Origin of the sequence: Brevibacterium siliguriense, assembly GCF_900105315.1 — a bacterium.
GTDB classification, from domain to species: Bacteria; Actinomycetota; Actinomycetes; order Actinomycetales; family Brevibacteriaceae; genus Brevibacterium; species Brevibacterium siliguriense.
This window is the reverse complement of record NZ_LT629766.1, coordinates 3,502,298-3,731,800: the sequence shown is the minus strand read 5'-3', so window position 1 is coordinate 3,731,800 and position 229,503 is coordinate 3,502,298. Positions and strand designations below refer to the sequence as shown.

Sequence of the window (229,503 nt, the reverse complement as noted above, 5' to 3'; positions counted from 1 at the left end):
GATCGGGGACTTCGTCGACTTCTACGGACTCAATCTGCTTCTGGCCGAATCCAGCGCCACCTCCGGTGAGCTCGATTCCCTGCTCGCACCGGTGCACACGCTGAAGAAGGCGCAGTCATTGGCCGCCCGTGCCTACGGTGCCAAGCGCACATACTTCGTCACGAACGGCACGTCGACGGCGAACAAGATCGTTCACCAGGCCGTCGTCTCACCCGACGAGGTCGTCATGGTCGACCGCAACTGCCATAAGTCCCACCACCATGCGCTCATGCTCACCGGCGCCCGCACCGCCTACCTCGAGGCGTACCCGCTCAATGATGTCGCCTTCTACGGAGCGGTGCCGCTGAACCGGATCAAGCAGCTGCTGCTCGACTACCGGGCCGCCGGCCGCCTCGACGAGGTGCGGATGATCACCCTGACCAACTGCACATTCGACGGCATCGTCTACGACCCCTACAAGGTCATGTCCGAATGCCTGGCGATCAAACCCGACCTCGTCTTCCTCTGGGACGAAGCCTGGTTCGCCTTCGCCCGATTCCATCCGGTCACGCGCAAGCGCACCGCCATGGTCGCTGCGGAGACCCTGGAGGAGAACCTGTCCACGAACGCCCACGCTGCGGCGTACCGGGAGCAGCAGAAGCGCCTGTTCGATCCCGAGACCGGTGTCCCCGCCCCCGATTCGGTGTGGCTGGAGGAGGACCTGCTGCCTCCGCCGGATGCGACGATCCGCGTGTACGCGACCCAGTCGACGCATAAGACGCTCACCGCGCTGCGCCAGGGGTCGATGATCCACGTCTACGATCAGGAGTTCTCTTCCGGCGCCGAGGATGCCTTCCATGAGGCGTATATGACCCACACTTCGACGTCGCCGAACTACCAGATTCTCGCGTCCCTCGACCTCGGGCGCAGGCAGGTGGAGATGGAGGGTTTCGCGCTCGTGCAGAAGCAGCTCGACCTGGCGATGAGCCTGTCCTCGGCGATCTCCAGGCATCCTCTGCTGAAGAAGACGTTCAGGGTGCTCACTGCCGCCGACCTCATTCCCGAGGAATACCGAGTCACCGAGCGGACGATGCCGCTGCGCGATGGGCTCTCCACGATGTGGGACGCCTGGGTCCGCGACGAATTCGTCGTCGACCCCAGCCGCATCACCGTTGAGATCTCGGGCACGGGAGTCGACGGAGATACGTTCAAGCACGAACATCTCATGGACCGCTACGGCATCCAGGTGAACAAGACGAGCCGGAACACAGTGCTGTTCATGACGAACATCGGCACCTCACGCTCGGCCGTCGCCTACCTCATCGAAGTGCTGGTCAAACTGGCAGGGAAGTTCAATGACCCGCACGAACTTCAGGAACAGGACGCGCTGACCGAACCGGCCGCGGTGATGCCTCCGCTGCCGGACTTCTCGGCCTTCGCCCCCGACTACGCCGCCGAGGTGCCTGTCGAGGATCCGTCGAAGCAGCTGCCCGACGGCGACTTGCGCACCGCTTACTATGCGGGTCTGCGTCGGCAGAACATCGAGCATGTGCTGCCGCATGAGCTGCGCCGCCGCGTCGAGAATGGGGAGCTGCCAGTCTCGGCCGGGTTCGTCACTCCTTACCCGCCTGGATTCCCGGTGCTCGTGCCCGGACAGGTCATCACCGCCGAGGTGCTCGACTTCATGTCGGCGCTGGACACCCGTGAGATCCACGGCTACGACTCCCGTCAGGGCTATCGCATCATCCTCAAAGAGGTCCTGGAGAACTGAGCGAGATCGACCATGCGCACCAGCCGTCTCATCCAGACCGTCGAAGCCCACACCGAGGGCCTGCCCGTCCGTGTCGTCACCGGGGGAGTGGGCGGGACGAGTGCGCTCATGGCTGTCCGGCACGCCCGCGGACAGTTGGGACTGAACACGGATTTCGTCAATGAGTGCTTCATCGGCACCACATTCACCGGACGGCTGGTCGAGGAGACGAGCGTCGGTGCGAACGTCGCGGTGGTGCCGACGATCACCGGCCGCGCCTGGCTGACCGCGACCTCGCAGTTCATGCTCGACCCCAGCGACCCGTTCCCCGCCGGCTTCACCCTCTGAGCCTTCGCCGACCGCTACCCCAGTTGCCCGGGATGGAGGACGCGGGAGAGGAAGTCCTTCGTCCGCTGCTCCTGCGGATTGCCGATTACGTCCTTGGCCGGTCCGGCTTCGACGACGACTCCGCCGTCCATGAAGACCACACGGTCGGCGACCTGCCGGGCGAACTCCATCTCGTGGGTGACGACGACCATCGTCATTCCCGCCTCGGCGAGGTTGCGCATGACCTGGAGCACGTCGCCGACGGTCTCCGGATCGAGCGCCGAGGTGGGTTCGTCGAAGAGCATCACGTCGGGGTCCATGCTCAGGGCTCGGGCGATGGCCACGCGCTGCTGCTGACCGCCGGAGAGCGAACCGGGCTTGGCCTCCATCTTCTCGGACAGCCCGACCTCCGCGAGGTTGGCCTCTGCGACTTTGTCGGCCTCGGCCTTCGACCGTTTGAGGACCTTCGTCTGGGCGATCGTGAGGTTCTCACGCACGGTGAGGTGGGCGAAGAGATTGAAGGACTGGAAGACCATGCCGATGCGGGTGCGAGCGGCATCGATGTCGAGATCGAGGTCGGTCATGTCCATGCCGTCGACGACGATCGAGCCGCCGGTGGGCGTTTCCAAGGTGTTGATGCAGCGGAGCATCGTCGACTTGCCCGAGCCCGAGGGTCCGATGACGCAGACGACCTCGCCCTTGTCGACGTCGAGGGTGATGTCGGTGAGAACCTGGTTCGTCCCGAAGCTCTTCTGCAGGTTGCGGATCGCGATGATCGGGGTCTTCGTCGTCGCGTGCGCGTCTGTTGCTGTGGTGGTCATCATTTCACTCCAGAATCTGCGGAACCGTATTTCTTCTCCAGCACCCGCGACAGATACGACAGCGGGACAGTGATGATGAGATAGCACAGTGCGATGACGATGAAGGGGGTGAGGTTCGCGGTGTTGACGATCTCGGCGCGACCGAGGGCCGCGAGCTCACGTCCGTCGACCGAGGAGCCGAGGATGTAAGCCAGGGACGAATCCTTGGTCAGCAGGATGAGTTCGTTCGTCAGGGGAGGCAGGATGATGCGCATCGCCTGCGGCAGGACGATGGTGAACATCGCGCGTGACGAGGACATGCCCAGAGATCGGGCCGCCTCGATCTGTCCCTTCGGCACGGCCTGGATGCCGGCGCGGATCGTCTCGGCCATATAAGCCGAAGACACGAGGCCGAGGGCGATCATGATGATGACGAGCTGCGGGAGGATGAACCCGGGGAAAGCCACCGGCAGTCCGAACCCCATGACGAGAAAGACGACGAGGGCGGGCAGACCGCGGAAGAACTCGATGTAGATCGTCGCCAGCCAACGGTAGACGCCGACCGAGGACAGGCGCATGAGGGCGACGACGAGAGCGATCGCCAGGCCGAGTGCGAAGCCGAGGATCGTGAAGATGACCGTGTTCTTCAAAGCTCCCGTGATGACCTCGGGGAACATGCCCGCGGCGATGTCGAAGCGTCCGAATGTGTCGATGAGCGTCGGCCAGTCGGCGACCAGCGCGACGATGATTGCTACGACGACGAGGACGGCGTATTGGATGCCGCGCGAGAGCTTCGCCTTCTGGCGTTTGCTCATCTTCGCCTTTGGGGTGGCGGTGGCGGCCGGGACGGCGGGGCCGGTCTGGCCGCCGTCCTGACTCGCGGTGGGAACTGACATTGTTGTCCTTCGAAAACTGTGGCGGTGGTGTCCGCCGAGGGTGCGTGCCTTGAGGATCGGTTGGGACTCAGGCAGGTCGGTCGAGCCAGCCGAACGGGCGGCCCGCTACAACGACTGATCGCAGCAGGCCGCCCATTCGCAGGTCATCACTTCGGTGCTTCTCCGAACCACTTCTTGTAGATCTTGTCGTATTCGCCGTTGTCCTTGATCTCCTTGATCGTGTCGTCCACGGCCTTCTTCATCTCCGTGTTGCCCTTCTTCATCGAGATGCCGTAGTGCTCATCGGTCTTGATATCGAAGCCGATCGCGAAGCCCTTGTTCTCGGTGTTGTAGTTGTACAGCACACCGTTGTCGTTGATGACAGCGTCGACCTGACCGGTCTTGAGCGCCTCCAGCGAGAGCGGCAGATCTTCGTAGGTGATGACCTCGGAATCCGTGAAGTGCTCGGTCGCGTAGTCGAGGCCCGTGGTGCCCGCTTGGGCGGCGATCTTGAAGCCCTTGAGAGCCTTCTCATCCTTCGCGGTCTTGTCTGCCTTCGTCAGAATCGCCTGGTTGGCATCGAAGTACGGATCGGAGAAGTCGGTGGCCTCTTCGCGTTCAGGGGTGATCGTCGTTGCCGCGGCCGCGACATCGCACTTCTTCTGATTGAACTCCGCGCCCGAGGTGATCGTCTCGAACGAGGTGTTGATGATCTCCTGCTCGACGCCGAGCTTCTTCGCCACGGCATCGACGATGTCGACGTCGAAGCCGACGACCTCGCCGTCCTTCTCGAACTGGAAGGGCTGATATGACAGATGCGTGCAGGTGGTCAGCTTGCCCTCCTTGACCACGGGGACTCCGCCCTCGGCAGTCGCTGCAGCTTCGGAATCGCCTCCGCCGCCGCAGGCGGACAGGGCTAGCATGGCGCCGGCAGCCAGAATGGCCAGGCTCGAGCGTCGTTTCATGGTTCCTCCAGGAGATCGGTGACGGCTTCGTCACGCAAACGGATTGCCCAGGCATCCGTGTCTGGGCAATGTCTGAGTGGAATCCTATCGTGAACTGGATCACACTCATGGAACTATGATGATTGCCGAGGCAGTTGTGACGGAATCGTAGTCATTCCCGGTGATCAGGACGGCCGTCAGATCCCCGGCCGCAGACGCGAAAGGGCCCGGCAGACGTTCGCGTCTGCCGGGCCCTTTCGCAGTGCTCAGCTCAGCTGGTCCTCCATGTCGAGGTCGGAGGTGTCCTTGGCCATCCACAGGGCGATGAAGGTGACGATCGCAGCGGCGATGATGTAGAGGCCGCAGTAGAAGATTGACCCTCCCTCGGCCTGCCACAGAGCGACCATGGTGAATGGCGCCGGGCCGGCTCCGATGACGCTGGACATGTTGTAGGAGATCGCCGATCCGGTGTAGCGGACGTTGGCGGGGAAGAGCTCGGGCAGGTACGCGGCCATCGGTCCGAAGGTCAGGCCCATGAGGATGAAGCCGACGATGAGCCCGATGATGACTCCCGGGGTGCCGGCATTGAATAGGGCGTTGACGACGAGTCCATAGGCGGCGATGAGTGCGGTCACGCCTAGCAGCATCTTCCGCCGTCCCAGCTTCTCAGCCAGCGGGCCGGAGACGACGGTGAAGATGCCGAAGAACACGACGCCGATGATCAGGTAGGTGAGGAACTCGTTCTTCGTGTACCCCAGCCCGGCGACGAAGCCTGCGGGATCGAAGGTCTTCCCTGCCGCCTCGGCGGCGGTCTGAGCCTGTTCGGGGGTGGCCGGGGATGTGCCGTAGGTGAGGGTGAACGCGGTCATGAAGTAGAAGATCACGTAGGTCGCGAGCATGATCAGCGTGCCGAGGATGAGAGGCTTCCAACTCGTGGCGAAGACCCGCCCGAGCGGAGCCTTCGAGATCTGCTGCTTCTGAGCGACGAGCTGGAACGCCGGAGTCTCCATGAGCGACATGCGGACATAGAGGCCGACGGCTACGAGCAGAGCCGAGAGCAGGAACGGAATGCGCCAGCCCCAGGCGAGGAACGCCTCGGGGGAGGTCCAGGTGCCGAGGGCGACGAAGAGCAGGTTTGCGATGATGAAGCCGACGGGCGCGCCGAGCTGTGGGAAAGTTCCCCAGATGGCGCGCTTGCCTTTCGGGGCATTCTCGGTGGCCAGCAGTGCCGCACCCGACCATTCGCCGCCGAGGCCGACGCCCTGGCAGAAGCGCAAGAGGACGAGGAACAGCGGGGCGAGGACGACCCAGCCCGGGGTGCTGGCGGTCGGCAGCAGGCCGATGAGGAAGGTGCCGATGCCCATGATGAGCAGGGAGGCGATGAGCGTCTTCTTCCGTCCGATGCGGTCACCGAAGTGGCCGAAGATGATCGAGCCGAGGGGGCGGGCGACGAAGGCGACGCCGAAGATCGCGAACGAGCTCAGCAGCTGAGTCGTCGATGTCTGATTGGGGAAGAAGAGGGCCGGGAAGACCAGCGAGGAGGCCGTGGCGTAGGCGTAGAAATCGAAGAATTCGATCGTGGTGCCGACCATCGAGGCGGTCAGGACCTTGCCGCGGGTGTTGTTCTTCCGAGTCGCTGCGATTGCGTCGTCGTCGACTCCGGGTGCCGAGGAGGGATTCTCCGGCTGTGTTTCGGTGGACATGGTGGTGGTGCTCCGCTGTTTCGTGAGTGCAGGCACGGGCGGGTGGTCCGTGCCAATGGAAAAGGCCGTCGGCGCTGTGTCTGGCACAGCGTCGACGGCGACGAACCGACATTACGCTCGTCTCACAAAACGTGATTTCCGAGTCTCAATGTTTGAGATCTCTAGGAGTTCCGAGTGTTGTGGGCAACTCGGAGGGGTGTTCAGCTATTCGCAGTCACCTCGGTGATGGTCACTTCTTCCTTGGGCGCACCGTCGCCGGCACCGGAGTCCGTGCCCTTGGCTGCAATATCGGCAACGATCTTCGTGCTCTTCTCGTCGAGCTGTCCGAACACGGTGTAGTCCGGCGGCAGCGAGCTGTCGTCGTAGACGACGAAGAACTGAGAGCCGTTCGTGTCGGGACCGGAATTCGCCATGGCCAAGGTGCCGGCCGGGTAGGTCTCGGAGCCGTCGAGCTCATCGGCGAACGAGTATCCGGGGCCGCCGGAGCCGGTGCCCGTGGGGTCACCGCACTGGAGGACGAAGATGCCCTCGGTGGTCAGCCGGTGGCACTCGGTGTCGTCGAAGTACTTCTGCTTCGCCAGCGACAGGAAGCTGTTGACGGTGCACGGGGTGCGATCTGCGTCCAGGGTGACGGCCAGGTCGCCTGCCGAGGTCGACACGGTGGCGTCGACGGTGCCCTTGGCCTCCGGCTTCTCGGCAGGTGCCTTGACATCCTTCGCCGCAGACTGCGAATCGGCGGGATACGAGCAGGTTCCCGCGGCGGCCGAGGAGTCCGATTCTCCGGACGATTCGCCGGAATCACCCTCGGAGTCAGACGATCCGCATCCGCTCAGCAGCAGAAGGGCGAGAACGGCCAGGGCCGCGAGGGTCAACAGAACTGCTGACTTCGGACGGTGGTTGAAGGCATGAGAACGACTGGGCGCAGGGTGATCCATGCCTTCATCGTATCGGCACTTTCAGCGAGAAACGGGCTGAGCGTCGAGACACGGGCGTGCGTACGCGTTTCTCGACACTCAACCCGTTTCTCGGCGGGGCCTGGGACTCAGGCGTCGATGGAGGTGCGTGCTGTGCCGGAGGGGGAGCCGCCTCGGCGAAGGAGGATCGCGATGGAGATGACGATGAGCCCGGACAGGCACAGGCCCACACCCACCCAGGCGGGTGCTCGGTAGCCGAGGCCGGCGGTGATGACGATCCCGCCGAGCCACGCGCCGAGTGCGTTGGCGAGGTTGAACGCGGCGTGGTTCATGGCCGCGGACAGGCTCGGAGCGTCGTGGGATTCGCGGAACAGTCGCATCTGCAGGGCTGTGGTGATCATCGACCCGGAGATGCCGATGAGGAAGAGGGCGATGATGGCGATGGCCGCGATGTGGGTGAAGGCACCGAAGGCGGCGAGCACGAGGGCGGAGAGGATCATGCCGCCGGTGGCCGAGCGTTCGATGGATTTGTCGACCAGAGGGCCGGCGATCAGCGATCCGGCGGTCATGCCGAGCCCGTAGACGGCGAGGATCCAGGGAATGGCGATCTCGGGAACGCCGGCGACATCGGTCATGGTCGGGGTGATGTAGGTGTAGACGGCGAACATGCCGCCGAAGCCCACGGAGCCGGCCAAGAGGGTGAGGATGATCTGGACGCGGCCGAGGGCCTTGATCTCGCCGCGGGCCGAGGGCACCTCGCCGGCACCGACACGCACTCGCGGGACGGCGATGGCGACCATGATGACGGTGAGCACGCCGAGGGCGGCGACGAGCGCGTAGGCACTGCGCCACCCGAGCAAAGTGCCCAGTGCCGCGGCGAAGGGGACGCCGAAGATGTTCGCGATGGTCAGACCGAGCATCACCCGGGACATCGCGCGTCCACGCCGGTTGGCCGGGACGAGGGAGGCGGCGACGACGGCTCCGATGCCCAGGTAGGCCCCGTGCGGCAGGCCGGAGACGAAGCGAGCGATGTTGAACAGGCCGGCCGTCGGCGCGAGCATCGAGGCGAGGTTGCCCAAGGCGAAGAGCCCCATCATGCACAGGAGCAGGATCTTGCGATCCATGTGCGCCGCGATGGTCGTGATCAGGGGTGCGCCGACGACGACGCCGATCGCGTAGAACGACACCGCGTGACCGGCCTGGGGAACCGTGATGCCCAGTTCCTCGGCGATCATGGGCAGCAGGCCCATTGTCGCGAATTCGGTCACTCCGATGGCGAAGGCACCGATCGCCAGGGCGAAGACGGCGAATTTGTAGACTCCGCGGGAGACCGGGGCATCACTCATGGGGCTCCTTCGGAGGCTGCTGGTTCGGGCGACGACCGCACCAGCCTATTGCCCATCACAGCTGCTCGACAGTCCTGAGGGCGCAATGTGACGATTCGAACAGGCTCAGTCGGCTTGCGGTTCCTCGGCGTCGTACTCGGCCAAGGCCCGGGAGGCGACGGAGAAGGCGGTATTCGCACTCGGGACTGAGCAGTAGATCGCGGACTGGAGGAGGACCTCCTTGATCTCGTCGCGGGTGAGTCCATTGCGCAGTGCTGCCTTGACATGCATGGCGAGTTCGGTTTCGTGGCCTCCGGCGATCATCGCAGTGAGCGTGATCGCCGAACGCATGCGACGTTCGAGTCCTGGCCGTGTCCAGATCTCTCCCCACGCGTAGCGGGTGATGAGGTCCTGGAAGTCGCTCGTGAAGTCATCGACCTTCGCATTCGCGCGGTCGACATGGGCATCGGAGAGCACTTGCCGGCGCACGGTCATCCCCGCCTCGCGCACGTCGTCACGGCTGGCTTCCCTCGGTCCGGAAGCGGTCGGAAGTTCGGTCTCCGAAACTCCGGCACCGCCCGCACCGGCACCAACCGCGCCGCCGGCCCCGCCGCCGAGTCCCTTTCCGTGCAGGAAATCGGCGAGGAGCCCCGCGGTCACGACCGGAGCCTCGGCCGGGACGAGATGGGCGGCCCCGTCTATGACTTCGAGGAGCGCGCCGGGGACCTCGCCTGCGATCTCGGCGAGCTTCGTCGCCGGAGTCGGCTGGTCCTGAGATCCTGCAACTGCCAGCAGCGGCCGTGTGATCTCGGGCAGGCGTGCACGGACATCGAAATCGGCCAGCGCATAGCAGAGAGCGGCATAGGAGAACCGGTCGGCGTCCTGAAGGGAGTGCAGAAGCGCGGCCGAGGCCTCGGGCTCCCGGTCCATGAACCCTTCACCGAACCAGCGCTGTGCCGAGCCGATGATCTGTGTGGGGGTGCCCGAGGTAGCCACGGTCTGTGCGCGTTCCTCCCAGGCCGCGGCTTCGCCGATCTTCGCGCCCGTGCAGAACACGGCGATGCGGCCGAAGCGGTCTCCGTGATCGAGCGCCAGCTGCAGGGCCGTGGCACCACCGATCGAATCACCGGCGAGGTCGACGGGAGTGTTGGGGGCAGCCGCATCGGGAAGGACCCGATCGAGGGTGTCGAGGACCGCCTCGGCGAGGTCGGACATCGTGATCCGCGGTGCCGCCTCGGTGTCGGCGGGCACTGAGATCGGAGCCGAACGGCCGTGGCCGGGCAGGTCGATGCCTATGACGGTCGTCTCCGGGCTGAGCGCGGAGAGTTCAGTGGCGGCCTGTTGCCACAGGGCGGAAGCGGAGGTGCCGAGCGAGGACAGGACGACGAGCACCCGGGCGTCGGCGGCTGGGGCGGCTGGGGCGGCAAGAACGGATGCGGTGAGGTCCATGGATGTCACTTTCTTCGGTCGGTTCTCAAGGCGGGATGCGGGTCTCAGTCGAAGGACGGCAGGTCGATCTCCTGCGGTCCGGAGCTGTCGATGTTCGCCAGGATGGTCCGGCGGATGTCTTCGGCCTCACCGAGGTAGGACTCGGGGGTGAAGAACTCTTCGATTCCGTCTGCGTCGCTGATCTCGGCACGCAATGCGGCGACGGGGTCGGAACCGGGGGCGATGATGGCTGCGCGTGTGTCCTTGTCCAGGCGATCGCCGAAGACGATGCCGAGCTTCTCCCCGAAGATCCCGGGGGACGCGGCATCGAGGTTCGTGCGCATGGCTTCGGCATTGACCCGCAGTCCCGCGATCATCTCGTCGAGGATGATCAGTGACGAGATCGCCAGGGTCATGAGCTCGGACAAGGCCGGCCATTCGGCATGCCAGGCGCCGTCGGAGCGTTCTTCGACGGCTTCTGCCGCGGCCGTGGTCAGCGTGGACAGCGATCCGGGGACACGCATTCCGTTGCGGTGCAGCAGCACCGCCGAGGTCGGGTTCGACTTGTGGGGCATCGTCGAGGATCCGCCGGTGGAGGCCAGGGACAGCTCGCCGATCTCGGGGCGTACGCCGACGAGGACATCGCGGGCGATGGAGGCCCCGACTGTCACGCATTGGGCGAGGTGGGAGCCCCAGGAGAGGATGCGGACGCGATCGGTGTGCCAGGGCACGGGGATCTGGGTCAGCGCCGCGTCGGGACCGACCATCTGGACGTGGAATTCGCGCAGCAGGGAGTCGGTGGAGTCGCCGGCGAACCAGCGGATCGCAGCTCGGGTGCCCGCGGCGCCGCCGACCTGCACATAGTCGACATAGGGTGCCTGGCCCTGGACCTCATTGACTTCGGCGGCCCAGGTTGCGGCCTTGAGGCCGAAAGTCGTCGGCAGGGCCGGCTGAGTGAGGGTGCGGGCCAGGCACAGGGTCTGGGCGTGAGCGTCGGAGAGTTCGACGAGGGAGGCGCCGATGACTTCGAGGCGGGCCTGCATCTGCCGCACGACACGGGACACGAGCAGGCCGATCGCCGAATCGATGACGTCTTGGCTGGTCAGCCCCCGGTGCAGGCAGTGCGAAGCTTCGGGGGAGAGCCGGGATCGGACGAGGGCGAGGAACGGGATGAGCGGGTTGCCGCCGGACTCGGCATCTTCGCCGAGGGACTGCAGTTGGGTGTGATCGTCCGTAAGCGTGCGGATCGTGGCGTCGATGGCGGCGGCCACCTCGGCGCGGACCTCCGACGACACCAGCCCCACCCGTGCCTGCGCGACGATCCACGCGGTCTCGACTTGACCGATCGCGGTGATGAGCGCGACGTCGTCGATGGCTTCGGATCCGCGCAGATCGCCGGGGGCGAAGAGGAACCGGGTGTGGGCGGTGTCGGTCATTGCTTTCAGTCCTCGTGGCTGGGAAATCGGAGGAAGGGTGTTTCCTCCTCACCCTGCAACCGTATGTCGAAGTGCAGCGATCCGTCAGCCCCTCGGGTGGCGATGAGGCGGGCGCGTTCGTCGCCATCGAGCGAGGACAGGAGCGGGTCGGTGGCCAGAGCCGCAGTGTCCTCGGGCAGGTAGATGCGGGTGAACAGACGGTTGAGAAGGCCACGGGCGAAGAGGACCACGCTGATGAAGGGGGCCTTGCCCGCCTCGGTGGGACCGGGGTTGACCGTGGAGAAGCTGAACTCGCCCTCGGGGTCGACGGCTGCACGGCCGAAACCGGTGAAGGTGAAGCCGTTGCGACGAAGCGATCCCGTCTCGCGGGGGACGACGCCGTGCTCATCGGGCTGCCAGATCTCGAGGATGGCATCGGGGACCGGATCACCTGCCCCGTCATAGACGGTTCCGGTCAGCTGCACGGCGCGAGCCGAGCCTGGCGGGACGAGTTCATTGTCGTGCTCGAAGGGCAGCGCATAGCCGTAGAACGGGCCGACGGTCTGGCCCGGGGTCGGGGTGAGTTCAGTGGTCGTGGGGGTGTCAGTCATCGTCCTCTTCTTCCATCCAGGTCCGGTTGGCTCCGGTGAGCACGATGTCCCAGTTAAATCCCATGAGGAATTCGTGCTCGGTGATGTTGTGGTCATAGGTCGCAACGAGGCGGTCGCGAGCCTTCTGGTCGGTGATCGACTGGTAGATCGGGTCGAGAGCGAAGAGCGGATCCCCGGGGAAGTACATCTGGGTGATCATCCGCTGTGTGAATTCGGATCCGAAGAGCGAGAAGTGGATATGGGCCGGCCGCCATGCGTTGTGGTGGTTCTTCCACGGATAGGGACCCGGTTTGATCGTCGTGAACGAGTAGGAGCCGTCGTCGCCGGTCAGAGTGCGGCCGACGCCGGTGAAGTTCGGGTCGATCGGGGCCGGGTGCTGGTCGCGCTTGTGGATATAGCGGCCGGCCGAGTTCGCCTGCCAGATCTCGACGAGCTGGCCCCGCACTGGGCGTCCTTCGCCGTCGAGGACCCGGCCGGTGACGCGGATGCGCTCGCCGATGGGTTCGCCGTCGGCCTGGATGGTCAGATCCGATTCGAGGGTGCCAATGTCCCGGTGCCCGAAGGCGGGGGAGAAGAGCTCGATCGTCTCCGGGTCGGTGTGGCGGGGGTCCTTCGTCGGGTGGCGCAGGATCGATGACCGGTAGGGCCGGTAGTCCAGGCGCGGCTGGGTCTCGGGCTTCTTGCCGCCCGCGACGTCCTGTTTGTACTGCGCTTCGATGCCGTCGATCTCGGCCGACAGTGTCGCCTGGGATTCGGCGGCGTCGTCGGGGCCCTTCACGGTCTCAGCGATGACGGTCGGGGAATCGAACGCCTCGGTGGTCTCTTCGTTCTCCGAGGACTGGTGCTGACTCATCGTCGAACCTTTCTTCGTCTCTTCGTCGGTTGACATCGTTGTGGGGTCGTGGCGGCTCAGCCGTGGGGCCAGCCTGTGTAGCACTCGGCCAGGTAGCGACGGCCGTGGTCGGATTCGAGGATGGACCGGAGCTCGCCGAGGCTGCGCTTCGTTTCGAAGGCATCCTGAGTCGGGTCGGTGTGGAGCATCCGGGTCATCTGGTAGGAGAAGTTCTGAGCCTTCCAGACGCGTTTGGTCGCGGTCTGCGAATAGCCGGCCAGCGCCTCGGCGTCGGATTCCTTGAACGCCTTGATCAGAGCGGGTGCGAGCACTGCGACATCGGCGAAGGCGAGGTTGAGGCCCTTCGCCCCGGTCGGAGGGACGGTGTGGGCGCTGTCGCCGGCGAGGAACATCGACCCGTGCTGCATCGGCTCGGTCACGGCCGAACGGAAGGGCAGCACGGTCTTGTCGAAGATCGGTCCCGTGTTGAGCTCGAAACCGTCCGGGCCGTCGACGCGGGCCTGGAGTTCGGACCAGATCCGGTCGTCGGACCAGTCTGCCACATCCGTGTCGGGGGAAGCTTGGAAGTACATCCGCTGGACGTTCGAGCTGCGTTGGGAGATGAGTGCGAACCCGCGTTCGGACCGGGAGTAGATGAGGACTTCGTGACTAGGTGGGGCCTCACAGAGGATGCCGAACCAGGCGAAGGGGTATTCGTGGAAGAAGCGCTGCCGGGTGCCGTCGGGGATCATCGAGCGGCATGGACCGCGGGAGCCGTCGGCACCGACGACGTAGCGGGCGTCGATGCACAGCTCGTCGCCCTCGGAGGTGGTGGCGGCGACCCACGGATGTTCGGTTTCGACATCGCCGAGGCGGGTGTCCGTGACCGAGTAATAGGTGGGGCGGCCGGTCCGTTCACGGGCGGCGGAGAGGTCGACGAAGATCTCGTTCTGGGGGTAGAGCCAGACGGATTCGCCGACGAGTTCGGGGAAGTCGAAGTGATTCGAAGCGCCGTTGACTCGGATGTCGATGCCGTCATGGCGGTGCCCGTCGGTGTGGACGCGGGATTCGACGCCCGCGGCTTCGAGCATGCGCACCGATCCTGCTTCGAGGATTCCGGCGCGGTGGGTGTGGGCGATGTCGTCACGGCTGCGGTTGTCGATGACGACGGATTCGATGCCTGCGTTGTGCAGCAGGTGCGCGAGCATGAGTCCCGCGGGTCCGGCGCCGACGATCGCGACGTCTGTCTGAAGTTGTGCCACCTTGGCCTCCTTGCCTTCTCTCTTCTCAACAGTGTGCTCCCAGTCACGGACACGAAGCGATGGCATTCTCATTGAATGGAAGGGTTCGCGACGATGGAGATGGATCGCAGTCGGCGGGCGTGGCGGCGTTGGAGCGGCGCTGCAGATAACCTTTCAATAACAGATCACAGAAGTGGTGCAGAAAAACGTATTCAAGGTAAAGCGGCAGTCACAATGAAGTCATTCCCCGCTTCATTTCTTTGTGACCTCGGCGCTGGTGCGCCGCAGAAGAGGAGTCATCGTGACGACCACCAAGACGCGATCGCGCAAATTCAAAGCCATCCTCGCCGGTGGCATCGTCCTCGGCGTCGGCGCTGCCGTAACACTCGCGGCCTGGACCGACGACGAATGGGCTGAAGGTGTCTTCGGCGCCGGTTCGTTCAACGTTCAAGGCAGCACCAACGGAACCGACTTCGATGATCACAAGAGCAGTGACGGTGCCGCCGCTCTGACTTTCGACTTGGACGGTGCGGACAACTTATCGCCCGGCGACACAGTTGCGGCGCCCTTCGTCCTTCGTCTGGACGGCGCGACGACATACGACGCAACCGTCGCCCTCACCTCGGCGGCAGGTGGCGGGGACAATGCTGCGGCGCTGACCTACGAGATCGTTCAGGTCGCCTCGGCGGGCGACTGCTCGGCCTCCGCGACGGGCACCTCGGTCGTTCCGGCGGGAACGGCCCTGGACTCGACGGCCGGAGCCTCCGATTTCGCTCTCACGGCGGGTGCCGGCACTGCGACCGGCGCCCCGGTTGCATTGTGCTTCAAGGTCACTGCCGATGACACCCTGACACAGGGGCAGGACACCACCGCCCAGTGGCAGTTCACCGCCACCTCGGCTGAATGATCGCGCCGATTTGATTCATGCCATTCCACGTCTCGCCATTGCGCAGTCTCTTCTCGACCGGGCGGGTGTCCGGCGACGCCCGCCCGGTCAGTCGACGGCAGCTGTGCCAGCGGCGGAAAGCGCGCGGCCGTCGAGTCAAGGCGATTCTGGCGGGCGGCTTGGTCTTCGGCGTGGGGGCGACGGCAACAGTCGCTGCGTGGACGGACTCCGAGGAAGCCTCCGGATCATTCGAAGCAGGGCGGTTCAACATCGAACTGTCCACTGACGGTCAGTGGACTGGTACAAATGAGATGACTTTCAACGCGGGCGCCATGTACCCCGGGCAGAAGGTCTACGCACCGGTGTCCGTGCGGACGACGTCGAATACGTCGCTCGACGGCAAGCTCACGGTGTCCGCTGGGGGCATTTCCGATCCGAATGTCTTCGCCTCTGCGCTCACATACCGGGCCGTGGCCCGTTCGACGTCGAGCGTTGCCTGCAACTCGGACAATTTTCCTGGCCCAGGCAGCTTCGTCTTCGGCAGTGCTGCTGGTGCGATCCCGCTGAGCTCCACGCCTGCAGCCGGCACCACGCAGACCCTCAAGGCAGCCTCGGCGTCAGTTCAGGACTATTGCTTCGAAGTGAGCCTGCCGAGCGGCACCTCGTCCGATGCGCAGGGTCTGTCTGCGTCACATACATGGACTTTCACGGCCGAGTCCACCACTCCGGGGAGCTGACCGTGGTGCGCAGAGTGAACGTGAGCGCGTGGCTGGGCGGGGCCGTGCTCAACATCCTCGCTGTCCTCGGTGTGGTCTGCATCGTGCTCGTCATCCTCGGTTTCGTGTTCAACGTGTCGATCATCATGTTCAAGACCGGGTCGATGAGTCCGACGATTTCGGCAGGGTCAGCCTCCCTCGTGCGTGAGATCCCTGCCGAGGATATGCAGGTCGGCGACATCGTCACCGTCGATCGCGGCGAGAAGGTCCTGCCCGTGACCCACCGCGTCACCGAGATCCTCTCCGCCGACGAATCGACGGGTGCCGTGAGGTTCGAGATGAAGGGCGACGCGAACGAAGAGAAGGACCCGGACCCCTATACCGCCGAGACTGTGCGTAAGGTGATGTTCTCCGTCCCGGGTGTCGCCCCGATCCTTCAGCAGTGGCGCAATCCTTTCCTGCTCGGCAGCATCACGATCGCGGCGAGTCTCCTCGTTGTGTGGGCATTCTGGCCGCGGCGTGGTGACGACGATGACGACAGCCTCGCCGAGGCGGCCCGCCCCCGTGCGCGGTCACCGCGGCATGCAATCGCACTGCCCGTGGCGGTGGCTGTCGCTGTCGGAGGCCAGGCGGTGCCGGGGACATCGTTCGCCGAGGATGCGCTTGCCGCTCGTGCGGACCGTTCCGTTGCAGCGGCAGCCGAAGAGACGGGCGACATTCTGAGGATGCGCGGCTTCGGGGATGTCGAGACGATGCGGCACCTCAGTCCCGGGGCCTCGGCCACATGGACCGTTGACGTCTGGGCTGATGCCCCGGAGCCGGGAACCGTGACGGTTTCGATCGGGGCAGGGGCAGGGGCAGGGGCGGATGCCTTGGCAGACTCGCTGTCGATCGACGTACGGGAATGCGCGATGACCGAAGCCGAGGTTCCGTGCCCAGAAGGGTCAGAACTGCTGACGCGGGAAGTGCTGCTCAGTGAATTGGAGCACGCGGACAACGGTGGGCTCACGCTGTTGGACATGGACAGCGACGACTCGCGCCGGGTCGAAGTGACGGCGACCCTCGCTGTCGACGCTGATGCTCGTGCAGTTGCCGGTACCACCGCTGGGGTGCGTGTCATCGCCGAGGGCTTCGGCGACAAAGTCTCGACAGGGCCCGGAGATCCTGGGGATCCGGGTGTGCCAGGCGATTCTGACTCTGATTCCGATGGCACTGTCGAAGGCGCTGCCGATGGCGGCGGTTCCGGAGAGCTGCCATGGACCGGCGTCGACGGCTGGCAGTGGTTTCTAGTCGCAGCATTCATACTCGTCGTCACTGGTTCTGCGATCGTTTCGCGAACCCGGAGGGCGAGGGTGTCATGACGGGCGGTGCCTCGCCGCGACGATCGTGGAGACGAGCGCGTCTGCTGTCGGCGGTCGTCGCTCTGCTCGCGCTCGTCGCCGGCCCAGCCGCGATCAACGGCACACTGGCCGGGTGGGACGATGAGAAGCAGTCGGTTGGTTCGTTCGCGGCAGGGAAGGTGCCTGCCCCCACATTGACCAAGCGATGCGAATACATACCGGGGATTCTCGGGCTCGGGGCCCGAGTCCGAGTCCACTGGAAGCTGCCGCAGGGGTACCAGTTGAGTGACGTCGTAGTTGAAGCATCGACAAGTGGGCTGGGGTCCATTCTCGCGCCGATAACCGGGTTCAGCGTACAGGGAAACACCGTCGCCAATGCTGACGGTACCTATACGACTGATGTGCCCACCAATCTTCTGGGAGGGTTGCTTGGGCTCGGGAGTGAACTCGAGTTGGCGTTCTTCGTCGAGCACGACAGCGGCTGGAGATCGAATAAGGCCTCCGTTGCCAGCAACGCGGGACTCGTAGGTGGAATCGGCGGCAACTGCCGCAACCTCACCTCCTGACCCGCCTCGGTTGACTCGCTTATGATTGTTGAGCAAAATAGTCCATTGTTGTGTTCGTCCGCGAACCTTCCGTGAACAGAAAGCAGCTCAATGATCATCACCGGACTCATCGTCGGCCTGGTCCTCGGATTCGTCTTCCAGCGAGGACGCTTCTGCGTGACCGGAGCTTTCCGCGATCTCACCTTGACGGGGAACACCCGCTGGTTCTCCGCTCTCATCGTACTCATCGCTGTGCACTCTATCGGACTGTTCCTGCTCAACAGCTTCGGAGTGATCACCCTCGAGGCGACACCGTTCCCGTGGTTGGCGTCGATCGTCGGCGGACTGATCTTCGGCTTCGCCATGGTGTACGCCGGCGGATGTGCGACCGGCACCTACTACCGGGCCGGTGAAGGTCTCGTCGGCAGCTGGTTCGCGCTCATCTTCTATGCTCTCTTCTCTGCCGTCATGAAGCTCGGCCCCCTCGCCGGCTTCACCGAGGGCATCCGGGGAATCACCCTGGACAACGGCAGCCTGCAGGCGAGCACGGGACTGAGCCCATGGGTCTTCGCCGCCGTCATCTCTGCGGTGGCGATCTGGCTGACAGTCCACCACACACGCAAGCTCAAGGCCCCGATGGCCACCCTGCCCCCGCGCAAGACCGGCCTGGCGCACCTGCTGACCGAGAAGCGTTGGAATCCCTTCGCCACGGCCGTGGTCATCGGCATCATCGCCACGATCGCCTGGCCGCTGTCTGCCGCCACGGGCCGCAACTCGGGGCTGGGCATCACAACTCCCTCGGCGAACCTCGTCGGATACCTCACCACGGGTGACACTCAGCTCATCGACTGGGGCGTCATGCTCGTCATCGGCATCCTCGTGGGCTCCTTCATCGCTGCCAAGGCCTCCGGTGAGTTCCGGGTCCGCGTGCCGGACAAGGGCACGATCATCAAGTCGATCATCGGCGGAGTCGGCATGGGCGTCGGCGCGGCCATCGCAGGCGGCTGCACCGTCGGCAACGCGATGGTCTCGACGGCACAGTTCGAATACCAGGGATGGGTGTCGATGGTCTTCATGATCGTCGGCGCCGGAATCGCCGCCAAGGTCTCCATCAAACCGAAGAAGTCGCAGGCCGCAGCGCCCGCGGCGGAAAGCAGGACAGTATGAAGCAAGTTCTCGAAACCGATGGTCAGGTCTGCCCTTTCCCGCTCGTCGAAGCCAAGGATGCGATGACCGGTCTGGAAGCCGGTGACGAACTCGTCATCAACTTCGACTGCACTCAGGCCACCGAGGCGATCCCGCAGTGGGCCGCCGAGAATGGCTACCCCGTCACCCACTTCGACCGGGTCACCGACGCCAGCTGGACCATCACCGTCCAGAAGGCCTGACCCACGAGAGACACCAACCACATCGGTCGGCGCAGCTGCAAAGCTGCGCCGACCGATGTGCAATGTCAGTGCCGATGTCTAGACTCGAGACATGAAGATCACGGTTCTCGAAGGCGATATCACCGAGGTGACCGTCGATGCGATCGTCAACGCCGCAAATTCCTCCCTGCTCGGAGGCGGAGGGGTCGACGGAGCCATCCACCGCGCAGCCGGGCCCGCGCTGCTCGAAGCCTGCCGCGAGGTCAGACAGACCACCCACACGCGCGGTCTGCCGCCGGGCCAGGCAGTGGCCACCGCGGCGGGGGACCTGCCTGCCCGCTGGGTCATCCACACGGTCGGACCGAATCGGAACGCGGGCGAGGCCGACCCGGAGGTGCTCGAGTCCTGTTTCGAATCGAGCCTCAACCTCGCCGAGGAGGTCGGAGCCACCACGATCGCGTTCCCCGCCATCGGCGGCGGAGTCTACGGCTGGTCGCCCAGGGACGTCGCCGAGGCGGCTCATTCCGTCATCGTCGACGGACGATCGCGCGGGCGCTGGGAAGCGATCGACGAGGTGCAGTTCGTCCTCTTCAGCGATCAGATGACCAGCGTGTTCTGCCAGGTCTTCGACCACGATCAGTGGTGAAGCCATGAAGGTCAACAGAGTCATCCCGGACATCGTGGTCGATGACCTCGACCCCGCGCGAGACTTCTATGCGGGCTTCCTCGGGTTGAGTAACGAGGAATTCGATCTCGGTTGGGTCGCATGCTTCACCTCACCTGACGCCGGCGCCAGCGTGCAGGTGCTCACCGACGATGAAACCGGGCAGAACAGTGTTCACGCCGCCTTGTGACGCGCCCTGCGCACGACCGCCATCGCCAGCGCGGCGATGGCACAGCCGAGCGCGATGAGCAGCGGGATTCCGGAGACGACGGCCTCGACGACATACTCGGGTCCGGTCTGGAGGATCGGGCCGACGACCTTGATGAGGAGGAATCCGAGGACGCCGACGAAGAGGAAGACTGCTGCTCGTTTGCCGAGGACCACAGGCAGGCTCTTCGGAGACTGATAGGTCTGTGTCGTGCTCATGGTCGATCACCTTCGATGTCGTCCACGGTCCAAAGTCTTTGGGCTGTGCTGTTCAGGTTACTCCTGGAAACAGAGCGTGCACTGGGTGGTCGAAGGACGTTCGATGGGAGCAGCCGGTGATCAGCGAGGGGCGGTATCGCCGGGCCGAACCAGCCCCGTCTCATAGGCGAGCACGATGAGCGCCGCGCGGTCCCGGGCATCCAGGCGAGTGAGCAGACGGCTGACATAGGTGCGAGCCGTGGCGGGGCTGAGGACGAGTTCGGCGGCGATCTCGTCATTCGTCAGCCCATGCCCGATTCCGCTGAGGACCTCGACCTCCCGTTCCGTCAGGCCCTCGAGTGCGTGGGCATCTTCGGCAGGGGAATGCCCCTCGGCGACGGCCCGCATGACCACGGCGGTGACAGACGGCGACAGCAGGGCATCTCCGGCGGCGACCGTGCGGATCGCTGAGCGCAGATCGTCGGGGGAGACATCCTTGAGCAGGTACCCCGCGGCGCCCGCCCGGATCGCGGCGAAGACGTTCTCGTCCTCGTCGAAGGTGGTGAGCATGAGCACTCTGACCCCGTTCAAAGCACCATCGGCGACGATGGCTCGCGCCGCTTCGATCCCGTCCATAACGGGCATGCGGATGTCCATGAGCACGACGTCGGGGCGCAGCTCCCGCACATGCGACAGCCCTGACCTCCCGTCCGCCGCCTCGGCGACGACCGTGATGTCTCCGTCGCGTTCAGCCAGGGGCCGCAGACCAGCTCGGACCAGTTCCTGATCGTCGACGATGACGACGCGGATCGCCTCGGTCATTCGTTCCCCTCCAGGTCGATCGGCAGGTGCGCTGTCACAGTGAACCCTTCGTCGCTCGGTCCGGCACCGAGACGGCCCCGAGCAGTCCCGCCCGTTCCGTCATCCCGCGGATGCCGGCGCCCGGCTCCGCCTCGGCGGATGCGTCGTGACCGTCATCGGCGATGCGTACGACGAGTTCGTCGCCGCGTACCTGCGCCGAGACACGGGCCGCGCTCGCCCCGAATGGCGGAGCACGTTCGTCACCGACTCCTGGACGATCCGGAAGGCCGCCGCGTCGACGGCTCGCGGCAGCCGTCCGGGGTCGACGTCGGTCTCGACCGTGACCTCGAGGCCGGCGGCTCGGGCCGCTTCGACGACGGTGGAGATCGAGGCCAAACCCAGCGCCGAGGCGGGTCCCGCGTCGGTCTCGCCCACGGACTCCTCACGGAGCACCTTGACCGTGCGACGCAGTTCCCGCAGTGCCTCCGAGGTGGCACCGCGCACCCGTTCGGAGTGCATCCGCGCCTCGGCAACCCGGGACTCCTCGGCCATGGTGAGGGCGGCAATGCGCGCCGACTGCGTGCGGGTCTCCCGGACCAGGCGAACCACGGAACCCAGGGCGATCGCCGCAGCTGCCAGGGCGAGTTCGGTGACGAAGCCGTACCCGGTCAGATGGGCACGCGGGTCGAGGTCATCAAACCGGTAGAACGTCGACACAGCGATGAGCACGGTGGCACCGAGCACCGCCCACGAGGTGCGTCGCACCTCGGCAGTTGAGTAGAGGGCACCGACAGCGGGGAGGACCATGCCGATCGGCGGCAGGTCCAGAGCGTAGTAGGCGATTCGAGCCTCGACCCGGGGCGGAAGGAGCTGACGCCTCAGCGTCGATGTGGGAAATCCGGCCGAGAGGAAGAGTAGAGGAGATGAATACGACAACACATTCGAAACGTCCCCTGTCCTGGCCGCTCATCGTCGGCTTCGCCCGCATTGCCCGGCCCGTGCTCACCCTGACGATCTGCGGTGCCGCATAAGGGGTCCTCAACCTCGCCCTCGGAAGCCTGCTCGCCAGCACCGGAATGACCGGCGCAGGCCCCTCCATGCTCATGGCCTTCATCCCCAGCGTGGGGTTGGGCGCCGGCGTCGGCACGCTTGCCGCGCTGGCTGCGGCCGGCATCCAGAAGCTTCTGGGCAGACGGAACGAACGATGAGACTGCGCAAACCAGCGGCGATCGCAGCTGGGACGGCGGTCACACTGGTCGTTGCGTTCGGGCTGGCTGCCTGCGGAGTGTGGACCACCTCGGTGACGGAGGCCGAGTTCACGAAAGAACTGGCCATCCCGCCGTTGGCGGAATCGACGGTCGAGGACGGAGTGCGCACCTTCGACCTCACCGCTCAGAAAGGGTCGACGGAGTTTCCCAGCCAGGACGGGCCGACTGAGACTTGGGGGTTCAACGGGGAGTTCCTCGGGCCCACCCTGCGGGCCGAACGCGGGGAGAAGGTCGCCGTCGACGTGACGAACGACCTCGACGAACCGACGAGCGTGCACTGGCACGGGATGCATCTGCCGGCGACGATGGACGGCGGGCCGCACCAGATGATCGAACCTGGTCAGACGTGGAAACCGCATTGGACGATCGACCAAGCGGCCGCGACCCTCTGGTACCACCGGCATCCGCACGGGAAGACCGAGGACCACGTGTACAAAGGGCTGGCCGGGATGGTCATCCTCGACGACGACGCGACCCGGTCTGCCGAGCTGCCACACGAGTACGGGGTCGATGACCTCCCGCTCATCGTTCAGGACAAGTCCTTCGACGACGGGCAGCTCGAGCTTTCGCACGACGGGGCCGAACCGGGGATGCTCGGCGACACCGTCATGGTCAACGGCACGATCGGCGGGGTGCAGGAGGTGACGTCGGAGAAGGTGCGGATGCGCCTGCTCAACGGATCGACGGCGAGAACGTACGCCTTCGAATTCCCTGATCGGTCGATGGATCTCATCGCCGGTGACGGCGGACTCCTCGAAGAACCAGCCGAGGTCGACCGGCTCCGGTTGGCGCCGGGGGAGCGCGCCGAGGTGGTCGTCGACTTCACAGCCGGTGAGACGGTGCGGCTGCGCTCGGCCGAGGTCGACCTCGGCGGAGTGGCGGTGCCGGCGACGATGGGCGGACACGATTCCTTCGACGTTCTCGAATTCCGCGCGGCCGAGATCCTGACACCGGCACCCGAGCCAACGTGGTCGCCGTCGTCGCACGTCGAGGAAGACGCCCTTGTTGAGGCTGAGGCAGCCAAGACCCGTAAGTTCGAACTCGAGGACCGTGAGATCAACGGTGAGCGGATGGACATGAACCGCATCGACGAGGTGGCCTATGTCGGTGACACCGAAGTGTGGGAGGTACGCAGCAAGCAGCCGATTCCGCACAGCTTCCACATCCACGACGTGCAGTTCGACGTGCTCTCGGTCGACGGGGAGGCGCCGCCGGTGGAGATGAGCGGACGGAAGGACACGATCTACCTCGAACCGAACCGCGACTACCGACTGCTTATGCGGTTCGAGGACTTCACCGACCCGACGATGCCGTACATGTATCACTGCCACATGCTGCTGCACGAAGACGAGGGCATGATGGGTCAATTCGTCGTCATCGGGCGAGGTCAGGAGGCAGAAGTCGGGGCGCCGGCCGGGCACGAAGGGGGTGGGCGCGAGCACTGAAGCGGTGGCAGTGCTCGTGCGTCATCGATTGCAGGATCACACCGCGGTGTAGCCGCCGTCGATGAGGTAGTAGGCGCCGGTGACGAACGAGGCATCATCGGAGAGCAAAAATGACACGACCTTGGCAACCTCATCGGCGGTGCCCAAGCGGCCGAGGGGGTGCTTGGCCTTGAGCCCCTCGAGCGTTTCGGCGTCGAGGTTCGATTCCAGCAGCGGGGTCGTGATGTAGCCGGGACCAACGGCGTTGATGCGCAGACCTTCGGCGCCGTATTCAGCGGCGGCATTCTTCGTGATGCCGACGACGCCGTGCTTGGCAGCCGTGTAGGCGCCGTTGTTGATCGCAGCGACGGTTCCGTGGATCGAGGCCATATTGACGATGGCGGAGTCCTTCGCGCCGGCCTTGAGCATGGCCGGGATCTGGAACCTCATGCCGTAGAGCACGCCGTTGAGGTTGACGTCGATGACCTGATCCCAGGAATCGAGGTCCGTCTCGCCGGCGGGAGCCTGCTTGCCGCCGATGCCCGCGTTGTTCACGGCGAAGTTGAGTCCGCCGTAGGTGTCGACGGCGAACTTGACGACCTTCTCCGAGTCCTCCTTCGAGGACGTGTCCTGCCGGATCGCCGAGGCGGTGCCTCCGGCCTCGGTGATCTCGCCGGCGACGCGCTCGGCTGCCTCGAGATTGATGTCGGTGAGGACGACTTTCGCGCCCTTGGAGGCGAGGTCCTTGGAGATCGCCTCCCGAGCCCCGATCCGCCGCCGGTGACGAGCGCGACCTTGTCCGTGAAATCTGCCATGGTGATGACCTTCTTTCTCGAAACTCTTCGGGACCCAGCTGATGTGGCCCTCACCAGGTGCAACGGCGAAATGTCGGTGAGCATTCCACTGTCTGCGGGGCTGCTCGGTCACATCGAACATTGATCTGACCGCGCAACAGTGGTTCACTGGTTGCAATATGCAATCACTAGAGCCGATTACGCCAGCTCGAGGGGGAGCGATGGGAAAAGTGGCCTGGGGCTTCACCGCCTCGATCGACGGGTTCATTGCCGGGCCAGATCATGACATGTCCTGGTTCGCAGCAGCCGAGCCGAATGCGGAGGGAACCACGGAGAACATGGCCTCGAAGGTCGCCGTCATCATCTCCGGCCGCCGCGGTTACGACGCGGCCAAGGCGCAGGCCGATGAACGAGATGAGATGACGTCCGAGCCCTACGGCGGTGCGTGGTCGGGAGCAGAGTTCATCCTCACTCATCGTCCCGAGGAATTGGCGGGAGACACCTCGGTGACCGCGATGAACTGCACCATCGCCGAGGCGGTCGAGCGTGCCCAGCAGATCGCCGGTGACCGTGACATCCAGATCATCAGCGCCGATATCGCTCGGCAGGCACTCGAGGTCGACCTCATCGACGAACTCCAGGTCTACGTCGCCCCGGTCTTCCTCGGCGACGGAACCCGGATCTTCGACGTCCCCGGCGGACGGCGGGTCGACTGGGTGCTCAAGACGATCGATACGGCGAACGCCCGCAGCTTCGGCCGAACGTACAGACCCAAGAGGTCTAGCTGTTGCTGGCCATGAGGTTGTTGACGTGGAGTACAACAGCGTCCCGGTGAAACTCGCGGTTTCCGAGAGTCAGACTATGTGTACTCGAGGGATTCTCGCAGGGACGTCAGTCGTGAAGCGACCTGGTCGAGTTGATTGCAGTTCAATGTGTAGGGGATGCGCAGGTGCCGCTGGAACGCCCCGTGTGGGCTGAACATCGGTCCTGCGCTGAGCGCCAGTCCTTCTTTACTCGCATGACTGGCCATGGCGGCGGCCACAGGTTTCTCGAACTTCACCCACAGGGCTAATCCGCCAGTCGGGCGTTCAATCGATGCGATGTCAAGGGGCGAGTTGAGCAGTGCCCTCCGGAGGTGGTCACTTCGCTGCGTGCGTTGCCATGACGCATCAGTATCGGCGCAGCGGCCTGCCTCGAGCATTTCCGCGACAGCAAGCTGGTCAAGCACGGAGTTGCCGAGGTCGGTAGCCGGGCGCAACCGAGCTAACTTATTCACCAGCGATTCGGGTGCGCGCAACCAGCCGACTCGCAGTCCACCCCACAGGCACTTCGACACTGAGCCGATCGTGAGCGCACTCGGGTGGAAATAGGCCAATGGCGGGCTATCTGGAAGGCAGCGGCCATCGAGTCCGAGAGCCACCATGGTCTCATCAATGACCATCACTTTCCGGGACCTCAGCGCTGGTCGGACTTCAGCCGGGATACTCACGCCGGAGGGGTTATGGAAGTCGGGGGTGAGATAGACGAGATCGGCGGCTTCCAGAGCTGGCTTCCACGCATCGACATCACCGAGGCTGCGCGCTGGCGGCACAGCGGTCATTCTGCAGCCGAGAAGGCGGAATAGTTCGAGTGCGTTCGGATATGTTGGGTGCTCGACGGCAACGGTAGCTCGTGGTCGCAGTAACACGTGCGCGACGAGGGAGAGAGCATGCTGAGCACCATGGGTGATAAGAATCTGGTCTGGAGCGGTCGCCAGCCCACGGGAGCTGAACCATCGAGCGACGGCGTCGCGTAGTTCGAGGATCCCGGTCCGGTCGTATCCGGTCTGGGCGAGATACCTTGGAAGCTGGTTCATGGCCGCCGCGTAGGCCTCTTGGAGGAGTCTCCCGGGGGCCAGCGGCGAGGCCGATGTCAGGTCGAGCACTTCACCTGCGACCGATCCGCGCGGAGACGTACGTCCGCTTGGAGGTAGGCTTGCCGTTGCCCGATGCCGCTGCGATGTGGAGATGAATCCCTGCGCGCCGAGCTGTCGATACGCGGTGGTCACCGTGGTCCTGCTAACTCCCAATTCCAGGGCCAGGGACCGTTCGCTGGGAAGCTGCTGCCCAATGACGACGCGGCCGTCGAGCACTGCCAATCGCACAGCCGTCGTTAAGAGTCGGTGTGCCGGCTCGGCGGTCGTGCGCCAATCACCGATGATCGTCGCCAGGGTACGTGCAGATAGGCTCATGGGTCCAGTGTGCCTCATCTGGCTATCGAATTTGATGCCAGAGTGACTCAGTGTTGAGACATGGCAAAGCATCACTCCCCAGCGAAACTACTTAATCTCAATGCTATCGACCAGCTACGATCTGGCAGATTGAGCCGCCGAGTGCCGCAACTTCTCCTCGGTCTGATCGGTTATGGAGCCGCGGTTATGGCCCTCGTGCAATCAGGACTGGGCGCAGCGAGTTGGAACGTCTTGACAGAAGGTATTGCTCATCAAACAGGGCTGAGCTTCGGATGGACAACCAACCTTATCGCGGTCGTTGTGCTCATTGCGTGGATTCCACTTAAGGAAATGCCCGGACTAGGAACCATACTCAACGTGTGCCTCGTGGGTCTTGCTGCCGACTGGACAGCCCTGTTTCTTCCCCCAGCGGAAGGTTGGATCGAGAAGGTGGTGTATTTCGCTGTCGGAATGGTGATGTTCGCCTTCTTCGACGCTCTGTATTTGGGAGCTCAGCTTGGGGCCGGTCCCCGCGACGGCATCATGACAGGACTGACTCGAGTCACCCGACAGCCCGTGCAGCGTGTGAGGACCTGCATCGAGATCATTGTGGCGATCACCGGTTGGCTGCTCGGTGGGACCCTCGGAATCGGAACAGTTCTCATCGCACTGTGCATGGGGCCGCTTCTTAGTCTGTTCCTGCCACGCACAATCGTCGCAATTAACTGGTCCGCTAAAGCCGCCCCTCGGACGAAGGAGTCTGAATGACTAAGTCACACCACGTCGTCTGGCGAAGTCCTACAGAGTACACGTGCAGGGCCCTCGCTCCATCATTGAATGCGGATCTTGCCTGCCTCGCTACCGGAGTGACACACAAAGCGGAACTCTTTGTAGGCAGCGTCAGAGGGCTCTCCGAGTGCATCCACATGACGATTGTCGCTCCATGGATCCCAATCTCTGTTGGCTTTCTGCCTGTGCCATCGGCTTGGTGGCGGTCTCGCAAAAGGTGCGGGGCATGATCGGCCGTCGTTCACAGGTATGTCATCGGAACGCGCCTCTCACCGTCGAAGGGCGAATCCGTGTCGTCGACCGTTGCCGTTCCCGACCGATCGGTCACGTGGCCGCTGAAATGGGGATCTCCCGCGCGACCGCCTCGAAGTGGGTCAACCGTTACAAATAGTTCGGAGAGAACGGGCTGCACGACCGCTCTTCCGCGCCGCTCCGGCAACCGTCCGCGATGCCCGGCGAAATCGTCGCCCGAATCGAGCGGCTGCGGCGCAAGCACAAGTGGCCGGCATCGCGCATCGCATTCGAGTTAGACGCCGACGGGGTTGTGATCAGCCGCCGCACGATCACGCGCCACTTGGCCCAACTCGGTCTGAACCGTCGTCGGTTCATCGACCCAAACGGTGAGAACAACCGGGAAGTCAAGACGATCACCGCCAAGCACCCCGGACACATGATCCATTTGGACGTGAAGAAAGTCGGGCGCATTCCCGACGGCGGCGGCTGGCGCGTGCACGGCAAGAACAGTCCCGAGGCCAGAGCCGCCGCTCGCGCAAAGACCCGCGGCGCGCGAGCCGGGTACGCATACCTTCACTCCGCGATCGACGGACACACCCGCTTGGCGTATACCGAGTCTCTCGACAACGAGCAGGCCGCAACTGCTGTCGCGTTTTTGGACCGCGCCCGCGAATGGTTCGCCAAGCACGGGATTGTGAAGATCGAGCGGATCATCACCGATAACGGTGCCTGCTATCGCTCCACTGCATTCGCCGCCGTTCTGAACGGTGCCGAGCACCGGCGAACCAAGCCGTATACGCCCAAGCACAACGGGAAAGTCGAACGCTACAACCGCATCCTCGCCGAAGAGTTCCTTTACGTCAGGACCTGGAGCTCAGAACACCAGCGAGAGAAAGCGCTCGAGACCTGGAACCTACACTACAACTACCACCGACCCCACGGAGCTCACGACGGTAAGCCGCCCGCATCCGCGACACCACAAAACGTCAACAACGTTCAGACCTCATACATCTAGCCCTCCTGCCGACTGAGGTCCCAGAGGATGCGCAGAGCCTCTTCGTCGATCTCCTGAGGGGCACCGGCTGCTCGGCGCAAGATCTGTTCTGTGACAGTGCCGAGGAGTACCGTTTTGGCATGTGCAGAAACATCAGGACCCTCCATAATTTCGAACCCGCCGCCACCCCCGACGAAGTTCACGCCGCCGCCCTGCAGTACGTGCGCAAGATCGCCGGCACGACGAAGCCCTCGCAGGCCAATGCGGAGGCCTTCGACGCCGCGGTCGAGGAGATCGCACACACCACTCAGCACCTCCTCGATGCGCTCGTGACGAATGCGCCGCCGAAGAACCGTGAAATCGAGGCCGAGAAGCGACGAGCCAGATTCGCAGCCCGCGTCGGCTGACTCAGTCGGCGAAGCGACGATCGGCCGCAAGATCCTGCGTGATCCTCGCCGAGGCGGTCCGCAGGACCCGCATGATCGCGGGCACGCCTTTCCGGTGCTCCGAATCGATGACGACCCCGAGTCCGGCGATCGCCGCCCCGCCGGCGTCGAAGACGGGAACCGTGATTCCCGTCGTGCCCTCATCGATATGGCCGGAGAGCTCCGCGAAATGGTGAGAGCGGATCGAGGTGAACATCGTGCGCAGAGCGGCTGGATCCGTCGTCGTCTTCTCCGTGATCGCGGACAGGGGCCCGCGCAGATACGCCTCGCGCACATGTTTGGGTGCATACGCCAGCAGCACGAGCCCGCACGAAGACGCATGTGCCGGCAGTCGACCGGCAGTCTTCGAGCGGTGGACGACTGCATTGGGCGCCGACATGCGCTCGATGATGAGCACCTCGCGTTCCCGCAGGATGCCCAGCTGTGTGTTCTCACCGACGAACTCATGCACGCCCATCATGTGCGGCCTTGCGACTGACGCCAGATCGACGGCGTCCGAGGCGCGATTGGACAGCTCCCACATTCCGACTCCGATCCTGATGCGGCCAGTGGGATCGCGCTGGAGCAGGTCGTGACGCATCATCTCTCCGATGAGTCGGTAGGCCGTCGACTTCGGCAGCGCGGCACGCTCGGCGATCTCGTCGGTGCTCAGGCTCTGATGATCCGGGTCGAACGACGCGAGAACGCGCACGAGCCGATCGATCATCGAGTCGCCGGAAGGGGAGTTCGCCATGCCTCGGATTCTAGCGGCCCTCAGATGAAATTCTCAATGAATGGGATCGTTGTGGATTCGGGTGGCGCGCATCACTACTCTGGCGAGAGGTGCACCACAGTCCTTCGTCGGCTGTGCCCACAGATCGGCTCGTTGCACGGAACCACAGACACGACCCGCCCCGACAAAGCAGTGAGGACAGACAATGACCGAATTCCTGGGAACCGACTGGCACGAGAAGATCTTCACAGGCACGTGGATCGCAGGCTCCGGCGAGACCTACGACGTCATCGAACCGGCCACGGGTGAGACCCTCGGCCGCCTCGGCTCCGCCAGTGCCGACGACGTCACCGCCGCCGCCGCGCGTGCCGCCGCAGCACAGAAGGAATGGGCGAAGACCACCCCCGCCGAACGGGCCGCCGTGCTGCGCCGTGCCGGCGCACTGTGGGCCGAGCACGCCGATGAGCTCGCCGGATGGATCATCCGCGAAGCCGGCTCCATTCCGCCCAAAGCTGCGCTCGAGATCTCCTCCGCCGAGGCCATCTGCTTCGAATCCTCCTCCCTGCCCAGCCACCCCAAGGGGCAGGTGCTCACCTCGAACGAGCCCCGCTGGTCCTTCGCCCGTCGGGTGCCCGCCGGAGTCGTCTCCGTCATCGCCCCGTTCAACTTCCCGCTCATCCTCGCCATGCGCTCCGTTGCTCCGGCCCTGGCGCTGGGCAATGCCGTCCTTCTCAAGCCGGATCCGCGCACCGCCGTGTGCGCGGGCGTGGCGATCGCGAAGGTCTTCGCCGAGGCGGGTCTGCCCGAAGGCCTGCTCCAGGTCCTGCCCGGCGGACTCGACGCCGGTGAAGCCGTCGTCGCCGCACCTGAGGTCTCCGTCATCTCCTTCACCGGCTCCACCGCGGCCGGACGCAAGGTCGGCGAGGCCGCCGGTCGCCTCCTCAAGCGCTGCCACCTGGAACTCGGTGGAAACAATGCGCTCGTCGTCCTGCCCGGTGCCGAGGTCGGTCCGGCCACCTCGGCGGGAGCCTTCGGATCGTGGATGCACCAAGGCCAGATCTGCATGACCACAGGCCGCCACCTCGTCCACGAATCCATCTACGACGACTACGTCTCACAGCTGGCCGAACGCGCCCGCAATCTGCCGGTGGGCAACCCCGCCACCGAGGAGGTTGCGATCGGACCGATCATCGACGAGAAGCAGCGCACCCACGTCCGAGACATCCTCGACAAAGCCACCGCCGACGGTGGGACGCTCGTCGCTGGCGGACCGGGCGAAGGTGCCTTCGTCCCACCCACGGTGCTCACCGATCTGAGCCCATCGAACCCCGCATGGGCACAGGAGATCTTCGGACCCGTCGCCCCAGTGGCTCGCTTCTCCACCCTCGAAGAAGCCGCCGAGATGGTCAACGCCAGCGAATACGGACTCTCCCTGGGTATCCTCGGCGATGTCGGGATGGCCATGGACCTGGCCGACCTCGTCGACACCGGCAAGATCCACATCAACGAACAGACCGTCTCCGATGAAGCCAACGTCCCCTTCGGCGGAATGAAGGACTCCGGCAACGGATCCCGTTTCGGTGGAGCCGAGGCCAATATCGAAGCGTTCACCGAAACGCAATGGGTGACGATGCGCTCGACCATCGCGCCCTACCCGTTCTGACCTGCACGACACCACCCCGGAGACATCGATGTCCGCAACCACCCCGTCTGCGTCCATGGCCAGTACCGCCCCTGCGGGGCGTTGGCCGGCCGTCCTCTGCTGGCTGGCCGTCGCCTTGGAGGGCTTCGACCTCGTCGTCCTCGGTGCGGTCATCCCCGAGCTGCTGGCCACCGGAGCCCTCGGATTCACCCCCGAGGCGGCCACCATGGTCGCCACGCTCAGCCTCGTCGGCGTCGGCCTCGGTGCCGTGGCCGTCGGACCGGTCGTCGACCGGATCGGCAGGCGTTGGACGATCATCGCCTGCGTCATCGGCTTCAGCGTCTTCACCCTGCTCGTCGCCTTCGCCCCGAACGTCGCACTGTTCACCACCTACCGGTTCATCGCCGGACTCTTCCTCGGCGCCGTGATGCCCAGCTGCCTTGCCTACATCGGCGAATACACGAAGGCCGGCAACACCGCCAAGGCGACGACGCTGACGATGACCGGCTACCATGCCGGTGCCGTCGCGATCTCGCTGCTCGCCGTGGCGTATTCCCACAACTGGCATCTGCTCTTCCTCGCCGGCGGACTCGCCGGCCTGGTCATGGTCCCCCTCCTGATCTGGAAGCTGCCCGAATCCCAGGCGTTCCTCGCAACTCAGGAGGCGAAGCGGAACCCGGCGGCCGCCTCGGCGCAGAGCCTCGAAACCGAGGCGAATGATCCCACCGGCACCGTGGATGCGACGGCGAAGACGGGGATGGCAGGTCTCTTCGAGGGCAAGCTGGCTCTGGTGACCATCGGCGTGTGGGCGGCGAGCTTCATGGGGCTCCTGCTGGTCTACGGACTCAACACCTGGCTGCCGAAGATCATGGCCGACGCCGGCTACGAGGTCTCGGACTCCCTCGTCATGCTCTTCGTCATGAACATCGGTGCCGTCGTCGGACTCGTCCTCGCCGGCTGGCTGGCTGACAAGCACGGAACGAAGAAGATCGTGCTCATGTGGTTCGTCCTCGCCGCGATCTTCCTCGCCGCACTGTCGATCCCGATGACCAGCCAGGCCCTGCTCAACATCGCCGTGTTCATCACCGGAGTCTTCGTCTTCTCCGCCCAAGTCCTCGTCTACGCCTTCGTCTCTGCGATCTACCCGGCTCAGGCCCGCGGCACCGCACTCGGCATGGCCTCGGGCATCGGGCGCATCGGCGCCATCGTCGGCCCCTTCATCACCGGCACCCTCGTCACCGCCGGGATCGCCTACCCGTGGGGCTTCTACCTCTTCGCGGTCGTTGCGGTCCTCGGGTTCGCGTCGATGGTCATCGTGCCCAGGGCGGTGAAGTGAGGTCAGTGCTGCGCTGATGGCAGTGGGGTTGGCTACCCTGAGGGCATGACTGAGTGGATCGACGCCACATTCGTTCGCGGCGGCACAAGCAAGGGCCTATTCTTCGTCGAATCCGCACTGCCTCCGCTGGGCTCGGACGGTGACACGACGACGTGGGACAGGCTGTTCGCCTCGGCGATGGGCTCGCCGGATCCGTTCGGCCGTCAGCTCGACGGAATGGGTGGGGGTATCTCCTCCCTGTCGAAGATCGTCGTCGTGGCCGCCTCGGCGAGGGACGGGGTCGACCTGGACTACACTTTCGGTCAGGTCTCCGTCACCGAGGCGACCGTCGACTACTCCGGCAACTGCGGAAATCTGTCGTCCGGGGTCGTTCCCTTCGCCCTGTCGGCCGGGCTGCTCAGCGCCGCCGACGGATGGCACGTCTTTCGCCTGTTCAACACGAACACGCAGAAACTCGTCGACGTGGGACTCACCGTCAGCGACGGGCAGGCCGAGGTCTCCGGAGACCTGGTGCTGCCCGGAGTCAGCGGAACGGGTTCGCCCGTCGAGCTCATCTATCCCGACCCCGCCGGCAGCCGCACCGCCGGACTGCTGCCGACGGGCCAGCCCTCGGAATCGATCACGGCCGGTGGGGTGATGTTCGAGGTCAGCCTCGTCGATGCCACCTTGCCCGTCGTCATCGTCCCGGGCGCGGCGGTCGGGCTCAAGGGCACCGAATCTCCGGAGGAGATCGACGCGAACTCGCACGCGATGGGCATGCTCGCGGAGCTGCGCCGCAACGCTGCAGTCAGGATGGGATTGTGCACGACGCCGGAGGAGGCCCCTGAGGTCGTCCCGAAGGTCGCCGTGGTCACCGCCCCAGAGCCCACCCGACTGCTCGACGGAACGACCCTGGCCGCCGAGGAGGCCGACCTGCCCGTGCGGATGATCTCCATGGGGCAGACGCACAAGGCCGTACCCGGGACCGGAGCCATGTGCCTGGCCGCGGCCGCACAGATCCCGGACACGATCATCAACCGCATCATTCGGCGTGCCCGGCCCGGGGTCGTCGGGCCGGAAGTGCGTCTGGCTACCCCCTCGGGCGTCGTCACCGCCGGTGCCGTGTGCGATGCGGACACGGTGACGGCCACCTCCCTCTTCCGCACGGCACGCGTGCTCATGCGGGGGCAGGTGGCCGTCACCGACTAGGTGTTACCAGCCGTTGTGGCGACCGTTCTTCCCGGCGTTCTTGCCTCCGGGATGCTCGCCGTCGCGGCTGCCCCAGTGTTTGCCGTTCTTCCCAGCTTCCGCTCCGGCGTCATCGTCCCCGCCCTCGTCCGAGGAGTCGAAGAGACCGACGACGACCGGATCATGGTCGGAGGCTCGGAACTGATCCGGTGCGTAGAGGTCAGCGATGTTGTAGTTGAATCGGCTGTATTCGAGCGCCAGGGATTCGACCGAGTTGATGTTCCAGACATCGGCTCCGGTGACGGACCCGAATGCTGTCGCGTCCGTGCCTGCACCGTCGGCTTCGTCCGAGGCGTCGAGAGCGAGGACATGGTCGAGGCTGCCGGTGCGCGACCCATAGACATAGGTGGATTCGTCCGTCTTCTCCGCCGCGATGTCCTTGTATCCGGCCTCAAATAAGACCTGCATCGGATCTTCCTGAGTGTAGGAGTTGAAGTCGCCGAGGAGGTAGACGAGATCGCTGTCGGCCGCTTCCTGCTGGTCATCGGCGAAGCCGACGAGCGCCTCGGCCTGTTTCACACGGTCGGCGTTCGACGCGCCCTGACCATCGCCGGAGTCCTCATTGCCCGGACCTGATCCCGAACCCTTGGACTTGAAGTGGTTGGAGATCGTCACGAAGGTCTTGTCCTTCTCGACCTCGCCGGAGCCATCCTTCGGTGCGAACGCCTGGGACAGGGGTTCGCGGGCATTGGAGAACGCATCCTGATCATCAAGGATCGTCGACTCGTTCTGTGGAGCCACCTCGGCGGGTTGGTAGATCAGGGCGGTGCGGATGACGTCCTCATCGGCGGGGACGGCGTCAGGGGATTCGACGAAGTCCCACTTCTCTGTACCGGCCGCCTCGTTGAGGCGCTTGACCAGGGTTGCCAGCGCATCATCGCGGTCCTTGCCGAAGACGGCAGAATTCTCGATCTCCATGAGCGAGATGACCGAAGCGTCGAGCTTGTTGATCGCGGTGACGATCTTCGTCTCCTGACGTTCGAGGCTTTCGGCGTTCGCGGCACCGCGGGCATCGCAGCCGCCGCGGACGGTGATGTGGTTGCCTTCGCGGTCGTCGTAGTACTCGCAGCCGTCCAACTGGTCACCGGTGGTGGTGAAGTAGTTGAGGACGTTGAAGCTGGCGAGGCTGACCTGTCCGCCCACAGATTCGGGGGCTTCGGTACGGGTGTCGGTGAAGGTGGTCGGCTGCACCGCCTCGGCGTTGTCCCCGGTCAGACGTCTCGTCGGCTGGAACCGCCACTTCTCGTGATCGAAGCCGAGCACAACCGGGGAGGTGAAGTTCGCCTGCGCACCGACGCGGACGGGAGCCTCCTGGCTGAGGTAGGGCAGGGGGACGTCCTTGTCGGCCTTGAGGAAGTTCACGGTCGCACCGTCGTCGAGGACGACCTCACGGTCGAGGTTCTCGGCTTCCAGGGCCTTCGCCTCAGGCGTCCCGGGGCGGTGGACGTCGGTGGGCTGGTCGAGGGTGCCCTCACCAGTGGCGAGGACGACCTCACCATAGGTGTTCGTGTTGTAGTTGTCAGCCACGGTCAGCGATTCGCTCGGCTGCAGGAGCATGCCCTCGAGGGATTCGCGCTTCTCGTCTCCGGCGGGGAAGGCATCCTCGACCGGTTTGATCGCCTCGGCGGGTTCGTCGACCGTTTTGAGACCGGACGCGGATACGGAGATCTGGGTCTGACCGTAGTGTTCGGACACGGTCCCGGTGACTTCGACGTGGTCGTCGATGCTGATATCGGCGACGGTGTCGGGGGAGTAGATGAAAATGCCGTCGGATGCTGCACCGGCGGCACGGTCGGCTCCACCGGTGCCCGGGGTCTGGATGTAGTAGCCGGTGAGCCCGCCCTCGGGGTAGGCGGCGGTGACGACACCGCGGGTGGTCACGGTCTTGCCCTGGACGGGGCTGGCATCGCCGGTGCCCTGGATGTCGGCGATCGAGGTGACGCCTTCGGGAGTGTCACCGTCTTCACCGCCGTCGTCGCTGCCGTCGGGGAGGGCGTTCGGGGTGGGAGCCGCTGACCTCCATGTGTCGCCGATGAGCTGGATCGACTGGCCACCGGCGGCGGCCGCACCGGTCGGCTCAGCTTCCTGACCGACGACGGGTGCGGGGGTGAAGGTGTTCTTCGTGCCGGTGACGCCCTTGCCGTCGACAACGCCGCCGATCTGCTGGAAGTCGACCAGCTCGCCGCTCTCGTCGATGACGAAGGCGCTGGAGCCGTACTCTCCGTCGGCGGCCGAACCGGCCTTGACGGAGTTCGTGATCGGCACTTCGATGGCCACGGCGCCGGAGTCGCCGACGGTCGTGTCCTCGGGCACGGTGACGGTGTTCTCCTGCGCCTGGACGCTGCCGCCGCGAGTCACCGATCCGAAGGTCCACCCGGAGATGTCGGTGCCGGGATCTGCTGCGACCTCGATGAAGTCGGTCGCGAGGGTGTAGGCGATCTCGGAGATGTGGGCGTCGTCGGCTGCGGTGTCCGCTGCGATAGCCGGCGACAAGGGGAGGGACAGACCCGCGACGAGGCTGAGCGCCGCGGCGGAGGACAGGGTGGTCGTGACTTTCATGGGAGCCTTTCGGGCGGATGAGCGTCTGTGCACATCGTGACGATCCACGTGCGCGGTCCCTTGCACCCTAGCGGCTCACTCATCGACGACAGCGGCGAAGATGTGAACAGCTTGTGAACAGTCGGGCAGTCCACTGAGTGCCTCGGGTGACACTCATCCTACACAGCTTCCCCTGCCCCAGAACTACCTGACGGCGGCTCAGCAACCTCGCGCGAGGTATCTGAGCCGCCGTCAGGTAGTAATTGGGGTCAGGACTTGAGCTGGGCTGCCAGGGTGTGGAAGTCGCGGCTCGGGTTGCCGAAGCGGTGCAGGGTCATCGACACCGCCTGCTCCTGCACGAAGTACCGCAGCTCCACCCGGCCCGATGTGGTCACCGGCTCATCGATGATCGCGACCTCGGGGCGAGGCGCGGCCGCCGCCAGCAGCTCGTCCTCGAATCGACCGAGAACGCGGATGCGGGCACCCACGGTGTCGTCATAGCGACCCTGACCGATCATCTCGGCGAACTCGGCGGCAGTTTCGGTGCGGGCAGGTACGTCGGCATTCGTCACTGCGATCTTCACCTCGGCGGACACATCCTCTGCCACGGACAACTGCACCGGCGAGTCCACCGTGCGCGCCGCGTGCAGGGAGCGTTCGAGATCGAACAGGCTCGCCTCGGCAGTGACGCGCAGAGTCACCGGGCGGGGACGGTAGCGGAAGATGTTCGCCTCCGCGCGCAGTCCCGTGTGGTCCTTCGCCGCGCCGAACTCGGCCTCGAACCAGCGCTTGTCATCGGCCTTAGCCGCCTCGAGATCCTGGTCGCCGGAATCGGTGAAGTGGCCGAAGAGCATAAGGTAGTTCGGGCCGCCGGCCTTCGACCCCAGTCCGACCGAGGACTGCTTCCAGCCGCCGAACGACTGCCGACGCACGATGGCCCCGGTGATTCCGCGGTTGACGTACGCGTTGCCGACCTCGACGTGATCGAGCCAGGTGGCGACCTCCTCGGGGTCGAGGGAATGGATGCCTCCGGTGAGGCCGAAGTCCACGGCATTCTGGAACTCGATGGCCTCATCGAGGTCCTTGGCATGCATGAGACCGAGCACCGGACCGAAGACCTCGGTGAGGTGGAAGAACGAACCGGGCTTGACTCCGTCCTTGATTCCCGGGCTCCACAGGCGGCCCGTATCGTCGAGCTGCTTGGGCTCGAGCAGCCAGGATTCGCCGGGCTCGAGAGTCGTCAGCGCCCGACGCAGCTTGTCCGAGGGGTCCTCCGTCAGCGGCCCCATGGTGGAGGCGAGGTTCGCCGGCCAATCGACGACCATCGACGAGGCGGCATCGATGAGTTGGCGACGGTAGCGCTCGGAATCGTAGGTCGAACCGACCATGATCCCCAACGAGGCGGCCGAGCACTTCTGCCCGGCATGTCCGAAGGCCGAGTACACGAGGTCGGCCATGGCGAGGTCCCGGTCCGCCGCCGGAGTGATGACCAGGGCATTCTTACCGGAGGTCTCCGCATTTACGTGGAGTTCGGGACGGAACGACTTGAACATCGCCGCGGTCTCCGAAGCACCCGTGAGGATGACCCGGTCGACATCGGGATGCGAGACGAGGTGCTGACCGAGCTCCCGCTCGATCGGTGCGCACAGCTGCAGCACGTCCTTGGGCACTCCCGCCTGCCACAGGCAGTCGATGATGAGCGCCGAACAGTGCGGCGTCGGCCCCGACGGCTTGTGGATGACAGCGGACCCGGCCGCCAGCGCCGCAACGGTGCCGCCGGTGGGGATCGCCACGGGGAAGTTCCACGGAGGAGTGATGACGACCATCTCGTCCGGAGTGAAGGTCGCGCCCTCGAGGTTCTCGAGCTCGAGCGAATTCAGCGCGTAGTAGCGGATGAAGTCGATGGCCTCGGACACCTCGGGGTCGGACTGCGACGGCATCTTGCCCACCTCAGCGGCCTCGACAGCGATGAACTCTCCACGACGAGCAGCGAAGATGTCAGCGGCCCGGTGGAGGATCTCGGCCCGACCGGCGGCGCCGAGGGCACGCCAGTCCGCAGCGGCGGCGCGACCGCGGGCGATCATCTCATCGAGTTCGTCCGTGGATTCGATCTTGGGCGCATTCGGACGATCGTCGAGGTAGTCGGGGGCGGTCGCCTCGGCGATGATCCTGCGCACCCATTCCTGGTTGGCGGGAAGAGCCGGATCGGTGTCGGGCTCATTGAAGAACTGAGTCGGCACTACGGTCTCACCGAGCGTTTCGGTCGACCGGTTCTGGTGGCGATTCGGGGCCGGTGCGGTCTCACCCTCGGCCTCGAGGATCGATTCGAGCTGCTTGACCGCCGCGGTGAACCGGTCGGCTTCGCGCTTGAACACTTCATTGCCGTTGGCGAGGTCGAAGATTCCGGACATGAAGTTCTCCGACGCCGAGTTCTCCTCTAGCCTGCGCACGAGGTAGGAGATCGCGACATCGAATTCCTTCGGGTGCACGGCGGGAACGTAGAGGAGGAGGTCGCCGACGTCCTCGGTCACGGCCGCCGCCTGCTCGCTGGCCATGCCCTGGAGCATCTCGAACTCGACGCGGTCGGTCACCGAGCGTTCGACGGAGAGGTGGTGGGCGAAGGCGATGTCGAAGAGGTTGTGCCCGGCCACGCCGATGCGCAGCCCCTTCATCCGCTCCGGAGTGAACAGCCAGTGCAGGACCCGCTTGTAGTTCGCATCCGTGGACTGCTTCGAATCACACGTCGTCGCTGGCCAGCCGGCGATCTCGGCGTGCACAGTCTCCATCGCCAGGTTGGCGCCCTTGACGAGGCGGACCTTGACCCCGACGCCGCCGTTCTCGACGCGGCGGGCGGAGAATTCACTCAGCCGCTGCACCGCACCGAGAGCATCGGGCTGGTAGGCCTGGATGACGATCCCGGCCTCGAGGTCCTTGAACTCGGGTTCGGAGAGCAGACGGGTGAATACGGCGATCGTCAGCTCGAGATCCTGGTACTCCTCCATATCGAGGTTGACGAACTTCGCGCCGGCCGGAGCCTTGGCCGCCTGGCTGTAGAGCGGGCGGAGGCGGTCGACGACATAGTCGACGGTCTCGTCGAATGCCCACATCGAGATCTGCGAGGCCACCGAGGAGACCTTCACCGACACATAGTCGACGTCATCGCGGGCGAGCAGCCGGTGGGTCTGCTCCAGGTGGTTGTCGGCTTCTCCGTCGCCGAGCACGGCCTCGCCGAGGAGGTTGATATTGAGCCGGTGACCATCGGAGGTGAGCGCGGCCACGGTCTTGCCGAATTGCTTATCGCGGGCGTCGACGACCATGTGACCGACCATCTGACGCAGGCGGGTTCGGGCGGCGGGGACGACGACCTGCGGGGCGATCTTGGCCAGCGCGGCACCGGCCTTGATCTGCGCGCGGTCGAGGTACGACATCGTTTCGGGTGCGAGCTTGCCGACCTCGGTCAGCGCGTCGGCGGCGGCGTGGACGTCATCGGTGCGCACGACACGATCGACGAATCCGACGGTGAAGTCGAGCCCGTTGTCGTCGGAGAGGACGGCAGAGAGGCGTTCGGCCGCGGGGTTCTTAGCCGTGGTCATCGACGTCGACACTCGCAACCACCGGCGGACGGTGTCGATCGACTGGGCGGTGAGCGTGTCGAGGTCGGTTTCGGTGTGCAGCAACTGTGCTCCTTCGGTGCTCGCTGTTAGTGCTCTCACGTATCGGCGCTGACTGTGGAGCCTGGGTGTGAGATCAGTATGCGCCGCCGAAATCAGGGGGTGAAGAGATGGAGTCGATCGCTGGGAAGATTTGAGTCAGAAGTCATAGACTAGGGGGATGTATTCCGCTGAGTTCCGCCGTGACGCCGTGGCGTTGCTGACGACGTCGACCCTCGCCGAGGCGGCTGCGCGCACAGGTGCATCACCGTCGACCCTGCGCCGTTGGGCGAGTCGTTCGGACCTCGAGGATCGTCCTCGCAGCGGTCGCCCGCCGATCCAGGAGACCGCAGACCGGGTCGTCGAGGCTCTCGTTGCGACCGCGGGGGCGAGGATCTCCGGGCGAGACTATTCGACCCGTGCCCTCGCCGAGGCGACAGGTCTGAGCCAGAGCATCGTCTCCCGATCCGTCCGGGCCCTCACGCTCCCCGTCACCGAGGTGACCGGAGGTTCGCAGCTGATCCTCGCCGCCAGCGGGTTTCCTCTGGTCATCGTCGGAATTCGCAGTATCGATGCAGGTGGTGAGGGTGGTCGGGGAGGGTCCGTGGCGATCGTGCCGCCGAGGCGGATCCAGCGGCGAATCGCGGGCATCATCGCGGCCCTGCGCACAGCGGGAGTCGGGCGGTGGGCGCAGCGCTTCGACAGCGAACATCGGCAGGTGCCCACCGCCGACCTGCTCGCCCTTCTGGACGGCGCCGGCGACTTCCTCGTCTTCGACCCCCTCGGCGAGGTTCCTGCAGACCTGTGCCGTGAGGTGGGTGGCCGGGTGCGGGCGTGCGGGGATTTCGACGATTTCGCAGCCGAACTCAAGAGCCGCCTCGGCGAGTGTCAGGACATTCCCGGGGCCCTGCTCGATCTGCTCGCCGACCGCGTCCGGAACGGACTCGAGGGGTGCTGTGGTGGGAATCGGCCCCGTACGAGCCTCAGCAAAGTTCCATCATTTCTGACTCAATGGAGATCTCGTCGTGGCTGCCGAAGGAGACTCGGTCGATCACCGAACACCTGGCGATCGCGCTGCGTGAGGAGATCATCGACTCCGGATACGAACCCGGGGATCGGATCAATCCGCGTCTGCTGTCTCGTCGCATGCAGGTGCCCAGGGCCTCGGTCGATGCGGCTCTGCGTCGCATGGTCGATGACAAGCTGCTCGACGGGTCGCGCGGCGGCGCACGGATCCCCCTGATCACCACCGTCGACGTGCTCGACCTCTACGCCGCGCGCATGGCCATCGGAGAGGTCGTGCTTCGGTCCCTGGCCCTGCGCCCTCAGCGCTACCTCGTGCCCGTGCAGCTGGCCCTGCGCCAGGTCGAGGCGTCAGCGCCGACACGCAGCGGAATCGATGTCGAGGACGCCGACCTCCACTTCCAGCAGGAGCTTGCCCGTGCTTCGGGTCTGCGCGAATCGGCGCGTGCCTTCGAGGCGCTGACTCTGCGGCTGCGTCTGTTCATCTCCATCCTGCAGCTCGACTATTCGCCGGCCAGCGACCGCATCGTCAGCGATGACCGAGCCATGTTCCGGGCGCTCAGTCGGGTGGATGCGAAGACGGCGATCGAGGTCTGGCGCGGCAAGGTCGACAATGCCGTGAGACATATGGCCGGTCTGCTGGGCAGGCGGCGCTTCGATCAGGAGCTGTGGACGCAGCTGACCCGAAGCCTCGGGTGAGGGCGGGCCGCTCAACGGTCGGCTCAGAGCCCGAGCAGTGCGATGGCGATGGTGAAGTACACGAGCAGACCGCTGGCATCGCAGAAGGTCGAGATGAATGGTGTCGATACAACCGCAGGATCGACCTTGCATGCCTTTGCCGCAATCGGGATCGAACCTCCCACCACGGCTGCGATCGGGCAGTTGACCGTCAGGGTCAGTGCGATGACGGCACCGATCTCGAGGCCGTAGAGAGGAGAAGCGATCGCGAATGCCGGCACGGCCAGGAGCACGCCGAGCAGCAGACCCGTCGCCAGCTCCTTGGCGGCCACGCGGAGGAAGTCGCGCAGTCCGATCTCGTCCATCGCCAGTGCACGGGTCACCGTCGTCGCGGCCTGCGAACCCGTATTGCCGCCGATGCCGGTCAACAGCGGAATGAACAGTGCGAGCGCGACGACCTCCGCCAGCGTCGATTCGAAGATCTCGAGCACGTGGACGGTGAGCACCGCCGAGATCGCGAGCACGAGCAGCCACACGATGCGGGTGCGGGCGATGGTGAGGATCGAGGTCGGAAGGTAGCGGCGGTAGAGCGGTTGGGTGCCGCCGGACAGCGCGTAGTCCTCCTCATCGGCCTCGGCGATGATGCGCGCGGCGTCCTTGATCGGCAGGATCCCGACGAGGCGGCCCTCACTGTCCCCGATGGGCAGGACGGTGACGTCCTCGCGCAGAGCCGCCCTGGCGGCGGTCTCCATATCGTCGTCGGTGTGCGTGATCTCCTCGACGGGTACGGCCAGGCTCTCCACGTCCGTGCCTGGTGCGAAGCGGAGGAGTTCGAGGGCATCGAGGGTGCCGACGATCCGACGATCGGGTGTGAGGACGGGGATGAGCCGGACGTCCTCGAGATCGACCTCGGTGTCGCGCAGCCGCCCGGTCACCTCGGCGACGGTGTCGTTCGTCCATGCGATGACGGCGGTCGGCGACATGCGGCGGGCGATCGAATTCCGGCCATAGCCGGCGATTGCCATCACCGCGCCGAGGTCGGATGCGGGGACGGCGTCCAGCAGCTTCGTGGTGACATTCGCGGGCAGCTCATCGACGAGGCGGCCCTGATCCTCGGGATCGAGGTCGCTGAAGATCGTGCTCAGCTCCTCGGTGTGGAGGGCCGCGATGAGATCCGAGCGCGTACCGCGGTCGAGACCGTCGAAGACCTCGACGGATTCGTCCTTGGGCAGGAGGCGGAAGACGATCGCGGCTTCGGTGGCCGAGAGCTCGGCGATGAGCTCCGTGGTCGCGTTCGGACCGAGCTCGCGGATGGCGGCTGCGAGGGCAGCGAGATCGCGATCGTCGGTGAGGGAGCGGATGGTGGCGGCGTCGAGGACGGAGGTCATGACGTACTCCAAGCAGAGTCGAGTCGACGCGTGCGCGTGGGGCAGGCGTCAGCGGAAGAGGGGGAGGGGGCACAATCGACTGTCGGAATCCATTGACAACCACCTCCCGGGGATCTGCTCGCAGCAATATTCATCGGCGCATCATCGACGCACGCACCGAGTCTAGCCGAACTCGGTGGGGCAGCGGGAATCCGGGGGAGTGCGCCCTCCGCCGGCTGGTATAGATTTGGGGAGGAGCGAAGCCGAGGAGGAGAAGCGAACCGTGGAGACATTGGTTGTGGGCGTGGCCGGCGGAACCGGCAGCGGAAAGACGACGCTGACTCGGGCGCTGTTGGACAAATGCGAGGGCCCACCCTCCGTGCTCTACCACGACAACTACTACCGACGGCGCGATGAGCTCACCTATGAGGAGCGCGAGAAGGTCAACTACGACGACCTCGATGCCTTCGACAATGATCTCTTCGTCGACCACCTCACCGCGCTGCGCAGCTCTGAGGCGGTCGAGAGCCCTGTCTATGATTTCTCGATCCACAACCGCAGCGATGACACGACCCTGGTCGAACCTGCTCCGGTCATCATCGTCGAGGGCATCCTCATCTTCGCCGAACCGCGCATCTGTCAGCTGCTCGACATCAAGCTCTTCGTCGACACCGACGCTGATGTCCGCCTGCTGCGTCGGATCAAACGTGATGTCGTCGACCGGGGCCGAACCCTGCAGTCGGTGGAGGACCAGTACCTGGGCACGGTCAAACCGATGCACGAGCTCTACGTCGAACCTTCGAAGCGCAATGCCGACCTCATCATCCCTGACGGCGGCCACAACATCGTCGCCATGGACATGATCCTCAACCGCATCCAGCGCGGAGTCGGCTGAAGCCGGAGCGAAGTCGTGTCAGTACCGGCGGGTAGCGTTCTCACATGGACGTCGACACTGCCCGGGAACCAACGTCGGTTCCGGATCCGCTGACCGAGATCTCTAGGTTCGGTGAGTTCCTGCGCAGTCTGGGCAAGGGCGGCACCGAGATGGAGAGGCTGGAGAGGATCACCGCCCTCGAAGAGCTCAAGTCTGCTGTCGTCGCCGCACAGTCACGGGAGGCAGTCGCCTTCGAAGCGCTGCGCATCGAGCGGGATCGACTCAACCAGGTGCCCGCGATCGATTGCGGGAAGCGCGCTGGGGACGAAGTCGGGCTGGCGAAGAAGGTCTCGCCCGGATCGGGCCGGAAGTTCCTCAGCACTGCCCGCTCCATCGTCATCGGCATGCCCAACACCTTCACAGCCCTGGCAGCAGGGGAGATCTCCGAGGACAAGGCGCGGATCATGGTCGACGAGACCGCGGTCCTCGACGCTGCGGATCGGCGCAAGGTCGATACGCGGATGAAACGCAGTCTGGAACCGTCCGGGTTGCGGAGTCTGCGTGCCGAAGCGCGGGCGCTCAGTGCGGAGATGGACGCCGAGGCGGCCGCGAAGAGGGCAGCGAATGCCGCGACCAATCGTCGTGTGACTCTGACCGTAATCGATGACGGGATGGCCAGGATCTCTGCGATTCTGCCGCTCACACAGGCTGTCGCTGCCTTTGAGAGCCTCCGTGCCGGGGCAGAGTCGATCACTGTCGCTGGTGATGCTGCCGGGCGGACTCGCCAACAAGTGGTCGCCGATACCTTCGTCGAACGGCTCAGCGGCCAGGCGAGGGCAGGGGAGGTGCCTGCGGAGATCCACCTGCTCGTCGAAGCCGAATCCCTGCTCTCCGACGGGCTCGTTCCGGCCTGGCTGCCGGGCTTCGGGCCGCTGCCGGCACGGACGGCGCGGGAATTCGTCGCCGCGAATGAAGCGAAGATGCTCATCAGCCGGATCTTCACTCGGCCCGACGACGGGCAGCTGGTGAGGATGGACGCGAAGAGCCGGGAGTTCACGGGTCGACTGCGGCAGATGATCACCTACCGTGACGATGTGTGCCGGACACCGTGGTGCGATGCGCCGATCCGGCATGCCGATCATGCCCAAGCCGTCGCAGCGGGCGGCGCCACCAGCTGGGAGAACGGTTCGGGGCTGTGCGCGTCCTGCAACTATGCGAAAGAGCATCCCGGGTGGAATCACGAGGCCTCGGCGGGCGGGCTGTGCGTCACCACGCCGAGCGGACGATCCTACGAGGTGACCACGCCCGCCGTGGTCCGCCGCATGCGGTTTCCGCGTCCCGAAGCGGTGTCCGAACCCGGAGACTCGCCGCCGGAGACCGATTGGCGACTGACCTTCTCTCGGTTCCTCGAACCGCAGCGAGATGAGCAGACGCAACCGGACGAGTCGCCGCCGGGTGAGGAGCCGCGCACCACTGAGGATCTTCCGGTTGGGTTCCAGTCGACCAGCCCGAGATTCGTCCTGCCCGAGAACCTGCCGCCGCAGTACTGCACTCGTGCGGAGAAGGTCGCAGACTGGCGCAGACGCAATGCGCACCGGCGGCCGACTGCAGAGGAGTGTGGAGGAAGCTCGGTCGAGATGCAACTGGTGCAGGTGGTGTTCGGACCCGACTGAGCCGCGTGTCGGATCTGCAACATCGCGGGAACACCTGTCACATGGGTACTGCAGAGAATCGTGGTTATGGACAGGGCAGGCAGGAACGGAAGCACACCACTGACGACAGCGCGGGGGCGAAGTCTCAATCTCGTGGCGCGAGTGCTTCCCTTGGCGGCGGTGGCCTGCTGGGTGATCACGATCTTCGTGCCGGTCCTCGACAGCAGGGGCACCGAATCGATGCGGATCCGTGTGACATCGCTCGGGTTCTCGCCCATCGACATGAACGATCTCGACGAGGTCTACCTCGTGCTCTGGATCATCATTCTCGCCGGTGCGTTCACCGCTTGGCTGCTGTCCGCATCGAAGTGGTGGTCGATCGGGGCCATTGTTCTGGGCACAGTGCTGGGTCTGCGACTTCTGCAGATGGTCGCGGATCCGCCGATCATGGTGTGGGACGGGCAGACGGCCGACGGCATGCCCACCGGCGGAATGGAAGTCGCCTATCCGGCTGCAGGCTTCGGACTCTGGGTGTTTGGGAGCGTTCTGTTCTTCGCCGCAGGCATCTGTGGGCTGGTCGCGGCTGCCCAACAGGATCACTACCGTCGCGAACGCATCAAACGCTGCATGTCGAAGCGCCATGGTCCCGCCGCGTGAGACCCGAACCGGCCGGCTCAGGGGCCGACGAGCAGCAGACGGCAGATCGCTGCTGCGCTCTTCCTCACCGTCCGGTCTCGGCCCGCTTCGCGCCCGTGGCCGGACACCTTCGGACGCCTGTGGTCAGTCGGAACTCTCTTTCTGAGCGTCTGCGTCTTCCTCATATTGGCGGACTCATTGGCGAATGCGCCGACGCTTATGTGGGACGCTGTCGATGATCAGGGACGGCCGATCTTCGGGATGGTCGTCGCCGAACCGGCGATGGGTGCAGGACTCTGGGCCATCGGGGGACTCTGTCTGCTGGCTGCGGGGGTCTGCGGCCTTCTCGGCGACCACCGTCGTCGACGTTTCGATCGCAGCGGCGGTCCAAGTCGACAAGCAGCCGCAGTCGGTCATGCGCAACCGAGGATCACCCCGTGGCCGCGCAGGAACCGAACGGATCGTTGGGCGGGGCGACTGCCGTGGGCTGCAGTCGCTTCTTGGGTGCTGATGATCTGGGTGACCTCGATCGGAAGGGCACCGTTCGACCTCACCGACTTCACTGGGTGATTGGAACCTTGCCGCCGACGGTGAGACCGACCCGCACTTCTACGTCCTCTGGGCGCTCGTGGTCGCCGTCGCCGGTCTGTGCCTCGCCTTCGCGACTGCCCACTGGTGGAACCTGGTGGTGCTGCTCATCGCCGCGGTGATCGGTGTGCTTCTCTTCGGCATTCTCGTCCACCCGCCGTTGATCATGTGGGGCGGACAGCTGTCCGACGGGACGCCGACCGGAGGAATGGAGATCGGCCGGCGGTCATTCGGCTTCGGGCTGTGGCTCAACGGCGCTGCGTCGCTCGCCGCCGCAGGTATCTGCGGAATCGCCGCCAGAACACAGCGCCCCCGACCATAGGTCGAGGGCGCTTGAATCTCGGCGATCGGTGAGAGGACTGAGCCTCGCGGACGTCATTTCACGGGTTCGAAGACTCCTGCGAAGTAGTCGCCGATCTCGGCATGCGCATCCAATGGGAAGATTCCCGAGACGTACTGGTCGGGGCGCACCACGACGACGGCGCCGTCGCGGCTGATCTCGCGGGCCTCGAAGATGTCCTCTTCGGGCAGGGTCGCGTAGATCTTCTCCACATACTCGAGGTCGAAGGCACCGATATGCGGACGGAAGACCTTCGGCACATCGGGAAACGCGAACTCCTTGTGCTCCTGCTGGTAGATGACGCTGAGCTCGACAAGGGCATCGAGATCCTCACCGTCACGGCGGTAGGCGACCAGGGGAGAAGCAGGATCCGATTCGAGCCACGCAGCCAGCGCCGCCACTTTCGACTCGGTGTCCGCGGAACCGTCGACGACCGGAGCGGCCCGATCGGCGAAGACATAGACTCGCCAGCGACCGTCGGCGCGTGCCTCGTGGCCGAGGTGGATGAAGTTCGCATCGCAGCTGCGCTTGACCCGAGCCGACTTGAACCGCTTGCCGATCGGGAATCCGGCGGCGAGCTCCTGATGCGTCGTCGGCGTCGTGATCATCGACTCCGCGTACTCGGTCATGAACCCGGCCGGGAACTCCGCGGTCTTGACGTAGAAGTCCTCGAGGTAGGTCTTGTCCGGCAGCTCCTCCTGCGGAGTCGCCATGAGCGTCGACCATTCCTTGTCGAAGTCGATGAGGTTCTTCGCCGCCACCTGACGTTCGGCAGAGTAGGTGCGCAGCAGCTCCGTCGACGATCGACCGGAGATGACCTGACCGAGCTTCCACGCGATGTTGAACCCGTCCTGCATCGACACGTTCATTCCCTGACCTGCCTTCGCCGAGTGCGTGTGGCAGGCATCGCCGGTGATGAACACGCGCGGGCACTGCGAGGCCGGATCGGACTCATCGGTGTCGTCGAAGGCATCCGTGAGCCTGTGCCCGACCTCGTAGACCGAATGCCAGGCAACGTTCTTCACGTCGATGCTGTAGGGCGCGATGATCGCGTTGGCCCGAGCGATGATCGCGTCGATGCCCGTCGATCGCACCTTGCGCGCATCATCTTCGGGCACCTCACCGAGGTCGACGTACATCCGGAACAGGTGGCCGCCCTCGCGGGGGATGTGGAGGATATTGCCGTGCTTCGACGAGATCGCGCACTTGGTGCGGATATCGGGGAAGTCGGAGTTCGCGAGCACGTCCATCACGCCCCAGGCATGGTTGGCCTGATCGCCGGTCATCTTCCTGCCGATCGACGACCGCACCTTCGACCGTGCACCATCGCAGCCGACGACGTAGCCTGCGCGGATGGTCCGTTCCTCACCGGCGCGCTCGCCCGCAGTGTAGCGGACAGTCACGGACACAGGATGGTCCTTCGCCGAGGCGGCCGCGGCGTCCGAATCGACCGTGAGGTCGACGAATTCGATCCCATAGTCGGGCTTGATCTTCCCGGGGGACTGGGCGGCGAACTGTGCGAAGTAGTCGAGCACACGTGCCTGGTTGACGATCAGGTGCGGGAATTCGCTGATCCCATGCTCATCGTCCTTGGGCCGACCGGTGCGGATGATGTTCTCGGGGTTCTCCGGATCCGGATTCCAGAACGACATCTCCGTGATGTGATAGCCCTCGCGCATGATTTCCTCGGCGAAGCCGAAGGCCTGGAAGGTCTCGACGGAGCGGGCCTGAATGCCGTCGGCCTGACCGATGACCAGCCGCGAATCGCGCTTCTCGATCATCCGCGTGTTCACGTTCGCGTACTGCGAGAGCTGGGCGGCCGCGATCATCCCCGCAGGACCGCTGCCGACGATGAGGACATCGACCTCATCGGGCAGATCCTCTGCGCGATCGATTCCGTACCCAGCGGCCTCTTCGATCCGCGGGTCCGCGGACACGTAGCCGTTCTGATGGAAATGCATGTCAACCTCCGGTTCTTGACACGTCGTCGTGATACTCGAATGCTATCAGTTCATATACGATCTGGTGTTTTCGGGGTGGTGGCCGTCACCGTATTCGCTCCGTCGTCGCAGGTCAGTCGTGCGGTGCCGCCTCGGTGCCGGATTCCGTCCGTGGCCGGTGGGCGCCGATCCCGATGATCGGACTCACCGCCTGCTCGTCCTCGTGGTCGGGACCGAGCGGAATGCCGGTGCGATCGCGCAGCAGCAGGGTCGCCACGAGAGCGAGCACGGCGACGACGCCCAGGTACACCGCCACCGAGGCGGTCGTTCCCGTCGACGACACAAGGGCCTTCGCGATCGTCGGAGCGAAGGCGCCGCCGAGGATCGATCCGATCGCATAGGAGACCGAGACCCCGGAGAAGCGGACGCTGGAGGGGAACAGCTCGGCGTACATCGCCGGCTGCTGGCCGTAGGTGAAGCCGAGGCCGACTGTGAGGACGACCAGCCCGAGCAGGAGCATGCCCACCGAGCCGGTGTTGACCAGCGGGAACAGGCTGAAGATGCCGACGAGCAGAAGCACCCAGCCGAGGATGTAGGTGTTTCGACGCCCGATCTTGTCCGAGACAGCGCCCGCGATGATCGTCACCACCAGCCAGGACACCGCCGAGGCGGCGACGGCCCAGAGCACGGGACCGCGCTCGAGGCCGATGGGTCCGGCCGGATCCGTGGCATAGTTCTGGATGTATCCGCCGGTGGTCATGTATCCCGCGGCGTTGTTGCCCATGAAGACGAGCGACGCGAGGATGACTAGCAGCCAGTGGCCCTTGATGAGCGTGCCCAGCGGGTTCGTCACCTGCTCCTTGCGCTCGGCGATCTCGTGGAAGACGGGGGATTCCTCGACTCCGCGGCGGATCCAGTAGCCGATGAAGACGAGCACGATGGAGAGGAAGAACGGCACTCGCCAGCCCCATTCGAGGAAGGCATCGCCGGGGGCTATCGACGTCATCAGGGCGAGCACACCGGAGGACAGCAGGAGTCCGATGGACACTCCGATCTGCGGGAAGGATCCGCGCAGTCCGCGTGACTTCTCATCGGCGTGCTCGACGGCGAGCAGAACGGCTCCGCCCCATTCTCCGCCCGCCGATATTCCCTGGACGATGCGCAGGACGATGAGCAGGATCGGTGCCAGGACGCCGGCGGATTCGAAGGTCGGCAGGAAGCCGATGAGTGCTGTTGCAGCACCCATGGCGATGAGGGTGATGATGAGGACCACCCGGCGGCCGAGCTTGTCGCCGAAGTGTCCGGCGAGGAAGGCGCCCAGGGGCGGAAGAGGAAGCTGATTCCGACCGTCGCGAAGGCGACCATGGTCGAGAGCGTCGATCCGAGCGGGCTGAAGAAGAGCTGGTTGAAGATCAGCCCTGAGGCCGCCGCATAGAGGAAGTAGTCGTACCACTCGATGCTCGTGCCGACGATCGTCGCGAACGCCACCCGGGTCTGAGTGTGCTTCTGTGCTGCCATGACTCCTGTGTCCTGTCGTGCGTCTGCAGTGCAGTCCGGCCGCATTCTCTGTGGCCTGGATTACTTGTCCTCCGGAACCGTATCATATACGATCTGTGGTGAAGCCAATCGAAATGAGGTGTGAGATCGATGTCGACTCCTGTAGGTGTTCCCGCCCGTCCGGGCAAGATCATTGCCGTTCATGTGGCCTACGAGTCCCGTGCCGCACAGCGAGGAAAACGTCCCGCCCAGCCGTCCTACTTCCTCAAGGCCGCCAGCTCCGTCGCAGCCTCCGGGCAGACCATCGAGCGCCCCGCAGGCACCTCGCTGCTCGCCTTCGAAGGTGAGGTCGCCATCGTCATCGGCACTTCCGCGCGCAACGTCACCGAGGCCGACGCCTGGTCCTATGTGGCAGGCGTGACCGCGTCGAACGACTTCGGCCTCTACGATATGAAGACCCCGGACAAGGGATCGAACGTGCGCTCGAAGAGCCGCGACGGCTATACCCCGCTGGGACCCGAGCTCATCCCCGCCGCCGAGGCGGCTCCCGACTCCCTGCGCCTGCGCACCTGGGTCAACGGCGAAGTCGTCCAGGACGACGGCACACGCGCCGATCAGCTCATCTTCACTCTCCCGCGCATTGTCGCGGACCTCAGCCAGCACCTGACCCTCGAACCCGGTGATGTCATCCTCACCGGCACCCCGGCCGGCTCTTCCGTCGTCGTCCCCGGCGACACGGTCGAGGTCGAGGTCACGGCCGCCTCGGCGAATGGGGAGGAACTGAGCTCCGGTCGCCTCACCACCACGGTCGTCGAAGGTCCCGGCGACTTCGACGAAGCCCTTGGCAGCCTGCCCGCTGTGAACGAATCTTTGACGGTAGATGCCTGGGGCTCACGCGAAGCCGCCGGTCTGGCACCGGCAGGAAGCGCCGATGGCACGTCGGCGACCGGACTCGACGCTGGCCTCATCGCCAAACTCACCGAAGCACCGACCGCCGGACTGTCCGCTCAGCTGCGCGCCCGCGGGCTCAATAACGTCGTCATCGAAGGCGTGGCCCCACTGAAGCCGGGCGCGAAGATCGTCGGCACCGCGAAGACCCTGCGCTTCGTGCCCAACCGCGAAGACCTCTTCAAAACCCACGGCGGTGGGTACAACGCGCAGAAGCAGGCATTCGACTCCATCCGCCCCGGTGAGGTCATCGTCATCGAAGCCCGCGGCGAATCCGGTTCGGGCACCCTCGGCGACATCCTCGCCCTGCGCGCGAAGTCGCTCGGCGCCGCGGGAGTCATCACCGACGGGGGAGTCCGCGACTCCGCCGAGGTCGCCGGCATCCTGCCCGTCTTCGCCACCGCGAAGAACCCCGCGGTGCTCGGCCGCCGTCACGTCCCATGGGAATCGGACGTGGCCGTGGCCTGTGGAAACGCCACCGTTCTGCCCGGCGATGTCATCGTCGCCGACGATGACGGAGCCATCGTCATTCCAAGTGACCTCGTCGAAGAAGTCGTCGACGCGGCATTGGCCAAGGAGGTCGAGGACGGCTGGGTGGCCGAACAGGTAGCCGCCGGCAATCCGGTCGAAGGACTCTTCCCGCCGAAGGGCGAATGGAAGACGAAGTTCGACGAGTGGAAGGCCTCCCGGTGACCGTCACCGCCTCGCTGAGCAAGGCCGAGATCGCATATCGGTGGATCCGCGAGCGCGTAGCCGACCAGACGTACCAGCCCGGGCACAAGCTCGTGCTCGCGCAGATCGCACTCGAACTCGACACCTCCGTGGTGCCGGTGCGCGAGGCCATCCGCCGGCTGGAAGCCGACGGACTCGTGACCTTCGAACGCAATATCGGGGCCCGCGTGGCCATGGTCGATCAGGGGTCCTACACTCAGTCGATGGAAACGGTCGCGATCCTCGAGGCCGCGGCCGTCGCCCAAGCCCAGAGCCGCCTCGGCGCTGAAGATCTCGATGCGGCGGAGCAGATCAACGATCGGATGCGGGCGCTGCTCGATGATTTCGAACCGGCCGAGTTCACCCGGCTCAACCACGAGTTCCACGAAACGCTCTATCGGCGCTGCCCGAACGAGCGGCTGTGCACCCTCGTCGAACTCGAATGGGACCGACTCAACCACCTGCGGGATTCGACGTTCTCCTTCGTCCCCGAGCGGGCGTTGGAATCGGTGGAGGAGCACTCTCGCATAGTCGCCCTCATCCGGGCCCGTGCCTCGGCGCAGGAAGTCGAACGGGCTGTGCGCGAGCACCGTTCGGCCACACTGCACAGCTTCCAGAACGCCCAGTCCACCGCCGCCGCGACCACAGATCTGAACACTGATTCAAGAAAGGACAATTCATGACACAGTCCACCACCCCACCGGCAGACATACCGGAGAAGATCCGCCACTACATCAACGGAGAATTCGTCGATTCCATCGACGGAGACGAGTTCGACGTCCTCAACCCGGTGACGAACGAGCCCTACATCAAGGCCGCCTCGGGGAAGAAGGCCGATATCGAAGCCGCTGTCGCCTCGGCGAAGAAGGCGTTCGACGAGGGCCCGTGGCCGAAGATGCTGCCGCGTGAACGTGCCCGCATCCTCAATAACATCGCCGACATCGTCGAGTCTCGCAAGGACGAACTCGCCGCGATGGAGTCCTTCGACTCCGGTCTGCCGATCACCCAGGCCAAGGGCCAGGCGGCACGTGCAGCGGAGAACTTCCGCTTCTTCGCCGACCTCATCGTCGCCCAGGTCGACGATGCCTTCAAGGTTCCCGGCCGCCAGGCGAACTACGTCAACCGCAAGCCGATCGGCGTGGCCGGACTCATCACTCCGTGGAACACCCCGTTCATGCTTGAATCCTGGAAGCTGGGACCGGCGATCGCGACCGGCAACACCGTTGTACTCAAGCCCGCCGAGTTCACCCCGCTCTCTGCCTCCCTGTGGCCGGGCATCTTCGAAGAGGCCGGACTGCCCACCGGTGTCTTCAACATGGTCAACGGCTTCGGTGAGGAGGGCTTCGCCGGCGATTCGCTTGTCAAGCACCCCGATGTTCCGCTCATCTCCTTCACCGGCGAATCGAGCACCGGACAGACGATCTTCGCCAATGCCGCACCCTGGCTCAAGGGTCTGTCGATGGAGCTCGGCGGAAAGTCCCCGGCCGTCGTCTTCGCCGACGCGGACCTCGATGCCGCCGTCAACGCCACGATCTTCGGTGTCTTCTCCCTCAATGGGGAGCGCTGCACCGCCGGTTCGCGCATCCTCGTCGAAGAATCGATCTACGACGAATTCGTCGAGCGCTACGCCGCCCAGGCCAAGCGCGTGAAGGTCGGTCTGCCCTCGGATCCCGCGACCGAGGTGGCCGCGCTCGTTCACCCCGAGCACTATGAGAAGGTCATGTCCTACGTCGAGATCGGCAAGTCCGAGGCCCGCCTCGTCGCCGGCGGCGGACGTCCCGAGGGCTTCGAGACCGGAAACTTCGTCCAGCCGACCGTGTTCGCCGATGTGAAGCCCGACGCGCGGATCTTCCAGGAGGAGATCTTCGGGCCCGTCGTCGCGATCACTCCGTTCTCCTCCGACGAGGAGGCCCTGGAGTTGGCGAACAACACGAAGTACGGTCTGGCCGCCTATATCTGGACCTCGGACCTCAAGCGCGCCCACAACTTCTCCCAGGCTGTGGAGTCGGGAATGGTGTGGCTGAACTCGAACAACGTCCGCGACCTGCGCACCCCTTTCGGCGGTGTCAAGGCCTCGGGCCTCGGCCACGAGGGCGGCTACCGGTCGATCGACTTCTACACGGAGCAGCAGTCCGTGCACATCAACCTCGGCGAGGTCCACAACCCCGTCTTCGGAAAGCAGTGAGGCAGCCATGACGAAACGCACTGATATGACCCGGACCTCGGCCGGCTATTTCGTCAGCCAGGAGACGACCATCGCTACCGACAACCCGGTCGCTACTCCGCAGGCGAGTCCGCCCGACATCCTCCGGTGTGCCTATATGGAACTCGTCGTCACCGACCTCGCCGCCTCGCGGGAGTTCTACGTCGACGTGCTCGGACTCTACGTCACCGAAGAGGACGAGAACACTCTCTACCTGCGCTCGACGGAGGAGTTCATCCACCACAATCTCGTCCTGCGCAAGGGTGAGGTCGCTGCCGTGGCCGCGTTCTCCTACCGGGTGCGCAGCCCGGAAGAGCTCGACAAGGCCGTGGCCTTCTACACCGAACTCGGCTGCGATGTCCGTCGCAATCCCGACGGCTTCGTCAAGGGTGTGGGCGACTCCGTGCGGGTGGTCGACCCGCTGGGCTTCCCGTACGAGTTCTTCTACCAGGCAGACCACGTCGAACGCATGTCGTGGCGCTATGACCTGCACATCCCCGGCGAACTCGTCCGTCTCGACCACTTCAACCAGGTCACCCCGGATGTGCCGCGGGCGGTGAAGTACATGCAGGACCTCGGCTTCCGTGTCACGGAGGACATCCAGGACGAGGAGGGAACGGTCTATGCCGCATGGATGCGCCGCAAGGCCACCGTCCACGACACGGCGATGACCGGCGGTGACGGACCGCGCATGCACCATGTCTGCTTCGCCACGCATGAGAAGCACAACATCCTGGCCATCTGCGACAAGCTCGGTGCCTTGCGCCGGTCCGATTCGATCGAGCGCGGACCCGGCCGCCATGGAGTCTCGAATGCGTTCTACCTGTACCTTCGCGACCCCGACGGCCACCGTGTCGAGGTGTACACGCAGGACTATTACACCGGCGATCCGGACAACCCGGTCATCACCTGGGATGTCCACGACAATCAGCGCCGCGACTGGTGGGGCAATCCTGTCGTGCCGTCCTGGTACACAGACGCCTCCCTCGTCCTCGATCTCGACGGCAACCCGCAGCCCGTGCATGCCCGCACGGACGATTCGGAGATGGCCGTGACGATCGGTGCCGACGGGTTCTCCTACACCCGCGCGGATGAGAATGAGGGCAAGCTGGGCAACCAGCTCTGAAAGGAATCCACATGCTCGATGAGGCAACGATCGCGGCCATCGCCGACGATCTCGCTCAAGCGGAGCGGACGCGATCGAAGATCGGTCTGCTCACCGCGAAGTTTCCGGACATGACGGTCGAGGACTCCTATGCGGTGCAGAACGAATGGCGCCGCCGCGGTGAAGCCGCCGGCCGTCGGCTCTATGGTCACAAGATCGGTCTGACCTCGAAGCCGATGCAGCAGGCCACCGGGATCACCGAACCCGACTACGGGGCGATCTTCGCTGACCAGGTGTATGACACCGGGTCCGTGATCGATCATTCGCAGTATTCGGGCGTGCGCATCGAGGTCGAACTCGCCTTCGTGCTGCGAGACGAACTGCGCGGACCCGATGTCAGTCTCTTCGACGTCCTCCGCGCTACCGAGTACGTCGTCCCCGCACTTGAGGTCCTGTCCTCTCGCATCGAGATGGAAGGCCGCACGATCGTCGACACCATCTCGGACAATGCGGCACTGGGCGCGATGGTCCTCGGCGGTCGCCCGGTCGCTGTCGATGCCGTCGATCTGCGCCGGGTGAATGCCCTGCTCTATCGCAATGAGACGATCGAGGACTCCGGTGTCGCCGCCGCCGTGCTCGATCATCCGGCCCGCGGAATCGTGTGGTTGGCGAACAAGCTCGCCGAACACGGCGATGTGCTGCAGGCCGGAGAGACCGTGCTCGCCGGATCGTTCACCCGCCCCATGTGGGTCCACCCCGGCGACACCGTCCACGCCGACTACGGAGAGTTGGGAGTCATCACATGCCGTTTCGAGTAGAACTTCCGCAGACCTTCTCAGACCGTGTGACCGGGCTCGGCGATGGCGAGTACCTGGCCGGGATGTGGGTGTGCTCGGGTTCCCCCGTGGCCGCCGAGATCGCTGCCGCCTCGGGGATGCAGTGGGTTCTCATCGATGCCGAGCATTCCCCGATCGGACTCGAGACCACGACGAGTCTGCTGCGTGCGATGAACGGTTACCCTGCGACCCCCGTCGTGCGGGTTCCGGTGAATGACCGGGTGCTCATCAAGCAGTACCTCGACCTCGGCGCGCAGAATCTGCTCGTGCCGATGGTCGACACGAAATCCGACGCCGAGGCGGCTGTGGCGGCCGTCCATTATCAGCCGAGAGGTGTGCGCGGGGTCGGCTCAGCCCTGGCCAGGGCCTCCCGGTGGAATGCCGTGGACGGGTACCTGGGCCGGGCCGAGGAACTCGTGTCACTGACTGTGCAGATCGAATCGGCGACTGCGGTCGACAATGCCGCCGAGATCGCCGCGGTCGACGGAATCGACCAGATCTTCGTCGGTCCCTCAGACCTGGCTGCATCGATGGGGCTGCTCGGTCAGCAGACTCATCCGGACGTCACCGATGCGGTGGCACGGACGCTCGAGGCGGTGAAGGCTGCCGGCAAACCTGTCGGTGTCAACGCCTTCGATCCCGAGCAGGCACGGAAGTACCTGGAAGCCGGAGCGTCCTTCGTCCTTGTCGGCGCCGATGTCGGTCTGATGATGAACGGTGCCCGCGCTTGGGCCGACACTTGGGTTCAGGACTGAGCACACCTCACCCCGACCGTGCCCTGCGGTCGGGGGTGACGTGTTCTCACGGCCTACTATTCTCTGTCGCGGCGGCTGCCGGAGATCAGCAGGATCGTCGATCCGAGCCCGACGAGGACGATGCCCAGACCGATGAGCATGCCGTTGCCTGTCGTGCCGGTGCGGGGCAGTTCACCTGATGAAACCGTGGCGGCGGGGGCCTCCGGGGTGTCAGCGACCGGTTCGGCCGAAGGGGTCTCGGGCTTCTCCGGGGCTTCCGGCTGCTCGGGTGGGGCCGGAGGTGTGCTCGGCATATCCGGCTGTTCCGGTGGAGCCGGCGGCTTGCTCGGCTCTTCCGACGGCGTCGGCGGAGCCGGGGGAGCGGACGGCTTCTCTTCGGGCAGACGGTGCACTGTTTCGGCGGGGACGCCCCAGTCGCTCGTCCACTCCGCGTTGACGTCGCTGCCCTCGATCGTCGTCACATAGGTGACCCAGCCGACGGGCATATCGATCGGCTCCGTGTCGATTTCGACGTGTCCCTTCTCGTCGGCGTTGACGGTGAAGTCCTGCACGGACAGCTCCGTGCCGTCGGGCTCTTTCGACTGCTCGGGTTCGCTCTCCACGTGGTAGGCAGTGACGACGAGGACGGCCTCCGAACCCGGCCGCAGACCGGTCACAGCCACCTCGTCGTGGGTCGACGTGCCCTCAAGCACCGCCTCGGTGTCGGCTGTCGGAGTCCACGGGACGAACCCGGTCTCACGAGGTTGGCCGTGGATTCCCTTCCATTCCTTCGTCGCCTTGTCCCCGGCGATCGTCTCGGTGAAGTACAGCCAACCGCGGAAGTCCTCGGGCACGGTGACCTCGTCGGACGTGTGGGTGCCGTTGCCGACATCTTTCGAGGTCACGGATCCGATTTCGCGAGCGTCATCGTTCTTGATGCCCTGCCTCGGTGCCGTCGCGGTCTGCCACAGGGTGTGTTCGACGGTGACCGTGTGGTCACCGATGAGGCCGGAGACGGTGAATTCGTCGGTGACCGTCTCACCCGGTGTCGGCGTCTGGTCGGAGATCTCGGTGGTCACCTTCGGCTGGGAACTCAGGTCCAGTGACGCCTTGTCCGTGACGGAATCGGGGGTGTCCGGGGTGATCACCCGTTGGACCCGCGTGCCGGACGTCGGTTCGAAGACCCGCACTGTCTGCGGGGCGACCTTCGCCGAGGCGGTCACTGACAGAGTGCCGGGTGCGCTCGCCTGCAGCGTCGTGGCCACGGGTTCCTTCCCCGTGGTCACGGTCGTCGGAGCTTTCGCAGCTCCGGCGACATTCAGCGTGACGGGAACGTCGGGGACCTGCGCTCCCGAGGCACTGGTCAGCGAGACCGCCAACGTCGCCTCATCGGTAGGAGTGCCGAGGACCTTAGGCCGTTTGTCGTCGGCCTTGTCGCTGTCGGGTCTGTCGGAGGCCCAGGAGTCAGGAGAAGAGGCGGACTCCGGGGCGGCATAGGGCTCGAGCACGGGCATGCGCATGACCGGCTCAAGGCTGATGTCGAGGGTGTAGGGGCCGGCCAACTTCTTCGCCTCGGCGAGGATCGTCGAGTGCTTCTTCGCAGCACCGGAGAACTTCTTACCGAGATCGGCCGGCTTCTGTGGCGGTACCTTGTGATCGTGGGGGAGCGCTTTGTCGAGGCGGGCCATCGCGCTCAACGCGGCCTGCACATCTTTCGACGTCGATCCGGCATATTCGTGGAGTGCCCACGCTGTGCGAGCTGAGGCGACCGTGTCGGCCTTCGCATTCTTGAAGTACTTCGGCAGCGGAGACTTCTTGCCCGCATCGATGCAGTAGGCGGAGGCATCGGGGAAGGTTCGGTAGGAGCCGTACCAGGTCTTGCCCTGCTTCGCGTGGTGCCAGATGCCCGGCCCGTAGGCATTGGGGGCGGTGAGAACCGGAACCTCGCCGAGGCTGGCCGGAGGTCCCGCGGCCATGGCCGGTCCCAGCCCGATGAGTGAGGCAACTGTGAGGACGGTGAGGAGCAGCGCGGTGCGCAGCGATGCGAGTCTGAGAGTAGTCATGGACCGATTCGACACGGAGAGCCTCGTGTCGGACTAGGGCTGATCGAGGGGCTGTGGATAGTACTTTGAGCATCCACAGGCTGTGATGTGCGAGTGGTCATCGTGCCGATCTCCGGAGGGAGGGGAGTGGACCCGGGAAGAACGGCAGTGGCTGGCTCGTGTGGTGGGTGATGCCGACCGTCGGACGACGGACGAATGGCCCGTGGAGCTTTCACCGTCGTCTGGTTCCTCCGCCGACATCGAGTCGACGAAACTGCGCCCGTCCACAGTCGAAAATGGTTGAGTGGGGAGTGGGAGGTCGTTTGAAGAACGTGACAGTCGGCTGAAGTGTTGCTGGACGGATACACGACGAGGCCGTCGACGGTGGGCTTGGACTCTAGACTGAGGTGAGCGGATTTTCCCCATTGCAGAAGGACGAACTATGTCGGCACAGAACGGTCCCGGTTCGCAGAGACCTCAGCCGCCCCAGGTGCAGGGCCCACCGAACCCCAACGTTCCCCCTGCCCACGGCCAAGTGCCACAACAGGGCCAAGTGCCACAGCCGAATCAGCCACAGCAGAATCATGACCGGTTCCGGCCACGACCGCAGGGTTCGCAACAGCCGAATCCGCAGCAGGCGGGCCAGGGGCCGCAGCAGCCTCCCATGCAGGGCCAGCCCCAGATGCAGCCGGTTCCCGGCCGGCTGATGCCGCAGCAGGCCCAGCCCATCCCCGGACAGCCGATGCCCGGCCAGCCGGTGATGTACGCGCCCCCGCCGGCGCAGGTTCGCGTCTATGCTCAGCCACGGTTTGCACCGACGGTGACGCAGGAGATGCGGATTCGCGCTGGAATGCAGGCACCCCAACAGGTTGTCACCGACACTCCCTGGACCGGTGCCGTGCGGAAGGCACAACCGAAGACCCAACCCGATTCGACCGGAAACATCGTTCGGCTCGTTGCCGCGATCCTCGTTCTCATAGGGCTCGTCGTCGGGCTGGCACTACTGGCACTGGTCGGTGGACTGAGCTTCGGGGTCCGTCTCTTCGCCCTGATCGGTCTCTCTGCCATCCCGCTTCTCGGCATCATCGCCTATGTGCTCTGGCTCGATCGCTGGAGGCCCCAGCCGAAGCTGCTCTTGGGCATCTGCCTGCTCTGGGGTGCCGTCGCCGCGGTCATCCTCACCCTGGCCTTCTCCATCGCCGGCGAGATCGCGCTCGCCCTGGCCGGTTTCCGGGGCGTGCCCAGTCTGATCGGTACGGTCATCCAAGCCCCGATCCTCGAGGAGTCGACGAAGACTGTTCTCCTTCTGGTCATCGTCCTTGCGGCACGGCGCTACTTCGAGGGCCCACTCGATGGCCTCGTCTATGGTTCGCTCATCGGTGCGGGCTTTGCCTTCACCGAGAACATCCTCTATCTGGGTGGAGCGTGGAACGAAGGCCAGGTAGAAGGTCTGATGGAGCTCTTCGTCGTCAGGTGCCTGTGCGCACCCCTGCTGCACACAACGTTCTCGACGGCTGCCGGTGTGTCGATCGGACTTGCTGCCCGCAAATGGCCGTGGTGGTCACTCATCCTCATGTGGCTGCCCGGACTCGTGCTCGGCATGGTCCTGCACGGATTCTGGAACGGGTCGATGGTGTTGCTGTCCGTCATCGATCAGGAGATCACCCACAACGAGATCGTCTCGCGAACCGGGATGATCATCCTCAGCATCATCTACTCCGCCGCTTGGATCGCGCTCGGCCTCATCCTGCGCCGCAGCGAACGCATGCACACTCAGAACATGCTCGGCGACTATGCGAACTCCGGTTGGCTCACCCACGCCGAGGTCGACATGCTCGGCACGTGGAAGGGCCGGAAGAACGGCCGCGACTGGGCGAAGTCGTTCCCCGGCGGCAAGGAGGAGATGAAGACCATGATCCGCACCTCCGGCAAACTGGCGACGACGCGGATGCGCGTGCTCGCTGGAATCGGCGGCGAACAGGAACGCAATATCGAACGGGCCGAACTCAAACAGTTCTCCGATGCCCGCGACCGTCTGCTCGCGGCCTCCAAACAGACGGTTTCCAGACAGACAGTGCGGTAAATTCCAGCGGTGACAGTTCTCGACATCCTCCTCATCATCCTCGGCGTCGGGGCGCTCTTCGCCGGGTTCCGACAGGGCATCATCACAGCCCTGGGAACCGCGGGCGGCTTCATCGTCGGCTGGATCCTCGGGCGCCTGATCTCCCCGCTCGTCGAATCGCTGAGTTCCGGCACCGATTTCATGGACAACCCCGGCGTGCTCATGCTGCTGGCCTCGATGCCGCTGGTCCTCAGCGTCCTCTTCGCCTTCGCCGGCAGCGGCATCGGCGCGTGGGTCAAGCACAATATGGACTCCGACCTCGGTCAGGGCATCGACGCCGTCGGCGGCACTGTCACTGCAGGGATCGTCTATGTCCTCGTCATCTGGCTCGCCGCAGGCTTCATCCGCACCACTCCTCTCGTCGAGCCCAACCGCTGGGCCGCGGACTCCGCCGTCATCGCCGCAATCGATCGCACCATTCCCTATTCCTCCCAGAGCGCGCTCGGCGGACTGGCGAAGGGACTGAGCGCATCCGGATTCCCGCAGGTGTTCTCCGGCCAGCCCGAACAGATCCGCGGGGTCGGAGAACCTGACGAGGCCATGGTCGATGTCGGTCGCAGCGTCGAGGATTCGGTCGTCAAGATAACGACGACGGCCACCAGCTGCGCCACCGGTTCGGAAGGCTCCGGTTTCGTCTTCGAGGACGGACTCGTCGCCACGAACGCCCATGTCGTGGCCGGATCCACTGAACTGGCCGTACAGGTCGGCGGCAAAGGCCGTCCGTACCACGCCGAGGTCGTCGAATTCGATGCCGAAGCAGACGTGGCCGTGCTCAGGGTCGCAGGCCTCGACGCTCCCGCCCTCGACTTCGGAAACGGACTCGGACCCGGCGATGACTCCGTCGTCGTCGGATTCCCCGCCAACGGTCCCTATACGATCTCACCGACCCGCGTGCGAGAGAAGATCAATGCCCGCGGACTCGACATCTACGACTCGCAGTCGGTCGTCCGGGAAGTCTATGCTCTGCGTGGAATCGTTCGGGAAGGCAATTCGGGAGGCCCCCTCGTCGACGCCGACGGAAACGTCGTCGGCATGGTCTTCGCCCGCTCGGCCACCGATGACGAAACCGGCTACGCACTCACTCGGGCAGAGATCGCCGACGAACTCGACGCCGGTGCCTCCGAGCGCGCACCGCAGCCGACAGGCCAGTGCACGAACTGAACCGCGTGCACAAACTGACTCGAGCAGCTACTTGAGGTCGAGTCCGGCGAGGACTGCGCGGTGGTCGCTCGATCCGCGTTCGAGCACCTCGTCGGAGGTGGCATCGAAACCGCGGTAGAGGACATGGTCGAGCCGGGTGACGGGGAACTGTGCGGGCCAGGTGAAGCCGAAGCCGCCTCGGGCCTCTTCTCGGGTATCCTGCAGCGGAGGCACGAGCGTCTTCATATTGTTGTCCGTCGCCGCCGTGTTGAAGTCGCCGGCGATGATGACATGCTCGGCGCCGTCGGTCTCCACGGTCGTGGCCAATCGGCGCAGTGCGGCGTTGCGCATCGATTCGTGCCCCGGACGCACCGAGGGCATATGCACGGCATAGAAGCGGATGTCACCGTGGTCGGTCGAGATCGTGGTCGCGAAGGCGCGCGGCCACTGCAGCCCGAGGTCGACCTCCTCGGGCTCCGACATCGGCCATTTCGACCACACGCCGATGGTGTCGACGACCTGAGAATGCTCGAACGAGGAGTCGAGCTCCTTGTGGATGATCTTGCCCGAAAGCGACTCGAGCTCCTGGATCGTCACGATGTCCGGATCACGGTCGACGATGTTCTGCGCGGCAGCCGTGGGCTGCGGCATCCTCGCCCCCACATTGTGAGTGGCCACCGTCAGATCCGGGTCACCGGAATCCTCATTCGGCAACAGGGCGGGTCCGAACATCCCCGTCCACACCAGAGCGGGCACGAGGAATCCGATGGCCGAGAGCCACGAGAAGCGAATGAGGAACATGAGCAGCACGAGCGCGAGGAAGATCCCCGTCCACGGCAGCACCGATTCGATGATGAGCGCGATGCCCATCCGCGTCGGAAGCAGATTGTGGAGAAGCAGGAACGCCGCATAGAGGATCCCGAAGATCAATGCGGTGATGCCCTTCGCGGGGCTGTGCCTTCTGCGCGGTGAGGAATATGCCTGGTTCATCGATCAACGATCTTAACCGGGAATTCTGGCCCCACGCTGGAAGCGACTTGCGACGCGGCTCACAGCCGCACTACTTCAGCGACGCGCCGTCGCACTCCACACCGTCACATCGGGGTGGGTGTCATAGCGGTAGCCCGACCCCCGCATCGTGCGCACCACCGAGGCATATTCGCCGAGGCGGCGCCGCAGTCGGCGGATGTGGACGTCCACGGTGCGTTCGTCGGGAACCTCCCCGCCGGACCACACCGCGGTGATGAGATCCTCACGGGGCAGAGTCTCATCGGCGTGGGAGACGAGGGTGGCGAGCAGGTCGAATTCCTTCGTCGTGACATCGACGAGGTCACCGTCGATGCGGACCTCGCGGCGGGGAATGTCGATGCGCAGACGTTCGCCGCTCGCCTGGGTGTAGGCGTCGCCGGCCCGACCGCCGAAACCGCGAGGAGCGGGAGCCGCCGGTGTGGAGTCCTCGCGCAGAGCCGGCGGGTGGATGCGGTTGGGAATGCGCGAACGCACAGGACCATGAGTCGCCGCCGGCGCACCGGTTGCGGCGGGGGAGCCGGTGGCCACGGCCCGCACGGCGTCGATATCGCTGCCGCGGCCCTCCGGTGCGAGTGCGATGACGGCCTGGGTCTCCGCCTGGCTGGCCAGTTCCTTGGCGTAGGCCTGCAGCTCAGCGGCGATCGCGGAGAGGTTCGTGCCGTCGGCTGCGGCCTTTGACTCATCGAGTCCGATGTAGACGATGATTCCGCGAGCGGCCTTCGGCGAGGGGACGACACCGGCGGGTCCGAAGGTGTGCGGTGCGTTCTGCGGGTCGACTGCGCTCAACCTGGCTCCTGCACGTCGAGTGGCCACTGCACTGCGCGGGTGGACGTAGGCGGGTTCTGGATTCGGCATAGCTGTCCTTTGCTCCGACCATGAGGTCGATATGACTGGAAGAGTCCGCTGCTTGAGTGAACTCGTTCGAGGCCGGACAGCGGGAGTACGATCACCGACCACGAACGCAGGGCATGCACATGTCTGCGCCCGGCATTCGCAGCGGCTCGATCGTCGAAGTCATGACTTCATTATTTGTCACAAAACTTCGGCCTTGCAAAGGAAAACCCGAAAATGAGACGACTGTGACGAAATATGACGTCACGGTCGCCGAGGCCGACGACCGAAATCGTCATCCGCGCGTGCCGTCAGTCGACGATTCCGTACATCCGGTCCCCGGCATCGCCGAGCCCGGGCACGATGTAGCCCTTCTCGTTGAGCTTCTCGTCGAGGGCCGCCGTGTACACCTTCACCTCGGCGGAATCGCTGTAGTCACGTTCGATGCGCTGGACGCCCTCGGGGGCGGAGACGAGGCACACAGCGGTGACATCGCGAGCCCCGCGGGCGAGCAGGAAGTCGATGGCCATGGCCAGGGTGCCGCCGGTGGCGAGCATCGGATCGACGACGAAGATCTGCCGACCGGTGAGGTCGTCGGGCAGACGATCGGCATAGGCGCTGGGCTCGAACGTCGTCTCGTCGCGGACCATTCCGAGGAAGCCCACCTCGGCAGTGGGGAGGATGCGCAGCATTCCGTCGAGCATGCCGAGGCCGGCGCGCAGGATCGGGACCACGACGGGGCGGGGTTCGGCGATTCGGGTGCCGGTGGTCGTCGTCACCGGGGTCGAGATCTCCTTGTCCTCTACGGCCACCGACCGGGTCGCTTCGTAGGCCAGCAGCATGACGAGCTCTTCGGTGAGCTGTCGGAAGCGAGCGGAATCCGTGTTCGCATCGCGCAGAGCGGTGAGTTTGTGGGCGATGAGCGGGTGATCGGCTACGTGAAGATGCATACCCCAAATGGTACGGGAGAACTCGGCGTCCCCGGCAGTGGTCAATGCGGGGCGAAGCGTTCACAATGGAGGCATGTCGTACTTCACTGAGATCCTGGCCGATTCCGGCGATGGCTTCCGCGCCCTCGATGTCGACGTCCGTGACGCGAACGACCTCGACGACCTCGTCGACATGATGCGTTCGGCCGCCGGCGATGACGGAGAGGCCGTGGCCGTCATCGAGCACGAAGACGAATGGTTCGGGCTCGTGCGCCTGTGCGCGAACAACGAGGTCAAGATCTTCCTCTCCGATCTGGCCGTCGTCGAGGCGAGCCCGTTCGCGGAGATCTTCGCTGACTTCCTCGACTCGCGTCCCGACGCCTACGACGCCGAACCCGAAGAGGACTTCGGCGCCGAGGAGGACGAAGCAGAAGTCGACGAGGACGACGATGAGGAAGTCGAGATGCTCGAATTCGACGCCGACGCCGAATGGGGCGGAGACGCCGATATCTACGCCGACCGCGGAGTGCCCGCCGCGACGCTGATCGACCAGGTCGAAAGCTATCGGTCCGACCCTGCCCGCGTCGTCGCCCATGTCGGTGAGACCGTCGGCTTCGCCGATCAGCTCGAGGCCGCCCGCTGAACGCTGAATCCTCGGCCCGGTTCGATGGATGGATGGGCCATGCCCTCGCCGAGGCGGTCCTCGCCCCCGCCCATGACGACGTTCCCGTCGGGGCCGTGGTCATCGACGGCACCGGTGAGATCATCGGACGCGGCCACAACCGGCGCGAGGCGGATGCCGACCCGCTTGGTCACGCCGAGCTCATGGCGATCTCCGCCGCCGCCTCGGCCCGAGGGCAGTGGCGCCTGGACGGCTGCACCCTCGTCGTCACTCTGGAGCCGTGTGCGATGTGCGCCGGGGCCCTCGTCGGCTCACGCATCGAAAGGGTCGTCTTCGGTGCCTTCGATGACAAGGCCGGTGCGGTCGGCTCGGTGTGGGACCTGCTGCGCGACCGCGCCGCACTCCACCATCCGGAGGTCACCTCGGGCGTCCGGGCCGAGGAGAGTCGAGCCCTGCTCCGGGAGTTCTTCGCGGCCAAGCGCTGACGTGTCCCAGCTCACGGTGAACCGATTTGGACGCAGAAACTCCACCGCTGTACAGTTGTCGGCGGTGGCGTGTCCGAGCGGCCGAAGGTGCAACACTCGAAATGTTGTGTAGGGCAACCCCCTACCGTGGGTTCAAATCCCACCGCCACCGCCAAGGGAAACCCCTGATCAGACGCCTCTGATCAGGGGTTTCGTCTGTCCTGTCGATGGATGGCGTCGGAGTGGTCAGAGGTGTGATGATTGACACACCAGGGTCGAGCGGCGAGACTTGCTCGGTGAAACAGAAAGAGTTTTCCAGGATATGGAAATCTGGGTCCGGTCGAGGACCGGTCCCTGCCTGTTTCATTGCGCATGTTCAAGGCGCAGGGTCGACGACGATGATGTCGCCGGCTGACCAAATCGAACAACCTGAGGTGGTCCATGAAAATGGCTGACAATGACCAAGCGGTGCAGACCGCATCTTCGAGATCGGGTCTGCTCGACAGATTCTTCGAAATCACTCATCGAGGCTCGTCGATCAAGCAGGAGATCCGCGGAGGAATCGTCGCCTTCGTCGCGATGGCCTATATCGTCGTCCTCAATCCACTCATCCTCGGCGGCTCCCAGGACATCGCCGGTAACAGCCTCGACTTCGCTCAGCTGACCGCGGTCACCGGGCTCGTCGCCGGCGTCATCACAATTCTCTTCGGCGTCATCGCCCGGCTGCCCTTCGGGCTGGCCGCAGGCCTGGGAATGAACAGCTTCCTCGCCGTCTCCGTCGTCCAGGAGGTCACCTGGGCCGATGCGATGGGACTGGTGGTCATCAACGGCGTCATCATCGTCGTCCTCGGTGCCACGGGCATCCGCACCGCGATCTTCAACGCCGTCCCACATGCGCTGAAGATCGCGATCACGGTGGGCATCGGACTCTTCATCGCCTTCATCGGCTTCGTCAACGCCGGGTTCGTCACCCGCACCCCGGCGGGCCCGCCCGTCCAGCTGGGTCAGGACGGATCCATCGGCTCCCTGCCGACACTGGTCTTCGTCTTCGCGCTCGTCCTCATCGGCATCCTCGTTGCGCGCAGGATTCCCGGCGGCATCCTCATCGGCATCATCGTGGCCACGATAGCCGCGATCATCATCCAGGCTTTCGCGAAGCTCGGCACCGTCGGCGACCCGGTCAATCCGGACCCGCTGGGTTGGAACCTCTCCGCTCCGGAGTTCCCGAAGCAGGTCGTCGCCATGCCCGACTTCGGTCTCATCGGCGCCTTCGACCTCGTCGGCGGCTTCCAGCACATCGGAGTCCTCGCAGCCACGATGCTCGTGTTCACCCTCGTGTTCACGAACTTCTTCGACGCCATGGGCTCGATGACCGGACTGGCCCGCGGCGCCGGGCTGCAGACCGAGGACGGAATGTTCCCGCGCATCCGCGGAGCCTTCATCGTCGAAGGTCTCGGCGCGGTCTTCGGCGGCGGTGCCTCGGCATCGTCGAACACGGTCTTCGTTGACTCTGCAGCCGGCATCGCCGAAGGTGCACGCACGGGTCTGGCCGCTTGCATCACCGGTGTGCTGTTCCTGCTGTCGATGTTCTTCTCACCGCTCATCGCCGTCATCCCGATGGAAGCCGGAGCCGCGGCACTCGTCGTCGTCGGTGCCATGATGGTCACGCAGATCCGTGAGATCGACATGACCGACTTCCGCACCTCGCTGCCGGTCTTCCTCACCATGGTGACGATGCCGCTGACTTACTCGATCGCCAACGGAATCGGCGTCGGATTCATCTCCTGGGCGCTCATCCACGCCATGAGCAGCCGTGCCCGTCAGGTCCACTGGCTGCTGTGGGTCGTCTCGGCCGGATTCGTCCTGTACTTCGTTCGCGGCCCGATTTCAGCTATCTTGGGGGCATGAGAACAATGGTTGGACACTCAGCTTGGGGAAAGGGTCAGATCGCCCACGGGGCTTGACCTGCGGGGACGCAGAGTCCCTCAACCCGCGTTCTTCTGCGCTGTTCGCATGGATAACCAGAGGCTCGAAGAACGAAGCACATTGTTCCAACCATGCACTGTGCGCCTCAGTGGAGAGGCGCGGGAGGTGTGAAGTGCGATGTCCGCAGCGACAACGGATCATTCAACTGCCGAAGTGACAATCAACGGGACCGTCCGCGAGTTCGACGGCCCACCCCATACGAATGCGCTGGACTTCCTGCGCGGTCAGGGTCTGACCGGAGCGAAGGAAGGCTGCGCCGAAGGCGAATGCGGAGCCTGCGCGATCATGGTCGCCCGCCCCGACGAATCCGGTGGCACCCGCTGGACCTCGGTCAACTCCTGTCTGCTGCCGGCGGCAGCCCTCGACGGAGGAGAGGTCGTGACCTCCGAAGGTCTGGCCGATGGAGACTCCGTCCACCCCGTCCAGGAAGAGATGGCCGTGCGCGGCGGATCCCAATGCGGGTACTGCACCCCTGGCTTCATCTCCTCGATGGCCGCCGAATACTACCGACCCGATCGCGGTGAGGACGGCTTCGACCTCCACTCCCTGTCGGGAAACCTCTGCCGCTGCACCGGCTACCGCCCCATCCGCGACGCCGCCGATGCGCTCGGACAGCCGGCCGCCGACGATGCGTTGGCCGCCCGCCGTGACCGCCCGGCCCCGGCCGCTGTCGCCACCGACTATCAGCGTGCCGACACCGCCACGGGGCAGATCGGACGCTACCGTCGCCCCGCCACCCTCGCCGAGGCGACCTCCATCCTCAGCCAAGACCCCGAGGCCACCGTCGTGGCCGGGGCCACCGACTGGGGCGTCGAGGTCAACATCAAGGGAGCACGCGCAAAGAACCTCCTCGCCGTCGACCGGCTCGAGGAGATGCGCGGAATCCGCCGCACCGCAGACGCCGTCGAGCTCGGCGCCTCCCACACCCTGTCCGAGCTCGAACGCGAACTCTCCGGCAGCATTCCGCTGCTGGGCAAGCTGTTCCCGCAGTTCGCCTCCCGTCTCATCCGCAACGGGGCGACGATCGGCGGCAACCTCGGTACCGGTTCGCCCATCGGCGACACCCCACCGGCCCTGCTGGCCCTCGAGGCCGACCTCGTGCTCACCTCCGTGCGCGGGTCCAGGACCGTGGCGCTCGCTGACTACTTCACCGGGTACCGGCAGACGGTGCGTGAGCCTGATGAGCTCATCACCGCCATCCGCATCCCGCTGCCGCTTTCGCCGCTGACGTCGTTCCAGAAGATCGCCAAACGCCGCTTCGACGACATCTCATCGGTGGCGATCGGCTACGCCGTCGACGTCCGCGACGGACTGATCGCCAAGGCCCGGATCGGCCTCGGCGGAGTCGCCGCCACACCGCTGCGCGCCACCGCAACCGAGGCCCTGATCGAAGGCCGACCGTGGAACCTGGAGACCGTGCACGCGGCAGCGGAGACGCTCGCCGCCGAAGGCACCCCGATGGACGACCATCGGGCGAGTGCGAAATACCGGACCGCGATGCTGCGGTCCTCCCTCGAGCGCTTCTACGCCGAGCAGCTCGGCCACCCGGCCGTGACCAGCAAGGAGGTCCAGTGATGAGCCAGCTCTCCCAGCGCCCCGCCGACCCGGTCGTCGGCGAACGCCACCACCACGAAAGCGCCTTCGGCCACGTCACCGGAACCGCGCTCTACACCGATGACCTCGTCGGCCGACTCACCGGCGTCCTCCACGCCTTCCCCGTGCAGTCGACGACCGCGCACGGCCGCCTCGGCGCCATCGACGTCACACCCGCCTATGCGGTGCCCGGAGTCGTCAAGGTCATCACCGCCGCAGACATCCCCGGCGTCAACGACCAGGGCGTCAAGCACGATGAGCCGATGCTGCCGGTCGATGAGATCATGTTCTTCGGCCAGCCACTGGCCTGGGTTCTCGCCGAGGATCTCGAAGCGGCGAAGGAAGGGGCGGCGGCCGTGACCGCCGAGATCGAGGAACTGCCGTCGCTGGTGACCGTACGTGATGCGATCGCCGCCGACAGCTACCACGGCCAGCCCCTGACGATCGACAAGGGCGAAGTCGACTCCGCGTTCGCCGATGCCGCTCATGTCTTCGAGGGCGAATTCGAGTTCGCCGGCCAGGAGCACTTCTACCTCGAGACGCAGGCCTGTCTGGCCCATGTGGATGAGAACGAACAGGTCTTCATCCAGTCATCGACCCAGCACCCCACCGAGACTCAGGACATCGTCTCCCACGTCCTCGGCGTTCCCGCCCACGAGGTGACCGTGCAGTGCCTGCGCATGGGCGGAGGCTTCGGCGGCAAGGAGATGCAGCCCCACGGCTATGCGGCCCTGGCAGCGCTCGGTGCGAGGCTGACGGGACGACCGGTGCGACTGCGACTCGACCGCACTCGCGATATCACCATGACCGGCAAACGGCACGGCTTCCACTCGACGTGGAAGATCGGATTCACCGAGGAGGGGCGGATCCTCGCCCTCGATGCGACGCTGACCGCCGACGGCGGGTGGAGCCTCGACCTGTCCGAACCCGTGCTCACCCGGGCCATGTGCCATATCGACAACTCCTACTGGGTGCCGAACATCCGGGTTACCGGCCACATCGCCAAATGCAACAAGACCTCGCAGACGGCCTTCCGCGGATTCGGCGGCCCGCAAGGCATGCTCGTCATGGAGGACATCATCGGACGCGTCGCCCCCAAGCTGGGGCTCAGCGCCCGTGAGCTGCGCCGCCGGAACTTCTACGCCAAAGGTCAGGACACGCCCTACTACCAGCCGGTGCGTCATCCCGAACGGATCGGGGCGTGCTGGAACCAGCTCATTGCCCAATCCGATCTCGAAGCCCGCGAGGCCGAGATCGAGGCGTTCAACGTGAGCCACGAGCACATCAAGCGCGGTCTGGCGATCACCCCGGTGAAGTTCGGGATCTCGTTCAATCTCACCGCCTTCAACCAGGGCGGGGCGCTCGTGCTCGTATACAAGGATGGTTCCGTCCTCGTCACCCACGGCGGCACCGAAATGGGGCAGGGGCTGCATCAGAAGATGCTGCAGGTCGCGGCCACCACCCTCGGCGTGCCCCTGTCGACGGTGCGCTTGGCGCCGACCCGCACGGACAAGGTGCCCAACACCTCGGCAACGGCGGCGAGCTCCGGCTCCGACCTCAACGGCGGAGCGGTGAAGAACGCCTGCGACCAGATCCTCGACCGGCTGCGGCAGGTCGCCGCCGGCATCCTCGGGGCACCGGCCCATGAAGTCGAGATCTCACGGGGCATCGTCTCCGCATTGTCCTCGACGAAGACGGTGACCTGGGAAGAGCTCATCAACACCGCGTACTTCCAGCGCATCCAGCTCTCGGCCTCCGGCTTCTACAGGACTGAAGGACTGCACTGGAACCTCTCGCAGATGCGCGGCGAGCCGTTCAAGTACTTCGCCTACGGCGCTGCGGTCTCCGAGGTCGAAGTCAACCGCTTCGACGGCTCCTACACTCTGCGCCGCGTCGACATCGTCCACGATGTCGGAGACTCCCTGTCTCCGCTGATCGACATCGGACAGATCGAAGGCGGCTTCATCCAGGGCGCCGGCTGGCTGACCCTGGAGGATCTGCGCTGGGACGAATCGGACAAGCCGAGCCGTGGCCGGCTGGCCACCCAGGCGGCGAGCACGTACAAGATCCCAAGCTTCTCCGAAGTCCCCGAGGTCTTCAACATCGCCCTGCTGGAGAAGGCACACGAAGAGGGAGCCGTGTACGGGTCGAAGGCCGTGGGCGAACCCCCGCTCATGCTCGCCTTCTCCGTCCGCGAAGCCCTGCGCGAGGCCGTAGGCGCCTTCGCACGTCCCGGCCACAGCGTCGACCTCGCCTCCCCGGCGACACCGGAAGCCGTGTTCTGGGCGATCGAAGAAGCCCGCGGGCAGGACTCGGGGGCGGCCGCCTCGGCGAAGGAAGGACAACGAGTTCCGTCATGACCTGGATGGACACCGCAGCCGAGCTTCGCACAGCTCGGGTGCCGGCTGTCCTCATCACTCTCGCCGCTGTGCGTGGGCATGCCCCACGCGAGGCGGGAGCGAAGATGATCGCCACCGCCGATGACCTGTTCGGGACCATCGGCGGCGGCAATCTCGAGATGACGGCCCTCACCCGTGCCCGGGAACTGCTGACCGAAGGGCAGTCGACTCCGGAGATGCTCACCCTGCGGCTCAACGACAAGGCCCCGGCCAAATACGGGAGGCAATGCTGCGGCGGAGAGGTTACCATGCTCTTCGAACCCCTGCCGGTGCCCGTCTCGGTGGCGATCTTCGGCATCGGCAATATCGGACTCGAACTCACACGGATCCTGTCCCGCCACGATCTCGACCTCACGGTCAGCGATTCGCGGCCGGAACAGCTCGAAGCCATCGATGCACTGGAGACCCCGGTGGCGCGGATCCGCTCGGAATTCGCCGTCGTCGGGGAAGAGGTGCTCACCGCTCTGCCGGCCGGCGCGCATGTGGTCATCATGACGCATGACCACGCCGAGGACCTGCATCTGTGTTCCGCGGCACTGACCCGCGGCGACCTCGGATCGGTCGGCCTCATCGGCTCGAACGCGAAATGGCAGCGCTTCCGCAAGAACCTCGCCGCCGAAGGCTTCGAGTCCGAGGCCATCGACACCATCCGCTGCCCCATCGGACTGCCCGAACTGCCGGGCAAAGCGCCCGCGACGATCGCCGTGAGCGTCGCCGCGGACCTGCTCGGCGGCATGGCCTGAACCCTTTCTGCCGCCTGAAATCACTGACTCTAGGAGAACCACTGTGGTCATCTACCGTGCCCGCGTCTTCGATACGCCGGACAACCCATTCACCGGGGGCCGACTGCGCTCGGCCTCCGACATCGCCCTCGTCATCGACGACGGGCTCATCACCTCCCGCACCGATTTCGACACCGCCAGGTCCGCGCACCCTGACGCCGAGGTCGTCGACCTCCGCGACGGTGTGCTCATCCCCGGACTCGTCGATACCCATGTCCACCTGCCGCAGGTGCGGGCCATCGGCCACCTCGGTCGGCCGCTGCTTGACTGGCTCGACCAGTGCGCCCTGCCCGAAGAGGCGAATCTCGGGGACCCTGCCTACGCGAAGGCGGTGGCTGGAGAATTCCTCACGGGACTGATCTCGGCGGGGACCACCTCGGCGATGGTCTTCGGTTCGCACTTCGCCTCAGCCATGGACATCTTCTTCTCCGCGGCGGATGAGTCGGGACTGCGGATCACCTCCGGTCTGGTCACCGGTGATCGGAACTTGCCAAATGCGCTGCTCACCGATGTGGAGCGCTCGACGAAGGAGAGCCAGGCGCTCATCGACCGGTGGCACGGGAAGGGGCGACTGCGGTACGCGGTGACCCCACGGTTCTCATTCTCCGCCGGACCGGAGCTGCTGGCCGCCGGCGGTCGTCTCGTCGAGGAGAATCCGGGCATCTGGGTGACCTCGCATCTGAACGAGAATCGCGATGAGATCTCCGGGGTCGCGCAGATCCATCCCGACGTCCTTGACTACCTCGACACCTACGATCGGGCGGGGCTCGTGGGGCGGCGCACCGTGCTCGCGCACAATGTCCACCCGCAGGATCGGGAGCTTGAGCGCATGGCCGAGGCCGGCGCCGTGGCCGCGCACTGTCCGACCTCGAACTCGGCTCTGGCCAGTGGCTTCTTCCCGCTGCGCAGACACATAGAGGCAGGCGTCCGCGTGGCTCTGGGCTCCGATGTCGGGGCGGGCACGGGCTTCAACCTGCTCAAGGAGGGAGTGCAGTCATACTTCATGCAGCAGCTCGACCCGGCCGGGGGAGTGGCTTTGAACTCCGCGCATCTGCTGCACCTGGCGACCGCGGCCGGGGCCGAAGCGCTCGAGCTCGATGAGGTCGGCGTGCTGAGCGAGGGCAAGCGCTTCGACGCCGTCCTCATCCGCCCGCCCGAGGGCCAGCCCTTGGACGTCGGCATCCGCCACGCCGCCGACGACGGGGACGCCCTGGCAAAGATCTTCGCCATGGGCACCCCGGGGGACATCGCGGAAGTCTGGGTCGACGGCAAGAACCTCCACCCCTAATTGCTACCTGACGGCGGCCCAGCAACCTCGCGCGAGGTTGCTGGGCCGCCGTCACGTAGTTCTGGGGGAAAGGTCTTGACGGGAACTCCACGGACGTCCTATGCTGATTTCACGGAACGGAAATATGATTCCATAATACGGAAATCAGAGGCAACTCAAAGGAGAGCTCCATGTCCCAGAACTTCACCTCACCCGGCAGCTACGTCCTCAACTGCTCCACTCTGCTCACCGAACTGCCCGTCCTCGAACGGGCCCAGGCCGCGAAGGACGCCGGTTTCGACGAGGTCGAATTCTGGTGGCCCTTCGACGGGAACCCGACCCCATCCTCGGCGGAGGTCGATGAGTTCATCGCCTCCCTCGAATCCGCAGGAGTCGCCCTCAAGGGCCTGAACTTCTGGGCCGGGAACATGGCCGGAGGCGATCGTGGAATGGTCTCGATCATCGGCGCCGAAGAGGACTTCGCCGCGAACGTCGCCATCGTTGTCGAGATCGGCAGGCGCACCGGCTGCCGCGCCTTCAACGCGCTCTACGGACTGCGCACCGACGGCCAGGACCCGGCCGGACAGGACGCCACAGCCGCCGCCAACCTCGCGCTCGCCGTCGGCAAGGTCGCCGAGATCGGTGGAACCGTCCTCGTCGAACCCGTCTCCGGAGCCGAGGCCTACCCGCTCAAGCGCTACGCCGACGCCGCCGAGGTGGTCGCAAAGGTCCGAGCCGACGGACCCGAGAACATCGCCGTGCTCGCCGACTTCTACCACATGCACGTCAACGGCGACGACGTCGCAGCCGTCATCGAAGCCGAGGCCGCGAACTTCGGCCACATCCAGATCGCCGACGCCGACGGCCGCGGGGCACCGGGCACCGGATCGCTGCCGCTGCGCGATTGGATCGAACGCGCCGTCGACCTCGGCTACACCGGATCCGTGGCGCTCGAATACAAACAGGACCGCGCGACCGCCTTCGACTGGCTCGACCGCGCCGCCCAGACCGCCTGAAGCTGACTGACCACACTACCGACGACTCGAAGGAAACCCCACCATGTCAAAGACCATCGCTTTCATCGGACTCGGCATCATGGGCCTGCCCATGGCCAAGAACCTCGTCGCCGCCGGATTCGACGTCCGCGGCTTCAACCGCACCCCGGCCAAGGCCGATGCCCTCGCCGAGGCGGGTGGCAGTGCCGCCGCCACCATCGCCGAGGCGGTGGCCGGGGCCGATGTCATCATCACCATGGTTCCCGACTCACCCGACGTCGAAGCCGTGCTGACCGGCGACGACGGCATCCTCGCCCACGCTTCGACCGGGGCCACCTGGATCGACTTCTCCACCATCCGTCCAGACGTGGCCACCGAACTGGCAGGCAAGGCCAAGGATGCCGGCCTCAAGCCCCTAGATGCTCCTGTCTCCGGAGGCGAACCCGGAGCCATCGACGGCGTCCTGTCGATCATGGTCGGCGGCGACCAGGCCGACTTCGATGCCGCTGCCGATGTGTTCGATGCCGTCGGCAAGACCATCGTGCTCGTCGGCCCCTCGGGGGCCGGTCAGACCGTCAAGGCCGCGAACCAGCTCATGGTCGCCGGCAATATCGGACTCCTCGCCGAAGCCGTTGTCTTCCTCGAAGCCTATGGGGTCGAAACGGGTGCGGCACTGCAGGTCCTCGGCGGCGGACTCGCCGGATCCAAGGTGCTCGATCAGAAGGGACAGAAGATGCTCGACCGCTCCTTCGATCCCGGATTCCGACTCGAACTCCACCACAAGGACATGGGCATCGTCACCGCAGCTGCCCGCGAAGCCGGAGTCGCCATCCCGCTCGGCGCCACCGTCGCCCAGCTCGTCGCCGCCACCGTGCAGCAGGGCAATGGAGGACTCGACCACTCGGGTCTCTTCACCGTCATCGAAGCCCTCTCGGGCAAGAACGAGAACTGAAGCACCGCCTCGGCGCCGGTGATCGATCTGTCGATCATCCCCGGCCGAGGCCACACCAGCAGGGCGGGGTCGTCGGCCTAACGACACCGACGGTCCCGCCCAACCATGAACCGAGCCGGCGACAGCGTCGTCGCCGGCTCACGAACAAAGGACGAACAATGACACGCATGCGCGCAGTCGACGCCGTAGTGCTCATCCTCGAAAAGGAAGGCGCTACCGAGACCTTCGGGCTTCCGGGAGCGGCGATCAACCCGCTGTACTCGGCGATGAAGGCCCACGGCGGAATCCGCCACACCCTGGCCCGCCACGTCGAAGGGGCCTCACATATGGCCGACGGGTACACCCGTTCGGCGCCCGGCAACATCGGAGTCTGCCTGGGCACTTCGGGCCCGGCCGGCACCGATATGATCACCGGCCTCTACGCCGCGGCCGCCGACTCCCAGCCGATCCTGTGCATCACCGGCCAAGCTCCCGTCGCCGTGCTCGACAAGGAAGACTTCCAAGCCGTCGATATCGCCTCGATCGCGGCACCAGTGACGAAGATGGCAAAGACGGTGCTCGAAGCCGGACAGGTGCCCGGCGTCTTCCAGAACGCGTTCGCGCTCATGCGCTCGGCCCGGCCCGGCCCCGTGCTCATCGACCTGCCCATCGACGTGCAGCAGACCGAGATCGAATTCGACATCGATGCCTACGAACCGCTGGCACCCGCAAAGCCCGCAGCCACCTCGGCGCAGGCGGAGAAGATCCTCGACCTCATCGCCGAGGCGGAGCATCCGATCATCGTCGCCGGTGGCGGAATCATCAACGCCGATGCCGCCGACCGGCTCGTCGAATTCGCCGAACTCACCTCCATCCCGGTCTCACCGACACTCATGGGCTGGGGTGCGATCCCCGACGACCACCCGCTGGCCGCGGGGATGGTGGGAATCCAGACGCATGTGCGCTACGGCAACGCGTCCTTCCTCGAATCCGACCTCGTCATCGGCATCGGCAACCGCTGGGCCAACCGTCACACCGGTGACCTGGACGTGTACCGCAAAGGCCGGAAGTTCGTCCACATCGACATCGAACCCACCCAGATCGGCCGCGTCTTTGCTCCGGACTTCGGTGTCGCCTCGGACGCGGGAGCCGCGCTCGATGCGCTGCTGGCCGCCGCGCGATCTCGATCGGGCGGGCTGCCGGACTTCACCGACTGGGCCGGCGAATGCACGGCACGGAAGTCGACCGAGCACCGGAAGACGAACTTCACCGAGGTGCCGATCAAACCACAGCGCGTCTACCAGGAGATGAACGAGGCCTTCGGCCGTGACGTCACCTACGTCTCGACGATCGGGCTCAGCCAGATCGCCGGCGCTCAGATGCTGCACGTCTATCGGCCCCGGCACTGGATCAACGCCGGACAGGCCGGACCCCTGGGGTGGACCGGTCCGGCTGCGCTCGGCGTGGCCAAGGGAAAGCCCGGCGAGACCGTGGTGGCGTTGTCGGGTGACTACGACTTCCAGTTCATGATCGAAGAGCTCGCGGTCGGTGCACAACACCGGATTCCCTACGTCCACGTCGTCGTCAACAACTCCTACCTGGGGCTCATCCGTCAGTCCCAACGCGGATTCGAGATGGACTACGAAGTCTCGCTGGCCTTCGAGAACATCAACTCCTCCGGTTCCGCATCGTCCGGGTACGGCGTCGACCATGTAGCCGTGGCGCAAGGATTCGGGTGCAAGGCGCTGAGGGTCGAAGACCCCGAACTCATCGGAGAGGGCCTGCGTGTGGCCAAGGAGCTCATGGACGAACACCAGGTCCCGGTGGTCGTCGAGGTCATCCTCGAACGTGTCACGAACATCTCGATGGGCACTGCCCTCGATAAGATCAACGAATTCGAGACCCTCGCCCAGACCCCGGCTGACGCTCCGACGGCGCTGAGTCCGATGGGCGACCTGGCTACGGCGAAATAGGTTGGGCCGAACCGCCCGAGCCGAGTATTCTAGAACGGTATACCGAAACTTCATCCACCGGCCCTCTGGGGCGGGCGACCGAGGAGGAACATGAGCAACGACGCCGACTTCGATCTGATCATCCACGCCGCGAAGGCTCTGCTGCCTGAGGGCATCGAGCCGGTGACGGTCGGGGTCAGGGGCGGGAAGATCGCCGAGATCGCCCGCGGTGGACAGGATCTGGGCACGACCGCCTCGGCGAGTGCGAAGGTCATCGAGATCGGGGATGACCAGGTGCTGTTGCCCGGTCTCGTCGACTCTCATGTCCACGTCAACGATCCCGGCCGCGCCGAGTGGGAGGGCTTCGCCAGCGCCACCCGCGCGGCCGCAGCCGGGGGAGTGACGACGATCGTCGACATGCCGCTGAACTCGCTGCCGCCGACGGTCGACGTCGCGGCCCTGGAGACCAAACGTGCGGTCGCCGCACCCAAGGCCTTCGTCGACGTCGGATTCTGGGGCGGGGCGATTCCCGGCAACACCGCGGATCTGCGGCCCCTGCACGAGGCCGGCGTCTACGGGTTCAAATGCTTCCTCGAAGACTCCGGAGTCGAGGAGTTCCCGCCGCTGGAGCCGGACGAGATGAAGGCCGACATGGCCGAGATCGCCTCGTTCGACGGAATGCTCATCGTCCACGCCGAGGATCACGAGGTGATGACCTCGGCGCCGAAGAACTCGGGTCCGAAGTTCGCCGACTTCCTCGCCACGCGCCCCCGCGAGGCCGAGAACGTCGCGATCGGCCGCGTCATCGACGCAGCTCGGGAAACCGGGGCTCGGGCGCATATCCTGCACCTGTCCTCGGCGGATGCGCTGGATCAGATCGCCGCGGCCAAGGCCGAGGGCATCAAGCTCACCGTCGAGACCTGCCCGCACTACCTCGTCTTCACCGCCGAGGAGATCCCGGACGGGGCGACGACGCACAAGTGCTGCCCGCCGATCCGTGAGGAATCGAACCGGGAGGCGCTGTGGCAGGGGCTCATCGACGGCACGATCGACTGCATCGTCTCCGATCACTCGCCCTCGACGGCCGAACTCAAGCTGCTCGACACCGGTGATTTCGGTGCCGCGTGGGGCGGCATCTCGTCGCTGCAGCTGGGGCTCTCACTCGTGTGGACCGAGGCTGCGAAGCGCGGAGTCGATCTCGCCGAGGTGGTCCGGTGGATGTCCGCGGCACCGGCGACCGTGGCCCGGGTCGAGGGCAAGGGTGCGATCGCCGAGGGCAATGACGCGGACTTCGCCGTCTTCGCCCCCGACGAGGAGTGGACGGTGCGGGCCACGGAGCTCTGGCACCGCAACCAGATCAGCGCGTATGACACCCGCACCGTCCGCGGTCGAGTCACGCAGACGGTGCTGCGGGGCGCCCCGGTCGACTTCGAGACCCCAGCCGGCCGCCTCCTCACCGCCCGCTGAATAATTGCTACCTGACGGCGGCCCAGCTACCTCGCGCGAGGTAGCTCAGCCGCCGTCAGGTAGTTCTGGGTAGAAGTTATCCACAGATTGCGCGCACCTATTGTCTATTGATATCGGATGATGCAATTTGGTGTCATGTACCTGTGTATGACGACCGACAAGCTCTACCGGCTGGGGTTCACCAAAGACGAAGTCAGGCGCGGAGAGAGATGCTGCCTCACACGCATCGCCCGGGGACGCTATGTGGCGACGGGGTCGTGCGATGACGTGCGACACGAAACCATCTGGGCGGCCCTGAGCGAAGCGGACTTCGAGGAGTTCGGCCACCAAGGCGATATGCGCGATGAGATCGAACCCTTGAGAGTCCTCATCCGCGCGCGTGCGGAGAAGATCCACACCGCCTCGGGCCGCTGGCGTGTGACGAAGGGGCGCGAGGTCTTCTCGCATCTGTCGGCGGCCCTCATCCACGGACTCCCGATCGCCTATCCGGCCGAGACGCGAGTTGAAGTGTTCCGACCGAACGTCAGCCGCAAGTACCGGCACCTCTATGTGCGCAACCGGGATGTCCCGTCGGCGCACCGGAAGATGGTCGGCATCTATGCCGTGACGACGATGGAGCGCACGCTCATCGACATCGCCCGCGACTATGGTCCGGATCTGTCCGTGCCGATGTTCGACGAGGTGATCCGACGGAGTCGCACCACGCGTTTCCGCATCGAAGCGGTGCTTGCGGAGTGTCCCGAATCTCGTGGGGACGCGGCGGTGCTGCGCGCTCTCGATCTCACCGACGGACGGCGCGAGGCTCCTTCGGAGTCGATCGCGGCGGTGCGCTTCTTCGAGCACGGAATCAGGGGATTCGAGCCGCAGGTGGAGTTCTTCGGCCACCGCGGAGAGGTCATCGCCCGTGTCGACTTCTGCAATCACGATGCCCGACTGATCGTCGAGATCGACGGACTCGAGAAGTATACGATGGACGGACGCTCATCCCGTGAGAGCCTCGCCGCGGAGAAGGCGCGCGAAGCCGCACTCGAGGCCAGGGGATACAAGATCATCCGCCTGACCTTCGGAGATCTGTTCCGCACTTCACCGTTCGAACGCATCCTCGGCATCCTCGCAGCTCGTCTGCGCACCGGATAGAACCACCCGACGGCGGCTCAGATACCTCGATCCTTCTATGTCTTGTCAAGCGGGTTGAGGAACGGTATCGAGCGCGTTGAGGATCTTGTAGACCCGGCGCGCTAGATACCGTTTGAGGTTGCGCTTGATCTCCCTCTTGGATTTCTTCGTCGGTTCTTCACCGTGGTGGCGGGCCACGTAGTTCCTGGTCCGTTCGTCATGGACCATTCGGTTCATGACCACTGTGTGTAGGGCCCGGTTCAACTGCCGATCCCCGCCCCGGTTCAACCGGTGCCGGCGCGTGTTGCCCGACGACGCAGGTATCGGGTTCACTCCCGCCAGAGCTGCGAACGCGGCCTCGTTCCGCACCCGCCCCGGGTGGGACCACGCGGTGAAGCACACAGCGGTGCTGAATGGGCCGATCCCGGGCTCATCCAGCAAGGGTGCGGCCGGACTAGCTTCAACAAGCTCGGTGAGCCTGTCATGGTTGGTCTGCAGATCATCGTTCAAAACGAGGACGCGTTTGGCCAGACGGATCGCTTCTTCCCGGGCGGTGGACAAGTCGACGTCTTCGTTGCGGGTCCGCCATTTCGCGATCTCGTCGACCTGGTCACTGGTCAATGACTTGCGGGCATCGATGCCCAGATCGATGGTGCGCACCAGAGCTGTCAGGGAGTTGATCATCCGAGTCCGTTCCGTGGTCATCGCGTCCCGGGCTGCCAGCAGGACACGCAGCGCCTGCCGGACACCTTCACCGTGACGCGGCCACCGCAGTTGATCGGCGTCGAGAGGCAATACAGATGCCGCGATCCGGCGGGAATCAAGCTCGTCGCTCTTACCGACACCGTGGCGGGCTTTGGCATCCATACGCCCGGCTTCGACTACCGGATACCCGGCTGCGGCGATGTGTCCGGTCAGCACCGCACCGTACGAGGCAGCACCTTCAACGACCCAGAGGGTGTCGAGGTCACCGCTGGTGCGCCTGCCGGCCCAGGTGAGGGCTCGTTTGATTCCTGCTGACGTGGTGGGGAAGGAACGGGTTTCGACGAGAATTCCAGTGTTGGTGACGATGGAATACGCGTGGTTTCTGGCGTGTGTATCAACACCGATGAAGAAACTGTATAAGTGCGCGACAATAGACATAGCGGTTCGAAGCTCCCTGTTTGACCGATGGGTTGCGTGGCCGCTTGCGGCCGGTACCGGTCCGGGTTAGAGATCACTTCGGAACAACACTGTGATGAGTCACGCCCCTGGATTTTCGGGGGGTGGACAGCCTTCTGATCAAGTTACCGATGTGGGCCGAGCTGGTGCCGGCCGCACCATCCATGTGATCGGACAAATCGAGGGCAAGACACCACGGTGTGGGTCAGCGCGAGGTGGAGTCACGATTACTGGACGGAGAGGCCAACACCTACTCTGCCAGCCAGTCCCAGACCAGCCACTGTCAATACTCACAGCGCGAGGTATCTGAGCCGCCGTCGGGTAGCAACTAGGGGAGGAGGGTGGCGCGGAGGCGGGCGACGTGGCCGCGGGCGTCGACATCGTACTCGGCGTGCGTCAGTGAGCCGTCGGCGCCGATGACGAAGGTCGATCGCTGCGTGCCCTGGAACGTGTGCTCACCGATCGTTTTCTGTCCATAGCTTCCGTAGGCCTTCGCCACTGCCGCACCGGGGTCGGACAGCAGCGAGAACGTCAGTCCCTCCTCGGCGGCGAATTCCTTGAGCGATTCGGTGTCGTCGGGGAGATGCCGAGGACTTCGAATCCGGCGGCCGCCAACGCCGAGAGATTGTCCCGGAAGTCGCAGGCCTCCGTCGTGCAGCCCGGCGATGCGGCCTTCGGGTAGAAATAGAGGATGACGCGGCGGCCGGCATAGTCGGCCTTCGAGACGGTTCGCCCCTCGGCGTCGGTGAGGGTGAAGTCGGGAGCGATGTCTCCGACGCCGAGCCGAGTCTGAGTCGTGATGGTCATGGTGTGTCCTTTCGTCGTTGAAATGGTGTGTCCGGCTGCGCGCTGAGCGCGCACGCCTGCGCGGCCGTGTCCTCGATGAGCGCTTCGGCGCGCTCGGACAGGGTGGCCAGGTCCGAGGGCCCCGGCGCGATCGACAGCGCCGCCGTGATCCCGGCTTCCCGACATTGTGCGGCGGACAGGCCGACCCGGCCGGCGATGACGATCACCCGCGCCGAGGCGGGGGCATGATCCCGCACGGCCGCGACGACCTTTCCGCCCAAGGATTGGGAATCGAAGGATCCCTCCCCGGTGAGCACGAAGTCGGAGTCGGCTAGGGTCTCGGTCAGCCCCACGGCCTCGGCGACCATCGTCGAGCCGGGCACCACCTCGGCGCCGAGCATGGTCGTCAGCCCCAGCGGTATCCCGCCGGCGGCCCCGAACCCTGGCGTCGCGGCCAGGGAGTCGGCCTCGGCAGAGGTGCCGGTGAGCACCTCGGCCAAGTGACCGAGCCCGGAATCGAGCACGGCCACCGAGTCCGCGTCTGCTCCCTTCTGCGGACCGAAGACCGCAGCGGCCCCGCGGGGGCCGGTGAGCGGATTGTCGACGTCGACGGCGATGCGCCACCGCACTGCCGTCGCCCGCCGGTCCAGCCCCGCGGTGTCGACCGTGGTGATCGCGGCCAGGCCACCGCCGCCAGGTGCGACGGGATCGCCGTTCGCATCGGTGAACCGGGCGCCGAGGGCGGACAGTATTCCGGTCCCGCCATCCGTGCTCGCCGAACCGCCGATGCACAGCAGGATCTCCTCGACCCCGAGGTCGAGGGCCGCGGCCGCGATGAGTCCGACGCCGTAGGTGTCGGCGCGTTCGGGCCGCAGCTCCACGTCCGAGACCTGCGGCAGCCCGTTGGCCTGGGCCGCTTCGATGACCGCAGTCCTTCCGTCGGGGGAGAGGCCGAAGGCCGCCGAGGTGGTCCTGCCCAGGGCATCGACGGTATCCACTGCGCGCGGCCGGGTTCCCCAGACGGCGAGCAGCGCGTCGAGCGTGCCCTCGCCGCCGTCGGCGAAAGGCAGTTCGGTGATCCGTGCACCGGGGAAGACCGCCCGGGCTCCGCGTGCCATGGCGGCCGCGGCGGCGGGAGCGGAGGCCGAACCCTTGAAGGAGTCAGGGGCGCAGACTATTGACGGGGTCTGATCTGTCGTTGTCGGGCTCATGCACTCATTCAACCTCATCGTCACTGGCCGGGTGTGCGGCGGTTGCCACACGACCAGTATCCACTATACGGAAGAAAGTTTCCACAAAAGTGTGTGAGCAATTTGACATTGCCGGTGGTGCCCAGCAGACTCGGAGCAGTTGTTCGGAAATGGTATTCCGAACAGTGAAAGTCATTCATTGCCTGTCAAGGAGGTCACCGTGGACCTGGCCGAGTTCAACCGACTCCCAGCCGATGACGCCCGCGGAATTCTGCGTCCCTGCCTCGACGTCGATCGGTGGATCGACGCGGTCGTCGACGCCCGCCCTCTGTCCGACCTCGATTCCGCCAGGTCGGCGTCCCGCGCCGCCGGACCGCTGACCACCGCTGAGATCGACGCGGCGATGTCCCATCATCCGCGCATCGGTGAGAAAGCGAAGGGCGAGAGCGCGGAGGCGGCCCATTCGAGCCGTGAACAGGCCGGACTCGGCACCCTCGAGGCCGATGTGCAGACCCGGCTGGCCGAGGGGAACGCGGCCTACGAAACCCGCTTCGACCGCGTCTTCCTCATCCGCGCCGCCGGCCGCACGCCCGAGGAGATCCTCTCCGAGCTGGAGCGTCGCATGGACAACACTGCAGAGGATGAGACCGCCGAGGTCGGCGAACAGCTCGTCCAGATCGCCGAACTGAGACTTGAAGGAATTCTCTCATGAGCTTCATCACCGCCCACGCGCTCGACTCGATGGTCGGCACCCCGGCCGCCGACCTGGAGGTCACTCTCTACACCGGTGACGAGATCATCGTCTCGGCCCGAACCGACGCCAACGGAAGGGTCGCGGACTTCGGGCCAGACCACCTCGAGCCGGGAGACTACCGGATCGTCTTCGGCACCGGCGACTACTTCGCAGCCCGGGAGATCGACCACTTCCACCCCGTGGTCACCATCGACTTCACCGTTCAGGCCGGACAGGAGCACTATCACATTCCGCTGCTGCTCAGCCCCTTCGCGTACAGCACCTACCGCGGCAGCTGAGCCGCACCCGCAAACGCTACAGGGGAAGCAGGCCCCCTGCAGGATCTCCATCCTCAACAAACCGCCGAAGCCGACCGGTTCACCCGGGCAGGCCTCGCCAATCGAATGGTCACGGTGTGCGCAGGCGCGCACGCCGACGAACTGGAGGAAGACAATGAGCAAGGTCCGACTGACATCGAACCAGTACGGCAAGGCGGAGAACCGACTGATGCGGGTCTACCGCGATTCCGATCGCCACGAGATCCGCGATCTCAACGTCACATCGCAGCTGTGGGGCGACTTCGAGACCGCCCATACCGAAGGCAACAACGAACACGTCGTCGCCACCGACACGCAGAAGAACACGGTCTTCGCGAAGGCCAAGGAGCTGGGCGTGAGCTCGCCCGAACAGTTCCTCATGGGCCTGGCCGATCATTTCACGTCGGACTTCGACTGGGTCACCGGCGGACGCTGGGAAGCCGAAGAATACGGCTGGGACCGGATCAACGATCACAAGCACTCGTTCTTCAAGTCCGCACCCGAGGTCCGCACCGTCGTCTTCACCCGGGACGGCGATAAGGACACGCTGATCTCCGGCTTCAACGGACTCACCGTGCTCAAGACCACGGAATCGGGCTTCGTCGGCTACCCGAAGGACAAGTACACGACTCTGCCGGAGACCCAGGACCGGATCCTGGCTACCGATATCGCCACCAGGTGGATCTACAACACCACCGACCTCGATTTCGAGGCCGTGTACACCAGGGTCAAGGAGATTATCCTCGACTCATTCACCGACCACTTCTCCCACGCTCTGCAGCACACGCTGTACCAGATGGGGGAGAAGGTCATCGAGGCCGTTCCGGAGATCGACGAGATCCGCTTCTCCTGCCCGAACAAGCACCACTTCCTCTATGACATCGAACGTTTCGGGCTCGAGAACCCGAACGAGGTCTTCATCGTCGCCGACCGCCCCTACGGCCTCATCGAAGCCACCTTCACCCGTAAAGGCGTCGACGAGAACAAGGACGCATGGGCACAGGTCGCCGGCTTCTGCTGAGATCTGAACATCACCTGCTGAGACAGGACTTTCCATCTCCGGGCTCCCGGGGTACTGTTCCGGGAGCCCGGACCCCGTGAGAAGGAAACCCCGATATGACACAGGACATAACCTCGGCGAGTCCGAGGGGAATCACCGACGAAGAGGTCGATGAATGGATCGAGTCCTGGGAAGGGCTCGTCGACGCGCGCGGAACCCAGCGCGCGGCCGAGATCATGGAGGCGCTGCGTGCACGCGCGGCCGCGAACTCCGTCGCCCAGCCCAAGGTCACCACCACTGACTACGTCAACACCATCCCCGTTGACCAAGAACCGTTCTATCCGGGCGAGGAGAAAGTCGAGCGCCGCTTCCGCCGATGGCTGCGCTGGAACGCCGCCATGCTCGTCCACCGGGCACAGCGGCCCGAGATCTCCGTGGGCGGGCACATCTCCACATACGCCGGAGCCGCCACGCTCTACGAAATCGGATTCAACAACTTCTTCCGCGGCCAGGACCATCCGGGCGGCGGCGATCAGGTCTTCTTCCAGGGGCATGCCTCACCGGGAATGTACGCTCGAGCCTTCCTCGAGGGCCGACTGACCGAGGCCGACCTCGACGGATTCCGTCAGGAGGTCTCTCGTGCCCCGCACGGGCTGAGCTCCTATCCGCACCCGCGTCTGATGCCGGAATTCTGGCAGTTCCCGACCGTGTCGATGGGTCTGGGCCCGATCAACGCGATCTATCAAGCGCAGATGAACCGCTACCTCCACCACCGCGGGATCTCCGACACTTCGGATCAGCGGGTGTGGGCGTTCCTCGGGGACGGCGAGATGGACGAACCCGAATCGCGCGGAGCTCTGCAGTTGGCCGCGAACGAGGGACTGGACAACCTCACCTTCGTCATCAACTGCAACCTGCAGCGTCTCGACGGGCCTGTGCGCGGCAACGGCAAGATCGTCCAAGAGCTGGAGGCGACCTTCACCGGCGCCGGCTGGGACGTCATCAAGGTGCTGTGGGGCCGCGAATGGGATGACCTGCTGGCCAAGGATCGCACCGGCGACCTCGTGAAGATCATGAACGAGACTCTCGACGGGGACTACCAGACCTTCAAGGCCGAATCCGGCGGATTCATCCGCGACAACTTCTTCGGCCGGACCCCTGCGACGAAGGGACTCGTCGACCACCTGTCCGACGACGACATCTGGAACCTCAAGCGCGGCGGACACGACTACCACAAGGTCTTTGCCGCCTATCAGAAGGCCGTGAACACCAAGGGCAAGCCCACGGTCATCCTCGTGCAGACTGTCAAGGGCTACGGCCTTGGCACGACGTTCGAGTCGCGCAACGCCACCCACCAGATGAAGAAGTTCACCGCCGCCGACGTCAAGGCCTTCCGCGACCGGATGGACATCCCGATCAGCGACAAGGTCATCGACGAGGATCCGTACGCCGTCCCCTATTACCACCCGGGCAAGGACTCCGAGGAGATCCAGTACATGCTCGACCGCCGGCGTCAGCTCGGCGGATTCCTGCCGGCGCGGAAGCCTGCGAACAATCGGATCACCCTGCCCGCGCCCAGCGACAAGGCATTCGCGCAGACGAAGAAGGGCTCGGGGCAGCAGATGGCCGCCTCGACGATGGCCTTCGTCCGCCTGCTCAAGGACCTCATGCGGGAGAAGGGGTTGGGTGAGAGGATCGTGCCGATCATCCCCGATGAGGCCCGCACCTTCGGGATCGACGCGTTCTTCCCGACCGCGAAGATCTACAACCCGAACGGGCAGAACTACCTCGCTGTCGACCGCGAGATGTTCCTCTCGTACAAGGAGGCCACGAGCGGGCAGCTCCTCCACGTGGGCATCAACGAGGCCGGTGCCGCGGCCGGATTCACTGCGGCGGGAACAGCGTACTCCACCCACGGCGAACCGATGATCCCGATCTACGTGTTCTACTCGATGTTCGGGTTCCAGCGCACCGGCGACGCCTTCTGGGCTGCCGGTGACCAGATGACCCGCGGGTTCATCATCGGGGCCACCGCCGGGCGGACGACCCTGACCGGTGAGGGGCTGCAGCATGCCGACGGGCATTCCCCGGTGCTCGCGGCCACGAACCCGGCCGTGCGCGTCTACGATCCGGCCTTCGGATACGAGATCGGGCATATCGTCCGCGACGGTCTGCATCGCATGTACGGCGAGCACGACCTCGGCGATGACGAGCGCAACGTGATGTACTACCTCACCGTGTACAACGAGCCGATGCTCCAGCCTGCCGAACCGTCCGACGTCGACGTCGAGGGCATCCTCAGGGGAATCCACCGCGTCGCCGAGGCGGCCGCGGGCGATCGTCCGCAGGCACAGCTGCTCGCTTCCGGTGTGGCCGTGCCCTGGGCGCTCGAGGCTCGGGACCTGCTCGCCGCTGACTGGGGCGTGGACGCCGCCGTGTGGTCGGTGACCTCATGGGCGCAGCTGCGCCGTGACGGTCTCGAATGCGAAGCCGCGGAACTGACCGCCGCCGACGGTGGCGACGCCGCCGCGCAACGCGTGCCGTATGTGCGCCAGAAACTCGACGGGCAGCCGGGGCCGATCGTGGCCACGAGCGATTTCGACTCCACTCAGCCGGATCTCATCCGGCCGTACCTGGATCACGATTTCGCCACGCTCGGCGCCGACGGGTTCGGCTTCTCCGATACCCGTGCCGCCGCGCGCAGGCACTTCAAGATCGACGCGCATTCCATGGTCGTGCGCACCTTGCAGCTGCTCGCCAAGCGCGGTGAGATCGACAGCTCCATCCCCGCCGAGGCGGCTCGACTCTATCGACTGAACGACGTCAACGCCGGCACCTCGGGAACGGCCGGCGGAGACTCCTGACCAGGTTCAGGAGCTCAACGCAGGGTCAGCGGCCGCTCTGCATCTCTGCGGAGATGCGGGCGGCCGCGTCCTTGAGCAGCGGTACCGCGCGATCGGCGAACGATTGGTCGACGCGGCTGATCGGGCCCGATACGGAGATCGCCAAGGGTGCGGGGGAGTCGGGGATGGCCATGGCGAAGCAGCGCACCCCGAGCTCCTGCTCCTGCTCGTCGATGGCATAGCCGCGCTCACGGATGCGGCCGAGCTCGGCCTCGAGCTCACCGATCGTCCCGATGCTGAACTCCGTGGGAGTGGGCATCCCGGCGGTGGTTGCGATATGCCGGACCTGTTCGGGCTCCAGGCCCGCGAGGATGGCCTTGCCGACCCCGGTGGCGTGCATATGGGCACGGCGTCCTACCTCGGTGAACATCCTCATCTGGCGTTCGGATGCGACCTGATCGACGTAGACGACCATGTCTCCGTCCATCGTCGCCACGTTCGCCGACTCCCCGAGCTCGGCGACGAGCTCGCGCAGGTAGGGGCGGGCGACGGCGCCGAGCTGAGACCCGGCGATATCGCCGAGCCGCACCAACCCGGGTCCGAGCGCATAGCCGCGGTCGGGCAGCTGGCGGACCACGCCGAGGTTGACCAGGGTGTTGAGCAGGCGGTGGATCGTCGGCAGGGGCAGATTGACGTCGGCGGCGATATGGCTCAGCGTCGCGGATCCTGCGGAGTTCGCGATGCACTCAAGCAGTCCGAACGCACGTTCGACGGACTGCACGCCGCCTTTGGACTGGCGGATCGCCGGGGTGTCCTTGCTGCTCATCGAAGTTCCTTAATCTGTGGTGAGTCTCGGCTGTGAAACTCCGTTCAGTCTAGTCGCGAAATGGAAGAAACTTTCCGAATCCACGCGAACCGTCTAGAATTTCCACTAGGCAAAAGTTAGTATCCATAATACGGAATCTTGATATCAAGGAGGATATTTCCCATGGTCGCCACCAGCCCCGGATATTCCATCACCCTGCGCGTCGGCACCGAGGTCGGTCAGGCCTCTACCTCCGACCTCGTCGCCGCGGCCGCCGCCACCGGTGCGTCTGTCACCGCCCTCGACGTCGTCGAATCCACACCGCATTCGGTCATCATCGACGTCAGCGCCGACACCCGAGATGTCGCCCATGCCGACGAGGTCTCCGACGCCCTGAGCGCTCTGTCCGGAGTGGAGGTCCACAAGGTCTCGGATCGGACCTTCCTCCTCCATCTCGGCGGGAAGCTCGAATCCACCCCGAAGGTGCCTCTGCGCAACCGCGACGACCTCTCCCGCGCCTACACTCCGGGTGTGGCCCGCGTGTGCAAGGCGATCGCGGAGAACAAGGAGGATGCGCGCAGGCTGACGATCAAGCGCAACACCGTCGCCGTGGTCACCGACGGCACCGCGGTGCTCGGCCTCGGCGATATCGGACCCGAAGCGGCCATGCCGGTGATGGAGGGCAAGGCCGTGCTGTTCAAGCAGTTCGCCGATGTCGACGCGTGGCCGGTGGCTCTCGACACGAAGGACACCGAGGAGATCATCTCCATCTGCAAGGCCATCGCCCCGGCCTACGGCGGAATCAACCTCGAGGACATCGCAGCCCCGCGCTGCTTCGAGATCGAGGCGCGGCTGCGCGAGGAACTCGATATCCCCGTCTTCCACGATGATCAGCACGGCACCGGCGTCGTCACTCTCGCCGCGCTCAAGAACGCGCTGAAGGTCGTGGACAAGAAGCTCGAGGACCTGCGCATCGTCGTCTCGGGAGTCGGCGCGGCCGGCAACGCCATCATCCGCCTCCTCCAGGTCGCCGGCGCCACGAACATCATCGCCTGCGGTCGTGACGGAGCGATCGGCCCGGACTCGACCGTCGACACCGACCACAAGAAGTGGCTGCAGGCGAACACGAACCCCGAAGGGTTCTCCGGCACACTCAAGGAAGCCGTCGTCGGTGCAGACGCGTTCATCGGCGTCTCCGCCCCAAATGTGCTCGACGGCGACGATATCGCAGCGATGAACAAGGACGCCCTGGTCTTCGCCATGGCCAATCCCGACCCAGAGGTGGACCCCGCCGAAGCGCTCAAGCAGGCGGCCGTCGTCGCCACCGGCCGCAGCGACTACCCGAACCAGATCAACAACGTCCTCGCCTTCCCCGGCATCTTCCGCGGACTCCTCGACGCCGAAGCCCGCGACATCGACGAGAACATCATGGTCGCCGCTGCCGATGCCATCGCCTCGTGCATCCCCGAGGACGAACTCCACCCCGGCTACGTCATCCCCTCCGTGTTCGACCCGGAGGTGGCGAAGAAGGTCGCCGAGGCAGTCGCCCAGGTCTCGTCCTGAAACCCCAGAGAGCCTTACGTGCCTGGGGGTGGAGAATGAGAGACAATGAGGCCAAGCCAGGCGCCGCCGCCTCGCCGTCGAACCCCGTGCAGAGAAAGAGAATGTGAAAGTGGAACGATCAGTACTGGCCGATATCGACTCGCTGCTGGGGGACACGGACGAACTTCTGGCAACCGCCTATCCCGGTGATCGCGACGTCCGCCAACCCGTGCATACCGTGTATGTGCCCGGTCACCGCACGAGTGCCGACCTGCCGTACCAATGGGGACAGCAGGCGCTCGAGTGCGTCGAGGCCCATGGCGGAATGCTGCAGCTGGCCGAACGCGTCATCAGCGCCGCCCGGAAGGGATCCGGTCCCGCGATCCCCGGCCAGGTGACCAGCATCCACCAGGTGGCCCGCGAGGCCGAACTCCTCGCCGAGGCGGTCACCGCGAAGCTCGAGCGTGAGCCGATCGAGGATCTGCGTCTGGACTTCGAAGACGGATTCGGCGACCAGGGCGATGAGACCGAGGACCGGTGGGTCGTCCGGGCCGCTCGCGATGCGGTGGCCGGCCGAGCCGAGAAGGGAGCCCCCGGCTTCGTCGGCATCCGGTTCAAATGCATGGAGGCGCCGACCCGAGAACGCGGAATGCGAACCCTTGATCTGTTCATCGCTGAACTCATCAAGGCGGGCGGCGCGCTGCCGGAGAACCTCGTGCTCACTCTGCCGAAGGTCAGCACCGTCGACCAGGTGAGGGCGATGGTGCTCGCTGCGCGGGCGCTGGAAGCCGAGCACGGCCTCGGCGAGGGGACGATCACCTTCGAGATCCAGGTCGAGACCCCGCAGTTCGTGCTCGCCGCCGACGGCACCGTCCCACTGGCGACGGCCCTGCAGGCCGGGGCCGGGCGTGTGACCTCGCTGCACTACGGAACCTATGACTATTCGGCGTCGATGGGCGTGGCCGCGGCCTACCAGGCGATGGATCATCCGGTCGCAGACTTCGCGAAGAATCAGATGATGCTTGCTGTCGCCGGCACCGGCGTCCACCTCTCCGACGGGTCGACGAACATCCTTCCGCTCGGCGAACCCGCAGAGGTCCACCACGCGTGGGCGCTGCACGCGGGCCTCGTCCGCCGCCACCTCAAGCGGGGGATCTATCAGGGGTGGGACCTGCACCCGCACCAGCTGCCGACCCGGTTCCTGGCGACCTTCGCTTTCTACCGCGAAGGCGGGGCAAGGGCGGCACAGCGCCTGCACGACTACGTATTCAAGGCGGATTCGACCGTCCTCGACGAACCCGCCACAGCGAAGGCGCTCGCCCGCTACCTCGACCGTGGACTCGTCTGCGGAGCCCACACCGAGGAGTTCGTGACCTCACGGACGAACCTCAGCCTCACCCAACTCGGGCAGCTCGCCCGCACCGGCTCGCTCGACTGAGCCCACTGACCACCGACCGAAGGAGACCCCACCCATGACGACGACCGACCCGTACACCTACTGGGCACCGACCGGCGGACATCCGCCGCAGTCCGATCTGCTCACCGACCGCGCACTTGTCACCGAGGCCTATACGGTCATCCCGCGCGGAGTGCTGCGCGATATCGTCACTTCGAACCTGCCCGAGTGGACCGGGGCCCGGTCGTGGGTGCTGAGCAAGCCGGTGGCCGGGGGAGCGGTGACGTTCTCGCAGACGATCCTCGAGGTGGCGCCCGGCGGCGGCTCCGAGAAACCAGAACCGCAGCCCGAGGTCGAGGGATTCCTCTTCGTCATGGCGGGAACGCTCGAGGTCACCCATGACGGCACGGCGCACACGCTGACCCCCGGCGGGTTCGCGTTCCTTCCCGCCGGATCGACATGGTCGGCGAAGTCCACCGGCACCGAGGCGGCCCGTTTCCATTGGGTGCGCAAACGCTACCAGCCGGTGCCCGGGCTGACGCCTGAAGCGAAGTTCGGCAACGAAGCCGAAGTCGAACCCTCGCCGATGCCCGGAACCGAGGGACGCTGGCGCACAACCCGTCCGCTCGACCCTGACGACCTCGCCTACGACATGCACGTCAACATCGTCACCTTCGAAGCCGGAGCGGTCATCCCGTTCGCGGAGACGCATGAGATGGAGCACGGGCTCTACGTGCTCGAAGGCAAGGCCGTCTACCGCCTCAACGGCGACTGGGTCGAGGTGCAGGAGGGCGACTTCATCTCCATGCGCGCCTTCTGCCCGCAGGCCTGCTATGCCGGAGGTCCGGGACGTTTCCGTTACCTGCTGTACAAGGACGTCAACCGCCAGGTCGAGCTCTGAGGCCCCGCTGATCGACTGACGCTGATACGAAGAAGCGGCCTGCCGGAAGTTGATTCCGGCAGGCCGCTTCTTCTTGTCTGGGCAGTCTCAGATGAGGCGTGTCAGATGAGCTGCAGGGTCCGCGAGGTGTACTCGGAGACCTCCTTGAGCAGCGTCTCGTCGTCGACGAGGTCGCGACCCAGCGAGGGGATCATGTTCTTGAAGCTCTTCTCCCAGCCTGCGTATTCACGCGGGAAGCAGGTCTTGAGCAGGTCGATCATGATCGGCACTGCCGTCGACGCACCCGGGGAGGCGCCGAGGAGAGCAGCGATCGAGCCATCAGCCGACGAGATGAGCTCAGTGCCGAACTGGAGCACGCCGCCCTTCTTCGGATCCTTCTTCATCACCTGCACGCGCTGTCCGGCCTGGATGAACTCCCAGTCGGACGGGTCGATGTTCGGGATGAACTGGTGCATCGCCTCGAAGCGGGCCTTCTTCGTCGCAGCCAGCTCACCGAGGAGGTAGGTGACGAGGTCCGTGTTGTCCTTGGCGACGTTGAGCATCGTGGCGAGGTTGTTCCCGCGCACGGAGAACGGCAGGTCCGTGAAGCGGCCCTTCTTGAGGAACTTCGGCGAGAAGCCGGCGTAGGGGCCGAACATCAGGTAGTCCTTGCCGTCGACGACACGGGTGTCGAGGTGCGGCACGGACATCGGGGGAGCACCCTGTGCAGCCTGGCCGTAGACCTTCGCCTGGTGGCGTGCGACGAGTTCCTCATTGGAGGTGCGCAGGAAGATTCCGGAGACCGGGAAGCCGCCGAAACCGCGTCCCTCGGGGATGCCGGACTTCTGGAGCAGCGGCAGGGCGCCGCCGCCGGCACCGACGAAGACGAACTTCGCGCCCACCTGGTGGGTCTCGTGCGAGAGCAGATCCTTGACGGAGAGAGTCCATCCGTCGGAGGAGCGCTGGAGATCGGTGACCTGGTGGCTGGTGCGCACGGTCGCGCCCTTGTCCGCGATGTAGCTGAGCAGCTGAGTCGACAGAGAGCCGAAGTCAACGTCGGTGCCCTTCTGGATCCGCGAGATGCCGTTGACCTGTCCCGGACCGCGGCCTTCGAACATCAGCGGCAGCCATTCGGCCTGGGTCGCCGGGTCGTCGGTGTACTCCATGTCCGCGAACAGCGGGTTGCGCACCATCGTCTCGTAGCGGTTCTTGATGTAGTCACGGCCCCTGTCGCCGCGGCCGTAGCTGACGTGGGCGATGGGGTTGATGAAGGACTTCGGATCGGTGATGACACCGGTGTCGACGAGGTGCGACCAGTACTGGCGGGAGTGGTGGAACTGCTGGTTGATGTTCGAGGCCTTCTCCAGGTCGATCTGACCACTGGAGTCCTCGGGGGTGTAGTTGAGTTCGCAGAGTGCGGCGTGGCCGGTGCCGGCATTGTTCCAGGGATCCGAGCTCTCCGAGGCCACATAGTCGAGCTTCTCGTAGACACGGATGTCCCATTCGGGTTGAAGTTCGGTCAGCATGGCGCCGAGAGTGGCGCTCATAATGCCGCCGCCGATCAAGACGACGTCGACTTTTTCCTGCGGTGAGGGCATTTGGACTCTCATTCCTCGTCTCTGACTGCTTGTATTCGTCTCTCAGGTTACTCTCCGGCATCGGCCCACCTGTAACCCGGGAGGTCGCAGCAGCGTCTCGGGAGAGCATTCTCACAGCGGATGGGTGTCCGTCCAAGACGTCCGATTCCGACCATTCGGACGCTTTGGCAAGACAGTCTGTGTCGCCCGCCACAAGGTGTGCAACTATGGGCACATGTCCAAACGTTTCCTGCTCCGTGACGCGCTCGCCGATTTCCCTCCGTACGTTCCCGGCAAACCTCCCGTCGCATCACCGGGCCTGACCCCGTACAAGCTGTCCTCGAACGAGAACCACCTGCCGCCGCTGCCGGGGGTTGTCGAATCCGTGGCATCCGCCTCGGCGATTCCGGGGAATTACCCCGATCCCACAGCGGCCGCGCTCGTGGCCGATATCGCCTCCCACCTCGATGTCGAACCCGCCGAGGTGGTTCCCGGCGCCGGTGCCTCTGAGGTCCTCACAGCGCTGACGAACATCACCCTCGAGGCGGGCACGTCCGTGGTCTATCCGTGGCCGTCGTTCGAGATGTACCCGATCCTCGCCTCGGCGCGGGGCGCGGAGAAGCGACCCGTCGACCTCCTCGACGACGGTCGCCACGACTTCCGCGGACTGGCTGCGGCGATCGATGACACGACCCGACTCGTGCTGCTGTGCTCGCCGAACAACCCGACCGGTCCGACGATCAGCGACGCCGAACTCGAAGGATTCCTCGCCGAGGTGCCCGAGAATGTCATCGTCGTCCTCGACGAGGCATACCTGGAGTTCGCCACCGAGGCGGCCGACTCCATCGCCGCGTTCCGCAAGCAACCGAATCTCGTACTCGCCCGCACCTTCTCGAAGGCACACGGCCTGGCCGGCCTGCGCGTGGGCTTCGGCATCGCCGATTCCGAGATCGCCTCGGCGATGCGACAGGTCATCGCCCCGTTCTCCGTCACCGCCGGTGCCCAGGCCGCTGCCCGGGAATCCCTGGCCAGGGTCGACGAGGTGGCTGTGCGCGCCAAGGAGATCGCCGCGGTGCGCGACCGGTTCGCCCACGATCTGCGGGAGCTGGGTCTGTCCGTGCCCGATGCTCAGGGCAACTATGTGTGGATCGCCCTCGACCCCGAGGCCGCCGTCGCCTTCGAGGGCGAGTGCGCGAAACAGGCCGTGGCCGTGCGCCGGCTGCAGGGTGGTGTGCGTGTGAGCATCGGACCCGATGAGGCCCTCGACCGCGTGCTCAAGGTCGCGGCGTCGCTGTGACGATGAGCGCGGAGACAGCGGTGAGCACAGACCTGGGCGAACTCGCCGCCGAGCTTAGCGAGGGCGCCCTGGTCACCGATCGGGATGTCATTGACTCCTATTCGTCGGACAAGGCCCTGTTCTGTCCGGTCGGAGAGGCGCTGGCACTGGTGCGTGCCGCGTCCGTCGAGGATGTGGTCGCGGTGATGCGCTTCGCGACCGCGCATCGGATCCCCGTCGTCACACAAGGTGCCAGGACGGGACTGTCGGGGGCGGCCAACGCCACCGACGGGGCGATCCTGCTCAACGTGGCGAAGCTGAGTGCGATCGTCGACATCGACGCGGTAAATCAGACGTGCCGGGTCCAGCCAGGTGTCATCAACCAGGACCTCAAACACGCACTGGCTGCGCACAAGCTGTCTTATCCGCCGGATCCGGGGTCGGTGGCGATCTCGACGATCGGCGGGAATGTCGCGACGAACGCCGGCGGAATGTGCTGTGTGAAGTACGGAGTGACGAAGGACTATGTGCGGGCGATGACCGTGGTCCTCGCCGATGGGACGGTGACGACGCTCGGCCGGCAGACAGCCAAGGGTGTGGCCGGTCTCGACCTGGCGGGACTGTTCGTCGGATCCGAGGGCACTCTGGGCGTCATCGTCGAGATCACGCTCGGGCTCACACCTCTGCTGGCGCCGCCGGTGACCGGTGTCGGGATCTTCCCGGACTTGGAGTCGGCCGGGCATACAGTGTCTGAGTTCATGGCGTCCGGGGCGGCCCCGTCGATGCTCGAGCTCATGGACGGAGGTACCGTGGGCATGATCAATGCCTATGGTGATTTCGGGCTGCCCGACGGGGCCGGTGCGCTGTTGTTGGTGCAGTCGGATGCTCCGGGGCAGGCCGGTGTGAACGAGCTGAAATCGTTCGAGGCGATCGCCACGGCGCAGGGTGCCGATGAGGTGTTCTTCTCCGATGATCCGGCGGATTCGGAGATGCTGGTCGCGGCTCGTCGGGCGGTGTCTCCGGCGATGGAGAAGTACGTGTCGGGTATCGGTGGGGGAGAGCTCATCGATGATGTGTGCGTTCCTCGGTCCTGCCTCGGCGAGTTCTTCGCCAGGTTGGACGAGATCGCGGCCCGGCATTCGGTGGAGGTGTCCACGGCCGGGCACGCCGGGGATGGGAATATGCATCCGAGTGTGCTCTTCGATGCGTCGGATCCGACGAGTGTGGCCGAGGCGAAGGAGACGTTCTCAGAGATCATGCAGCTGGGTCTTGACCTGGGTGGGACGATCACGGGTGAGCACGGCGTCGGGTATCTGAAGAAGGACTGGCTGGTGCGCGAACTCGATGCGGGTGCGCGGGCGCTGCAGACGTCGATCAAGACGGCGGTGGATCCGTTGGGGATCCTCAACCCGGGCAAGATGCTCGGCTGACGCGTCGGCGGCATTCCGACCGATGTCTCGGATTGTGACGGCGCGCGACCCACTGTGACCGGTCGCGGCCGGCTCTGTCAGTGCGCGGTCTAAGGTGCTGGGAAAAGAGAGGATTGCCCATGACGCTCACCCAGCTGCCCGTTCTCGACCTCAGCCTCGCCGATGACCTCGCGACCGCGGAACAGTTCCGCGAGGATCTGCGTCGCATCACTCACGAGATCGGCTTCTTCTTTCTCACCGGACCCAACCAGTAGCCGGAATCACTGCCCGAGCTGTGGGAGGCCACGGACTCCTGGCATGCGCAGCTGACCGAGGTCGGCGCACGCCTCCTCGAACAGTGGGCGCTCAGTCTCGGCCGGCCCGGCGATCATTTCGCCGACGCGTTCGCCGAGGATGCCGAATCCTTCATCAAGATCGTTCGCTATCCCGGAGCCGAGTCCGAGTCCGAGTCCGTGGCCCAGGGGGTGGGCGAGCACCGCGACGGCGGCACCCTCACCCTGCTCTACCCGCAGCCGGGCACGACCGGTCTGCAGGTGCTCACCGACGACGAACGCGACGCCCTCCACGCGGTGTATGGGGAGAACGCTTTCCTCTCCCGGCTGCGCTCCCACCCGAACGTCGCCGAGAAATTCTATCCGGAGTTCGTCGGCGCTCAGGACTGAGAGATCGCGTCAGTGGTGAAACTGTTCTGCGAGCACCGCGATGTCGTCGGGACGGATCCGGCAGCAGCCGCCGAGGATCCGCGCGCTTAGGTGGGTCCACTCCGCCACCGGCCACGACCCGACACCGGGTTCCGCGCCGTCGTGCCAGGTCAGAGTGTCCGCGTCGTAGGTCTCGCCCGAGTTCGGGTAGGCGATGAGCGGCAAGTCCATGTGCTTGGACAGTTCTCTCAGTGCTGGAGTCACGAGGGACGGACGAACGCAGTTGACCCCGACTGCATTCACGCTCGCCGAGGCGGCCACCGCCTGGGCGAGGTCCGCCAGGGTACTGCCGTCGGGCATGGTCGGGGCGGTCGTGTCCGGGGCGCCCTGTAGAGTCACGGTCACCCAAGCGGGAAGGCCGATGTCCTCGGTCAGAGCGATGAGTGCGCGGATCTCATCGAGGCGCGGTTGGGTTTCGATGGCGAGCAGGTCCGCACCGGCCTCGGCGAGGGCTTCGATGCGCGGACGATGGAAGGCGGTGTACTCAGCCGGCGTCAGACGGTAGTCGCCGGTGTACTCGGCGCCGTCGCCCAAGGCAGCGCCGTAAGGGCCGACGGACCCGGCGACGAGGATTCTTGCGCCTGGTGCGGCACTGCGATCTGCCGCAGCGCGCGCGATGCGCACGCTGTCGCCGATGATCCGGCTGCCCTCCTCGGCGCTGATTCCCGCCTCGGTGAATCCGAGCGGCGTCGCCTGGTAGCTCGCGGTCGTGAGTATCCGGGCTCCGGCGTTCGCGAAGGCGGTGTGCACCGTGAGCAGAGTGTCCGGATCACGGCCGATGAGTTCGGCCGACCACAGTGCATGGTCGAGGTCGATGCCGCGATCCTCGGCGGCACTGCCCAGCCCACCGTCGATGACGATGGGGGCGGCCGCCTCGGCGTGGGTGAGCATCTGGGTGAACGTCATGGACTTAGTTAAGCTTGTCTGGTGACTACAGACGAAACTCCGGCAGCATCCGAGACCGCGCCCATCAACGACCGATCGCAGTTCGGCTTCGAGGTGGGCACCCGCATGGACACGGGCGGTCGCACCGGAGTCATCCACACCCCGCACGGCGACATCCAGACCCCCGCGTTCATTCCCGTCGGCACGAAGGCCACGGTCAAGGCAGTGCGCCCCGACGAGGTCGCGGAACTCGGCGGTCAGGCGGTGCTCTCGAACGCTTACCACCTCTACCTGCAGCCGGGATCGGACCTCATCGACGAGGCCGGCGGGCTGGGGAAGTTCATGAATTGGCCCGGACCCACCTTCACCGACTCCGGCGGATTCCAGGTGATGAGTCTCGGCTCGGGGTTCAAGAAGGTCATCTCGATGGAGTCGACGGGGGAGCAGAACGACGAACTCGTCGCCGTCGGCAAGGAACGGCTGTCGAACGTCGACGATGACGGGGTCACGTTCAAGTCCCACCTCGACGGATCGATGCACCGGTTCACGCCGGAGATCTCGATGCGGGTGCAGCACGAACTCGGCGCCGACATCATGTTCGCCTTCGATGAGCTGACCACGCTGGTGAACACCCGCGGCTACCAGGAGGAATCGCTCGAGCGGACCCGGCTGTGGGCGATCCGCTGCATCGAAGAGCACTTCCGCCTCACCGAGGAGCGGTCGCACCGGCCCTACCAGGCGCTCTTCGGGGTGCTGCAGGGTGCGCAGTACGAGGACCTGCGACGCAGGGCCGCCCGCGACCTGGGCGCGATGGACTTCGACGGCTTCGGCATCGGCGGTGCACTGGAGAAGGAGAACCTCGGCATCATCATCCGCTGGGTGTGCGAGGAGCTGCCGGAGAACAAGCCGCGGCACCTGCTGGGCATCTCCGAACCCGACGACCTGTTCGAAGCGATCAAGACCGGCGCGGACACCTTCGACTGCGTCTCGCCCTCCCGCGTGGCCCGCAACGCCGCGATCTACACCCGCGACGGCCGGTACAATCTCACCGGCGCGAAGTACCGCCGCGATTTCGGCCCGCTCGATCCCGACTGCACGTGCTACACGTGTCAGAACTATTCACGGGCGTACCTGAGGCACCTGTACAAGGCGAAAGAGATGCTCTTCTCCACCCTGTGCACCATCCACAACGAGCACTTCGTCGTCTCGCTCGTCGCCGAGATCCGCCAGGCGATGATCGACGGCCGCTTCGACGAGCTCGAAACCGAGGTCCTCGGCCGCTACTACGCGAAGAAGTAGCCGCAGGCGTCCCTACATGGCGTCCGCGTCGGGTTCGTAGCTGGGTTCGTGGCGCTTGACGAGCTTGATGACCCGGTAGGTCACGGGCAGGAAGATGATCTCGACGGCGACCTTGTAGACGAAGCCGACGATGATGTAGTTGAGGAAGTCGAGCCCCGGGATGACACCAGCGAAGGCGATGACGCAGAAGAGCAAGGTGTCGACGAACTCGCCGACACCGGTCGAGGTGAGCAGTCGCACCCACAGCTTCGACTCGCCCATCCGCTTCTTCACGGCCACGAGCACCCAGGAATTGAGCAGCTGGCCGACGACGTATCCGACGAGCGAGGCCGCGACGATGCGCGGATAGAAGCCGAGCACGGCGGCGAAGGCGTCCTGGTTCTCGTAGCCGGGCCCCGGAGGCGAGATGAGCACGAGCCAGAAGACGAAGGTGGCCAGTATCTGCAGCGCGAAACCGGTGATCACAGCCTTGCGCGCGGCCTTGAAACCGTAGACTTCGCTGATCACATCGCCGAGGATGTACGCGATGGGGAAGAGGAAGGCGCCGCCGTCGGTGACGATCGGTCCGAAGCCGATGACCTTCGTGGCTGAGATGTTCGAGATGATGAGCACCGCGCAGAACACGGCGAGGAAGACCGCATAGTAGCGGCCCCGGGAGGAAGCAAAAGCTGCGAGGCGTGCAGCCGAGGAGGTGTGCGCCGGATCGGTGGTGCGACCCGGCTGCCCAGACTCGGATTCGGAGCGTCCGGGCTCGGCCTCAGGACTCTTCTGCGACAACGGTGATTTCCTTTCCTCCGGTGACCGTGAGCAGCTGCTCGTACGTCAGGGGCACCATCGAATTCGGTGTCCCCGCGCCGGCCCAGAGAACAGGATAGTCCTTCAGCGACACATCGACATAGGTCGGAATCGGCCCTGGGTGGCCACAGGGCGCGACTCCGCCGATGACCTGCCCGGTGGCTTCGCGCACGAGTTCCTTCGACGCTCGGTCGAGGGAGTCGACGCCGATGAGATCGGCGACATGTGCCGTGTCGACCCGGTGCGCGCCCGAGGCCATGATGAGCACAGGCTGGCCGCCGGAGGAGAAGATGAGGCTGTTCGCGATGGCCCCGACCTCGATGCCCAGGGCCTCGGCTGCGGCGGCTGCCGTCGGCGTCGAACCGTCGAAGATCTCGATGCGCGGATCGATGCCCGCGGCCGTGAGATCGGCGGCGACCGCCCTGTGGTTGGGGTGATCCCACCTCGTCGAGGCGGCTCCGGATTCGGACTCGGCACTGGCCTCATCGTCCTCGTTGTCCGTCTCGGTGACTGGTTCGGCGAGACCACGGCGACGCAACAGCGGGGCGACATCCGGGCGGGTGCCGAAGAAGCGTTCGATCGCTGCCATCGGGTCGACCGAATAGCCGGGGGCGAGGATGGCCTCGCGGAAGGCATCTCCTGCTTCCCGGTTGAGTCCGCCCTGGTCTTCGAACCATTCGCTCACCCAGGCGGCGATGACCTCGGAGTAGAGGTAGGAGTAGTAGCCGGCCGCATAGCCGGAGGCGAAGATGTGTCCGAAGTACGTCGACCTGTAGCGCGGAGGCACGAGCGGGGAGAACCCGGCCGCGGCGAGCACCTCGGATTCGAAGGACAGCACCTCGGTGATGTGCTCCCCGGCTTCGAGCGAATGCCAGGACAGGTCGAGCATGGCCGCGGCGAGGTATTCGATCGTGTCGAAGCCCTGCCCGAACTTCTCACTGGCGATGAGCGCATCGACGAGTTCGGCCGGCATCGGCTCACCCGTCTCGACATGCTTTGCGAAGTGGGGGAGGACCTGCGGGTGGAAGCGCCACATCTCGTTGAGCTGCGACGGGAACTCGACATAGTCGCGGGGCACGGCAGTGCCCGCAGTCGACGGATAGGTGGAGTTCGCGAAGAGGCCGTGGAGGACATGGCCGAATTCGTGGAAGAACGTCGTCAGCTCGGTCGGATTGAGCAGCGTGGGCCGACCCGGTCCGGGCTTGGCGAGGTTGAGCGAAAGGGTGACGACCGGCAGCAGCCCGGTCAGCCGGGAGGCCGGAACCAGCTGGTCCATCCAGGCTCCGCCGCGCTTCGTGTCCCTGGAGTACGGGTCGATGAACACGAGTCCCAAGGGGCGTTCGGTGACATCGGTGACCTCGTAGGCGCGGACGTCTTCGTGCCAAGCGGTGACGCCCTCGTAGGGGGCGAAGGTGATTCCGTACAGGCCGGTGGCGGCCCGGAAGACACCCTCGGTGAGGACGGTGTCGAACTCGAAGTACTTGGCCACCTCGTCGGGGTCGATGCCGAATTCATCGGCGCGGTACTTCGCGAGGTAGTACTTGACGTCTTCGGCCGCGACGGTCTCGAGCTCGTAGCGCTGCCTGACCTGGGCAAGCTCCGCATCGAGTTGGGCGTTCGCGGGATTGATGAGGGAGGAGACGATATCGGCGGCGGCATCGGGGTTGCCCGCGGTCTGATTGTCGATGGCGAACGACGAGTACGAGGGGTATCCGAGCAGATGTGCCTTCAGCGCACGCAGCGCCGTGGTGTCGGCGACCTGAGTGCGGGTGTCGCCGTCGCCGCCGCGGGATCCGCGCGCCATCGAGTTGTTGAGCACGTGTCGACGAGTCTGTGCCGTGCTCAGGGACTCGAGCACGCCCTGCTGGGTGAAGTTGTTCAGCGGCAGCAGGTAGCCGTCGACGCCGCGCTCGGCAGCACGATTCGCCGCTGCCGCGATCTGATCGTCGTTCATTCCGGCCAGAGCATCGGCTTCGCTGAGGTGGACGGCCAACTCGCGCGTGTCGAGCTGCAGAGCACGGGAGAAGGAGTTCTCCAGCGTGGTCAGTTCGGCCGCGATCGTCGCCATCTGCTCTCGCTCGTCCTCGCCGAGGCGGGCTCCCGCACGCACGAAGAGATCGATGGTCAGTTCGTGCTGACGCTTGTCCTCGGGGTTGAGGTCGGAGACCGAGACCTGTTCGATGCGGTGGAAGAGGTCCACGTTGAGCAGGATCTCCGTCTGGGTGGCCGATAGGTGTTCCCACACCTCGCCGATCGCGTCGGTGAGTTCGGGCCGCAGATGATTCGATTCGATGGCCGCGGCGACGGAGGCGATGCGGGTCATCGGCACGGACGCGGATTCGAACCTCACGGTGGTGGAGAAGAACGTGGACTCGGCGTCATCGGCGATGACCGCAGCCACCTCGGCGCGGGCGAAATCGGTGGCCTTGTGAACCGCGGTCAGCAGCGTCTCCGGGGTGATCGCGGAGAAGTCGGGCAGCGAATAGTCGGTCTGTGGGTCGAGGAACGCTTCCCAGACATCGATTCCGTTCGGATCTGCGCTCATTCTCGACGATTCACTTTCTTAGCGGTTGAGGGTTCGCTCCGATCCTAACGTGAGTCAGCCGACCAGCGCATGATCGCTGGTTACACTGGTTTCCATGGGCACTGGTCAGGGCAAGTCCCTCACACTCAACAGCGCGTTCCGGCTCGGTTTCACCGGCGCTTTGGGCGTGGGGTTGGCGATCGTGGTGATGACGGCGCTGCAGTCCGTGGTGACCGTGATCATCTACATCGGCTTGGCGCTGTTCCTCGCTCTCGGTCTCGAACCGATTGTGCAATGGCTCGTCGATCGCAATGTGCCGCGGTCACTGGCGGTGCTCATCGTCGTCGTGGCCTTCATCCTCATCGTCGTCGGCGTCGCGCTGCTCATCGCTCCGGCCGTGATCAGCCAGATCCAGACGTTCGTCGCGGATCTGCCCGGGATCGTGGCGAACCTCGCGACGACCGGGTGGGTGACGGAGCTCGAGGAGCAGTTCACCGGCGCAATCGACATCGATGCGGTCTTCGGCAATATCGCAGATTGGGCCTCTGACCCGAAGAACGTGCTCTCCCTCGGTGGTGGGGTCGTCTCGATCGGGGCGGGGATCCTCAGCTTCCTCACCGGCGTGATCATCGTCGTCATCCTCACCATCTACTTCGCCGTGTCCATGCCGACCATCAAATCCGCGATGTTCTCGCTGGTCGCGGCATCGTCGCGGCCGACCGTCGAATCTGTCACCGAGGAGGTCACCCGATCCATCGGACGCTACGTCCTCGGCCAGGTGTCCTTGGGCGTCATCAACGGCGTGTGCTCGGCGATCTTCCTGACCATCATCGGTGCCCCGCTGCCGGCGCTGTTGGCATTCGTGGCGTTCCTCGCCTCGCTCATTCCCCTGGTCGGACCGATCACCGGTGCGATCATCATCACCGCGTCCTGTCTGATGGTCTCGCCCGGACTGGGCATCACTGCCGGCATCTACTACCTCGTGTACATGCAGGTCGAGGCGTATCTGCTCAGCCCGCGGATCATGAAGGCAGCGGTCGATGTGCCTGGGGCTCTCGTCATCATCGCCGCGATCACCGGCGGCACGCTCGGCGGGGTGCTCGGTGCGGTGGTCGCGGTGCCGGTGGCCGCCTCGGCGCTCATCATCATCCGCAAGGTCGTCGTCCCGGCGCAAGCGAAGAGGTAGGAACGGCGGTCCGAACCTCAGTCCTGGTCGTCGTGGCTGCCTGAATCGATGCGGGTGACGAGTGCGTGGATGATGAGTTTGGCGATGAAGTACGCGCCGAAATAGGCGACTGCCGCGAACACGAGGCTGATGAGCAGGTTCCCGTCCCCACCGAGGCGGGGCAGCGCGATGAAGATGGCTGCGGTGATCGCCGCGAGATACGGGATCAGTCGGAGGACGGGAGATTCGGGCTCGCTCATGGAGCTGAGTCTAGCAATGGGGTACCGGTGCATCGCTGAGGAGTCTAAGGTGGAGCCCATGGCTGAAGCCGACTGGACCGCACAGCGTGACGAGGCCGTGCCTAAGGATGTGGAACGGCTGCTCTCAACCGTGCCGGAATGGTTCGGCAGACCCGAATCCAACGCCGAGTACGTCGACGACGCACGCAGCATGGAGACGTGGACGGTGCGCGACGAACGTGGCCGAGTCGTCGGAGTCACGTTGGTGACGAATCATTTCCCGCAGACCAGTGAAATCCATTTCACCGTCGTCGACCGCTCTGTCCACGGCAGGGGAGTCGGGACTGCGATGATCGAGGCCATCAACGAGGACGTGAGGGCCCGTGGGGCGAAGCTGCTCGAGGTGAAGACGCTCGGGCCGTCGAAGTACGATCCGAACTATGCGCGGACCCGTCACTTCTACGAGAAGATGGGCTTTGTCCCTCTGGAGGAGACAGACCTGTGGGGAGCGGACACGCCCTGCCTGATCATGGTGAAGCCGGTGGCCCACGCTGCACCAGGTGAATAGGGTGTGCGCGTCTCACCAGTTGCCTCCGTGGCCCGCAACTGACCCGGAGTTCGGTGCGTTCAGGCTACGGCGCGTGGAATTGCGTGATGCTGATATGGCCCGTGATCTGTCCACCGATCCCTACGTGCCTCTGACTGGGACGTTGCCCGGAAATGCCAGTCGCGAGGAGGCAGAGTCGTGGGTGCGGAGACAGCAGGGGCGTCACGCCGAAGGGCGGGGATTCTCATTCACAATCGCGAAGCGATCTGACGACGAGGCAGTGGGGCATTGCGGTCTATGGCTCAAAGACCTCGCAGACGGCCGAGCAGATGCAGGCTACGGGATCGCGCCCTCGTCGAGACGGAGCGGATACGCCACCGAGGCGCTCATCGCACTGACCAAATTCGCTTGGACGATACCCGGACTGAGTCGAGTCGAACTCTTCATCGAACCGGGGAACACCGGGTCTCTGCGGACCGCTGACAGAGCAGGATATGTGCGCGAACGAGTGCTCGCCGAACAGCAGGAGATCGGCGGCACCCGGCGAGACATGGTGGTCTTCGCTGCGCCTCTGCCGTTGAGCTGACTGCTCTTTCGGCGACCACCCTCCGAACTCCCTCAACGTCTATTGTCCGCACCCCTGTTCCGACCTAAGGTGAGAGGACACGGACACATCCGCTCCGCGCCTCTGACCGCCATCGGACGAGGCACGTGATGTGGGGTGGATGGACTCACACGAAGGAGTGTCATGGCAGTCTACTCAGCACCCGGTACCGACGGCGCGCTCGTCACGTTCAAGCCCCGTTATGAGAACTACATCGGAGGAGAGTGGGTGCCGCCGAAGGACGGCAACTACTTCGAGAACATCACTCCCGTCACCGGGCAGGCCTTCACCGAGATCCCCAGCTCCACCGCAGACGATGTCGAGACCGCACTCGATGCAGCATGGGCAGCGGCACCGGCCTGGGGCAAGACCTCGGTCGCCGAACGCGCCAATATCCTCAACAAGATCGCCGACCGCATCGAATCCAACCTCGAAATGCTCGCCGTCGCCGAAACCTGGGACAACGGCAAGGGAATTCGCGAACCCCTGGCAGCAGACCTCCCGCTGGCCGTCGACCACTTCCGCTACTTCGCCTCAGCCATCCGGGCGCAGGAAGGCGGCATCTCTCAGATCGACGACGACACCGTCGCCTACCACTTCCATGAGCCCCTCGGCGTGGTCGGACAGATCATTCCCTGGAACTTCCCCCTGCTCATGGCCACCTGGAAGCTCGCCCCGGCGCTCGCCGCCGGCAACTGCGTCGTCCTCAAGCCGGCTGAGCAGACCCCGGCGTCGATCCTCGTCCTCGCCGAACTCATCGGCGACCTGCTGCCTCCCGGCGTCCTCAACATCATCAACGGCTTCGGCGTCGAAGCGGGCAAACCGCTGGCGTCGAACAAACGCATCCGCAAGGTCGCCTTCACCGGTGAGACGACGACCGGCCGCCTGATCATGCAGTACGCCTCGCAGAACATCATCCCGGTCACTCTGGAGCTCGGCGGCAAGTCACCGAACATCTTCTTCGACGACGTCATGGCCGCCGACGACAGCTTCAGAGACAAGGCGCTCGAAGGCTTCGCGATGTTCGCGCTCAACCAGGGCGAGGTCTGTACCTGCCCGTCGCGTGCACTCGTACAGGACTCGATCTTCGACGACTTCGTCGCCGCCGGCGTCGAACGCGTCCGCTCCATCAAACAGGGCAACCCGCTCGACACCGACACCCAGGTCGGCGCACAGGCCTCGAACGACCAGTTCGAGAAGATCATGTCCTATCTGAAGATCGGCAAGGATGAAGGCGCCGAGGTGCTCATCGGCGGCGACAAGGCCGAACTCGACGGGGATCTGGCCGGCGGCTTCTACATCCAGCCGACGATCTTCAAGGGCACGAACAAGATGCGCATCTTCCAGGAGGAGATCTTCGGACCAGTCGTGGCCCTGACCTCGTTCTCCGACTACGACGACGCGATCGCCACAGCCAATGACACGCTCTACGGCCTCGGCGCCGGAGTCTGGGCCCGCACCGGCAACACCGCCTACCGAGCCGGACGCGACATCCAGGCCGGACGCGTCTGGGTGAACAACTACCACGCCTACCCGGCCCACGCCGCGTTCGGCGGATACAAGTCCTCGGGCATCGGACGTGAGAACCACAAGATGATGCTCGACCACTACCAGCAGACGAAGAACCTGCTGGTCAGCTACTCCGAAAATGCACAAGGATTCTTCTGATGAGTGAAACAGCCGAAACAGCCGCTCTCGAATCGACACCGACGATCGAAGGCGAAGAGAAATCGCGAGTGGCGATGACTCAGGCCGCCATCGACCTGCTCGCCGACCTCGTCGACAAACACGGACAGCTCATGTTCCACCAGTCCGGCGGCTGCTGTGACGGCTCGTCGCCCATGTGCTTCCCGAAGGCGACTTCCTCACCTCGGAAGCCGATGTGCTGCTCGGACACTTCGCCCTGCCCATCGACGATGCAGAGAAGGCCGGACTGGACTTCTGGATGTCGACGGAGCAGTTCGAGTACTGGAAGCACACGCATCTGACGATCGATGTGGTGCCGGGCCGCGGCAGCGGCTTCAGCGTCGAATCACCGACGGGAAACCGCTTCATCATTCGATCGACGCTCATGGACGTCGGCTGAGGCCGGCACCTTCTCACTGAAAAGCGGGCTGAGTGCCGAGAATCGTGTGTACGCATGTGTTTCTCGGCACTCAGCCCGCTTCTCGAGGAGCTCTACTTCAACTGCTCGGGTTCGCCGAGGGAGAGCATCAGTCGGTTCGCCCAGTTGAAGAAGGCAGCACAGCTGAGTGCGTCGATGATGTCGCCGTCGTCCAGACCCGCCGCATGCAGCTGCTCGACGTGTGCGACGCCGAAGGACTGCGGGGTCAGCGTCAGCGCCACCGAGGCATCGACGATGGCACCCCACACCTGATCACCGAGGTGGCTCTTCGTGCCGATTCCCTCGTCGAGGAGGAGCTGGACGACGTCCCGACGCCCGGATTCCTCGGTGGCCCGATCGGCGTGGACCGACGCGCAGAACAGGCACCCGTTGAGCCGCGAGGCTGCGGTCGCGGCGAGTTCGCGTTCGGCCCGACCGAGCCCGTCGGTGGTGTTGAAGAAGATGTCGAAGTCGGTCAGGGTCCGTGCCTTGAGCGCGGCAGGATCCCTCGCCAGCAGCCGGAAGTACGGGTTCTTCGCCCGTCCCGCCTCGATGAGGGCATCCCGCTGGTCATCGCTGAGGTCCGCCTCGGCGACGGGTGCGATCCACGGCACCCAGCCGAGCCCACCTTGCTGGAACCGCTCGGGACGGTGGAGATTCGGATACGTCTTCACCCTGTCGCCGACGGCCTGCAGAGCTTCGTCCATCCTCGCCGAGGCGGGGCCGTCGTCGGCATCGTCCGTCTCGTTCGCGGATTCGCCTTCCGACCGGTCCACCTGGTGCGGTTGGGATTCCGCGGTCGCTGAGGCCGCCTCGGTGAGTGCTGCGAGTCCGGTGCTGATGCGGATCTGGAAGTTGAGGAACGACACGAGCTGAGCGAGGGTGACGATGCCGTCCTCGTCCCATCCCGCTTCGATCAGCAGCGCCAGGTGACCGGGGCGGCTGTCGCGTGGGTGGAGGACGAGAAGATGTGCGAATTCGAGTCCTGCCACCAGCTTCTCACCGAGTCTCGCCGCCGTCGCCTCGGCGGGAGCCAGCCACGGCCCGGGTACGTTCTCTTCGGCCAACGCCGTGGATTCGAAGATTCCGTAGGGACCAGCTGTGCCGGCTGGTGCAGTCGCCTCGTCGAGGAGTTCGGCGACCGCCCAGGACACGGACTCGTCTTCGTCACGCAGCAGATCACGGTAGAACTCCTCGGCCCGAGTCGAACCGAGCAGACCCGCGGTGAACGCGGCGATCGCATAACGGTCGCGGAAGCTCACACCCTTCGGATCAGCGGGTTCGAGCAGAGCCTCGAAACTCAGCTGCGCGTTCTCCTTCGCCTGCGCCCGGTGGCCGCGCAGCTCATCGAGAGGATCGTTCGCCGCGATTCCGGCGAGGAGGTTGATGATATCTGCCATCTCAGTGCACCTTCTCCTTGGTCGCGGAGAACCCGAGGGCGGGGGCCACCTCGGTGGCCAGCAGTTCGATCGACCTCAGAGCGGTCTCGTTCGTCGCCGGAACCGAGTGCACCTGGAAGCTGACGTCGGTGGCACGATCGAGGACGCGGTCATGCTGCAGACGTTCGCTCACCTGCTCGGGAGTGCCGAGGTAGGTGTCGGTGGCGACGAGGAGCTCATCGAGGCTGAGTCCGGAGGTGTCATAGCCGACGAGGCGGTCGGCCTCGGCCCGCAGCGCCGGTTCGGTGATCTCACGCAGCCGGGGCAGGTCTGCGGCATCGGCGACCACGGCAGTGCGAGAAGCGAGGATGCGCGGTTCGACCTCGTCCGGCAGTTGGGACAGATAGGTATCGATGACCGGCAGCTGCACCTCGTCGAGGCGGGCCGCCGGGTTGTCCTGGGGGCGCGGCTGAGTCCGTGAGAGCATGAGTCCGTCACCGGCGGCGCCGGCCGCACCGGCACCGCCTGCGGAGAACGTCGCCTGCCACAGTCGCCGCTCGAGGCTCGGGCGCTCCGCATCCGGAACCGGGTAGAGACCGTGGTCGGTGGGCAGCCGGTCGCCTGAGAACAGTGTGCGCAGGGTCGTGAGATTGTCGGCGAAGACCTCACGGCGTTCATCGAAGTTCGTGCCGAAGGCCGGGAATGACTTCGGATTCCCGCCCGAGCCCAGACCGATCTCGAGGCGACCGGCGGAGAGTTCGTCGAGCACGGCGGCGTCTTCGGCCACGCGCACGGCATTCTCCAACGGTAGGGTGATGATCGCGGTGCCCAAATTGATCCGGGTAGTGCGGGCGGCGGCGTGGGAGAGGAAGACGAGTGGGGACGGCAGTCCGCCCTCGGCCGCGGAGAAGTGGTGCTGGGCGACCCACGCCGAATGGAAGCCGAACTCCTCGGCCGCCTCGATCTGTTCGAGGGCGAAGCGGTAGCGCTGTGCGGCCGGGGCATCTTCGAGCAGGCGGGTGAAGAATCCGAGCTTTGGTCCGCTCGCCTGGGTAACTGTCGGTTGAGGGGTCATGGTTCTCAGCTTTCTGCTGCTGCGGTGAGCAGGGTCGGGGTTGCGGGTCGATTGTCCGCAGGCGCTGCAGCGACCGCCAGCGTTGCGGGACGGGGGATCGCCTCGAGCAGAGTGCGGGTGTAGGCGGAGCGCGGGCGAGTGAAGATCTCTTCGGTCGCGCCATCGTCGACGAGGTGTCCGTGGGACATCACGGACACCGTATCAGCGATCTGGCGGACGACGGCGAGGTCATGGGTGATGAAGACGTACGTTAGGCCGAGCTCCCTCTGCAGCTCATCGAGCAGCGTGAGGATCTGCGCCTGCACGGTCACATCGAGAGCCGAGACCGCCTCGTCGAAGACGACGAGTTCGGGTTCGACGATGAGGGCGCGAGCGATCGCCACTCGCTGCAGCTGCCCGCCGGAGAGTTCAGCGGGCCGCCGGTCGAGGTAGTCAGTGGGCAGCGCCACCCGATCCATCGCTTCGGCGACGAGCCGCGGCTTGGAAGCACGATCACCAATGCGGAAGTTGCGCAGAGGCTCGGTCAGAGTCGATCGGAGCGAATGTTTGGGATCGAGAGCGGAGAACGGGTTCTGATGGACCAGCTGGACGGAGCGACGGAACTCCCGCAGCTGCTGCCGTGAAGGGCGACCGCGTCCGAGCCCAGCGGCGTCGAAATCGCCGATGCGCACATGCCCGGACTGCGGTGTGAGGAACCCTGCCAGCGCCTTGCCCGTGGTCGTCTTGCCCGAACCGGATTCTCCGACGAGACCGTGCGTGGTCCCGCGCGCCACCGTGAAGTCCACACCCTCGATGCCGGTGATCTGGTCACCGGTCCGGTCGAAGACATGGGTGAGTGATTCGACGGAGACGAACGGGTCTGCGGACTGTACCGCCGCCGCGGCGAGGGCTGGGCGCGTCTTCGTCTGCAGTGCGGGAGCATCGGCGATGAGGCGGGAAGTGTAGTCGGTGGCCGGTTCGGAAAAGACACGACCCGCCGGACCTGATTCGACGATGCGTCCGCCCTGCATGACCACGACCTCGTCGGCGCGTTCGCCGGCGACGGCGAGATCGTGGGTGATGAAGAGGATGCCCATTCCGGTCTCGGCGCGCAGTTCGTCAAGGAGGTCGAGGACCTGCTTCTGGACGGTGACGTCGAGGGCGGAGGTGGGTTCGTCGGCGATGAGCAGGCGAGGGCGCAGCGCGATGGCGGCGGCGATGAGCACACGCTGCCGCATCCCACCCGAGAGCTCATGCGGGAACTGATCGGCCCGCTTCTCCGGCTGGTCGATGCCGACTCGGGCCAGCAGCTCGACGACCTGGGCACGGGCGTCTGCGCGGTTGGCCTGCCGGTGGATGCGCAGCGCCTCGGCGACGGACTTGCCGACCGTCTGCAGCGGATTGAGCGAGGACCCCGGATCCTGTGGGACGTAGCCGATCTGAGATCCGCGCATACCGCGCCAACCGGAGGTGCCCAGACTCAGCAGATCGACATCGCCGAGGCGGATCCGCCCGGCCACGACCCTGGCCGAGGAGGGAAGGAGACCGATGACGGCGTTCGCCGTCGTCGACTTCCCCGAACCGGATTCCCCGACCACGGCGGTCATCGAACCGGGACGGACCACGAGATCGAGCTCGCTCACGGCTGGTGCCGCGGAGCCGCCTCGGTGGGAGTAGTCGACGGACAGACCGTCAATGCGCAGCAGTGAGGAGTCGGTCATGATGTCACCTTTCGCAGGGTGTTGCCGATCTGGTGGGTGGCGAGCACGATTGCCATGACCACGAGGCCGGGCAGCACGGTCAGCCACCAGGCGGTGGCGACGAAATTGCGGCCCTCGGCGATGATGAGTCCCCATTCCGGGGTGGGCGGTGGAGTGCCGTAGCCGAGGAACCCGAGCGTGGAGATCTGGAGGATCGCCGAACCGACCTGGAGCACCGCCAGCGAGAGCACGGGCGAGATCGAATTCGGGAGGATATGGCGGATGAGGACGGAGAAGAAAGTGCCGCCGGACCCGTAGGCCGCGGCCACGAAATCGCTCGTGTTGATCTGCACCGCCTGTGACCTGGCCAGCCTGGCGAACTGGGCGATGGCGGTGACGCCGACGGCGATGGCCGCGTTGATCGTGCCGAAGCCGAGGACCACGACGATCGAAAGGCTGAGCAGGATCGCGGGGATGGACAGCAGCACATCGATCAGGCGCATGAGCACATCGTCGATGAGTCCGCGCCGAGTGCCGGCGATGAGCCCGATCGTGGTGCCGACGATCAGCCCGACCCCGACGGCCACGAGCGCGGCCAACAGGGACTGGGAGGCGCCGTAGACGACTCGGGTGAAGGCATCCCTGCCGGTCTGGTCGGTGCCGAACCAATGCTCGAGACTCGGTGACAGCAGGGCAGGGGTGTCTCCGCCGTCGTTGGGGTCGAAGTGGGTGAAGAGCCCGGGAGCCAGCGCCCAGGCGACGGCGATGAGCAGAACCAGAGCGGAGACGACGGTCGCCGGGGAGAGCGCGGCGCGTGCCCGGCCGCCGCGTGCGCGCCGGGTCTCGGTGGCCTGGCCGCGGGTGAAGACGATGCTCACGAGTACTTCTCCTTCGTCTCGTCATCCCAGTCGAGGTCGACGCCGACGCTGGCCGCGGACGCAGTCAGGGCGCGACGTGTGGATTCGTCGTGGCTGCGCAGGACTCTACCTGCCGAGGCGGAGCTGCGTTTCGTGCGCAGCCGGACGTCGATGACGGGGTAGAGGAGATCGACTGCGAGATTGATGATGACGTAGCCGAAGGTGGCGATGACCACGACGGCCAGCAGGATCGGATTGTCCCGGTGGGTGACCGCCTGGGCGGTGATGAGCCCGATGCCGTTGCGGCCGAACACGGTCTCGGTGACCACGGCGCCGGCGACGAGTTCGCCGAAGACGAGGCCGATGATCGTCAGCCCCGGCAGCACCGCATTGCGGGCGACGGTGTGGACGAGGATCCACAGTTCGGAGGCGCCCTTCGCGGTGGTGACCTTGACGAAGCCGGAGGCCTGCACCTCGGTGATGGAGCGGATGAGCACCTGGGCGATCGGGGCCGAGAGCGGAACCGCCACGGTCAGGGTCGGCAGCACGAGCGCCTCGGCGGGGCCGGGATCGACGACGGAGACGACGCCGAGCTGGAAGGAGAAGACCTGGATGAGCAGGATTCCGAGCCAGAACACCGGGATCGAGATGAAGAGACTGGGCACCGAGTCGAGGACCCGACGCACCCGAGCCGTCGACCCGGTGGACGGTCCGAAGGTGGCGAAGACGGCGATGATCACGGCGAGGACGAGGGCGGTGACGAACCCGGAGGCCGCGAGGACTGCGGTCGACGGCAGAGCCGCAGCGATGATCGTCGACACGGCCGCACCGGTCTGGACCGAATAGCCGAAGTCGCCGGTGAGGAACCCGGTGAGGCTGAGGACGTAACGCGACCACCAGGAGTCGTCGGCGCCGGTGGCCTCACGGATCTCAGCGATCTGGTCATTGGACAGACCCAGCGCCGGATCGGCGAAACGGGCAGTGACGCCGTCGCCGGGGATGAGGCTGAGCAGGATGAACGCCGCGGTGAACGCGAGCAGCAGCACGAGGATCGCTTGGACCAGGCGCAGGAAGAGGTAACGGGTGTCGAGGATCATTTCTCTCCTGCCAGCCAGGTGCTGTAGAAGTCGGGCCGCCCCACGGGTTCGGTGGCGAAGCCGTGGACGCGGCGGCGGAAGGCGAAGACCTGCGGCTCTTCGAAGAACGGCAGCACATAGGCCTGGTCGACGAGGTAGTTCTGGACCGCCTCGGCGGCCTGCTGGCGTTTCTCGCGGTTCGGTTCGGATGCCAGGGTCTCGAGGAGCTCGTCGACCTTCGCATCGACCGAATCGTAGTCGGCGTCGGGGCGATCGGCTCCGTTGAGGAAGACGTCGCGGTTGACCGAGGAGTAGTTCGAACGCAGATTGTCGAAGTCGGCGCGGGCGACCATCGAATGGTAGATCTGCACGGTGTCGAGGTCGAGGGCGTCGAGGGTCTGCTTCGATTGGTCGCCGGGGTTGATCGACAAGCGCACGCCCACGCGGCGCAGCTGCTGTTGGATGAGGGTCTGGACCTCGTTCGACCGCGGCTGCGGCAGAGCGATATTCACCGTCAGCGCCAACGGCTGCCCGTCTTTGACACGGTAGCCCTGCCCGTTGCGCTCGCTCCACCCGGCCTCATCGAGGAGGCGGTTGGCCTTGTCCGGGTCGAAGTCCCACGACCCCGACTGGTCGACATACCCCATGGCGCCCTTGGCCAGCAGACCGGTGGCCAGCGGGTAGTTCGGGGTGAAGAGCTTGTCGACGATCTCCTGGCGATCGATGGCGGCGATGAGTGCTCGCCGGACGTCGATATCGGCAAGCAGGTCGTGGCGGAACCGGAAGTTGATGCTGTTGTTGATTCCGTTCGTCGCCTTCGCATAGAGGCGCAGCCCCTGCTCGGTCACACGGGACTCGTCCGGAGCCTGGACGTCGCGGACGCCGTCTGCCTGTCCGGAGAGCACGGCTCCGATGCGCACGGAGTATTCGTTGTTGGTCAGATAGTCGATGCCGTCGAGGTGGGCTCGGCCCTGGTGCTTCAGATGTGGGGGAGCCCAGTCGTAGTCTTCGCGGGCACGGACGGAGAGCTTCGTGCCGATGGTCTCGGCCGTGATGTGGAAGGGACCGCAGGTGTGGATCTGCGTGGCTCCGCCCGGGCCGAAGCCTTCGGCGTCAAGGTCGAGAGTGGAATCGGCGAGCAGTCCTGCGTTCATCGTCGACGTCGCCTGCGCGAAACCGGGGGAGGGGGGCGGAGAAGTGGAACCGAACCCGATGCTCGTCGAGGACTTCGCTGCGCTCATAGTTCGAGATCTGCTCGGATACCGGCAACGTGCGTGCTTCGTCGCCGAGACCGAACAGGTCGAAGTTCTTCGCCACATTCTCAGGTGTCAGCGGTGAACCGTCCGAATAGGTCACGCCTTCACGGATGGTGAATGTGTAGGTCGTGGCATCGGCGTTCGTCTCCGGCAGTTCGGTCGCCAACCACGGATAGAGCTCGAGTGTCTTCGGATCCTGCCACAGCAGGCGCGCGGAGATGTTGTTCATGATCCCGCCGTTGGGGTAGAAGCCGACCGACGGCGGGTAGAGCAGGGTCCAGGTCTGGGGTTCGAAGTAGGTGAGCACTCCGCCACGGACGGGTTCGCCCTCGGCCAGCGAACCGGAATCGTGGGGTGTGCAGGCGCTGAGGGTGAGCAGAGTGCCGAAACCGAGACCGAGGCTGAGGACCGAACGGCGGTCGAGGCGGCGCCGGGTCAGACGCGCCGCGGTGGAGAGACGGTGATCCGTCATGAGAGGTCCTTCGGGCAAGAGGGATGGAGCAGGGGGAACTGAGTCGGATAGTTCAACAATATGCGGACATTGGTGGTGCCATTTCTGACTGGCAGAGGCGGTGTCCGGCGCGGGGCCCGAAGTGGATGTGCATGCATTGAGTTAAGCGCATCCGTGCAATCGCCGTCAATCCGGGGCTTAATATTGAGACATGTTGAGCAATTCGCGCTTCGATCATCTGGTCATCGCCGTTCCCGACCTTCAGGGATATGTTGAGCAATCCGCGACTAGTCTGGGGGTGGAGCCGGTCGACGGCGGTGCCCATCTGGGGCTGGGGACAGCCAATGCGCTGCTCGGACTCGAGCTCGCCGATGAGCTCACGGAATCGCTCGGACTCGCACGTCCGAGCTGTTCGAACCCGCTCACATACCTTGAGATCCTCGGTCCCGACCCCGAGCAGGACCCGGCGCTCGCAGCGTCACGGTTGGCCGGGATCACTGAACCCACGGTGCAGAGGTGGGCGATCCGTCCGGACGATTTCGACGGTCTCGTCACGGCCGCGGCGCGGTCACAGGAACCGCGGGTCCGCCTCGGCGAGGTTCATGACATGACCCGCCGCCGACCGGACGGAACGGTCCTCGATTTCTTCGGCATCGCTCTCGACATCATTGCCCCAGGAGGGCAAGAGGGGGAGACTGAGGGCCTACACGCTCATCTGAAAGGTCCGGGTGGATCATGGACGCTCTGAACATCATTCCCGCTGAACTCGACCACCTCGTCATCACGGTGCCCGACCTCGAATCCGGGGTCGCCGCCGTGGAAGAGTCCACCGGGGTGCGTGCGGTTCCCGGCGGCTCGCATCCGGGGCGGGGGACCGCGAACTTCCTCCTCGGACTCGCCCCGACGGGCTGGCCGAAGGGAGCGCACACCTACCTCGAAATCCTCGGTCCGGACCCGCAGCAGGAGCCGCCGGCCGACGGCACCCTGCCCCTCGACGCACATCTGGCCACCGAGCCGACGCTGCAGACTTGGGCCATCCATCCGCCGGCGTTCCTCGCGAAGATCGCAGCCGCGAACACCGCAGGCATCGACTTCGGTGAGGTCCAGGACATGGCCCGCGACACCGCCGAAGGCGACCGCCTCGAATGGCGGCTGACCGCGCGTTCCCCGCTCCCGCGCGAGGGTGCGCAGCCGTTCCTCATCGACTGGGGCGAATCCGTCCATCCCGCCGAGGCGGCCCTGCCCGCGCTCGAACTGCTCGAGTTCCGTGTGGAATCCCCGGAACCCGAGTCGGCGCTGCAGGTGCTCGAGGTACTCGGTGCCGGTGACACCACTGTGGTCGAAGGGTCGGATCGCCGCCTGCGTGCCCGGCTTCGCGGCCCCGACGGCGTCCTCGAGTTCTGACCTCACCGAAAAACGGGCTGCGTGTCGAGATCTGGGTGTGCGCACGCGTTTCTCGACACTCAGCCCGTTTCTCGCTGAACCGTCCGCATCATCGCGTGCTGCGACTAGACTCACAGGCGTGCTCAGTCGAACCCGCCTCGCCGCCCGCCCGCGCCTCCGCACCTTGACCTCGCTTGCCGTTGCCTCGCTGCTCATCGGACTGAGCGCCTGCGCGCCCGCAGGTGAGGAAGAGACGCGACCGACCCCGAAGGCGGCCGAAACACAGTCCGGATCGCCGGATCCGAGCGGCACGGCCGGCGAAGAGCCGAGCCAGACGCCCACGCCCACTGAGACCGCAAGCGTGGAAGACGCAGGAGCGGCGGGAGTCAGCGAAGACGAAATCGACGATCATGGCAGCGGAAAATGGGACCGGCCGAAAGAGGAGACCGGACCCAACCGCGACGAGGGCAAGACGTTCAAGGTCGCCCTGCGCGTCGAAGACAACCTGCCCATCGACGTCGATGAGGCCGGAGACTTCATCATCAAGACCCTCCAGGACGAGCGCGGCTGGCAGGACATGGACGACGTCTCCATCGAGCTCGTCGATGAAGGTCAGGACACGATGATCTCCATCGCCAGCCCCGATACCGTCGACGAGATGTGCCTGCCGCTGCGGACCCTGGGTAGGCTCTCGTGTCGCAACGGTCCCAACGTCATTCTCAACGCCAAGCGCTGGGTCTCCGCCACCGAAGAGTTCGACGATATCGTCCAGTACCGGCAGTACCTCATCAACCACGAGGTCGGTCACGCTCTCGGCCACGGCCACGAATCCTGCCCCGGACCAGGCAAGACGGCCCCGCTCATGCAGCAGCAGACGAAGGGCCTGCAGGGGTGTGAGCCGAACGGATGGCCATCGAAGGGCTAGTCCACGGCAGTCGCGGACAGACTCCGGCCGATACAGTGCGGGCCCCGCAATTGCGGGGCCCGCACTGTCGTGGCGTGGACGTGCGTATCAGTGCTTGGGCGAGCGGGGCCGCAGAGAGTAGTCTCCGGCACCCTGCGTGGCCTTCTCGTACTCGATCTCATCGCTGACGGAGCTCGTGCCCGAGGGGGTCAGCGAACCAGGCTGTTCGACGACAGCGATGCTGTCGGTCGCGACGACCTCACGCTGATGGTCCGTCGGGGCACCCGCATCGATCTTCGTAGCCAGAGCCTTCTCACGAACGAACATGAGGATGACTGCCGCGATGATTCCCAGCGGGCAGACCCACAGGAAGATCGGCACCAGCGCATCGCTGTACGCATTGACGATGATCGTGTGGATCGGATCGGGCAGCGACTTGACCACCTCGGGGGTCAGTGAATTCGACCCCGTGCCCTTCATCGCCTGGGCGCCCTGAGGCCCCAGAGACTTGATGCCGTCCTCGAGGTTGGATGCCAGCCTCGAGGTGAAGAGCGAACCGATCAATGACATGCCCAGCGTGCCGCCGATCTGCCGGAAGAAGTTGTTCGACGCTGTCGCCGTGCCGACCATCGCCACCGGGAACGAGTTCTGGACGATGAGCACGAGCATCTGCATCGACAGTCCCAGGCCGAGGCCCAGCACACACAGGCAGCCGATGACGACGAGAACGTTCTGATCGGCCGTTACGAAGGTCCCCATGAGGAAGAGGGCGACGCCGACGATCGCGCTGCCGAGCACCGGGTACCACTTGTACCGTCCCGTCTTCGAGACGACGAAGCCGATGATGACCGAGCTCGGCAGCATCACGGCCATCATGGGCACCATGAGGAGCCCGGCCTTCGTCGCTTCGATCCCGTGGGCCATCTGCAGGAACGTGGGCATGTACGAAAGGACGCCGAACATGCCGATGGCTATGCACATGCCGGCGATCGTGCAGAGGACGAAGTTCGTGTCTTTGAACACGAACATCGGGATGACGGGTTCGGGCACAGCCTGTTCGACGAAGACGAAGACGACGGTGCTGATCACGGCGATGGCGATGAGTCCGATGATGATCGGATCGTCCCAGTCGTACTGATGGCCGCCCCACGAAGTCGTGAGGATGAGTGCCGAGGTGAATTCGGCGATGAGGATCATTCCCGCGACATCGACATGGCGTTTGACCGACCGATCCGACTTGGGGACCTTGAGGAAGATGATGGCGGCGATGAGCGCGAGCACGCCGAACGGCAGGTTGAGCGCGAATGTCCAGCGCCAGCCGGGACCCTCGGTGATCCAGCCTCCGATCAGCGGTCCCGCCACCGAGGTGACCGCGAAGTTCGCTCCCATGATGCCCATGTACGGGCCGCGTTTGCGCGCCGGCACAACCGCGGCGATGAGGGCCTGCGAGAGGATGATGAGACCGCCGCCGCCGAGTCCCTGAATGACGCGTGCGGTGATGAGGACGGCCATGTTGTGGGCCAGGAAGCCGACGATCGAACCGAGGATGAACATGCAGATGGCGAAGATGAAGATCTTCTTCCGGTTGAACGAATCGCCCAGCTTGCCGTAGATCGGCATCATGATCGTCGACGCCAGCATGAACGCCGTCGAGACCCACAGCATCTGGTCGACGCCGTTGAGGTCACCGACGATGGTCGGCAGGGCCGTGGCCAACATGGTCTGGTTGAGCGAGAACATGAACATTGCCAGCATCAGGCCGGTGAACAGCAGGATCACCGACGGGGTCTCGATCTCCGGCTCCTCTTCGGCGCCGTGCTGCTCCTCGGCAGCGGGCTCGGTGGCGGTAGTGGTCATTTCAGCCTTTCTAAGAGGGTCAGGAACAGTTCGATCGAGGAGTTGAACGCCTGGTCCACCCGTTCGTCGTCCAATTCGTGTTCAGTGTCGAATCGCGCAGAGGCGAAAGCATGCTCGAGCGGGATGCTGCACAGCTGCGCGAGCATCCGCGTGGCCCGTGCGGCAGTATCGTCATCGGCAAAGGTGGTTCCGCGACGTTCGACTCGCCGGCGGATGCCGGTGATGATCTGCTCGGAGTAGTGCCGCTTCGTCTCCATGCTGAGCATGCCGAGGTGCGGATGCCGAGCCTGGATTGCGCGCAGCTTCTGCTTGTTCGCCGACCGCGGCAGCAGGAATTCGAACGCGGCGCGGATGGTGAAGGAGAGATCCTCCACCAGAAGCTCGCGCTGGGGCTCGAAGTCCTCGATGAATCGCTGCAGAGCGGCGGCGATATCGTCAGAGGTCGTCAGTCCGACGATCGCCATCTCCTTGGTGGGGAAATAGTTGAAGAACGTGCGCGTCGAGACTTCTGCTGCTTCCGCGATCCGAGCCACAGTCACCTCGTCGAGCCCATGATCGAAGACGAGATCGACGGCCGCTGCGTGGATGGACGCGCGGCGCTCCCGGGTCTGACGCTCGCGGAGGGATTCGGTCGGTTCGGAACTCACCAGAAAATTATGCACCTCTTGCAAAATTGCACCAAATGCAGAAATGCATTCAATGCATTTCTTGACAGTGATGTTGTTCACACTCCGCCGTCGGGTGGTCGACAGGCGGGAATATATGTCCGCATGCACCTGTTGATTGAGTCGTATACGCTCAACTTTGAAAGAGGAGGTCAGCTTTGGCCACATTCTTCGGACCCGCAGGCTCGGGCGGAGACTCGTTCGACGAGTTCCTCGCTCGTTTCCTCCAGGGACAGACCGGAGCCCGCCGAGGCCGTTCCGTCGACATCAACCGACTGCTGAGCAAGCGCAGCCACGAGGTCATCGAAGCGGCCGCAGAGTTCGCAGCACGACACGGTCAGTCCGAGGTCGACGCACTCCACATCCTGCGCACCATGGTCGATTCCGAACCCGGAATCTCCGCCGTGCGCCAGGCCGGTGCCGATCCCGAGGCCATCGCCCATGCGATCGAAGAGCGCCTTCCGGCCAGCACCGACACCGAGGCGGATTCCACGCCCACACTGACCGGTTCGGCCCAGCGCGCCCTGCTCGACGCCTACCAGGTGGCGCGAGCCTTCGGATCGACCTACATCGATCCCGAACACATGTTCTTCGCCTTCGTGCTCAACCAGGAGATGCCCGCCGGTCGGATCCTCGCCCAGGCCGGCGTCACCCAGGCTGCACTGCAGGCCGGTGCCGAGGCGGCCGAAGCCGCAGGCATGCACCCCGGCCAGGAGGCCGAAGGTGAGGACGGTCAGGAATCCGTGTTGGAGAAGTTCGGCACGGACCTCACAGAGCTCGCAGCCGAAGGCAAACTCGATCCCGTCATCGGCCGTTCAGAGGAAATTGAGCAGACGATCGAGATCCTCGCCCGCCGGACGAAGAACAACCCGGTCCTCCTCGGCGAGGCCGGTGTCGGCAAGACCGCGGTCGCCGAAGGCCTCGCTCAGGCCATCCACTCGGGCGAAGTTCCCAAGCAGCTGCAGAGCAAGCGCATCATCGCGCTCGATATGCCCGGAATGCTCGCCGGCACCCGTTACCGCGGTGACTTCGAAGAGCGCCTGACCGGAGCTCTCAACGAAATCGCCGACGACGGAGACATGATCGTCTTCGTCGACGAACTCCACACCCTCGTCGGTGTCGGCGGCAACGGCGAGGCGAACTCGATGGACGCCGGCAACATCCTCAAACCGCGCCTGGCCCGCGGCGATCTGCACATGATCGGCGCGACCACGCTCAAGGAGTACCGCACTATCGAGAAGGATTCGGCTCTCGAGCGTCGCTTCCAGCCGGTGACCGTGGGTGAGCCGAGCGTCGAGGATGCGGTGACGATCATCGACGGGCTGAAGGACCGCTATGCGGAGTTCCACGAGGTCACCTACACCGCCGAGGCGGTCCGTGCGGCCGTGGAGCTGTCGAACCGCTACATCACCGACCGCTTCCTGCCGGACAAGGCCATCGACCTCATCGACCAGGCCGGAGCCCGGATGTCGCTCAGGCGCGGACCCGCGATCGATATCGACGCGCTCAAGCTCAATCTCTCCGAACTCGAAGCGGAGAAGAAGTCCGCTATCGAGGTGGAGGACTACGAGCGTGCCGGCCGTGTCCGCGATGAGATCAACGAGGTGACCGCCCGGATCGAATCCGCCGAGAATCCGGACGCGGAGGCCGCGAAGACCGCTGCCGCCGAGGCGATCATCGGTGAACAGGAGATCGCGCATGTGGTCTCCCGGGCCACCGGAATCCCGGCAGCACGGATGACGCAGAGTCAGAAGGCACGACTGGCGAATATGGAAGAGGTCCTCCACGACCACGTGGTCGGACAGGACGAAGCCGTGACCGCCGTGTCGCGCGCGATCCGCCGCAGCCAGACCGGTATGGCCGATCCCAATCGGCCCATCGGCAGCTTCCTCTTCCTCGGCCCCACTGGTGTCGGAAAGACGGAGTTGGCGAAGGCTCTGGCACAGACTCTGTTCGACGACGAGTCGGCCATGATCCGCTTCGACATGAGCGAGTTCGGCGAACGCCACACGGTGTCCCGCCTCGTCGGTGCCCCTCCCGGCTACGTCGGCTACGACGAGGCGGGTCAGCTGACGGAGAAGGTCCGCCGCCGTCCGTATTCGGTCATCCTCCTCGATGAGATCGAGAAGGCCCACCCGGATGCGTTCAATCTGCTGCTGCAGGTCCTCGATGACGGACGGCTCACCGACGGCCAGGGCCGCACGGTCGACTTCCGCAACACCGTGGTCATCATGACCTCGAACCTCGGTTCCGAGTTCATGTCCGGCACTCCGCTGGGCTTCGCCTCCGGCGCCGCCGCTGACGCGGAGAAGAACCTCAAGGCCAAGGTCATGGGTCGTCTCAAGGAGTTCATGCGGCCGGAGTTCATCAACCGCATCGATGACACCGTGATGTTCTCACGGCTTGATCGCGAGCAGCTCCGGTCCATCGTCGATCACCAGCTGGCTGCGTCGAAGCAGCGCCTCGAGGCTCAGGGCATCGCCCTCGACGTCTCGGCAGAGGCTCTCGACTGGCTGGCCGATGAAGGATACGAACCCGAGTTCGGCGCCCGTCCGCTGCGTCGCACGATCCAGCGCGAGCTCGACGACCGCATCGCCGATCTCCTCGTCACCGAGGCGGTCGATGAGGGCGGCACCGTGCGTGCCACTGTCGAAGGCGGCGCACTCAAGGTCGTGGCCGGCACCCGCCCGGAGCCGATCATCGCCTGATCACCGAGGCGGCCCGGCACCGGCCTCGACGCAGAGCCCGGGTCGGAGGACAGGAATCCTCCGCCCCGGGCTCTTCTGTGTTCTTGGTTCAGCCGGGCCAGTCAGGCCGGTGTCTTCTCCTCCGGCTGCGATTCGTTCGCGCCCAGGAGGCGGTTGAGGACGAGTCGTTCGCCGAGCGTCCACGTGGTCGTCGTCGCCAGATAGAGCGCAGCGGCCAAGGGAACGAAGAGCGCAAAGATCGCGGTGAGGAAGGGCATGAAGCTCAGGGTCTTCATCACTCCTGACAGATCCGGCATCGCAGGAGCATCTGCCCCGTTCTTCGCGGGGGGAGTGGTCGGGGTCTCGGGTGTGGCCGGGGTGAGCAGATGTCGGGAGAACCCGGCGACGACGGCGATGAGGACGACGAGGATGAGGTAGACCGTGATTGCGGTGCCGGTCAGATCGCCGGCGCCGAGCAGTTTGACGAAGCTCGTGTTGAGAGGCAGGCCGAAGAGCGTATGTCCGAGCAGTTCATTGGCATGCCCGCCGATCGTCGCATTGATGAAGAGACCGTAGACGGCCATGAGCACGGGCATCTGCGCGAGCACCGGAAGGCACCCGGCGAAAGGAGAGGCGTTCTCCTCCTTGTACAGCTCCATGAGCTTCTGCTGCATGAGCTCGGGCTTGTCCTTGTGCTTCTTCTGCAGCTCGCTGATCTTCGGGGCCAGTCGTTTTCGAGTGATGCCGGCTCTGACCTGGGACACCCCGACGGGGATGAGCACGGCGCGGACCAGGACGGTGAGCACGATGACGGCTAGGGCGGCACTGAAGCCGCCGGCGAGCGGTTCGAGAATGTCGCTGATCCCCGTGACCACCGTATAGGCGGCCTCGACGAGCAGGCGGATGGGCAGGAATTCGTAGATGTTCACAGGTGAGTGTCCTTCGGACAGGGCGCACTGAGGCGCGGTTGATTGGGCCGTTGCAGGCCATCACCGTGACGATTGATGACAATTGCCTGCGCCGAGGCGGGGAGGCGTTCCGTACGGAACGTGATCGAGGTCGTTCAGGCGATGGCGTGAACGACGGAAGAGGGGGCTCTGGGCAGAGCCGTACCAGGAGTGCCGGGTTCCTCCGGCATGCGGAATTCGCGGATGCTTCGGCGCGTGCCCGGCAGAGCCGGCGGACGCGCCGAGAGCGAGAGCACACGCAGCATAGCCATGCTCGCCCATGCGGCGATCGGGGTCAGCAGGGCCGCGCCGAGGAGAGCCAGGACGATGAGATGAGTGGGGGACTGGGGCACGACCGAGTCGAGGTCGGAAGAGAGCACGACGACGAGCAGCTGCAGAGTCAGCCACATATTCGCCATCATTTCGCCCCCTAACCACTGCGTCGATGCTAGCACGCGGGCCTGTGCGGGCCGTTCAGAGAAACGGAGTCCGTCTGCTCACAGCGGCAGACGTCTGCGCCGAGCGGATCAGGGTTCTCCATGCGCACCGGCTCTGCCAGCGTGGACGCATGTTCACTCTCAACTCTTCGCCCCACAGCCGACCGCCCCTGTTCTCCGACTCCGACGATGCCGACGTGGCCACCGCGATCCCCGAATCCCAGCGCATGCTCTACGCCTACCGGTCCGTCGTCTTCAACGGCGAGTTGCGCGACGAGAACGGAATGGAGATCGTCTCCCGACTCGTCCTCCTCTCCGCCGAGGATCCGCGCTCCGATATTCACCTGTGGATCAACTCTCCTGGCGGATCCGTGCCGATGATGCACGCGATCGCCGACACCATCGCCGCCCTGCCCAATGACGTGGTCACGATCGCCTTCGGGTGGGCCGCCTCGGCGGGACAGTTCGTCCTCAGCATGGGAACGCCCGGACGACGTCTCGCCCTGCCCCACGCTCGCATCCTCCTCCATCAGGGATCGAGCGGGATCGGCGGAGCCGCCGCCGACATCGAACTCCAGGGCGACGACCTCCGATCGGTCAGAGACACCGTCCTGCACCGGATCGCCGAGGCGACCGGAAAGACCTACGACCGCATCTTCGAAGACTCCCTGCGTGACCGGTGGTTCACCGCCAAGGAGGCGATCGAGTACGGGCTCATCGATCGGGTCATCGATTCTCCGGCGGATCTGCATGTTCAGATCGGAGGAGGGCGATGAGTCAGTACACGATCCCCAATGTCGTCGACCGAACCGGTGGCGGCGAGAAGATCGTCGATGTCTACTCGCATCTGCTCGGCAATCGCATCGTCTACCTCGGCGTGCCCATCGATGACGGGGTGGCGAACACGATCATCGCGCAGCTGCTCCACCTCGATTCGAGCAGCCGGGACCTGCCGATCAGCATGTACATCAATTCCCCGGGCGGCTCCCTGACCGCGATGACGGCGATCTTCGACGCAATGCACCACATCGGCGCGCCCGTGGCCACCACCTGCGTCGGGCAGGCCGTCGCCGATGCGGCCGTGCTCCTGGCCGCCGGAGAACCCGGCCAGCGGGCCATGCTCGCCCACGCCCGCGCCGTCCTGCGACAGCCGCATGCCGAAGGAGCGCGCGGCACGATCCCCGACCTCATCGTCGCCGCAGACGAGATCGTCCGGCAGCGTCGGGACGTCGAAGAGATGCTCGCCGACAGCACCGGTCGGACCCCGGAGCAGATCCACCGTGACTTCGATCGCGACCTCGTCCTCGACGCGAAGGCGGCACGGGACTTCGGACTCGTCGACGTCATCCTCTGACCGCGTACTCTCACCGCGGTGAGCGGAGATACTCCCCGAGGATGACGACGGCGTCCGGACCGGGTGGCTACGATCGGAGAATGAGACCGGACCGCTCCGCACCCGCGGAAGGAACTCCGCCGCGCGCACGCAGGCAAGTCGTCCTGCTCACCGTCGCCGCAGCTGTGCTGCAGCTGCCGTTCGCCATCGTGCTCGCCGTGCAGACCGAGACGTCTGCCGCCGCGATGATCATCCGCATCGGCTCCGCGGTCCTCTCACCGGTGATCTTCTTCGTCTCAGCGCGGTGGCCCGGACCGCGCGTGGCCGTACTGGCAGGGCTCGTCCTCCTCGACGTCCTGGTGTGGGCGGCGGTGACTCCCGATCCGGGCCCCGGCGGTTTCGGTATGGGACCGGGTGCGTGGAGCGACCGCGGTCCCTGGTCGCCCGCGGAGGCCGGGCCGGGGACGACGCCGTTCTATGCCGCCTTCCTCTTCGCCGTCGTCGCCGCGATCGTCCGTGGAAATGCATTCTGGGCGATCGCTTCGGCGGCGGGAGTATGGGCGGGCTGTCTGCTGCTGGGTCCCCTGCTGGGAATCGGCTGGTCGGTGGGGCGGGTGGTCTCGGCGACGATGGGACTCGCCATCGCCGTGGGCATCGGCGCGTTCGTCCGCCGGCGCAGCGAGCTCCGTCGCCAGGAGGCAGTTCGACAGAACGCACGCCACGCCGAGGTCGTCCAGGCCGAACGACTGCGCATCGCCCGGGACCTCCACGACGTCCTCGGCCATGCTCTGTCCCAGATCAATGTCCAAGCCGGAGTCGGCGAACACCTCATCGACCGCGATCCGGAACAGGCGCGGTCCGCACTCGCGGCCATCAGAGAACTCAGCCGCACAGGGCTCAACGAAGTGCGCACCGTGCTGCACACAATGCGCTCCGACACCGGTGCTGCGGAAGTCTCAGGACCGGCGCCCTTGGCTCCGGTCCTCGGGCTCGACGCCGTTCCGGCGCTGGTCTCCCGCCTCGTCGGCTCCACTGACATCAGGGTGGACGACCGGCGGTCCACAGACGCCGAGGGTGTGAGAGAGACACCCGGCCAGTCAACGGACGCAGCCGCCTATCGGATCATCCAGGAAGCACTGACGAACGTGCTCAGACATGCTGCGGCCGGCAGCGCACAGGTCGTCATCGCACGGAACTCGGACCGGCTGCGAGTGCGCATCAGCGATGATGGGACGGGACTCCCAGACGGAGTCGAAGGGACGGGAATCATGGGCATGCGTGAGAGGGCGAAGCTGCTGAAAGGGTCGCTCACCCTGACTTCGGAAGGTCGGCAGGGAACCGCCGTCGACGTCGACCTCCCCTGGAACGCCGACCATGCAGAGCTGCCCGACGAGGAGCCGCACCGATGACACCGATCCGAGTCGCCATCGCCGATGACCATCAGCTCGTGCGCGCCGGCTTCGCCTTACTGCTCGATTCCGAGGACGATATCGAGGTCACGATCCAAGCTTCCGGCGGGTACGCCCTGCTCGAGGCGCTGCGCACAGCACCCGCCGACGTCGTCCTCATGGACATCCGCATGCCCGACGGAGACGGACTGTGGGCGACGGAGGAGATCGCCGACGATCCGCGGCTCGACGCCGTCCGGGTGGTGCTCGTGACGACCTTCGGACTCGACGAGTACATCGTCCGCGCCGTGCGCGCCGGGGCAAGCGGCTTCCTGCTGAAGGACACCGACCCGACCGACCTCATCCGCGCCGTTCGCGTCGTGGCCGCCGGTGAGGCCCTGCTCTCACCCGAAGTCACGAAATACCTGCTCTCCCGCATGTCCTTGGGGCTGAAGGCAGAACCCGACTCCGGGCTCGACGTTCTCACCGACCGCGAACGCGAAGTTCTCGCGCTCGTCGGGCGCGGGCAGTCGAACGACGAGATCGCCGAATCGCTCGTGCTCTCCCCACTGACTGCGAAAACCCATGTCTCGCGCATCATGACGAAGGTCGGGGCCAGAGATCGCGTCCACCTCGTCGTCCTCGCCTACGAATCGGGGCTGGTCTCGCCCGGTTGGCTGAACGAGCACTGAGTACTGCTCCATGCGGAGCAGCACAGGTGACTCCCGTCGGCGGATTCGCAGCGACCGGCTTGCGGTGTGTCATTGATGTCAGGTCCACGAACGGCGTGGACACCCGCCAAGGAGGCATCATGCACATGGAACACGGACCGCTGGCCTGGCCGTTCTTCTTCCTCATCCCGATCTTCTGGGTCCTCGTCATCGGACTCATCGTCACCCTCATCGTGACCCTCAATCGTCGCCGGTGGCGGCAGGCCGGGGGATCGCCGTGGGCGGCTGCAGAACGAGAGGGAACAAGGAGGGCCGAGGCGACTCTGGCCCAGCGCTTCGCCCAGGGGGACATCGAGGAGGCCGAATACCGTGCCCGACTGGAAGTGCTGCGGGCGAACCGGCTCGAGGCCGGGAACGGCTAGGCTGCGAGAGCGAGCCGTACCTGACCCGCTGCAGGCGGAGCAGGTGCGGCTCGCGTCATGTCGGTCGCCGACAGCAGCGCGGTCGCAGGGACCCCGGAAGTCAGGCCGAAGGCCGCGAGGACGAGGATCTGCGGCAGCTGGAGCCCGAGCACCTCGGCCACGGCCTCGATGACCTCGGACGACGGGTCCTTGAGCCCGCGTTCGATCTCGGAGAGGAACTGGGTGGAGACCCCGGACCGGTGGGAGACCTGAGCCAGTGTGAGACCCAAATCGGCACGGCGCAGTCGGAGAGCGCGGCCGAGCGCCTCACGCCACAGCGGCGGCGGGGTCGGGGTGTGCGGGAGCATGTCGGTCATGGGGTGAGCCTACGGTCGGTAGGGCCGCCTCGGCGAGGGTTTCTGCTGTCAGCAGATGCGGATGATCGACGTGAAGTGGGTCACAGGTGTTGCGGAAACAGCTGTAAGTTAAGTTAGGCTGACCTACGTTAATGTCGAGGGGCCGCTTCCGGCTCCGACCACTGTCGAAAGGACAGGAATGTCAGTTCCTCACAGCCGCCGGGCCGTCATCGCCGGAGCGCTCGTCGCGCTCTCACTCACCGCCACGGCCTGCGGGCAGGGATCGCAGGCCGCGGAGGAACCCGGATCCGCGAACTTCGAGACCGTGAAGATCAAACACGCGCTCGGCGAAGCGGTCATCGAATCCGAGCCCGAACGCGTCGTCACCCTCGGCCAGGGATCGACGGAAACCGCGATCGCTTTGGGTAAGACGCCGGTCGGGATGGAGGAATATGCCTGGGGATCCGATGACACCGGCTACATGCCGTGGATCTACGAGGCCGTGAAGGACAAGGGGGAGGAGCTGCCCAAGCAGTTCCAGGGCGATACGGAACTCGATGTCGAGGCCATTGCCGAGCTCGAACCTGATGTCATCCTCGCTCCCTGGTCCGGAATCACGGCCGAACAGTACAAGCAGCTCGACTCCATCGCCCCGACCGTGGCCTATCCGAAGCAGCCGTGGACCATCGAATGGGATGAGCAGATCACCACGATCGGCAAAGCGCTCGGTCAGGAGAAGGAATCCGAAGGGCTCGTCGACGACATCAAGACGCAGTTGAAAGAGGCCAAGCGTGACGAATACAAGGGCCTCACGTTCTCCTATATCTACAACTCCGGTCCCGGCACCCTCGGCGTCTTCTATCCCACCGAGCAGCGTGTGGCGATGGTCTCGGCGCTCGGACTGACTCCGGATCCGGTCATCGACGAGCTGAAGAAGGAATACGACGAGCCGGGAACGGACTCTGCGCTGATCGGTCTGGAGAACGCGGACAAGCTCAACGATTCGGACCTCATCTTCACCTTCTACTCCGATGAGAAGAACAAGAAGGAGGTCGAATCGCAGGGACTGTACGCGAACATTCCTGCGATCAAATCCGGAGCCGTCGTGGCCTCCGAAGACCAGGCCTTCGTCACCGGATCCTCGATCATCAACCCGCTCACCGTCCCCTGGACGCTCGAGCGCTATGTGCCGATGATCGACAAAGCCGTGAAGAAGCTCGACAAGTAAGACAAACGAGTCGGCGGCGAAGAGCCGACCGAATCAGGCAATCAAGCTGGGCGCTCTCAGTCGAGGGCGCTCAGCTTCTTCCATTCGTCCCAGGAATAGACCCAGTCCGAGATATCGCTGTCATTGGTCGACAGGCTCACATGTGAACCGGTGATCTCGACGGGATCGCCGAAGATCGCGGAATCGTAGTACTCCTTCGCCCGTTGGGTGGTGAGGTTGATGCAGCCGTGCGAGACGTTCTGAGAGCCCTGGACGCCTGCCGACCACGGAGCGGCGTGGATGAATTCGCCGTTGTTGTGGATGCGCACCGCCCACTGGACGTCGGTCTCGTAGTCCCACTGTTCGGAGGTCATCGTGTAGTCCGCGGCCTTCGACATCACCACATGTGTGCCGTTGTACGACGGGGACTTCGGTGCTCCGAGGGAAGCCGGGAAGTCCATGACCTGTTTGCCGTCACGGGTGACGGTCATGCGGTGGGTCTTCACATCGGCCTTGACGACCTGCTTGCGACCGATCTCGAAATCGAGGGTGAGATCGTTCTTGCCCACGCTGTTCTCACCGGTCGGCACGTCCTTGAGCGGGACGTCGACGGAGACCTTCGAATGAGCCGGCCAGAACTCCTTCGGGCGGAAATGCAGTCGAGACTGCGGATCGTCGTAGAGCCAACCCCATGAGCCTTCGACCTCCCGTTCCTTGCCGTCCTCATCGGTGACCTTGACCGAGAGGCGGCGTTCCACGTCATCACGGAAGTCCTTGGATACGGTGGAGCCGAAGTTGAGCATTATGGGAGCGGCGACGCCGACCGTCTGATCATCGGCGAGCGTTGTGCGCACCGACATCGGTGCGCCGTCGCTGGCGCCGACGGTGATCGTCGCGTCGAGGTCGACTTCGTCTCCGTCGGCAGTGGTGGCGGTGACTTTCAGGGTGTATTCGCTGTCGGCGACGAGGCCGTAGGTCGAGATCCAGGCGGCGGACTCGTCCGGGGCGGCTACCGTCTCGGCGGAGTCCTTGTCGTCTGTTTCGGTGTCCTTCGAACCATCGTCGGCGGTCTCGGACTCGGTGGAGCTCGGCACCGTCGAACCGGCTTGGGCCTCGTCATCTGTCTCGAGCGCGGTGCCCGAAGCATCGAAGAACGTGCCGGGATCGTGCGCGATTCGGGGGTGGGCCTCCTCGGTGACGGAGATGTCACTGAGGTCGGCGTTCTCGACGGAGATGCCGATCCGCTGGCCGGCCTCGAGGGCGATCTTGTCGCCGGATTCGGTCACCTCGCCGAAGTCACCGGCGACGGGCATCGCCGTGGCCGCATCGGTGGACTGACTCGGCTTCGCAGTGGAGGTCGCATCCTCGCTGGGCTGGGAGCTCGGCGTCGATTCGGACGCGGATTCTGCTGCCTCGGAGGAGACGGCTCCGACGCGGAATTCGGGATCGGCGGCCGCCTCGGCGGTCTTGTTCGCGCCGTTGCGGGTCGCATCGGGACCATCGCTCGACGGAGTGCATGCCGTGAGCAGGGCCAGTGCCGAAAGGGCGGCAATGGCCCCTTGGATCTTCGTGGACAACAGGGGTACCTCGTTAAAACACAGGGATGAGAACTGCGAATCATGGTAATGAAGCAAAATCACGAAAGTATTAACGAATTCGCATTTCGGTCCCGATTCTGGCGCCTGGAAGGCTGCGCGGGCAGAACTGACCTGGGCCGACGGGGGATAAGGGGAGTTGTGGAATTGTGATGTTGGGGGATAAAGGATCTGGGGAATAGGGGACTCCCCGTGCACCCGACAGAGCTCGCTTACCCTTGCTGCCTTCCGGCCCTGGGGGAGTTCACAAGATGACGCCGCACGGGGAGCCAGGAATCAGTCTAGTCGAGAGCGACCTCGGTGGACAAAACGAGTGGGCGGGGCCACACGGTTCGGGATGACGGCAGGGGTCAGGCGTTGTTGAGGCGGCCAGTTCGATCCATTCCTTCTCTTTCTGAACCCATTCGCTGCCTTCGGGGAAGTCTTCGGGGCCGTTGATACGGCGCACCTCGATCTGGGATCTGGCTTCCAGCGGCGCCTCTTCGCCCAGTCGATGGCTTCGTCCTGGGTGGCGGCCTCGACGATCCAGAATCCGTTGAACGGCTCCCGCAGGTCTCCGTAGGCGCCGGACGCGGCAGTGGGTTCGTCGCCGGAGAAGTCGACGACGGCGCCTTCTGACGGATCGGCCAGGCCTGCGCCGTCGGACATGACTCCGGAGTTGATCATCGATTCGTTGTATGCGCTCATGGCGGCGATCATCTCGTCGAAATCGGCTTCGGCCATCGGTTCGACGGCGGCTTGGTCGACGGTGCGCATGATGAGCATGAATTTCATGATGACTCCTCGGTCGAGGCCGTGCCTGAGCGGAGTCGGCTGAGACCGCTTCGCGCACTGCTCACGGCAAGCCTATGCCGATTGCCCCGAGGTGCGGGTCGCTCGACCGCTGACTCGGAGCAGATACCACGCGCCCGCGCCGAATGCGATGCTCAGCAGAATCTGCACCAGGCAGGCGAAGGCAAACGCAATATCGAAACCGAACACGGCGGTGAGGGAGTGGAAGAGCGCGCCGAGGAGGGCGACACCCACGGCGATTCCCGATTGCTGCATCGTCGCGATGAGGCCGCCGCTCAGCCCTGCGACCCTGTCAGGGACAGCGCCGACGACGGTGCCCACCAACGGGCCGAACTGCATGGCCTGCCCCGCGCCGAGGACGAGCGCAGGAACCTGGAACCACAGCTGCCATCCAGTTCCCGCGCTCGACGAGACCCACGCGATTCCGAGGAGACCAGCGACCTGCAGACCGGTGCCCAACAGCATCGTGCCGGGACCGGTGAAAGATGCGACCAGGCGATGAACCATCAGGGAGGAGATGAGGAATGCGATACAGAACAATGCGAGCGTGAGGCCGGAGACATATGCCGGATCAGAATGTCCGGTCTGGGAGACCAAGGAGAAATTGAAGAGGAAGGTGCCGAACCCAGCGAAGAAGACGAGGGCCATGAGCATTCCCACCCACGCGGCTGGAACCGCGACGACGGCGGGCGGGATGAGTGGGAACCTGCCTGTCGCGTCGGCTCGGGACTGCCACACGACGAAAGTCGCGAAGCCCAAGACGCTGACTGCCAGCAGGATCGCCGGTATGGGCAGCCAGCCGGTGACCGGTCCCAGCGCCAGTCCGGTGACGAGGCAGATCATGCCGACGCCGAGGAGGATCGCACCAGGGGCGTCGAGGGGTGCCGGGTCGATGCTGTGTGATTCGGTCAGACGCAGGGAACCGAGATAGGCAGCTGCGGCGGCGACCGCACAGCTGAGGAATGCCGCCCGCCATCCCCAGGTCTCGCCGAAGAGGGAGATGAGTCCGCCGCCGAGGACCTGACCACCGACGGTGCCGACTCCGGAGAATGCGCCGAAGAGGCTGATCGCCTTCAACCGTGCGGCTCCGGACAGCGAATGCTGGAAGCTCGCGAGGATCTGCGGCATCATCACCGCCGCTGCCAAGCCCTGGGTTGCGCGAGCCACGAGCAGGAAGAGCGGATCGGGTGCCAGTCCGACGGCGATTGAGGTGATGACAAGCGCGCCCGTGCCGATCATGAACAGGCGGCGACGTCCGAAACGGTCTCCGATGCGACCGAAGAGGATGAGGCCGGAGGCGAAGGCGGCGGAGAACAGACCGACGATGAGAGCCGATGTCGCGTCGCTCGCGCCGATGTCTGCTTTCACTGCAGGAATCGCGACGTTCGAGACGGAGAACATGAACGTCGCGAGGAACGCCCCGAGGTGGAGCGGCCAAAGGACGGGGGCAGGACGGCCTGCGGTGGGGGCGGGGTCGACGTTGGGCGCGTGACCGGGAGCCGCCTCGGCGGAGGTCGATGATGTCTGCGTGTGGGAATCTCTCATGGATCCAGTCTGCGATAGGCCGCGGGGAAGTGGGAGGGCGTGTCGATGGTGTTGGCCGGACCACCAGGTTGAGAACGGTGACAGGGTGGAATGGCCTGAGCGTCGGGCGGACAATGGAGGCATGGCACGAGTGAGAACCGAGGAGCTCGGACGATTCCTGCGTTCGCGACGCAACCGGGTGCGGCCCTGCGAGGTCGGTCTTGCGGCCGGCACCCGGCGGAGGGTGCCGGGACTGCGGCGCGAAGAGGTCGCTGTGCTCGCGAACATCGGCACCAGTTGGTACACCTGGCTTGAGCAGGGGCGCGAGGTCCACCCCTCGGAATCGGTGCTCGAATCCATCGCCGAGGCGCTCCTGCTCGACTGGGAGGAGCGTGCCCATCTCTTCCTGCTGGGCGGATACCCGGATCGGGTCGCGAACCCAGGGGACTCTGCGGTGGGAGAGCAGATGCGCACCTTGCTCGACGAACTGCTGCCGCTGCCGGCGATGGTCACTGATCCGCGGTATACGATCCTCGCCTTCAACTCCGTCGAACGGTATCTCGCCTCCGACCTCGAAGCCCTCGCTCCGGCCGACAGGAACTGCGCGATCCAGTCCTTCGAGAGCCCGGAGTGGGCGCGGACCTTCCACTCCGACGACGGTCACCGGGCGCAGGTCGTGGCGAAGCTGCGTGCCTCGTACGCGGAGTCGATCGACGATCCCGAGTGGTCGCCGCTGCTGTCGCGGCTGCGCAGGAATCCGGAATTCTGCCGACTGTGGGATTCGGGAACGGTCGGTCGATCTGTCGGGCGGGTCAAGACCATTGAGAACCCGTATGTGGGCACGCTCAAGCTGACGATGACGACGCTCATCGCGCAGGAGAACCAGAGGCTGACGCTCTCGGTCTATCAGCCGGTGGACACGGTGACGCGGTCCCGTTTGGAGACGCTGCACGGCTGGATCAACGACGGGAGCATCGAGCGCAGACGGGAGGACCGGGCGCAGCCGTCGGCAGAACGGCATCTCCGCGCCGTCGCCGATTGAACCGTGTGCCGTCTGGCGATGATGAGGTCGCGTGATCGTGGTCGGGGGTCGATGCCGACTGTTCACCTGGGGGAAGTGGGATGCTTCACACTCGGCCACCGCGATTTCGCATTGTCGTCATGACTCGGATAAGCTGATTCGCGGAGGATTCGCCTAGTGGCCTATGGCGCTCGCCTGGAACGCGGGTTGGGTTAACGCCCTCAGGGGTTCGAATCCCCTATCCTCCGCCACGGAAGTCCCGGTCTCGCAGTTGCTGCGGGGCCGGGACTTCGTCGATTCACCGGTTCCGGCGCTGCCGCTGGAGTGCGAATCGGATGACGGTTCAAGTCGAAGTGCGTCATTGTGACGGCGCGCGTCGCTCCGCGAAATCTGCCCGCCTCCTGTGGTCTGCGTCTCAGTAGTCTGGCACGGCACACCTGCACACATCACGAGCGACTTAAGGGAACTGGCCCGATGACGTCGCAGCAACCGGTCCCGCGCGAACAACTCACGCAGCACGCCGCTCGCGCCCCACGGACACGGTGCTCAAGCCAATTTCGATGGGAAGGGACACACAATGACGAACCTCCACGCCAACCCGATCTATACCGGTGAGCCCGAAGACCTGAAGTTCGCATACTGGGTTCCCAATGTTTCCGGCGGCTTGGTCGTGTCGAACATCGAACAGCGCACCGACTGGGGCTATGACTACAACGTCAAGCTCGCGCAGACCGCTGAGGCAGTCGGCTACGAATACGCGCTCAGCCAGGTCCGCTACCTCTCCAGCTACGGCGCAGCCCAACAGCACGAATCGACTTCGACCTCGCTCGCTCTGGCCCTGGCCACCGAAAAGCTCAAGGTCATCGCCGCCGTCCACCCGGGCATCTGGGAACCGGCCGTGCTCGCGAAGTTCATCCTCACCGCCGACCAGTTCACGAAGGGCCGGGCCGCGATCAACGTCGTCTCCGGCTGGTTCAAGGATGAGTACACCCGCCTCGGGCTGCCCTGGCTCGAACACGGCGAACGCTACCGCCGGTCCGCCGAATTCATGGACGTCGTCCGCAAGCTCTTCACCGAGGAGAACGTCGAATACCGCGGCAACTTCTACACCGTCGACGACTTCACCCTCCGCCCCGGCCCCTACCCGGTAGAAGGTCGCCCTCACCCGGAGATCTTCCAAGGCGGAAACTCCTCGGTCGCCCGCATCAACGGCGGCAAGCACGCCGACTGGTACTTCTCCAACGGCAAGGACTTCGACGGATTCCGCGAACAGTACGACGACGTCACCGAGGTGGCCCGCGCCCACAACCGAAAGGTCCGTTTCGGACTCAACGGGTTCGCCATCGTCCGCGACACGGAAGCCGAAGCGCGCGATCAGCTGCGCGAGATCATCGCCAATGCCGATGAAGGCGCCGTCGAAGGCTTCCGCAAATCCGTGCAGCAGGCCGGAGCTTCGACTCACGATAAGAAGGGAATGTGGGCGGACTCGAGCTTCGAAGACCTCGTCCAGTACAACGACGGTTTCCGCACCCAGCTCATCGGCGCACCCGAACAGGTCGCCGATCGCATCATCGAGTACAAGAAGCTCGGTGTCGACCTGATCCTCACCGGTTTCCTCCACTTCCAAGAGGAACTCGAGGCATTCGGCAAGACCGTGATCCCGATCGTGCGCGAGAAGGAAGCCGAACTCGTCAACAAGGGACTTCTCACCCCCGCCGGAGTCTGATTCGGCCGGAGAGAATCCCTCAGTCAACACGAAACTCGAGAAAGTCGTCGCCAGTGACGACTTTCTCGAGTTTCGCGTTGCCCCAGCTCGGTCTGCCCTTGGTCAGCCCACGCTGAATGATGCCGACTTGAGCTTCAGCTTCGTCCGCAGCTGATCACCGGTGAGGCTCGCGGTCTTTCCCTTCACCGAGGTGGCTTTCACTGTTTTCACCAGACCTGAGCCGGTCTTCGTCACGTTCACAGACCGTACGTCTGCCAGCCCGAACGCCCGTGCCATGTCGGCCTGCTTGGCCGTCACCGACCACGAGGCGTTCGGGTTCTGCGCCGACGCATACTTCGACGGCGAGTCATCGACCGAGACCAAGTAGGGCACAGCTGAACCCCACACCTCAGCTGCAGAATGCGTCTTCGACCCGGCAGACGACGAGTAGACGGCATCGATGAGTCCGCCCTTGAACGTGGCGACTCGTGCCGATTTCACCATTGACCCGCTCGTGGTCTGAGTTGCGGCTACGGCTTTGCGCCACGGACCGGAGTCCTTCGCATTCTCATGATTCCACCCGAGGAAGCGCTGCGAAGCCACCTCGTCATAGACGTTGCATCCGCACGCCGGCTTCACCGCACCGAGATTGCGGTAGGCGTAGGTGCGAGAAGCAATGGCCTGACTGCGCAGGGCTTCGGACTGCCACGACGCCGGCATCTCGGCGATGCCCGGCAGATACTCCTTGTTGAGCTTGACTACATTGACGACATTGAGCGAGGACTTCAGCTGCCCGATCTCGATTCGCCCGTGCCGGTAGGTGCCTGTCATCCCGTTCTGCGCACCGCTGATCGACACCGTCGTCGCAGGCGTTCCCTTCCAATACCGAGTGCCCTGCCATTCGACGATGAGCTTCGAACCCGAATAGCTCTTCGACCCGATGATCGCTTTGACCGAACCGGACGGAGTCCGTTCGATCGTGACCTTCGATCCTGATTCGATGGTCTTCGACCCGACCTTGATCCGCAGACGACCGGAACGTGGAGCGATGGTCACGGACTTCTTCCCGGTCAGCAGCTGGACCTTGAGACTGGCGTCGGCGTTACTCGACATCGTCTTGACCTTTGCGCCTGTGTAGTAGTGCTGCAGTATCTGCGTCGACGACTTTCCGGCTGCCGCCATTCCTCGTGCGCCGTACTGGCTCATCCCGACCCCGTGGCCGAACCCCGAACCCTTGATCGCGAACGACGACGGCGCTTTCGCCGTCTCCACTTTCGCCCCGGACTTCGCCGTCCACACGATCCTGCCGTTCTGGAACTTCTGCCGGGACTCGGACCCGGACCGATACTCACGGCTCGTCGGATAGCCCAAGGGGCCGCGTTCCCATCCGGACTTCTTCCACGCCGTGCGGATCGCACCCAGAGTCGCATGAGCGCCCGTGGACTTCGTCCAATGAATGCTGCCGTGTTTGAACGACTGATAGCAGCCTTTCTGGATCAGAGTGCACCGCTGCGGGCCGGTCGCGGGACCGACCTTGCCCGCATTCCCGCCGAGAGACTTGTGCATCGTACCGATCGCGCCTGAGGTCGCATAGGCGGCATGGGCAGGAGGAGGTGTGGAGCAGAGAACGAGGAGGAGCCCGACGAACAGCACCGCGAGGGCAGGAGTCGTCGCCTTGACGAACGGGGAAGGCGGCATGAGTTGATCATAAGCGCGGTTGTCAATACCTCAGGTGACGAACAGAGGAACTCCCCGAAACGATCGTTTCGGGGAGTTCCTCACCGAGGTGACCCCACCTCGGTGGGTGAGGCATCGTTCCAGCTCAGCTCAGCTGTTCGGCGATCGCCTTGTTGAAGGCATCCAGATCGCCGGGGTTGCGGGAGGTGATGAGGTCGCCGTCGACGACCACCTCGGCGTCGGTCCAGTCGGCTCCGGCGTTGATGAGGTCGGTCTTCGTCGAAATGAAGGACGTCAGCTTCCGTCCCTTCGCCACACCCGCCTCGGCGAGGATCCACGGCGCATGGCAGATGGCCGCGACCGGCTTGTCGGCGGCGAAGAACGCCTTGACGAGATTGACGGCGTCCTCATTCAGGCGCAGGGCGTCGGCGTTGAGGGTGCCGCCGGGAAGGACGAGGGCGTCGAAGTCCTCGACCGAGGCTTCGGCGACGGGAACGTCGACGTCGAAGGCCTTCGCATGCTCCCAATCGCCTTCCATCGCCTGCAGAGTTCCTTCGGACGGGGAGACGATGACGGTCGTCGCTCCCGCCTCGTCGAGAGCGGCGCGGGGGCTGGTGAGTTCGACCTGCTCGACTCCGCGAGTGAGGAGGAATGCGATCTTCTTATCGGAGATGGCCATGATGATGCTCCTTTGTCTCTGCCGTGAAATCTGTCAGTCGTGGCGGCTGCCGTCTGTGCGAACAGCCGCCTCACACACGACAACACTGTAGGAAGCCGACTTGTTCCACGACACGAATGACCGCACTCCCCGGGCCGCAGCGGGCCAGGGGAGTGCGGGTGGGGGAGGCGCGGATTTCGTCAGGCGAATCGCGGCTGCTCGAGGGGAGCGGATCGGGGTGGTCGAGTCAGAGTCGCGACCGCACAGAGTCGGCTCAGATGTTCGGGAATTCGAGGCTGTAGCCGATTCCGGACTGCGATGCCGAAGTGATCTTCACGGTGCCGTAGTGATTCTTGCCGGCAGCGGTGACGGTGCAGTTCTGCGAGCCGCTGTGGGAGAAGATCCGCAGGTCGGAGTAGCAGTCGACGGTGTCGACTGTGGTGCCCTGCTTGGCGTAGGCGTTCTTAATGTCCGCCTCGAGGACGTCGGCGGGGATCTTGCCGTTGCCGTCGGCGTCGAGTTCGACTCCGTCTTCGCCGATCCGCGGGCCCTGGTAGCCGTTGTCGGTCGTGTCGCTCGACGGCGAAGATCCGCTCGAGGTGGAGTCGCTCGAGGACGACGATCCGGTCGACGACGTCCCGTCCGAGTTGGAGCCCGCATCCGATGCCGGTTCTTCGGCGGTCGTCTCGGTGGCCTCGGTCTCCTGCGCCTGCTGGCCGTCCTGCTCCTGGCCCTGTTCCAGACCCTGGCCTTCTGGGCCGAAGGTGATGTTCATATCGCAGGCCGAGAGTGTGAGAGTCGCGGCGAGAGCTCCGGCAACGGTGATGGTCTTGAGAAGTGTCTGTGCCTTCATGTCTGCTCCTTGGCGCGTGTGCTGAGAAAGTGTCGTTGTCGCATACAAGACAAGCCTCTCAGCACGGAGCCGTGACCTGGGCCGATTGGTGTTCGGATCCGGTGACGCATGTTCCAGGACGGACACATCGGCCTATTCTGGGACTGTGTTCGATGACCGGAGTCGAAGAAGATCGAGAAATCTTCTCCGGCGATGTCGAGAACACTTGTCCGGCTGCGTCCCAGACATGTCAGCGAGCACAACCCGTGCGAGCGACACGAGACAAGGAGACCGTCATGGTCAAGTACCTCATGCTCAAGCACTATCGGATGTCGAGCGACCTCATGGACTACACCCCGATGGATCAGTGGAGTCCCGACGAGGTCGACGCGCATATGGCGTACATGAACGCCTTCGCCGACAAACTCAAGGACTCCGGCGAATTCGTCGACTCCCAGGCACTCTCGCCCGAGGGCACCTTCGTCCAATCCGGCGGACCGGGCAAGCCCCCGGTCACCGACGGTCCCTTCCCGGAGACGAAGGACCTCATCGCCGGGTGGATGGTCATCGACGTCGAGAACTACGACAGGGCTCTCGAACTCGCCGGTGAGCTGTCCGCCGCACCGGGCAAGGATGGAGAGCCGATCAACGAATGGCTCGAACTGCGCCCCTTCCTCGACCACGCACCCAGCGTGGACGAATGATCAGGGACGCGTACGGAGTCCGCGATGATCGATCCGGATCCCCTCGCCGAGGCGGAGCTGCGTGAGCTCGTCCCCGCCGTGATCGGCATCCTCGTCAGTCGTGGAGCAGACTTCGCGACCGCCGAGGATGCCGTTCAGGACGCCCTCATCGAGGCCCTGCGCTCGTGGCCGTCGGACCCGCCCCGCGACCGGCGGGGCTGGCTCGTGACGGTGGCGTGGCGGAAGTTCCTCGACATTGTGCGATCTGAAGGATCGCGGATGAAACGCGAGGAACGGGTCATGGCCGCCACGCTCGCCGAGCCCGAAACCTCGGCCGAACCCGGGACGGACGGCGTCCCGAAAGCCGATGACACCCTCTACCTCGTGTTCAACGAAGGCCACTCGGGCGATGTCGACCTCGTAGCCGAGGCGATCCGGCTGACCCGCAGCCTGCGGGCGATGATCGACTCCGCCGAGGTGGACGGACTGCTCGCCCTGATGCTCCTCAACCACGCCCGCCGCGACGCCCGTTTCGGTCCGGACGGACGACTCATCGCCCTGGCCGATCAGGACCGCATCCTGTGGAATCGACGGCTCATCGTCGAGGGCATCGAGATCCTGCAGGCCGCCCTTGGTCGGGATGAACTCGGCCAATATCAGGCACAGGCCGCCATCGCGGCACTCCACGCTGATGCACAGACGGTCGAGGACACCGACTGGGTGCAGATCGTTCAGTGGTACGACGAACTTCTGGCCCTGCGAGATACCCCGATTGTGCGACTCAACCGTGCCGTGGCCGTCGGGGAAGCCGACGGACCCGCGGCGGGCCTGGCGGAACTGCAGGGCCTGGACAAGAGCCTGCCGCGCTACTTCGCCGTCGAAGCGCACCTGCGCGAACGGACAGGGGAGTCACAGCGGGCCGCCGAGCTCTACGTACGAGCCGCCGAACGGGCTGGCAGCCTCGCCGAACGCGCCCATCTCAACCGGCAGGCGGCACGCGTTCGGTCGTGGCAGGGGCATCGACCGTGACCGAGACGTCGATGACGGCGGTGATCACGGTCTCGGTGGACCGCCTCGGCGAGCGAGGTTGATCACTCCTGTCGGCAGAAGACATTTGTCAGCGCCGATGGCGGACTACGATCGAAGGGAGCCTTCAGCTCACCAATCCATGACAGCGATCCCGTCACCGGGGTCCGTTCCCGATGACGAAAGAGGCCGAACCCGTTTGAGCCACATGCAGGAGTTCTTCCGCATCCCACCGGGCGAACGCGACCATATTCCCGCGTTCCGCATCGCCCTGGGAGTCGCCATCCCGCTTCTCGTGCTGCTCGGAATCGACCGCCTCGACCTCGCCGTCTATGCCGCTTTCGGCGCCTTCACCGGCATCTACGCGCGCTTCGAGTCCCCACGATCGCGGACCAGACGCCAGTCGATCGCTGCCGCCGTCCTCGTCGTCTGCGTGGGCATCGGCGCCCTGCTCAGCAGCCTCGGAGCTTCGGTTTGGGTGCTCGTCGTCATCACCTCACTCGTGTCCGGTGCGGGTGCTGCCATCGCCCTGCGCTTCCGGCTCAAACCCGGCGGGTCGATCTTCTTCATCTTCGCCACCGGAGCCGTCGGATCCATTCCGGGCGGCGCATCGGTGCCGGTGGCAATGGGTGTGGCGGCCGCCTCGGCGCTGGTGTGCATCGGTCTCGGAGCGCTCGCCCACTATGCCGGCGAACGCATGCCTCCGGAGAAGGAGACCTATGTGCGGGTCGGGCTGTCACCGGTGGGCAAGGCTGATCTGGCAGCCCACGCCGCCCGATTCACGATCGCCCCGTTCATCGCCGGAGTTCTCGGCACCCTGCTCATCGATGTGCTCCCGCTTCTGTCCCACAGCTATTGGGCGATGGTCGCAGCGGTCGCACCGATCACTCCGCCCGGTCGTTCGGCCCGTCTCAAGCGCGGCGTCCACCGGGTGGTCGGAACCCTGCTGGGCGTGATCGTCACAGCGTTCCTGCTGTCGTTCCCCACCGAGGCGTGGCAGCTGGTGGTGTGGGTGATCCTGCTGCAGTTCCTCGCCGAGATCTTCGTGCTGCGCAACTATTCGGTGGCTCTGCTCTTCATCACCCCGTTGGCCCTTCTTATGACCCAGATCGGCAGCCCCCACTCGGTTCCAGAGCTGTTGGCCTCGCGTGCCATCGAAACCGTCATCGGCGCAGTTGTCGGCATGCTCGTCGTCATCGTCGGGTTCAGCAGTGTGAAGAGGACGCGCGCTGAAATCGATTCCTCGCCGCACGCCGATGACGATGACTGACTTCAGCAGCGGGTCCTCGGCTCACACCGATGTGCGCATTCGGCGCCCGCGCGGATCCAGTGGTCGCCTCCGCAGGATGGGCGATGAACGAAACACTGTCGTATATCGGTATCGAGAACCCTGACCAGCGCAAACGTGCCATCGAGATCGGCGAGCGCCTCGGCGTGCTCCGCGACTACCCGACACCTCCCGGGTGCACTTCACCCTTCGCCCCGACCTGGATCACGGAGATGGTGGCCCGCAACGCGGCGAAGTGAGTTGGGGTGCCGCGTCTACATCTCTGGGTGGCTGGTGTGGAAGTCTGTGGCCTGCTGGAAGGCGTGACCGGCGGCCAAGACCAAGGGCTCGGTGAAGTCACCGCCGACGAGCTGGGCGGCCAGGGGAGTGCCCCGGTCGGTGAACCCTGCGGGCAGGGTGATCGACGGCATTCCGCAGTTGTCGATCGGAGCCGTCGGAATCGTGACCGCGGCGAACAGCTTCTGGTCGGATCCCAGATTCGCCATCTGTGCGATCGTCGGCGAACCGACGCCGATTCCCGGCAGCAGGAGCAGATCGATATCGGCCATGAGCGCGCGCATGCGGCCGATGAAGTCCCGCCGTGATTCGAGCAGCCGGTGGTAGTCGACGGCGGTCAGTCCGCGTCCGACCTCGATGAGACCGGATAGGTCGGGTCCGTATTCGGCGGCCCGTGAGGGATAGGTTTCGGCGTGGACGCCGGCGGTCTCGACCCCGCACAGAGCCGTCCATTCTTCGGCCGCAGCCTCAAAACCGGGAGTCTCGACCTCGAGTACCCGCCATCCCAGGCCGGTCACTGTCTCGATGGTGTCCTTGAGCATCGCATTCGTCGCAGCGTCGAAGTGCTCTTCGGCCAATGCATGGTCGAAGCCGACTACAGGGGCTCGATCGAGGAGCAGCTGCTGGGGATAGTCGGGCACAGGTTCGAGCGATGAGGTGGGATCGGCAGGATCGTGTCCGGCGATGGCTTGCAGCACGATTGCCGCATCGCGGGAGCTGCGAGTCATCGGCCCGATGTGGTCGAGGCTGGGCGCAAGAGCGAAGATGCCATGGCGGGAGACTCGGCCCCAGGTCGGTTTGAGTCCCGTGACGCCGTTGGCCGAGGACGGCAGGCGGATCGACCCGCCGGTGTCTGAGCCGAGAGAGGCGAAGCAGAGTCCGGCCGCGGTAGCCACACCGGATCCCGATGAAGAGACTCCCGACCAGGTGTCGGCATCCCAGGGGTTGACCGGTGTCGGCAGGTCCGGATGATGGCCGGTGAACGCACCCTCGGTCAGGCGCAGTTTGCCGAGGATGACGGCTCCGGCGGACCGCAGCCGGGCGACGACGGTGGCATCGAAGTCGGGGCGGAATTCCGCATGGATCGTGGTGCCCGCTCCCGTCGGTGCATCGTGGGTGTTCGCGAGGTCCTTGACCGCCACGGGGACACCGTGCAGATCGCCGAGCCAGTTCCCCCGGGCCAGCAGCGAATCGGCGCGGTCGGCCTCAGCGCGTGCGGATTCGGCCATGACTGTGGCGAAGGACTGCAACCGGGGCTCGAGGTGCTCGATGCGCTCGAGCATCGCCTCGGTGACCTCACGGGAGGACAGCTGCCTGGTTCGGATGAGAGTCGAGACTTCGTGGAGTTCGAGGAACGGGATCTCGCTGGTCGTCGGTGTGGTCATCATGCCTCCTTGCATCGGTTCCCATCACCCTATCCGATGCCCTCGTCCCCCTTAATTGCTACGTGACGGCGGCGCAGCAACCTGGCGCCAGGTTGCTGCGCCGCCGTCACGTAGCAATTAAGGGGTGGTGGCGGCTACTGTGGCGGCCAGCTCCGTGGCCTTTTCCAAGTGGGCGTCTGTGACCTCGCCGGTGAACACGAGCGGATCGAAGGCGAGCTTCCAGCCCAGACCCGTCGTGATCTGCTTCATCGCGGTCTCGGCCCCGGTCGTGTCATAGCCGCCGTGGATCCAATAGGAGAACGGCCTGCCTGCGGTCGGTTCGCGCACTGCGTCATAAGTGGTGTCGAAGAAGTGCTTGAGGGCACCGGAGATATAGCCGAAGTTCGCGGTCGTGCCGAGCACATAGGCATCGGCGGCGAGCACATCTTCGGCGCTCGCCTCCAGAGCCGCACGGACGGTGACGTCGATGTCGCCGAGCTCTGGCATGCGCAGTCCGGACTCGGCCGCCTCGGCGATCTGTGCGGTCGCAGCAGACGGGGAATGATGGACGAGCAGAACGTTGACCATGCCCCCACCATAGACCTCTGCGAGCGCCAGGTCAGCTGTGTACTGTCGAAGGCGGACCTTGGCGGTGAGACTTAAGTGGGTTCAGAGTGCACATTTTCTGCGTGAGAATGGCAATCTGGACCCACTTAACTGGGAGACGGGGCGGATCCCATGTCTATGGTGGAGCCATGGCAGTCATCTTCGACCCCCTGCGCGGACGCGTGCGTCCGGAAGCCAGTCACTCCGACGCCGAGATCGTCGACGTCCTCACCAGGCAGCACGCGACCTCAGACTGGGCGGTGCTCACCGGGGCGGGGATGAGCACGGACTCCGGCGTCCCCGACTACCGCGGACCGGATTCCCCGCCGCGGAACCCGATGACGATCCAGACCTTCCTCTCACACCCCGATCAGCGCGCCAGATACTGGGCACGGTCATGGATGGGTTGGCCGCGGATGCGCAGCACCCGACCCAACCGGGCCCACCTCGCCCTGGCCGGGCTGTCCGTGGCCGGGATCATCACCCAGAACGTCGACGGTCTCCACCAGGCTGCCGCCGAGGCGGTCGCCGCCGCCCGTGGCAACGGTGCCGGAACACCGGCGCCGAGTTCCGTCATCGACCTCCATGGCAGCCTCGACCGGGTGATCTGTCTGAGCAATGGGCACCTGTTCGACCGCGATCGGGTGCAGCGGAGGCTGAGCGAACTCAATCCGGCCTTCGCCGCGGAGGTCGGCATCGATCCGATCGACGTCGAAACCGCACCTGACGGCGACGTCGAACTCGAGGACACCGCCGGTTTCATCGTTCTCGATTGCCCGGAATGCGGCGGGCTGCTCAAGCCCGATGTCGTCTACTTCGGCGATTCGGTCCCGGCAGCCAGGGTCCAGGACGCCAACCGGATCGTCGACGACGCCGCAGGCCTCGTGGTGCTCGGGTCCTCGCTGGCCGTGCTGTCCGGTCTGCGGTTCGTCCGGACTGCAGCGAAGGAGGGCAAACCCGTCGTCATCGTCACCGACGGGCCGACCCGCGGAGACGAGCTCGCCGATTTCCGGTCGATCTCTCGCGTCGCCGACTTCGTCACCGCGTGGGCAGACCGGTGAGGCGATCGGGCGGCGAGTGGGCCCGGCATCCAGGGGAGTCCAAGCCGAGGATGGAAGACTGAGCAGCATGAGAGACAATCTGGCTCGCGCCGAACGACTGCGCCTCGTCGACACCGCCCGCCGCGCCGGCGACGACGCCCCCACGCTCTGTGAAGGATGGACGGTCAGGGACCTGGCCACCCACCTTGTCATCCGCGAACGTCATCCCCGCGCTGCCGCGGGTATCTTCATGTCGAAGTTCGCCGACCGTCTGCAGGCGAAGGAAGACGAGTACGCCGAGACGCCGTTCAGTCGGCTGCTCGGTCTCGTCGCCGCTCCTCCGAAGTGGACTCCAGGTGCCCTGCCGGGAGTGGAGTCCGTGATGAACACGACCGAGTTCCTCGTCCACCACGAAGACATCCGCCGGGCCGCGATCGAATGGATTCCGCGTCAGCTGTCGAAAGCAGAGACCGCGACCGTCTGGGCCCAGACGAAGGTTGCGCTCCTCCCGTACGCAGCGAAGGCGAAGGGGCCGGTGACGATCGCAGCACCGGGCTTAGGGTCCCGCACTGCGGGGAAGAAAGGCAGCGGCCGGGCCACGACGATCACCGGAGCACCGCTCGAGCTGCTTCTCTACCTCATGGGACGTGCTGACCATGCACTCGTCGACGTGCGCTGAACGTCGGGAAAACCCCATCCAGGTCGGGGGATTGGTCCCTGTCGGCGGCAGGTGAAGTGTTCCTAGGCTGGTGTCAACAGCCGATACCAAGGAGACCAGCACCATGAACGCAGCACCCACCCCGACCCCCGATCAGTTCGACCATCCCTCCACCGGACAATACGCCCACCCGTCCACCGGACAGTACGAGACACCACAGAGCTACCCGACGCAGCACCGCTATAGCCAGCGCGCCGAGGAGGATCCGGGCAAGGTGCTCGGCATCGTCTCGCTCGTGGCAACCCTGTCGACCTTCCTCGGATTCAACTTCATCGGGCCCGTCATCGGCATCATCACCGGTCACATGGCGCGCAAGCGTTCACAGGAAACCGGTTTCGGAGACAACGAGATGGGCAAGTGGGGATTCCTCCTGGGCCTCGTCTTCCTCGGACTCCTCGTCCTCGGATGGGCTCTCGGAATCTCCTTCGGAATCGTCGGCGGCCTGGCCAGCCTCATGGCCGCCTGAACCCGGCCGAGCGACAGCTGAGGGCCGACCCGATCGGGTCGGCCCTCTAGCGTTGTCAGAAGCTGTTGTCAGAAGCCGCTGTCGGACGCCGTCGTCAATAGCCGACCCACGCTCCGCGTTCCTGGTCGAGCACTCGCGGGTGCAACAGCGTCGAGGCTTCGACCTTGCCCACTGACGAGCGATCGCGGTCCGGTGGGAAAGTCGTCGAGACGGCGAGCACCTCGGCGGTGGCGAATCTCAGGTCTTGCGGGGCATCCTCGGGCACAGTCACCTCGGGGCCCTCTCCACCGAGGTCTGCGAGGAAATAGCCCCAATCGCCGAAGCTGGGAACATCGACGTGATACGGAGTCGTCGACAGCCCCGCCTCGGTGACGGCCTGCCCGATGCCCCAGTAGGCCTCAGGAGCGAAATACGGGGATCCGGCCTGGACGACGAGACGAGCCTCCGGCGACATCACCTGGCGGATGAGCCCATAGAACTCGATGCAGTAGAGCTTCGACGTCGCCACATCATCCGGGTCGGGCAGATCGGCGATGACCGCGTCATAAGCCGAATGCTGCGCCTCCCGCAGCCACGTGAAGGCATCGGCGGCGATCGTCTTCACTCGCGGATCGTCGAGCGAATCATCGTTGAACTCGGTGAAATGCTCCGAAGTCTTCGCGAGCTCCAACACCTTCGGGTCGAGGTCGACCAGGGTGATGGACTCGACATCGGGGTACTTGAGAATTTCGCGCACGGCCAAGCCGTCACCGCCGCCGAGGACGAGGACATTGCGGCGCGGACCGTTCAGCAGCGGATGGACGAGGCTTTCGTGATAGCGGTACTCATCGGCCGAAGCGAACTGCAGATCCCCGTTGAGGAACAGCCGCGTATCACCGGTCCGCTTGGCCTCGGTGAGCACGATCTCCTGATAGTCCGAGCGCTGCGAATACACGATCGGATCCCGGTAGAGACGCTGCCGGGCGGTGACTTCGATATCGTCGGTGTACACCCACACCGCGGTGAGTCCGCCGAGGATGACGACGAGCAGGCCCGCCAACATGAGCTGCGCGGTGCGAGTGAGTTCAGTGCGGAAGAGCCAGAGGACGATGAGGATGCCCACCAGAGCATTCGTCATCCCCACCGCCAGCGCACCGCGCGGCAGACCGAGCAGTGGCAGCAGGAGGAAGGGGAACGCGAGTCCGCCGACGAGTCCGCCCACATAGTCGGCGGCGAAGAGGTCGGCCACCGCGCTCGAGGCCTTCTGGGCGCGGATACGTTGGACGAGCTCCATGAGCAGAGGGATCTCCGCGCCGATGAGGGCGCCGATGACGAACGCGAGGACCACCATGGCGACGGTGTAGACGTCGGCGAAGGCGAACGCGAGGTAGAGGAGGATGACGGAGAGCCCGCCGATGATGCCCAGAGCCGCCTCGATGAGTGCGAAGGAGACCGCCGCGAACCCGGTCAGCCGCTTGGTCGCGAGCGATCCGATGCCCATCGCGAAGACCATGACGGACAGGACGATGGAGGCCTGGACGATGGTGTCGCCGAGCAGATAGGAGCCCAGGGCCACGAGCGCGAGCTCGTAGACCATTCCGCAGCTCGCACAGATGAACACCGCGAGCAGGACGAAGAACCGGGCCGGACCCGGACGCATCGGCAGGGTGATGGGGCGGGCCGCCTCGGCGGTGGTGCCGGTCGGAGGGGTCCCGGCCGAAGCCGAACCGGATTCGTCAGCGGTACTCAAAGGAGGGCTGCGGCCATGATGCCCGCAATGCCCAGGTGAGCGGTGGCGTTGACCCAGACCTCGGGGTGCATCTGTGAGGAGTTGATGATGTCGCCTGTCCTGCCCGGGGTGAGCATACCGATGAGCAGGAAGCTCACGGCCATGAGGATGATGCCGACGATGCCGAAGACGAGGGTGGACAGGATGCCTGCGGCCAGATCATCGGAACTGGCGCGGATGGCGGCGATGACGATGATCGCGACTCCGGCCAGGTCGGAAGCGACGAGGACCGCGGCATTGCGCGACTTCTGCTCCCACAAGATGACGTGGAGTTTGCCCGGAGTGAGCAGGTCGACGACGAAGTAGCCGATGACCATGAGGAGGAGACCACAGCCCGCATAGGAGAGGACGACTCCGGTTTCGAAGAGAAGGTAGTTCAGAAGCATGTCTGCCTTTCGCTGTGCCTATTTTCCGGTGCCCGGTCCGCCGCCGCGGAAGCCCGAGCCGTCGCCGTAGTTCGATCCGCCGCCGGAGAAGAACGGGAGGAAGAAGAATCCGCCGCCTCCGGATCGGGACGTGTCGCAGCCGACGTAGTCATAGCTGCTGCCGTTCTTCTCGTAATCGCCCTTGCCGGGGTTCGAGACGTATTGGCCGTTCGAGAGGTCATAGTCACCGCAATTCGCCGCCCCGGAGGACCCGCAGCTGCGGAAGACATTGCCGAGGACGACGAGGACGATGACGATTCCGATGATCGTTCCGCATCCGAAACGCCGCGGTTTCCGCCCCGAGCCGCCACCGGGCCGATGGGGCCCGCCGGGCCGCTGCGGACCGTTCCCGCCGCCGTTGTTCGCACGATCGAAGTCGAAGGAGCCTCCGCTCATCGAGACGTTCGGTCCCTGGCTCATGTCGACCTCCTCAATTCGCTGCTGCTGTGGACGATCTCCTGATGCTGCGGGTAGCAGTGCCACGACTGCCACGCGATCAGTTCGGACTCAGCGCAGATCAGCGACAGCGCCGTCAGCGCTCCGGGCTGACCGGGGAACACGACCGAGAGGTGGTCGTCAGCGGTACGGGCACGGTCGGCACTGATGGTAAGCACCTCGGCGGCAGCGGTCGGGAAGTCACCGCGGACTTTCGTGCGGGTCGCGGTGAACCGATGTTCGGTGAAACCGGCCCACCGGCCGCGGCGGACGTCCTCGTGGTCCCACTGCGGTCGTGACGGCGAAGGACCGTCGGCATTCTCGCCGAGGCAGGCGAAGGTCTCGATGAACGCATCGTTGGTGCGCTCAACCAGAATCGCCTGGTGGGAGGAGCCGATGACGGTCAGAGTGAGGGTCAGCCGAGGTGCCGCCTCGGTGCCGGTGGACACTTCGATGCTGCGGGAAGCCAACGGGGCGATCCGGCCGTGGTCGAGGCTGAGCCGCAGCGCCTCGGCACTGGTGTCGGTGAAGGGTACATCGAGCGGGCGGGGGAGGGTGAGCATCAGCTGCCGGAGTAGATGGTGAAGGAACCGGTCGGGATGGTCTCCCCGGTGCTGACTTCCCAGCGTCCGTGGTCGAAGCGCTCGAAGGCGAGCAGGCGGCCGTCGCCGGATTCGTAGTCGACATAGTCGACTCCGCCTTTCTCGTTCAGCCCCGTGGTGCCTTCGGACCGGTAGGAGGCGGTGCCGTGTTCGACGAGGTCGTAATCGGTGCCGTCGACGGTGATGGTCCGTGCCTTCGGCTCGATGTCGAGGTCGGGGCGGTCGCGCCAGCGGGCGACCTGCACATCGGGGTCACGTTCGACGCTCAGCCACATGCGGGTCGCCGAGGCATCGGCCTGGAAGAAGTGCTCGGCCCAGTCGTAGCCGCCCTCGGAGATGCGCAGAGTCCCGCGGACGAAGAACTTCTCATTGCCGAATTCCAGGAGGTCACCGGCCTTGATGGTTTCCGGGTCGCCGCCGGTGTTCTGATCGGCGGCGAAAGGGTCGCGCGGGGCGGCCGGCTGCTGTGACTGCTCCTGCTGCTTCTGTGTCTTGTTGGTACGTGTTCGGATGACGAGCACGGTCACGAGGACGACGACGATGAAGACGAGGACGGCGATGAGGAGTTCTGAAGGCACGACGGTCTGCTTCGTTTCGGTGGCCGGACGGGTCTTCGACAAGTCTAGTCGACCGGGCGCTCAAGCGCGGCTGGACACGTCCTTCTTCTCGAGTGCGGTCATCGTATCGGCTACGAAGAACCCGAGATCCCGATTGAGCGCGAGCATCGGCTCGTTGTCCGTCGCCGTGTACGTCTGCACCCATTCAGCCGAGGTGGTCGCCGCGACCGCGGGCAGCTGGCGCAGGTTCGCGACCTTGAGCGCGCGACTGATTCCGCGCCCCCGATAGGCACGGTCGACCAGGGTGTCCTCCTGGATGACGATCTGCGGATCGTGGGAGGAGACCATGATCTCCGTGTAGCCGACGGCGAGTTCGCCCACATGCGCCATCGAGCTCACCAGGGTCCAGCCTTGTTCTTCCATCCGCTCCTCGTGGCTGCGGATCGCCGCGGTGCTGGCGTGGCTGGCGGTGCGGGTGAGATCGCCGATGGGCACGTCCTCATCCATCTGCTCCCGCAGCTGAGTCCAGGCTTCCAGCACCTCTTCGGGGCAGGCCCCAATCCACGAGGTGACCGAGAAGTCCGGGTCCTCCCTGATCACGGGCACAACCGTCGACGCGCCCGAATCCTTGTACCGATTCGCATCGGCCTCCAGATAGGCAGGCAGATCGAGCAAAAGCCGGTGCTCTTCATTGCCGACGCTCATCCCGTGCGCCTGCGCGAAGGCGACACCTGCCGGGCAGTAGGTCTCGGTCTGCACGATCGCCGAGGCTCGGTCACTCTCACACAGGAACTGTGCGGCCGCCTCGGCGAGGGCTGTGCCGAAACCCCGTCGACGGTGATCGGTGAGAACACCGAGTTCGATATCGGTCGGATTTTCGGGAGAAAGGCTGATCTCGACACCGCCGATGATCTCCTCGCCGAGGCGGCCCACCAGGGCGATGTCCTGCCCTCCGGGGCGCGGGTTGGCGAATTGGGTCAGCGTCGTCTCGGCGCTGCGCCACCAGGCGGCGGTGCGATCGTGCGTGTAGGCGGTGCGCATGACGTCGTTCCATGTCAGCAGTGCAGACTCATCGTCGGCAGCGATGCGAGTGATCTGAATCTCAGACATAGTGAAAGTCGATCACGGCAGGTACCGGTTTTCAAGGACACCGATACCCGGTTTCAGGACTGCCGGGGCCCGTCGGGGTCGTCGGTTCCGCTGGGACCGTCGGGTCCGTCCCGGCCCTCAGCGGGTCCGCGGTCGCGTGGATCGGTGGGGTCCGCCTCGGCGTGGGGATCGTGTTTGGGCAGGCGGGAGCCGATATGCGAACCGGGGGTGTTCATCACCCGGTAGACGAGGAAGGCGCCGACGCTGAAGACGACGATGATGCACAGAGTGAGGAAGATGATCGCGCCGAGTCCGGGCTGCATCATTTCGCCATTCGACGGCGGTCGAAGTAGTTCGCGAACCGGGCCTTGAAGGACCCCATCCCGATCGATCCGCCCACGCGCACGAGGGGGCGACGGCCGGTCGGCACCGCATCGACGACTGATTTCACGCTGCCCCAGGTCTTCGACAGCTGGTCGACGTTGACGGCCCAGTCGTCCGGGATGACGACGACGACCGCACCCATTCCGGCGATGATCTCGACTTCGATGACCTCGAGATCGGTCTCGACCTCGAGGAAGTTCAGTTCGATGTTCGACATCGACGGCTCGCAGCGAATGTAGGGCGGGACGAACCATCTGGCGCGGCGGACCTCGGATTCCCAGCCCGCCTTGATGACGAGCGGATCGAATCGATCATGGCCTTGGATCGCCATCGCGCGACCGGCGGCGGGGGCGACCGCTGAAGCGGGGCGGAAGCGATCGGAGGGCAGTTCGGTGGTGAGGTCGGAGAGCACCTCGTCGAGGTCGATGGGGAACTTCGCGGACTGGACCTTCTCCATCCGCTCATCGAGCTCGTCGACGGTGATCCGACCGTCGCCGGCGGCTTCGCGCAGCATCTCGATCGCTTCGTCGCGCTCCTTGTGGCCGATGCGGAAGGTCTTCGCGGGGTCGTTCTCGTCGGGGGAGGGGGTGGCTGAGCTCATGATCTCTATCGTGCCTGATCGGGAAGTCAGCGACAACGGCGGGAGTCCGGGGGCCGTGTCTCGTGTCAGTTCTTGGCATTAGGCTAGGGGACGTGTCCACCGCACTGTACAGAAGATACCGCCCAGAGACCTTCGACGAGGTCATCGGTCAAGAGCATGTGACCGATCCGCTGAAGGCCGCCATCGAACGTGGCCGCATCAACCATGCCTACCTGTTCTCGGGCCCGCGCGGGTGTGGAAAGACCACCTCGGCGCGGATCCTGGCCCGGTGCCTCAATTGTGAGCAGGGGCCGACTCCGGTGCCGTGCGGGGAATGCCCGAGCTGTCGGGATCTGGCCAACGGCGGACCCGGTTCGCTCGATGTCGTTGAGATCGACGCGGCCAGCCACAACGGCGTCGATGACGCTCGTGACCTGCGTGAGCGCGCCGTCTATGCGCCCGCGCGCGACCGGTACAAGGTGTTCATCCTCGATGAGGCGCACATGGTCACCTCGCAGGGCTTCAACGCTCTGCTCAAGATCGTCGAAGAGCCGCCGCCGCACATCAAATTCGTCTTCGCCACGACCGAGCCCGAGAAGGTCATCGGCACGATACGGTCCAGGACCCACCACTATCCGTTCCGCCTGGTGCCGCCGGAGGCTTTGGGCAACTATCTCGACGAGCTGTGCACGCGTGAGGGTGTGCAGGTGGCCAAGGGCGTGCTGCCGTTGGTCGTTCGAGCCGGCGGGGGATCGGTGCGTGACACGCTGTCCGTCCTCGACCAGCTCATCGCCGGTTCAGGACCCGACGGGGTCGACTACGGTCGGGCCATCGCGCTGCTCGGATACACTCCGGATTCGCTGGTGTCCGACATCGTCGATGCGTTCTCCGCTGGTGATGGGGCAGGGGTGTACCGCGCGGTGGAGCGGGTCATCGAATCCGGTCAGGATCCGCGGCGCTTCGTCGAAGATCTGCTGGAGCGCTTCCGCGATCTCATCGTCATCAATGCCGCCCCCGAGGCGGCCCATGCCTTCCTGCCCGAAGTTCCGCCGGATCGTCTGGAGAGGCTGACTCTGCAGGCCAACGGCTTCGGACAGGGTGAGCTCTCCCGTGCCGCGGACCTGCTCAACGTGGGCCTGACGGAGATGTCGGGGGCGACCTCGCCGAGGCTGCAGCTCGAACTCATCTGTGCCCGAATTCTGCTGCCTGGTTCCGGTCGCAGCCGGGACGCCGTGCTCAGCCGCGTCGAGCGGATGGAACGTCGCATCGGAATGTCGGCCACAGGTGTGGCCGCGAACGTGCCTCCGGTACAGGCCGCTCCGGATCAGGGAGCTGTTCAGGGACAAGGCGCTCCGGTCGGTGGAACAGGTCAGGTGCAGGCACCTGCCGGCGATCAGGGACAGGCGACCGGTCGGCCGTCTACCGGTGGACAGACTGCTGGTGGGGCAGGTCATGGAGCCGGGGCACCGGCTGCGAACGCGTCCGCCGGACAGCCCCAGAGCGCCGCTCATGACGACTTCGACGACATCGCGGCCATGGCCGCGGCCGCCGAGTCGATGCTCAACGAACCTCCGGCGCAGCCAGAGCAGCAGGGACAGCCGGATCAGCCAGCTCAGCAAGAGCGGCAGGGGCAGTCGGGACAACGGGCGCAACAGGAACAGCCGTCGCGGCGCGAGCCTGAACCTCAGTCGGCACCGGCGGAACCCACGCAGCAGCAGTCTGTCGAAGACACTCCGGCCGCAGCCGAGCGCCAGCCAGCGCAGAATCAGCAGCCGTCTTCCGAGCCCTCGCCCCAGGTGGGGCGTGCGCCGGATACCGAGCCGCAGCCTGAGCGAAGCAATCAGCAGCGGCCGGGTCCTGCCGGTGCCCCTTCCTCCGGCTCCGCGCCGGGGAACCAGCCTCAGCGCCAAGCCGGCGAGCAGTCTCTGGACCAGTCTGCGCCATCGCCGACGTCTGGGGCGCCGACGGGACCGGGGGAAGCCTCGCGGTCAGAGCAGGCTGCGGCACCGGAAGCCACCTCGGTCGCAGGATCCGGTGATATCGGCGGTGAGATCGAAGCCATCCGTCGTGCCTGGCCGAGCATCCTCGCCTCGGTGGAGAAGCGCAGCCGTCTGACTCGTGCAATCATCGCGGCCAATGCGATCCCGCAGTCGTTCTCCGACGGAGTCGTCTACCTCGGCTTCAACAACGCCGGATCCGTGCAGGGATTCCAGCAGCGCGACCACGCAGCCAAACTCGCTGCGGCGATCAACGACGTCCTCGGCATCCAGGCCCGTATCGACATCGGCGATGTCGGTCGGATCGGTGGAGGAACTGCCGGAGGCGGCAGCCAGGGCAAAGTCTCCTCGGCTCCGCCGATGAACGACTCCGGAAGCAACCACGGACCGGCACCCAGCCAGCGCCGCCCGAGCCCGCAGGAAGTCGCCGCAGTCGTCGGCACCCGCGAGGTCGACAAGCCGCAGGTCGATCACGAGAAGTTCTGGGAACCCAGCGGCCCGCCCCAGGGACCCTGGTCCTCCGACGACGAGGAGGGAGAACAGCCGGGTCCGACGACTGAACACACGACACACAGCAACCACTCTGGTGAGGCCGAGCAAGCCGATGAGGGATCTGCGGATACTGCGCAGTCCGATAGCCACGACGCGAGCGCGAACCCACAATACGATGGCGCGGGTCCGGGAGAAGAGTCGGCACTCGAAGCTCAAACGTGGAACGCTGATGAACCGAGCGTTCCTGACCACGATTCTTCCGAAACAGTCGCCCCGGACACCGTTGTGCCCGACCTCTCTGACGACGACTTCTTCGGTCCACCGGCCGACGTCGGAACTGAACCAACCGACGCTGGTACCAATTCGGCAGGCACTTCAGCGGCCGACGACTTCGGCCATCCTGATCCTTCCCCTCAGCAAGGATCTGCAACAGTGGGTTCGTCCGGCGTCGCCGACGATTCGCCAATGGAGTACGTCGAACCGAGGTGGGAAGAACCGAACTGGAACGACGGTCCCTCACCGATCGACACCTCGCCGGCTGACCACGAATCGACTGGCACCGCCTCGGCTGACGTGGACGAGACGAGCGCAGGCAGCGGCGCCGTCGACGTCGGAGCCGTCGTCGTACCACCGCCCGATGACGATCTCGACTACCCCGATCTCGCCGACAACTCCGGCGACTTCGGGGGAGGCGCCTTCGAGCAGCAGCCACCGGCCGTGCAGTCTCCGCCACCGGCATCGACCAGCGGGGGAGAGAAACCGTTCAAATCGCGCTTCGCCGCACTCGCCGAGAAGCACGGTGTCACCACCACTCCGCCGGCCGGATCCGGATTTGGATCTGCACCACAGGGCAACCCGGCGGGCGGGCCGGCACCTGGAGCCGCCTCGGCGCCGGAATCGACCCCCTACCCGCAGCGGTCGGGATCGGACGAGGACGAGTATGATCCGGAAACGGACCTCGACGTCTCCGAAGCGCCGCAGATGGGCGTCGACGTGATCGCTCGGGTCCTCGGCGGCGAAATCATTGACGAAAGAGAAGTATGAGCGCTGTATACGAAGGTGCCCTCCAGGACTTGGTCGAAGAGTTCGGCAAGCTTCCGGGCATCGGGCCGAAATCGGCCCAGCGTCTGGCGTTCCACATCCTGCAGACGGACTCGCAGGACGTCAATGCGCTGGCACAGGCGCTCACAGACGTGAAGAAGCGGGTGCGGTTCTGCGAGATCTGCGGAAACGTCTCCGAAGAAGCCGAATGCACGGTGTGCCAGGATCCGCGCCGCGATCGGTCGATGATCTGCGTGGTCGAAGAGCCCAAGGACGTCGTCGCAATCGAACGGACCAGGGAATACCGGGGTCTCTACCACGTCCTCGGTGGAGCCATCGACCCGATGGCAGGGGTCGGGCCAGACAATCTGCGGATCAAGGAGCTCATGACCCGCCTGCAGGACGGTGAGGTCAAGGAGACCGTCATCGCCACCGACCCGAACCTCGAAGGCGAAGCCACCGCCACTTACCTCGTCCGGCTGCTCGGATCACTCGGTGTGACCGTCACGCGCCTGGCCTCGGGGCTGCCCGTCGGTGGTGACCTCGAATACGCCGACGAGGTCACCCTCGGACGAGCATTCTCCGGTCGCCGCGAAATCGACTGACCGCCTCGGCGAGGGGATGCGAACCGGGGTTCGCGGTCCCGGAGTATAACGATTTCTGAGCAGAGGCTGAACGGCTTGTGGTCGACCCCGGACTCGCCCATGTGCGCGCTGATCGAGCGGGGTGCGGACAGGTGACATTCGGCCCGGTCAGGCGGTGTCTGAATGGCGGCCGAAGGTGAACCGAAATGACCTACCTCATACAATGGTTCAGGTGCCGGGAGCCCGACACGGCTGAAATCCTGATCGATGCAGCACGAGACCTCCATGTTTGGAACCATGGAATCGATCGCCTGGCACGGAACTTATCAGCGATAAGGAAGATACTGCAGTGAGCATAGTCGTCCAGAAGTTCGGTGGGTCCTCGGTAGCCGATGCGGAATCGGTCAAGCGAGTGGCCAAACGAATTGTCGAGTACCGTCAAGCCGGCCACGAAGTAGTTGTCGTGGTGTCGGCCATGGGTGACAGTACCGATGATCTCATCGACTTGGCCCAACAGGTTTCCCCCATGCCACCCGCCCGCGAACTCGACATGCTGCTGACCGCCGGTGAGCGCATCTCGATGGCGGTCCTGGCCATGGCGATCGCCAACCTCGGCTTCGAAGCCCAATCATTCACCGGTTCCCAGGCCGGCGTCATCACCGATGAGCAGTTCGGCAAGGCCCGTATCATCGACGTCACCCCCGGCCGGATCCGCTCCTCCCTCGACGAGGGATACGTCGCCATCGTCGCCGGATTCCAGGGAGTCAGCCAGACAGCGAAGAACATCACCACTCTCGGTCGCGGCGGTTCCGACACCACGGCAGTGGCATTGGCCGCGTCGCTCGATGCCGATGTGTGCGAGATCTACACCGACGTCGACGGCGTCTTCACCGCCGATCCGCGCATCGTGCCCACCGCACGCAAGATCGATGAGATCGGCTACGAAGAGATGATGGAGATGGCCGCCTCGGGTGCCAAGGTCCTCATGCTTCGCTGCGTCGAATACGCCCGCCGTTACAACGTGCCGGTGCACGTGCGGTCCTCATTCTCTCGCAACCAAGGAACCTGGGTGACCGATTCACCCATCCCCGAAGCCTTCCGCCAGGGCCGGGGATCATCGACCCCGGCAGCGGAACCAGAAACGGAGCCCACCATGGAACAGGCAATCATCTCCGGCGTCGCTCACGACCGCTCGGAAGCCAAGGTCACGATCGTCGGTGTTCCCGATGTCCCCGGCAAAGCCGCCGAGATCTTCAAGACTCTGGCGAAGCAGGAAGCCAACATCGACATGATCGTCCAGAACATCTCGACCCGTGAGCCGGGGAAGACGGACATCTCCTTCACTCTGCCTATGGACGACGGAGCCAAGGCGCTCGAGGCACTCGATGCGGTCAAGGCCTCGATCGGCTTCGACCAGGTCCGCTACGACGACCAGATCGGCAAGCTCTCCGTCGTCGGCGCCGGAATGCGCTCCCACCCAGGAGTGACCGCGACCCTGTTCGAATCGCTCAGCGAAGCCCAGGTCAACATCGACATGATCTCCACCTCGGAGATCCGAATCAGCGTCGTCACCCGAGCAGACCTGCTCGACGACGCGGTCCGTGCCGCCCATGCCGCGTACGGACTCGACAGCGAAGACAACGAAGCAGTGGTGTACGGAGGTACCGGACGATGAGCGTCAATATCGGAGTAGTCGGTGCGACCGGTCAGGTCGGCGGAGTCATGCTCGACCTCTTGGCCGATGATCCCGGATTCGAGATCGGTTCGCTGAGGCTCTTTGCCTCGGCCCGTTCGGCAGGGAAGACGGTCGACTTCAAGGGCCAGTCCATCACCGTCGAAGACGCCGCCGAGGCGGACCCGAGCGGACTCGATATCGCTCTGTTCTCCGCCGGTGGAGCAACGTCGAAGGCACAGGCCGAGCGTTTCGCGGCCGCCGGCGCCCTCGTCGTCGACAACTCCTCGGCGTGGCGTTCGGACCCGGAGGTTCCGCTCGTCGTCAGCGAGGTCAACCCCGATGCCCTTGACGAGCCGCCCAAGGGCATCATCGCGAACCCGAACTGCACGACCATGGCCGCCATGCCCGTGCTCAAGGCACTCCATGACAAGGCCGGTCTCAGCCGCCTCATCGTGGCCACCTACCAGGCCGTGTCCGGTTCGGGGCTGTCCGGAGTCGAGGAACTCGCCGGTCAGCTCGAAGCCGGTCTGCCCGACGCCCGCAAGCTCACCACCGACGGAAACGCGGTGAACCTGCCGGAGCCGAACAACTACGTCGAACCGATCGCGTTCAACGTGCTGCCGATGGCCGGATCGGTCGTCGACGATGGGCAGAACGAAACCGATGAAGAGAAGAAGCTGCGCAATGAGAGCCGGAAGATCCTCGGCCTGCCTGACCTCCTGGTCGCCGGTACCTGCGTGCGTGTTCCCGTCTTCACTGGACACAGCCTGAGCATCCACGCCGAATTCGACTCCGCGATCAGCCCCGAGCAGGCCACCGAGATCCTGTCGCAGGCTCCCGGAGTCTCCCTCGACGAGGTTCCGACCCCGCTCAAGGCCGCGGGTCAGAACGCCAGCTTCGTCGGACGCATCCGCGCCGACCAGTCGGCACCGGAGGGCAAGGGACTCGTCCTCTTCGTCTCCAACGACAACCTGCGCAAGGGTGCGGCACTCAATACCGTGCAGATCGCCGCCCTGCTGGCTGCCAAGCTCGAAGCGAAAGCCGCCTGAGACGTTCTGCCGCTGAGTAATCGCAATCAGCGGCTGACTGAAGATCGCAACCGCCCGGGAGGAGACTCCCGGGCGGTTCTGCGTCCCTCGATGTATTTGGGGTGCTCAGTCAACGCGAAAATTGAAAAAGTCGTCGCCAGCGACGTTCTTTTCAAAGTTCGCGTTGATCGAGAGATTTGCAGTTTCGGGTCCGGTCGAAGCGAGGGAAGACGCACCGACAGCGACATATAAAAGCGTTGCTATATATAAATATTTATATTAGTGGCGAACCTCTGATCTGAGTATCGTCGACGATGTTGCTTGAACCTCGATGCCTTAGAAAGGCTCCACATGACCTCGTCGCGCATTCTTCTCACCACCGCTGCCATCGCCTCCTCGGCGACATTGGTTCTCAGCGGCTGCGGTGGACAAGCCTCCGAAGCCGATACGGGGGCACTACGCGTCGTGACCTCGACCAACGTCTACGCCGATATCGTCTCCCAGGTCGCCGGCGACTTCGCCGATGTCAGCCCGATCATCGATGATCCGAACCAGGACCCGCACTCCTACGAAGCGACCACTCAGGACCGCCTCAAGTTGTCAAAGGCTGACCTCGTGGTTCAGAACGGCGGCGGCTACGACGCATTCATGACCGGTATGCTCGACGCCTCCGGCGCTGAAGTCGACATCATCGACACCGTCTCGATCTCCGGACTGCCCGGCTCGGAAGGTCTCGGCAACGAACCGCACGATCACGATCACGGTGACGGTCATGACGAAGAGGAAGCTCACGGGGGCGGGCACAGCCACGAGGACGAGGAAGCCCATGACCACGAGCACGCTGATGAAGTCAACGAGGAAGAGGGCCACGAAGGCCACGATCACGGATCATTCAACGAACATCTGTGGTACTCGGTCCCGACGATGACGAAACTCGTCGACGAGGCTGCGACCCACCTCGGCGAGGCCCTGCCTGAACATCAGGGTGAGTTCGAGGCGAACGCGAAGGAGTACAAGGCGCAGCTGTCTGAGCTGCAGGATGACATCGATGCGGTGAAGAAGGAGCACGGCGGTGAGAATGTCGCCGCGACCGAACCGATTCCGCTGTGGCTGTTCGACGATATGGGGTTGGAGAACGTCACGTCGATGGAGTTCCTCGCCGCCGTCGAAGAGGGCAATGATGTGCCGCCGCTGGTGCTCAAGGCCGCGGAGAAGCAGATCTCCGATGGCGACGCCGTGCTGCTTGGATACAATACTCAAGCGGCAGGTCCGCAGGCAGAGGCCTTGAAGTCCACCGCGGAGGACTCCGACGTCCCGGTCGTCGATCTTGCCGAGACCATGCCTTCGGGAACGCACTACGCCGACTGGATGGGTGGCTACATCACCGATATCTCAACCGCACTCGAAGGGCACAAGCACTGACTATGGCGAAGGAATCCGACGCTTCCGCACCGGCAACATCACGGGAGCCGGTGGTTCGACTGCGCGATGCCGAACTGCGGTTCGGTCCGCGCGTGCTCTGGCACGATCTCGACCTCGATGTCGCGCCGGGGGAGTTCCTCGCCGTGCTCGGTCCCAACGGCACCGGCAAGACCTCGCTGCTCAAGGTGCTGCTGGGACAGAACTCGCTGTCAGCCGGCACCGCTGAGGTCGGCGGTCGACAAATCCACAAGGGCAACCCTGCCATCGGCTATATTCCGCAGCAGCGCGGAATCGACCCGCACACTCCGATGCGCGGCCGCGATCTGGTGCGTATGGGCATCGACGGGCACAGGTGGGGGATGGGCCTGCTGTCCCGGGGTCGGAAGAGGAAAGTCGAGGACCTTTTGGCCTCCGTCGGCGCCACCGACTATGCCGATGCTCCTGCCGGCACGGTCTCCGGCGGTGAGTTGCAGCGGCTGCGTGTGGCGCAGTCCCTGGCCAACGATCCCACGGTGCTGCTCTGCGATGAACCGTTGCTGTCGCTCGACCTGCACCACCAGCAGGTGGTGGCTGCGCTGCTGCATGAGCAGCGGGTCAAACGCGATGCCGCCGTCGTCTTCGTCACTCACGAGATCAACCCGATCCTGCCGTATGTCGACCGGGTCCTCTACATCGTCGGCGGGCACTTCCTCATCGGCACCCCCGCCGAGGTGATGACCACCGAATCGCTGTCCCGCCTCTACGGCTCTCAGGTCGAAGTCGTCCGTGTCGGCGGACGCCTTGTCGTCGTCGGCGGTGAGGAGGAGTGCGTCGATCACCACGACCTGCCCGATGATTCCTTCGACCTCGACGGGACGGTGGTGAACCGATGAGCATTCCTGAGATCTTTGCCAACCTCTTCACCTTTGAGGACTACGGCGAGCTGGTCGCGCTGTTGGCCAATTCGCTCATCGCCGCGGCACTCTTGGGTGTCGTCGGGGGTCTCATCAGCGTCTTCGTCATGGCCCGCGACATTCCCTTCGCCGTCCACGGAGTCTCCGAACTCTCCTTCGCCGGTGCCGCCTTCGCCCTGCTCATCGGCTTCGACGTCGTGACCGGGTCGATCGTCGGATCTGTCGTCGCTGCACTCATCATCGGCGTCGGTGGGGCCAAAGATTCGGAGAAGAACGCGATCATCGGCGTCCTCATGCCCTTCGGTCTGGGCCTGGCGATCCTCTTCCTGGCCCTCTACGACGGGCGAGCGGCAAGCAAATTCGGGCTGCTCACCGGCCAGATCGTCGCTATCACCCCCGGCCAGATCCTCACCCTCATCATCTGCGCCCTCGCCGTGCTCGTGGTCCTGGCGATCGTGTGGCGTCCGCTCATGTTCGCAAGCCTCGACCCCGAAGTGGCTCGGGCCAAGGGCGTGCCGGTCAGTGTGCTCACCATCATCTTCATGCTCACTCTCGGACTCGCCGTGGCGCTGAGCGTGCAGGTCGTCGGGGTCCTCCTCGTGCTCGCGCTGCTCATCACTCCGGCAGCCGCGGCGACTCAGCTCTCGGCCTCCCCGGTGTGGGTGCCGGTGCTCAGCATGATCTTCGCCGTCACTGCCTCGGTCGGCGGCATCCTCATCGCGCTCGGCTCGCCGGTGGTGCCGATCAGCCCATTCGTCACGACGATCTCGTTCCTCATCTACGTCATCTGCCGGCTCGTCGGCGGTCGCCGCATGAAATCCCTGCACCGTCGCCGCGCCCACCGTGCGGCAGAAGAGCACAACACCCCCATCCCCACCCCCTAATTGCTACCTGACGGCGGCTCAGATACCTCGCGCGAGGTATCTGAGCCGCCGTCAGGTAGCAATGGGAGCGGATAGAGTTGGGGGAATGAAGAAGCGCGCTCTCCTCGCCGGTGCTCTCGTCGTCCCCGCGGCCGCCGGAATCTGGGGTGCGGTCATCGAACCGCATCTCTTCGCCATCCGCCGTCACACCCTGCCGATCCTGCCGGCAGGCGCGAAGAACATCCGAGTTCTCCACGTCGCCGACCTCCATCTGGCGCCCTGGCAGCAACACCGTGCCGCCTGGGTCAAAGCGCTCACTCGTCTGGAGCCCGATCTTGTGGTCAACACCGGCGACAACCTCTCCGCCGATATCGTGCCCGAAGTCCTCGACGTCTTCTCGGGACTGCTCGACACTCCCGGTGTCTTCGTCCTCGGGTCGAATGACTTCTTCTCCCCGCAGGCGAAGAACCCTGCGAAGTATCTGCGCTCACCGTCCCAGGTCAAACATCGAGTGAACCCCGACCTCGACGTCAAGGCCCTCGTGCGCGGGTTCGAAGAGCCGACGTCCGATTCGGGCTCCGCCGCTGGTGTTCAGGGATGGCATTTCCTCGACAACACCGAGGCGGCCCTGACGATCAAAGGCACCCGGATCCACTTCACCGGGCTCGGCGACGCCCATATCGACCGAGACCGGATCCGATGGAGCGGGGGAGGACCAGGCGAAGGCGTCCTCGAACATCCGCGGTTCGAACCCGAGGCCGGGCTCAAGGTCGGCGTCACGCATGCCCCGTATTCGCGGACCTTGGAGGCGTTTGCCTCGGCGGGGGCGGATCTCATCTTGGCCGGACACACGCACGGCGGACAGATCCGTGTGCCTTTCTGGGGTGCGCCGGTGACAAACTGCGACCTCGATCGGACACGCGCACGCGGAGTTTTCCCGTACCGTAAGAGTCTCGTCGCCATCTCTGCGGGACTCGGCTTCTCACCGTACTCACCAGTGCGTTTCGCCTGCCGACCGGAAGTCAGCGTCTTGGAACTCGTCGCGAAGGCCTAGTCCGTTCAGCGATTTCTGAAGAATTGCACAAGGCGAATTCGTTAAACTGGCTATCATGGTGTCTCCTGAGTCAAACGCCCCACCCACCAAAATGGGCGCGTTCATGCAGTTCGTGGCCGTCAGTGCGGTGGCGGGAATCGTCGCTGCCGGTCTGGCCATTCCCGGCGTCGGCGTCGCAACAGCCAGCGCGAACAGTGCTGTCGAGATCTTCGATTCACTTCCCGCGACCTTGGAGATCAAGGACCTGGGCGAGAAGTCGACGATGCTTGCCTCCGACGGGTCCGAGCTTGCGGAATTCTACTGGCAGAACCGCCAGGAGGTTCCGTTGGATAAGATCTCGCAGGATATGCAGAACGCAACGATCGCTGTCGAGGACTACCGGTACTTCGAACACGGCGGCGTCGACATCGAGGGCATCGCGCGTGCGGCGGTACACAATATGGTGTCCTCGACGACTCAGGGCGGATCGACGCTGACACAGCAGTATGTGAAGAACGTGCTCGCTGAGAACGCGCACGCCGAGGAAGACGCCGAAGGTGTGGCAGCGGCGAAGGAATCCGATGGCACAGCCGGCTATGCGCGCAAACTGCGCGAAGCCAAACTCGCTGTCGCGGTTGAGAAGAAGTACGACAAGAAGGAAATCCTCAACCGCTATATGAACATCAACAACTATTCGGGCTCCCCGAACGTCTACGGCGTCGAAGCGGCCGCCTACCGATATTGGGGCATCCACGCCAAGGACCTCAATATCCAGCAGTCGGCGATGCTCGCCGGAATCGTTCAGAACCCTTCGGCATTCAACCCGCAGCGGTTCCCAGATCAGGTGCTCAAGCGTCGCAACACCGTGCTCGGACAGATGCTCAAATACGACCACATCACGCAGAAGGAATACGACAAAGCTGTCAAGACCGACCTCGACCTCGACCTGCACGAGACCCCGAACGGCTGTTCGGCAGCCAAGAGCAAGGGCGAGTTCTTCTGCAACTATGTCCAGAATGTCATCATGAACGACGAGACGTTCGGCGACACCGCCGATGAACGGCTGGCCTTCCTCCAACGTGGCGGTCTGACGATCAAGACCAGCCTCGATCCCGATATCCAGAAGATTGCGGACAAAGAGATCAAAAAGCGGGTTCCCGTAGGCGATCCCTCGGGAGCCGGCCATGCGCTGGTGACCATCGAACCGGGCACCGGTGAGGTGATCGCCATGGCCGAGAACCGTGAATACACTGCAGGAGAGGTCAAGAAGAAGGATAAGAACAAAAAGACCTCGATCAACTACACCGTTGACAAGAAGCACAACGGCGGCGGTGGCTTCCAGGTCGGTTCAACGTGGAAGCCCTTCGTCCTGACGGCCTGGTTGAGGGAAGGCAAGAGCCTCAACACCACTGTCAATGCCACGAAACGTAACTTCCCGGCCAGCTCGTGGAAGTACGACGGTTGCCCGAGTATGGCCGGAGACTGGGACCCGAACAACGCCGCAGACGGTGAAGGCAGGGGCTCGATGACCGCGCTGGAGGCGACGAAGAAGTCCGTCAACACGGGCTACGCAGCCATGGGCAACCAGATGAACATGTGCGACATCCTGGACGCTGCAATGGATTTGGGTATTCGCTACGGCAGTGGCGAACCCCTCGATTACAAGAACAAGCAGGGCTTTATCCAGGCACTGTCGCCGTCGTCGATCCTCGGTACGACGGAGACGACCCCGATCGCCATGGCCGCAGCGTATGCGACGTTCGCAAACGAAGGCGAGTTCTGCGGACCGAAACCGATCACAGAGATCAAGGACCGCAACGGCAAGAAGCTTGATCTGCCGGGCGAGGGTTGCAAGCGCGTGCTGGACAAGGAAGTGGCCAAGGGCGTCGCTTACGCACTGTCACAGACGTTCAACGGTGGCACGACAAGCTCGCTGAAGATCGGAGTTCCGGCGGGTGCCAAGACTGGTACGACGAACTTCGAGGTCGGTCACACGTGGCTGCTCGGATTCACAAAGACGCTGTCGACCGCGGTCTGGACCGGCGATCCGGGCGGTACTCGCGACTGGCGCACGAACGGCGCCGGCGCCGTCAGAGGCCACATCTACGGTGCGACGATCTCCGGTAAGACCTGGCAAGCGTACATGAGCCAAGCGGTAAAGGAGACCAAAGGCAATACCGGCTTCCCGAAGCCCAGCAGCAAGTACTTCTCCGGCGGCGGCTCTGGCGGCGGTGGCGGTTCGTCCACAGGCGGCAGCGGAACCGGCGGCGGAGGCGGCGGCAACTCTGGCAACGGCGGAGGCGGCGGCAACTCCGGCAACGGCGGCGGTGGCAACGGAGGCGGCGGCAACTCCGGCAACAACGGAGGCGGCGACAACAACGGCGACAACGGAGGCAGCGACGGCGGCGGTGAGGCGCCCGGCCTCGGCGGCAACTGAGCCGATGAGATACCGGCCGTGACCGGCCGTGAGAACCCACCGGACATCACGACGGCGAAGGCGGGGAGGACCAGATCCTCCCCGCCTTCGCCGTCCCGTCTGCCAGCGGCCCGCAATCGCTCGATCACAGTCTCACGACCATCTCGGAACGCAGGTGCCCGGTCCACCCGGTCTGGGCTAGTGTGGGGAACGGACCAGCGTCGTCGCTCACAGGGAATGGCCAGCACCCCGGATCACCTCCGGACCGCCTCGGCGACGCACCGATAACTGAGGAGAATCATGACCAAGTGGGAATACGTCACCGTGCCGCTCATCGTCCATGCGACGAAGCAGATCCTCGACCAGTGGGGCGAAGACGGATACGAACTCGTGCAGGTCGTTCCCGGCCCGGACAACAACGGACTAGTGGCCTACCTCAAGCGCCCCAAGGAATGAGCTGAACCGGCTGGACCGCTGACACCCGAACTCACCGAAAGAAGGATCATGTCGAAGACCCTTGAGCGTCTCACCGAACTCGGCCTCGAACTGCCCGAGATCGCCACACCAGCCGGAGCCTACGTCCCCGCGCTGCGCACCGGGAACTACGTCTATACCTCCGGCCAGCTGCCTGTCGTCGACGGCAAGCTGCCCGCCACCGGTCACCTGGGCACGGATGTCGACCTCGACACCGGCTACCAGCTGGCACGCACCGCCGGGCTCAACGCTCTGGCCGCCATCGCCGGAGTGATCGGTGACCTCGACAATATCGTGCGCATCGTCAAGGTCACCGGCTTCGTCAACTCCGCTGATGACTTCACCCAGCAGCCGGCCGTCATCAACGGCGTGTCCGAGCTGTACGGTGAGATCTTCGGAGACCGCGGGCAGCACGCCCGCAGCGCCGTCGGTGTCAACACTCTGCCGTTGGGCACGCCCGTCGAGGTCGAGGTCATCGTCGAGGTCTCGGGCGATGCCGCTTAGCGGACGCACTCTTCCCGTCTCGTCGGAACTGCGGTGGCTGCTCGACCACTGGCAGTCCGACGGACGGTGGCCCGTCCCCGAAGCCCCGCGCCCCACCTCGGCGATCGTGCTGATCCGAGACTCCGCAGACGGGCTGGAGCTCTTCATCACCCGGCAGCTCGACGCCCGCGGCGTCGAGGACCGCAACCGGTGGGCATTCCCCACCAGCAGCCTGCGCCCGGGAGATGTGCGGAAGCTGCCTTTGGCCGGATGGAATTCGGCCCGGTGCGCGCGTGCGCTGAGCATCGAGAACAAATCCCGCGCTCTCCACCACTTCTCCGCGGCCGCCCGCATCACCTTCGCCGCCACCGGAATTCTGCTTGCCGAGGATGTCGACCGCGAGATCGTGGCCGCACCGCAGACGGACTGGCACACCACCCGCTCGAGGCTGTTCTCGAACGAAGTGTCCTGGTCACAGGTCCTGCGTGACCGCGACCTGCGCCTGCGCCCCGACCTGTGCAAACCGTGGCTGCGCTGGATCAACACTCCCACCCAGCTGCACCGGTTCGACACCACCTACTTCATTGCCACCGTGCCCTTCGGCCAGGACGTCGACTTCCTGTCACCGAACGAGACCTCCGCCGGGTGGAAAAGCCCTGGCCAGATCCTCGCCGAGGTGGGAGGAGATCCCAACCGCATCAGTGCGGCCGCCCGCATCATCGTCGAAAGCCTTGCCGAGGTCCCGACCGTGGGCGCGGCCATGGCACAGATCCGCAACGTCCACCCGCTGCGTCCGGAGATCATCGACGACGACGGCGATTGGAAAGTCGTCATCCACACGGGCAAGGACCCCCACAGCAAAGGCAGCCTGCGTGATCGAGCCGTGGCCGTCGGCGAGACCGACAACGACCAGAGCCCCGGTTTTCTGACATTCAGCGGCGACGCAGATGACGAAACGACAGACGAGGAGAGCGACGACTCATGAGAATCCGTGCGAACAACCCCGGACCGATGACCCTGACCGGAACGAACACCTACGTGCTCACCAGCCAGGACGACGCTACCGCGGTCGTCATCGATCCCGGTCCGGAGATGGCCGACCACCGGCGGGCCTTCCTCGCCGTGGTGGCCGACCGTGATCTGACAGCGATCGTTCTCACCCACCAGCACGCGGACCATTCCGAGATGCTCGGAAGCATCGAGCAGTGGGCTCCCGAGGTGCCCGTGTTCGCCGTGCTCGAACGTTTCGCCCGCCATGCCGATCCGGTGAAAGACGGCGATGAGATCACCTTCGGCAGCTCCCCGGCCGATGTTCTGAGCGTCGTCGCCACTCCCGGACACACGAGCGACAGCATCAGCCTCATCCACGCCGGAGCCCTCTACAGCGGCGACACGATCCTGGGGGAGGGGACAACGATCGTCACACACCCGGAAGGGTCCCTGCGCGACTATCTGAACTCCCTCGACCGGTTGAAGGAGCTGCTCGACGCCGGTGAGTTCGCGATCATCGAGCCGGCTCACGGTGAGCGCATCGACGCCCCCTCCGAGGTGATCGACTACTACCGTTCCCACCGACTCGAACGCGTCGAGCAGGTCAAGGCAGCACTCGGGCAGGGGGCGAGCACCGCCTCGGAGGTCTGCGACATCGTCTACCACGACGTCGACCCGAGTGTGCGCCCCGCTGCCGAGCAGATCGTCAAGGCCCAGCTGGCCTTTCTCGGCGCCCTGCCCGCCGCCGACGACGCCTGAGCCCCGCAGAGGACCACGCTCAACGCTCCCGAGTTCTGCACGAACACGAAGGACGCCCCAGCCGAATCGGCTAGGGCGTCCTTTCATCGCGGCGTCCACGCGGCCTCAGCGGCCGGACGTCGCTGGGAGGATCAGCGGGCGCGGTTGCGCATCCGGTCCATGTCGAGGATGACGACGGAGCGGGCCTCGAGGCGGATGAAGCCGCGGGCGGCGAAGTCGGCCAGCGCCTTGTTCACGGTCTCACGGGAAGCACCGACGAGCTGAGCAAGCTCTTCCTGGGTGAGGTCGTGAGCGACGAGCACACCGTCGGGAGCTGGCTTCGAGAAGCGGGCGGCCAGGTCGAGCAGCGCCTTGGCGACGCGGCCGGGCACATCGGAGAAGACGAGGTCGCCGACGGTCTCGTTCGTGCGGCGCAGACGCTGGGCAAGAGCCTTGAGCAGGTTCATTGCGGCCTGCGGGCGCTCGTTGAGCCAGGTGGTGAGGTCGTCGTGCTTGAGGCTGAGCAGCTCCGACTGGGACACAGCGGTGACGGAAGTCGAGCGTGGGCCCGGATCGAAGAGGCTGAGCTCACCGATGATCTCGCCGGGGCCGACCACGGACAGCAAGTTCTCGCGGCCGTCGGAGGACTCACGGCCGATCTTGAGCTTGCCTGAGGAGACGATGTAGAGCTCGTCACCGGCATCGCCCTCATGGAAGAGCACGGTTCCCCGACGGAGACTCCGCGGGTTCATGAACTTCATCAATGCACTGGTGGCTTCATCGTCCAGACCTGCGAAGAGCGTCGCGCCCCGCACCACTTCAATATCCACTGGTTCCTCCTTGTCGTGATAATCACACACAAATCTACCTGGTCATCTGCATCGATACCAGCAAAGACGCGGGAGTGTGGCCCATCAGTGCGAAAACGTCTTTCACATCAACCAACACGACTTCCGCTCACCGCCATTCCAGCAGAAATCCAGAACCTGAGACCGCGGGCATGATTCGTGGGTGTGATGGGCATGACTGCGGAATGACGGGGCACGGATTAGGATGGTGAGTCGTGTTGACTGTGGCAGAGAAGAGCGCGCGGAAATTCGCGAAGGAGACCCCGCTGGGGCGGACCCGCCGGGCACGGAAGATCCATCGCATCCTCGCCGAGGTTTATCCGAACGCCAAGTGCGAGCTTGACTTCGAGACGCCGTTCCAGCTGCTCATCGCCACCGTCCTGTCCGCCCAGACCACCGATATCCGCGTCAACTCGGTCACCCCGAGTCTCTTCGCCGCCTTCCCCGACGCTCACGCCCTGGCCGTGGCCAACCTCATCGAGGTCGAGGAGCACATCCGCTCCACCGGGTTCTACCGGGCGAAGGCCCGCAACATCGTCAAACTCGCGAACGAACTCGTCGACGAATACGACGGTGAGGTGCCGAACAACCTGGACAAGCTCGTCAAGCTCGCCGGGGTCGGCCGCAAGACCGCGAACGTCGTCCTCGGCAACGCCTTCGACACCCCCGGCCTGACCGTCGACACACATATGGGACGGCTGGCCCGCCGCTTCGGCTGGACCCAGGAGACCGACGCGGTCAAGGCCGAACACGAGATCGCGGCCCTGTTCCCGAAGAAGGACCTCACCATGCTTTCGCATCGGGTGATCTTCCACGGCCGCCGCATCTGCCATTCCCGCAAACCCGCCTGCGGAGCCTGTCCGCTGACCGAGCTGTGCCCTTCGTTCGGCATCGGGGAACTCGACCCGGATAAGGCGCGCTCCATGCTCCGTTTCGAAATGGCTCCCCTGGCCACCCCCGCCGAGGAGGCTTCCTCCGAGGACGGACAGTGAGCTTCCGAATCCCCGACATTCCACCCGAATCGGCGACGATCGCCGATGGTGCCCTGCGCGGACAGCTCGAAGACCTCGCCACCTCGCACGGGTCCCCGCTGTGGTTGCGCCGTCAGAAGGACTCGGCGGAGGAAGCCGCCCGCGGTGCCGCCGTGCTCCTGCTCTTCGGTCGTGGGGGACAAGCACGCACCGAGGCGGGGCGAGCAGAAGAGAGGCGACTGGCCGAACTCGGAGTCGCCGATGTCGACATCGTGCTGCTGCAGCGGGCAGCGACCCTGCGCCACCATCCCGGACAGGTCGCCTTCCCCGGCGGCGGACGCGATCCGGAGGACGACTCGATGACCGCGGCCGCACTGCGCGAAGCAGAGGAAGAAGCAGGAATCTCCCGAACACCGTCGAGGTGCTCGGGAGATGGACCCGCTCTATATACCCGTCTCGAAGTTCGAGGTCACGCCGGTCGTCGGCTACTGGCGACAGCCGGGTACCGTGCGGGTGATGGACGAACGGGAGTCCTATTCCGTCTACCGTGTGGCCATCGCCGATCTAGTCGCCCCTGCAAATCGCGGCACCTTCGCCCGCCCCGATCTCAAGATCTCGACCCCGGCCTTCGACGTCGGAGTCCTCAAGGTCTGGGGCTTCACCGCCGGCATCCTCGACTTCGCCCTCGACCATCTCGGCTGGGCCGGAGACTGGGACAAGAAGGCTCCCATCGCGATCGATTTCTGAAGCATCGACGTTCGCAGCAGAGACGAAGGCGGCGCCGGACAAGATGTCCGGCGCCGCCTTCGTCTCTGCCGTTCTCTGATTGGAGAGGTATCAGTACCTGGGACCCGAGGGGTTCTTCACTGCGCGCTTGACGGATGCCACCAGCGATTTGGCCGAACCGATCGCGGTGCCCGGAACCGGGTTGCCCTTCTTGAACAGCGGGAGGGCGACGAGGACGAGGATGATCGCGATGACGGCGAGGATTCCGAAGATGATGAGGAAACTGCCCCACCAGGGCCAACCCAGGCCCTCATGGAACGCGGCCGCACCGGCGAAGATCACCATGAACGAGGACAGGAAGAGCAGGAAGAGTGCGACGATGGCCAGTCCGGCACCGATGCCCAGGTTCTTCGCACCGGCAGTGGCCTCGGCCTTGGCGAGGGCAATCTCTTCTTCGGCAATCGCTTTGGAATCGTCGCTGATGCCTTTGATCAGTTCGCTGATGGACCGTTCGGCCATGAGAACTCCTAAATCGAGAACGCGGACAATCTAGCTTAAGAGTAGTCTGAACGTGCCCTGCGGCCAAAGGCGAATCGGCGGAGAACCGGGAAAACCCGTCGGATCCGGACGACGGCCGCTATGCGGCAGGGTCGTCTGTCACCGACGGGTCAACCGATCTCGCGTCCGCAGGCGGTACGCAGAGCGTGCGGATCAGGCTCCTGAGACGGACTTTTCGATCTGGTCCATCACCGAGGCGTCGGCGAGAGTCATCGTATTGCCGACCTCGCGGTTCTCGGCGACGTCCTTGAGCAGGCGGCGCATGATCTTGCCCGAACGGGTCTTGGGCAGATCCGTGACGATGTGGACCTTCTTCGGCTTCGCGATCGGGCCGATGTCCTTGCCCACATGCTGGCGCAGCTCCTCAGCGGTCTCGGGCGAGTCCTCGACACCGTTGGAGACGATGACGAAGGCGACGACGGCCTGACCGGACGTGTCGTCGGCGGCTCCGACAACAGCCGCCTCGGCGACCTTGGAATGGGCGACCAGCGAAGATTCGATCTCAGCGGTGGACAGTCGGTGGCCGGACACGTTCATGACATCGTCGACGCGGCCGAGGAACCAGATGTCACCGTCGGCGTCACGGCGGGCTCCGTCGCCGGCGAAGTACGTGTCCTCGAAGCGTGACCAGTAGGTCTCCTTGAAGCGCTCCGGGTCTTTCCAGATTCCGCGCAGCATCGCAGGCCACGGCTGGCGGATGACGAGCAGACCGCCTTCGGGACCGGCCGGATTCTCACCCGAGTCGTCGACGACGTCGACGGAGATGCCGGGGATGGGGCGTTGGGAGGAACCGGGCTTGGTCGAGAGCACACCCGGCAGGGGAGCGATCATGTGGGCTCCGGTCTCCGTCTGCCACCAGGTATCGACGATGGGCAGCGTTCGCCGCCGATGACGCGGTGGTACCAGCGCCAGGCCTCGGGGTTGATCGGCTCGCCCACGCTGCCGAGCAGACGCAGACTGGACAGATCGTACTTGGCCGGAATCTCCTCGCCCCATTTCATGCAGGTGCGGATCGCCGTCGGTGCGGCGTAGAGGGTCGTCACCTTGTACTTCTCGATGATCTCCCACCAGCGACCCTGATGCGGGGTGTCCGGGGTGCCTTCGTAGACGACCTGCGTCATTCCTGCCGCGAGCGGACCGTAGGTGACGTACGAATGACCGGTGACCCAGCCGACGTCTGCGGTGCACCAGAAGACATCGGTCTCGGGCTTGGCGTCGAAGACAGCCTTCATCGAGTACAGCACCTGAGTGAGGTAACCGCCGGAGGTGTGGAGGATGCCCTTGGGCTTGCCCGTGGTGCCGGAGGTGTAAAGGACGAACAGGGGGTTCTCCGAATCGAAGAATTCGCATTCGTGCTTGTCGCTGGCCTGGCCGACCGAGTCCTCCCACCACTGGTCGCGGCCCTCGACCCAGTCGACGTCCTGACCGGTGCGCTTGACGACTATGACGTGCTCGACCGGGGTGTCACCCGCCGAAAGTGCTTCATCGACTGCAGGTTTGAGGCTCGTGGGCTTGGCGCGACGGTAGCTGCCGTCGGCGGTGATGACGACGCGGGCTTCGGCGTCGATGATGCGGGAGCGCAGAGCATCGGCGGAGAATCCGCCGAATACGACCGAATGCGCGGCGCCGAGGCGGGCGCAGGCGAGCATCGAGATCATCGCCTCGGGAATCATCGGCAGGTAGATGGCCACCCGGTCTCCGGCCTTGACTCCGAGGTCGGTCAGAGTGTTCGCGGCCTTCGACACCTCGGCGAGGAGTTCGGCATAGGTGAAGCTGCGGGAGTCGCCGGGTTCGCCTTCGAAATTGATGGCCACCCGGTCGCCGTTGCCGGCGAGGACATGACGGTCGAGGCAGTTATAGGCGATGTTCAGCTTGCCGCCGACGAACCATTTGGCGAAGGGCGGGTTCGTCCAGTCGAGGACCTCGCCGAAGTCTGCGTTCCAGTCGACGAGCTCACGTGACTGTTCGGCCCAGAAACCCAGATAGTCGGTTTCGGCGCGCTCGTATTCGTCGGCCTTGACGTTGGCGTCTGCGGCGAACTGCTCAGGTGGGGCAAACGTCTCGGTCTGCGCGGCAGCGGTTTCGGTCATGCTTTCCCTCCGACTTCTTTGGTGGATCGAAAATTCTAGTTGCACTGTATACCGGCGGGCGGGAGCAGTGGAGGGCAGTTTCACTCGATGAACGGGGCAATCGGGGTAGCCATCGACGATTTGGTGTGGTATCAGCCACATAGTTTCGGTCGTTCTGGGACGGTCGAGGGGCCGCCTCGGCGAGGGAATGAGGGCCATTCGACGTACCTGAGAATGCGCATATGAGTGCACAGGAGGCCTGTGTTCTGCAAGGATGGGGTCAGAGTCTGTCGGGATCCGTCCCGCGCGGACGCGGAAACACAGCTACCTTTCCCCGAGATCGACTGGAGTCAGCGATGAGTTCGCCGCAGCATCCAACCGGGTCCGGGCCACAGCCGTGGCAGGATCAGCCCCCGCAGTACCCGGGCCAGAACGCGCAGCAGCCCGGCGGTCAGCCGCCGGCCTACGGTTCGGGATCGGGTCAGTTCGGTTCGGCCCCCGGGCCGGCCTATGGTTCCGCGCCGGGACCCTACGGTTCGGCTCCCGGACAGCCCGCCGCACAGGGACCCTATGGTTCGGCTCCGGCCCAGTACGGGTCGGGACCCGGCCCCTACGGTTCCGGTCCGGGACAGTACGGATCCGCGCCGGGACCCTACGGTTCGGCACCCGGCCAATTCGGTCAGACACCTGCGCCCAAGCAGAAGACCGGCCCGGGAATCCTCGGACCGCTGACTCTGCGCGACCTCTTTCTCCTCTTCGCTGGGCTCCTTGCCTTCATCGCTCTGTTCGTGCCCTACCGTGGTTACAGCTACGGCTTCGGACATGAGACGACGACTCTGTGGCATTGGAATGTCGCGGACATGGGCGCACTCGTGTTCGGAGTGCTCACTATCCTGCTCATCGTGGCGGCCGTGCTCGTCAACAAGCTCGGCAACAGCCGACTGCGGGTCGGATCGCTGAGCCTCGACCAGTTCATCTCCGTGCTCTCGGCGATCGCTTTCACCTATGTGTTCATCGATCTGCTCACCTCGGCTGTCTACTGGCATGTGGGCTCGTACCTGACGTTCTTCGCCGCACTCATCGCGTTCTTCGCCGGAGTGTTCACGATGCTTCCGTTCTTCGCCAAGGAATTCGCCGGCCGCGAGGACATCGAAACTCATCCGAAGGCTCGCCCCGTCGCCAAGCACACCCAGCATCCGGCGCCGGTGGCCAATGTGCCCGGTGCCGGCGGCCCGGGCACCGGTGCACCCGGATTCGCACCCGGATTCGCACCCTATGGCGCGGCTCCGGCAGGTGCGGAGCAGGCAGGACCCGGTCAGCAGGGTCAGTTCGGTCAGCAGGGCGGACCGATACAGTCCGGCCAGCCGGCACAGTTCGGTGCGCCCGGACAGCAGAACCAGCAGGACCAGTTCGGCGGACCGGGTCAGTCTGCACAGGCGGGTCAGTACGGAGCTCCCGGTCAGCAGGACCAGTTCTCCGCGCCCGACCAGCAGGGTCAGCCCAGCCCCTATACTCCGCCGCAGGAACAGGACGCCGAGCGTTCGGCCAGCTCCTTCGCGGCCCCCGCTGCAGGCGCACCGGACCAAGGTGCTTCGCCCGAATCCGCAGGAGCATCGGACCAGGACTCCGCTGACGGACCAGTCCACAGCACCGGCGACGGTCAGACCTATCTGGGCCGACACGATTCGGAGGCCCCGCAGCATTCGCAGAGCGAACCGACTCAGGCCTTCGGAGTCGGAGCTGGTCAGCCGCAGGCTGAAGCGGCCGGCGAACAGATCGGCTCGAGCGACGACACGACCGGCCAGACCAGTGCGGGCGACGACCAGCCGACTGCGACCGACGGCCCGGCTGCTGAGGCCGACGTCCAGTCCGCCGAGTCAGACGACAAGTCACACTCGGGTGTTGCGGCCGCTGCTGCAGGCGCCGGAGTGATCGGCGCCGGTGCTGCCGGTGTCGCTGCCGCGCATTCGGACTCCGACCGTCCCCGTGGCCGCCACGCCGCTCCCGAACCGGAGGCCGGAGCGGAATCGACCGACACCGCGTCGGCTCCTCAGCAGGACGAGGCGAACGAGGGCGCGTCTGCGGACAGGTCCACGACTGCCTCGGCGAGGGACGACGAAAGCCCGACGGCCGTGTCACCGGCGGAGAGCAGCGACCTGGTCTCTAAGGTCAATTCGAAAACCTCGGACACGAACGCCGCCGAAGGCGCGAACGTCACTGAAGGCACGAACGCCTCGCCATCGGATTCCTCTGCCTCGGCTGACGACGCCGCGGAACAGAGTCCGGACGACGATGCGAACGTTCGCTCCACCGTCGTCAGCACCCCGGCTGGCAATGAAGTCGTGGCAGACGATAAGCCCACGGCTGATAACAACGTGACCGCGGACGACGATGCTCAGGCGACCGCTGTCATGGAGCCGGCCGACCGTGCCGAGCGGACGGCCGCTCCCGAAAGCGAAGAGCCGACTCAGTACGTTCCCGTCGCCGACTACGCCAACCGTCCGGACACAGCCGGGCGTGCTGACAGGTCGAACGACGAGACCATGGCACAGACGGCTGTCGACAACCAGCCGGTACCCGCCGATGCCGGTCAGAATCGACCGGATGGTGCGCAGAACGACAACCGGAACGCCGATCAGAGCAATGATCAGGACACCGGTCAGGCTCAGAACCAGGGCGGTGGACGCCCCATCATCCAGGCGTTCTGGTTCGCCGTTCCCGAACCGCGCGAAGCCGTGGACGAGACCACCGGAATGCCGGTGTTTACGATCTACCCCGGCGACTGGTACCTCAGCCTCGAGGATAACGGATCCTGGTTCAAAGTCCGTGACTCCGACGGCAGCACCACGGGTATCCTGCGCAATATCGAAGGAATCCAGCGCGGCTGATTCGGTCTGCGGCCACTCGCACGTCAACGCTGTGGACAGTTCCCGGTCGACTCGGTGCATATCGGCACCACTTTGAATGATCGACCGGGCAACCCGCCGCGGCTGACCTGGTCGAAGGCCGTAGCGCACACCAAGGGGCGCTTCCTGTGACTCAACCTCACAGGAGGCGCCCCTTGGTCGTCTCCTCCACAGGGCAGCGAACCTGTCTGGCCGGATTCGACCGGTCGAGCCCAGGCTCGGTGCATGCAGGTAGCCCTTATCACCGACCTCGGCGCGATCACCGAAGAATGCGCCCGAGTGGCCGAAAGCATCGGCATCTCACTGACCGTTCTGCCTCCCGACTCCGGAGGCTGGCAGTCCGCGTCGCTCATCCTCCTCGGCGAAGACGTCCGCGAAGCTCCCGCCACGGACCGGGCGGACAAGATCCTCGTCGTCCTCGACGATGACGAACCTTCCTCGACCTGGGCGCGGGCCGCCCACCTCGGCGTCGACCAGCTCGCCGTGCTGCCCGCTGCAGCGGAATGGCTGAGCGGGCGGATGATCGCCGCTGTCGAACCGCCGAGCGCACCCGGAACCACCGTCGGCGTCGTCGCCGGCTGCGGAGGAGCCGGAGCCTCCGTCCTCGCTTGCGCACTCGCCCGACGGGCCGGCGCCGATCACAGCACCGTCCTCGTCGACGCCGATCCGCTCGGTGGGGGACTCGACCTCGTCCTCGGCGCCGAAGCGGTGCCCGGGCCCCGGTGGACCGACCTCAGCGCCTCCCGCGGACAGCTGCGCCCCTCCACTCTGGCTGAGGCGCTGCCCCGCCACGACGGACTCGCCCTGCTGTCCTGGGGGCGAGACGACACGGTCGACCTCGACCCGGACGTCTTCGACGACTTCCTCGCCGCGGCCGGTCAGGCCTTCGACCTTGTCATCGTCGATCTGCCCCGCCACGCCCCACCGCAATGGACCAGACGCTGCCATCATGTCCTCCTCGTCTCCCCAGCCCGAGTCAGGTCCGCCGTCGCCTCCTCCCAAGTGGCCAAGCGGCTCTCCCAGGCCCATCCGGATGTGCGCCTCGTCGTCCGTGAAACCGGGGCCGGCGGACTCGACGCCGACCTCCTCGCCGACTCCATCGGACTGAACCTGGCCGGGAGCATCCGCGACGATCGGGGCCTGTCCGCCGCCGTCGACCGCGGCGAGGGAATCCCGGGAGGCGCGCACCTCGGCCGCCTCGTCGATCGCCTGCTGGGGAGTGGGTGGAATGAGCGAATGGCTCGACGCCTCGCTGGTCGCCGATGTCCGCAAAACGCTGCTCGACAACCCGGGACCGGTGACTACAGCTGCCGTCGCCGAGGCGGTCCAGCGCACCGGACGCGTGCTCGGCTCCTCCGCCCTGCTCGAACTCGTCAACCGACTGTCCGCGCAGCTGTCCGGAGCCGGACCCCTGCAGTCCGTCCTCGAAGTGCCCGGCACCACGGACGTATTCGTCAACGGGCCGCGCGAGATCTTCGCTGACACCGGTGACGGACCCCGCCTGCTCGACCTCACGCTCGGGTCCGAAGAGGACGTGCGGTCCTTGGCGGTGCGATTGGCCGCACTCGGCGGGCGCCGCCTCGACGATTCGAGTCCCTATGTCGATGTGCGCCTGCCCGACGGGGTGCGGATGAACGCGATCGTCCCACCCATCTCCGGGGAGACGACGACGATCAGCTTCCGCGTGCCCAAACGTGCCGGATTCCCCTATTCCCAGCTCTGCGCCGAGGGATTCGTCCCCGATGAGATCAGCCCCCTCATCGCCGAGGCGGTCACCTCCCGTGCGAACATCCTCATCTCCGGCGGCACGGGCACAGGAAAGACCGTCCTTCTCGGCGCTCTGCTGTCACTGGTCGAGACGATCCAGCGCATCGTCATCGTCGAGGACTCCCGCGAGCTCATCGTCACCCACCCGCACACCGTCCAGCTCGCCACCCGACAGGCCAATGTAGAAGGCGGCGGCGAGGTGACCCTGACCGACCTCGTGCGCAACGCCCTGCGGATGCGGCCCGACCGCCTCGTTGTCGGGGAATGCCGTGGCGCCGAGGTCCGGGACATGCTCACCGCTCTCAACACCGGTCATGAGGGCGGGTGCGCGACTATCCACGCGAACACCGCCGAGGCCGTGCCCAGCCGGGTGGCCGCGCTCGGTGCTCTGGCGAAGATGAGCCCGGACGCCGTGTATTCACAGTTCTCCACCGCCATCGACCTCGTCATCCATCTGCGTCGCACCGGTTCCGAACGGGGAATCACGGAACTGGCGATCCCGACGAGAACCGGAGCCGGGGGAGTAGTCATGGAACCGGTGTGGGGTCGCCCTTCGCCGTCGACGACGGGCACCGTCAATCGGCGTGCCCTGGCCCGGTTCGAAGCCGTTCTCGAGCAGAAATCCGCCCGATGATCATCGTCACCGCCGCCCTGATCGCTGCAGGGATCATCCTCGCAGCACCCCCGGATCCGGGGTCCAGACTGCGGGAGCTCCTGCACCGTGCCGAGGGCAGTGAGTCGGTGCGAAACAGGGCGCGTGCCTTCTTTCGCCGAGGCGGCCACACCGACGATGATCAGGCCGAACGCCTGTGGGCGATCGCCGCAGTGGAGAACTGCGCTCACCTGCTCAAAGTGGGGATGACTCCGCAGGCGGTGATGACCACCTTGAGTCGTCACAACGACGCTTTGGCCCCGATCTCACGAGCGATCTCCCTGGGCGAAGAGCCCGGACGCGCCATCGCCACCCGAAGCAGCGCGCTGTCGGAGACCGCCGCTCATGTGCTGTCCGGAATGGCCGCCGTGTGGACGGTGTCCGAACGCTCCGGAGCACCTGCTGCCGAGATGATCCTGCGTTATGCGGCAGCTCAGAGAGACGCCCTCGACGCCGAACGGGAACGCCGCATCGCCATGGCCGGACCGAGGTCGACGGTGCGGGTGCTCAGCTGGCTGCCGCTCATCGGCGTCGGTCTCGGCCTGCTCATCGGCGTCCGACCTCTCGAACTGATCACCGGGCTGCCCGGACAGCTGAGCATCGGAGCCGGAATCGTGCTGTACGGGACCGGCCGATGGTGGATGCGGACGATGATGCTGCGGGCACAGAGGTGACCATGCTTCCCATGCTCATCGGAGTCTGTGTCGGACTGGGCGTACTCCTATGGTCCGGATCGACCCGCGGGCGACTGCAGAGCCTCCTCAGTGAGAGCAGGGTCGAACCCACCGGCACCGAGGCGACCGACCGGGAGGCTGAATTGCCGGGATCGGGGACCGCGCGGGCGGTGGCCGACGATCAGCTGGCGTTCGACCTCGACCTCGTGGCGATCTGCCTGACTTCGGGTCTGCCGATACCCGTGGCGCTGACCTTGACCGCCGATGCGACCGACGACCGATCGGGCCTGCAGAGAATCGCCCGTGCGATGACGATCGGGGGACGCAGACTCGCCGACGATGACCGGCTGCTGCCCGTGCTCGAGGTCTTCGAGTTCTCCGAACACACAGGTGTCGGCCCGGCACCTCTCATCGAGTCCGTGGCTGAGGAGCTGCGTGCTTCCTCCCGCCGACGCCGGCAGGAGGCGGCCGCCTCGTTGGGTGTGCAGCTGGTGCTGCCCTTGGGAGTGTGCATTCTGCCGGCGTTCCTGCTGCTCTCGGTCGTCCCGGTGCTCATCTCGCTGCTCTCCGATCTCACGACCGTGTTCTTCTGACGTGTGCACGGTCGTCGCCGGGCGCTGTTTTCGCCCGGTCCTGAAACGGCGGTGACCTGGTTTTCAGGCTCGACCGATAGGCTCGGAACATGGCACCGGTCACACCCTTCAATCAGCTGTCCAATGTCGAACAAGCCGAGGACTACGCCGAGAACCTCTTCGTCGGTCGATCCGTGCGTCTGCGCCCCTTGAGGGAGGATGATCTGCCGTATCTCGAACAGTGGTGGTTCGATCCCTCGATCGTCGTCTTGCAGAACCACACGGTTCTGCCACGGCCGGAAGGGGGAGTGTCCGAACAGTTCTCGCAGTGGAGCGCGAACACCTCGAGCGAAGCAGTCGGCTTCAGCATCGAACTGACCGAAACCGAAGAGTTCGTCGGCCACGTCACCCTCTACGGACGCAACCCCATCAACCAGTCGGCAACTCTGGCGATCGTCCTCGGCCCCGAATTCCACGGCCGCGGATACGGTTCGGATGCGGTGCGACTGGCCGTGAAATACGGGTTCCTCCAATTGGGACTCAACCGCATCGAGCTGCAGACATGGGCATTCAACACCCGCGGAATCGCCTCCTATACGAAGGCCGGATTCGTCGAAGAGGGCCGTCGACGGGAAGCAGTGTTCTTCAACGGCCGTCGCCACGACGAAGTGATCATGGCCATCCTCAGAGACGACTGGGCCGGCAACAGCTGATGCGCCGGAGCCGCTGACTCGTACGCCTTTTCCTGTGGACGGACTCTCCACTCGACCACGGTGAGCCTGTGGATGCAGAACCCCTTTCCACAGGCCATATTCCGACCCTGGACACGGCAGTGCGCTCACTCCCAGGCTGAAGGTCCGCTCGCAGAGTGCGAACGGCGCTTCAGCCAAGGAGGAGAGCATGGCCACTACATCACCGCCCCCGGAGATCGACGATCCGCCGACGGGGCAGATCGAACCTGTCGAGGACCACAGCGCGATCGAAGAGTTCTGGGACTCCGACACCGGAGCGACCACCGCCGAATACGCGATCACCACTCTGGCAGCATGCGGTTTCGCCGCACTGCTCGTCGTGGTCCTCAAATCCGAACCGATCAAAGAACTCATCACCGGGGTCATCTCCTCGGCGCTCGGGCTGGGAAGCTGAACCGTCATGGCACGCGGACGCTCCCGTGCGCGGCAGCGAGGAGGGGAAAGCGATACGGGAACGGCGACGGCAGAGTTCGCCGTCGTCATGCCCGCCGTCGTGCTTCTCATCGTGCTGCTCACGGGAGCCGCCGCGGTCGGATTCTCTCAGCTGCGAGCCTTCGACGCGGCACGGTCCGCGGCCCGTGAGATCGCCCGTGGCGAACCCCAAGCCGCAGTCGTGTCCGAAGCGAAGAAGCACGCGGGTGACTCCTCAACGGTTCGCGTCCGAGCCGACGGAGGATATTCGGTCGTCACCGTCACGATCGAACTGCCGGCCGCGATCTTCTTCCTCGACACCGTCGACGCAAATGCCACCGCGCGGTTCGAAGGAGACAGAGGAGGACCGTCATGACGAACCTCGTCGTGGGATTCTGCTCGATCGTGTTCGTCCTCGTCGCCGCCATCGGCAGCCTCAGCCAGGCCTTTGTCGCTCACAGCCGGGCGCAGAGCGCCGCAGACCTGGCGGCACTCGCTGCCGCGGACGCAGTCCGGGGACTGGCCACCGGAGAACCGTGTGAGACGGCGAAGGAGGTCGCGAAACGCAATGGCGGCCGTCTCAAGGACTGCCGTGCCTCGCTAGGTGAACAGTCTGCCTATGTCGTCATCGAAGTCGACATCCCCGGGCCTCTGCCGAAGGTCAGGGAGGAGGCTGTCGCCGGTAGATGACGGGCTTCGCTACCTGAGCACGGTGCGCAGCAGCCGCAGCGCAGCGTCCTTTTCCAACGGTTCGTTCCCGTTGCCGCACTTCGGCGACTGTACACACGACGGGCAGCCCTCGATGCACTCACATGCGGCGATGGCATCCCGGGTCGCGCCCAGCCACTCTTCGATGACCTCGCTGCCGCGTTCGGCGAAGCCGGCGCCGCCGGCCAGTCCGTCGTAGACGAACACCGTCGCTAATCCGGTGTCGGCATGCAGTGCCGTCGACACGCCGCCGATATCCCAACGGTCACAGCCGGCGAAGAGCGGCAGCAGACCGATCGAGGCATGCTCGGCAGCATGGACGGCGCCGGGCAGGTCGCCGGAGACGACTTCGGCCTCGTCGAGGAGGTTCTGCGGGACCGTCCACCACACGGCCTTTGTCCGAAGAGTGCGCTCCGGCAGGTCGAGTTCGTGTTCGGCGATGATCGCCCCACCGCGCTTGGCCCGCATCCGATAGGCCACGACCTGATCCTTGACGTCGACGGTGCCGCTGCACACAGCCACCCCGGAGGGCAGAACGCGCTGCGCATCCGTATCGACGATCGAGATCTCCGTCTGCGAGCGCGGCTGAGTCGTGTAGTCGACCTCGGCGCGTTCGACGGCGACGATCCGATCCTCGAGGTCGAGATCGAGGACGGTGAAGTCGATGCCCTGATGCGTATACACCGCTCCCGGGTGGGCGCCGGTATGTGCTCCCGATTCGTCGACCGTGCCCAGCAGGGTGCCGGTGCTCGCCTCGACCAGACTGAACTGTCTGCCGCCGGAACCGCGGATATCGGACAGATCGGTCGCAGGTTGGTCTTTGGCCCAGAACCATCCGGTCGGTCGTGCCCGCAGCAGCTTCCGCTCCACGAGGTCGTCAATGACCTCGGACGAATTGTCCGGGAAGTGCACTAGGTCGGCCGACTTCAGAGGCACCTCGGCGGCGGCCGCACACAGGTGGCCGGAGAGCACATGCGGATTGCCCGGATGGATGACACCGGCATCGACGGGAGAGTCGAAGATGACTGCGGGATGATGGACGACGAACGTATCGAGCGGATCATCGCGGGCGATGAACACGGCCATCCACCGCTGACCGGCCCTGCCGGCACGTCCCGCCTGCTGCCACAGGGAAGCCAGTGTTCCGGGCCAGCCTGAGATGATGACGAGGTCGAGCCCGGAGATGTCGATGCCCAGCTCCAAGGCATTCGTCGACGCCACGGCCAGCAGCTGACCCGAACGCAGAGCGGTCTCGAGCATCCTGCGCTCTTCGGCCAGATACCCGCCCCGGTAAGCGGCGACCTTGCCCATCAGGGTCTCATCCACCTGCCCCACCTGGTCGCGGACCGTCTGCGCGAGGGCTTCGGTGCCGCGGCGGGAGGCGATGAACGTGATCGACCGGAAGCCGGCGCACATCGAATCGGTGATGACATCGGCGGCCTCGACCAGACCGCTGCGTCGGTCGCCGCCGGGAGACACCGGAGGCTCCCACAGGGCGAAACTGCCGGCCGCCCGCGGGGACGAGTCCTCGGTCACCGCATGCGCGGGCCGCCCTGTCAGCTTCGCAAAGGCCGCATCCGGGTCGGCCATCGTTGCCGAGGCTCCGATGACGACCGGTGCCGCTCCGTAATGGGCGGCGATGCGCAGCAGTCTGCGGAGGATGAGCGCGACATGGGATCCGAACACTCCGCGGTACCGGTGGGCCTCATCGATGACGATGAAGCGCAGATTCTTGAACATCCGGGCGAAGCGCTCATGCTGTGGCAGGATGCTGCGGTGGAGCATGTCCGGGTTGGTGAAGATGATGTTCGCATGGCGTCTGGCCCAGTCCTTCGAGACCTGCGCGGTGTCCCCGTCATAGCTGGCCGGACGCATCCCCTGGATGACGAACCGTTCGAGCTTGGCTAACTGGTCGGCGGCCAGGGCCTTCGTCGGCGCGATGTAGATCGCCGAGGCGGTGCGCAGCTTCCCGCGAGTCGATTGGATCGCTTCGAGCACCGGCAGCCAGAATCCCAATGACTTACCCGAAGCCGTGGGAGTGGCGATGACGACGTCGGAACCGTCCCTGGCCGTCTGCGCAGCCTCGAGCTGGTGCTGCCACAGGGCATCGACGCCGATGGAGTGGCATGCGTGCTTGAGCTCATCGTCGATCCAGTCCGGCCACTCGGCGTCGCGTTCGAAACGCTGCGGAATGTCGCGGACATGGACGATCCGCTCATCCCGGGCACCGAAACCGGTGACGATGTCGAGAAGAGCGGAGGAGGCCATGAGCCAATTATGGCGCAGTCGCTAGGATTCTTCTGTGACTGATCTGCCGTTGGCCCACCTGGGCGAGACCCTCTACCGTTCCGGATACACCGAACCGCGGCTGCGCCAGTTCTGGGGTGCCGCGACCTCGGAGGCGCTGCTGCGCAACAATGCCGCACCCGCCATCCACCACTGCACCCGGGTGCTGGACGATGAGTCGTCGACGGCGGCCGAGCGCGCAATGGCCTGCGCTGCTCTGCTCTTCCACTTCCACCGCGCCGTCCCGGTCACCGAGGTCCGGGCCCTGCTGGGGGAGTCCTTCGACACCGCCGCCGAGGCGGGGCTGATCGCCGTGGACGACGAGGTGACCGCCCCGTTCGCGCTGACCCCCTATGATCTCCCGCTCGGTGTACCGCGCGGCTTCCGTTCCGGGGACGAGAACCTCTACCTCGTGGCCGACCACGGCACTCTGACCACCCCGGATGTCCTCGACGGCGAGTTCGTGCTCGGACTCGGCGGCGCCGGCCGCACTCTGGTGTCCATCACCCCGCGCGACCATGTGGGTACGGCCGCCGACATCGGCACCGGCTGCGGAATCCAAGCGCTTCTCCTGGCCCGCCACAGCGACCGGGTCATCGCCACCGACATCTCCCACCGAGCTCTGCGCCTGGCCGAACTCTCGGCCGGACTCAACAGTGTGACGACGATCGAGTTCCGGCACGGGTCTCTCCTCGAACCGCTGAGCGAACCCGTGGATCTGCTCGTGTCGAATCCGCCGTTCGTCATCACCCCGCGCAGCACGGACACCACCTTCGAATACCGGGACGGCGGAAGGACCGGCGACCACCTCGTCCGTGAGCTCTTCACCCAGATCCCTGCGCACCTCACCCCGGGCGGACGCAGCGTCTGCCTCGGAAACTGGGAGGCTGCCTCGGGGAAGGACGAAGGACCGGAGAAATGGGTCGGCGATGACGACACCTCGGTGTTCGTCATCGAACGCGAGGCACTCGACCCCATCGCCTACGCTGAGACGTGGATCCGCGACGGAGGAATCCCTCGCTCCAGCACCGCCTGGAACGAGGCAGCTGCGGCATGGATCGACGACTTCGCCACCAGAGCTGTGGACGAAATCGTCTTCGGGTACGTGCTGATGACTCGGTCCGATAACGATGTGCCAACGATTGACTCTTCTGACTCCACGGTCGGCGACAACATGTCGGGTTTCGACCGTGGACCGTCGGGGTTAGCCGAGGGAGTGTTCAAGACCCGGGTCAGAGTCACCTCGGCGCCGGCGAACAATCCGCACGGGCTCGCGGAGTTCCTCACCACGATCATCGCGATCCGATCCTGGCTGGCATCGGCCGGACCGGAGGAGATCGCGGCGACCGCATTCACCCGTTCACCCGACCTCGTCGAACATCGTCATTTCGTTCCCGGAGCACCGGAACCCAACTCGATCACCTTGGAACAGGGGATCGGATTCGGGCAGGTCTTCGACCTCGACACGGCGCTGGCCGGGTTCGTGTCCGTCGCGGATGGGACGCTGACGCTGAGGCAGACGGCCGGGGCTCTGGCACAGCTTCTCGAGGTTGATCCCACCGCATTGGAAGATCAGCTAGTGGCACAAGTCAGAGCCCTGTGCGCGGCGGGTGCACTGCTGCCCGACAGCGGTTCCGTCGAGACCTCGACGACTCGGTCGGCCGTGGAATAGGGATAGGATCGGAAACCGTTGACCCCGTGTCCGAGCCGATACCGGACGAGGTCCGGGCGGTCGCCGGGCCGCAAGGGCCGATGAGGAACGTGTCTGATCAACAGTGTTACATTGGGCCGGATCGCCCGTTGCAGCAGGCAAACGATGCCGTGAGAGGAATGTGAAAGCGTGACCACAACCGAGAAGAAGCCCCGTCGCCTCGTCATCGTCGAGTCTCCGACGAAGGCGCGAACGATTGTGGGATACCTCGGCGACGGTTATGACGTCGAGGCCTCCGTCGGCCATATCCGCGACCTGCCCACCCCCTCTGAGCTGCCCGCGGATATGAAGAAGGGGCCGTACGGAAAGTTCGCTGTCGATGTCGACAACAACTTCGATCCCTACTATCGGATCGATCCGGGCAAGAAGAAGAAGGTCACCGAACTCAAGCGTCTGCTGAAAGACGCCGACGAACTCTATCTGGCAACGGATGAGGACCGCGAGGGAGAGGCCATCGCCTGGCATCTGCTCGAAGTCCTCAAGCCGAAGATCCCGGTCAAGCGCATGGTCTTCCACGAGATCACGCCCGAGGCGATCGAACGTGCCCTGGAGAACACCCGCGAAATCGACACCTCACTCGTCGATGCGCAGGAGACCCGCCGCATCCTCGACCGTCTCTACGGCTACGAGGTCTCACCAGTTCTGTGGCGCAAGATCCGTGCCGGGCTCTCGGCCGGACGTGTCCAGTCCGTGGCCACCCGACTCGTCGTCGAACGCGAACGCGAACGCATGGCCTTCGTGCCCGCCGACTACTGGGACCTCGACATCGATCTCGGCCTGCCGGACGGGACGAACCCGTTCGCCGCGAACCTCACCACCCTCGACGGGTCGCGGGTGGCCAGCGGGCGCGACTTCAACGACAAGGGCGAGCTGAAGAACACCTCGACGACGATCGTCGACCAGGCACGCGCGGAATCCCTGGCCGCGGAACTCAACGGCAGCGCCAAGAACGCGCTGACGGTGACCGCGGTGGAGTCGAAGCCGTACTCCCGCCGCCCGGCCGCGCCGTTCACGACCTCGACCCTGCAGCAGGAGGCCGGACGCAAACTGCGTATGAGCGCCCGTCAGGCGATGCGCACCGCCCAGTCGCTGTATGAGCACGGCTACATCACCTATATGCGTACTGACTCCTCGGCGCTGTCGGGTCAGGCCATCGCCGCCGCCCGCAAGCAGGTGACCGAACTCTACGGCCCCGAATTCGTTCCGCAGTCGCCGCGCCAGTACGCGAGCAAGCAGAAGTCGGCGCAGGAGGCCCACGAGGCGATCCGTCCCGCCGGTGACTCCTTCCGCACCCCGGCGCAGGTGTCCAAGCAGCTGAACGGTGATGAGTTCCGACTCTACGACCTCATCTGGAAGCGCACCGTCGCCAGCCAGATGTCCGATGCGAAGGGCAAGACCGCGACCATCAAGGTCAGCGCGGCTCTTGCCCACGGTCATGAGGCCGGATTCAGCGCCAGCGGCACCGTCATCACCTTCCGCGGATTCCTCGCCGCATATGAAGAGGGTCAGGATGCATCTCGCTACGACACGAAGTCCGGTGAGTCGCGGCTGCCGCAGGTCGAAGAGGGCCAGTCGCTGTCGGTCGTCAAGGCCGAAGCCGACGGACACACCACCGCTCCGCCGCCGCGTTTCACCGAAGCCAGCCTGGTCAAGCAGCTCGAAGAGCTCGGCATCGGCCGTCCCTCGACCTATGCGGCGACCATCTCCGTCATCCAGGACCGCGGATACGTGACCACTCGCGGCAATGCACTTGTGCCCAGCTGGTTGGCGTTCTCCGTCGTTCGTCTGCTCGAGGAGCACTTCACGGGTCTGGTCGACTACGCGTTCACTGCCGACCTCGAATCCGAACTCGACCGGATCGCGATGGGCGAAGAGGACCGCAACGACTGGTTGGCCGGGTTCTACTTCGGCGACAAGGACCAGGACCGGGAGGGACTCAAGGCCATAGTCGACGACCTCGGCGATATCGATGCCCGCGAGGTCAACACCGTCGCCATCAGCGAAGGTGTGAACCTGCGCGTGGGCCGCTACGGTCCTTACCTCGAGGTCGCCTCGGAGAAGGAAGGCGAGGACCCGAAGCGGGTCTCCGTTCCCGACGATCTGGCACCCGATGAGCTGACGGCGGCTAAGGCGGCCGAACTCATCGAATCCCAGGGCGACGGCGACCGTGAGCTCGGAGTCGACCCGGAGACCGGACACACCATCGTGGCGAAGAACGGCCGTTTCGGACCCTATGTCTCAGAGGTGCTGCCCGAGCCCGAGGAGAAGCCGAAGCGGGGCGCGAAGAAACCGAAGCCGCGCACCGGTTCCCTGTTCAAATCGATGGATCTGAACTCGATCGACCTCGAGACCGCGCTCAAACTGCTCAGCCTGCCGCGTGTGGTCGGCCAGGATGAAGAGGGCACGGACATCACCGCGCAGAACGGCCGCTACGGACCGTACCTGAAGAAGGGCACGGACTCCCGCTCCCTGACGGATGAGGAGCAGATCTTCAACATCACCCTCGAAGAGGCGCTGAAGATCTATTCCGAGCCGAAGCAGCGCGGCGGTCGGCGTGCCGCGGCACCGCTCAAGGAACTCGGTGAAGACCCGGAGACGAAGAAGCCCGTCGTCGTCAAGGACGGCCGCTTCGGACCTTATGTCACCGACGGTGAGACGAACGCGACTCTGCGCAAGGACGACTCCGTTGAAGCCGTGACCCTCGAGCGAGCCGCGACTCTGCTCGCTGAGAAGCGCGCGAAGGGCCCGGCGAAGAAGAAGACGACGACGCGCAAGGCTCCGGCGAAGAAGGCACCTGCCAAGAAGACGACGGCAGCCAAGACGACGGCAGCCAAGACGACGGCAGCGAAGAAGACCACGGCGTCCAAGTCGACAGCGTCGAAGACCACTGCTGCGAAGAAGACCACGGCGTCCAAGTCGACAGCGTCGAAGACCACGGCAGCGAAGAAAACGAGCACGGCCAAGCCGAAGACCCCCTGAGGCCTCGGCCGCCGAGTCCGCAGCATTCACTTCCGCCCTCTGTCTGAAGCATCAGGCAGAGGGCGGAAGTCGTCTCTGCTCCCTTGGCATCAGGGACGAAGTCAGCCGCGCGATGAATCCGCGAAGTCGGTGAGCGCCTTGCCGTCGAGGCGGTAGGTCTCCCACTCGTCCTGCGGCTTCGCGCCCAGCGATTCGTAGAACCCGATCGATGGCTTGTTCCATTTGAGCACGCACCATTCGAGCCGGGGCAGCCCACGCTCTTGGCAGATCTGTGCCAGCCGGCCGAGCAGCGCCTTGCCCGCTCCCGAACCGCGATGTTCAGGAGCCACGAAGAGGTCCTCGAGCCAGATGCCGTTCCTGCCCGTCCAGGTGGAGAACGAATGGAACCAGATCGCAATGCCGATGACCTCGCCGGCGAACTCGGCCACGAGGCCGAACGTGTTCGCATGACCATTCTCGGGGAACATCACAGCCGCGAAGTCCGCTTCGGTGGCTTCGACTGCGTCCGGTTCCTTCTCATAGACGGCCAGCGCGTGTACGAGCCGCAGGATGTCGGGCAGGTCGGTCGGTTCTGCTTCACGAATGGTGACGGTCATGGTGAGTCCTCAGAGTCGGTGCTTGTCCGCATGGGCGGCCACCTCGGCCAGCTCCTCGGCGGTGGGGGATAGGGGCGTATCCGGATGTGCGTCGGCGTAGTAGGCGGCGAACGCCTCGGCGACGGAATCGATCGTCACCTCGGGGTGGATCTCGCTGATCGATCCGCCCGTCGACGGATCCCAATCGATCCCGAGGGCGGCTTCGACATCGGTGAGCACCGCGCGGATCGGATCCGGATCCTCGACGACGACGGACGACGAGAACAGCCACGCCCCGGAGACCACACGCTGCGCGGTCCCGATCGCCTTGATCCGCCCGGCCACGTTGACGCTGTGCTCACCCGGACAGTACTCGCCGGGGATCTCGCCGAGGCGGGCATCGATGCCCAGCCTCCGCAGCACCTCGACATAGTCCTGACCGAAACCGGTGAACCGTGCGTTGGTGTTCGTGATGAACGAATCACTCGGTTCAATGTGATCGATGACCAGGGACCCCGGATGGTAGGCAGCCGCACGCCCGCCGAGGCTGCGCAGAGCAGGCGTGAACCCGTGGTCCCGGGCCGCTTCGATGGCGGTGGCGAAACCGGGCAGGAAACGATCCCGAGCACCGAACGCCAAAGTCGGAGCCGGTCGGTACATCCGCAGAGTCGCCCCGCGACGTCCGGCCTTGACCGAATCGAGAAGGACGCGAGCGAACGCGAGCTCTTCCACCGGGCTCAAGCCTTCTGCGGCCACCGTGGTCATCGCCAGTCTGTCTGTGTGCACGAGTTCAAGGGTAGAGGATCGTCAGACTCGGGGTCGGTTCGGGTTGTCGCAGATCGCACTCGTTTCCAAGAGATATGTCAGTTCGGGCAGATAGTGTAGGGCTGTGAGCATGTTGACGACTACAGGACACCGACTGCCCGGAGCCCCCGGCCGCCTGGTCACCGAGACCGCCGCCTGGGGTGCCCTGATCGTTCTTGTCGCGATCAGCTACGTCGTGGCAGGAACCAGCGGACTCGTCGCGACGGTGGGCGGACGCGCCTTCACCGCCATGGGGGAGTCCCTCAGCGCCGGAGAAATCGACAACCAGATGGGCAGCCTGTCGCTGCTCATCGTCTTCGCTCTCTCCTGCGCGGGCCTCTTCATCCCCGCCAAGGTCTTCGCCTCTCGACCGCCGGCGGTGCGCAAGACTGCTCTGTCGATCTCCGCGATCGTCGAAGCCGCGCTCCTCGTCGTCCTCAGCCTCGCTCCCAGCGCCTGGCTGACCTGGGTCGCGGCACTGTTCCTCGGTGCCGTGGTGGGCCTGCTCATGAGCATCAACCCTTTCAGACACGAGAAGCCATGGCGTCGAGTCGGTATCCCTGCAGCCGTCCTCGTCTTCGTCTCCTGCGCCTTCCAGATCCTCGGCGGCTCCGCTGCGGGAACCCAAGCACTCGGCTGGGCGTCTCTGCTGGTGGGCATCGGCATGGCCGCCGGTTCCGTCATCATCTTCCTCACTCCTGAACGTGCCCTGCACGCGGAGTCCGCGACGACCGGGCAGTTCCCCGAACTCAAGGCCCGGGTGGCCCGTCCCGCCGAGGCGATCGCGAACCCGTGGGTGTGCATCGGTCTCTTCGTCGTGCTCGGTGCGACCTTCATGCTCGCTCAGCCGACGGCGATCGGCCACGGCTACGGTCAGGCCGGCTTCGCGGTCATCATCGCCTGCTGCCTCGTCGGCTGGGCCATCGGATTCGAGATGGGACCGACCTTCGCGCCCGGAATGTCCCGTCCGCGCGTGTCCACCTTCGCTCTGCTCGTCTCCGGTGTGCTGCTGCTGGCTACCGGCAGCATCAACGAACTTTCCGGCAAGGTCGTGCTCTCGGCTGCGATCGCGTTCCTCGTCGGCATCGGCGTGCGTGCTCAGCCCTATGACTTCTCCCGCCGCTACGGTGCCGTCGCCGGTGCCGGCCTGGCACTGGCGATCAACGCGCTCGACCTCGGAGGCACAGTCGAAGTCGGCTCGAGCCCCGACTGGGTTCTGGCACCCAGTGACGTCGCGTTCCTCATCTTCGGCATCGCCGCCCTCATCGCCGGAGTCATCGGACTCTTCACCTTCGACCCGCACAAGCTGCAGGGGCTGTCCGTCGATATCGTCCACGGCTTCCGTCCGCCCAGCCCGCCCGAGACTGCGGCCGGCGGACTCGGAAACTCGGCCGAACGCCTCGGCGCCGGGTTCTTCATCGCCATCGAAGGCGGAGACGGCTCAGGCAAGTCCACGCAGATCAAACGCATTTCCGCTGCATTGGCCGATGACGGCTATCACGTGGAGTCCACACGCGAACCCGGCGGCACCGAACTGGGAACGAAGATCCGCTCCGTCCTCTTCGACTCGGATCCGCCGAGCCCGCGCACCGAAGCCCTGCTCTTCGCAGCCGACCGTGCCCACCATGTGGCGTCACTGGTCGACCCCAGCCTCGACGCCGGAAACATCGTCATCACCGACCGATACATCGATTCGACGATCGCCTACCAGTCGGCCGGCCGCAGCTTCGACGAGAAGACGATCCTCGCGCTGAGCCAGTGGGCCACCCAGGGACTCGTGCCGAACCTGACGATCGTCCTCGACATCGAACCCGAGGTCGCGGCCGAGCGGATGGGCAAGCGCGGTGACAGCAACTACCTCGACGAGGAGGATCAGCAGTTCCACCAGCGGGTGCGCCAGACCTATCTGTCCCGTGCGCACAAGGAACTCGACCGGTACGTTGTCCTCGACGCATCGGTCAGTGCCGATGAGCTCACCGAGGAGATCCTCGCGGCCATCCGCGCCCGCCTTCCGCAGACCCTGGTCAAGCGCGACCCCGGCACCGAGGCGGCCCCCGCCTCAACGTCGACTGCTGAGGCCGACAGCGGTCCGGAACGCACTTCCGTGCCGATCGCAGCCGTGGCCGCCGGGACCGAGCCCGAAGACGACGTGTCCGGGACGAGCGATGACAAGGACGACGCGGACTCCGCTGTCTCCTCCGCCGATGCGGTCGATGACCGCGGGGCTGAAAACGATTCGGTCGACGGCAGAGATGAGACAGACGCAGCCGCCGCAGACGACACAGACGCAAGCGACGACGGCGACAGCGACGACGAGGTGCACAAACGTGGACCGCGGTTCGTCCCTGCCTCCGGCGATCGCTTCGTTCCCTCCGCCATCACCGACGCCGAGGCCGAGATCTCTGGTGCCGTTCCCACCGAACGTGTCGACCTCGGCGCCGATCTGCGAGAGGATCCGGCCGCCTCGGCGAGTGCGGAACAGTCCGATGCTCCGGGTACTCCGGAACCTGCAGACGAGACCTCGGACCGGGATTCGGAAGACGACGAGGAGGAACTCCCGTCATTTCTGGAATCGAAGGACTCGCGCAGTTCCGATGAGAACGTGAACCGTTCCGATGAGGATGCTGCGACCACGGTCCTGCCGGCCAGCGGGACCACCTCGGAGTCCCTCGTCGACGACAGCGACGAGGCTGACGGCGTACCGACGGATCGAATCGCAGCAAACGACGATGCCGAGACCCGGATCGTCAACCGCGTCGACCCCGAAGAAGCCGAAACTCGCGTCGTACACCGCTCCGAACCTACTGCTGAGGCCGGCGCGGATGACGCAGCTGATGACTCTGCAGATGGCGGGAACGACCCGGCCGACGACGGGGACGCAGAGACCACGGTTCTGCCAGCTCGCAGTGCACGCCAGATGAGCCGTGAACGGCTGCAGGCCCAGGCCGAGATCGAACGTCAGGCGCGGGAGCGTCTGCGCAGGCAGCGCGAACGCAGCAACCGTCGCTTCACCAACCCGGAGGAATCCTGAAGTGAGCGTCTTCGACGAACTCGTCGGCCAGGATGACGTCATCACCCAGCTCGGCTACGCCCTCGACAACCCGGCGGCGATGACCCATGCGTGGCTGTTCACCGGACCGCCCGGGTCTGGCCGGTCGAATGCGGCACGCGCTTTCGCCGCCGCCCTCATCTCCGGGGGCACGGAATCCAACGAAGTGACCGCCCGCGTGCTGTCGGGCCATCACGAGTCCCTGACGATCATGTCGACGCAGAAATCGGTCATCTCGATCGAAGAGGTCCGTGAGCTCGTGTCCAAGGCACAAGCGTCGCCGGTGAACTCGAAATGGCGTGTCGTCATCATCGAAGATGCCGATCGGATGATGGAGCGCACCGCGAACGTGCTGCTCAAAGCCATCGAAGAGCCGCCTCCGGGAACCGTGTGGCTGCTGTGCGCGCCGAGTCCGATCGATGTGCTCACCACCATCCGATCGCGGTGTCGGCCTGTGCGCCTGCGCATCCCCTCGCGGGATGCCGTGGCGCAGCTGCTGATGCAGCGTGACAACGTCTCTGAGGACCGTGCCCATTGGGCTGCGGCCGTGGCCCAGAATCACATCGGGCGCGCGAAATACCTGGCGCTCAACGAGTCGGCCGATGCCGAGCGGAAGCAGATCCTCGCCATTCCCGGAAAACTCACCTCCGTGGGGGCGACGATCCGATTGGCTGGTCGCATCGTCGATGCCGCCGCAGAGACCGCGAAATCACGAGTCGAAGAACGCAATGCCGCCGAGCGGACTCAGCTTCTGACCACATTGGGGGTCGAGGGGGAGAAGACGATTCCACCCTCAGCCCGAGCACAGATCAGGAAGCTTGAAGAAGAGCAGAAACGCCGTTCGGTGCGGGCGCGCAACGATGAGCTCGACCGGATCTTCCTCGAACTCATGAGCCTCTACCGCGACATCCTCATGTACCAGCTGGGGATCCGAGACGGGTGGATCAATGCAGGCGAAGTCGACCTCATTGCCGAACAGGCGAACCGAGACGGTCCCGACACCACGTTGCTGCGCATCGACGCCATCACCGAAGCCCGGCAGCGTCTGCAGACGAACATGTCGCCGGTTCTCATCGTCGAAGCGGCGTTCGTGCTGCTGTCGAATCCGTGGCTGCAGGAAGACCGCACCGGCGCGATCTGAGCGCCAGACGTCCGAACTGCCGGGGGTCGGTCCCTCAGACTTCGCCGAGGAGCTCTGTGACGAGTGCGGCGGTGAGTTCGATGCGGCGGGGTATCCAGATCTGCAGGGCATGTTCGGTGCGAGCGTGGGATCCTCCGCCGACTGTGCCCAGACCGTCCAGGGTCGGGGTGCCGACTCCGGCGGTGAAGTTGCCGTCAGATCCTCCGCCGACGGCGACCGACCGCAGCGGGGGATGTCCGAGCCGACCGGCCAGCCGTTGAGCTCGGGCATAGAGGCCCATCGCCATGTCCTCTTCGAGCGGAGCGCGGTTGATTCCGCCTTTGAGTTCGATCTTCGCCCCGGCGACTGTGGGCGTCAGGGCCCGCAGAGCCTCATCGATGCGTACCTGTTCATTCGCCGAGGCTGCTCTGGAGTCGATGCCGACGACAGCTTTGGCCGGAACGGTGTTCGTGGTCGATCCGCTGGTCATCACGGTCGGGACGACGGAGGTGCCGACGGAAGGTTTGTGCAGTGCAGCTATCTCGATGACCTGGTTGGCCACCTCGATGGTGGCGTTGATGCCCTTTTCCGGTTCGACTCCGGCATGCGATGCCAGACCGGTGACTTCGAGTTGGTAGATCGCCACCCCCTTGCGGGCGATCTTGACGGCACCGTCTGAGGCGCCGCTTTCGAAGACGAGAGCAGCCTTCGCTTCGCGCGCTTCGTCTTCGATGATCTGCCGTGAGCCTGGTGAGCCGAGTTCTTCATCGGCGGTGATGAGGAGGCTGACGCCGTCGAGGCTGCCGAGTTCGGCGCGGACCATCGACAGCGCATAGATGGCGATGAGCAGCCCGCCCTTCATATCATCGGCGCCTGGTCCGCGGACCACTCCGTCATTGACCGAGTACGGGAAGTCGGCGAGGGTGCCAGTGGGCCAGACGGTGTCGTGGTGGCCGATGAGCACGACCTTGCGCGGGCCGGTGCCGAATCGCCAGAGCACATGCGGGTGACCGTCGGTCTCGATGATCTGAGGCGCTGCGCCGAGCATTCCGGTGCCGATGCGCGAGACGAGTCGGGCGCTGCGGGCCAGCGAAGAGAGGTCGTTGGAGAACGACTCGCATTCGATGAGCGCCTGGAAATCGCTCATGAAGTCGTCGGAGTCGAACTCTGCCATGGATGTCTCTCCCGCGTATTTGTGCACCAACTGTCCTTTCAAGGTTAACGGGTGTCGAGACCAGGCCCGGTGGCACCCATTCGAAGGCGGGCCCGGTGCTCGACTTTCGCCTATCGGCGAGGGGGTGACGAAGCTCTCTGTCGGAACCGCCGAGGAGGGCGATCTTCGTTTTGACCGCTGGCAGAGAAGTTGGCTAAAGTTGGTTCGGTTGCCGCCTTAGCTCAGTCGGCAGAGCGATTCACTCGTAATGAATAGGTCGCGGGTTCGATTCCCGCAGGCGGCTCGGCAACAGCCCCTCTGATCAGCAGAAATGATGATCAGAGGGGCTTTTTCGTGGTCGAGTCTGCGCCGAGGACGCGAGACCCTCAGACGCTCAGCGCTTCTTCACCGGCTTGAACGACGTCGAGCACTTCCACGTTGTCTTGCCCTTCTTTGCGGTGACGGTCACGGAAACCTTCTTGCCCGGTGTCGCCCCTGAGATGTAGTACTTCAGAGAGGCCCTGCCCTTCTTCGATGCGGTGGCCTTCTTCTTCGTCTTCGTTGTCTTGTAGTGAGCGATGGTCTCAACCTTGGCCTTCGACCCGACCTTCGAGACGTTGACCCAGGTGTTCGAGTACTGGCGGGGCTTCGAGTTCGACATCTTCACTGCGCATTTCTTCGTCGCAGCTTCGGCGGGTGCCGCGTCGACGGCGATGGGGCCGGCGAGCAGGCCGGCCGCAAGGGTCAGCGCCATCAGCTTCGAGCCCATCTTCGTGCGGGCAGGGGTGGTCAAGGACATGATTCTCCAGGGGGTCAGAAATGATGAGTCGAGCCATCTTAACCACACCTGCTGTATTCCGGAGCCGCCGAAACGACTCGGCCGGAGAACTGTTATCAGTTCGAGAGATCGGAGGAGACTGTCGTCTCAATCCGCGCCTCTCCGATCGGCGGTCGCACCATGCTCCGAGCGAGATCAGCGAGTGTTGCTCGTCACCCGAAACCGGGGCACAATGGGACGTGCGAATGTTACTGAACGATCGATCAGATCTCAGGGTCGATCTTCCATCCAGTCTGTGAGGAATTCATGAGCGAAGCGTTCATCTACGACGCGGTGCGCACCCCACGCGGCAAGAACCGCGGCGGCGCGTTGCACAGCGTCAAACCCATCGATCTCGTGACCGGGCTCATCGACGCCCTCCGCGAGCGCAACCCCGATCTCGACGACAAGGCCATCGACGACATCGTGCTCGGCGTCGTATCGCCGGTCGGCGAGCAGGGGTCGGATATCGCCCGCGTCGCCGCCATCGTCGCAGGACTCGACGAGTCCGTCGCCGGCGTCCAGGTCAACCGGTTCTGCGCCTCTGGGCTCGAAGCCGTCAACCTCGCCGCCCAGAAGGTCGGCTCCGGATTTGAGAACCTCGTTCTCGCCGGAGGCGTCGAGTCGATGTCACGTGTGCCGTTGGGATCCGACGGCGGAGCGTGGGCGCAGGACCCGACAACGAACTACGACACCTACTTCGTCCCGCAGGGAATCGGTGCCGACCTCATCGCCACCACAGAGGGCTTCACTCGCACAGACGTGGACGCCTTCGCCGCCGAATCGCAGAAGCGGGCCGCCGCGGCCTGGGAGAACAGCCTCTTCGAGAACTCGATCATCCCGGTCAAGGACATCAACGGCATCACCGTGCTCGACCGTGACGAGCACATGCGTCCCGGCTCGACCGTCGAATCGCTTTCGCAGCTGCCCCCGGCTTTCGCCAAGCTCGCCGCTCAGACCGGATTCGACGAGGTGGCTCTGCAGAAGTACCACTGGATCGAAGCCATCGACCACGTCCACACCGCCGCGAACTCCTCCGGAATCGTCGACGGAGCTTCGCTGGTCATCCTCGGCGACGAGGAAGTCGGTCAGAAGATGGGGATGAAGCCCCGCGCCCGGATCGTCTCCACCGCAGTCACCGGGTCCGAACCCACCATCATGCTCACCGGTCCGACCCCGGCGACGCAGAAGGCCCTCGACAAAGCGGGACTGACAGTCGATGACATCGATCTGTTCGAACTCAATGAGGCATTCGCCGCCGTCGTGCTCAAGTGGATGAAGGATCTCGACATCCCTCATGAGAAGGTCAACGTCAACGGCGGAGCCATCGCCATGGGTCACCCGCTGGGAGCCACCGGCGCCATGATTCTGGGCACTGTCCTCGACGAACTCGAGCGCCGCGACCTCAAGCGTGGACTCGTCACCCTGTGCATCGGCGCAGGCATGGGCATCGCGACGATCATCGAAAGGGTCTGACATGACGAACACTGAAACCACTGCTGCCGACTACCAGCGCACAACCGACGCCGATGGCATCGTCACCGTCGTCATCGACGAGCCCGGCGCCAAGGTCAACACCATGAACGACTATTTCTCGGAGGCCCTCGAGGCGACCGTGGAATGGCTGGAAGCCAACGTCGATGACATCACCGGTGTCGTCCTCACCTCCCCGAAGAAGACCTTCTTCGCCGGGGGCAACCTCAACAAGCTGCGCGAGGCGGACCCGTCCAATGCGGCAGAGGAGTTCGAAGCGGTCGAACACCTCAAGAAGGTGCTGCGCCGCCTCGAGACCTTCGGCAAGCCGGTCGTCGCCGCGCTCGGAGGTGCGGCGCTCGGCGGCGGACTCGAGCTCGCCCTGGCCGCTCATCACCGGATCGCCGCCGATGACAATCCCAGCGCCCGCTTCGGCTTCCCCGAAGTCTCCCTCGGCCTGCTGCCCGGAGGGGGTGGAGTCGCCCGGTCGGTGCGCATTCTCGGCATCCAGACTGCTCTGCAGAAGGCCATACTTCCGTCGACGAAGTTCAAGGCCGCCGATGCCCAGGCGCTCGGCCTCATCGACGAACTCGCTCCTGCGGCCGAACTCGAGTCCAAGGCCAAGGCCTGGATCAAGGCCAACCCTGAGGCTGTGCAGCCGTGGGACGTCAAGGGCTTCAAGATCCCCGGGGGCTCGCCGTCCTCGCCGAAGATCGGCGCCATGCTTCCCGCACTGCCGTCCCTGCTGCGCAAGCAGGGCAAAGGTGCACCGATGCCGGCTCCCCGAGCCGTGGTCGCCGCTGCAGTCGAAGGTGCACTGGTCGACATCGACACCGCGCTGACGGTCGAATCCCGCTACTTCGTCAATGTCACTCATACTCCGGTGGCGAAGAACATGATCAAAGCGTTCTTCTTCGACCTCGGCCACATCAACTCCGGCGGCTCGCGCCCCGAGGGCTTCGAACCGCGCCTGGTGAAGAAGCTCGGCGTGATCGGTGCCGGAATGATGGGCGCCGCGATCGCCTACAGCGCCGCGAAATCCGGCATCGACGTCGTGCTCAAGGACGTCGAGCTCGCCAATGCGGAGAAGGGCAAGGCCTACGCCGCCAAGCGTGAGGAATCGGCCGTGGCCAAGGGCAAGACCACCGAGGCGAAATCGCAGGCCGTTCTCGATCGGATCACCCCGAGCGCCTCGGCCGAGGACTTCGCCGGAGTCGACTTCGTCATCGAGGCGGTCTTCGAATCCGTCGACCTCAAGCAGAAGGTGTTCCAGGAGATCCAGGACATCGTCGAACCCGATGCGGTCCTCGGTTCGAACACCTCGACTCTGCCGATCACGGACCTGGCCAAGGGGGTCACCCGCGACAAGGACTTCATCGGCGTCCACTTCTTCTCACCGGCCGACAAGATGCCGTTGGTCGAGATCATCTGTGGTGAGAACACCTCCGACGAGGTCCTCGCCCGCACTTTCGACCTCGTGCAGCAGATCCGGAAGACCCCGATCGTCGTCAACGACTCGCGCGGATTCTTCACCTCCCGGGTCATCGGAACCTTCATCGCCGAGGCGGTCGCCGCCGTCGGTGAAGGCGTGGAGCCGGCCAGCGTGGAACAGGCAGCACTGCAGGCCGGATACCCCACCGGCGCCCTGCAGCTGCTCGACGAACTGACGCTGACCCTGTCGCAGAAGATCAATAAGGAGACTCGCGACGCCGTCGAGGCCGCAGGCGGCACCTGGGTCACCCACCCCTCGGAAGCGGTCTTCGACTGGATGGTCGAGCAGGGGCGGACCGGCCGCAAGGACGGCGCCGGCTTCTACGACTACGACGAGAACGGCAAGCGCACCACTCTGTGGCAGGGTGTGCGTGAGAAGTACGAGTCCGGGTCGAATGATCAGCCCTTCGCCGATCTGCAGGAACGGATGCTCTTCGCCGAGGCGATCGAGACGATCAAGTGCCTCGACGAGGGGGTGCTCACCTCGGTGCCGGATGCGAACATCGGTTCGATATTCGGCATCGGATTCCCCGCCTGGACCGGCGGCGTCCTCCAGTACGTCAACCAGTACGAAGGCGGACTGGCAGGTTTCGTCGATCGGGCGAATGATCTGGCCGCGAAATACGGCGAGCACTTCACCCCGCCGGCCTCGCTGGTCGAGCGTGCGAAGACCGGGGAGACCTACGAGTAATTCGCAGGCCGGCTAGGCCCCTGCCTCGACCATCGCCGAGGCAGGCCCGGCACCTGGAATAGCCACATGGCCTTCCGGTGTTGTCCAGTCACACTGAGAAACACAGTGTCACTGACATCTACCGGAAGGCCATTGCTATGCGCGCCGCCGTCTACGACGCCTACACCGAGAACTTCGACGACATCACGGTCCGGGAGCTGCCCGACCCCAAGGTGCCGCCGGCCTCCGTGCTCATCGAGGTCAGGGCCGCCGGAGTCAACCCGGTCGACTGGAAGCTCGTCGGCGGTCACCTCGACCCGATCATGCCCACGCAGTTCCCCGTCATCCCGGGCTGGGATGTCGCGGGTGTTGTCGTCGGACTCGGCTTCGACACCCCGGAATTCTCCATCGGCGATGAGGTCGTCGCCTATGCCCGCAAGGATGTACTGGGCGGCGGAACCTTCGCCGAGAAGGTCGCAGTCCCGGTCCATGCGGTAGCTCCGAAGCCGAAGAGCCTCAGCTGGGAACAGGCAGGCGGTCTGCCATTGGCCGGCGGCACCGCTCTGCGCACCCTCGAATCCCTCGGCGACTTGGAAGGCAGGACCGTGCTCATCCACGGGGCATCCGGGGGAGTCGGCAGCTTCGCCGTGCAGATTGCCCGAGCCGCCGGCGCCCGAGTCATCGGCACTGCCTCTGAGGCCAACCACGAGTACCTGCGTGGGCTCGGCGCCGAACCCGTGACCTACGGCGATGGTCTGGTCGAGCGTGTCCGCGAGGCCGCTGGCGGGAAGGTCGACGCAGTCGCGGACTTCGTCGGCGGAGTGCGCGACGACACCCTGGCAGTGCTCGCCGAGGACGGGTCGCACGCCTCCGTGGCCGATCCCAGCGTCGCCGAACACGACGGACGCTACGTCTGGGTGCGCCCCGACGGCTCCGAGACTGCCAGGCTCGGCCTCCTCGTCGACGAGGGCAAACTCACCGTCGACGTCGCCGGCACCTTTGGCCTCGACGACGTGCCGCAAGCCTTCAGGGACAGCGCCACCGGCCACGTGCGCGGCAAACTCGTCATCGTCCCCTGATCATCGGACGACGGTCCGCTGTAATCGAAAGATTGCCGAGGCGGGGCTTGGCCGATCCGGTCAGGTTGAGTCGAGCCCCAGCGCCGCGGCCGCTGCGGCGCGCAATTCGACCCCGACCACCTCGGCGCTGGAGCGGCGAGCCTGGTGCGGGGTCGAATTCATCATTCCGAACGCCGCGTGCACGCGCACCGTGGCCGTCTCCAGCGTCCACGTCGGATGGGCAGCTTCGACGACCTCTGCCCACCTGCTGACATAGGCCCGCTGCAGACGGCGTACGGTTCGTCGCGATTCGTCCGGCAGCGCCTCGAGGTCACGATCCTGGATGCGGATGAGCTCGGGCTCGCCCATGGCGAAGTCGACATGGAAGTCGATGAGACGACGAAGGGTCCGGGCCGCCTCGGCGGGGGAGATCCCCGAGGCGGTGTCCCAGGCGGCGGAGACGATCTCCTCGCCCCCGGACTGAAGATAGGCGGAGATGCCGACGAGGAGTTCTTCGAGAACGGCCTCCTTCGACGAGAAGTGCCGATAGACCGCCGGCGCCGAGATTCCCGCACCTTTGCCCAGGTCATCGAGGCGCACTCCGTGGAAGCCGTGCCGAGCATAGAGCGTCTTCGCGACCGCGAGCAGCTGCTCGCGTCTGGCTGCCTTCGCGGCTGCGCGCGCCGTCGGTTTGGCCGCGTCCGGACTCGACATGCGGCTTCCCTCCCTGAGTCCCATTCCCGCTGCCGCGGAACCTCTCGGTGCGGTCGAACTCATGCGTTGTCAGTTTTGCCTGTGAGCAGTATCATAGCAGTCAGTTAAGAGTTATTAACTGAAATGAGGATGGAATGAGAGCAGTGGGAACTGCGGTCAGTCCGGCAACGGGGCAGGTCAACGCCGACGCCCACGCCGAACTCATCGCTGAACTCCGGGAACGTATCGCGGCGACGTCCCGCGGCGGGTCCGAGAAGTCGAGGCAGCGCCATGTCGACCGCGGAAAGCTTCTGCCCCGTGACCGTGTCGAGCATCTCCTCGACCCCGGAACTCCCTTCCTCGAACTCTCCCCGCTGGCCGCCAACGGCATGTACGACGACGCCAGCCCCGGAGCCGGAATCATCACCGGCATCGGTCGAGTCAATGGTCGCGAATGCGTGATCGTGGCCAATGACGCCACCGTCAAGGGCGGCACCTACTACCCGGTGACCGTGAAGAAGCACCTGCGGGCTCAGGAAGTCGCAAAAGAGAACAATCTCCCGTGCATCTACCTCGTCGACTCCGGCGGCGCGAACCTGCCGAATCAGGACGACGTGTTCCCCGACCGTGAGCACTTCGGGCGGATCTTCTACAACCAGGCCACGCTCTCCGCGGCAGGAATTCCGCAGCTGGCAGCCGTCCTCGGCTCGTGCACTGCCGGCGGCGCCTATGTCCCGGCCATGGCCGATGAATCGATCATCGTCTCCGAACAGGGCACGATCTTCCTCGGCGGACCACCCCTGGTCAAAGCCGCGACAGGAGAAGAAGTCACCGCCGAAGAGCTCGGCGGCGGAGCGCTGCATTCCCGCGTCTCCGGCGTCACCGACCACCTCGCCGCCAATGACCCCCACGCACTGGAGATCATGCGCGACATCGTCTCCACACTCGGACCGAAGAACACTCCGAACTGGGAGGTCATCGAGTCCCGTCCGCCCGCATATTCTCCGGACGAGCTGACCTCCGTCGTACCCGTCGATTCGCGTACCCCTTACGACGTCCGCGAGGTCATCGCCCGCCTCGTCGACGGTTCCGAGTTCCACGAGTTCAAGGCCGAATACGGCACGAGCCTCGTCACCGGATTCGCTCACCTCGACGGACACCCCGTTGGAATCGTCGCCAACAACGGCATCCTCTTCGGCGAATCCGCGCAGAAGGGCGCCCATTTCATCGAGCTCTGCGACCAGCGCAACGTGCCACTGGTTTTCCTGCAGAACATATCCGGCTTCATGGTCGGCCGTGACTACGAAGCCGGCGGCATCGCCAAACATGGAGCGAAGATGGTCAACGCCGTCGCCACCGCGCGCGTCCCGAAGTTCACCGTCGTCATCGGGGCTCCTTCGGTGCCGGAAACTACTCGATGTGCGGCCGCGCGTACTCCCCGCGGTTTTTGTGGATGTGGCCCAATGCCCGCATCTCCGTGATGGGCGGTGAGCAGGCCGCCAGCGTGCTCTCCACCGTCAGGCGCGATCAGCTCGAGGCTCGAGGCGAAGACTGGAGCGCTGAAGCTGAAGATGAGTTCAAACAGCCCATCCGCGACCAGTACGAAGCTCAGGGCAACCCGTACTACTCGACGGCGCGGCTGTGGGATGACGGCATCATCGAACCCGCAGACACCCGCCAGGTGCTCTCCCTGGCCCTCGAACTCGCCCGCTTCGGACCGATGGAACGCCCGCTGAATGCCAGCGGCTACGGCGTCTTCAGAATGTGAGCCCCTCCATGACGACTTCCACCTTGTTCACAACCGTCCTCATCGCCAACCGCGGCGAGATCGCCCTGCGCGTCATCCGCACCTGCCGCCGACTGGGCATCCGCACCGTCGCCGTCTACTCCGATGCCGATGCCCACGCGGCCCATGTCAGGGCCGCAGACACCGCAGTCCACCTGGGTCCGGCCGCCGCATCCGAGTCCTACCTGCGCATCGACAAGGTCATCGCCGCAGCACAGGCGACCGGCGCCGAGGCCATACACCCCGGCTACGGGTTCCTGTCGGAGAACGCCGAATTCTCCGCCGCCTGTGTCGATGCCGGAATCGTCTTCCTCGGCCCGGGAGCAGACGCGATCCGGACGATGGGCGACAAGATCACCGCGAAGCAGGCAGTGTCCTCCCGCGGAGTCCCGCTCGTGCCCGGCACGAAGGACGCAGCCATGAGCGACGAAGCCCTCATCGAGGCCGCGACAGATATCGGCTTCCCCGTGCTCATCAAGCCCTCAGCCGGCGGCGGAGGCAAGGGCATGCACGCTGTCTTCGAAGCCGACAAGTTCGCCGAGGCGCTGAAGACCGCCCGTCGTGAAGCCGCGAGCTCGTTCGGCGACGACACCCTGTTCCTCGAACGCCTCGTCGCGACCCCGCGTCATATCGAGGTCCAGATCATGGCCGACTCGCACGGTAACGTCATCCACCTCGGCGAACGCGAATGCTCCCTGCAGCGTCGCCACCAGAAGGTCATCGAGGAGGCCCCGTCGGCACTGCTCGACGAGGCGACCCGCGTTCGCATCGGTCAAGCGGCCTGCGAGACCGCGAAGTCGGTCGGCTATGTCGGAGCCGGCACCGTCGAATTCATCGTCGGCGCCGACCGTCCGGACGAGTTCTTCTTCATGGAGATGAACACCCGCCTGCAGGTCGAGCACCCCGTCACCGAGGAGGTCACCGGAGTCGACCTCGTCGAACTCCAGCTGCTCGTCGGCACCGGTGCACCGCTGCCGCTGACCCAGGACGACATCACGATGACCGGGCATTCGATCGAGGCTCGCATCTACGCCGAGGATCCCTCGCGCGGATTCCTGCCCACCGGCGGTCGGGCCCTCGACGTCGTCTTCCCCGAGGGGGAGGGCATCCGTGTCGACGCCGGACTCGAAGCAGGGCAGACCATCGCCTCGGACTACGACCCGATGATCGCGAAGCTCATCGTCAGTGCCGATGACCGTGCCCAGGCGATCGCCCGCCTCGACTCCGCGCTCGCCGCCTCGGCGGTGCCGGGAATCGTGACGAACATCGACTTCCTGCGGACCCTGCTGGCCCTGCCCGAAGTCGTGTCCGGTGATCTCGACACCTCGATCATCGACAACCTCGATGATGAGCAGCTGGCGCACCCCGCCAGTGAGCTGCACGCGCAGCTGGCGGCGGCAGCCGTCACGGTCACCGGGGGCGCGGCAGGCACAAGCCTGACCGGGCCGGTCGCGGCTGCTGAGCTCCCAGCGAATCGGTCGACCGCCTCGGCGTGGGCCGGACCGAGTGCCTGGCGCACCTCGCGTCCGGACTTCCGTCCCACAGTCACCCTGGCCGTCGGCGGACAGACGAACGAGGTCGAGAACCGAGCGGGAGCCGTCGACATCGACGCCGACGGACTGTGGCACGTCACCCTCGACGGAGTCCAGCACAGCGCCCGGATCTTCTCCGACGCCGGTGACCGCAGCATCTGGGTGAGCACACACGAAGGCATCCACGTCTTCACTCGCCCCCTGGCCGACGCGTCTCTGACTCCGGGACTCGAAGGCGCGGAGGTGCTCGCCCCGATGCCCGGTTCCGTCGTCGACATCAAGGTCGAGACCGGGGATGCAGTGGAGCAGGGGGACCCTCTCGTCGTCGTCGAGGCGATGAAGATGGAACACGTGCTCACCGCGCCCGCTGCCGGAATCGTCACCGTCGCAGTCGTCGAGGGCGCTCAGGTCGGACTCGATGAGGTGCTCGCCACCGTCGTGGACGAAGAAGCCAGCGCAGAAGCCGCCGACTAGCCACTCACACCACAACCACGCCACAAGCGGGGAGGAAACCATGGAAACCTTTGTTCCGGGCATGCTGCCTGAAGAATATGAAGACCTGCGCCAGGGTGTCGCGAAGTTCGCCGACGAAGAGGTCGCGCCCGTCTCGGCCGAACTCGATGCCAAGCACGAGTTCCCCTACGATCTCGTTGCGAAGATGGGCGAAATGGGCCTGTTCGGTCTGCCCTTCGACGAAGAGTACGGCGGAATGGGCGGCGACTACTTCGCCCTGTGCCTGGCCATCGAGGAACTCGCCAGAGTCAACCAGTCCCTGGCCATCACGCTGGAGGCCGGGGTCTCGCTCGGTGCGATGCCGATCTATCGCTTCGGCACCGAGGAACAGAAGAAGGAATGGCTGCCGAAGCTCACCGACGCCTCGGGCCTAGCCGCCTTCGGCCTGACCGAACCCGAAGCCGGATCCGATGCCGGAGGTACCCGGACCAAGGCCACGCTGGAAAACGGCACGTGGACGATCAACGGCGGCAAGTGCTTCATCACGAACTCGGGCACCGACATTACCCGACTCGTTACCGCCACCGCCGTGACCGGGACCCGGACCTCGAAGTCCGGCCGCGAGGTTCCCGAGATCTCGACGATCATGATTCCCAGCGGCACCCCCGGCTTCACCGCCGAACCGGCCTATGACAAGGTCGGCTGGAACTCCTCGGATACACACCCGCTGACCTTCGACAATGTGCAGGTGCCCGAAGAGAACCTCCTCGGCGAGCGCGGCCGCGGATACGCGAACTTCCTGCGCATCCTCGACGAAGGCCGCATCGCCGTGGGCGCCCTGTCCGTGGGCGCCGCTCAGGGCTGCGTCGACGAATCCGTGAAGTACGCGAAGGAACGTCGGGCCTTCGGCAAACCGATCGCCGACTTCCAGGGCATCTCCTTCAAGATCGCCCGCATGGAAGCTCGGGTCGTCGCCGCGCGCTCGGCGTACTACCTCGCCGCCTCACGGATGCTCGCCGGACTGCCTTTCAAGAAAGAAGCCGCGATCGCGAAGATGATCGCCGGTGAAGCCGCGATGGACAACGCGCGTGACGCCACCCAGATCCACGGCGGGTACGGGTTCATGAATGAATACCTTGTCGCTCGCCACTACCGCGATTCGAAGATCCTCGAGGTCGGCGAGGGCACCACCGAGGTCCAGCTCATGCTCATCGCTCGCGAACTCGGGCTCTGATCCGGTTCACCCTCTGACTCACGCTCAGGCGGCGACTCTCGGCCGGTCACCTGCCCGAACTCATCCGCCATCACCGCCCGCCGAGGCGGCCGCCGCAACTTCGTACGGACGTGCAGGGCCGCCTCGGCGGGCGATATTCTGGAGCGATATCACCGTGAGGTGAGACAGCGGCCGAAGGGAAGTGGGAGCAGATGGACCTCAGCATGGTGGCATCGGTGGCGACGACGACCTGGATCGTCATCGAATACATCGTGAAGATCATCGCGGTCGGTGTGGTGCCGGAGAACCGTCGCCCGTCATCGTCATCGGCGTGGCTGCTGCTCATCCTGTTCGTGCCGATCGTCGGCATTCCCGCGTTTCTGCTGCTCGGCAGCCCCTATATCAATCAGCGACGCGCCCGGATCCAGGCCGAAGCCAACGAACTCATGCATGAAGGTGCCGATGACCTGCCGGACGTGCCGCCGTCGCTGGTCGCCGCGCCGGAATTCGTATCGGTCGCTCAGCTGGGACGCGCACTGACCGCGCTGCCGATGGTCACCGGTGACAGCCATGGGGTGATATCGGACTACGAAGCCTCGATCGAACGGATGGCCGAGCTCGTCGACGACGCCTCCGATTATGTTCACGTCGAAATCTACATCATGGCGTGGGATTCGACGACGGATGTCTTCTTCAGGGCCTTGGAACGGGCGGCGGAGCGCGGAGTCGAAGTCCGAGTCCTCTTCGACCATATCGGGTCGCGGAAATACCCGGGATTCCATCGGCTGGGCAAGCGGCTGAGCGCCGCGGGAATCGACTGGCGACTGATGCTGCCGTTCATTCCGTGGCGAGGCAAAGCCCGTCGCATCGACCTGCGCAACCATCGCAAGCTGCTCGTCATCGATGGCAGACGAGCGATGATGGGTTCGCAGAACATGATCGATTCGAGCTACCTCAACAGGAAGAACTCACAGATCGGCCGGAACTGGCATGACATCATGGTCGAACTCTCTGGACCCATCGTCGCCGGAATCGAAGCGGCTTTCTCCACTGACTGGTACTCCGAATCGGGGCAGGCACTGGGCATCCGCCCCTACGAACGCGACGGCAATGAGCCCGAGGTCGGTGGGGCGACGAGTGCGATGCAGCTGGTTCCCTCCGGGCCCGGGTATACGACTTCGCCGAACCTCAAGGTCTTCACCTCGATGATGTACCTGGCGCAGAAGCGACTGGCCATCGTCAGCCCCTACTTCGTGCCGGACGAGTCGCTGCTGGCCGCAGTGGAGACCGCGGCTCGGCGCGGAGTCGATGTCGAGCTCTACGTCAGTGAACAGGCCGACCAGTATATGGTCGACCGGGCGCAGTCGTCCTACTACCGGTCGCTGCTCGAAGCCGGGGTGCGGATCTTCCTGTACCCGAAGCCCGCTGTCCTGCACACGAAGTGCTTCATTGTCGACGACCTCTATGCCGTGATGGGTTCATCGAATATGGACATGCGCTCCTTCGGCCTCAACTACGAGATCAGCCTGCTGACCACCGGCGGGGACTTGGTCGATGACATTATCGACGTCGTCGCCGACTACCAGGACGTCAGCCGCGAACTCACCCTGGAGGAATGGGAGAAGCGGCCATGGCCCCGTCGCTACATGGAGTCCGTCATGCGCCTGACATCTTCGCTGCAGTGAGGGCGAAGCGGTGTGTGCCTCAGGCGGAGCCGGTGGGGTCGGGGCCGAGTTCGCCGCGGTTCTCCAGCGGTACTTCGAGCAGCTCGTGGACTCCGTTGACGATCTCGTTGGGGCGGAACGGGAAACGGCGGACATCCTCGGCGGTGGAGATTCCCGACAGCACGAGGACCGTGTGCATGCCTGCTTCCATTCCGGCGATGATGTCGGTGTCCATGCGGTCGCCGATCATCGCGGTGCTCATCGAGTGTGCGCCGATCCGGTTCAGGGCCGAGCGGAACATCATCGGGTTCGGTTTGCCCACGACATAGGGCTCGCGGTTCGTCGCCTTCGAGATGAGTGCGGCGATGGCGCCGGTGGCCGGCAGGACACCCTCGGGGCTCGGGCCGGTGGCATCCGGGTTCGTGACGATGAAGCGGGAGCCGGCATCGATGAGGCGGATCGCCTTCGTGATCGCCTCGAACGAATAGGAATGTGTCTCACCGACGACCACGAAGTCCGGATCGTGCTCGGTCATGACGAACCCGGCCTCGTGGATCGCGGTGGTCAGCCCCGCCTCGCCGACGACATAGGCCGTGCCGTGCTCGACCTGATTGGACAGGAAGTCCGCGGTGGCCATCGCCGAGGTCCAGATGTTCGACTCGGGGACATCGAGTCCGTTCGAGCGCAGCCGAGCAGAGAGGTCACGAGCGGTGTAGATGGAGTTGTTCGTCAGCACCAGGTAGGGGATGTCTGCCTGACGCCACTGGGCGAGCAGCTCTGCGGCCCCCGGCAGAGGACTGTTCTCCTTGACCAGGACGCCGTCCATATCGGTCAGCCAGCAGTCGATCGAATCGCGATCCATGTCTCTCCTCGAGCTCGGGGTGGGCCGAAGTGGCTGCTTCCAGCCTAGTCGGGTTGGGAGCAAGTGTGTTGAGAATTCCGATCCGATGATGCCGTACCAGTTGACGGAGCACCTCAGAAGTGGGATTGTAGTAATCACTTAATTAAGGGGATGCTTAAATGAGTATGGATCTCGTCTTCGCGGCGCTGGCCGACCCGACTCGTCGGGCGATCATCGATCGGCTGCGTTCGGGAGACAAGAGCGCGGGTGAGCTCGCGGAGCCGCTGCCGATCAGCCGGTCCGCGGTCTCTCAGCACCTCAAGGTGCTTGAGACAGCGGGGCTCATCACGCGGTCGAAATCCGCGCAGCAGCGCATCGTCGCACTCAACGTCGATGCGCTCACCGAGGCGGCCGGCTGGCTGCAGTCGGCATACGACGAATGGCAGCAGCGCTTCGACAACCTCGATCGCATCCTCGCCGAGGAGGTGCCCACCGACCCTGCGACGACCGACCCGTCGACCGTGGAATGATCTGCGGACTCGACATCGACGACGAATCGAACGACGCACTCATCACGCATGACTCAGCCTCATGCACGACTCAAGGAGGAGAACAGCGATGAACGCCGAGAACACTGACCGCACAGCCACCGATCCCATCAGCGCACAGGCGGGGGAGCCTGGGTTCACCATCGTCCGTGAATTCGCCGCACCACGCGCCCGCGTCTGGGAGGCCTGGACGAACCCGGATGTCATGGCCCGCTGGTTCCACCCCGAAACGCTGGTGACCTCACGCGAATCCGTCTCCGTCGACCTGCGGGTCGGCGGCGAATACACCTACACGATGCGCATTCCTGATACGGGGCAGGAGTTCCCGGCCGCCGGGAAGTACCTCCACATCGACGAACCCGGCCGCCTCGACTTCACCTGGGGGAGCCCGGGCTCGGTTGACGATGCGCCGCGTGTGAGCGTGGAACTCGAAGAGCTCGACGCCGACCGCACTCGGATGACCTTCACCCTCGTCGGCCTGCCCAACGACTCGGGTTCGGACGAGAGCGCGTACGACGGATGGTCATCGGCCTTCAATGAACTCGATACCGAGCTCGGCTCCTGACCGGTGCACAGCACGGTGGGCCACCTCAGGAGTCGCCGAGGTGGTCCACCGCCGCCAGTGAATGCAGGGTCCGATTGCCGAACAGATCGTCCTCGGTCAGTTCGGTGATGCACCCGGAACGCGCGGCGAACGTCGCCCGACCCATCGCCTCGAGAGGCAGCTCGAGCCACCGGGCGATGACGAACGTGTGGGCGAAGCCGTGCGTGACGACCACCTGGTGCGAGGCCTGCTGCCTAAGGATCTCGTCGACTGCGGCGTAGATCCGAGCACCGGCCTCACGCCGCGTCTCCGATCCGTCGATGCCTTCGAAATGATCGAGCCGCGCCGCATGGTCGAAGGCATCCTCGGGCACGGGCGGGAAGGCGTAGCGCTCGTCCAACCAGGACTGCGCCCGCCCCTCGGCGACTCCGTACGACTTCTCGCGCAGGCCCCTGAGCTCGATTGCGCGGCTGCAGAGCAGATCGGCGATCACTCCAGCGGTTGTGCGAGTTCGCCTGAGATCGGAGGTGAACACCTGCGCCGAGGCGGTCGACGGGATCCGTGAGCGAAGCTCGGCGGCGATGAGGCCGGCATGGAGTTCGCCGCGGACGGTGAGCTCGGAATCGTGCCACCCGCCGACCCGCGCCTCGAGATGATGCCGAGCCTCGGGGTGGGTGACGACGAAGAGGGATCGTGTGACGGCCATGGTGTGCTCAATCCTATCGACCCCGGGTCGCAGGGATCCGGTGAATGGCGATAAACTCAAAATACGACGAATGAGGAGCGTTTTATGAGCGACAAAGTCATTGCACAACGAGGTCTGTGGCTGAACGAGATGGAAGTCGGCGCCACCTATAAGCACGCACCGGGCCGCACCGTGACAGAGGCGGACAACACCCTGTTCACGGCCGTGACCATGAACACCCAGGCCCTGCACCTCGACGCCGCGTGGTCGGCCACCGAACCCTTCGGTGAGCGTCTCGTGAACTCGATGTTCACGCTGGCCACCCTCATCGGACTGTCCGTGTCCCAGCTGACGCAGGGGACGACGGTCGGAAACCTCGGCTTCTCCGAGGTCAGCTTCCCGGCACCGATGTTCCACGGCGACACCCTCTACGCGGAGACGACGATCCTCGACAAGCGCAATTCGAAGTCTCGTCCCGGTCAGGGCATCGTCACCTTCGAACACCGCGGCTACAACCAGGACGGCAAGCTCGTGGCCAAGGCCGTGCGGCAGGCGATGATGTTCGACTCCAGCCACGAATCCGCAGCCGCGAAACCCGCAGCGGGCCCCGCCGACGAGACCGACACCGGAAAGTGAGCACCCCCATGGCACTCGAGTTCAAACCTGCCTGGCTCTTCGTCCCCGGCGACCGCCCCGACCGCTACACGAAGGCGGCCGAGCGCTCCGATATCGTCATCCTCGACCTCGAGGACGCCGTCAACGAAGCCGACAAAGCCGCCGCACGCGAGTCCATAGTCGACTTCCCCCTCGACCCCACCCGCACGGTCGTGCGGGTGAACTCCCACGATTCGGGCCACCTCGGCGAGGACCTGAAGATGCTCGCGCGCACCGAGTACACGGCCGTGATGCTGCCGAAAACAGAGCTCGCGGCGGACCTGTCGATCCTGTCCGGATTCCAGGTCATCGCACTCATCGAAACCGCACTCGGGGCCGTCAACGTCGCTGAGATCGCCGCCGCCCCGAACGTATATGCGCTGATGTGGGGATCAGAGGATCTCATCGCCGACCTCGGCGGAGGCTCTTCACGGAAGGACGACGGTGACTACCGGGACGTGGCCAAACACGTGCGCAGCCAGACCCTGCTCGCGGCCCGGTCCCACCGCAGATTCGCCCTCGACTCGATCTGGGCGGACATCCCGAACCTCGAAGGCCTCGCGGCCGAAGCCGAGGACGCCGTGCAGTCGGGATTCTCCGGCAAGGTCTCCATCCATCCGAATCATGTTCCCGTCGTCCGCGATGCCTTCCGCCCCAGCGACGAACAGTTGAAGTGGGCTGAGTCCGTGCTCGACCTGGCGAAGACGGAGAAGGGAGCGTTCTCCTTCGAAGGCAAGATGATCGACGCACCGCTGCTCAAGCACGCCGAACTCATCGTCGCCCGCGCAAGCTGAGGAAACCCTCCCGTGCACACAGCCGATGCGCTGATCGCCGACCAGATCCGCTCCGTCCTCAACGCCGCCGAGGCGGGGGATGGGACCGCGCCCATCGTCGAGGCCGGGGACCCGGTCCTGCGCACCGACACCCGCCCCTTCGACGGGCAGGTCGACGACGCCGAGCTCGAGAAGCTCGCTGAGGTCATGCGGTCAACCATGCTCGCAGCCCCCGGAGTCGGCCTCGCCGCTCCACAGGTGGGCATCGGACTGTCGATGTTCGTTGCCGAGGATCCCGGTGCCCGCGATCCCGAAGTCGCGAAGGTCCGGCAGCGGGAGCCGATGCCGCTGCGGGTCGTCCTCAACGCCGGTTACGAACGCGCCGGCGCAGACGACGTCGCCTTCTATGAGGGATGTCTGTCGATCCCCGGGTATCAGGCCGTCGTCGCACGCCCCCGCGAAATCGCCCTGACCGGCAACGACCTGCAGGGCAACCCCATAGCCGAGGAGGTCTCCGGGTGGTCAGCGCGCATCGTCGCCCACGAGACCGACCATCTGTCCGGGATCCTCTTCCTCGACAAGGCCGAGATGCGGTCCCTGGCGACGAACGAATCGGTCGCGAAGTTCTGGCACCAGCCCTCGACGCAGAAGGCGGCCGCCGAACTCGGCTTCTCACTGCCGTCTGGACTGGTGATGTGAGGCGTGACCTGCCGGGAATAACCTGCACGCATCATCGTTATACGAGACATGAGCGATCTTCGTACCCTCACCCTCGGCGCCGGCTGCTTCTGGTGTCTCGACGCCGTCTACCAACGGACCACCGGCGTGAGCGAGGTGATCTCCGGCTACACCGGCGGACACACCGACAACCCCGGCTACCGCGAGGTCTGCTCAGGAACGACCGGCCACGCCGAAGCCCTGCAGGTGACCTTCGACGCCGACATCGTTCCCGAAGAAGTCATCCTCGGCCTGTTCTTCACCGGCCACGACCCCACGAGCCTCAATCGCCAGGGCTACGACGTCGGCACCCAGTACCGGTCGGCGATGTTCTACCGTGACGAAACCGAGAAGACGCATTTCGCCGAGGCCATCGAATCCGCACAGACCCTTTTCGACGATCCGATCGTCACCACCCTCGAACCCCTCGGCACGTTCTATCCCGCCGAGGCGGTCCACCAGGACTTCTATACCGCGAACCCGGACAACGGCTACTGCCGTGTCATCATCGACCCGAAACTCAGCAAGGCACGCACCGCTTTCGCCGAATGGGTGAACTGATGGGCAGTCACAAGAAGGACAAGTGCAAGAAGTCCAAACACAAGCACCGCAAACGGTCCGATGACGCGACCGGCGACGCCTGCGAAGTGACCAGAGACTGCGTGCGTGCCCACTTCCTCGAGGGCAACACCGGTCCGTGGGCGAAGAACCTCGCTGCGCAGGACGCCCAGACCGCCCGCTCGGCGCAGAGCGAGCAGAACGCTGACCCCGCCGAGGATGCCGCCGCCTCGGCGAGGGCCGGCACCGCAACTGTGACGTCCACCCGTCGCGGACCCGACTTCTCAGTGCCGTCATCGATCGACATCGTCGCCGATCCCGTTCTCCACGTCCTGAGCATGCGACGGTCGATCTCGAAGGTCGACCCGGAGACCCCGAACGACTCCGACCTGCTCGAGATCATCCGGTCGATCTCCTCGGTTGCCGACCACAAGTCTCTGCGCCCCTGGCGTTTCCTCATCATCCGAGGAGACGACCGGCTCCGCCTCGGCGAGGCCCTCGACGAAGCCGCCGGAGTGGTTCGCAAGCCGGGCGAGACCAATACGAAGCCGCTGCGAGCCGAACTCCTGCTCGCCCTCGTGTCCTCACCGGTCAAGCACGACAAAGTTCCCGAATGGGAGCAGCACGCCACCGCCGCCGGCGCCGGACACCTCCTCGAACTCGCCCTCTGGCAAGCCGGTTGGGGAGTGATGTGGCGGTCGGGAACCCTGACGAACACCGATCCGGTTCGCCGCCTCCACCGACTTGGCGATCACGAACTGCTCATGGGCTGGTTCTACATCGGAGCCGTTCCAGAACGCTACCGACAGCGCCTGACTACGAGCACCCGCCCCCTGCCGAAACCCGAACAGTTCCTCGATACCCTGTGAGCACACCCGACACCGAGACTCCGGAAACACGCCGCCTTCCCAAGGAGATCTATGTCCTCGTGGCGGCGGCTTTCATCGTGGCGCTGGGCTACGGAATCATCGCCCCCGTCCTTCCGCAGTTCGCAGCGAGCTTCGACTTCGGCGTCACCGCCGCAACCATCGTCGTCTCCTCGTTCGCGTTCTTCCGGTTCGTGTTCTCACCCTCCTCGGGCCGCCTCGTTGATGCCTTCGGCGAACGCCGCATCTACATCACCGGCCTCCTCATCGTCGCCGCCTCCACCGCGGCCGTCGCCTTCGCCCAGAACTACTGGCAGCTGCTGATCTTCCGCGGCCTCGGCGGCATCGGCTCGACGATGTTCAGCGTCTCCGCGATGGCGCTCATCGTCCGACTCGCCCCGATCGACGCCCGCGCCAAGGCGTCGTCGACGTATGCGACCGCGTTCCTCGTCGGCAATATCGCCGGACCCGTCCTCGGCGGCGCGATGGCCGGCTGGGGGATGCGCATCCCGTTCATCATCTACGCCGTCGGTCTGCTCATCGCCGCTGTCGTCGTCCGCGTCTTCCTCGCCTCCACCGCCTCCTTCGGCTCCTCGACGAAATCCGGGCGCGCCCGCCTGGAAGCGGAGAAGGACAAAGAACAGCAGGAGGTCATGTCATTCCGGGAAGCCTGGAAGGATTCCGCCTACCGATCGGCACTCATCTCCGCCTTCGTCCAAGGCTGGTCGGCGATGGGCATCCGCGTGGCGATCTACCCGCTCTTCGCTATCCAGGTCCTCAGAGCCGATACCGCCGTGGCCGGACTGGCACTGACCATGTTCGCCATCGGAAACGCCTCGGCAGTCACGGTCGTGGGACGCTTCGCAGACACCGTCGGACGCAAACCCTTCATCCAATGGGGCCTGTTCGTCCTCGGCGTGACCACCGCGGCGCTGGCTTTCATCGACTCGATCTGGCTGTTCTTCGCGTTCTCCATCATCGCCGGAGCCGGCTCCGGCCTGGCCAACCCCGCTCAGCAGGCCACCGTCGCAGATGTCATCGGCCGCGACCGCAAGGGCGGCCGAGTGCTCGCCCGCTACCAGATGGCCCTCGACGGAGGAGCCATCCTCGGCCCGATCATCGCCGGGGCCGTCGTCGACCACTTCGACTACTCGTGGGCGTTCCTGCTCACCGGTCTCCTCGGCGTCATCGCCGCCGGTCTGTGGTTCTTCGGCCGCGAGACCCGACCCCGACAGCCAGCCTCGGCACAATGACGCAGCAGCGGCTGCCCGCAGACGGCTGCTGATTCCGAGAAGTCAGGTTTTCCTCATGGGCGGCTCAGCGGACACTCACTAGGATGGCCCTGTCGGCGTTCTGCGTCGTCGCCCTGCCTTACGACAAAGAAAGTCCCCTCCGTGAGTTTCCTGACCCGGCTGAGTCTGCAGAACCGGGCGCTCATCGCGCTCATCTCCGTCGTCGCCATCATCTTCGGCGTCATCGGCGCCGGTGCCCTCAAACAAGAGCTCTTCCCATCCCTCGACAACCCGCAGGCTACGGTCACCGCCTCCTATGAGGGTGCCACCCCGGAGGCCGTCGAATCCGAGGTCACCGACCCCCTCGAAGGTGCGCTGACCGCACTGCCCGAAGTCGAGGACATGACCTCGACATCCTCGGCGGGCAGTTCGCAGATCACCGTGAGCACGAAGTACGGTGACGACTCCGATGACGTCGTCAAAGCCCTGCAGCGCGCCGTCTCCCAAGTCCAGCCGAGCCTGCCCGACGGAGTCGAACCGAACGTCATGATGATGGGCACCGACGACATTCCGGTGCTCGCCCTGTCCGTGACCTCCGATGCCGATGAAGAGCAGTTGGCCGCGAATCTCGAAGACTTAGTCGTTCCGGAGCTGAAGAAAGTCGACGGCGTCTCCCAGGTGCAGATCGCCGGAGCGAAGACCAAGCAGGTCGAGATCAGCATTCGACGTGACGACCTCGAGGACGAAGGAGCCAACCTCGACGAGGTGGCCGGAATCCTCCAGTCCAACGGCGTCCCCACCTCGGCGGGTGAACTCAAGGGCACCGACGGCACCGCCCCGGTCGAGGTCGGCACGCGCATCCGCTCGATCGATGCGATCAAGGGCCTCGTAATCTCCGGCAAGGACGGACCGATCAAGGTCTCCGACGTCGCCGACGTGAAACTCGTCGACGAGCCGGTCGAATCGATCTCGCGCACCAACGGGCAGCCTTCGCTGTCCGTGTCGGTGATGAAGGAATCCGACGCGAACACCGTCGACGTCTCACACGCGGTGGCCGACAAGCTGCCCGAACTCGAGAAGATGATGGGCGACAACGCGGAGTTCGTCTCCGCGTTCGACCAGGCGCCGTTCATCGAGCAGTCCATCCACGACCTGCTCAACGAGGGTGGTCTCGGCCTGATCTTCGCAGTCCTCGTCATCCTCGTCTTCCTGCTGTCGGTGCGGGCGACGATCATCACCGCTATCTCCATCCCGCTCTCCCTCCTCATCGCCATGATCGGTCTGTGGATGGGCGGAGAGACCCTCAACATGCTCACCCTCGGTGCGTTGACGATCTCCGTCGGCCGTGTCGTCGACGACTCCATCGTCGTCATCGAAGCGATCCGGCGACGCCATGCCTCCGGCGGCGACAAATTCTCCAACATCCTCGCAGCCGTCTCTGAGGTGGCCGGGGCCATCACCGCGTCGACCCTGACCACGGTGGCCGTGTTCCTGCCGCTGGCGTTCGTGACCGGGCAGACCGGCGAGATGTTCCGGCCCTTCGCCCTGACCGCGACGATCGCCCTGCTCTCGTCCCTGTTCGTGGCGCTGACGATCGTGCCCGTCCTCGCCTACTGGTTCCTGCGTCAGCGGGAAGCGAAGGTCAAGCTCACCCGCGCGGAGAAGGCGGAGATCCGACGCAGCCGTAAGTCGATGCAGGCGCAGTGGCGGGCAGAGAAGAAGGTGGCGAAGAAGGCCGACAAGAAGCGCGACCTCGTCGCCGCCGGTGCCGAAGCCGAGGACATCGGGCTCCGCGACAGCGGCGAGTCCACCCGACAGTCCGTACCGACCGGTATCGCCGTGGGCAGTCCGCGCTACGGCGAATCCGAAGACGGTACGGAGGAAGTCGACGAACTCGCCGGAATGCATTCGCCGGTGACGCGTCTGCAGAAGACCTATATGCCGGTCATCGGGTTCTCGACGAAGCACCCGATCGTCATGATCCTCGTGGCCGTGCTCGTCCTCGCAGGCACGGGAGCGATGATTCCTCAGCTGAAGACCGAACTCTTCGGCGACACCGGGCAGGATTCCCTGCAGATCTCGCAGACCTTCGCCCCGGGCACGGACCTCGACGAAGCATCCGAGCAGGCGAAGAAGGTCGAGGACATCCTCGCCGATGCCTCCGACATCGACAACTATCAACTGTCGCTGGGCGGCACGACGTTCGGCTTCACCGATGATTCGTCCCTGACGGGCACGTATATCGTCAATACGAAGTCCGGAGTCTCGGCGCAGTCGATCTCCGCAGATCTGCAGAAGCAGTTCGACGACCTCGATGGTGCAGGTGACGTCGAAGTGGCGAGCCAGAGCTCGACTCCCGGCGCGCAGACGATCGACGTCACGCTCACGGCAACCGACGCGCAAGAACTCGAGGACGCGACGAACAAGGTCAGCGACAAGCTCGAAGGCGTGTCCACGGCGCAGTCGGTGACCAGCGATATCGCTGCTGTCCAGCCCGTGATCGAGGTCAAGGTCGATCACGAGAAGGCCGCTGAGGAGAATCTCACCGAGGCGTCCATCGGCCAGTATGTGCAGCGGGCCATGCATGGTCAGCAGATCGGTGAGGTCGTCATCGACGATGTCTCGCATTCGGTGCTCCTCTTTGACCGCAACGCCGACACCGTGGAGAAGCTGCGCGAACTCAAGATCCCGGGCAAGCCGGAACAGACGGCACCTGCCGGCGGAGCCGGTGCAGGTGCGGCAGGCGGCGCCGGCGGTTCAGGTGACGCCGGAGTAGCCGGTGGTGCCGGAGGGGGCCCCGGTGGTTCGGGCGACGCCGGGGGAGCCGGTGGTGCTGGCGGGGGCGCTGGAGGAGCCGGAGCCGCCGGTGGAGCCGCTGGAGGCGATCCGAACGCGGGCGCTCCCGTGACTGCGGAGCCGCGATTCATCGAACTCGATGACGTCGCCGACGTCAAGGAAGTCAAGACCGCTCCGACGATCCGCCACACGGATTCGCAGCGTTCGACCACCGTGTCCGTGACTCCGGAAGGTGATGACCTCGGAGCGGTATCGACCGAGGTGCAGTCCGCCCTCGACGAGGTGGACCTGCCCGACACCGTGTCCGTGGACACCGGCGGTGCCACCCAGGAGCAGAACGAAGCGTTCTCGCAGTTGGGACTGGCGATGCTCGCCGCGATCCTCATCGTGTTCGTCATCATGGTCGCCACGTTCAAGTCGCTGCTGCAGCCGCTGATCCTGTTGGTCTCGATTCCGTTCGCGGCCACCGGTTCGGTTGCGCTCTCGCTCATCACCGACACTCCGCTGGGGCTGACGTCGATGATCGGTCTGCTCATGCTCATCGGCATCGTGGTCACGAACGCGATCGTGCTCATCGACCTCATCAACCACTTCCGCGTCCGCGGGGTCGATCTGCGCACATCCATCGTCCACGGCGCCCGGCTGCGTTATCGTCCGATCCTCATGACCGCGGCCGCCACGATCTTCGCGCTGCTGCCGATGGCTCTGGGCCTGACCGGCGGGGGAGTGTTCATCTCGAAGCCACTGGCGATCGTCGTCATCGGCGGCCTGGTCAGTTCGACGCTGCTCACGCTCATCCTCGTGCCCGTGCTCTACCTGCTGCTCGAGGGAGTGAAGGAACGCCGGGCCGAGAAGAAGCACGTGAAGAACATGGCCCGCGGAGAGGTCCTCGACGCAGCCGAAGCCCGGTCGAGCCAGCGGGAGACCGCCACGGTTCCCGCCGGGGCGGGCGCCGGTGCCGGTGACCTCCGGACACAGACAGAGGGGGAGGCGTCCACCGAGGCAGCCGCACCGACTGCGGACTCGACATCCGCGGACTCGGGCAGGACCGCCTCGGCGTGGGATGAAGCAGCCCCGGCCGACCGCGTCGATGACGGACTGACCGTCAACGACGGACGGGACGCCGACGCGGATAGAGGTGATGCGGCGGAAACGGATTTCACCCTGCGCAGTCAGAATCCGCGCCGCGACGACGGGAACGGTGAACCCAAACACTGAGCCGTCCCGGCTAGAGTTGAGTTCATGACGACCGAGCTCGAACCACAGGAGAGAAAGCGCCTGTGGTTCGAGCTCGGTCTCATTGCGGCCCTGTCGCTGGGTCAGTCAGCCGTCTACGCGATCGTGCGCCTGGCCGACATCGCCACCCGCGGACCGATCAGCGATGCCCAGGCGAAACTCAACACCTCGATCTCGCCCCGGCCGGGCTTCGACCTCATCTACCAGCTTCTCGACATCGGCTTCACCCTCGTCCCCGTCGCCCTCGCGATCTACCTGCTCAGTCGAGACCGACCAGCCCAGCCGCTGCCGATCCGACTCGGAGTCGACGGGCACCGACGGGGCGACCTCGGCCACGGCGTCCTCATCTTCCTCATCATCGGCATCGGCACCCTCGGTGTGTACGCGGGCGGCAGGGTGCTGGGGATCACGGCGGAGATCCAGCCGTCCAACCTCGGCGATCATTGGTGGACGATCCCCGTGCTGCTGCTCTCGGCCGCGAAGAACGGAATCGTCGAAGAGGTGATCATCTTCGGATTCGGGGCGCTGCGACTGCGGCAGCTGGGCTTCGGACTCTGGCCGATCATCATCTCCCTGGCGCTCTTCCGTGCCAGCTACCACCTCTACCAAGGCATCGGCCCGTTCATCGGCAACGTCGCCATGGGCATCATCTTCGGCTGGCACTTCCTGCGCAAGGGCAGACTCATGCCGCTGGTGTGGGCGCATATCATCATCGACGCCGTCGGATTCCTCGCCCCGGGAGTGCTCGCCCTCGTCGACTTCGGGTGACCGCAGGAGCCCTTCGCTGAGCTCCGGGGGCAGGGTCGGGATCAGCGGACGGGACACTCATTCGACCTTCTGGGTTCACCGACAGTTCACCGACGGGTAGTTCCAGGGCCGCTTGGCGGTGACAGTCTCGATCGGGTGAACCCTCCCGGCTCCGACCCCTGTGGATCGTGGGCGGCGGAGGGAGAAAACGACACGATACTGAGGAGAGAATCGATGAGAACGTTCCTGCCGATGGCCGATCATGTGCGCGGTAAGCGCAGCGCCGTGACCTGCGCACTCAAGTGCGACAACGCATGCCTCAAGGCCACCTGCAACACCTCGTCGAACGGCTACTTCCGCGACATCGTCGACGCTAAGCTCAGCCGCCGTGCCGTCCTTGGAGCCTCAGCCGCGGGAGCTCTGGCGCTCGCAGTCACCACCGCTCCCAGCCCGACGGCCAGCAGTGCCGCGGCGGCCGGACACGGCACTTTGAAGTTCTCCGCCATCGATCCCATCCACCACGAGGTCGACAGGTTCATCGTGCCGAAGGGCTACTCCTGGCACCCTATCGTCCGCTGGGGCGATCCGCTGTTCCCCGACTCCCCGAAGTTCGATCCGGAGAACCAGAGCCCCGAAGCGCAGCGACGCCAATTCGGGTACAACAACGACTTCCTTTCCATCCAGGTCGACGAGGTCGACGAGAATCGGGCAGTGCTGTTCGCCAACCAGGAGTACACGAACGACGAGATCATGTACCCGGAGTCGATGGCCGCGGCCGACAAACGCGCCATCAGCCGTCAGGCTCACGGGCTCACCGTCGTCGAACTCGAACGCCGCCACAAGAACTCCCCGTGGTCGGTCGACGTCAACGGGAAGAAGAACCGTCGCTTCCTCATCGACACCGAATACGAGTTCACCGGACCTGCCGCCGGCTCCGACCTGCTGCGGACGAAGGACTACCCGCAGGGCGACAAGGCACAGGGCACACTGGGCAACTGCTCCGGCGGTCTCACTCCGTGGGGCACCGTCGTCTCCGGTGAGGAGAACTTCAACTCCTACTTCAAGGCACAGGGCACCTCGGCAGCCGACAAGCGCTACGGACTCGACAGCGAAGACTCGGCCAACGGCTGGGAGAACGATGTCGACCGCTTCGACACGAACAAGCCCGGATACGCCAATGAGGCGAACCGCTTCGGCTGGATCGTCGAGGTCGACCCGTGGGATCCGGAATCGACCCCCGTCAAGCACACGAACATGGGCCGGTTCAAGCACGAGGGCGCCAACGTCACGATCTCCGACTCCGGTCACGCCGTCGCCTATATGGGTGACGACGAGAAGTTCGACTACCTCTACAAGTTCGTCTCGAAGGACACGTTCGTCGAAGGCGACCGCGAGCACAACAAGAAGCTGCTGACCGAAGGCGACCTCTTCGTCGCGAAGTTCACCGGCAACTCCCCGAAGTCCGAGATCGACGGCAGCGGTGATGTGCCCTCGGACGGAGAATTCGACGGCAGCGGACAGTGGCTGCCGCTGGTCAAGGACGGCAAGTCGCAGGTGTCCGGATTCTCCGTCGACGAGGTCCTCGTCAACACCCGTCTGGCCGCGGACAAAGTCGGACCGACGAAGATGGACCGCTGCGAGGACGTCGAACCCAATCCAGTCAACGGACGCATCTACGTCGCCTGCACGAACAACTCCGACCGCGGAACCTCCGGCAAGGCCGGAGCCGACGAAGCCAATCCGCGCACGGAGAACCGCGACGGCCATGTCGTCGAGATCACCGAACGCTCCGGCGACCACACCGGAACGGACTTCGATTGGACTCTGCTGCTGGTCTGCGGCGACCCGAAGCAGGGCGACGCCACGTACTTCTCCGGATTCCCGGCCGACCAGGTCTCACCGATCTCCTGCCCGGACAACGTCGCCTTCGATACGGCCGGCAATCTGTGGATCTCCACCGACGGCGCCCCCGACGGCATCGGCTACTGCGACGGACTGTTCAAGGTCACGATCGAAGGCGAACAGCGAGGGCGGGTCGAACAGTTCCTGTCCGTGCCGCGTGAAGCCGAGGTCTGCGGACCGCTCATCCACGACGAGTACCGCTCGGCCTTCGTCGCCGTCCAGCACCCCGGCGAAGACGGATCATACGCGGACCAGCATTCGCAGTTCCCCGACTACGTCGACTCCACCGATGTCAACAAGGGAGTGGCCGCGTTGCCGCGCCCGACCGTCGTCCAGGTCATCAAGGGCCAGGGCAAAGGCGGAGGCAAGGACAAAGGCCACGGCCACGGAAACGGCAAGGGCCACGGAAACGGCGGAGGCAAGGGCCACGGCAGAAGCTGAGATCGGCCGCGGCCGGCTCTGAAGACGAGTTCAGGACGATCCGTGCTGGTTTCCTGACCGAAACTCAGCACGGCTCCGAAGTCGGCCGGCGCAACTGAAGGAGGCCAGAGGCAACACTGCCTCTGGCCTCCTTCGACCCCGCACAGAGCGGGCGCTGCGGGTCTCAGATGATGACGGGTCCGCTCTTCGTCTCGAAGCTCACCGACATGATGCCCGGCGTCCCGTGGGGCGCGGACCAGTCGATGTTGATCTCCGAGATCGGCTTGGCATCCTGAGTGCCCAGCCAATCGCGCAGACGGTCGCGGTCCCCGGCGATCTGCAGAGTGTCGATTGCGACGTCCTCATTCGTCTTGTACGTCGAGGGGTGCTGCGAGGAGTCGGCGGACCATTTGATGAAGAACGGCAGCTGGGGATCGGCGATGAGCCCCTTGACGCCGATCTGCAGCCACCTGAGTTCCAAACCGGACTCCGGCGTGCGGTTTCCATCGACGGCCTTGCGTTCGAGGCGGGTCTCGACGGCAGTGAGATCTTCGACCGAAACGCACCAGCCCATCCAGCCGCCGCCGAGCTCGGAACGAGCCCGGACCGCCTGGCCGAAGGGTGTCGAGAGAGCGGCCGGGTGCTCCAAGGCTTCCACGACTTCGAGGTAATGGCCGTTCGCTAGGGGGAAGATGAGGTTTCTGGTGCCGAATCGAGGATGCACACCGCCATCGTAGGGAGCCACTCCGAGCTTCTCCGCGATCCGCTCGGCGGTCGCACGATAGCCGTCAGGTTCACTGGCGTATGACACATGATCGAGTTTCATGACTCGACAATCGCATAACCTGGCTCGCCCTGCCCCTTAGGTTCACCTAAGAAATCGTGATGATCATCACGCTGGGCCCGGCCGGGGCCAAAGCGAAACCGCCCGGATGTCATCATCCGGGCGGTCGCGGACCAGCGCTGAGTTCTCAGCACGGTGAGAGGCGAAGGCTCAGTGGCCCTCGGCCTTGAACCGTTCGATGGAGGCGTTGATCTCCGCCTCGGCGGCTTCGCGACCGGCCCAGCTCGAACCCTTGACGTACTTGCCGGGCTCGAGGTCCTTGTACCGGTTGAAGAAGTGCTCGATCGAGTCGAGCATGAACTGGTCCACATCCGAGATGTCAGTGTAGGAGTCCCAGCGAGGGTCTCCGGCGGGAACGGCGAGGACCTTGTCATCGCCTCCGGCCTCGTCCTCCATCTGGAACATGCCGATGGGGCGGATGTCGATGAGCACACCGGGGAACAGCGGCTCGGGCAGCAGCACGAGCACATCGAGAGGGTCGCCGTCGTTTCCGAGGGTATCCTCGATATAGCCGTAGTCGGCGGGGTACTGCATCGACGTGTAGAGGTAGCGATCGAGCTTGACCCGACCGGTCTCATGATCGACTTCGTACTTGTTGCGGGACCCCTGCGGGATCTCGATTGTGGCCAACAGTTCCATAGTGCTCCTTCACGTTAGGGGTGCATCACTAGAATAGATGGTACAAGTCCCCGTCACTGCCCACCGACGGCGGCCACCCCACGGTCGTCGAGGAATGAGAGCCTGCGTTTGAACGATACCGATGCGCCGCAGAACCCGTCGGACTCCGGCTCCTCGCGCCGCGACCGCAGGAAGGCCGAATCGCCGCTGAAGAAGGGCGGTGCGATCACCGCCGGTGTCATCGTCCTCGCGCTCGGTGCCTATGCCGCCGTCGACGCCTTTGATCTCGTGCCCGGCCTGCCGGGGGTGCTCACCACAGAACCCCAGGTCAAGGTCCAGACCGTGCCCACCCCGCAGGCCCACGCCCAGCAGGTGCCCGCCCCTGCCTCGGCGGTGGATGATTCCGCTCCCGTGCCCACACAGATCCCGAAGACGATCGACGCCGTGCTCAAGGACTCGAAGGTCAAGGGCTTCGGCCTCGAGGTCCGCGACGGGCTCAGCGATGATGTCCTCTACGCGAAGGACGAGACGAAACCGCGCACTCCCGCCTCCGTGACGAAGGTGCTCACCGCAGCCGCCGCCCTGTCCGCGATCGGCGGGGAGACGCGGCTGGAGACGACGACGGACTTCGACGCGGACTCGAACACACTGACCCTCACCGGTGGAGGCGATGTGCTCCTGTCGGCCGGCGATTCCGATCCAGGTTCGGTCAACGGGCACGGGGGACTGCGGACCCTGGCTGAGGACACCGCGGCCGAGCTCAAGAAGCAGAACATCACCGCAGTGGCCCTCAACCTGGACACGAGCCGGTACGTCGGCGAGGACTTCGACTCCGGCTGGTCCCGGTCCGACATCGCCAAGGGCGTGATCACCCCGATCCAGCCGATCATGGTCGACACCGCCTATGTCGGGTCGAAGAAGGCCGAATGGCGCGGCCGCAGCGAACACCCCGCCAAGGATGCGTTCTCGATCTTCGAAAAGGAACTGAAGAAGACCGGGATCACCGTCACCGAGGCGGCCGCCGACTCCGAAACCGAGAAGTCGTCCGAATCCGCGGACCCGAAGGAACTCGCCAGCGTGGAATCGGCGACGATCTCCGAGATCGTCGAATACGCACTCGTGCACAGCGACAATGTCGTCGCTGAAATGCTCGGCAATGAGGTCGCCATCGCCCAGGGCCGCGACGGCAGCCTCGAGAACGGTCCCACGGCGGTGCTTGACGCCCTCGGAGAATCCGTCGACCTCGGACGCACGCACCTCGTCGACACCTCCGGGCTGTCCTATGACAACCGGATCGCCCCACACGATCTCACGACCGTCCTGCAGGCTTCGGTCGTCGCCGATGACTCCCTTGCCGGACTCATCAGCTATTTCCCCGTCGGGGGACTGACCGGCACCCTGCACGACCGATTCCTCAATGAGAGGAACGCCTCCGGGGTGGTGCATGCGAAGACCGGAACATTGTCCACCGTGACCTCCCTGGCCGGGGGAGTGCTCGACGCGGAGGGACGCTACCTCGTATTCTCCATCCAGATCGACGACGTGGATAAGGACAAGATCTTGGAAGCCAGAAAGACCGTGGACGATATCGTCACCGCACTCGCGAATTGCGGCTGCAGATGATCATCGATGAGGGATTCGCCGCCCGCACCGCCCGTGAGCTCGTCTCCGCAGCGAAGGTCCCCGAACCGGGTGTCCTCGATGAACTCGTCGAGGGGATGAAGGACAATGCGCTGACCGCTCAAGATCTCGTGCTCGACTCGTTTCTGCTGCCGCCGGATCACGCCGATGATGTGCGCGGCCGGCTCGCCGCCGGTTCAGTGCTCGTCCTCGACCAGGTCGGCTGGGTCAAAGCCAATGCCCAGTCCGTCAACGGAATGCTCGACGAGGCGGCCCTGCCCGCCCCGGTCGGCCCCGCCACCGCGAAGGCCGGCGCCGTCGAGGTCGCCGGGGTGCTCTCGCTGCTGTCAACCCGTGTGCTCGGCCAGTTCGACCCGTTCGCCGTGGAGACGGGACGGCTGATGTTCGTCGCCCCGGCCGTGCTCATCGCCGAGAAGGCCATGGACGTCGATCCGCGTGACTTCCGCATGTGGGTGGCCCTCCACGAAGCCACCCACCAAGTGCAGTTCGCGACCGCGCCCTGGCTGCGCGAACATATGCGCACCCTGCTCTCCGGTGCCGTGTCGACCCGACTGACGATGCCGGGAGTCGGCGGAATCGTCGACCTCTTCGTCACCCTCGGCCGCATCGTCAAGGGCGAGGCGAGCATCGTCGACCTCATCCGTGACGAGAAGATGCGCAGTGCTCTCGATGAAGCCACCGCGATCCTGTCCCTGCTCGAAGGCCACGCCGATGTCGTCATGGACGAGGTGGGTGCCGGAGTGATCCCGAGCGTGCGCAAGCTGCGCCGCAGGTTCGAGGCCCGCCGTGACGCCGGCCAAGGCGGGTTCCTCACCAGTCTGCTCGGAATGGACCTCAAGCTCGCGCAATATCGCGACGGGGCGAAATTCGTCCGCGCCGTCCGCCGTGAGGTCGGACAGAAGGGCTTCTCCCGCATCTACGCTGAACCTGCGAACCTTCCGCGCACAGCAGAGATCCACGAACCGCAGCTCTGGCTCGACCGTGTCCACGGCTGAGCGTTCGTCTGCCGGCTCCTCGCCGAGGCGACCGACCCTCGACCCAGCCAGCGGAGCCATCCGCGGCGCCGTCCGGGCGGCACTGAAGGCTGCAGGGCGTTCAGAACCAGGCCTCATCGTCGCGGTGTCCGGGGGAGCGGATTCGATGGCGCTGCTCCACGCGACCGCATTCCTCCACCGACGCGGCGAGATCCGTGCCCGTGCCGTCACCGTCGACCACGGACTCCAAACCGTCACCGCCGAGGTGGCCGACCGGGTCGCCGCCACCGCTGAATCATGGGGTATGCCCGCCGAAGTGGCGACGGTGCGCATCGACGCCGGCGACGAAGGGCTCGAAGCCGCCGCCCGCACCGCCCGCTATGCCGTCCTCGAAACCGCACGGGCAGCGGCCGGAGCCGACTGGATCCTCACCGCCCACACCCGCAGCGACCAAGCCGAGACCGTTCTGCTCGGCCTCATGCGCGGGTCTGGCACCCGGTCCCTGGCCGGGATGAGCCCGACCTCCGGACACCTCATGCGCCCCCTTCTCGGCCTCGACCGTGACCAGACCGAAGCCTCGTGCAGGGCCCAGGGCATCGAGATCTGGCACGACCCGATGAACGACGACACCGCATTCAGCCGGGTCCGTGCCCGGCAGCTGCTGGCCGGACTCGAAACCGAACTCGGTCAGCCGATCACCGCGAACCTCGCCCGCACCGCCGACCTGTGCCGGGCCGACGCCGATTTCATCGATACCCGCGCCGAGGCGGCCAGTCAGCACATCCGGG

The 229,503-nt window shown here is 65.1% G+C and carries 195 protein-coding genes, 3 tRNA genes, 1 other RNA gene and 13 pseudogenes (2 of these 212 only partly in view); 134 read left to right on the top strand and 78 right to left on the bottom strand.

All coding sequences use genetic code 11. From position 1 onward, the window contains the following. Both BLU88_RS16785 and BLU88_RS16780 read left to right on the top strand, forming a co-directional pair. On the top strand, positions 1-1,750 hold the 3' portion of the coding sequence (locus BLU88_RS16785) for an aminotransferase class I/II-fold pyridoxal phosphate-dependent enzyme (protein ID WP_092016502.1). The gene continues 1,073 nt to the left of window position 1, outside the view; 1,750 of the gene's 2,823 nt are visible here — the last part of the coding sequence; its start codon lies off the left edge, out of view; its stop codon occupies positions 1,748-1,750. A 93-nt stretch (positions 1,751-1,843) separates the two neighbouring features. Next, positions 1,844-2,077, top strand: a pseudogene (locus BLU88_RS16780) (proline racemase family protein); the annotation flags it as partial. Between the two features lie 14 nt (positions 2,078-2,091). On the opposite strand, the gene BLU88_RS16775 reads toward BLU88_RS16780, so the two are convergent. The 11 genes from BLU88_RS16775 to BLU88_RS16725 all read right to left on the bottom strand — a co-directional run bounded on the left by BLU88_RS16775 (position 2,092) and on the right by BLU88_RS16725 (position 14,165). Continuing rightward, the gene (locus tag BLU88_RS16775; RefSeq protein ID WP_092016495.1) at positions 2,092-2,877 is read right to left on the bottom strand and encodes an amino acid ABC transporter ATP-binding protein; all 786 of its coding nucleotides are present in this window, start codon (positions 2,875-2,877) and stop codon (positions 2,092-2,094) included. Beyond that, entirely contained in the window at positions 2,877-3,671 is a 795-nt protein-coding gene (locus BLU88_RS16770; protein WP_092017611.1) for an amino acid ABC transporter permease, read from the bottom strand. The genes BLU88_RS16775 and BLU88_RS16770 overlap by 1 nt, the downstream gene beginning before the upstream one ends. A gap of 227 nt (positions 3,672-3,898) precedes the next feature. Continuing rightward, positions 3,899-4,696 carry a basic amino acid ABC transporter substrate-binding protein gene (locus BLU88_RS16765; RefSeq protein ID WP_167356912.1) on the bottom strand — a complete coding sequence of 266 codons (798 nt, stop codon included), beginning with the start codon at positions 4,694-4,696 and terminating at the stop codon, positions 3,899-3,901. Positions 4,697-4,941: 245 nt separating this feature from the next. After that, positions 4,942-6,378 carry an MFS transporter gene (locus BLU88_RS16760; protein ID WP_092017607.1) on the bottom strand — a complete coding sequence of 479 codons (1,437 nt, stop codon included), beginning with the start codon at positions 6,376-6,378 and terminating at the stop codon, positions 4,942-4,944. 200 nt (positions 6,379-6,578) lie between these two features. Next, positions 6,579-7,313: a peptidylprolyl isomerase gene (locus tag BLU88_RS16755; protein ID WP_092016490.1), complete on the bottom strand. Its 735-nt coding sequence runs from the start codon at positions 7,311-7,313 to the stop codon at positions 6,579-6,581. 107 nt (positions 7,314-7,420) lie between these two features. Continuing rightward, entirely contained in the window at positions 7,421-8,638 is a 1,218-nt protein-coding gene (locus BLU88_RS16750) for an MFS transporter (protein WP_092016487.1), read from the bottom strand. Between the two features lie 105 nt (positions 8,639-8,743). Beyond that, positions 8,744-10,066 (bottom strand): bifunctional 3-oxoadipate enol-lactonase/4-carboxymuconolactone decarboxylase PcaDC, encoded by a 1,323-nt coding sequence (gene pcaDC / locus BLU88_RS19190; RefSeq protein ID WP_092016484.1) that lies wholly within the window; start codon positions 10,064-10,066, stop codon positions 8,744-8,746. A gap of 44 nt (positions 10,067-10,110) precedes the next feature. Next, the gene (locus BLU88_RS16740) at positions 10,111-11,481 is read right to left on the bottom strand and encodes a lyase family protein (RefSeq protein ID WP_092016481.1); all 1,371 of its coding nucleotides are present in this window, start codon (positions 11,479-11,481) and stop codon (positions 10,111-10,113) included. Between the two features lie 5 nt (positions 11,482-11,486). Beyond that, the gene (gene pcaG, locus BLU88_RS16735) at positions 11,487-12,071 is read right to left on the bottom strand and encodes a protocatechuate 3,4-dioxygenase subunit alpha (protein ID WP_092016478.1); all 585 of its coding nucleotides are present in this window, start codon (positions 12,069-12,071) and stop codon (positions 11,487-11,489) included. Continuing rightward, the gene (gene pcaH / locus BLU88_RS16730; protein ID WP_092017605.1) at positions 12,064-12,924 is read right to left on the bottom strand and encodes a protocatechuate 3,4-dioxygenase subunit beta; all 861 of its coding nucleotides are present in this window, start codon (positions 12,922-12,924) and stop codon (positions 12,064-12,066) included. Before pcaH ends, pcaG begins: the two co-directional genes overlap by 8 nt. A 56-nt stretch (positions 12,925-12,980) precedes the next feature. Next, positions 12,981-14,165 carry a 4-hydroxybenzoate 3-monooxygenase gene (locus BLU88_RS16725; protein WP_197678154.1) on the bottom strand — a complete coding sequence of 395 codons (1,185 nt, stop codon included), beginning with the start codon at positions 14,163-14,165 and terminating at the stop codon, positions 12,981-12,983. Positions 14,166-14,445: 280 nt separating this feature from the next. Between BLU88_RS16725 and BLU88_RS16720 the strand changes: the two genes are divergently transcribed. The 8 genes from BLU88_RS16720 (at position 14,446) to BLU88_RS16685 (ending at position 19,852) form a co-directional block, all read left to right on the top strand. After that, on the top strand, positions 14,446-15,051 hold the full coding sequence (locus BLU88_RS16720; RefSeq protein ID WP_092017603.1) for a SipW-dependent-type signal peptide-containing protein: 606 nt from the start codon (positions 14,446-14,448) through the stop codon (positions 15,049-15,051). 17 nt (positions 15,052-15,068) lie between these two features. Next, positions 15,069-15,767 carry a SipW-dependent-type signal peptide-containing protein gene (locus tag BLU88_RS16715; RefSeq protein ID WP_092016472.1) on the top strand — a complete coding sequence of 233 codons (699 nt, stop codon included), beginning with the start codon at positions 15,069-15,071 and terminating at the stop codon, positions 15,765-15,767. Between the two features lie 20 nt (positions 15,768-15,787). After that, entirely contained in the window at positions 15,788-17,107 is a 1,320-nt protein-coding gene (locus BLU88_RS16710) for a signal peptidase I (RefSeq protein ID WP_231939478.1), read from the top strand. Then, complete coding sequence (locus BLU88_RS16705; protein WP_092016466.1) at positions 17,104-17,652, top strand: hypothetical protein; 549 nt, start codon at positions 17,104-17,106, stop codon at positions 17,650-17,652. Before BLU88_RS16710 ends, BLU88_RS16705 begins: the two co-directional genes overlap by 4 nt. 90 nt (positions 17,653-17,742) lie before the next feature. After that, entirely contained in the window at positions 17,743-18,798 is a 1,056-nt protein-coding gene (locus BLU88_RS16700; protein WP_092016463.1) for a YeeE/YedE family protein, read from the top strand. Continuing rightward, positions 18,795-19,019, top strand: coding sequence for a sulfurtransferase TusA family protein (locus tag BLU88_RS16695; protein ID WP_039207979.1), 225 nt, complete (start codon positions 18,795-18,797; stop codon positions 19,017-19,019). Before BLU88_RS16700 ends, BLU88_RS16695 begins: the two co-directional genes overlap by 4 nt. A 91-nt stretch (positions 19,020-19,110) precedes the next feature. After that, complete coding sequence (locus BLU88_RS16690) at positions 19,111-19,644, top strand: O-acetyl-ADP-ribose deacetylase (RefSeq protein ID WP_092016458.1); 534 nt, start codon at positions 19,111-19,113, stop codon at positions 19,642-19,644. Between the two features lie 4 nt (positions 19,645-19,648). Beyond that, positions 19,649-19,852, top strand: a complete 204-nt coding sequence (locus BLU88_RS16685; protein WP_092016456.1) for a VOC family protein — start codon at positions 19,649-19,651, stop codon at positions 19,850-19,852. Here BLU88_RS16685 and BLU88_RS16680 read toward each other — a convergent pair. From BLU88_RS16680 to BLU88_RS16670, 3 genes are all read right to left on the bottom strand, one after another. Beyond that, on the bottom strand, positions 19,837-20,088 hold the full coding sequence (locus tag BLU88_RS16680; protein WP_092016453.1) for a hypothetical protein: 252 nt from the start codon (positions 20,086-20,088) through the stop codon (positions 19,837-19,839). The two genes, BLU88_RS16685 and BLU88_RS16680, sit on opposite strands and share 16 nt — an antisense overlap. A gap of 120 nt (positions 20,089-20,208) precedes the next feature. After that, on the bottom strand, positions 20,209-20,889 hold the full coding sequence (locus BLU88_RS16675; RefSeq protein ID WP_092016451.1) for a response regulator: 681 nt from the start codon (positions 20,887-20,889) through the stop codon (positions 20,209-20,211). Positions 20,890-20,988: 99 nt separating this feature from the next. Continuing rightward, entirely contained in the window at positions 20,989-21,675 is a 687-nt protein-coding gene (locus tag BLU88_RS16670) for a sensor histidine kinase (protein ID WP_092016448.1), read from the bottom strand. A 269-nt stretch (positions 21,676-21,944) separates the two neighbouring features. On the opposite strand from BLU88_RS16670, the gene BLU88_RS18980 reads away from it, so the two are divergent. Together BLU88_RS18980 and BLU88_RS16665 are read left to right on the top strand one after the other, a co-directional pair. Then, positions 21,945-22,076, top strand: a complete 132-nt coding sequence (locus tag BLU88_RS18980) for a hypothetical protein (RefSeq protein WP_269457648.1) — start codon at positions 21,945-21,947, stop codon at positions 22,074-22,076. Beyond that, on the top strand, positions 22,073-23,581 hold the full coding sequence (locus BLU88_RS16665) for a multicopper oxidase family protein (RefSeq protein WP_092016444.1): 1,509 nt from the start codon (positions 22,073-22,075) through the stop codon (positions 23,579-23,581). The genes BLU88_RS18980 and BLU88_RS16665 overlap by 4 nt, the downstream gene beginning before the upstream one ends. Before the next feature lie 36 nt (positions 23,582-23,617). Here the strand turns inward: BLU88_RS16665 and BLU88_RS16660 are convergent. After that, positions 23,618-24,375: pseudogene (locus tag BLU88_RS16660) on the bottom strand (SDR family NAD(P)-dependent oxidoreductase). A gap of 200 nt (positions 24,376-24,575) precedes the next feature. On the opposite strand from BLU88_RS16660, the gene BLU88_RS16655 reads away from it, so the two are divergent. Beyond that, positions 24,576-25,154, top strand: a complete 579-nt coding sequence (locus BLU88_RS16655; RefSeq protein WP_092016441.1) for a dihydrofolate reductase family protein — start codon at positions 24,576-24,578, stop codon at positions 25,152-25,154. A gap of 59 nt (positions 25,155-25,213) precedes the next feature. On the opposite strand, the gene BLU88_RS16650 is transcribed toward BLU88_RS16655, so the two are convergent. After that, positions 25,214-26,584 carry an aminotransferase-like domain-containing protein gene (locus BLU88_RS16650; protein WP_167356911.1) on the bottom strand — a complete coding sequence of 457 codons (1,371 nt, stop codon included), beginning with the start codon at positions 26,582-26,584 and terminating at the stop codon, positions 25,214-25,216. Between the two features lie 60 nt (positions 26,585-26,644). On the opposite strand from BLU88_RS16650, the gene yczE reads away from it, so the two are divergent. From yczE to BLU88_RS16635, 3 genes and pseudogenes are all read left to right on the top strand, one after another. Beyond that, positions 26,645-27,331, top strand: coding sequence for a membrane protein YczE (gene yczE / locus BLU88_RS16645; RefSeq protein WP_092016435.1), 687 nt, complete (start codon positions 26,645-26,647; stop codon positions 27,329-27,331). A 247-nt stretch (positions 27,332-27,578) separates the two neighbouring features. Beyond that, positions 27,579-28,601, top strand: a pseudogene (locus BLU88_RS16640) (IS481 family transposase). A 119-nt stretch (positions 28,602-28,720) separates the two neighbouring features. After that, positions 28,721-28,987, top strand: coding sequence for a DUF2277 domain-containing protein (locus tag BLU88_RS16635; RefSeq protein WP_092016433.1), 267 nt, complete (start codon positions 28,721-28,723; stop codon positions 28,985-28,987). A gap of 1 nt (position 28,988) precedes the next feature. Here BLU88_RS16635 and BLU88_RS16630 read toward each other — a convergent pair whose 3' ends face one another. Further along, on the bottom strand, positions 28,989-29,759 hold the full coding sequence (locus BLU88_RS16630; RefSeq protein ID WP_092016430.1) for an IclR family transcriptional regulator: 771 nt from the start codon (positions 29,757-29,759) through the stop codon (positions 28,989-28,991). A gap of 184 nt (positions 29,760-29,943) precedes the next feature. Here BLU88_RS16630 and BLU88_RS16625 point away from each other — a divergent pair, with 184 nt between their 5' ends. Genes BLU88_RS16625 through BLU88_RS16615 form a run of 3 tightly spaced genes read left to right on the top strand, consistent with a single transcriptional unit; the run spans position 29,944 to position 33,904 of the window. Continuing rightward, positions 29,944-31,401 (top strand): benzaldehyde dehydrogenase, encoded by a 1,458-nt coding sequence (locus tag BLU88_RS16625; protein ID WP_092016427.1) that lies wholly within the window; start codon positions 29,944-29,946, stop codon positions 31,399-31,401. Between the two features lie 55 nt (positions 31,402-31,456). Beyond that, positions 31,457-32,716 (top strand): MFS transporter, encoded by a 1,260-nt coding sequence (locus BLU88_RS16620; protein ID WP_197678244.1) that lies wholly within the window; start codon positions 31,457-31,459, stop codon positions 32,714-32,716. A gap of 45 nt (positions 32,717-32,761) precedes the next feature. After that, on the top strand, positions 32,762-33,904 hold the full coding sequence (locus BLU88_RS16615; RefSeq protein WP_092016421.1) for a PrpF domain-containing protein: 1,143 nt from the start codon (positions 32,762-32,764) through the stop codon (positions 33,902-33,904). 3 nt (positions 33,905-33,907) lie between these two features. Here the strand turns inward: BLU88_RS16615 and BLU88_RS16610 are convergent, their stop codons facing one another. From BLU88_RS16610 to BLU88_RS18855, 3 genes are all read right to left on the bottom strand, one after another. Beyond that, complete coding sequence (locus BLU88_RS16610) at positions 33,908-36,502, bottom strand: ExeM/NucH family extracellular endonuclease (RefSeq protein WP_157689177.1); 2,595 nt, start codon at positions 36,500-36,502, stop codon at positions 33,908-33,910. Positions 36,503-36,750: 248 nt separating this feature from the next. After that, positions 36,751-40,158 (bottom strand): bifunctional proline dehydrogenase/L-glutamate gamma-semialdehyde dehydrogenase, encoded by a 3,408-nt coding sequence (locus tag BLU88_RS16605; protein WP_092016418.1) that lies wholly within the window; start codon positions 40,156-40,158, stop codon positions 36,751-36,753. 238 nt (positions 40,159-40,396) lie between these two features. After that, positions 40,397-40,843 carry a hypothetical protein gene (locus BLU88_RS18855; protein WP_231939477.1) on the bottom strand — a complete coding sequence of 149 codons (447 nt, stop codon included), beginning with the start codon at positions 40,841-40,843 and terminating at the stop codon, positions 40,397-40,399. 299 nt (positions 40,844-41,142) lie between these two features. On the opposite strand from BLU88_RS18855, the gene BLU88_RS18850 reads away from it, so the two are divergent. Then, complete coding sequence (locus BLU88_RS18850; RefSeq protein WP_231939476.1) at positions 41,143-41,853, top strand: GntR family transcriptional regulator; 711 nt, start codon at positions 41,143-41,145, stop codon at positions 41,851-41,853. Between the two features lie 23 nt (positions 41,854-41,876). Here BLU88_RS18850 and mgtE read toward each other — a convergent pair whose 3' ends face one another. Then, complete coding sequence (gene mgtE, locus BLU88_RS16595) at positions 41,877-43,220, bottom strand: magnesium transporter (protein WP_092016413.1); 1,344 nt, start codon at positions 43,218-43,220, stop codon at positions 41,877-41,879. 262 nt (positions 43,221-43,482) lie between these two features. Between mgtE and udk the strand changes: the two genes are divergently transcribed. The 5 genes from udk (at position 43,483) to BLU88_RS16570 (ending at position 47,271) form a co-directional block, all read left to right on the top strand. Then, on the top strand, positions 43,483-44,094 hold the full coding sequence (gene udk / locus BLU88_RS16590) for a uridine kinase (protein WP_092016410.1): 612 nt from the start codon (positions 43,483-43,485) through the stop codon (positions 44,092-44,094). Between the two features lie 44 nt (positions 44,095-44,138). Continuing rightward, positions 44,139-45,746, top strand: coding sequence for an HNH endonuclease (locus tag BLU88_RS16585; protein WP_092016407.1), 1,608 nt, complete (start codon positions 44,139-44,141; stop codon positions 45,744-45,746). Positions 45,747-45,878: 132 nt separating this feature from the next. Beyond that, a complete protein-coding gene (locus BLU88_RS16580; RefSeq protein WP_157689175.1) occupies positions 45,879-46,382 on the top strand; it encodes a hypothetical protein in 504 nt (167 codons plus the stop codon). 177 nt (positions 46,383-46,559) lie between these two features. After that, complete coding sequence (locus tag BLU88_RS16575) at positions 46,560-46,931, top strand: hypothetical protein (protein ID WP_167356909.1); 372 nt, start codon at positions 46,560-46,562, stop codon at positions 46,929-46,931. A gap of 58 nt (positions 46,932-46,989) precedes the next feature. Next, the gene (locus BLU88_RS16570) at positions 46,990-47,271 is read left to right on the top strand and encodes a hypothetical protein (protein WP_092016398.1); all 282 of its coding nucleotides are present in this window, start codon (positions 46,990-46,992) and stop codon (positions 47,269-47,271) included. Positions 47,272-47,324: 53 nt separating this feature from the next. Here the strand turns inward: BLU88_RS16570 and BLU88_RS16565 are convergent, their stop codons facing one another. After that, complete coding sequence (locus tag BLU88_RS16565; RefSeq protein WP_092016395.1) at positions 47,325-49,250, bottom strand: FAD-dependent monooxygenase; 1,926 nt, start codon at positions 49,248-49,250, stop codon at positions 47,325-47,327. Between the two features lie 112 nt (positions 49,251-49,362). After that, positions 49,363-50,747 (bottom strand): annotated as a pseudogene (locus BLU88_RS16560) (MFS transporter). Positions 50,748-50,876: 129 nt separating this feature from the next. Between BLU88_RS16560 and BLU88_RS16555 the strand changes: the two are divergent. Genes BLU88_RS16555 through BLU88_RS16530 form a run of 6 tightly spaced genes read left to right on the top strand, consistent with a single transcriptional unit; the run spans position 50,877 to position 57,284 of the window. Then, a complete protein-coding gene (locus BLU88_RS16555; protein ID WP_092016392.1) occupies positions 50,877-52,367 on the top strand; it encodes a fumarylacetoacetate hydrolase family protein in 1,491 nt (496 codons plus the stop codon). Next, positions 52,364-53,068 carry a GntR family transcriptional regulator gene (locus BLU88_RS16550; RefSeq protein WP_231939475.1) on the top strand — a complete coding sequence of 235 codons (705 nt, stop codon included), beginning with the start codon at positions 52,364-52,366 and terminating at the stop codon, positions 53,066-53,068. Before BLU88_RS16555 ends, BLU88_RS16550 begins: the two co-directional genes overlap by 4 nt. Continuing rightward, complete coding sequence (hpaE, locus tag BLU88_RS16545; RefSeq protein ID WP_092016386.1) at positions 53,065-54,570, top strand: 5-carboxymethyl-2-hydroxymuconate semialdehyde dehydrogenase; 1,506 nt, start codon at positions 53,065-53,067, stop codon at positions 54,568-54,570. Before BLU88_RS16550 ends, hpaE begins: the two co-directional genes overlap by 4 nt. Positions 54,571-54,577: 7 nt before the next feature. Beyond that, complete coding sequence (gene hpaD, locus BLU88_RS16540; protein ID WP_092016384.1) at positions 54,578-55,714, top strand: 3,4-dihydroxyphenylacetate 2,3-dioxygenase; 1,137 nt, start codon at positions 54,578-54,580, stop codon at positions 55,712-55,714. 11 nt (positions 55,715-55,725) lie between these two features. Continuing rightward, positions 55,726-56,511: a fumarylacetoacetate hydrolase family protein gene (locus BLU88_RS16535; protein WP_092016381.1), complete on the top strand. Its 786-nt coding sequence runs from the start codon at positions 55,726-55,728 to the stop codon at positions 56,509-56,511. Continuing rightward, positions 56,496-57,284, top strand: a complete 789-nt coding sequence (locus BLU88_RS16530) for an HpcH/HpaI aldolase family protein (protein WP_092016379.1) — start codon at positions 56,496-56,498, stop codon at positions 57,282-57,284. The genes BLU88_RS16535 and BLU88_RS16530 overlap by 16 nt, the downstream gene beginning before the upstream one ends. A gap of 56 nt (positions 57,285-57,340) precedes the next feature. On the opposite strand, the gene BLU88_RS16525 is transcribed toward BLU88_RS16530, so the two are convergent. Beyond that, positions 57,341-59,326: an LPXTG cell wall anchor domain-containing protein gene (locus tag BLU88_RS16525; protein WP_092016376.1), complete on the bottom strand. Its 1,986-nt coding sequence runs from the start codon at positions 59,324-59,326 to the stop codon at positions 57,341-57,343. A 643-nt stretch (positions 59,327-59,969) separates the two neighbouring features. On the opposite strand from BLU88_RS16525, the gene BLU88_RS16520 reads away from it, so the two are divergent. Together BLU88_RS16520 and BLU88_RS16515 are read left to right on the top strand one after the other, a co-directional pair. After that, positions 59,970-61,388 carry a PrsW family intramembrane metalloprotease gene (locus BLU88_RS16520; protein WP_231939474.1) on the top strand — a complete coding sequence of 473 codons (1,419 nt, stop codon included), beginning with the start codon at positions 59,970-59,972 and terminating at the stop codon, positions 61,386-61,388. Between the two features lie 9 nt (positions 61,389-61,397). After that, a complete protein-coding gene (locus tag BLU88_RS16515) occupies positions 61,398-62,588 on the top strand; it encodes a MarP family serine protease (protein WP_092016374.1) in 1,191 nt (396 codons plus the stop codon). A 27-nt stretch (positions 62,589-62,615) separates the two neighbouring features. Here the strand turns inward: BLU88_RS16515 and BLU88_RS16510 are convergent, their stop codons facing one another. From BLU88_RS16510 to upp, 3 genes are all read right to left on the bottom strand, one after another. Next, positions 62,616-63,557 carry an endonuclease/exonuclease/phosphatase family protein gene (locus BLU88_RS16510; protein WP_092016371.1) on the bottom strand — a complete coding sequence of 314 codons (942 nt, stop codon included), beginning with the start codon at positions 63,555-63,557 and terminating at the stop codon, positions 62,616-62,618. A gap of 75 nt (positions 63,558-63,632) precedes the next feature. Beyond that, a complete protein-coding gene (locus BLU88_RS16505; protein WP_092016368.1) occupies positions 63,633-64,451 on the bottom strand; it encodes a winged helix-turn-helix transcriptional regulator in 819 nt (272 codons plus the stop codon). A gap of 287 nt (positions 64,452-64,738) precedes the next feature. After that, positions 64,739-65,377: a uracil phosphoribosyltransferase gene (gene upp, locus BLU88_RS16500; protein ID WP_092016365.1), complete on the bottom strand. Its 639-nt coding sequence runs from the start codon at positions 65,375-65,377 to the stop codon at positions 64,739-64,741. Between the two features lie 73 nt (positions 65,378-65,450). Between upp and BLU88_RS16495 the strand changes: the two genes are divergently transcribed. From BLU88_RS16495 to BLU88_RS16435, 13 genes and pseudogenes are all read left to right on the top strand, one after another. Further along, the gene (locus BLU88_RS16495) at positions 65,451-65,999 is read left to right on the top strand and encodes a tRNA adenosine deaminase-associated protein (protein WP_092016363.1); all 549 of its coding nucleotides are present in this window, start codon (positions 65,451-65,453) and stop codon (positions 65,997-65,999) included. Positions 66,000-66,031: 32 nt separating this feature from the next. Then, positions 66,032-66,463 carry a nucleoside deaminase gene (locus BLU88_RS16490; protein WP_092016360.1) on the top strand — a complete coding sequence of 144 codons (432 nt, stop codon included), beginning with the start codon at positions 66,032-66,034 and terminating at the stop codon, positions 66,461-66,463. Positions 66,464-66,526: 63 nt separating this feature from the next. Then, positions 66,527-66,617, top strand: a tRNA-Ser gene (locus BLU88_RS16485). A 272-nt stretch (positions 66,618-66,889) separates the two neighbouring features. After that, positions 66,890-68,350: an NCS2 family permease gene (locus BLU88_RS16480; protein WP_092016357.1), complete on the top strand. Its 1,461-nt coding sequence runs from the start codon at positions 66,890-66,892 to the stop codon at positions 68,348-68,350. A 195-nt stretch (positions 68,351-68,545) separates the two neighbouring features. After that, positions 68,546-70,003, top strand: coding sequence for a xanthine dehydrogenase small subunit (locus BLU88_RS16475; RefSeq protein ID WP_092016354.1), 1,458 nt, complete (start codon positions 68,546-68,548; stop codon positions 70,001-70,003). Next, positions 70,003-72,381, top strand: coding sequence for a xanthine dehydrogenase molybdopterin binding subunit (gene xdhB / locus BLU88_RS16470; RefSeq protein WP_092016351.1), 2,379 nt, complete (start codon positions 70,003-70,005; stop codon positions 72,379-72,381). Before BLU88_RS16475 ends, xdhB begins: the two co-directional genes overlap by 1 nt. Next, positions 72,378-73,163 carry a xanthine dehydrogenase accessory protein XdhC gene (gene xdhC / locus BLU88_RS16465; RefSeq protein ID WP_167356908.1) on the top strand — a complete coding sequence of 262 codons (786 nt, stop codon included), beginning with the start codon at positions 72,378-72,380 and terminating at the stop codon, positions 73,161-73,163. Before xdhB ends, xdhC begins: the two co-directional genes overlap by 4 nt. A 43-nt stretch (positions 73,164-73,206) precedes the next feature. Continuing rightward, positions 73,207-74,490: a guanine deaminase gene (guaD, locus tag BLU88_RS16460; RefSeq protein WP_092016348.1), complete on the top strand. Its 1,284-nt coding sequence runs from the start codon at positions 73,207-73,209 to the stop codon at positions 74,488-74,490. A gap of 170 nt (positions 74,491-74,660) precedes the next feature. Continuing rightward, the gene (locus BLU88_RS16455) at positions 74,661-75,485 is read left to right on the top strand and encodes a hydroxypyruvate isomerase family protein (RefSeq protein WP_092016345.1); all 825 of its coding nucleotides are present in this window, start codon (positions 74,661-74,663) and stop codon (positions 75,483-75,485) included. A 34-nt stretch (positions 75,486-75,519) separates the two neighbouring features. After that, positions 75,520-76,416: pseudogene (locus tag BLU88_RS16450) on the top strand (2-hydroxy-3-oxopropionate reductase); the annotation flags it as partial. Between the two features lie 158 nt (positions 76,417-76,574). Further along, complete coding sequence (gene gcl, locus BLU88_RS16445; RefSeq protein ID WP_092016339.1) at positions 76,575-78,368, top strand: glyoxylate carboligase; 1,794 nt, start codon at positions 76,575-76,577, stop codon at positions 78,366-78,368. Positions 78,369-78,458: 90 nt separating this feature from the next. Next, positions 78,459-79,814: an allantoinase AllB gene (gene allB / locus BLU88_RS16440; RefSeq protein WP_092016335.1), complete on the top strand. Its 1,356-nt coding sequence runs from the start codon at positions 78,459-78,461 to the stop codon at positions 79,812-79,814. Positions 79,815-79,961: 147 nt separating this feature from the next. After that, a complete protein-coding gene (locus tag BLU88_RS16435) occupies positions 79,962-80,951 on the top strand; it encodes a DUF559 domain-containing protein (protein ID WP_092016332.1) in 990 nt (329 codons plus the stop codon). A gap of 45 nt (positions 80,952-80,996) precedes the next feature. Here BLU88_RS16435 and BLU88_RS16430 read toward each other — a convergent pair whose 3' ends face one another. The 3 genes and pseudogenes from BLU88_RS16430 to BLU88_RS16420 all read right to left on the bottom strand — a co-directional run bounded on the left by BLU88_RS16430 (position 80,997) and on the right by BLU88_RS16420 (position 84,088). Continuing rightward, the gene (locus BLU88_RS16430; RefSeq protein ID WP_092016329.1) at positions 80,997-82,073 is read right to left on the bottom strand and encodes an IS110 family RNA-guided transposase; all 1,077 of its coding nucleotides are present in this window, start codon (positions 82,071-82,073) and stop codon (positions 80,997-80,999) included. Between the two features lie 346 nt (positions 82,074-82,419). Further along, positions 82,420-82,898 (bottom strand): annotated as a pseudogene (locus BLU88_RS16425) (peroxiredoxin). Then, positions 82,895-84,088: a glycerate kinase gene (locus tag BLU88_RS16420; RefSeq protein WP_092016325.1), complete on the bottom strand. Its 1,194-nt coding sequence runs from the start codon at positions 84,086-84,088 to the stop codon at positions 82,895-82,897. Before BLU88_RS16420 ends, BLU88_RS16425 begins: the two are co-directional and overlap by 4 nt. A 199-nt stretch (positions 84,089-84,287) precedes the next feature. On the opposite strand from BLU88_RS16420, the gene uraD reads away from it, so the two are divergent. The 4 genes from uraD (at position 84,288) to aceE (ending at position 88,981) form a co-directional block, all read left to right on the top strand. Beyond that, entirely contained in the window at positions 84,288-84,779 is a 492-nt protein-coding gene (uraD, locus tag BLU88_RS16415; protein WP_092016323.1) for a 2-oxo-4-hydroxy-4-carboxy-5-ureidoimidazoline decarboxylase, read from the top strand. After that, on the top strand, positions 84,776-85,099 hold the full coding sequence (uraH, locus tag BLU88_RS16410) for a hydroxyisourate hydrolase (RefSeq protein ID WP_092016320.1): 324 nt from the start codon (positions 84,776-84,778) through the stop codon (positions 85,097-85,099). The genes uraD and uraH overlap by 4 nt, the downstream gene beginning before the upstream one ends. Before the next feature lie 154 nt (positions 85,100-85,253). Next, positions 85,254-86,138: a factor-independent urate hydroxylase gene (gene pucL, locus BLU88_RS16405; protein ID WP_092016317.1), complete on the top strand. Its 885-nt coding sequence runs from the start codon at positions 85,254-85,256 to the stop codon at positions 86,136-86,138. 95 nt (positions 86,139-86,233) lie between these two features. Further along, positions 86,234-88,981 carry a pyruvate dehydrogenase (acetyl-transferring), homodimeric type gene (gene aceE / locus BLU88_RS16400; protein WP_092016314.1) on the top strand — a complete coding sequence of 916 codons (2,748 nt, stop codon included), beginning with the start codon at positions 86,234-86,236 and terminating at the stop codon, positions 88,979-88,981. Positions 88,982-89,006: 25 nt separating this feature from the next. Here the strand turns inward: aceE and BLU88_RS16395 are convergent, their stop codons facing one another. Then, positions 89,007-89,786, bottom strand: coding sequence for an IclR family transcriptional regulator (locus BLU88_RS16395; protein WP_092016311.1), 780 nt, complete (start codon positions 89,784-89,786; stop codon positions 89,007-89,009). Positions 89,787-89,948: 162 nt separating this feature from the next. Here BLU88_RS16395 and BLU88_RS16390 point away from each other — a divergent pair, with 162 nt between their 5' ends. The 3 genes from BLU88_RS16390 to BLU88_RS16380 all read left to right on the top strand — a co-directional run bounded on the left by BLU88_RS16390 (position 89,949) and on the right by BLU88_RS16380 (position 93,604). Continuing rightward, positions 89,949-91,328: an NAD-dependent malic enzyme gene (locus tag BLU88_RS16390; RefSeq protein ID WP_092016308.1), complete on the top strand. Its 1,380-nt coding sequence runs from the start codon at positions 89,949-89,951 to the stop codon at positions 91,326-91,328. 109 nt (positions 91,329-91,437) lie between these two features. Then, on the top strand, positions 91,438-92,745 hold the full coding sequence (locus BLU88_RS16385) for a DUF6986 family protein (RefSeq protein ID WP_092016305.1): 1,308 nt from the start codon (positions 91,438-91,440) through the stop codon (positions 92,743-92,745). A gap of 34 nt (positions 92,746-92,779) precedes the next feature. Beyond that, entirely contained in the window at positions 92,780-93,604 is an 825-nt protein-coding gene (locus tag BLU88_RS16380; protein ID WP_092016302.1) for a bifunctional allantoicase/(S)-ureidoglycine aminohydrolase, read from the top strand. Positions 93,605-93,705: 101 nt separating this feature from the next. Here BLU88_RS16380 and BLU88_RS16375 read toward each other — a convergent pair whose 3' ends face one another. After that, complete coding sequence (locus BLU88_RS16375) at positions 93,706-95,181, bottom strand: malate:quinone oxidoreductase (protein WP_092016297.1); 1,476 nt, start codon at positions 95,179-95,181, stop codon at positions 93,706-93,708. A gap of 214 nt (positions 95,182-95,395) precedes the next feature. On the opposite strand from BLU88_RS16375, the gene BLU88_RS16370 reads away from it, so the two are divergent. From BLU88_RS16370 to BLU88_RS19070, 3 genes are all read left to right on the top strand, one after another. After that, positions 95,396-96,457: an aminotransferase class I/II-fold pyridoxal phosphate-dependent enzyme gene (locus tag BLU88_RS16370; RefSeq protein WP_092016294.1), complete on the top strand. Its 1,062-nt coding sequence runs from the start codon at positions 95,396-95,398 to the stop codon at positions 96,455-96,457. 2 nt (positions 96,458-96,459) lie between these two features. Beyond that, on the top strand, positions 96,460-97,866 hold the full coding sequence (locus tag BLU88_RS16365) for an FAD-binding oxidoreductase (RefSeq protein WP_092016291.1): 1,407 nt from the start codon (positions 96,460-96,462) through the stop codon (positions 97,864-97,866). A 119-nt stretch (positions 97,867-97,985) separates the two neighbouring features. Further along, positions 97,986-98,120, top strand: a complete 135-nt coding sequence (locus tag BLU88_RS19070) for a hypothetical protein (RefSeq protein ID WP_331712448.1) — start codon at positions 97,986-97,988, stop codon at positions 98,118-98,120. Between the two features lie 6 nt (positions 98,121-98,126). Here BLU88_RS19070 and BLU88_RS19065 read toward each other — a convergent pair whose 3' ends face one another. Further along, on the bottom strand, positions 98,127-98,342 hold the full coding sequence (locus BLU88_RS19065; RefSeq protein ID WP_331712447.1) for a hypothetical protein: 216 nt from the start codon (positions 98,340-98,342) through the stop codon (positions 98,127-98,129). Between BLU88_RS19065 and BLU88_RS19060 the strand changes: the two genes are divergently transcribed. Beyond that, a complete protein-coding gene (locus BLU88_RS19060; protein ID WP_331712446.1) occupies positions 98,331-98,528 on the top strand; it encodes a hypothetical protein in 198 nt (65 codons plus the stop codon). The two genes, BLU88_RS19065 and BLU88_RS19060, sit on opposite strands and share 12 nt — an antisense overlap. A gap of 9 nt (positions 98,529-98,537) precedes the next feature. Here BLU88_RS19060 and mmuM read toward each other — a convergent pair whose 3' ends face one another. Next, positions 98,538-99,473, bottom strand: coding sequence for a homocysteine S-methyltransferase (gene mmuM, locus BLU88_RS16355; protein WP_092016286.1), 936 nt, complete (start codon positions 99,471-99,473; stop codon positions 98,538-98,540). 21 nt (positions 99,474-99,494) lie between these two features. On the opposite strand from mmuM, the gene tgt reads away from it, so the two are divergent. Beyond that, complete coding sequence (tgt, locus tag BLU88_RS16350) at positions 99,495-100,751, top strand: tRNA guanosine(34) transglycosylase Tgt (RefSeq protein ID WP_197678151.1); 1,257 nt, start codon at positions 99,495-99,497, stop codon at positions 100,749-100,751. 12 nt (positions 100,752-100,763) lie between these two features. On the opposite strand, the gene BLU88_RS16345 is transcribed toward tgt, so the two are convergent. Beyond that, positions 100,764-101,528, bottom strand: a complete 765-nt coding sequence (locus BLU88_RS16345) for a queuosine precursor transporter (protein WP_167356907.1) — start codon at positions 101,526-101,528, stop codon at positions 100,764-100,766. Beyond that, on the bottom strand, positions 101,509-104,091 hold the full coding sequence (locus BLU88_RS16340; protein WP_092016283.1) for a M3 family metallopeptidase: 2,583 nt from the start codon (positions 104,089-104,091) through the stop codon (positions 101,509-101,511). Before BLU88_RS16340 ends, BLU88_RS16345 begins: the two co-directional genes overlap by 20 nt. Before the next feature lie 94 nt (positions 104,092-104,185). On the opposite strand from BLU88_RS16340, the gene BLU88_RS16335 reads away from it, so the two are divergent. After that, a complete protein-coding gene (locus BLU88_RS16335) occupies positions 104,186-105,256 on the top strand; it encodes an AI-2E family transporter (RefSeq protein ID WP_092016280.1) in 1,071 nt (356 codons plus the stop codon). 17 nt (positions 105,257-105,273) lie between these two features. On the opposite strand, the gene BLU88_RS16330 is transcribed toward BLU88_RS16335, so the two are convergent. Continuing rightward, complete coding sequence (locus BLU88_RS16330; protein ID WP_092016277.1) at positions 105,274-105,495, bottom strand: hypothetical protein; 222 nt, start codon at positions 105,493-105,495, stop codon at positions 105,274-105,276. A gap of 58 nt (positions 105,496-105,553) precedes the next feature. Here BLU88_RS16330 and BLU88_RS16325 point away from each other — a divergent pair, with 58 nt between their 5' ends. The 4 genes and pseudogenes from BLU88_RS16325 (at position 105,554) to BLU88_RS16310 (ending at position 108,711) form a co-directional block, all read left to right on the top strand. Beyond that, entirely contained in the window at positions 105,554-106,042 is a 489-nt protein-coding gene (locus BLU88_RS16325; RefSeq protein WP_092016274.1) for a GNAT family N-acetyltransferase, read from the top strand. A 73-nt stretch (positions 106,043-106,115) separates the two neighbouring features. Then, positions 106,116-106,607 carry a GNAT family N-acetyltransferase gene (locus BLU88_RS16320; protein WP_231939473.1) on the top strand — a complete coding sequence of 164 codons (492 nt, stop codon included), beginning with the start codon at positions 106,116-106,118 and terminating at the stop codon, positions 106,605-106,607. A 162-nt stretch (positions 106,608-106,769) separates the two neighbouring features. Continuing rightward, a complete protein-coding gene (gene exaC, locus BLU88_RS16315) occupies positions 106,770-108,293 on the top strand; it encodes an acetaldehyde dehydrogenase ExaC (protein ID WP_092016268.1) in 1,524 nt (507 codons plus the stop codon). After that, positions 108,293-108,711: pseudogene (locus BLU88_RS16310) on the top strand (DUF779 domain-containing protein). Before exaC ends, BLU88_RS16310 begins: the two are co-directional and overlap by 1 nt. 92 nt (positions 108,712-108,803) lie before the next feature. On the opposite strand, the gene BLU88_RS16305 reads toward BLU88_RS16310, so the two are convergent. From BLU88_RS16305 to BLU88_RS16280, 6 genes and pseudogenes are all read right to left on the bottom strand, one after another. Continuing rightward, positions 108,804-110,129 carry an alkylhydroperoxidase domain protein gene (locus BLU88_RS16305; RefSeq protein ID WP_092016265.1) on the bottom strand — a complete coding sequence of 442 codons (1,326 nt, stop codon included), beginning with the start codon at positions 110,127-110,129 and terminating at the stop codon, positions 108,804-108,806. Position 110,130: 1 nt separating this feature from the next. Beyond that, positions 110,131-111,183 (bottom strand): putative FMN-dependent luciferase-like monooxygenase, encoded by a 1,053-nt coding sequence (locus BLU88_RS16300; RefSeq protein WP_092016263.1) that lies wholly within the window; start codon positions 111,181-111,183, stop codon positions 110,131-110,133. Between the two features lie 5 nt (positions 111,184-111,188). After that, the gene (locus tag BLU88_RS16295) at positions 111,189-112,883 is read right to left on the bottom strand and encodes a dipeptide ABC transporter ATP-binding protein (protein ID WP_092016260.1); all 1,695 of its coding nucleotides are present in this window, start codon (positions 112,881-112,883) and stop codon (positions 111,189-111,191) included. Continuing rightward, positions 112,880-113,740, bottom strand: coding sequence for an ABC transporter permease (locus BLU88_RS16290; RefSeq protein ID WP_407922836.1), 861 nt, complete (start codon positions 113,738-113,740; stop codon positions 112,880-112,882). Before BLU88_RS16290 ends, BLU88_RS16295 begins: the two co-directional genes overlap by 4 nt. After that, positions 113,737-114,816, bottom strand: a complete 1,080-nt coding sequence (locus BLU88_RS16285; protein ID WP_092016257.1) for an ABC transporter permease — start codon at positions 114,814-114,816, stop codon at positions 113,737-113,739. The genes BLU88_RS16290 and BLU88_RS16285 overlap by 4 nt, the downstream gene beginning before the upstream one ends. Beyond that, positions 114,813-116,523: pseudogene (locus BLU88_RS16280) on the bottom strand (TIGR04028 family ABC transporter substrate-binding protein). Before BLU88_RS16280 ends, BLU88_RS16285 begins: the two are co-directional and overlap by 4 nt. A gap of 190 nt (positions 116,524-116,713) precedes the next feature. Here BLU88_RS16280 and BLU88_RS16275 point away from each other — a divergent pair. The 3 genes from BLU88_RS16275 to BLU88_RS16265 all read left to right on the top strand — a co-directional run bounded on the left by BLU88_RS16275 (position 116,714) and on the right by BLU88_RS16265 (position 118,810). Continuing rightward, positions 116,714-117,250 (top strand): VOC family protein, encoded by a 537-nt coding sequence (locus BLU88_RS16275; RefSeq protein WP_092016254.1) that lies wholly within the window; start codon positions 116,714-116,716, stop codon positions 117,248-117,250. Then, complete coding sequence (locus BLU88_RS16270; protein ID WP_092016251.1) at positions 117,238-117,906, top strand: VOC family protein; 669 nt, start codon at positions 117,238-117,240, stop codon at positions 117,904-117,906. Before BLU88_RS16275 ends, BLU88_RS16270 begins: the two co-directional genes overlap by 13 nt. Positions 117,907-118,024: 118 nt before the next feature. Continuing rightward, a complete protein-coding gene (locus tag BLU88_RS16265; RefSeq protein ID WP_167356906.1) occupies positions 118,025-118,810 on the top strand; it encodes a DUF3152 domain-containing protein in 786 nt (261 codons plus the stop codon). An 87-nt stretch (positions 118,811-118,897) separates the two neighbouring features. Here BLU88_RS16265 and BLU88_RS16260 read toward each other — a convergent pair whose 3' ends face one another. After that, a complete protein-coding gene (locus tag BLU88_RS16260) occupies positions 118,898-120,646 on the bottom strand; it encodes a DHA2 family efflux MFS transporter permease subunit (RefSeq protein ID WP_092016244.1) in 1,749 nt (582 codons plus the stop codon). Then, entirely contained in the window at positions 120,643-121,293 is a 651-nt protein-coding gene (locus BLU88_RS16255; protein WP_231939472.1) for a TetR/AcrR family transcriptional regulator, read from the bottom strand. Before BLU88_RS16255 ends, BLU88_RS16260 begins: the two co-directional genes overlap by 4 nt. Before the next feature lie 176 nt (positions 121,294-121,469). Here BLU88_RS16255 and BLU88_RS16250 point away from each other — a divergent pair, with 176 nt between their 5' ends. Further along, positions 121,470-124,019, top strand: coding sequence for an ATP-dependent Clp protease ATP-binding subunit (locus tag BLU88_RS16250; protein WP_092016238.1), 2,550 nt, complete (start codon positions 121,470-121,472; stop codon positions 124,017-124,019). 101 nt (positions 124,020-124,120) lie between these two features. On the opposite strand, the gene BLU88_RS16245 is transcribed toward BLU88_RS16250, so the two are convergent. Then, positions 124,121-124,927: a YidC/Oxa1 family membrane protein insertase gene (locus tag BLU88_RS16245; RefSeq protein WP_092016235.1), complete on the bottom strand. Its 807-nt coding sequence runs from the start codon at positions 124,925-124,927 to the stop codon at positions 124,121-124,123. Between the two features lie 134 nt (positions 124,928-125,061). Further along, positions 125,062-125,367, bottom strand: coding sequence for a hypothetical protein (locus BLU88_RS16240; RefSeq protein ID WP_167356905.1), 306 nt, complete (start codon positions 125,365-125,367; stop codon positions 125,062-125,064). A gap of 146 nt (positions 125,368-125,513) precedes the next feature. On the opposite strand from BLU88_RS16240, the gene BLU88_RS16235 reads away from it, so the two are divergent. The 5 genes from BLU88_RS16235 (at position 125,514) to BLU88_RS16215 (ending at position 129,196) form a co-directional block, all read left to right on the top strand. Next, on the top strand, positions 125,514-126,158 hold the full coding sequence (locus tag BLU88_RS16235; protein WP_092016232.1) for a ClpP family protease: 645 nt from the start codon (positions 125,514-125,516) through the stop codon (positions 126,156-126,158). Next, positions 126,155-126,736 carry a ClpP family protease gene (locus BLU88_RS16230; protein WP_092016229.1) on the top strand — a complete coding sequence of 194 codons (582 nt, stop codon included), beginning with the start codon at positions 126,155-126,157 and terminating at the stop codon, positions 126,734-126,736. The genes BLU88_RS16235 and BLU88_RS16230 overlap by 4 nt, the downstream gene beginning before the upstream one ends. An 80-nt stretch (positions 126,737-126,816) precedes the next feature. Then, on the top strand, positions 126,817-128,124 hold the full coding sequence (locus BLU88_RS16225; RefSeq protein ID WP_157689173.1) for a sensor histidine kinase: 1,308 nt from the start codon (positions 126,817-126,819) through the stop codon (positions 128,122-128,124). After that, positions 128,121-128,795, top strand: a complete 675-nt coding sequence (locus BLU88_RS16220; protein WP_092016224.1) for a response regulator transcription factor — start codon at positions 128,121-128,123, stop codon at positions 128,793-128,795. The genes BLU88_RS16225 and BLU88_RS16220 overlap by 4 nt, the downstream gene beginning before the upstream one ends. A 119-nt stretch (positions 128,796-128,914) precedes the next feature. Further along, positions 128,915-129,196 (top strand): SHOCT domain-containing protein, encoded by a 282-nt coding sequence (locus BLU88_RS16215; RefSeq protein WP_092017588.1) that lies wholly within the window; start codon positions 128,915-128,917, stop codon positions 129,194-129,196. On the opposite strand, the gene BLU88_RS16210 is transcribed toward BLU88_RS16215, so the two are convergent. Then, entirely contained in the window at positions 129,193-129,552 is a 360-nt protein-coding gene (locus tag BLU88_RS16210; protein ID WP_231939471.1) for a helix-turn-helix domain-containing protein, read from the bottom strand. The two genes, BLU88_RS16215 and BLU88_RS16210, sit on opposite strands and share 4 nt — an antisense overlap. Positions 129,553-129,730: 178 nt before the next feature. On the opposite strand from BLU88_RS16210, the gene BLU88_RS16205 reads away from it, so the two are divergent. Continuing rightward, on the top strand, positions 129,731-130,759 hold the full coding sequence (locus tag BLU88_RS16205) for an iron-siderophore ABC transporter substrate-binding protein (protein WP_092016222.1): 1,029 nt from the start codon (positions 129,731-129,733) through the stop codon (positions 130,757-130,759). Between the two features lie 56 nt (positions 130,760-130,815). Here the strand turns inward: BLU88_RS16205 and BLU88_RS16200 are convergent, their stop codons facing one another. The 4 genes from BLU88_RS16200 to BLU88_RS16185 all read right to left on the bottom strand — a co-directional run bounded on the left by BLU88_RS16200 (position 130,816) and on the right by BLU88_RS16185 (position 134,670). Then, positions 130,816-132,315 (bottom strand): L,D-transpeptidase, encoded by a 1,500-nt coding sequence (locus BLU88_RS16200; protein WP_231939470.1) that lies wholly within the window; start codon positions 132,313-132,315, stop codon positions 130,816-130,818. A 196-nt stretch (positions 132,316-132,511) separates the two neighbouring features. Next, positions 132,512-132,607: signal recognition particle sRNA small type (gene ffs / locus BLU88_RS16195), an RNA gene on the bottom strand. Positions 132,608-132,609: 2 nt separating this feature from the next. Continuing rightward, positions 132,610-133,107, bottom strand: a complete 498-nt coding sequence (locus BLU88_RS16190; protein ID WP_231939469.1) for a YciI family protein — start codon at positions 133,105-133,107, stop codon at positions 132,610-132,612. A 72-nt stretch (positions 133,108-133,179) separates the two neighbouring features. Then, the gene (locus BLU88_RS16185; protein WP_157689171.1) at positions 133,180-134,670 is read right to left on the bottom strand and encodes an MFS transporter; all 1,491 of its coding nucleotides are present in this window, start codon (positions 134,668-134,670) and stop codon (positions 133,180-133,182) included. A gap of 121 nt (positions 134,671-134,791) precedes the next feature. On the opposite strand from BLU88_RS16185, the gene BLU88_RS16180 reads away from it, so the two are divergent. The 3 genes from BLU88_RS16180 (at position 134,792) to sfnG (ending at position 137,396) form a co-directional block, all read left to right on the top strand. Continuing rightward, complete coding sequence (locus tag BLU88_RS16180; RefSeq protein WP_157689169.1) at positions 134,792-135,691, top strand: helix-turn-helix transcriptional regulator; 900 nt, start codon at positions 134,792-134,794, stop codon at positions 135,689-135,691. Positions 135,692-135,833: 142 nt separating this feature from the next. Next, positions 135,834-135,921, top strand: a tRNA-Ser gene (locus BLU88_RS16175). A gap of 326 nt (positions 135,922-136,247) precedes the next feature. Further along, positions 136,248-137,396 (top strand): dimethylsulfone monooxygenase SfnG, encoded by a 1,149-nt coding sequence (gene sfnG / locus BLU88_RS16170; protein ID WP_092016212.1) that lies wholly within the window; start codon positions 136,248-136,250, stop codon positions 137,394-137,396. 102 nt (positions 137,397-137,498) lie between these two features. Here sfnG and BLU88_RS16165 read toward each other — a convergent pair whose 3' ends face one another. From BLU88_RS16165 to BLU88_RS16155, 3 genes are all read right to left on the bottom strand, one after another. Then, complete coding sequence (locus BLU88_RS16165; RefSeq protein ID WP_092016209.1) at positions 137,499-139,073, bottom strand: SpoIID/LytB domain-containing protein; 1,575 nt, start codon at positions 139,071-139,073, stop codon at positions 137,499-137,501. 124 nt (positions 139,074-139,197) lie between these two features. Beyond that, positions 139,198-139,731: a type 1 glutamine amidotransferase domain-containing protein gene (locus BLU88_RS16160; protein ID WP_092016206.1), complete on the bottom strand. Its 534-nt coding sequence runs from the start codon at positions 139,729-139,731 to the stop codon at positions 139,198-139,200. A 253-nt stretch (positions 139,732-139,984) separates the two neighbouring features. Next, positions 139,985-140,563, bottom strand: a complete 579-nt coding sequence (locus BLU88_RS16155) for a hypothetical protein (protein WP_092016204.1) — start codon at positions 140,561-140,563, stop codon at positions 139,985-139,987. A gap of 275 nt (positions 140,564-140,838) precedes the next feature. Here BLU88_RS16155 and BLU88_RS16150 point away from each other — a divergent pair, with 275 nt between their 5' ends. From BLU88_RS16150 to BLU88_RS16135, 4 genes and pseudogenes are all read left to right on the top strand, one after another. After that, a complete protein-coding gene (locus tag BLU88_RS16150) occupies positions 140,839-141,246 on the top strand; it encodes a YciI family protein (RefSeq protein ID WP_092017582.1) in 408 nt (135 codons plus the stop codon). 24 nt (positions 141,247-141,270) lie between these two features. After that, positions 141,271-142,254, top strand: a complete 984-nt coding sequence (locus tag BLU88_RS16145; RefSeq protein WP_092016201.1) for an RNA polymerase sigma factor — start codon at positions 141,271-141,273, stop codon at positions 142,252-142,254. A gap of 205 nt (positions 142,255-142,459) precedes the next feature. After that, a complete protein-coding gene (locus BLU88_RS16140; protein WP_231939741.1) occupies positions 142,460-143,521 on the top strand; it encodes an FUSC family protein in 1,062 nt (353 codons plus the stop codon). Positions 143,522-143,598: 77 nt separating this feature from the next. Then, a pseudogene (locus BLU88_RS16135) lies at positions 143,599-143,778 on the top strand (DNA alkylation repair protein); the annotation flags it as partial. Between the two features lie 15 nt (positions 143,779-143,793). On the opposite strand, the gene BLU88_RS16130 reads toward BLU88_RS16135, so the two are convergent. Beyond that, entirely contained in the window at positions 143,794-145,200 is a 1,407-nt protein-coding gene (locus tag BLU88_RS16130) for an amidase (protein ID WP_231939468.1), read from the bottom strand. 117 nt (positions 145,201-145,317) lie between these two features. Then, entirely contained in the window at positions 145,318-145,767 is a 450-nt protein-coding gene (locus tag BLU88_RS16125) for a flavodoxin family protein (protein WP_092016193.1), read from the bottom strand. Between the two features lie 167 nt (positions 145,768-145,934). On the opposite strand from BLU88_RS16125, the gene BLU88_RS16120 reads away from it, so the two are divergent. The 3 genes from BLU88_RS16120 to BLU88_RS16110 all read left to right on the top strand — a co-directional run bounded on the left by BLU88_RS16120 (position 145,935) and on the right by BLU88_RS16110 (position 148,009). Further along, positions 145,935-146,846, top strand: coding sequence for a Sir2 family NAD-dependent protein deacetylase (locus tag BLU88_RS16120; RefSeq protein ID WP_092016190.1), 912 nt, complete (start codon positions 145,935-145,937; stop codon positions 146,844-146,846). Between the two features lie 67 nt (positions 146,847-146,913). Beyond that, complete coding sequence (locus BLU88_RS16115; protein ID WP_092016187.1) at positions 146,914-147,504, top strand: TIGR03085 family metal-binding protein; 591 nt, start codon at positions 146,914-146,916, stop codon at positions 147,502-147,504. A 103-nt stretch (positions 147,505-147,607) separates the two neighbouring features. Beyond that, positions 147,608-148,009 (top strand): DUF4190 domain-containing protein, encoded by a 402-nt coding sequence (locus BLU88_RS16110; RefSeq protein WP_092016184.1) that lies wholly within the window; start codon positions 147,608-147,610, stop codon positions 148,007-148,009. Between the two features lie 94 nt (positions 148,010-148,103). Here the strand turns inward: BLU88_RS16110 and BLU88_RS16105 are convergent, their stop codons facing one another. Genes BLU88_RS16105 through BLU88_RS16070 form a run of 8 tightly spaced genes read right to left on the bottom strand, consistent with a single transcriptional unit; the run spans position 148,104 to position 153,870 of the window. Then, positions 148,104-149,738 (bottom strand): polyamine aminopropyltransferase, encoded by a 1,635-nt coding sequence (locus BLU88_RS16105; RefSeq protein WP_231939467.1) that lies wholly within the window; start codon positions 149,736-149,738, stop codon positions 148,104-148,106. Continuing rightward, positions 149,735-150,163, bottom strand: coding sequence for a DUF350 domain-containing protein (locus BLU88_RS16100; protein ID WP_092016181.1), 429 nt, complete (start codon positions 150,161-150,163; stop codon positions 149,735-149,737). The genes BLU88_RS16105 and BLU88_RS16100 overlap by 4 nt, the downstream gene beginning before the upstream one ends. An 18-nt stretch (positions 150,164-150,181) precedes the next feature. Further along, complete coding sequence (locus tag BLU88_RS16095; RefSeq protein ID WP_197678150.1) at positions 150,182-150,622, bottom strand: hypothetical protein; 441 nt, start codon at positions 150,620-150,622, stop codon at positions 150,182-150,184. Beyond that, a complete protein-coding gene (locus BLU88_RS16090; RefSeq protein ID WP_092016178.1) occupies positions 150,619-151,200 on the bottom strand; it encodes a DUF2617 family protein in 582 nt (193 codons plus the stop codon). The genes BLU88_RS16095 and BLU88_RS16090 overlap by 4 nt, the downstream gene beginning before the upstream one ends. Then, positions 151,200-151,817: a DUF4178 domain-containing protein gene (locus BLU88_RS16085; protein ID WP_092017576.1), complete on the bottom strand. Its 618-nt coding sequence runs from the start codon at positions 151,815-151,817 to the stop codon at positions 151,200-151,202. The genes BLU88_RS16090 and BLU88_RS16085 overlap by 1 nt, the downstream gene beginning before the upstream one ends. Positions 151,818-151,877: 60 nt before the next feature. Next, positions 151,878-152,906, bottom strand: coding sequence for a GNAT family N-acetyltransferase (locus BLU88_RS16080; protein ID WP_092016175.1), 1,029 nt, complete (start codon positions 152,904-152,906; stop codon positions 151,878-151,880). 53 nt (positions 152,907-152,959) lie between these two features. Next, positions 152,960-153,211 (bottom strand): hypothetical protein, encoded by a 252-nt coding sequence (locus BLU88_RS16075; RefSeq protein ID WP_092016172.1) that lies wholly within the window; start codon positions 153,209-153,211, stop codon positions 152,960-152,962. Next, positions 153,208-153,870 (bottom strand): DUF1707 SHOCT-like domain-containing protein, encoded by a 663-nt coding sequence (locus BLU88_RS16070; protein ID WP_167356903.1) that lies wholly within the window; start codon positions 153,868-153,870, stop codon positions 153,208-153,210. Before BLU88_RS16070 ends, BLU88_RS16075 begins: the two co-directional genes overlap by 4 nt. Positions 153,871-153,962: 92 nt before the next feature. Here BLU88_RS16070 and BLU88_RS16065 point away from each other — a divergent pair, with 92 nt between their 5' ends. The 13 genes from BLU88_RS16065 to BLU88_RS16005 all read left to right on the top strand — a co-directional run bounded on the left by BLU88_RS16065 (position 153,963) and on the right by BLU88_RS16005 (position 169,999). Then, positions 153,963-157,382, top strand: a complete 3,420-nt coding sequence (locus tag BLU88_RS16065) for a DNA polymerase III subunit gamma and tau (protein ID WP_092016169.1) — start codon at positions 153,963-153,965, stop codon at positions 157,380-157,382. After that, on the top strand, positions 157,379-157,984 hold the full coding sequence (gene recR / locus BLU88_RS16060; RefSeq protein ID WP_025780860.1) for a recombination mediator RecR: 606 nt from the start codon (positions 157,379-157,381) through the stop codon (positions 157,982-157,984). The genes BLU88_RS16065 and recR overlap by 4 nt, the downstream gene beginning before the upstream one ends. 328 nt (positions 157,985-158,312) lie before the next feature. Then, entirely contained in the window at positions 158,313-159,638 is a 1,326-nt protein-coding gene (locus tag BLU88_RS16055) for an aspartate kinase (RefSeq protein ID WP_092016166.1), read from the top strand. After that, a complete protein-coding gene (locus tag BLU88_RS16050; RefSeq protein WP_092016163.1) occupies positions 159,635-160,687 on the top strand; it encodes an aspartate-semialdehyde dehydrogenase in 1,053 nt (350 codons plus the stop codon). Before BLU88_RS16055 ends, BLU88_RS16050 begins: the two co-directional genes overlap by 4 nt. Positions 160,688-161,017: 330 nt before the next feature. Then, complete coding sequence (locus BLU88_RS16045) at positions 161,018-162,088, top strand: metal ABC transporter solute-binding protein, Zn/Mn family (RefSeq protein ID WP_092016159.1); 1,071 nt, start codon at positions 161,018-161,020, stop codon at positions 162,086-162,088. A 2-nt stretch (positions 162,089-162,090) separates the two neighbouring features. Further along, complete coding sequence (locus BLU88_RS16040; RefSeq protein WP_092016156.1) at positions 162,091-162,960, top strand: metal ABC transporter ATP-binding protein; 870 nt, start codon at positions 162,091-162,093, stop codon at positions 162,958-162,960. Next, positions 162,957-163,865 carry a metal ABC transporter permease gene (locus BLU88_RS16035; RefSeq protein WP_092016152.1) on the top strand — a complete coding sequence of 303 codons (909 nt, stop codon included), beginning with the start codon at positions 162,957-162,959 and terminating at the stop codon, positions 163,863-163,865. The genes BLU88_RS16040 and BLU88_RS16035 overlap by 4 nt, the downstream gene beginning before the upstream one ends. 85 nt (positions 163,866-163,950) lie before the next feature. After that, a complete protein-coding gene (locus BLU88_RS16030) occupies positions 163,951-164,898 on the top strand; it encodes a metallophosphoesterase (RefSeq protein WP_092016149.1) in 948 nt (315 codons plus the stop codon). 55 nt (positions 164,899-164,953) lie between these two features. Further along, positions 164,954-167,314: a transglycosylase domain-containing protein gene (locus tag BLU88_RS16025; RefSeq protein WP_092016146.1), complete on the top strand. Its 2,361-nt coding sequence runs from the start codon at positions 164,954-164,956 to the stop codon at positions 167,312-167,314. Between the two features lie 279 nt (positions 167,315-167,593). Beyond that, positions 167,594-167,749: a hypothetical protein gene (locus BLU88_RS18315; RefSeq protein WP_009883339.1), complete on the top strand. Its 156-nt coding sequence runs from the start codon at positions 167,594-167,596 to the stop codon at positions 167,747-167,749. 48 nt (positions 167,750-167,797) lie between these two features. Continuing rightward, positions 167,798-168,271 carry a RidA family protein gene (locus tag BLU88_RS16015; RefSeq protein ID WP_092016143.1) on the top strand — a complete coding sequence of 158 codons (474 nt, stop codon included), beginning with the start codon at positions 167,798-167,800 and terminating at the stop codon, positions 168,269-168,271. After that, entirely contained in the window at positions 168,261-169,235 is a 975-nt protein-coding gene (locus BLU88_RS16010) for an NUDIX hydrolase (protein ID WP_092016140.1), read from the top strand. Before BLU88_RS16015 ends, BLU88_RS16010 begins: the two co-directional genes overlap by 11 nt. After that, positions 169,232-169,999, top strand: coding sequence for an MBL fold metallo-hydrolase (locus BLU88_RS16005; RefSeq protein WP_092016137.1), 768 nt, complete (start codon positions 169,232-169,234; stop codon positions 169,997-169,999). Before BLU88_RS16010 ends, BLU88_RS16005 begins: the two co-directional genes overlap by 4 nt. 131 nt (positions 170,000-170,130) lie before the next feature. Here BLU88_RS16005 and BLU88_RS16000 read toward each other — a convergent pair whose 3' ends face one another. Beyond that, positions 170,131-170,808, bottom strand: coding sequence for a Crp/Fnr family transcriptional regulator (locus BLU88_RS16000; RefSeq protein WP_039211346.1), 678 nt, complete (start codon positions 170,806-170,808; stop codon positions 170,131-170,133). A 233-nt stretch (positions 170,809-171,041) separates the two neighbouring features. Here BLU88_RS16000 and nth point away from each other — a divergent pair, with 233 nt between their 5' ends. The 3 genes and pseudogenes from nth to BLU88_RS18845 all read left to right on the top strand — a co-directional run bounded on the left by nth (position 171,042) and on the right by BLU88_RS18845 (position 172,544). Then, entirely contained in the window at positions 171,042-171,818 is a 777-nt protein-coding gene (gene nth, locus BLU88_RS15995; protein WP_092016134.1) for an endonuclease III, read from the top strand. Beyond that, positions 171,815-172,153, top strand: a pseudogene (locus BLU88_RS19170) (NUDIX hydrolase); the annotation flags it as partial. The gene nth and the pseudogene BLU88_RS19170, both read left to right, overlap by 4 nt. A gap of 76 nt (positions 172,154-172,229) precedes the next feature. Further along, positions 172,230-172,544 (top strand): NUDIX hydrolase, encoded by a 315-nt coding sequence (locus BLU88_RS18845; protein WP_231939466.1) that lies wholly within the window; start codon positions 172,230-172,232, stop codon positions 172,542-172,544. Between the two features lie 90 nt (positions 172,545-172,634). On the opposite strand, the gene BLU88_RS15985 is transcribed toward BLU88_RS18845, so the two are convergent. Both BLU88_RS15985 and acs read right to left on the bottom strand, forming a co-directional pair. Continuing rightward, complete coding sequence (locus tag BLU88_RS15985; protein WP_092016128.1) at positions 172,635-173,042, bottom strand: phage holin family protein; 408 nt, start codon at positions 173,040-173,042, stop codon at positions 172,635-172,637. A 192-nt stretch (positions 173,043-173,234) separates the two neighbouring features. Next, positions 173,235-175,171: pseudogene (gene acs, locus BLU88_RS15980) on the bottom strand (acetate--CoA ligase). Positions 175,172-175,506: 335 nt separating this feature from the next. On the opposite strand from acs, the gene BLU88_RS15975 reads away from it, so the two are divergent. The 9 genes and pseudogenes from BLU88_RS15975 to BLU88_RS15935 all read left to right on the top strand — a co-directional run bounded on the left by BLU88_RS15975 (position 175,507) and on the right by BLU88_RS15935 (position 183,574). After that, entirely contained in the window at positions 175,507-178,038 is a 2,532-nt protein-coding gene (locus BLU88_RS15975; protein ID WP_092016125.1) for a hypothetical protein, read from the top strand. 243 nt (positions 178,039-178,281) lie between these two features. After that, a pseudogene (gene ssd, locus BLU88_RS15970) lies at positions 178,282-179,214 on the top strand (septum site-determining protein Ssd); the annotation flags it as partial. A gap of 70 nt (positions 179,215-179,284) precedes the next feature. Then, positions 179,285-180,457 carry a TadA family conjugal transfer-associated ATPase gene (locus tag BLU88_RS15965; RefSeq protein ID WP_092016120.1) on the top strand — a complete coding sequence of 391 codons (1,173 nt, stop codon included), beginning with the start codon at positions 179,285-179,287 and terminating at the stop codon, positions 180,455-180,457. Next, complete coding sequence (locus BLU88_RS15960) at positions 180,454-181,149, top strand: type II secretion system F family protein (protein WP_092016116.1); 696 nt, start codon at positions 180,454-180,456, stop codon at positions 181,147-181,149. Before BLU88_RS15965 ends, BLU88_RS15960 begins: the two co-directional genes overlap by 4 nt. Before the next feature lie 2 nt (positions 181,150-181,151). After that, entirely contained in the window at positions 181,152-181,742 is a 591-nt protein-coding gene (locus BLU88_RS15955) for a type II secretion system F family protein (protein ID WP_092016113.1), read from the top strand. Between the two features lie 89 nt (positions 181,743-181,831). Continuing rightward, positions 181,832-182,434, top strand: a complete 603-nt coding sequence (locus BLU88_RS15950) for a GNAT family N-acetyltransferase (protein ID WP_092016110.1) — start codon at positions 181,832-181,834, stop codon at positions 182,432-182,434. Between the two features lie 187 nt (positions 182,435-182,621). Further along, on the top strand, positions 182,622-182,867 hold the full coding sequence (locus BLU88_RS15945) for a DUF4244 domain-containing protein (protein ID WP_092016106.1): 246 nt from the start codon (positions 182,622-182,624) through the stop codon (positions 182,865-182,867). 6 nt (positions 182,868-182,873) lie between these two features. Then, positions 182,874-183,260, top strand: a complete 387-nt coding sequence (locus BLU88_RS15940; RefSeq protein ID WP_092016103.1) for a TadE family protein — start codon at positions 182,874-182,876, stop codon at positions 183,258-183,260. Next, positions 183,257-183,574, top strand: coding sequence for an Rv3654c family TadE-like protein (locus tag BLU88_RS15935; RefSeq protein ID WP_092016100.1), 318 nt, complete (start codon positions 183,257-183,259; stop codon positions 183,572-183,574). The genes BLU88_RS15940 and BLU88_RS15935 overlap by 4 nt, the downstream gene beginning before the upstream one ends. 9 nt (positions 183,575-183,583) lie before the next feature. Here BLU88_RS15935 and BLU88_RS15930 read toward each other — a convergent pair whose 3' ends face one another. Further along, entirely contained in the window at positions 183,584-185,860 is a 2,277-nt protein-coding gene (locus tag BLU88_RS15930) for a DEAD/DEAH box helicase (RefSeq protein ID WP_092016098.1), read from the bottom strand. A 34-nt stretch (positions 185,861-185,894) separates the two neighbouring features. On the opposite strand from BLU88_RS15930, the gene BLU88_RS15925 reads away from it, so the two are divergent. Next, a complete protein-coding gene (locus BLU88_RS15925) occupies positions 185,895-187,550 on the top strand; it encodes a methyltransferase (RefSeq protein WP_231939465.1) in 1,656 nt (551 codons plus the stop codon). A 168-nt stretch (positions 187,551-187,718) separates the two neighbouring features. After that, the gene (topA, locus tag BLU88_RS15920; protein WP_092016096.1) at positions 187,719-190,568 is read left to right on the top strand and encodes a type I DNA topoisomerase; all 2,850 of its coding nucleotides are present in this window, start codon (positions 187,719-187,721) and stop codon (positions 190,566-190,568) included. Positions 190,569-190,669: 101 nt separating this feature from the next. On the opposite strand, the gene BLU88_RS15915 is transcribed toward topA, so the two are convergent. Together BLU88_RS15915 and BLU88_RS15910 are read right to left on the bottom strand one after the other, a co-directional pair. Then, positions 190,670-191,164, bottom strand: coding sequence for a GNAT family N-acetyltransferase (locus BLU88_RS15915; RefSeq protein WP_092016089.1), 495 nt, complete (start codon positions 191,162-191,164; stop codon positions 190,670-190,672). Between the two features lie 9 nt (positions 191,165-191,173). Continuing rightward, positions 191,174-191,908, bottom strand: a complete 735-nt coding sequence (locus tag BLU88_RS15910; RefSeq protein ID WP_407922857.1) for a lipoate--protein ligase family protein — start codon at positions 191,906-191,908, stop codon at positions 191,174-191,176. 130 nt (positions 191,909-192,038) lie between these two features. Here BLU88_RS15910 and tmk point away from each other — a divergent pair, with 130 nt between their 5' ends. Then, a complete protein-coding gene (gene tmk, locus BLU88_RS15905; RefSeq protein ID WP_092017568.1) occupies positions 192,039-194,978 on the top strand; it encodes a dTMP kinase in 2,940 nt (979 codons plus the stop codon). A 1-nt stretch (position 194,979) separates the two neighbouring features. Beyond that, positions 194,980-196,137, top strand: coding sequence for a DNA polymerase III subunit delta' (locus tag BLU88_RS15900; RefSeq protein WP_092016087.1), 1,158 nt, complete (start codon positions 194,980-194,982; stop codon positions 196,135-196,137). 34 nt (positions 196,138-196,171) lie between these two features. On the opposite strand, the gene BLU88_RS15895 is transcribed toward BLU88_RS15900, so the two are convergent. Continuing rightward, positions 196,172-197,290, bottom strand: coding sequence for a M20/M25/M40 family metallo-hydrolase (locus tag BLU88_RS15895; protein ID WP_092016084.1), 1,119 nt, complete (start codon positions 197,288-197,290; stop codon positions 196,172-196,174). A 210-nt stretch (positions 197,291-197,500) separates the two neighbouring features. On the opposite strand from BLU88_RS15895, the gene BLU88_RS15890 reads away from it, so the two are divergent. Then, positions 197,501-197,573, top strand: a tRNA-Thr gene (locus BLU88_RS15890). 90 nt (positions 197,574-197,663) lie between these two features. On the opposite strand, the gene BLU88_RS15885 is transcribed toward BLU88_RS15890, so the two are convergent. Beyond that, positions 197,664-198,068 (bottom strand): hypothetical protein, encoded by a 405-nt coding sequence (locus BLU88_RS15885; RefSeq protein ID WP_092016081.1) that lies wholly within the window; start codon positions 198,066-198,068, stop codon positions 197,664-197,666. A 285-nt stretch (positions 198,069-198,353) separates the two neighbouring features. Between BLU88_RS15885 and BLU88_RS15880 the strand changes: the two genes are divergently transcribed. The 3 genes from BLU88_RS15880 to BLU88_RS15870 all read left to right on the top strand — a co-directional run bounded on the left by BLU88_RS15880 (position 198,354) and on the right by BLU88_RS15870 (position 202,799). Beyond that, the gene (locus BLU88_RS15880; protein ID WP_092016078.1) at positions 198,354-199,562 is read left to right on the top strand and encodes an acetyl-CoA C-acetyltransferase; all 1,209 of its coding nucleotides are present in this window, start codon (positions 198,354-198,356) and stop codon (positions 199,560-199,562) included. Between the two features lies 1 nt (position 199,563). Further along, positions 199,564-201,741 (top strand): 3-hydroxyacyl-CoA dehydrogenase NAD-binding domain-containing protein, encoded by a 2,178-nt coding sequence (locus tag BLU88_RS15875; RefSeq protein WP_092016075.1) that lies wholly within the window; start codon positions 199,564-199,566, stop codon positions 201,739-201,741. A gap of 137 nt (positions 201,742-201,878) precedes the next feature. Further along, positions 201,879-202,799 carry an NADP-dependent oxidoreductase gene (locus BLU88_RS15870; protein ID WP_092016072.1) on the top strand — a complete coding sequence of 307 codons (921 nt, stop codon included), beginning with the start codon at positions 201,879-201,881 and terminating at the stop codon, positions 202,797-202,799. A gap of 60 nt (positions 202,800-202,859) precedes the next feature. On the opposite strand, the gene BLU88_RS15865 is transcribed toward BLU88_RS15870, so the two are convergent. Further along, on the bottom strand, positions 202,860-203,492 hold the full coding sequence (locus BLU88_RS15865) for a TetR/AcrR family transcriptional regulator (protein ID WP_092016070.1): 633 nt from the start codon (positions 203,490-203,492) through the stop codon (positions 202,860-202,862). Between the two features lie 134 nt (positions 203,493-203,626). Here BLU88_RS15865 and BLU88_RS15860 point away from each other — a divergent pair. The 4 genes and pseudogenes from BLU88_RS15860 (at position 203,627) to cls (ending at position 210,140) form a co-directional block, all read left to right on the top strand. Next, a pseudogene (locus BLU88_RS15860) lies at positions 203,627-205,239 on the top strand (carboxyl transferase domain-containing protein). Positions 205,240-205,247: 8 nt separating this feature from the next. Next, positions 205,248-207,263, top strand: coding sequence for an acetyl-CoA carboxylase biotin carboxylase subunit (locus BLU88_RS15855; protein WP_092016068.1), 2,016 nt, complete (start codon positions 205,248-205,250; stop codon positions 207,261-207,263). 40 nt (positions 207,264-207,303) lie between these two features. Beyond that, the gene (locus BLU88_RS15850; protein ID WP_092016065.1) at positions 207,304-208,476 is read left to right on the top strand and encodes an acyl-CoA dehydrogenase family protein; all 1,173 of its coding nucleotides are present in this window, start codon (positions 207,304-207,306) and stop codon (positions 208,474-208,476) included. 191 nt (positions 208,477-208,667) lie between these two features. Next, on the top strand, positions 208,668-210,140 hold the full coding sequence (gene cls / locus BLU88_RS15845; protein ID WP_092016062.1) for a cardiolipin synthase: 1,473 nt from the start codon (positions 208,668-208,670) through the stop codon (positions 210,138-210,140). A gap of 19 nt (positions 210,141-210,159) precedes the next feature. Here the strand turns inward: cls and BLU88_RS15840 are convergent, their stop codons facing one another. Continuing rightward, on the bottom strand, positions 210,160-210,981 hold the full coding sequence (locus tag BLU88_RS15840; protein WP_092016059.1) for an HAD-IIA family hydrolase: 822 nt from the start codon (positions 210,979-210,981) through the stop codon (positions 210,160-210,162). Positions 210,982-211,139: 158 nt separating this feature from the next. Here BLU88_RS15840 and BLU88_RS15835 point away from each other — a divergent pair, with 158 nt between their 5' ends. Both BLU88_RS15835 and BLU88_RS15830 read left to right on the top strand, forming a co-directional pair. Then, entirely contained in the window at positions 211,140-211,490 is a 351-nt protein-coding gene (locus BLU88_RS15835) for an ArsR/SmtB family transcription factor (protein ID WP_092016056.1), read from the top strand. A gap of 88 nt (positions 211,491-211,578) precedes the next feature. Continuing rightward, positions 211,579-212,073: an SRPBCC family protein gene (locus BLU88_RS15830; protein ID WP_092016053.1), complete on the top strand. Its 495-nt coding sequence runs from the start codon at positions 211,579-211,581 to the stop codon at positions 212,071-212,073. A 25-nt stretch (positions 212,074-212,098) separates the two neighbouring features. Here BLU88_RS15830 and BLU88_RS15825 read toward each other — a convergent pair whose 3' ends face one another. Next, positions 212,099-212,758 (bottom strand): histidine phosphatase family protein, encoded by a 660-nt coding sequence (locus BLU88_RS15825; protein ID WP_092016050.1) that lies wholly within the window; start codon positions 212,756-212,758, stop codon positions 212,099-212,101. An 84-nt stretch (positions 212,759-212,842) separates the two neighbouring features. On the opposite strand from BLU88_RS15825, the gene BLU88_RS15820 reads away from it, so the two are divergent. The 9 genes from BLU88_RS15820 to BLU88_RS15775 all read left to right on the top strand — a co-directional run bounded on the left by BLU88_RS15820 (position 212,843) and on the right by BLU88_RS15775 (position 224,659). Beyond that, positions 212,843-213,373: a MaoC family dehydratase gene (locus tag BLU88_RS15820; protein WP_092016047.1), complete on the top strand. Its 531-nt coding sequence runs from the start codon at positions 212,843-212,845 to the stop codon at positions 213,371-213,373. Positions 213,374-213,381: 8 nt separating this feature from the next. Further along, entirely contained in the window at positions 213,382-214,185 is an 804-nt protein-coding gene (locus tag BLU88_RS15815) for an HpcH/HpaI aldolase/citrate lyase family protein (protein WP_092016044.1), read from the top strand. A gap of 12 nt (positions 214,186-214,197) precedes the next feature. Then, positions 214,198-214,863 (top strand): peptide deformylase, encoded by a 666-nt coding sequence (locus tag BLU88_RS15810; RefSeq protein ID WP_092016041.1) that lies wholly within the window; start codon positions 214,198-214,200, stop codon positions 214,861-214,863. A 48-nt stretch (positions 214,864-214,911) separates the two neighbouring features. Then, complete coding sequence (msrA, locus tag BLU88_RS15805; protein WP_092016038.1) at positions 214,912-215,442, top strand: peptide-methionine (S)-S-oxide reductase MsrA; 531 nt, start codon at positions 214,912-214,914, stop codon at positions 215,440-215,442. Continuing rightward, positions 215,442-216,308, top strand: coding sequence for a nitroreductase family protein (locus BLU88_RS15800; RefSeq protein ID WP_092016035.1), 867 nt, complete (start codon positions 215,442-215,444; stop codon positions 216,306-216,308). Before msrA ends, BLU88_RS15800 begins: the two co-directional genes overlap by 1 nt. Beyond that, entirely contained in the window at positions 216,305-217,558 is a 1,254-nt protein-coding gene (locus BLU88_RS15795; RefSeq protein ID WP_092016032.1) for an MFS transporter, read from the top strand. Before BLU88_RS15800 ends, BLU88_RS15795 begins: the two co-directional genes overlap by 4 nt. Before the next feature lie 141 nt (positions 217,559-217,699). After that, a complete protein-coding gene (locus BLU88_RS18310; protein ID WP_231939463.1) occupies positions 217,700-221,551 on the top strand; it encodes an efflux RND transporter permease subunit in 3,852 nt (1,283 codons plus the stop codon). Positions 221,552-221,575: 24 nt separating this feature from the next. Continuing rightward, positions 221,576-222,337, top strand: a complete 762-nt coding sequence (locus BLU88_RS15780; protein ID WP_092016029.1) for a CPBP family intramembrane glutamic endopeptidase — start codon at positions 221,576-221,578, stop codon at positions 222,335-222,337. 213 nt (positions 222,338-222,550) lie between these two features. After that, complete coding sequence (locus BLU88_RS15775; protein ID WP_092016026.1) at positions 222,551-224,659, top strand: PhoX family protein; 2,109 nt, start codon at positions 222,551-222,553, stop codon at positions 224,657-224,659. A gap of 163 nt (positions 224,660-224,822) precedes the next feature. Here BLU88_RS15775 and BLU88_RS15770 read toward each other — a convergent pair whose 3' ends face one another. Together BLU88_RS15770 and BLU88_RS15765 are read right to left on the bottom strand one after the other, a co-directional pair. Beyond that, a complete protein-coding gene (locus BLU88_RS15770; protein WP_092016023.1) occupies positions 224,823-225,464 on the bottom strand; it encodes a VOC family protein in 642 nt (213 codons plus the stop codon). Positions 225,465-225,632: 168 nt separating this feature from the next. Further along, positions 225,633-226,121, bottom strand: a complete 489-nt coding sequence (locus tag BLU88_RS15765) for an inorganic diphosphatase (protein ID WP_092016020.1) — start codon at positions 226,119-226,121, stop codon at positions 225,633-225,635. A gap of 108 nt (positions 226,122-226,229) precedes the next feature. Here BLU88_RS15765 and dacB point away from each other — a divergent pair, with 108 nt between their 5' ends. The 3 genes in view from dacB to tilS are tightly spaced (each overlapping or abutting the next) and all read left to right on the top strand, a layout consistent with a single transcriptional unit that may run on beyond the window. After that, complete coding sequence (dacB, locus tag BLU88_RS15760; protein ID WP_231939462.1) at positions 226,230-227,723, top strand: D-alanyl-D-alanine carboxypeptidase/D-alanyl-D-alanine endopeptidase; 1,494 nt, start codon at positions 226,230-226,232, stop codon at positions 227,721-227,723. Further along, positions 227,720-228,736 (top strand): zinc-dependent metalloprotease, encoded by a 1,017-nt coding sequence (locus BLU88_RS15755; protein WP_092016016.1) that lies wholly within the window; start codon positions 227,720-227,722, stop codon positions 228,734-228,736. The genes dacB and BLU88_RS15755 overlap by 4 nt, the downstream gene beginning before the upstream one ends. Then, positions 228,723-229,503, top strand: partial view of a tRNA lysidine(34) synthetase TilS gene (tilS, locus tag BLU88_RS15750; RefSeq protein ID WP_092016013.1) — the 5' portion only. The gene runs 242 nt beyond the window's last position; 781 of the gene's 1,023 nt are visible here — the first part of the coding sequence; its start codon is at positions 228,723-228,725; the stop codon falls past the right edge of the window. The genes BLU88_RS15755 and tilS overlap by 14 nt, the downstream gene beginning before the upstream one ends.

What these genes read in the sequence shown, in the direction of transcription:
- BLU88_RS16005 (WP_092016137.1), top strand. Translation starts at nt 169,232, where the DNA reads ATGAGAATCCGTGCGAACAACCCCGGACCGATGACCCTGACCGGAACG.
- BLU88_RS16325 (WP_092016274.1), top strand. Translation starts at nt 105,554, where the DNA reads ATGGCTGAAGCCGACTGGACCGCACAGCGTGACGAGGCCGTGCCTAAG.
- BLU88_RS16655 (WP_092016441.1), top strand. Translation starts at nt 24,576, where the DNA reads ATGGGAAAAGTGGCCTGGGGCTTCACCGCCTCGATCGACGGGTTCATT.
- BLU88_RS16495 (WP_092016363.1), top strand. Translation starts at nt 65,451, where the DNA reads ATGTCGTACTTCACTGAGATCCTGGCCGATTCCGGCGATGGCTTCCGC.
- BLU88_RS16455 (WP_092016345.1), top strand. Translation starts at nt 74,661, where the DNA reads ATGTCCCAGAACTTCACCTCACCCGGCAGCTACGTCCTCAACTGCTCC.
- BLU88_RS15930 (WP_092016098.1), bottom strand. Translation starts at nt 185,860, where the DNA reads ATGGCCTCCTCCGCTCTTCTCGACATCGTCACCGGTTTCGGTGCCCGG.
- BLU88_RS15940 (WP_092016103.1), top strand. Translation starts at nt 182,874, where the DNA reads ATGGCACGCGGACGCTCCCGTGCGCGGCAGCGAGGAGGGGAAAGCGAT.
- BLU88_RS16100 (WP_092016181.1), bottom strand. Translation starts at nt 150,163, where the DNA reads ATGCTTCTGAACTACCTTCTCTTCGAAACCGGAGTCGTCCTCTCCTAT.
- BLU88_RS15870 (WP_092016072.1), top strand. Translation starts at nt 201,879, where the DNA reads ATGCGCGCCGCCGTCTACGACGCCTACACCGAGAACTTCGACGACATC.
- BLU88_RS15965 (WP_092016120.1), top strand. Translation starts at nt 179,285, where the DNA reads ATGAGCGAATGGCTCGACGCCTCGCTGGTCGCCGATGTCCGCAAAACG.
- mmuM (WP_092016286.1), bottom strand. Translation starts at nt 99,473, where the DNA reads ATGACGTTCACCCAGATGCTCACCCACGCCGAGGCGGCCGCCCCCATC.
- BLU88_RS15865 (WP_092016070.1), bottom strand. Translation starts at nt 203,492, where the DNA reads ATGTCGAGTCCGGACGCGGCCAAACCGACGGCGCGCGCAGCCGCGAAG.
- BLU88_RS15765 (WP_092016020.1), bottom strand. Translation starts at nt 226,121, where the DNA reads ATGGAACTGTTGGCCACAATCGAGATCCCGCAGGGGTCCCGCAACAAG.
- BLU88_RS16150 (WP_092017582.1), top strand. Translation starts at nt 140,839, where the DNA reads ATGGTCAAGTACCTCATGCTCAAGCACTATCGGATGTCGAGCGACCTC.
- BLU88_RS16490 (WP_092016360.1), top strand. Translation starts at nt 66,032, where the DNA reads ATGGGCCATGCCCTCGCCGAGGCGGTCCTCGCCCCCGCCCATGACGAC.
- allB (WP_092016335.1), top strand. Translation starts at nt 78,459, where the DNA reads ATGAGCAACGACGCCGACTTCGATCTGATCATCCACGCCGCGAAGGCT.
- BLU88_RS19070 (WP_331712448.1), top strand. Translation starts at nt 97,986, where the DNA reads ATGACGCTCACCCAGCTGCCCGTTCTCGACCTCAGCCTCGCCGATGAC.
- BLU88_RS15975 (WP_092016125.1), top strand. Translation starts at nt 175,507, where the DNA reads ATGAGTTCGCCGCAGCATCCAACCGGGTCCGGGCCACAGCCGTGGCAG.
- BLU88_RS15835 (WP_092016056.1), top strand. Translation starts at nt 211,140, where the DNA reads ATGAGTATGGATCTCGTCTTCGCGGCGCTGGCCGACCCGACTCGTCGG.
- hpaD (WP_092016384.1), top strand. Translation starts at nt 54,578, where the DNA reads ATGACGAAACGCACTGATATGACCCGGACCTCGGCCGGCTATTTCGTC.
- BLU88_RS16075 (WP_092016172.1), bottom strand. Translation starts at nt 153,211, where the DNA reads ATGATGCAGCCCGGACTCGGCGCGATCATCTTCCTCACTCTGTGCATC.
- BLU88_RS16685 (WP_092016456.1), top strand. Translation starts at nt 19,649, where the DNA reads ATGAAGGTCAACAGAGTCATCCCGGACATCGTGGTCGATGACCTCGAC.
- BLU88_RS16435 (WP_092016332.1), top strand. Translation starts at nt 79,962, where the DNA reads ATGACGACCGACAAGCTCTACCGGCTGGGGTTCACCAAAGACGAAGTC.
- BLU88_RS15855 (WP_092016068.1), top strand. Translation starts at nt 205,248, where the DNA reads ATGACGACTTCCACCTTGTTCACAACCGTCCTCATCGCCAACCGCGGC.
- BLU88_RS16705 (WP_092016466.1), top strand. Translation starts at nt 17,104, where the DNA reads ATGACGGGCGGTGCCTCGCCGCGACGATCGTGGAGACGAGCGCGTCTG.
- BLU88_RS16110 (WP_092016184.1), top strand. Translation starts at nt 147,608, where the DNA reads ATGAACGCAGCACCCACCCCGACCCCCGATCAGTTCGACCATCCCTCC.
- BLU88_RS15850 (WP_092016065.1), top strand. Translation starts at nt 207,304, where the DNA reads ATGGAAACCTTTGTTCCGGGCATGCTGCCTGAAGAATATGAAGACCTG.
- BLU88_RS18315 (WP_009883339.1), top strand. Translation starts at nt 167,594, where the DNA reads ATGACCAAGTGGGAATACGTCACCGTGCCGCTCATCGTCCATGCGACG.
- BLU88_RS15840 (WP_092016059.1), bottom strand. Translation starts at nt 210,981, where the DNA reads ATGGATCGCGATTCGATCGACTGCTGGCTGACCGATATGGACGGCGTC.
- BLU88_RS16380 (WP_092016302.1), top strand. Translation starts at nt 92,780, where the DNA reads ATGACGACGACCGACCCGTACACCTACTGGGCACCGACCGGCGGACAT.
- pucL (WP_092016317.1), top strand. Translation starts at nt 85,254, where the DNA reads ATGAGCAAGGTCCGACTGACATCGAACCAGTACGGCAAGGCGGAGAAC.
- pcaH (WP_092017605.1), bottom strand. Translation starts at nt 12,924, where the DNA reads ATGAGTCAGCACCAGTCCTCGGAGAACGAAGAGACCACCGAGGCGTTC.
- BLU88_RS16140 (WP_231939741.1), top strand. Translation starts at nt 142,460, where the DNA reads ATGCAGGAGTTCTTCCGCATCCCACCGGGCGAACGCGACCATATTCCC.
- BLU88_RS16370 (WP_092016294.1), top strand. Translation starts at nt 95,396, where the DNA reads ATGTCCAAACGTTTCCTGCTCCGTGACGCGCTCGCCGATTTCCCTCCG.
- BLU88_RS15885 (WP_092016081.1), bottom strand. Translation starts at nt 198,068, where the DNA reads ATGTCCTTGACCACCCCTGCCCGCACGAAGATGGGCTCGAAGCTGATG.
- pcaG (WP_092016478.1), bottom strand. Translation starts at nt 12,071, where the DNA reads ATGACTGACACCCCCACGACCACTGAACTCACCCCGACCCCGGGCCAG.
- BLU88_RS16240 (WP_167356905.1), bottom strand. Translation starts at nt 125,367, where the DNA reads ATGATGGCGAATATGTGGCTGACTCTGCAGCTGCTCGTCGTCGTGCTC.
- BLU88_RS16035 (WP_092016152.1), top strand. Translation starts at nt 162,957, where the DNA reads ATGAGCATTCCTGAGATCTTTGCCAACCTCTTCACCTTTGAGGACTAC.
- BLU88_RS16510 (WP_092016371.1), bottom strand. Translation starts at nt 63,557, where the DNA reads ATGAACCAGGCATATTCCTCACCGCGCAGAAGGCACAGCCCCGCGAAG.
- aceE (WP_092016314.1), top strand. Translation starts at nt 86,234, where the DNA reads ATGACACAGGACATAACCTCGGCGAGTCCGAGGGGAATCACCGACGAA.
- BLU88_RS16330 (WP_092016277.1), bottom strand. Translation starts at nt 105,495, where the DNA reads ATGAGCGAGCCCGAATCTCCCGTCCTCCGACTGATCCCGTATCTCGCG.
- BLU88_RS16775 (WP_092016495.1), bottom strand. Translation starts at nt 2,877, where the DNA reads ATGACCACCACAGCAACAGACGCGCACGCGACGACGAAGACCCCGATC.
- BLU88_RS16755 (WP_092016490.1), bottom strand. Translation starts at nt 7,313, where the DNA reads ATGGATCACCCTGCGCCCAGTCGTTCTCATGCCTTCAACCACCGTCCG.
- BLU88_RS16160 (WP_092016206.1), bottom strand. Translation starts at nt 139,731, where the DNA reads ATGGCCATCTCCGATAAGAAGATCGCATTCCTCCTCACTCGCGGAGTC.
- BLU88_RS16525 (WP_092016376.1), bottom strand. Translation starts at nt 59,326, where the DNA reads ATGACTACTCTCAGACTCGCATCGCTGCGCACCGCGCTGCTCCTCACC.
- BLU88_RS16430 (WP_092016329.1), bottom strand. Translation starts at nt 82,073, where the DNA reads ATGTCTATTGTCGCGCACTTATACAGTTTCTTCATCGGTGTTGATACA.
- BLU88_RS16120 (WP_092016190.1), top strand. Translation starts at nt 145,935, where the DNA reads ATGGCAGTCATCTTCGACCCCCTGCGCGGACGCGTGCGTCCGGAAGCC.
- BLU88_RS15935 (WP_092016100.1), top strand. Translation starts at nt 183,257, where the DNA reads ATGACGAACCTCGTCGTGGGATTCTGCTCGATCGTGTTCGTCCTCGTC.
- BLU88_RS16480 (WP_092016357.1), top strand. Translation starts at nt 66,890, where the DNA reads ATGGCTGACAATGACCAAGCGGTGCAGACCGCATCTTCGAGATCGGGT.
- BLU88_RS16375 (WP_092016297.1), bottom strand. Translation starts at nt 95,181, where the DNA reads ATGCCCTCACCGCAGGAAAAAGTCGACGTCGTCTTGATCGGCGGCGGC.
- exaC (WP_092016268.1), top strand. Translation starts at nt 106,770, where the DNA reads ATGGCAGTCTACTCAGCACCCGGTACCGACGGCGCGCTCGTCACGTTC.
- BLU88_RS16475 (WP_092016354.1), top strand. Translation starts at nt 68,546, where the DNA reads ATGTCCGCAGCGACAACGGATCATTCAACTGCCGAAGTGACAATCAAC.
- BLU88_RS16030 (WP_092016149.1), top strand. Translation starts at nt 163,951, where the DNA reads ATGAAGAAGCGCGCTCTCCTCGCCGGTGCTCTCGTCGTCCCCGCGGCC.
- BLU88_RS16300 (WP_092016263.1), bottom strand. Translation starts at nt 111,183, where the DNA reads ATGACCCCTCAACCGACAGTTACCCAGGCGAGCGGACCAAAGCTCGGA.
- BLU88_RS16130 (WP_231939468.1), bottom strand. Translation starts at nt 145,200, where the DNA reads ATGACCACACCGACGACCAGCGAGATCCCGTTCCTCGAACTCCACGAA.
- BLU88_RS16505 (WP_092016368.1), bottom strand. Translation starts at nt 64,451, where the DNA reads ATGCCGAATCCAGAACCCGCCTACGTCCACCCGCGCAGTGCAGTGGCC.
- BLU88_RS16125 (WP_092016193.1), bottom strand. Translation starts at nt 145,767, where the DNA reads ATGGTCAACGTTCTGCTCGTCCATCATTCCCCGTCTGCTGCGACCGCA.
- BLU88_RS16210 (WP_231939471.1), bottom strand. Translation starts at nt 129,552, where the DNA reads ATGACCGACATGCTCCCGCACACCCCGACCCCGCCGCCGCTGTGGCGT.
- BLU88_RS16555 (WP_092016392.1), top strand. Translation starts at nt 50,877, where the DNA reads ATGTCGACTCCTGTAGGTGTTCCCGCCCGTCCGGGCAAGATCATTGCC.
- BLU88_RS18845 (WP_231939466.1), top strand. Translation starts at nt 172,230, where the DNA reads ATGGACCCGCTCTATATACCCGTCTCGAAGTTCGAGGTCACGCCGGTC.
- BLU88_RS16045 (WP_092016159.1), top strand. Translation starts at nt 161,018, where the DNA reads ATGACCTCGTCGCGCATTCTTCTCACCACCGCTGCCATCGCCTCCTCG.
- cls (WP_092016062.1), top strand. Translation starts at nt 208,668, where the DNA reads ATGGACCTCAGCATGGTGGCATCGGTGGCGACGACGACCTGGATCGTC.
- BLU88_RS16115 (WP_092016187.1), top strand. Translation starts at nt 146,914, where the DNA reads ATGAGAGACAATCTGGCTCGCGCCGAACGACTGCGCCTCGTCGACACC.
- BLU88_RS18855 (WP_231939477.1), bottom strand. Translation starts at nt 40,843, where the DNA reads ATGTTCGCTGTCGAAGCGCTGCGCCCACCGCCCGACTCCCGCTGTGCG.
- BLU88_RS16620 (WP_197678244.1), top strand. Translation starts at nt 31,457, where the DNA reads ATGGCCAGTACCGCCCCTGCGGGGCGTTGGCCGGCCGTCCTCTGCTGG.
- BLU88_RS16740 (WP_092016481.1), bottom strand. Translation starts at nt 11,481, where the DNA reads ATGACCGACACCGCCCACACCCGGTTCCTCTTCGCCCCCGGCGATCTG.
- tmk (WP_092017568.1), top strand. Translation starts at nt 192,039, where the DNA reads ATGTTGACGACTACAGGACACCGACTGCCCGGAGCCCCCGGCCGCCTG.
- BLU88_RS16615 (WP_092016421.1), top strand. Translation starts at nt 32,762, where the DNA reads ATGACTGAGTGGATCGACGCCACATTCGTTCGCGGCGGCACAAGCAAG.
- BLU88_RS16395 (WP_092016311.1), bottom strand. Translation starts at nt 89,786, where the DNA reads ATGAGCAGCAAGGACACCCCGGCGATCCGCCAGTCCAAAGGCGGCGTG.
- BLU88_RS15830 (WP_092016053.1), top strand. Translation starts at nt 211,579, where the DNA reads ATGAACGCCGAGAACACTGACCGCACAGCCACCGATCCCATCAGCGCA.
- BLU88_RS16230 (WP_092016229.1), top strand. Translation starts at nt 126,155, where the DNA reads ATGAGTCAGTACACGATCCCCAATGTCGTCGACCGAACCGGTGGCGGC.
- BLU88_RS15955 (WP_092016113.1), top strand. Translation starts at nt 181,152, where the DNA reads ATGCTTCCCATGCTCATCGGAGTCTGTGTCGGACTGGGCGTACTCCTA.
- sfnG (WP_092016212.1), top strand. Translation starts at nt 136,248, where the DNA reads ATGACGAACCTCCACGCCAACCCGATCTATACCGGTGAGCCCGAAGAC.
- BLU88_RS15770 (WP_092016023.1), bottom strand. Translation starts at nt 225,464, where the DNA reads ATGAAACTCGATCATGTGTCATACGCCAGTGAACCTGACGGCTATCGT.
- BLU88_RS16635 (WP_092016433.1), top strand. Translation starts at nt 28,721, where the DNA reads ATGTGCAGAAACATCAGGACCCTCCATAATTTCGAACCCGCCGCCACC.
- BLU88_RS16365 (WP_092016291.1), top strand. Translation starts at nt 96,460, where the DNA reads ATGAGCGCGGAGACAGCGGTGAGCACAGACCTGGGCGAACTCGCCGCC.
- BLU88_RS16205 (WP_092016222.1), top strand. Translation starts at nt 129,731, where the DNA reads ATGTCAGTTCCTCACAGCCGCCGGGCCGTCATCGCCGGAGCGCTCGTC.
- BLU88_RS16565 (WP_092016395.1), bottom strand. Translation starts at nt 49,250, where the DNA reads ATGCATTTCCATCAGAACGGCTACGTGTCCGCGGACCCGCGGATCGAA.
- BLU88_RS15875 (WP_092016075.1), top strand. Translation starts at nt 199,564, where the DNA reads ATGACGAACACTGAAACCACTGCTGCCGACTACCAGCGCACAACCGAC.
- msrA (WP_092016038.1), top strand. Translation starts at nt 214,912, where the DNA reads ATGAGCGATCTTCGTACCCTCACCCTCGGCGCCGGCTGCTTCTGGTGT.
- uraH (WP_092016320.1), top strand. Translation starts at nt 84,776, where the DNA reads ATGAGCTTCATCACCGCCCACGCGCTCGACTCGATGGTCGGCACCCCG.
- gcl (WP_092016339.1), top strand. Translation starts at nt 76,575, where the DNA reads ATGACACGCATGCGCGCAGTCGACGCCGTAGTGCTCATCCTCGAAAAG.
- BLU88_RS16305 (WP_092016265.1), bottom strand. Translation starts at nt 110,129, where the DNA reads ATGGCAGATATCATCAACCTCCTCGCCGGAATCGCGGCGAACGATCCT.
- BLU88_RS15820 (WP_092016047.1), top strand. Translation starts at nt 212,843, where the DNA reads ATGAGCGACAAAGTCATTGCACAACGAGGTCTGTGGCTGAACGAGATG.
- BLU88_RS15780 (WP_092016029.1), top strand. Translation starts at nt 221,576, where the DNA reads ATGACGACCGAGCTCGAACCACAGGAGAGAAAGCGCCTGTGGTTCGAG.
- BLU88_RS15895 (WP_092016084.1), bottom strand. Translation starts at nt 197,290, where the DNA reads ATGGCAGAGTTCGACTCCGACGACTTCATGAGCGATTTCCAGGCGCTC.
- BLU88_RS16690 (WP_092016458.1), top strand. Translation starts at nt 19,111, where the DNA reads ATGAAGATCACGGTTCTCGAAGGCGATATCACCGAGGTGACCGTCGAT.
- xdhB (WP_092016351.1), top strand. Translation starts at nt 70,003, where the DNA reads ATGAGCCAGCTCTCCCAGCGCCCCGCCGACCCGGTCGTCGGCGAACGC.
- BLU88_RS16680 (WP_092016453.1), bottom strand. Translation starts at nt 20,088, where the DNA reads ATGAGCACGACACAGACCTATCAGTCTCCGAAGAGCCTGCCTGTGGTC.
- BLU88_RS18850 (WP_231939476.1), top strand. Translation starts at nt 41,143, where the DNA reads ATGGAGATCTCGTCGTGGCTGCCGAAGGAGACTCGGTCGATCACCGAA.
- BLU88_RS16050 (WP_092016163.1), top strand. Translation starts at nt 159,635, where the DNA reads ATGAGCGTCAATATCGGAGTAGTCGGTGCGACCGGTCAGGTCGGCGGA.
- BLU88_RS16070 (WP_167356903.1), bottom strand. Translation starts at nt 153,870, where the DNA reads ATGAGCTCAGCCACCCCCTCCCCCGACGAGAACGACCCCGCGAAGACC.
- BLU88_RS16520 (WP_231939474.1), top strand. Translation starts at nt 59,970, where the DNA reads ATGCAGGGCCAGCCCCAGATGCAGCCGGTTCCCGGCCGGCTGATGCCG.
- BLU88_RS16695 (WP_039207979.1), top strand. Translation starts at nt 18,795, where the DNA reads ATGAAGCAAGTTCTCGAAACCGATGGTCAGGTCTGCCCTTTCCCGCTC.
- BLU88_RS15825 (WP_092016050.1), bottom strand. Translation starts at nt 212,758, where the DNA reads ATGGCCGTCACACGATCCCTCTTCGTCGTCACCCACCCCGAGGCTCGG.
- BLU88_RS16610 (WP_157689177.1), bottom strand. Translation starts at nt 36,502, where the DNA reads ATGAAAGTCACGACCACCCTGTCCTCCGCCGCGGCGCTCAGCCTCGTC.
- BLU88_RS15880 (WP_092016078.1), top strand. Translation starts at nt 198,354, where the DNA reads ATGAGCGAAGCGTTCATCTACGACGCGGTGCGCACCCCACGCGGCAAG.
- BLU88_RS16040 (WP_092016156.1), top strand. Translation starts at nt 162,091, where the DNA reads ATGGCGAAGGAATCCGACGCTTCCGCACCGGCAACATCACGGGAGCCG.
- BLU88_RS16670 (WP_092016448.1), bottom strand. Translation starts at nt 21,675, where the DNA reads ATGGTCCTCCCCGCTGTCGGTGCCCTCTACTCAACTGCCGAGGTGCGA.
- BLU88_RS16765 (WP_167356912.1), bottom strand. Translation starts at nt 4,696, where the DNA reads ATGAAACGACGCTCGAGCCTGGCCATTCTGGCTGCCGGCGCCATGCTA.
- BLU88_RS15800 (WP_092016035.1), top strand. Translation starts at nt 215,442, where the DNA reads ATGGGCAGTCACAAGAAGGACAAGTGCAAGAAGTCCAAACACAAGCAC.
- BLU88_RS16015 (WP_092016143.1), top strand. Translation starts at nt 167,798, where the DNA reads ATGTCGAAGACCCTTGAGCGTCTCACCGAACTCGGCCTCGAACTGCCC.
- BLU88_RS16025 (WP_092016146.1), top strand. Translation starts at nt 164,954, where the DNA reads ATGGTGTCTCCTGAGTCAAACGCCCCACCCACCAAAATGGGCGCGTTC.
- BLU88_RS16185 (WP_157689171.1), bottom strand. Translation starts at nt 134,670, where the DNA reads ATGAGAGATTCCCACACGCAGACATCATCGACCTCCGCCGAGGCGGCT.
- BLU88_RS16535 (WP_092016381.1), top strand. Translation starts at nt 55,726, where the DNA reads ATGCTCGATGAGGCAACGATCGCGGCCATCGCCGACGATCTCGCTCAA.
- BLU88_RS16295 (WP_092016260.1), bottom strand. Translation starts at nt 112,883, where the DNA reads ATGACCGACTCCTCACTGCTGCGCATTGACGGTCTGTCCGTCGACTAC.
- BLU88_RS15815 (WP_092016044.1), top strand. Translation starts at nt 213,382, where the DNA reads ATGGCACTCGAGTTCAAACCTGCCTGGCTCTTCGTCCCCGGCGACCGC.
- mgtE (WP_092016413.1), bottom strand. Translation starts at nt 43,220, where the DNA reads ATGACCTCCGTCCTCGACGCCGCCACCATCCGCTCCCTCACCGACGAT.
- BLU88_RS16010 (WP_092016140.1), top strand. Translation starts at nt 168,261, where the DNA reads ATGCCGCTTAGCGGACGCACTCTTCCCGTCTCGTCGGAACTGCGGTGG.
- BLU88_RS16625 (WP_092016427.1), top strand. Translation starts at nt 29,944, where the DNA reads ATGACCGAATTCCTGGGAACCGACTGGCACGAGAAGATCTTCACAGGC.
- pcaDC (WP_092016484.1), bottom strand. Translation starts at nt 10,066, where the DNA reads ATGGACCTCACCGCATCCGTTCTTGCCGCCCCAGCCGCCCCAGCCGCC.
- BLU88_RS16080 (WP_092016175.1), bottom strand. Translation starts at nt 152,906, where the DNA reads ATGTCTGAGATTCAGATCACTCGCATCGCTGCCGACGATGAGTCTGCA.
- BLU88_RS16420 (WP_092016325.1), bottom strand. Translation starts at nt 84,088, where the DNA reads ATGAGCCCGACAACGACAGATCAGACCCCGTCAATAGTCTGCGCCCCT.
- yczE (WP_092016435.1), top strand. Translation starts at nt 26,645, where the DNA reads ATGGCAAAGCATCACTCCCCAGCGAAACTACTTAATCTCAATGCTATC.
- BLU88_RS16650 (WP_167356911.1), bottom strand. Translation starts at nt 26,584, where the DNA reads ATGAGCCTATCTGCACGTACCCTGGCGACGATCATCGGTGATTGGCGC.
- BLU88_RS16220 (WP_092016224.1), top strand. Translation starts at nt 128,121, where the DNA reads ATGACACCGATCCGAGTCGCCATCGCCGATGACCATCAGCTCGTGCGC.
- BLU88_RS16260 (WP_092016244.1), bottom strand. Translation starts at nt 120,646, where the DNA reads ATGACCACTACCGCCACCGAGCCCGCTGCCGAGGAGCAGCACGGCGCC.
- BLU88_RS16275 (WP_092016254.1), top strand. Translation starts at nt 116,714, where the DNA reads ATGTTGAGCAATTCGCGCTTCGATCATCTGGTCATCGCCGTTCCCGAC.
- BLU88_RS16715 (WP_092016472.1), top strand. Translation starts at nt 15,069, where the DNA reads ATGCCATTCCACGTCTCGCCATTGCGCAGTCTCTTCTCGACCGGGCGG.
- BLU88_RS18980 (WP_269457648.1), top strand. Translation starts at nt 21,945, where the DNA reads ATGACCGGCGCAGGCCCCTCCATGCTCATGGCCTTCATCCCCAGCGTG.
- BLU88_RS15915 (WP_092016089.1), bottom strand. Translation starts at nt 191,164, where the DNA reads ATGACCGTCACCATTCGTGAAGCAGAACCGACCGACCTGCCCGACATC.
- BLU88_RS16675 (WP_092016451.1), bottom strand. Translation starts at nt 20,889, where the DNA reads ATGACCGAGGCGATCCGCGTCGTCATCGTCGACGATCAGGAACTGGTC.
- BLU88_RS16750 (WP_092016487.1), bottom strand. Translation starts at nt 8,638, where the DNA reads ATGAGTGATGCCCCGGTCTCCCGCGGAGTCTACAAATTCGCCGTCTTC.
- BLU88_RS16090 (WP_092016178.1), bottom strand. Translation starts at nt 151,200, where the DNA reads ATGCTCACCCTCCCCCGCCCGCTCGATGTACCCTTCACCGACACCAGT.
- BLU88_RS15985 (WP_092016128.1), bottom strand. Translation starts at nt 173,042, where the DNA reads ATGGCCGAACGGTCCATCAGCGAACTGATCAAAGGCATCAGCGACGAT.
- BLU88_RS15950 (WP_092016110.1), top strand. Translation starts at nt 181,832, where the DNA reads ATGGCACCGGTCACACCCTTCAATCAGCTGTCCAATGTCGAACAAGCC.
- BLU88_RS16390 (WP_092016308.1), top strand. Translation starts at nt 89,949, where the DNA reads ATGGTCGCCACCAGCCCCGGATATTCCATCACCCTGCGCGTCGGCACC.
- xdhC (WP_167356908.1), top strand. Translation starts at nt 72,378, where the DNA reads ATGACCTGGATGGACACCGCAGCCGAGCTTCGCACAGCTCGGGTGCCG.
- hpaE (WP_092016386.1), top strand. Translation starts at nt 53,065, where the DNA reads ATGACACAGTCCACCACCCCACCGGCAGACATACCGGAGAAGATCCGC.
- BLU88_RS16700 (WP_092016463.1), top strand. Translation starts at nt 17,743, where the DNA reads ATGATCATCACCGGACTCATCGTCGGCCTGGTCCTCGGATTCGTCTTC.
- BLU88_RS15755 (WP_092016016.1), top strand. Translation starts at nt 227,720, where the DNA reads ATGATCATCGATGAGGGATTCGCCGCCCGCACCGCCCGTGAGCTCGTC.
- BLU88_RS15775 (WP_092016026.1), top strand. Translation starts at nt 222,551, where the DNA reads ATGAGAACGTTCCTGCCGATGGCCGATCATGTGCGCGGTAAGCGCAGC.
- BLU88_RS16760 (WP_092017607.1), bottom strand. Translation starts at nt 6,378, where the DNA reads ATGTCCACCGAAACACAGCCGGAGAATCCCTCCTCGGCACCCGGAGTC.
- BLU88_RS16530 (WP_092016379.1), top strand. Translation starts at nt 56,496, where the DNA reads ATGCCGTTTCGAGTAGAACTTCCGCAGACCTTCTCAGACCGTGTGACC.
- BLU88_RS16630 (WP_092016430.1), bottom strand. Translation starts at nt 29,759, where the DNA reads ATGGCGAACTCCCCTTCCGGCGACTCGATGATCGATCGGCTCGTGCGC.
- BLU88_RS16215 (WP_092017588.1), top strand. Translation starts at nt 128,915, where the DNA reads ATGCACATGGAACACGGACCGCTGGCCTGGCCGTTCTTCTTCCTCATC.
- BLU88_RS15945 (WP_092016106.1), top strand. Translation starts at nt 182,622, where the DNA reads ATGGCCACTACATCACCGCCCCCGGAGATCGACGATCCGCCGACGGGG.
- BLU88_RS16165 (WP_092016209.1), bottom strand. Translation starts at nt 139,073, where the DNA reads ATGCCGCCTTCCCCGTTCGTCAAGGCGACGACTCCTGCCCTCGCGGTG.
- BLU88_RS15910 (WP_407922857.1), bottom strand. Translation starts at nt 191,908, where the DNA reads ATGACCACGGTGGCCGCAGAAGGCTTGAGCCCGGTGGAAGAGCTCGCG.
- BLU88_RS16145 (WP_092016201.1), top strand. Translation starts at nt 141,271, where the DNA reads ATGATCGATCCGGATCCCCTCGCCGAGGCGGAGCTGCGTGAGCTCGTC.
- upp (WP_092016365.1), bottom strand. Translation starts at nt 65,377, where the DNA reads ATGCATCTTCACGTAGCCGATCACCCGCTCATCGCCCACAAACTCACC.
- BLU88_RS16225 (WP_157689173.1), top strand. Translation starts at nt 126,817, where the DNA reads ATGAGACCGGACCGCTCCGCACCCGCGGAAGGAACTCCGCCGCGCGCA.
- BLU88_RS16190 (WP_231939469.1), bottom strand. Translation starts at nt 133,107, where the DNA reads ATGAAATTCATGCTCATCATGCGCACCGTCGACCAAGCCGCCGTCGAA.
- BLU88_RS16585 (WP_092016407.1), top strand. Translation starts at nt 44,139, where the DNA reads ATGGACGTCGACACTGCCCGGGAACCAACGTCGGTTCCGGATCCGCTG.
- BLU88_RS16335 (WP_092016280.1), top strand. Translation starts at nt 104,186, where the DNA reads ATGGGCACTGGTCAGGGCAAGTCCCTCACACTCAACAGCGCGTTCCGG.
- BLU88_RS16235 (WP_092016232.1), top strand. Translation starts at nt 125,514, where the DNA reads ATGTTCACTCTCAACTCTTCGCCCCACAGCCGACCGCCCCTGTTCTCC.
- BLU88_RS16155 (WP_092016204.1), bottom strand. Translation starts at nt 140,563, where the DNA reads ATGAAGGCACAGACACTTCTCAAGACCATCACCGTTGCCGGAGCTCTC.
- BLU88_RS16340 (WP_092016283.1), bottom strand. Translation starts at nt 104,091, where the DNA reads ATGAGCGCAGATCCGAACGGAATCGATGTCTGGGAAGCGTTCCTCGAC.
- BLU88_RS15960 (WP_092016116.1), top strand. Translation starts at nt 180,454, where the DNA reads ATGATCATCGTCACCGCCGCCCTGATCGCTGCAGGGATCATCCTCGCA.
- BLU88_RS16770 (WP_092017611.1), bottom strand. Translation starts at nt 3,671, where the DNA reads ATGAGCAAACGCCAGAAGGCGAAGCTCTCGCGCGGCATCCAATACGCC.
- BLU88_RS16270 (WP_092016251.1), top strand. Translation starts at nt 117,238, where the DNA reads ATGGACGCTCTGAACATCATTCCCGCTGAACTCGACCACCTCGTCATC.
- BLU88_RS16095 (WP_197678150.1), bottom strand. Translation starts at nt 150,622, where the DNA reads ATGAGCCAGGGACCGAACGTCTCGATGAGCGGAGGCTCCTTCGACTTC.
- BLU88_RS16180 (WP_157689169.1), top strand. Translation starts at nt 134,792, where the DNA reads ATGGCACGAGTGAGAACCGAGGAGCTCGGACGATTCCTGCGTTCGCGA.
- recR (WP_025780860.1), top strand. Translation starts at nt 157,379, where the DNA reads ATGAGCGCTGTATACGAAGGTGCCCTCCAGGACTTGGTCGAAGAGTTC.
- BLU88_RS16285 (WP_092016257.1), bottom strand. Translation starts at nt 114,816, where the DNA reads ATGATCCTCGACACCCGTTACCTCTTCCTGCGCCTGGTCCAAGCGATC.
- BLU88_RS16665 (WP_092016444.1), top strand. Translation starts at nt 22,073, where the DNA reads ATGAGACTGCGCAAACCAGCGGCGATCGCAGCTGGGACGGCGGTCACA.